Genomic DNA, 230686 nt, shown 5'->3' with positions numbered 1-230686 from the left:
TAGCCGATAGAGTACTTATCGTCTCTGATATTGAAATTGACCAGGCAGCTCGCTTTGAAGGTTGCAACGCGATTAGAGTGTCAATTGAGGATGTACTGGTTAATGTCGACAAAGTGTTTCTCTTGCACTGTCGCTCTTAACCTCAAACAAAACAACAGGTAACTATGAACGAATACCAGCTGACCTTCTTAGTCGAAAACTCAGACGCCAACGCCCTCGCAGCACAGCCGCTTCGGGTGCTAGCCAAAAAGTTCAAAAGTACCCTTCAAATCATTAACATCACCCGAGATCGTCGCGCCGACCTTACCAAAGCGGTCGCTATGTTACAGGTCGGATTGGTCGAGGGAGACCTGTGCCAGATTACCGCAATGGGTATGGATGCTGAGCTCGCCTGCTTTGTCCTCAAAGATGTGATTGCGGAGCACTACACGCTTATTGGTTCGAAGATTAACTATGAGTTTTCTAGCGAACTTGCGACGCGATTGCCGCAGCTCTGCCCTGCCAGTGAAACCAAATGGCACTATGCGAAAGCACATACTGAATTAACCAAGTTTGAGTGCTTAAAAGGACTCGCCCAGCTAATCCATCCCGGCCATCCAGACGAACTGCTCCTCGCCTTTATTAAACGAGAAGAGCGCTCATCAACCTGTGTCACGCCGGGAATTGCGCTGCCTCATGTCATGTTTGACGATATCGATCATATCGCTATTGCTGTCATTGCCAGTGACACCCCGATTGATTGGGCATCGCAAATGGGCAATGTGCATCTTGCGATAGCACTGGTGATGCCTGCCAAACCAACGAGAGAGCAGATCATTACCGCAACCAATCTGACTCGCAACCTACTTTGTGATCAACTTTCTCAACGCCTAAGGCTGACACGTAGCAGCGTCGATCTTCAAGCGCTGCTGATGTACTCCATGTCGCAACTGTTGTCCTGAACTCAAACAGAGCCACGATACTCGGTTGGGGTTCTTCCGGTTCGATTTTTAAACACGCGGCAGAAGTAGTTCACGTCTTTAAAACCACAGCGCATCGCGACTTCATTAAGCTTAAAGTTGTACTTTTTGAGCATGAACTTCGCGCGGTCAATACGTACCCAAGTAATATAGTCCGCTAACGTCATATGCCCTTGCTGGCGAAACAGCCGAGAAAGATGATTGGATGAGATACTAAAGCGTGTCGCGATACTGTCTCGGGTAATCTGGCGGTGGAAGTTCTCTTGGATATAGATACAAATCCCCTGATAGAGATCTTGCACGCGACTGTGTGATTGCTCGATTGGTGCATCAAGCATGGTTTTGCTGTATTGCAACAGCGCTTGCAGCAATAGCTCATCCATCGGCTTCTTATTGTTCTCTCTCGCCAATGAACTGAGCGCTTCTAAAATATTATCGATGGCAAAGCCTGATCGGGTTTGAATACTGTGTTTTTGAATATCATAAAAACTCGCTTCTCCCTTGCGTTTACTGACCAAACTTAACCCTAACTGACGCCGCCCAAACAACATACTCAATACCGAGCAATTGGTATCCCAGTCAGGCTTGTTCCAGCAGTTGGGCGGGATGAAAATCGCGTCGCCCGCTTTCGCGACAATGTTCGTCACTTTACGTTCGTGGGTTTCCATTTCATTGACGTATTCCCCATCCAACACCAGTTCTAAACGCGGAAAGTTAACCTGATAGCTAAACGCCGGAGGCGTATGAAAATCTCCGGCAAACCAGATGTTGTGGAAAGGTTCTCGTTCGTTAAGTACGGACGAAATTAAATCATGAAATACCATCGTAGCATCATCTCAAACTGCACCCTGCGTGCTGGAAGCCTAGGTATACTCTTTAGTGAAGAGTAGCGCTATTGAGCAAAATCACAATTCGAGATCTGGGTTACAAAAATCCAGTAATAGCAATAAATTTCCAGTATCAAAAAGCCTTAAATCGACAAGAAGTCGAGCTAAACAGTTTGCCAATCTCCCTATAAATAAAGGCATTAAGGAAGGTTATCCACTGTCAACACCCTTACCAATCACCACTCTGAAACGATCGAAATCACACTCTAAAAGGGACGCAACAATCCTCCAGTAAATGCGTTTTTTCTTCACTACAGAGCACTGCTGATAGATTTCAAAATACCCCTAACACAACAAGAAACGCACTAGGGGTCCACTATGATCACCAAATTGATCAATGAAAATCTAATTAAGCTTGAGCTTGAGGCCACCTCCAAACAAGAGGTGTTTGAAGAGCTTGTCGAGGTGCTATACCAACAAGGTCGAATTTCCAATAAAAGCGATTTTTTGGCAGACATTCTAAAACGCGAAGCTGAGGGTAACACGGGCTTTGAGGAAGGCATTGCCATCCCGCACGCCAAAAGTGCAGCCGTGCTTGAACCTGCCGTTGTTATCGGCGTTCGCAAAGCAGGTATCGAATACGGCGCAGATGACGGCCAGCCATCAACACTCTTTTTTATGATTGCTTCTCCTGATGGCGGTGATGATCACCATATCCAAGTGTTGGCAGAACTCTCATCCAAGCTGATTGAAGATGGCTTTGTTGAACGCTTTATCAATGCAACCTCTCCCCAGCAAGCACTTGAGTTGCTGCTTCAAAAACCGCAAACCGAACAAGCGCAACCTTTAGACAGCACCAAAGGCTTTATCATTGGCGTTACTGGCTGCCCCGCAGGCGTTGCCCACACTTACCTCGCAGCGGAAGCGTTAGAAAAAGGCGCACATGCTATGGGTTTTGAGGTCAAAGTCGAAACCAACGGCTCTATCGGCGTGAAAAATAGCCCTACCGAAGAAGAGATTGCTCGCGCGGATGCGATTGTTGTCGCCTGTGATAAACAAGTGGATATGGCACGCTTCGCTGGTAAACGAGTCATAAAAACGAACGTAAAAGCGCCGATTCGTGACGCGCAAGGTTTGATTACGCAAGCGCTGAATGCTCCAGCTTACCAAGCCGAGGCCACCAGCACTGGGCAATCAGTCTCTGATAAAGCGTCTCAAGCACGTTCTGATCTATACCGTTACTTAATGAACGGCGTATCACACATGATCCCATTCGTGGTGACGGGGGGGCTTCTAATTGCTCTTGCTCTAGCAGTTGGTGGTGAACCAACGGAAGCGGGTATGGCAATTCCTGCAGGCAGCATGTGGAATCAAATCTTAGAGGTCGGCGTGGTTGCCTTCACCCTGATGATCCCAATTCTTGCCGGTTACATCGCCTACGCCATCGCCGATCGCCCAGCACTCGCACCTGGTCTGATTGGCGGCTGGATTGCCAACAACGGATCGTTTTATGGCGCTGAAGCTGGAACAGGCTTCATTGGTGCTATCGTTGCAGGTCTACTCGTGGGCTACTTCGTTAAGTTCATTACCTCCATCAACTACCACAAGTTCATTCAACCTCTTGTGCCAATCATGATCGCCCCGATCACAGGCTCACTGTTTATTGCCGGTCTGTTTATCTTTGTTATTGGCGCTCCAATCGCAGGATTGATGGACAGTTTGACCGCACTGCTTACTAGCATGAGCACAGGCAACGTGGTTCTACTGGGTATCGTACTCGGCGGCATGGCTGGCTTTGATATGGGCGGTCCATTTAACAAGGTCGCGTTCCTATTCTCTGTCGGCATGATTGCAAGCGGCCAAACTCAATTTATGGGTGCAATGGCATGTGCAATCCCTGTCGCGCCATTAGGTATGGCTCTGGCAACGGTACTGGGTCGTAAGTTTGAGCTGTTTGAATCTTCTGAAATTGAAGCAGGAAAAGCGGCAGGCGCAATGGGCTTAGTTGGCATCTCTGAAGGTGCGATTCCATTTGCGGCGCAAGATCCTATGTCGGTAATTCCTGCCAACGTATTGGGCTCTATGGTTGCTGCCGTGATGGCGTTCTCATTCGGCATTACTAACAGCGTTGCTCACGGTGGCCCAGTTGTCGCTCTACTTGGTGCAATGAACTACCCACTGCTCGCCCTTGTTTGTATGGCAGCAGGTGCGGGCGTAACCGCTCTAACTTGCATCACCTTAAAGAACCTTCGCAAAGCGAAATACACCGCTGCTGCGGCTTAACTCTTCCCTTTGATATTGGCTTGGGCAACACGTCCAAGCCACTTTTCTCTTTATGGTGATCTCTATGTCTGAACTACCTATCAATACTGAATCGTTGTTTGAGCGTGTGTTTTACCCGATGACAAACGTGATTCAAAACTACGCATGGGGCAGCCCATCTTCGTTTACTCAACTATTTGGCACTGCAAACGCGTCAGGTGAGCCACAAGCCGAGATCTGGATGGGCGCACACCCAAATGGTTGCTCACTGGTGGATACTGGAACCAAGCAGACCAAACTGTCTAATCTAATCGGCCAAAACCTTAATCTGTTTTTGAGTGATAAGATTGCTCGCCGCTTTGGTGAACTACCTTACCTGTTTAAAGTGCTCGCGGCCGAAAAAGCGCTCTCGATTCAAGTCCATCCGAACAAACATCAGGCGGAGTTTGGGTTTAAACGTGAAGAGCAGCAAGGTATTCCACTTTCTGCAAGCCAGCGCAACTACAAAGATGCCAACCACAAACCTGAGCTTGTTTATGCGTTAACCGACTACACGGCGATGAATGGCTTTAGACCGATTAACGAGATCCTTGCCCATTTCAACTACCTTGATATTCCTGAACTCAATTCGCTGGTGAACGATCTGTCAGGCGATCAAAGCCCTAATGGTTTAGCAAACTTCTTCTCAGCCTTGTTATCACTGCAAGGTAAGCAGAGAGAAGTGGCATTAATGAAGCTGATCATAAAAGCCAAGCAGTCGCCAACGCCACTGTTTAACCTGATTGTGGAACTTGAAGAGCAGTACCCGGGCGATGTGGGTCTGTTTGCTCCATTGATCCTCAATGTGATCGTTTTAAAACCTGGCCAAGCAATGTATTTAGATGCAGAAACGCCTCATGCCTATATCAAAGGTACTGGACTCGAGATCATGGCAAACTCCGACAATGTGCTGCGCGCCGGACTCACGCCAAAATACATGGATGTGAAAGAGCTGGTTTCTTGCACTCGCTTTAACGAAAAACGACTCGATAGCCTGTTGTTAGAGCCGACACAGAACAACGGCATGCTCGAATACCCAATTCCGGTCGAAGATTTTAAATTCGCCATTATTGAACACTCCGAACGGCGAGAAATTAAGACACAAGGCGCTGAAATACTGCTTCCTCTGGATGAAGCCATGCTCCTAACCCACATTTGCGGTGAGCAGTGCGTCATCGAAAAGGGCAAGTCGGTATTTATTCCTGCTTACGCTGAGCAATACACCATAGCTTGCGCAGGTCGAGTCGCTCGCGCTTACAGTTAACGACTGTGCTCCTGCCTTCCCCCAAGGTCAGCACTCGTTTATTGCCCTGCTTATGCGGGGCTTTTTTATCTCTTTCTATTTCGTGATTCACGTTTATTTTGTGACCGTTAACACAGGCTAAAAATGACGCCTATCACACTTAAAATTAGCGGATACAAAAGTCTAGTAGTTGGATTTTTTTTACTATTTCCGAGTTTAGCGGCAAGGATTAAATTAACTCCATTGCATAAGCACTGATGAGTAAAACAAATGATTACCGAACTAACCAACGTCAATTTAATTAAAGTCAACCTTCAAGCAAATAATAAAAAAGAAGCCTTCGAAGAGCTTGCAGAAATGTTATTCAATAACGAGCGTATTAATAACAAATCCGCATTCTTGAATGATATTGAAACGCGTGAATCCTTAAGCGTCACCTCTATGGATGGCATTGCTTACCCGCATGCCAAAAGCCAAGCCGTTACTAACCCTGCTATTGCCGTCGGCGTAAAGCATGAAGGCATCGAATACGGCGATGAAGACGGCATCAAACCCAGCCTATTTTTTATGATCGCATCACCGGATAACGGCGCCGATCATCATATTTATGTTCTTCAAGAACTATTCGGAAAATTTAGCGAAGAGTTTATTGAAGAGGTCCAAAACGCAAAAGACGAACAACAAATCCTTAATATTTTAACTAATTCATAAGGCGTAGTAATTATGAGTACCCTAACAACTCAAGCTACTAACAATAGCGATTTTAAAAAACTACTCGGCACCATGAAAGGACACCTTTTATTTGGTACTTCTCATATGCTTCCATTTATTGTTGCGGGTGGTGTACTTCTGGCATTAGCGGTAATGGCATCAGGTAAAGGTGCGGTTCCAGCAGACGGTTTATTGGCTGATATTTCTAATATCGGTATTAAAGGTCTGGTGCTGTTCCCAATTATTTTGGGTGGCTTCATTGGCTATTCTATTGCTGATAAACCAGCACTTGCACCAGCGATGATCTCTTCTGGCATTATGGCGGATATGGGCGGCGGTTTCTTAGGTTGTATCGTTGCAGGTTTCATTGCCGGTGGTGTGGTATTCCAACTTAAGAAGATCCCACTTTCAGCGAACATGACGGCGCTCGGCGCTTATTTCATCTACCCACTTATCGGTACGCTTATCTCCGCAGGTATCGTTTTATGGGGTATCGGTGAGCCAATCAAACTGTTCATGGCATCTATGAACGAGTTCCTAGCTTCAATGGCTGGCGCCTCTAAAGTGGTTCTAGGTACGATTCTTGGTGGTATGACGGCGTTCGATATGGGCGGTCCAATCAACAAAGTCGCGACGCTATTTGCTCAAACTCAAGTAGACACTCAACCATGGCTAATGGGTGGTGTTGGTATCGCAATCTGTACGCCTCCTCTAGGCATGGCACTAGCAACCTTCCTATTCAAGAAGAAGTTCACTAAGCAAGAGCAAGAGGCAGGTAAAGCTGCCGCAATCATGGGCTCTATCGGTATCTCTGAAGGCGCGATTCCATTCGCAGCGAATGACCCAATGCGCGTACTTCCTTCAATCGTTGCCGGTGGTATCGTTGGCTGTGTGTTCGGTTTCCTAACAGACGTTCTACTACACGCACCATGGGGCGGTCTAATCACGGCGCCTGTATCAAGCAACATTCCAATGTACGTGGTTGGTATTGCACTAGGCTCGCTAACGACTGCACTTATCGTAGGCTTCTGGAAACCAGTGGCTGAAGAGTCAGATGAAGAAATCGAACAAGCTGCACCTGTACAAGCTCAAGCGGCTCCAGCAGCAGGTGAAGGTGAGTACGACGTAGTAGCGGTAACATGTTGCCCATCAGGTGTGGCACACACTTTCATGGCAGCGAAAGCGCTAGAGAAAGCAGGCGCCGCAGCAGGCATTAAGATTAAGGTAGAAACTCAAGGTCAAAACGGCATTCAGAACCGCATCACTGACCTAGATGTCGCAAACGCGAAGCTGGTAATTCTCGCTCACGACATTCAAGTCAAAGACGCACAGCGCTTTGCTAACGCGAACGTGGTTGAGTGCTCAACCAAAGAAGCAATGAAGAAAGCCGCAGAGTTAATTCAAGCTTAACTCACTCGATGAAAAACAAGCCCGAGCATATAGATGCTCGGGCTTTTTCATTCCATCATTTGCAGCTCTCTTGCATTAAAAACCTAACGTGTTTCCAACAACTTATTTAGCAATCGTACTTTTCTGCTAATGATAAATACCATGGAAGTTCAGCCTATATCTATCAATCCAAAAATAACAAAAGGACGTCTCATGGCAAAACCGACACAGGATGACATCACTCGCCTAAACCGCTACTTCGCGATTGAAAGTAATAATGAGTTTTGGAGCTTGTCTGAAAAAGCCAGTACAACACAAGAGCAGCAACGATTACTCACGGTTGCCTTTACTTCGCTCTATCATTGGTCAAGCGTCGGTACGGCAGACAACATACATCTTGCTGAACTCGCCGTTGCAAGAGCGCTTTGTATCAGCGGATCAGAGCTAAGCCTATCATTTGCCCAAAGCGCGTTTGAACACTTTGACGGTGAAGGAGCAGACTGGATTCAAGCATTCACCAACGCGGTATTAAGCCACGCGTTATCTATATCCGATCACAACGCGCAAGCCGCAGAGCACTACCAGCAAGCAGTTAATTATCAGGCTAAGTTGTCAGAAGGTGATAGAAGCGTATTTGACGCAACCTTCATCACCATTCCAACCCCTTAACTTCACTTACCCCACTTTAGCGATGACCTTTTGGCAGATATATTCACCAATAGGCATCGCTGAAGTCGCAGCAGGAGATGGTGCGTTGCAAACATGCAAACTGCGAGGGCTTTCGGCAAACAGAAAGTCATGAACGAGCGTACCATCTTTCATCACCGCCTGAGCGCGAATGCCGGCAGGATAAGGCTTCAGATCACTGAGTTGAATGCTAGGGCAATACTTGTTAACTAGTTTCAAGTAGCCGGGCTTCCACCATGAGTTTTTAAATTCCACCAGCCCAGTTTTGAGGTGTTTCGCTGTCACTTTCCAAAAGCCACTGAAACGCAGCATCTGCATAGTGTCTTTGAGGCTAAAATTGATCGCCCCATACCCTTCCCGCTTCCAACCCTGAACGGCATTAGGCCCCACCGTCACCGAACCATCAATCATTCTGGTGAGGTGTACGCCCAGAAATGGTAAATCAGGGTCAGGAATGGGGTATATAAGATGGTTCACTATGCCATTATGCTTGGAATCAAGTCGATAATACTCCCCGCGATAAGGCACGATTTGAAAGTCAGTCTCAATAGATAACATCTTGGTCATTCGATCGGCCATCAGACCCGAACACGTGATTAAGAACTTACCCACCACCACCGAGCTTTCGCCTTTGCTCATACAAGTGAGATAGATGTCATCACTGGTCTCTTGAGCCGCAATCACTTCCGATTCAAGTTGCACCTCTCCACCGAGTTCGACAAACTCCTTGGCCATCTGAGCGGTGACTAGTTTGTAATCCACTATGCTGGTCGATTTAACGTAAATAGCACCAAGCCCTGTGATATTCGGCTCAGCCAAACTTAGCTGAGCTTGGTCCAACAGGTCAACTTCAATCCCATTCTCATCACAGCGTTGGTAGAGGGCATGCATCCGTTGCAGCTCCACATCATTTGTCGCGACCAACAATTTACCGCAGTTCTCGACCGCTATATTGTGCTGACGGCAGAAATCGATCGTCCGCTCTACCCCTCGTTTACAAAACTCAGCTTTGAGGCTTCCCGGTTGATAATAGACACCCGCGTGAATAACACCGCTGTTATGCCCCGTTTGGTGATGGGCAAATCCCGACTCTTTTTCAATCAATAGGATGGTTTTATCAGGCTGGGACTGTTTGAGTTGCCAAGCGGTAGACACACCGACGATCCCGCCACCTACAACCACATAGTCGTACACTCGTTCCATACTCATGTTAATTGGCCACCTTGTCCGCTGGTTCCTTCACGCCCAATGTCGAAGATTGGCGACCACTGTGAAGGAAAATCGCAATGAACACACCACTTAACACTAAGCGAATCCAGATCGGTACATCAGGCCAAACGAGCGCCAAACCAATCGCAACCAACCCAATACGAACTAGCACATTGAGTTCTCCCTCAAGGTATCCTTCGATTGCACCGATAAAAGCGTAAGTGCCGACAATGGCAAACACACCCGTGACAAGCACTGACGTCACATCCCAACTGACCAATCCGGTATACGCAATCAGCAGAGGCACCAAGTAAAGCCCTTTGGCGATTTTCCATGCCATTAAACCTGTGCGCATTGGTGGCGTTTTAGCGATCGTCGCCGCCGCAAACGCGGTCAAACATACTGGCGGCGTCACGTTACTGTCTTGAGAAAGCCAGAAAATGATTAAGTGGGCCGACAGCAGCGCTAGGCCAACCGCTTCTAAACCAAGGCTTTGCTCTAGTAACGTTTCCATGAAATCAGCGGGAACAAGCGCTATCATCTCTTTTGCCGTTTCAAGGGTCATAGGTGCACTCAAGAGCGCTAGCTTGTCAGGTGCGGCAAGCATAAAGATCGCTTTTGCTTGTTCAGGCAGTTGACCAGCCACAAGCAGATCAAGTAGCTGATTCTCAGCCAGCAACTTGTACAACGCCGGGGCTGAAAGCGTACCCAGCACAATATACGCTGCGGTAACAGGAAGCCCCATACCGAGTACCAATGAAGCAAGTGCAATCAACACGATCATGGTAAACAAATCACCATTCGCCCAGCCATCAATCATAAGCGAGAAGGTGTTTCCGATCCCCGTGGTACTGATAACGTTAATGACCAAGCCAATTCCCACCAGTAACACCGCCGTCGTTGCCATGTTTTTCGCCCCTTGGGAAAGCGCTTCGATGATCGCTCTAGGGCCCATTTTGTGATTTTTGGAAAACCACGACGCGACAACCACGGAAATGATAGACAGCCCAGCTGCATAGGTAGGTGTAAAACCCTGAACCAATAGCGTGACCAACACAGCCAATGGAATCAGATTGTGCCAACCGGAAATCAGCACCTTAAACAGAGACTCATCGCTCGTCGTTACTTTTTGTACCCCGCTGCGCTTTGCTTCGATACGGACAAAAAACGCTACGGATAGAAAGTAAATCAGCGCAGGAATAAACGACACCGCGATGATGTCGACATAAGGAATCTGCGTGTAAGAGGCCATAATGAAGGCACCCGCCCCCATAACAGGAGGCATCAGTTGCCCACCAGTGGATGCCGCGGCTTCAACCCCTGCAGCAAATCGAGATGGAAAGCCCGCTTTTTGCATTAAAGGGATACTAATAACGCCAGTAGACACTGTGTTCGCGACACTCGAGCCAGAGACAGATCCCATTAAACCAGAGCCGATCACGGCGATAAACCCAGGACCACCAATGATTTTACCCGCGGCCGCGCGAGCAACATCAATAATGTAATCGCCCACCCCTGAACGCACTAAGAAGGCGCCGAACAAGATGAACATGAAAACGAAGGTCCAGCTGATCCGAGAGATCGAACCAAACATACCTTCAGAAGAGTAAAAGCTGCGGTACAGCAATGTTTCAAGGCTTAAACCCGGGAAATGGAAAATGCCACTTGCCCACTGTCCCCACACCACCACGTAGCTTAAACAAACCAAGATCAGCATGGGAATAAACCAACCCATGGTTCGACGAATCAATTCGATAACAATGGCAATAGCAAGAATGGCAAAAAACCAATCACTGGCGACAAACTTGACTCCTCGCTCATACAGCGCATCTTCCGCAAACGGGATGTACACCAGACAAGCAAGCGCCGCAATCGCAATCAGCACATCGATCCCAAGCGCGAACTTACTCTTTTTTAGCGAAATATGGGCTGGGTACCACAGCGCACAAATCACAGCAAAACCCGCAAAGTGCGTTGCTGAAATCCATAACTCGGGTAAGGTCGACAAGGTATTGAACCAAATATGTAACAGCGATAGCACCACACCAAACGCGGTAATGACTTTGCCCACCCACGGAAAATCCGTTCGGGTAGGTAACTCAAATTTTTGCAATTCCTCTTGCATCGAATCGCTCATAATCCACTCCAACGCACTCCAACTTCTCAGTAGAGCAAAACAAATAATAATTGAAGCGCGCACCGCTCATCGGGTGCGCGTTATCAGGTGATCAGTTGATCAATAGTTCAGACGGGATCTCGACACCCACTTCTTTGTAGTAACGAGCAGCTCCCGGATGAAGAGGAAGTGGCAAACCCGCGATCGCTTTTTCAATCGCCATCGCTTTTGTTGCTTTGTGAATGCCTTGTAGGAATGGTAGGTTTTCGTAAATTGTTTTGGTTAGTTGGTAAACATCTTCTTCAGAAATGTCTTGTCGAACCGCTAAGAAGTTAGGTTGAGCAATGGTTGTGATCGGCTTGTCGACACCCGGGTAGGTGTTGGCTGGAATTTCATATTTCGTCCAAAGGTTGTATTTGCCATTCGCCATTTTGATCTGCTGATCGGTAAACGATAGGATTTGGATATCATCACCCAGAGCTGCAAATGCTTGAGTTACCGCTCCGACGGGAACACCCGCTGGCGTGTTCATGCCATCAATGGTGCCATTTTGCAGTGCACTCGCACTACCACCATAGCCCATGTAGGCAAGATTAAACTTGTCTGGGTCGACCTCTAAGCCTTTCATGATTTGACGACCAGAGTTCTCTGTCCCTGAGTTCTTCTTACCGATGGAAAACTTCTTGCCATCTAGATTGTTCAGATCGCTTACCGTCCCACTTTCCACAAGGTCCGAACGAACGATGAAGTGCTCAACGTTTTGCCAAAGCATAGACACAGAGCGTAGCCCTTCTTGGCGACCACTTTTCTCATAAGGACCTTGACCAGACCAAGCCCAAGCGCCGTACAACCCCTGCAGGATGGCAAATTGCGCTTCATTTTCATTCAGCAGCTTAACGTTCTCACCAGATCCTGCTGAGCTGATCGCTGACAAAGAGAAGTGATGCTTAGGTGCCAGTTTCACTTTGCTCAAGGTCGCCAAAGCAACCCCCACTGGATAATACGTTCCCCCTGTCGATGCCGTTGCAAGGATGTAGCTGCGATCTTCTGCTACCGCATTCGATACCAAACCAAAAGAAGCCATCGCGACCGCTAGGGTTTTCACCAGTTTGTTGTATTTCATCTTTACTCTCCATGTAGAGTTGTTCACGTTATTATTTTGTTAAATCAAATCTGTAAGAGCAAAAGCGATGCCAAATTGTAAGTTATTGAATTATTTAGATAGAAACTCATATGGTGACGTAAATGAGCAAAATCTTGCTCATTTACAAAGAGGGCGATGAGCAAAAAGTCGCTCATTTCACAGGGTCATATTGGCCATATACCCCTTGTTAATGACTCAAAAGTTAAAGAAATGTGATCATTCAAACAAACCGCAGCAAATTTGTGGTGAGCAAAATTTCGCTTATCCCGCCACAAATTTGTCTCAATCACCACTCACATAATCACTTCGATTCAACGCATAGCGCGCCATTTTTTGGTTGAGCGTGCGCCGTGGAAGATCGAGCTCTTGCATCACTTGGGTAATTTTGCCGTTGTGACGTACCAGCGCATCATGAATCACTTTGCGTTCAAAGCTCTGGACCTGAATCGCTAACGGAATTCCGGCGTTAGAGGTTTCGCTTAAAGTATTCGGTCGAGAAGAGAGAATCTCACCCACCGTGACCGATTCATCGAGTGCAAACCGGATCGCGACATTGCGCAATTCACGAACATTGCCAGGCCACGAGTAGGTCAATAGGGCTTGCCTGTCTGCTTCACTGGCTAAACGCGTATTCTGATTGGCTTGATGGGAAAAGTGCTCAAACAGCAGCAAGGCGTCATCTTCGCGTTCGCAAAGGGGCGGAAGATAAAGCTGAGCGACGTTCAATCGATAGTAAAGGTCTTGGCGAAAATCAGGATGGTTCATGAGATCGTGTTTGGCGGCAGCCACAACGCGCAAATCGACTGAGATTGGCTGATTGCCTCCCACTCGCTCAACCATATGGTCTTGCAAAGAGCGCAATACTTTCACTTGCATCGCGAGCGGCATACTCTCGATTTCATCAAAAAAAAGTGTCCCTTTGTTGGCATACTCCAGCTTTCCAACGCGACGTTTGGTCGCTCCTGTAAACGCCCCTGCTTCATGACCAAACAGCTCGCTCTCAAATAGGTTTTCTGGAATTGCTCCGCAATTGAGGGGAACGAAAGGATGACGCTGCCGGCGACTGAACTGATGCAAACATGTCGCAACCAACTCCTTACCACAGCCCGTATCGCCGTATATGATCACATTGGTATCGATGGTCGCCACTTTGGCGATTTGCTCCCGAAGATCGCACATCACCTGACTACGACCAATGATGATTTCTTCAATCCCGTCGACGCTCTCAAGATAAGAGCGTCTATCTTCTCGCTCTTTGCCCTGTTGATAATGGGCAGCCGCGGCTAACACGGTATCGGACAAACGCTGAGGATCAAACGGCTTTTCTATAAAGTCATAAGCGCCCATTTGCAGCGCTTTCACCGCCATATCCACATCACCATGGCCGGTAATCAATATCACGGGAATAGTTGGAAATCGCTGCTTAACTTGGCTCAGCAGATCGACGCCATCTATGCCGGGCAGTCTTACATCACTGACGATTACGTCGAATTCACTGTGCTGGAGCGAGACCATCAACTGCTCACCATCATCAAACGGGCTCACTTCAAACCCAGCGAGCTGCAGCCACTGACTGGTCGCTTGACGAACAATGGCATCATCTTCCACCAGTGCGACACATGCTTCCATAACTTCTTCCATACGATGCATTCCTCCTTCAGCAACGGTATGAGAAAAAGTCAACAACGGAAAGGAGCTAGCTCCCACTTTTCATCTACAAGTTCTTAACAAAAAATTGGGAATTTGCTAGCGTGTTGACAGTAAAACCAATGAGAAGCCCATCCGTTTGAGTTAGGAAACGCCAATGAGTAAAGGTCATCGTTATTGGCTAGTGATTCTCGTGATCTCGGCCATCAGCGCCATTCAGATCGCCAGCAGAGAGATCGCCACTCAATGGAGCTTGAGCGCAATTCAAAGCCAAACCGAGCAGCGATTGCTCGACTACATCGGTGATGCGCGACGCTCGTTGCAACGTTTCTACCATTTGCCTTACCTTGTGACTAATGACTCACAAAGCCTCGACTACCTCAAAGGCAACCTAACACTACAACCTGATATCGAAGAGCAACTGGCCAAGCTCGACAAAGCCGCCAATACGCTCGGTTGGTCGATTCTCTCATCAAGCGGGGATGTGTTGGCATCAAGCTCAAAGCAATACCAACTCCCCCCCACAGATATCGAATCCATTGTTAAACAAATCCATAAACAACGTGAAGGCGTGGCAGTCGTCACCAAAAACAAGGGAACCTTTGCTGAGTATTTCCTCGCCGCGCCGATGTACTTGGGGCTCGATATTGCTGGCATTGTCGTCGTTCAAATCGACCTGAGCTTACTCACCGAACAGTGGCTTACCAGTGAAGAAATCATTTTGGCAGAGAAACCCAACAGCCACGTTTTTCTCTCTAGTAGCAAGACTTTCACAGCGGACTGGTTTAATGATGCGTTCGACAAACAACAAATGAGCGAGCCAACCACTTTGTTCGATGACACTCGTTTTTCAATTTGGCCGCTCGGTAAAACGCGTTACCTCGCGCAATCTGTCCTGCTAGACGATCTGCAATGGGAGCTCACCTATCTCACCCCAATCAGTACAATGGAAAACAATGTTGCCTGGTTAAGCTGGAGCATTGCCGCGGCTTGTGTGGTGGTCTGTTTACTACTCATCATTCGCTATCAGAAGCATCAAAAAGCCTTGAGCCAAGTGAGAATTCAGAAATTATTAGTCGAGTCTGAAAAGCGGCTCAATGCCATGATCAACAAAACTCACGTAGGGATACTATTAGTCAATAAAGACGGTTTGATCACCGACATTAACTCGATGGCAAAACGCTACTTTAACCTCGCTGATTCCATGATTGGTTCAGTGGATGCTTGGCAGCTGTTCGATACAGGAAATCCAAACTCAACCACACTTAGGCTGCTCAAAAACCTTTCTCAACATCGGGAGGTCGCCGAACTGAGTAGCGTCGAAACCTTCGCCCGACGCAGTGATGGCAGTCATTTCCCGGTCCTATTTTCAATCAGCCAATTCCGCTGGGATGCACACTCCTACTACTTATGTACCATCATGGACATCAGTAAACGTAAGAAGGCGGAAATCGCACTGGAATCAGCAAACCGACTGCTGCAACAACGAGTTGAAGAGCGAAGCCAAGCGCTAGAGGAAGCGCAGAAGGAGCTTATCGAAACCAGTAAATTAGCAGCATTAGGTAGAATGTCGAGCGCGATTACGCATGAACTCAACCAGCCGTTGACAGGATTGAGAACGCTATTATCCAGTAATCAACTGCTTATCGAACGGGGTGAAACAAAACTGGCCCAAGCCAATTTAGAACTGGTCAGCACCCTAATTGATCGGATGGCTAACATGACCTCTCAGCTGAAATCCTTTGCCTTCCAGAAACTGGAAAAGCCTGAGCCCGTCTCTCTGACCTTGGCCCTAGAAGAAGTACTCCGGCTAGAGCAAGACGCCCTAAGATCAATCGATGTTCGAGTGCGGGTGGCGCAAGATGTCAATTGGGTATTGGGAGAAGAGGTACGCCTGCGTCAAGTGCTTGGTAACCTGATTCGCAACGCGATTGATGCGCTCAAAGGTCGCGCTACTCCAACCATTAGCATCAACGCCAAGCGCATCGGTGATAAGGTCACTCTCGATGTTTCCGATAATGGCTGCGGCATTGACCCTGACCAACTGGGCTCCATCTTTGAACCATTCCAAACCAATAAAAAAATTGGCGAAGGTCTTGGCTTGGGTCTTGCCATCACCGCCAATAATGTCAGAGACATGCGAGGCACCATTCACGCCTCGCTCAACACGGAATCAGGGATGACATTCACCCTGACGTTGGACAGTTGCACAAGCGGACGCTAGCAAACCTACCGCTCTCTCCTTCACCACATCTCTTAGTCAGCTCTCGCAGCCGTCCTACCGAAGCAAACTGTGCCTAACGCCATGAAAATTTACCGTATTTTATTCATTTTGCGCATTGTTTGATCAAATGCACCTTACTGATATGAAAACTTATGAACAGTGTGGTTTTATGAACTCAGTCGCTCAAAGAAAACGGATCCTTGTTAAAGTTCGCGGTGACGTCAGAACAATAATATCGGATCAATAATGAAACTAAGTAACCTAACAATAAAATCCAAACTCGCGTCGATTGTCTTATTGTCGGCAATTCTTATCGCGATGGCTTGCGCATACAACCTACTGCAACAACGTAACTCCTCAATGCTGGAGCGCCAAAACAAACTTCAAGCGCAGGTCGAATCTGTGCTCAGTTTGACTCAGCATTACTACAATCAACGTCAAACCCTCGGAGAAGAGACAGCTAAACAGCAAGCGCTCAAAGCGATTGAAGCCATCCGATACGATGGCAATAATTATTTCTGGATTGTAGATCAGCAAACACGTGTCGTTCAGCATCCGCTCAAACCTGAGCTGAATGGCAAAACGGCCAAAGACTTTACCGATGGAGCGGGCAAGTACCACTGGCAAGAAATGGTGGCCATTTCAAACACACCAGCGCAGAAAGGTTTTCTAGACTATCAATGGAAAAGCCCTCAAGGCGCGCTGAAAGATAAGATCTCTTACGTGCAACTTTTTCCTGAATGGGGATGGGTTATTGGCTCTGGCATTCTGGTCTCTGACATTCAGGAGGCGTTTTACGCACTGGCAATCAAAGAGACCGTCGTAGCACTTATCCTCACTGGGCTTCTGTTCGCCATGGGTTACGTGATCTCAAATAATATCCTTACCCCTCTAGAAAAACTCATCACCCACATGCACAACATTGCCGATGGTGATTTGCGAGGTCGTCTTAACCTTACGCGTAAAGATGAGTTAGGTGATATGGGTAAACAAATGGACAAGATGCTCGACAAGCTTCAAACCACCCTCAGCACCGCCCATGACTCGGCGATTCAATCAAGTACCATGGCGAGTCAAATTGCTCAAGCCAGTGAAGAAGCTGCCACCAGCGTCAACTCTCAGCATAGCCAGCTAGAGTTGCTCTCAACTGCAATGACGGAGATGAGCGCGACAATTTCGGATGTTGCCACGAATGCTGAAAACACCTCAGAAAGTACAGGCAAAGTGGTCAACCACGTTCAAGTCAACGATGAAGCTATGAAGGTCACATCAAAGTCGATTGCGCATGTTTCTGACAATATATCCCTCGCCAATGATTTGGTTCGCGGTTTGCAAGCGGGGGTAAATGAAATCAGTAATGTGGTTGAAGTCATCCGTGACGTCTCTGAGCAAACCAACCTACTCGCACTCAATGCGGCGATTGAAGCGGCACGTGCTGGTGAGCAAGGCCGAGGCTTTGCCGTTGTCGCGGATGAGGTCCGCAATCTCGCGAGCCGCACGCAAAATTCAACCAATGAAGTACAGCACACCATCGAGAAGCTAACCGAACAAGCAAACAAAACCTTCGAAGCAATGCAAACAAGTAATGAAAATGTCGCTCAAAGCGTTGAATCGTCAGAAAATACTCGTAAGCAGTTAGATTTAATTGTGGTTGAAATGCAAAACGCCAACGATATGGTGGCACAAATCGCCGCCGCCTCAGAACAGCAAAGCGCTGTTGCCACAGAGATGAATGAAAACGTGACAGGCATCCACCTCGCCGCAAACGAAGTGCTCCAAGCGTCACAATCGCTCGCACAAGACAGCCAAGCCATGGCCAACACCGCAGAACACCTCAATGATCAGCTGAAGTATTTTAAGGTTTGACCCTGACAAACTTCAGATTGGAACAGCGACCGCCGCAATGGCGGTCGCTGTTTATCCAAACAACGGTGCAACTAAACACTTGTTATGCAGAGCCTGCGGGATAACTGGCGGCTTATTCGTAGGTATCAAGAAACGTTATTAACGCCGCTTCATCAATAATCTCAAGCCCCTGTTCTCCCTTTGTGATCAATCCCTTATCCATCAAATCTTTTACGGCTCGGCGATAAACTCGCCCTGAGGTACCAAAGCGTTCCGCTTCTTGGTTTACTTTATCGAACCCACCAAGCAAGGTGTTGGTTTGTTTTTGCACCAGCAAGTCATAAGCGATGTTGTAGGTGATAGGATGTAACAAGCGATTGGTGTAGATATCCATTGAATCTTGATAATCCTCCGCCAAGGCAGAAGCAAAAAAGAACATCATGTCGGGGTGCTGATGCAGTGCTTCAGTCAGTTTTTGAATACAGATGATGTCCACTTGCATGTGTTCATCTGCCACTACATTCCACTGACAGGGTGTCTGAGTGAAGTACTCCATTTCACCATAAAGATGGTAATCGCAATTGGCTTCGCCCAGTTGAAAACGGCGACCGTTGGCAGCAATGATGCTCATCGAAACTCGACCGACTGGTACAACGTACAGATATTGAAGCTGCTCACCTTGGCGAAGGATCTCCTCACCAGAATCAAAGTAGCGACTGCCGATTTGGCATTGAAAGATTAAGTCACGAAACTCGGCGCTTTTCTGCTCTAGAAAGCGTTGGAAACGTCCAGTGGGGTAAGGGCTTATTTTCACGTAAGTTTCTCTTTAATGACAACAATCTCAAATAGATTGTACTCGTTCGACCAACTTGATGACAGCCAATAAAAAAGCGACACCAAAGTGCCGCTTCAATAATTCGCTGAGCTGTGATCCAGTTAACTTTGCGCAATCAAGGCTTCAAGAGCAGCATAAGATGCCAAGCGTTCCCCTTCCATCATGACTTGTGCTTCATCTACGTACTGCCCTACACCTTCCTTCACATCTTGTTGATACAGGACGACATTGTTCAAGATAGAGGCAACGTTTAGACCACGCAGCCGACCTACGGTAAACAGCGCTGATGTTTCCATATCCGCACCGAGAATATCCTTCTTGTTCCAGTACTCGCAGATCGCTTCTTCGTCATCGGTATAGAAACTGTCATGGGAGCGAACCACACCTAGATGGTAGCGCGCTTCTTTTTCCGCTAAATAGCTGTCGAGCGCTTTGAGCAACGAAAAGCTCGCATAAGCCGGATAAGAAGAATGAACGTAAGCGTTTGACCCCCCTTCATCTCTTACCGCACCTTCTGCCACAATTAACTCACCAAGTTTAATGCCAGATTGCATTGCACCCGCGGATCCGACACGAATCACATCTGTTACACCACACTGTTTTAGCTCTTCTACCGCAATGATCATCGATGGTGCTCCGATACCAGTACTGCACACTGAGACTCGTTGACCTTGGTATGTGCCGGTAAACACTCGATACTCGCGGTTTTCAGAAACCAGTTCTGCGTTATCAAACAACGCGGCAATGCGGTTTGCTCGATCTGGCTCGCCACACACGATCACTCGAGGGGCTACTTGCGTGCTATCTACGCCAATATGAGGTTGCTTCATCATTGACTTAACCTTGTGCTGTCGCTTGAGTTAGGGTCTTCTCACCGTTGCGTTTTGCGCTACGTGCCCACTCTCTTGTGCCATTTGCCGCAATGAACATCAGAATCGCATATTGAACCGACATTGCGTACACACCTTGTGTCGCGTAGATGCCAACGCTGATGATATTGATGACTACCCAAAGAATCCAGTTCTCAACGTACTTACGTGTCATCAAGATTTGCGCCACGATAGAAAGCACGGTCATGGTTGCATCCCAGAAAGGGAAAGCATCTGGCTCTAAAACTGGCTCAGACAAACCAGCGCCGAACACATTTAGCGTATCAACGGCAATGTTCGCCAACGCAAAGAAGAATGGGTCGATGTAAATCGTTAACATCGCAATCGCAACAATGCTAACTGAAGCTGTCGCGATCAGCTTCTGTTTGCTTAACCAACGAACCTCAAGTGTCTCACCTTGGGCATTTGGTCTTGTCCACGCATACCAGCCATAAATGTTGGCGCAGAAGAAAAACAATTGAAGCAGAAGCAATCCGTAAAGCTGAATCTGGAAAAAGATGACGGCAAAAAGTGTAACGTTCAGCAAACCGAATAAGTAATTGATGTTTTTTTCTTGGCTCGCAAACCAAATACAAAGCAAACCGAAAACCGTACCAAAGGCTTCAATCCAGCTCATCGCATAACCATCGCCAATAGGAATGGTAACTAGGGTGTTGTTGATGTCTAACAGGGCAAATAGGTCCATGAAGATGTCCTTTATTTTTGTGCTTGGAATGCGCTCATCTTATGGCGTCGCAACAAACAAAAAGGAGGACATTTGTCCTCCCTTCGATGTACCCGATCATAAATCAGATCAATATTGAGTTAGAAGCTCAGAATACATGGTCATCTAACAGTTGGCTGATTAAAACAATTACGGTGCCATTTTATGCGAATAGTACTATTGCGATACACTAGTACATCGCAATAGAGGTGCACACTCGTCTTCTCCACCGTGAGAAAAACGAAAAAGCCCCAGCATTTCTGCTGGGGCTTAGAATGTGGCGGTGAGTGAGAGATTCGAACTCTCGATACGTTGCCGTATACACACTTTCCAGGCGTGCTCCTTCAGCCACTCGGACAACTCACCGAATCAAATTGTGGTTAGCATCATTGGCTAACGAGGCGCTAATTTAATGATTCTATTGGGTTAGGTCAAGCCTAAAGAGGAAAAAAAGCGCCTTAGCGTGATTGTTTGGTCACTAACTGTCTAAATCGTTGATGATTCGAACACATCAGGCCTCTTGATAGTAGCCAGGCACTCGGAACCACTTGCGGCACATATCTAAGAAGTAGCCATATAAGACACCCATACCGCAAGAAACAACCGCATTAGAGGTGACTGCTGTGATGATTTGATCGGTAGAAGCGCCAACGGTAAACAAAATCGCTGCGTACACTGGTGATTGAAACAAAACGTACGCCACTAGATCAGAGACATTCTTCATTACACCCGTGTCAGAGAGCCTTGCTCCTTGTCGAAGAACGTAATCTCTAAACAAACCATAAGGCCAAGCGATAGCAATATTGACGGGGATCGACAAAGTTCGTGATGCCAGTGACTGCTCAAATGTCATGCCAGAGATCAAAATCTCAATCAACATGCCAGAAACAAAACAGAACACGACCATAGCGAAAGTATCTGCAGCAGCATTGCGAATACAGAAAGGACCTCTTGACTTCATCTACTTACCCAAATAAAAAACCAACAAAAACGACATTAATTAAAACAATCAACCACCAAATGAACATATAGGTAGTTAATGGCGCTATTAGAACACCATTTTTGTAGTTTTTGGTTTTGAATTTAATTAATTTAGGTAAATAAATAACCAGATATGGAGATAAACTTGGTTTGAATCACTAAAACTATTAGAAACGCTCAAAACCAAGTCAACTTATGAAAGTTAGTTACAAAAATCAGTAATTTGCACAGTCAGGATGTCCAAATCTTCTTGAGAAGGGTTTTCTTCCCTCATAAGGCTCTCTTCAATACGCGTCAAACAACCACGCAAAAATGCATCATCTGACTCGCCAATGATCTGTTTGATCTGATTAAACTCTATCAACGCGGCGCTGAATTCGTTGTTCTCTATTGCCATAAAACACTTGAGCAATACCCCTTCTACGCCCTCACCTTCAGCCTCGTTTTGCGACTTAAGCAAACTTGGTTTGTACTGGTACAACTTATCTGCGTATGCGAACAGAGCGTCATCGAGATCCGTTTCATCGACAGGCTTAGAGACAATGTAGTCAACGCCTACACCCAGCATACGTTCTCTGGTCTCTTTAAAGACATCCGCTGTACAACCGAAGATTAAGATGTTGGCTTTGCTGTCGTGTAGACCTCGGATAGCCGTTGTCGATTCAACACCGTCCATAACGGGCATATGATTGTCCATTAAGACGAGATCATATTCCCCTGTTGCCACCGCATACACCGCCAGCTCACCATTTTCCACACAATCACAAACAAAACCTTTGCTGGACATAAAGGTGGTCAGAATGATGGCGTTGGTTCGGTTGTCCTCTACAATCAGTGCTCTCAACCCGTTGTAGCTCAATTTTTTATGTTCAGTCACTGTGGTTAACGCTGGCTCACAAGACTCCATTTTGAGTTGAACTTCGAAACAAGAGCCGATGCCGACCTCGCTGGTAAGGTGAATATCGCCATCCATCAGTTCACACAATTGTTTAACGATAGCAAGACCAAGCCCTGTTCCCCCAAATCTCCGCGTTGTGGATGACTCTGCTTGCTCAAACGGCTTAAAGATTTTTTCTTGCGATTCTTTGGCTATGCCAATCCCAGTATCTCTCACTCGGATATGTAGATAGTCGACACCATTTGCACGCTTTTCGGTGAAGTAAACTTCAACATATCCTCTTGAAGTAAACTTGACCGCGTTGGTCAGCAAGTTGAACAAGATTTGCCGCAGGCGAGCTTTATCCGAACGATACCAACGACCCTGAGGCACCTCAGAGATCACTTTAAATTGCAGACCTTTTTCAGAACACAACGTGAAATAAACGCTGTTGATACTGCCTATGATCGATTCAAGTGGGAATGGCTGGTGCTCCAACTCAAGATGCCCTTGCTCAATTTTGGAAAAGTCCAAGATTTCATTAAGTAAGGTCATCATGTGGTCGCCGGATTCATAGAGTGTTTTGAGATGCTTGCGCTGCTCTTCGGTCAAATCCGTTTTTAACAGAATTTGCGCGGTACCCAATACACCGTTCATAGGAGTGCGAATTTCATGCGATAGCGTGGCTAGAAAGGCACTTTTGGCTTTGGTCGATGCCTGCGCTTTTACCTTCTCAGCTTCTAGAAAAACGGTTTTTTGATTAAATTTGTCAATGAGGTGTCTGATTTCATCATTGCTGTCATAAGTGATATCAATGATCCCGCCGCGTTTTGAGTCATCAACTTTCTTAGCAATCAACACAATGGGCGCGATAAGAAAGCGGTTGATAAGAAGATAGCCAAGCATGACACACGCCAGCATGATGGGAACAATTCCCAGCTCGACATTTCTGACTACATCGTAAACTTGTTCTGCAACCAGACGCTTCGCATTAACGACATCTACACTCCAGTTGAAGTCTCCAAAGGTGTGTTGGCTGATGTATATATCGTCCACCAGTTGGAAGTTATGCTCGGTAATTACATCACCATAGGAGTCTTTTAGTATGACTCCTAAGTCATATTCTTCTGCGTGTTTCCTGACAAACGAAACTAAGTTTTCGAGGGATAAATCGACCGTTGCAACACCAGCAAACACACCATCAATATAGTATGGCGATGATGCGGTGATCATTTGCACCTGGGTAAAAGGATCAATATAGACCTGAGACCAAACCGTGGTACCTACTGGTTTATTGATAACCGAGGTATACCACGCTTCGTTGTCGTAACCACCCGACTCAGGGTTATCCCATGAATAGACACGATCGACGACACCATCACCAGCTCGATTGAAAAAGATGCTTTTGTATGCCACGTCTTTATCGATAGAACGAGGTACTGGCCAAAGCCCGCCACTCACAGTCAAACCATCCGTCAGAGAAAAGAGCTTGAAAAGTAGCTCGGCTTGATGCGATTGCGTTTCATGGTTGCTGCCGATGGTGACTACTGCCTGAAGAATACCTAAAGAGCTGTTAATTGGCTCTCGGATTTGAGCAGAAATCAGCTCGGTTCTAAGATCGAGATTGCGTTCCAGCTGCATTCGCGTCGGTGGCTCAACCACCCGATAGCTGATAGTACCAATTAAGGTCACCACGACAGCAAGATAAAATGCTAAAGCGTAAATGCTTTTCCGTTTGAGCGAATAACTTCTTTCCATAACCAACTGAAATTTTGTCGTTTACCAAAAATTATAGTGAATAATTGAACCCTTCAACCTTTTTATCGGATAGTGAGCCTGTTACCATGGCGCAATCACTACTCAATCACATTTATGGTATTTACCTTGAGCTTACAAAACCTTCTTGCTCTTCCTGAGCTTCAAGACAAGCTAATCAATCAAGCTAAAACTCATGGCTTTGTCACGGCAATGGCCACGGCGCCAAACATTCTTCCTCCTGAAGAGTGGCTCCCGTTTTTATGGGGGGGCGAAGAAGTGGCGCCATTTTCTGATGGTGAGCAATTTGAAACCTATGTTGAATTGATTGTCGCTCTTTGGAATGAATACCGCCCTGCACTTCTCAGTAACGAGTGGCAATGGCCGCAAGAGTGCGCATTGGATGAGGAAGAAATCGTCAATGAAGCGACGCGTGATTTCTGTGAAGGCTTTCTCCAAGGTTGGCAGTTAGCGAGAGATGATTGGGAAACCATCATGCCAGAAGATAGCGAGGACAGTGCGCTGCTCGGTGGTGTGTTGCTTTCACTGAGTATGCTCTACGACCCAGAGACATCGATAGCCACTCTCGCAGAGCAAGGGATGGAGGGTCTAGAGCAGTTCGAAGAGATCTTTAATTCTGTTCCTATGATGCTGTGCGGCTTAACCATGCGCGGTGCAGCGCTGACCGAAGAAGCTTAACCCTCCTATAGCCGCCACACAGTTGGCGGCTTTTTCAACTCTAGTCATTCCTTCCGAATAACTAACGCGCTGTTATATTCCCCAAACGACACCAATATCACCATTTTATAAAACAATTATTACAATCCCTTAATTTCTTTGTTAGTATCCGCGCCGTTTTTGGTTAACTGATTGTAATGATGCAAATAACAGGGATTTCGCAGAGAAAACGTAGAGTGATGGCGTTATACGTCATTACCGCTCTGCTGTTCCAGCTCTATTTGCTTGCCACGCTGTCACTTAACCCGTCACAGGTCCACAACAACAACTGGCTAGCAGAAGCACAGGGTGAGAAAGTCTTACTGTGTACAGCAGACGGCTTTAAATGGGTGGACATCAACGAACTGATCGAAGATAACAACAGCGCTACGCTCGATAGCAACGAGATACACGATCCATTAAAGTTCAGCTGTCCACTGCTGGATGTGTGCAAACTTTCTATTCTCATCATGGCCATTGTCTTGGCAGCTATCGCTTTGTGGCTATGCCGAGTCAACACCCGCAGCATTGCTGCACCTTTACTGCTTTGCCAACGTAAGTTCTATCTTTCGGTGGCTCCCAAGCAGTCTCCACCTTTGGCTTTCCTCGCTTAATAGGCCTTATCGGCCTACTTAAAAACCCTCAAAAATACAATATTCGCCGCGACGCTATGACCTCGAGGCGCTGGCTTGCGTTGCTTTTAGCCAATCGATAATACGCATGCCAGAAACAAGGAAGGAAAGTCCATGTTCAACCAATCTAACAGCTCGCAGATGATTGCGGCTTCTCTCTTCGTCGGTTTCATTGCTGGCTGCGGAGGCGGCTCTGGCTCAGATTCGCCATCAGCAGAGCAGCGCTCACTGCAACCCGTGACCTTAACCTTTAACGCCCGTGTTGGCGAACACCCAGTTGAGTGTCGTCAAATGGACAATGCACTGGCAGGCACCACGAATGTTAACCCTGAGTTTAAAGACGCTCGCCTATATCTGTCAGACATTCAACTTATCAACGACAATGGCGATAAGACCGCTGTGCAACTTGAACAAGATGGTAGATGGCAGTACCAAAATGTCGCCCTACTCGACTTTGAAACTGGCGCAGATAGCTGCGCAAACGGTAACGAGTCGATCAATACACAAATTAAAGGCTACGTCCCACAAGGAGATTACTCGGGAGTGCGCTTCACCATTGGTGTACCTACCGAGCTGAATCATTTTGGTATCGATGGCGATGATGCGGTCTCCCCGTTGGATGTGATGGGCATGAATTGGAGCTGGCAAAACGGCCATAAACATCTGCGTTTAGATGTCTCAGGTTGGAATATTCATCTAGGCACCACAGGATGTGAAGTGCTCGACGCTGAAAACGAAATCATAAACTGCGCGACCTCTCGTCCTAATCGCCCGACTTATCAGTTTGATAGCTACAACGTTAAAGATCACACCATAGTGTTTGACTATCAAAAGCTGGTCGCAAACAGCGATATTAGCGCCAATACCGCCAATACTCCTCCGGGCTGCATGTCTTCCAGTAGCGATCCCGATTGTCAGGGCATCTTCGACAATTTAGGGCTTGATCTCGTCACAGGTCAATGCGTAGCTGATGATTGTAGCAGTGCGCAAACTTGGGTGTCAGTGGAGTAATCAACATGCCAGCAGACCTTAAGTTTGCTTTGCTGGCATTGCTCGTGATCGCATTGGTCGCGGGCTGTGGCAGTGAATCCAATTATACGGTAGAGCCGCAAAGCTCAGTGAACGCGTACGGTTTCGACTATCAAACGGGCACGCTTCCTTTGCCTAAAGAGCCTGCAGAGAATCCAGCAACGGAAGAAAAGTTTCAGCTTGGTCGTCATCTATTCTATGACGTTCGATTGTCGGGCAATCAAACCATGTCGTGCGAATCTTGCCACCAGCAAGCGCTGGCTTTTTCTGATGGGGTAAAAGTGCCCACTGGCTCGACGGGAGAAGTGCTGCATAGAAACTCACAAACTCTGACCAATATCGCCTATAACGCGTCGTACACATGGGCTAATCCGATCCTCAAGGAGATTGAGCAGCAATTGGTGATCCCGCTCTTTGGTGAGTTCCCAGTCGAGATGGGCATCAACGATAGCAACCGAGAGACCATTTTACAGCGCTTTCGCGATGACGTTTTGTATCAAGAGTTGTTCAATAACGCCTTTCCCAATCACCAAGACAGTTTTACGTTTCCCAACGTGATTAAAGCGTTGGCCGTGTTTAACCGAGCTTTGATCTCCAAAGATTCGCCTTTTGACCGCGGTACAATGAGCAGCTCTGCAATGCGGGGCCAAGACCTGTTCAACAGTGAAAAGATGGAGTGTTTTCACTGCCATAATGGGTTCAATTTCAGCGACTCTACCTTGCATGACGGTTCAGTGTTTGTGTCCAGGCCCTTCTTTAATACCGGCTTATACAACCTTGACTCACAAGGCAGTTACCCAATTGAAGATAACGGCCTGTTTAGCGTCACCCAAAACCCAAGCGATAAAGGTAAATTCCGACCACCAACGCTGAGAAACGTCGCCTTTACCGCGCCATACATGCACGATGGAAGCATCGCGAGTTTAGCGGAAGTGCTCGACTTTTATGCCAATGGCGGTCGAAACATCACCTCAGGTGAACATCAAGGTGACGGGCGCATTAATCCCAATAAGAGTGAGTTTGTTAAAGGTTTCACGCTCAGCGCACAAGAAAAGCAAGACATGTTGGCATTTCTCAACGCTTTAAGCGACCCCGTATTCATTAGTAACCCTCGTTACGCCAACCCATTCGTTGCAGAGGTAAGCCAATGAGAGTCATAAACATCGCAACCGCTTTGTGCGCCTTTTCAAGCGTAGCAAGTGCAAACCCGATTGAACCTATCTGGCAACAGGTTAACCTCCAGTCCAATCTGTTTGCCCAGTTCGGCTATTACCAAACCAGCCGGGAAGAGCCGTATTCAGTCCCCGGCGTGATCACTGATGCGCACGTTTCCCACCATGAACAAGGGTTGCAACTGATGCATGGCGAGTTGGGATTGTTAGCCAGCTTAGATCAGATTTTAGCGGCCAAATTAGTGGTTGGAAGTCACCACGGAGAGGCTATCGAGATTGAAGAGCTGTGGCTACAACCTTACCTTCATCAAAACTGGACACTGCGTATCGGTCGGCAGCTCAGCCCTATCGGTCTCTATAATGCGACCCATGAGCATGATTGGTCATTTTTAGATCCTACCCTAGCCCAACAGGCGTTCTTGGCTAATCAATACCAAGATGACAGTGTGCATGTGACCTATGCGACCAATCGCCAAGACCTGACTTTATGGCTCGGCCGGGGCGATCAATTTCCTGCACAAGCCGACTCTGCCTCTCCAGCAGCATTTGGCGCACTTTATCAGTGGTATCAACTGCGCTCGCAGTACCAGCTGACATTGGTCGCGAGTGCAGCGCAGTTTACGGCTCAGCAGAGAAGCAACCAGCAAGATGATGGACACAGCCACAAGCATACCAGCCAAACCAGTCCGATGACTTTCGCAGGAGACACCCAACTAGTGAGTGTGTCTAGCCAGCTGAAATGGCAACAGCTGACCTGGGATGTCGAGTGGATGGGACAACGGCTAGACGCAAACCTGGTCGATTCTCAGCAAATCAACACCGAGCTCTCGGCCTTCCAGCAAGGGCTTTCAAGTCAACTGCGATGGCAGAATGACCAACTAGAGTTGGGACTGAGATACGACTGGCTGCACACAGATAATCGAGTCACCAACACCAGTCGAGACTTTGAACAAGCACTAGATGCCAAAGGCCTCACGCCTCAGCGCTACAGTGCCGTGGTTAACTGGCGTTTCGCTCCGATGCAGCTACTGCGACTACAAGCAAATTATGAACAGATAGATGAGCAAAATCAGACGGCGTTCTGGCTTGTCTATCAAGGCAATTTAACTTGGTAATCTAACGATATAAGAAGGTTAATGATGAAAAAATACGCTCAACTGTTCGCCCTAGTGGCAACGCTATTTAGCACTCAGCTGTTCGCCCACGAATACACTGCTGACAGCATGCAAATCGATCACCCATGGAGCCGTGAAGCGCCGCCTAATGCCGCGGTCATTGCTGGTTTTTTCCAGTTTAAAAACCTAGCGAGTAAAGACGATTTTCTAATCAGCGCTTCTACACCAATCGCCGATCATGTCGAGATTCACACGCATGAGATGGCGGATGGTGTCATGAAAATGAAGAAAATTGATAGCGTGCGCATTGGCAGCATGAAGACGGTAATGTTTGAGCCAGGGGGTTATCACTTAATGATTTTTAATCCTAAGCAATCATACAAGCAAGGTGACCGATTCCCGATGACGTTGCAATTTAAGCACGCTGGCAAGGTTGAAGTCGAATTAGCGGTTGAAGCGAACGGACACGTATACGCCCATTAACGAAAAAGCCCCTTAGCGCTGATTCTAAGGGGCTAATCACTTTACATCTAGACTACAAAATCACATGAGGAATGTAGCGCGCCATATCTTGGGTGACTAATGACTCATCTTCTCGAATTGAAATGCCCGCCGCACGATCATTGACTAACCAACTGCCAACTAGGGTGTAGTTGTCACCAAACTTTGGCAACGGTGCGTATTGCTGCACAATCGATAAGTCCGACTGGTAAGGTCCGTCCGTCTTTACCGTTGAGCGACCCTCTCTAACTATCTCGATGTTCGCCCCCTCGCGGGAAAACAGCGGTTTAACCACGTAGTCTTTGAGTGTTGCCGCCTTGGCATCATCACTAAAATAGGCTGGTAGCAAATTAGGATGGCCTTCAAACTCTTGCCACAATAAGGGCAGCAAGGCTTTGTTGGATAAAATAGACTTCCACATTGGCTCTAGCCAGTTCACGTTCGCCGTCGCTAAATGAACAGAATACGGATCCTCAAACATAAACTCCCAAGGGTAGAGTTTGAACATCCAACGAATTTCGCGATCATTGCTGTCAACAAAGTGGCCTTGTCGGCTGACGCCAATATCTTCGACGTAAACAAAGGCCGTTTGCAAGCCAGCCTCCTTGGCACAATCTTCTAGGTATTGAACCGTGCCCTTATCTTCTTCGGTGTATTTGCAGCAACTAAAGTGCAGCACCTGACCTGGTTGCAAGGTCGAGATCTCTTTAAAGCGCTCAATAAGATAGTCTTGTAGGATATTAAACTGATCGGCGTTTCGCGCCATTACCCCTTGATTGACCACATCTTCCAACCAGACCCACTGCCAAAACGCGGTTTCGAATAGGCTCGTCGGGGTATCGCCATTATTTTCATACAGCTTGGCAGGGCCGCTACCGTTATAAGCGAAATCCAATCGAGAATAGAGCGATGGTTCATTACGTAGCCACGAAGCTCTGACTTGATCCCACATAGCTTCTGGGATCGCGCATCGGCGAATCAACTGCTCATCACGTAGTACTTTGTCGACGATGGATAAACACATCTGATGAAGCTCTTCCGTCGGCGCTTCAAGATCGTGTTCGATCTGCTGCAAATTGAATTGATAAAACGCAGACTCATCCCAATACGGCTTATCGTACATCGAATGAAAGCCAAACCCGTACCTTTGCGCGAGGGCTTTCCAGTCTGGTCGCTCTTTGATTTCTCGGCGTAACATGGTTAACCGCCGCGACTGGATGACACGGCTTTACCAAACCCACCACGTGACATTGCGCTGCCGATTGTGCCTCCCCCTTTTTTCAAACTCGTACTGGCAAGAGTAACTGGGGTGATTCGGTGAGAGCCAAAAAACTGCCCGCTGCCTGAGTAATACCCTTTTTTGTAACGGTACATAGGTTGCGAGTAGTAGCGTTTTTTGTAGCCATCAAAATCGTCGAGATCGGTTGAATAGTAGTAGCCGCCCATACGGGGGATGTAGGAAAAGTAGCGAGAGCTGTAATAACAGTCATCTTCACGAAAATCGTATTCACACTCGCGCTCGGTTTTGTACTTAGGCCCTGTACGCTCTGCTTCCGCCAAAGCCTCTTGATAAGCGAGCTCACACTCCTCTGCTTGCTCGAGGTTATTGTTCTTACACTCGTTGCTATCGAGGTAAATCGCACCTTCTGTCTTAGACTCATATTGAGAAAAAACCATAAAGGTCCCGAACATCACAAACGGAAAGGCTTTTCCAATCGCCTTTTCCATTGATGGACGTTGAACATTAGAACTGCGTTTCATCATGCCTCCTAGTAAGACATACACGCAGCGTTCAAAACGCCAATCGATACAGAGACTGTCGCCAAAACAATACCTGCTGGCAGCTCGTCATTCTCGACACGTTCAGCAATTTTCGGCACTAAAACAAAGCGTACGATCCCAAAAGCGATCATTTGAGCGAACATGGCAACCAATCCCCAAACAGCAAAATCTAAAATGCTGACCGAGTTTTTAGCGGCACCCGCAATAGCTAAACAGTAACCAAGAAATGCACCACTTAATGCGACTGCTGCGGTTGTGTTTTGTTGTTCTTTAATCAGAGTCCACTCATCGTATGGAGTGAGACGAACATAGATAAACTTAAACGCGATCACGAATACGATCGATAATCCAAAGTACAACACAAAGTTTGGGAAGCCCGACAACAGGCCTGCTAACAGTTCCATTATTTTTCCTTATGCATGGAAGACCAATTGAACGAGTCAATACGCTCATCGGCAATATAGAAGAGTTTGCTACCAGCTGGAATTGAGCGGTCAAGATCAGGATTCAGCTCTATTCCCTGCCCAACATCGAATGCGATCAAAGTCGCTTGGTAGTGTTTTTTAATGAAGCTAAAGACTTGCTCGACCTTAGCAGAAGGCTGATCTTGCGGGTATATCGTCGAGTATTGAGTCATACCTCGAGTTGAAGCAAGAAGCTCTTGATGCAAAGCACTCGATCCAGGGTCTACCGCCGCTTTGGCGAGCATTTCAGCACCAACCGCTGGAATGCACTCTGCTTTAGGGCAATGTTGACTCAACAAGTGACCCAATGCTTCATCCTTAAAGTAGGCCAACAAGTGAGCATCAGGATTGATATTCGCACAATAGAGTGAGGCCGATAAGGTTATATCGTCTTCCAAATTATCCACGATTATGCAGCTTGCACCTTCCACATGGGCCATTTCCATTTGTTGGCTGTCTGTGTAACTGGTCACCTTAACGAATTGGATTTCGCCAGGTAGCGGGTTTTCGATGTCGGAGCGACTGCAAAGCACAATGGGTCGTTTCCCTTCCTCTTCGTGTTGCAACATCCGAATAAGGTGGATGGTACGAGCGTTATTCCAACCCAACAATAAAATATGATTTTCCACGCGAACCCTCCGCTTACCTAAAATACCTGCACGCCAATATTCAATGGCGCCACTTGCTACACGTCCCAACAAAGCAGCAAAAAGACTTAAACCACCAGGGATAACGAATAAAACAACAATCCACTTACCTAGGTTACTGCTTGGCGACAGGTCACCATAGCCCACCGTCGAGGCTGTTACCATGAGGTAGTAAACGAAGGTCGCAATATCTTGTGTGAGAGCCTGCTCACCGGCCAGTTTGAGCATTACCCACGAGAGAGCAACATACACCAAACTCAATATAATTAAGTTTCGGTTACTCAAATGAAAGACATGCGACTTGAACCATTTCTTTACCAATAACCAAACGGTCATAATCACACCACTTCAATTAATTTCGACAGTGAATATAAAGTAAAAAACAGATACAAAAAAACCAGCCAAATCAGCTGGTTTTTAAAATGTGACGCCAATCACCTAATTACGCATTTCCTTTAACTTGCATATTCAGTTGCTCGGCAAAGTCTAGCATTCTGTTTAGTGGAATCAATGACTTAACACGCAGTTCTTCATCAACAAAGATTTCGTGCTCTTCTCCGCCATCTCGCAGTGCTGCTTCGATCGCTTTCAAGCCATTCATAGCCATCCATGGACAGTGGGCACAACTACGACATGTCGCGCCTGCTCCCGCAGTAGGAGCTTCAATCAGTTCTTTCTCTGGTACTAATTGTTGCATCTTAAAAAAGATGCCTTTGTCGGTAGCAACGATCATCTGTTGATGAGGCAGCTCTTTCGCCGCTTTAATCAGCTGGCTTGTTGAGCCGACTGCGTCTGCTAGTTCTACAACGCTCGCAGGTGACTCTGGGTGAACAAGAATAGCCGCGTCTGGGTAGACAGACTTCATCTTGCGTAGAGCGTCCGCTGAAAACTCATCGTGAACAATACACTCGCCTTGCCATAGCAGCATATCTGCGCCGGTTTTATTCGAGATATAAGAACCTAGATGGCGGTCAGGACCCCAGATAATCGGCTTATCTTCGGAGTCCAGGTGCTCAACAATTTCAAGCGCTATACTAGAGGTCACAACCCAATCTGCGCGCGCTTTGACCGCCGCTGAAGTGTTCGCGTAAACCACAACGGTATGGTCAGGGTGTGCATCACAAAACTCGGTGAACTTATCAGCAGGACAACCCAAATCTAGCGAACACTCTGCTTCCAGTGTTGGCATCAAAATGCGTTTTTCTGGCGTCAGGATCTTTGCAGACTCACCCATAAAGCGAACCCCACCGATGATCAGTGTGCTTGCAGGGTGTCGATTGCCAAACTTCGCCATCTCTAACGAATCACCAACGAAACCACCCGTCTCTTCTGCAAGGGCTTGGATCTCTGGATCCGTGTAATAGTGGGCAATTAAAACCGCGTCTTTCTCTTTCAGAAGCTTTTTAATGTTCGCAATATAGGCTTGTTTTTCATCTTCTGTCAGAGGGACTGGTTTTGGAGGAAATGGGTATACAGTATCGATTTTATCTAAAATGTGGCTCATTGCTCTTGCTCTACGCAACTTCCAGTAATCCGAGTATTGTAACCTCAACCGAATCCAAGATGCCAGTACCGCCTGGAATTACTTATTGCGCAAACAACAAAAAAGGAGTGTATCCACTCCTTTTTCAGTTATTACATCATGCTTAGTTTTTGATGCGTTCTTTCGCAAGCTTAGCCGACGCACTGCTTGGATACTCATCCAATACTTGTTGGTAGTACTTGTTCGCTTGCTCTGTGTTGTTGTTGCGAGAGGCAATGTCGCCTAACTTAACCAATGCATCCGCACGTTTATTGGAATCTTGGTAAGAAATCACGGCAGCGAAACTCTTCACTGCTTCTTTATCTTGTTTCTTCGCAAAATAGAGTTGGCCTAACCAATAGTGTGAGTTTGGCGTAAATGATGAATCTGGGTAGTCTTTCTGGAACTGCTGGAACGCTGCGATGGCTCCTGTGTAGTCACGTTTCTTCAGAATCAAATCAACAGCATTTTGATACGCGGTTTGCTCATCCGCATTTGAGCTGAACGTGCCACCGGAAGCGGGCGTTTCATTGCCTTCTTGATTGTCGACAACGGCAGGCACCGTATTAACTTGACCGCGAACTTTATCTAGTTCGATAAACAGCTCACGTTGACGTTGCAACATTTGCTGCATGTCGTAATTATTCTTTTCCAGTTGGCCGCGTAATTCGCTGATTTCGAGTGCCATTTCATCCAACTGCTGCTGCATTTGTAACTGGACGCGATTGCGGTTTTCTAATAGGCGCTCAAGACGCTGAACTTCGGTTTCATTCGAGCGAACTGAAGAGGTTGATGTGGCAGAGTTACTGCTATTGAGATCGGATACTGGAGCTGGTGCAGCGAGCACAGAGCCCGCCGCACTTGCCAGTAACGTAAGCGTAACTACGCGCTTAAGGTTACTGAACATAAGGATAGTCCTTGAATTAGTAGACTAGAACAGCACGACGGTTCTTAGCGTACACATCTTCAGATTGGCCTAGTAGAAGAGGTTTCTCTTCACCGTAGCTAACAATCGAGATTTGATCAGCTTGAACACCTAGTGCTTGAAGGTATTTAGCCACAGCTGTCGCACGACGCTCACCAAGTGCAATGTTGTACTCTGGAGTACCACGCTCGTCCGCGTGACCTTCAACCGTTACTTTAAGAGCTGGGTTTTTGCTTAGGTATGCCGCGTGTGCTGCAAGCATTTCTTCGTAGTCGCCAGCGATAGTCGCATTGTCAAACGCAAAGTAGATAGTTTGAGTTTCGCGCAGTGCTTGCTCTTTAAGCTCTTGCTCGGTAAGTAGACCGTTCTGATCGATTGGTGAAACCACTGTACCGTCAGTTGTTTGAGCTTGGTTTGTTTCTGTAGAGCCAGAAGCGTTAGCCGCGTCGTCGCTTGAACTACAAGCTGTAACAGCTAGAACTGGTAGCGCAATGAGTAGCCCTTTAAGAACTTTGTTTAGTCGCATTGATATATTTTCCTTACTTTTTGATACTTACTTGCTACAAAAACGGTGACCATGCGGGCGCACGAACTCGTCCATTTGTTGCCGGTAATCGAGCTTTAAAGCGTCCATCAATTGAAACCATCGACAACACGTTGGCTTTGTTATAGATAGAGCTATAAATAACCATTCCGCCATTTGGCGCAATGCTTGGTGACTCATCAAGTAGAGTCTGAGTTAAAATTTGTACCGCACCTGTCTCGAGATCTTGCTTCGCTAAGTTGAAACCTGCATTACTGCGGTTAACCATCACAAGGAACCGACCATCTGGAGTGATTTGCCCGCCCAAGTTTTGAGTGCCTTGCCAAGTGAGACGATTTGGAGAACCACCCGCCAAGTCAACTTGATAGATCTGTGGACGCCCACCGCGGTCCGACGTAAAGATAAGGGATTTACCATCCGGATGCCAATACGGTTCAGTATTATTTGAACGGCCACGAGTAATTTGAGTTAATTTGCGCGTTTTCAAGTCCAAAGTGTAGACTTGAAGGCTACCCGTTTTAGACAAAACTAACGCTAAGCTATTGCCATCAGGAGAAAATCTTGGCGCACCATTGTGACGAGGGTATGACGTAACCTTCTCTCGCTCACCGGTATAAATATTCATTATATAGATTTCAGCTTGACCATTTTGAAAGCTCACATAAGCGAGTTTTTTTCCATCAGGAGACCAAGCTGGCGACATAAGCGGTTGCTTAGAGCGCAGCACTAGGCGTTCGTTATAGCCATCGTAATCCGAGACACGCAGTTGGTATGGGAATTTCTGATCCTTATCATTAACCACGACATAAGCGATGCGAGTTAAAAACGCACCACGCTCGCCCGTCAATTCTTGATAAACCAAGTCTGAGATACGGTGGGCGTATTCACGTAAACGATCCCCTGGTACCGTTGCTTGCTTGTTGAAAAGCACGTGGTCTTTGGATAGGACCAATTGTCCATCTGGGCTTAGCGCTTTGCTTTGACCTTGAGTCAGTTGACCTCGAACCACATCGACCAATTGGTAATTAATGACATAGTTACCCTCTGCATTTTGTGTGATCGTCCCTGTAAGCAAGGAGTCCACACCGAGCCCAGTCCAAGCATCAAAATTGACTTCTGCCTCACTGTAAGGTGTTTGCGGCATTCTGTTGGTAGCAATAGGGCTGAACTTACCACTGCGCTGTAGATCGGAGGCAACCACAGCAGATACATCTTGAGGAAGTTTGCTCGCGCCTTCCCATTTAAAAGGCACAATCGCAATTGGTCGAGCCGAATCAATGCCATCCGTAATGACAAGCTCGAGTGCGGCGTGAGCCACGTTGGAGAGACTTGCACAAATAACAAGTACTCCAGTCATAAGGCGTTTAATCACGTCATATTCCTTAATTTAGTAATCAACAGTTAAGTTAATATCGCGAATCTTATCAATAATGTCCCGATCTTTCGGCATCGGGAAGTTACCTACTTGGCTGACCGCACTCTTAGCAGCGGTACAGAGACGGGCGTCACCATTAAGTACAGAAACACTACTCACAATACCGTCCGTTCCTGTCGGAACCAACTTTACGTTCAACCTACACGACTTTCCCACTAAGTAGTCATCCTTAATGATGCGACTTTGAATAAGTTGGGTATATATCGCCGCATATCGACTCACTTCTGAGTTTATGTGCTGATTTCGCGCAGAGCTGTTTTGCTCCGCTTCGGTTTCTAAACCAGCAAAAATGTCATTGAGCGCTGCTTCTTGCTGTTTTCGCTCTCGCTCTAGCTGCTCTAAGCGCTCTTTTTCTTTGCGTGCTTTTTCTGCGGCTTCTTTTGCTGCTTTCTCTTTCGCTATGCGTTCTTGTTCGGCTTTTTCAGCCGCTTCGCGTTCTCTGCGAGCCTTCTCTTCTGCTGCCTTAGCCGCCTTTTCACGCTCAATACGCTCTTGCTCCGCTTTTGCTATGGCTGCTTCTTTAGCCAAGCGTTCTTGCTCTGCTTTTTTAATTGCCTGCTCTTTGGCTTTGCGCTCTGCTTCTAGCTTGGCTACGCGTTCTTTCTCTTGCTTAGCGCGCAGCTCTTCCTCTTTGCGCTCTTTCTCTTTTGCAATGCGACGCTTTTCTGCCTCACGAGCCGCTTTAGCTTCTTTGGCTTGCTGCTCCTTAAGCTTGCGAATGCGTTCCTCTTCCGCTTTGCGGTTCTTCTCGAGCTGCTCGCTTTCTCGTCTTAGTTTATCGAGGCGATCTTGCTCTTTCTTGGCCGCTTCTTGACGTTGATTACGAATTTGCTGAGCTTGCTCGCGTACCCTTGCAGGATCAATCACAACGGCTTGAACCAACTGTCCTGTTGGCTCTGGCTTAGACATGGTAAAATCTGCCCCCCAAATTAGGGCGACAACCAACAGCGCATGCAAAGAAGCCGATATCGCGAGCGGCTTTTTGTAATCACTTTTCTTCTTGGGCTTAATCTCTTTCATACACTAAGAGCGCTTATTCCTTAATGTCCGTCAACAAGCCCACTTTAGGGATACCTGCACGGCCTAGTTCATCCAAAACCAAAACCACCTCAGCATAAGGTGTTGCCGCATCACCACCCACAGCGACAGGCGAATCTGGTTTTAAAGACAGTTCAGCTTTGACGCGAACAATAATGTCTTGCAGCGAAAGACCTCGCATCACCTCTTCATCATTGACGCTTAATCCCAAATTACCGTCACGATCAATCTCAACAATAATGAAGCTGGCATCGCTCTCACCGGCTAGCTCTGAGGCTGGTTTTGCCGTTGCGGTCTTAGGCAGTTCGACGTCAACTCCTTGAGTGACAAATGGCGATGTCACCATAAAGATGATCAGCAAAACCAACATGACGTCGATATAGGGTACGACGTTGATTTCGGCTGTCATCTTTCTTTTTTTACGTTGGTAACCGGCCATGTTAATTACTCCTTATGAGCGTTATCGCGGCCAGCCATCGCTTGACGATGCAAGATACTGTGGAATTCTTCAGAAAACGTTGCGTAGTTGTGTTCTAACTTACTGACTTTGTTACTTAGCCGGTTGTACGCCATAACCGCTGGAATAGCAGCAAATAAGCCCATTGCCGTTGCGACAAGCGCTTCTGCAATACCTGGAGCAACCATGGCTAGGGTTGCCTGCTTGACTTCACCAAGGGCGATAAAGGCATGCATAATGCCCCACACCGTACCGAAAAGACCGATATATGGGCTGATTGAGCCCACCGTCGCAAGAAATGGCAGGTTGGTTTCAAGCTCATCGACTTCGCGCGCAACCGACACACGCATAGATCGACCGGTACCTTCCATAATGTAATCAGGCGAGTCGCTATTGGATTTGCGTAATCGAGCAAACTCAGTAAAGCCCGAGTAGAAAATCTCTTCGGTACCTGAAAGCTCGTCTTTTCGTTTTTTGGCGTTTTGATAAAGAATGGAAAGATCGGTGCCTGACCAGAATTTGTCTTCAAATGCGTCAGCATCCTTTGAGGCCTGCGACAGAACTTTACTGCGCTTGATGATCATTGCCCAAGAGACAACAGACATACCTAACAAGGTCAACATCACCATTTTTACTAACAGACTTGCTTGTAAAAACAGGTCAAGCATTGAAATATCAGCGGTCACTATGAGTAAACTCCATAACTATTGATTGAGGGATCGCTATTGGCCTCATTTTCTCATTGTCGATACATGCTACCTTAACCATTGCCTTACACAATGATTTGCCATCAGGATTGACGATCTCCTGACAGAAAGTCAGCGAAGCTTTCTTTAATTCTGCAACGTGTGTTTTTACCGTCAGTTGATCGTCAAGACGAGCACCTTGCAGAAAATCGATGTCCATGTGTCGGACTACAAATCCAATGTTTTGTTCCAAAAGAGTGTGCTGTGAAACGCCAACATTGCGAAGCAATTCTGTTCTCGCTCTTTCAAAGAACTTTAGGTAATTCGAGTGATACACCACCCCACCTGCATCAGTGTCTTCGTAATAGACCGTTATCGGCCATTCGAAAGTGGATTGCTCTTGTTGCACGCCTCACCTCTTTAACTCATTGAAGAGCATTACTATAACGCAACTCAAGCGGGTTTATGCAAGGGATAATGGAGGTTTTCAATGATTGAAACAAAAAAATAGCGCCAACTATCATTTAGTGGCGCTATTTTGATAAGAATGCGAATAGATTTTAATCAAGGCTTGTTAGAACACTCTAAGCAGGGTCAGATAACTTAAGATAGCCAAGGAGAAATACGGGCTAAATAGTATCTGCCAGTACCAGTTTCGTGGTTTGAAACTCAAGCCAAATACCATGCTCGAGCAGATTGCCCAAATCAGTAGTGGCGAAATCAGCGCATTAAAACCGCCGATAGAAGCGGAGTATGCCTCCGGATCCCACATCACCATCGCGACATGATAAAAACCTAATACAAGTGATAAGACCCTAAACAGGGTCTTATCTAATGGTGCATGTAGCTTGGCTACCTGCGCAGCGAGATTACTCACTGTCTTTGTCCATCATTTCTGAGTGCTCTAGCCAAAGAGCGTTAATGATGCCGAATGCACATGCTAGCAAGACACCCAGAATCCATGCGAAATACCACATAGTTAATACTCCTTAGTAAGCCGATACGTCGTTGTCTTCAATGTGCTTCTTGTCTAGACGTCCAAACATTTTGTAGTACGTCCAAGTTGTGTAGCCAAGAATCACAGGAACAAACACAGCCGCGACAAGAGTCATAAGGCCTAGTGTTAGTTCACTCGCCGTTGAATCCCACATAGTCAAACTGTGGTTTGGTACAAGACTTGAAGGCATAACGAATGGGAACATCGCTAAACCTGCCGTCAAGATTACCCCAGCATTCGCCAAGCTTGAGAACAAGAATGCAAAACCACCACGTTCAAAACGAGATGCAATCACTGCAAGTAATGGCATTAACACACCTAGAACAGGCGCTGCCCACATTGCAGGGTACGTTTCGAAGTTCGTCATCCAAGCACCCGCTTGCTGCACTACTTCTTTATTTAGCGGGTTTGAATCCGCCAACGTATCGATAGTGCTTGTAACTACAAAGCCTTCAATCGACTGAACCCAGAAGCCACCTGCAACAAACAGCGCGACAGCAACCAGACCTGCGATTTGAGCGGCATTTCTTGCGCGCTGGTGAATCGCCTCAGTCGTTTTCATTTGTAGCCAAGTTGCGCCTTGAAGCACAAATAACATTAAGCTAAGTACACCACATAGCAGTGCGAATGGGTTTAGCAGTGCGAAGAATGTACCTTTGTACTCAGACATCAGCAGGTCGTTTAGTTCAAACGGCACACCTTGCAACAAGTTACCAAATGCAACACCGAAAATGACTGGAGGCACAGTACCACTAAAGCAAAGCGCGTAGTCCCAAGCTTGACGCCATTTTGGATTCTCGATCTTTGAACGGTAATCAAGTGCCAATGGACGCATCCAAAGTGCCGCTAGCGTCACGTACATCGCTAAATAAAAACCTGAGAACGAGGTAGCGTAAACCAACGGCCAAGCAGCAAACAAAGCACCACCAGCCGTGATTAGCCAAACTTGGTTACCATCCCAGTGCGGAGCAATGGTGTTGAGCATAATTCGGCGTTCAGTATCGTTCTTACCGATAACCGGTGATAAAGAAGCAACGCCCATATCGAAGCCATCAGTAACCGCGAATCCGACCATCAGAACACCAATCAGGATCCACCAGATCAGTCGTAAGATTTCGTAATCAAACATGTTTTGTTTCTCCTTGTCTTACGCTTCTACTTGGCGACTAACTTTGTCTTCGACAGAGTCAGCGTTTTGCTCAAAGTGGTAGCGGCCTGTTTTCAGACTACTTGGACCTTTACGTGCGAACTTCAGCATCAGGTAAACTTCTGCAATTAAGAACACAGTGTACAGCGCGATGATTGCAAATAGTGACGTCCAGATTTCTGAAGCGCTCAGTGCAGATGCCGCAACGTTCACCGGTAGGATTTCACCCACAGCCCAAGGCTGACGGCCGTATTCGGCAACGAACCAACCTGCTTCTACAGCGATCCACGGCAGTGGAATACTAAATAGTGCCGCTTTAAGAACCCACTGTTTCTGCTCAATCTTCTGACGACAAGTTTGAATAAACGCTGCACCGAAGACGAATAGCATGATAAAGCCACACGCAACCATAATGCGGAACGACCAGAATAGTGGCCATACCGTTGGGATTGAGTCATCCGCAGCGGCTTGAATTTGCTCTTCTGTTGCGTCGACAACATTGTCGGTGTAGCGCTTAAGAAGAAGACCGTAGCCTAGGTCACCCTTCACTTCGTCGAAGGCTGTCATGTTTGCTTCAGATTTATCACCTGCTCGCAATTTCTCTAGCAGTTCGTATGCATACATACCAGTACGGATACGCTCTACGTGATCATCACGAAGATCGCGAAGACCCGTAACTTGCTCATCAAGAGAACGCGTCGCGATGATACCCATTACGTAAGGAATTTTTATCGCGTAGTCGGTGTGCATGGTTTCCTGATTCGGAAGACCAAACAAGGTGAATGCCGCTGGTGCAGGCTCTGTGTGCCACTCTGCTTCAACAGCTGCGAGTTTCACTTTTTGAACTTCACCCAACTCGTAACCAGACTCATCGCCTAGAACGATGGTTGAAAGAATCGCAGCCATACCAAATGACGCTGCAATAGCAAATGAACGACGAGCGAATGCAATATCACGACCTTTAAGAAGGTAGTATGAACTGATGCCTAAAACGAACATTGCGCCAGTCGTGTAACCAGAAGCGACGGTGTGTACAAACTTAACCTGAGCAACTGGGTTAAGGACAACCTCAGCAAAGCTCACCATTTCCATACGCATGGTTTCGAAGTTAAATTCTGCGCCAACTGGGTTTTGCATCCAGCCATTCGCCACCAAGATCCAAAGTGCAGAGAAGTTAGAACCTAGGGCAACAAGCCAAGTGACAACAAGGTGTTGACGTTTTGATAAGCGATCCCAACCAAAGAAGAATAAGCCCACAAAAGTGGATTCTAGGAAGAAGGCAACAAGGGCTTCGATCGCAAGAGGTGCACCAAAGATATCACCTACGTAATGCGAATAGTACGACCAGTTAGTACCGAACTGGAATTCCATGGTTAGGCCAGTCGCTACCCCTAGGGCGAAGTTAATACCGAATAGCTTACCCCAGAACTTGGTCATGTCCTTATAGATTTGCTTGTTCGTCATTACGTACATTGATTCCATGATAGCCAGTAGGAAGGCCATACCTAGAGTCAATGGTACGAATAGGAAGTGATACATCGCAGTCAGTGCAAACTGCAACCGCGATAGATCAACAACATCGATCATGATTACTCCTATGTGTCGGCTGAAGACACTTTCTTACATTTTTGCCAAGCATAAATAGTCGTTATCCAATCTTAAAGATTGTTATTAAATAGCAACACTCTGTTGCAAAAATGTACCGTAACGGTTAGTTAATTGTTAAGCATCAGCTAATATAGCTGAGGCTAATATTACTGCTAAAAACAGATTGTTTCAAAAGGTTTATAGGAGAGTTCCGCTTTGATTTGAGTCAAGTTTTGCTTGGCATTTTTGTTTAAAAAAGCGCCAACTTGATCTATGTCAAGCGTTTCGTGAGTTTAATGTTACCCGAGCGTAATGAACAAGGCGAAATAGGTATTTATGCAAAACAAATACTTAACATCTCATCCATTTTACTTACCTAATTAGTGGTAGGCGAGATTTTACAAACGTGACATTGGTCACAAGTGGTAAGACGCCGGTCTCGTTGACCGGCGTGAAAACTTATTTTTCAATTCCGAAATGTAGGTAAGCGCGATCGGTCGCGATACGCCCTCTTGGCGTCCTTTGCAAATAGCCTTGTTGGATCAAGTAAGGCTCAAGTACGTCTTCAATGGTGTCTTTCTCTTCACCGATGGCAGCCGCCATGTTATCGAGACCAACAGGACCACCACCGAACTTCTCCATGATGGCGAGCAGCAACTTCCTATCCATGTAGTCAAAACCTTGGGCATCGACATCCAGCATGTTCAACGCCTTGTCGGCAACCTCGGCGCAAATATGACCATTACCCTTAACTTCTGCGTAGTCACGTACGCGACGAAGCAGTCGGTTGGCGATACGTGGCGTCCCACGTGCCCGTCTCGCGACCTCAAGGGCACCTTCTGCTTCCATCGACAAACCTAGACAGTCTGCACTGCGTTGAACGATGTTCTGCAAATCAGGAATCTTGTAATACTCTAGGCGTTGGGTAATACCAAAACGGTCGCGCAGTGGCGATGTTAATGAACCTGCGCGAGTTGTCGCACCGATTAAGGTAAATGGAGGTAAGTCGATTTTAATCGAGCGCGCTGCTGGTCCTTCGCCAATCATGATATCAAGCTGATAATCTTCCATTGCCGGATAAAGTACTTCTTCAACCATCGGACTTAAGCGGTGAATCTCATCAATGAAAAGAACATCGTTCTCTTCTAGATTCGTCAGCAATGCGGCTAAATCCCCGGCCTTTTCTAGCACAGGTCCTGACGTCGTGCGGATGTTCACGCCCATTTCGTTGGCAACAATGTTAGCTAACGTAGTCTTACCCAATCCTGGAGGTCCAAAAATCAGCAGGTGGTCGAGCGCTTCTTCACGTAACTGAGCCGCTTTGATGAAGATCTCCATTTGGTCACGCACGTGATCTTGGCCTTTGTAATCCTCCAGCTTTTTTGGACGGATGGCACGATCGATAACATCCTCTTCTCGATACACTGGGTTTTCTGGCGCGATAAGACGATCGGCTTCAATCATGAGTTATTTCCTATCCGTTAAACCATCGATTTCAGAGCGTCACGAATCAGCTCTTCACTGCTCATTCCTGGCTTAATAATTTGCGCGACAACTTTAGAGGCTTGCGTCGGTTTGTAGCCCAAGGCGAGCAGTGCGCTCACTGCCTCTTCTTCTGCGCTGTTTGTTGCAGTTGGCGTAGAATCAACAGGAGCGGCATCAGTGAACGGCGTAAAGAGATCACCGGCACTCCACCCTTTAAGGCGATCTTTCATTTCGACCACCAAACGCTCAGCGGTTTTCTTGCCCACTCCAGGCAATTTCACCAAGGTCGAAATGTCTTCTCGCTCGACAGATGCCACAAATTGGCTTGCCGTCATACCCGAAAGAATCCCAAGACCCAATTTTGGCCCAACACCATTGGCTTTAATCACTTCGCGGAACAAAGCACGCTCTTTTACCGTGTTAAACCCATAAAGCAGCTGAGCATCTTCGCGAACAACAAAGTGAGTATAGATAATCGCTTCTTCACCGACATTAGGCAGCTCATAAAAGCAGCTCATCGGCATTTGGACTTCATAGCCAATACCATTAACTTCAATCAGCAGTTCAGGGGGTTGTTTTTCAATCAGAATGCCGCGTAGACGTCCAATCACGGTAAATACTCTTTGGAAATGAATTTGCGACAGGATAATAAAGAACTGGATAGACATCCAGTTCTTTGTCGCCTCGAAGGTGAATTTTGAGATTGAGCGTTAGCGGTAGCGTCCGCGACGTGCACTGGTCGCTTTACCTGCCATTGCAATTAAGGTTTTGTTGGTGTTGGCGTGACAAATTGCCACACCCAGTGCATCGGCGGCATCGGCTTGGGGTTTACCAGGAAGTTTCAACATTTGTTGCACCATGTGCTGCACTTGCTCTTTGTCTGCCCCGCCCGTTCCAGTGACCGCCTGTTTAATCAAACGAGCCGCATATTCGTGAACCGGAAGCTCCGCGTTCACGGCGGCGACTATAGCACTCCCTCGCGCTTGACCAAGTTTGAGTGCTGAATCTGCGTTGCGTGCCATGAAGACTTGCTCAATGGCGAACACATCCGGTTGGAATTGGGTAATGATTTCCGAAACTCCAGCATAGATCTGCTTCAAACGGCCCGGAAGATCTTTTTCTGATGTACGAATGCATCCACTACCTAAGTAGTGCAAATGGCGTCCGTTTTGTCGGATAACCCCGTACCCAGTAATGCGTGAGCCGGGGTCAATACCTAGAATGATTGACATGAATACCTAATCAATGTGACTGCTTCAAAGCGTATGGTAAAGCAGAGCCGCCACTATATCGAGGTAATTATCGCTCGACTCGACAAACCGGACTCAAGACCAACTTCAATGACTTGGGTCGGCTCTTCAACCAATCGTTCGCCTGTCCAATAGTCATACCAATAGACGGGCTGCTCCGCAGTCAATGTGACTTCCCTTGCAGGCTGCTGATAGTTAAACAAGCAATGGAGGTCATTGCGCTCTGTAATAGGCAAGAAGGCATGATGGAGGTTTAGCGCGGTAAATCGCGCACTCTCTTGGCAGTGTTTATGTCGCAGTATCAGTTTGGATAGTGTCTGCTTTGCCCAAGGCGTGAGCTCAGGCAACGGGTCGCCCGAAAGCAGAAGACCTGAACTGGCCAATAGTACATTGCGGTGAAACTCGTAGCTTTGACGTTCTGCGGCTTGATTAGGCAGCGATACCAATGTCGCGCAGTCTGGGTCAATCTGCCACAGTTTGCGGTGCTGCCAGCTGCGATAAAAGGTCTCTTTTGCGATCTGTTCAAATCGATGCTCATTGCGTTCTACATCATCAGACACGCGCATCGCATCAACTAAACCAAGTGATGGCCACATCGGTGCGTTGCAACCTAGAATCCATGCGTCTCCTGCTCCTTCAGCGATTGCTTCCATCCCCATTCGGTAAGCTTCGATACCCGTTGTCCCTGTCTGATAACGCTGACCTTTCAAAGTACCCCAATAGTTGGCATCCAACTTAAACAACTCTATTCCCCACTCTTCGCGCATGACGCGAACAACATGAGTCAAGTGCTCTTGGACCTCAGGATTAGAGGTATCCAACACATACCATGGCGTACAACGCCATCCCGCGTAAGTGACTTCTTCTGCTTTAAGTAAGCGGCCATCTTGATGTTTTACAAACCAATCAGGGTGTTGTTTGAACAACTCAGATTCAGGCTGAGCAATAAAAGGAGCTAGCCAAATTGCTGGCTTTTTGCCTTTTGCTTTGATTGCTTCAATGACAGCTCGAACCCCCGATGGAAATTTGTCCGAAGGTGTTAACCAATCCCCCATAAAGGCTTGATAACCATCGTCGAGCAAGACGTATTCAAGCTGCTTGGCATCGGCAGACATCACCTCGAGATTGTGATAGATGTTGTCTTGATTGACTTCAGCATAGTACGCGTACCAAGAACACCACCCTATTGGGGCTTTCGCCTCAACGCCCGCTCGGACAGGGTGATGCTTCGCAATCAGCTTGGAATACTCTGTGTAAAGCTGAGACATAGAATCGCCTTGCAGGCACACAATCGACTCTAATGCCGTGGTAGACCAATCTTGAGGATAGGTTCCTTCGCCATCAATGTAAGCGCTGACTAACCAACGTCCTTCTTGCTCCTGTACTTCAAAGTAGCCCGCGAAGCGATGACACGAAGTGAAGCCAAACAGACTGTAGCCCAGAGAATCTTCAACCATAAGATAGTTGTAGTAGCGCTTGGGATCTTGGCTTGAGTAAATGCGATAGCTGGGAGAATTATCTGGACAACGACCTATATCGATTGGTTGCTCGATGGTACCAGTCGTTTGGGCAAGCATTTGAAACCCGTCACCCAATATCGTTGCACTGCGTTCGAAATTAAACTCAGTCTGACACAGTAAAAAGCGATCATTGAACTTGTAGTTGCTCAGCCCCTGAAACAAGAAGTGCAGCTGATTATCTTTTTTTTTCGCGGTTATATCGTGATTGGGGATGACAACAAGGCGGCTATTGGCTAGTTCTACATGCAGGGCCATAACTGTGCTCTAAGACAAAGGAGTATCGGCACATTACAGCATTGGATATTTTTATTGTCTATTTAATCAAAAACACAAAGCCGTACAAGCTTCACATTTTTCCTTTTTATTGTGACCACCGCGAAGTCACAGGCAATAGAGGTATCGATAGAAGCGCGATGTACTTGTCTAAAACAGAAAAAGCCCTCCAACTCCGGAGGGCGAAAAAGGCAGTGGATTATTGCGCTAAAAGCTTCCTGCTTTGATGGTAAACGGCCTGCAGAACAGGCCGTAAATTTTTAAGCCTAAACTTGATTAGAAGTCGTAAGCAACTTTGAAGAATGCAGCTAGGTCTTCGCTGCTGTCTTTCTCTTCTGATAGGTCAACACGGAAGTCAACTAGAGCAGATAGCTTGTTAGTGAACTGGTAAGTTGCACCGAAGTTAGTCCACTTAGTGTCTTCTGCATCAGAAGTGTATGCTTCAGATTGAGCGTAACCAACTGCTAGGTATAGTTTGTCGATTGTGTAGCCAGCAGATGCGCTGTAAAGCATTGAGTCATCGCCAGAGAATAGTTCGTGCTTAGCAATGTTTGCACCTAGCGCGATATCGCCTAGATTTACAACACCGTTTACTAGCATGATTTGCTCTAGATCACCTTCAACATCGTTGTCTTCGTTCTTTTCGTAACCTGCGTTAACTTGGAACTGCTCGTTTTGGAAGCCAACGTAACCGTTGAAGCCTTTGTGGCCAGAAGCGTCTGCTTCACGGTCACCGTAGTAAGATACGCCGTATTTGAAGCCTTCTTTGATGCCTTCAAACTTAACAACTTGGTTAACGTCTGAAGCGTCAGATGCTGATGCACCGTACTCAACTGTTAGGTCTGCCGCACCGTCAACTGCGTCTAGTGCTGAATCCGCTGCGTAACCAACAGAAGCTACACCGAAGCCAGTTTTGTAACCAACCCATGCATCGATGACTGCGAAAGACGCATCCATTGAAGAGTAGTTGTTGTCTAGGTCGAATTCACCTGCGAATTGGCCTAGTACGTTACCTTTTTGGTAGTTAACGAAAAGGTCAAAACCAGTTACGTCGTAGTTGTGGAATTCACGGTCTTCGCCATTCTCGTTTTTACGACCTTCTAGGTATTCACCACCAACAGCCACTTGACCGCCAACAGAGAATTCTTCGCCAGATAGGATTAGGTCGATTAGAGATTCACGTGCACGCTCAGACGTTGTTTGGTTAACGTCTGCTGCGATTGCTGAACCCGCAACAAGAGAAAGAGCTACTGCTAATACTGTCTTTTTCATTTTTATTTGTTCCTATAAATTTTTATTTATGAGCGTCATCTACCACCTGCTCGCTCTGGTTGAGCAAATTATTCGCCCACCCAATAATTCACAAATAAAACAATCAAAAGAGATCTAATTGCATAGCCCGCAAATTAGCCAAAAACATAAATCAATGTAAAAAATGAGCAATAAATAGGCTCAACAAGCCAATAAAAGAGACCTTTATCACAAATAAACTCAACAAAACCTAAAATCAACGTCAGTGGAACTTTTTCGTATCTTTGCGTTCTTCGGTAGTCATTTTCTCAATCTATGAGACGAAATATCACGTAAATACTCTAAGTCACATCATCGACTAGACTGAACAGAGAGCTTTTCAACGAGGATTAACGGATTGAGACACTGGTTATTTGTTGTTTCCCTGAGTTACTTACTGATGATCTCAACAGCATTTGCCGTTCCGTTAAAGGTCGCGCAGAGCAAATGGGCGCCCTATGTTATGGATTCACCAATTGGGAAAGGAATTGCTCACGACATCGTTATCGAGGGATTAACGCATTCCGGCTACAAGTTTATCTATGAGCTGAAGCCTTGGCCAAGAGTGTTAAAAGAGACTTACTACGGTAAGAATGACGTGATTGTCGCTGTGTGGAAAAACGACGAACGAATGCGACATTACTATTTTACCGAGCCCTACATGAGCAATCACTTATCGGTAATATCACGTTCTGAGGACACGGCATTCAGCTATCAGACACCAGAGAGTTTGAATGGCCAGCGCGTCGCACTGATTGACAACTATGCCTATCCTCCAGAACTGCTTAACCACGAGGGAATCCAAAAGGTATCGTCAGCCAATTTGGAAACTAGCATCCGCTTACTGCTCTCGCAGCGTGTTGACGTCATCATTACCGATGAGTATGTAGCACGGTGGGTAGTTAAAGAGATGGGGCTGCCGCTTAAACGCTTAACCGTTCATTCCACTCCATTTATTACCACTCCATTATATGCCGCGGTTAGGAAAGACCATCCATACGCTCAACAGGTTGTGTACAGCCTGAACTATTATTTCAGAACTTATGCGCAAGAGCGTCTTCAACAGCTCAAGTTTAAATACGGATTGGAACAAGATAGAGACGACAGACACAAAAAAACCAGCCCGTAGGCTGGTTTTTGTTCAATGCTACTTAGCTTACGCCACTTCGATTGGACCACCGAATGAAGTTACTGGCGGTACTTTGCCTGTGAACTTCTCGAAGTCTACGATACACGTGTTCGCTGACGTCGCCTGAGCTAGCTCAGAAGAACCGATATCTTGAGTCAGCGTGTTTGGATCGCCGTACGTACAGATAGCGCCTTCTTTCTCGTTCAGAGGACCATACCACGCACCTTCTTCGATACGGATAACACCACGTGGGTAGCTATCTGTAACAACTGCGCCCGCTAGTAGCTGACCACGGTCGTTGAATACGCGTACTAGATCACCATCTTTAATGCCTTTGGCTTTGGCATCAACTGGGTTGATGTAAACAGGCTCACGACCTTGAACTGCGTAAGTTGCACGGAACTCTTCTGATTCACACATCTGAGAGTGCAGACGCTTGTCTGGGTGACAAGATTGCAGCCAGTATGGGTGTTTATCAGAACCAGGACCACCGTGTGAACGCTCTGATTTCTCGAACCACATTGGGTGTTCTTGACAGTGTTCGTAACCGTAACGACCGATCTTACGAGACGTGATCTCGATGAAACCAGAAGGTGTACCCAGTGGGTTGATTTCTGGATCTTGACGGAAGTCAGCGTGACGAACCCAAGGTTTACCTTGACCGAAGTCTAGTACGCTCTTCTCCCAGAACTCATTGAATTCTGGCATTTCGAACTTACCTTTGTTCGCTGCACGGCAGTCATTGTATAGGCTTTGGATCCACTCCATTTCACTCATGCCACGCGTGTATTCATCACGACGGCCGAAGCGTTGAGTCAGTTCACTCATGATCTGGAAGTCAGGCTTAGATTGGAACAGAGGATCCACTAAGCGATGCATCGCGATCAAACCTTTACTTGAGTATGAACCGTAAACGTCGATGTCGTTACGTTCCCACTGAGTACATGCAGGAAGCACGATATCAGAGAAACGACACGTTGCAGTCCAAGCGAACTCAACCGTAACCACAGTCTGAAGCTTCTTAAATGCTTTCTTCATGCGATTACGATCTTGGTGGTGGTGCCACGGGTTGTTACCCGAGATAACCATCATCTTGAAGTCAGGCAGTTTTACTTTACCGCCGTTGTAACGGATCTCTTTACCTGGTTCTAGTAGACAGTCGATCCAACGCGCAACCGGGATCGTACGGCTGTAACCGTTAAAGTCGTTGTTGTCCCATTTCGGCTTCATACCTTGGTCAAGGTTACGAGGGAAACCACCAGGGCCAGCAAAACCAGTAGAAGGAACACCAATACTTGAGTAGTGGTGACCGTAAGAGATACCACCGCCAGGTAGACCGATTTGGCCAACCATTGCTGCAATAACCGCTGCTGCCCAGTAAGGTTGCTCACCGTGTTCTTGACGCTGGATACACCAACCCATCAGGATCTGTGTACGACCGCTTACAAGCATACGAGCGAATTCACGGATCTTGTCAGCTTTAACGCCACAGATCTCAGCCGCCCACTCAGGAGTCTTAACCACTTTGTCTTTGGTTTCGCCCTGAACGTACTGGATGAACTCGTCAAAACCTAGACAGTAAGTTTCGATGAACTTCTTGTCGTATAGATCTTCGTTGTACAGCACGTGCGCAACAGCCAGCATGAATGCAACGTCTGTCATTGGGTTGATGTACAGGTGATCATTCTCTAGGTAACGCTGAGTCTTGTTCTTAACTGGGTCAACAGAAAGTACGTTGATCTCGCCTTTTGCTACTTTCTCTTTCAGTTGAGCTAGGTAGTCAAAAGATTCGTGCGTTTCACAGTTCCAACCTACTTGCAGGTTCTTCACTGGGTCGTTTGCCCAAAGAACAATGTTATCTGCGTTTTCTAGGATTTCAGACCAAGAAGTACCTTGCGCGTATACTTCTGTTGAACCTAGAACGTAAGGCAGGATGGTTTGACCAGCACCTGTTGAGTAGTCACCCACTTTAGTAATGAAGTTACCATGCATACCAACAGCACGCTGCATGTGAGCTGTACAGTTGTTGAATGCACCAGTCTGGTTCCAACCGGTTTGACCCGCGTGTAGAGCCCATGGACCGTAATCTTTTTGCACACGTTCTAGTTCACGGTAGAACAGGTCAAGTGCTTCATCCCAAGTAACGCGGATAAAGCGGTTGTCACCACGTGTATCTGCGCTGTACTTGTGCTTCTTCAACCAATCTAGACGCACCATTGGGTAACGAACACGTGATGGGCTGTAGATAATGCCTTTAATACCGTTCAACATCTCTGTTGGGTTTTTATCAAGCTCAAGTGGTTTGATTTCTTGAACTTTACCCGCGTAGATGTGGGCGCGGAATGCGCCCCAGTGTGAACCTGAAACCTTCCAAGTACCTGTAGACTCAGCCGCACTTGCAGATGCTGATGCCAATAAGCTTGGACCGATTACTGATGCTGCACTTGTTGTTGCAACACCTTTAAGAAAACTTCTTCGTGAAATAGCCATTTAATTTACTCCAATCCGACGCTTATTAGTGGTGGCCTTCAGCATAATCTGAAGAGTGTTTCTGTAGGTACTTCAAGATCAGTGCTTCGCTGTCTGTATCTAGGTTAACGAATGCAAGCATACCGTCAAACATACCAGGCCATGTGTTCGCATCGAAGTGCGCTTCGTCAGGCTGCGTGTGACATACAGAACAGTTGGTTTTGTATGCTTCCGCTGATTTTTCCCATACAGGCGTAATATCGTTCAGCATAGATTCTTTCTTGATCCATACTTTCGCCGCCACTTTTTCCCATGGAAGACCAGTTAGCTCATCCACTTTTTTCTCGCCGGTTGTCACAACGTTGCTGTCTGTTGATGCTTCTTTAAGAAGAGAAGCCACCGCAATGTTCTTACCAAAGTCTTCTTGGATTACACGACCAAAGCCTTTCGCTTTGCGCCAACCGTCAATTTCGATTTCCGCGTAGTCACCTTTGTCAGCAATCACTTTCACTGAAGATGCCGGGTTTAGTAGACCAGCTTCAGTAGTACCTTCAGCATCGAAGTAGATAGGTAGGTGACGCACGCTCACTAGCGTTTGACCAACGTCGTAGTTAGTGTTCGAAGCTAGACCTTCAAGGTCACCAACGATACCGCCAATGCTGTCCATGCCAGCTGGAAGTTTGTGCGCGATACCTTTGTGACAATCAACACAGCTTTGATCTTTCTCTGCTGCTTGCTTCATTTGGATGCGAGCAGTTGGAGACATTTGCTCGAAATCCATCGATTCGTAGTTGTGACAGTTTTTACACTCTAGGGATTTGTTTGCAGAGAAACGATCCCATTCGTGTTTAGCGAGTTCGATACGGCGCTCTTCAAACGCACCTGGTTCATCATAGTTACCAAATACTTGAGCGAATACTTCTTTAGAAGCCTGCATCTTACGTGCAATTTTATCTGTCCAGTTATGAGGAACGTGACAGTCAGGACACGTAGCACGAACACCAGAGTGGTTTTTCCAGTGAACCGTTTCTTGCAGTTCCACGTATACGTTGTCACGCATGGTGTGACAGCTAATACAGAACTCTTCTGTGTTGGTCGCTTCCAGTGCGGTGTTAAAGCCACCCCAGAAAATAACACCAGCAATAAAGCCGCCCATAGTCAGCACACCTAAGCTGATATGAACTGCCGGGCGTGTCATGGTGCGCCACAGCTTGATGATAAATGATTTCATAGTTTGCTCTCTTAAAATCTGTTCAAAAATGTGGAAATGAGCTCACGGCTTACAGGCCGTGTGCACCTGGAGGTCCAAAGAAGAAAACTTGTAGTGCCCATACAAGGAATCCGTAACCACCAACAAATGCCACACTCAACACAGGGAAGAGAACGACTGCGATGAAGAGGAATGATTTCCACTCCAGTGAGCGTTTTTCACCACTCTCAATTTTATTAACATCACTCATACATTTGCCTATTTTGTATCTAGTGTTATTGGGTAGCTTTTCAAAGCAAGCTTAATTTTTTTACAATCTCTAATAAGAAATGTTAGACCATACTCTTAGTAAGGTTCAATCTATAGATCGTCTCTCAACCTTGTTATTCAATACTTTTTTGAGCTCATCCAGAGATGTGTTTAATTAACATTTGATGTGTTAGATTGCATTGAAATATGAAAAAATATTAACAGTAAACACTCTGTTAAAATGGAAACAACTTTACAACAACTGAGTAAAATCCGCTTAATTAAACAGTGTATGAAGCACGCATTTTTCACCAAAACTCTGCCGCTTTGTTACTTGTGTACACCGCTGTTTGTTAAAAAAATGTTCTGTTTTCCACCCGCTGCATTTCTAATGCTCGCCGTATAACCTCTCTTCAAATCAAGGTAATATGTAAACAAAGCGACTATTACTGCGGAGAAAATGGAGCTCATCATGAACGCTGTCGTCGACATACCGTGGCCACTATTGATCTTGTTCGGTGCAACGCTATTGGTTCCATTAGCAATCAATTACTACTACCAATTAGGTATAGCAAAAGACACGGCCATCGGTGTGTTAAGGATGGGAATACAGCTCACTTTAGTTGGCGTCTATTTAGAGTTTTTGTTCCAGCTCGACAGTATGACGGTCAACTTGTTGTGGCTTGCTGTGATGATCATGATAGGGTCAAGCTCGATACTGGATAAGGCGAAGCTTCCTAAACAACGACTTTTTCTCCCTGTGGTAGGAGGGTTAGTCGTTGGTTTAGCGCCCGTTTTGCTTCTCATTTGCCTAGCGATTGTTCGACCTACCCCACTGTACAATGCCCAATACGTCATTCCACTCGCGGGTATGTTGCTTGGCAATTCGCTAGGGGGCAACATCGTCGCTTTACAGAATTTTTTCTCCGCATTGGAAGAACGAAAGTCAGAATATGAAGCGGCAATTGCACTTGGCGCGAGCGTAAGGTTTGCGACGTTGCCATTTTTGAGAGAAGCGATTCGAAAATCGCTCGCCCCAACCCTTGCCTCGATGACGACGAGCGGATTAGTCACGCTACCTGGGATGATGACAGGTCAAATACTTGGCGGGGCGAACCCTATTGTCGCCATTAAATATCAGATTATGATCATGATTGCGATTTTCGTCATGATGTCAGTATCAATCACGATTTGCTTAAATTTGACTGTGCGCCGAGGCATTCATCCCCACGGCCTTGTCATGATAAAACCACTCTCAAACAAATAAGATCACCTTCCCACTTGAACCAAATGATCTTATCCACAGAATCTGTGGATAACAGTGGTGATACCTGTTTCAATCTGAGTAGCTATCCCCCTTCAAGCGTTTTTAAAACAATAAAACCCTTTGCAAACACACACATATAAATTAATTCAGAACGCGTAATAATTTCGTCATAACGCCAACTTAGATTGATTTCTAATCAAACAAGGAGGGGCAGCCATGAAATTTGATAGCACAAAGGATCAAACCTTTAATCAAGGTCATCGTGATGAAGAAATGCACAATTGGCTCTGGGATGAGCCTGAACACATAGTGAACGCCGAGGAGTTTGGTCTGGTGGAGTGATGATACGCGTTCCGAAGCACTGTACTGTGCTTCGGAAAGAGGAAGGGGTTAATCTCGCAGATAGATGAGCCAGTACCACATCCCAACAAACAGGCCACCACCGATGATATTACCCAATGTCACAGGGATCAGGTTGTTAAGAATAAAGTCAATCAAATTCAAATCAGCGTAATCGGCAATATTCGCGCCGGTCATCTGCCAAAACTCTGCAGGCGCGAAGTTTTTGATCCCGATGGCCATCGGTACTTGGAACATGTTTGCGATACAGTGCTCAAAACCCGCAGAGACAAACATCGCGACAGGCAAAATCATCACCGCTATTTTATCGGTTAGAGTCCGACCGCTGAACGTCATCCACACGGCAATGCACACCAAAACGTTACACATAATGCCCAGCGCAACAGCCGAGATAAACGTATGGTGTAACTTATGTTGAGAAATGCTCATCGCGTTTAAGCCAACTTGACCATGGTCGAACATGTATTGCTTGGTAAGAAGCATACACGCCACCAGCAACAATGCACCAACCAGGTTGCCTCCATAGACCACCGCCCAGTTTTTAAACAAGCATCGCCATGTGATCTTACCGCTCGCGCGAGCCACTAACGTTAAGACCGAGCTAGTAAAGAGCTCTCCGCCAGTGACCACCACTAAAATCAATCCTAAACTAAATGCTAGCCCACCAAGTAAACGGGATATTCCCCAAGGGATATCGCCAGCACCAGTGGTGACAATGGTATAAAAAACGAAGGCGATACCAATGTGGATACCCGCAGATATCGCAAGAAGAAACGACTTCATCGGATCTTTAGTCGCTTTATCAACGCCGATCTCAGCCGCACGTTCAGCTACTTGAGGCGGTAGCAGTGAGTCAAATTGGTTAAGGTTCATCAGATTAACATCTTGAAACATGTGGAATAGTGGGCGCGGATAATTACTCGAAATGTGCTCAATTTCAAGCGTTAAATCTCATCAAAAGACAGATAGTCTTTTATCTTATAAAAAGTTTAACCATTGAGACATTGTTCTTGGGCTAAAAATAGATAAAACAGGCCAAAGCGATAGATATTAAAATATTAAATATCAGATAGTTATAAACCCAAAAACACCTAACCACTCCCCTGCCATAGACTTTAGTCTAATTTCTTATATGGGACCTTTGTTTTATACACTTTTCGCATTATTAGATTTCATTTTTCACGCCTGTCGCCCCACAACGAATAACTGCGACGGTTACCTGTTAAGCTTTGTTGTGGCTCAAATGCTGAGCAAATTTGTTCAAATAAAATCGATTTTTATGCCGTAGATAACACTTCTCTGTTAATTGAATTGCCGCTGCATAGCACCAGAACTAAGGTAACCGTATTGATTCGTAAAGGTATTGATTATGAAGTACACACAAGACCATATCGCTGAACTTAACTTATTGCTTCAATTCGATTTAAGCAGTGCGGCAACAGGCATCAAAGTTCACCACGATGCATCAGAGGAAATGCAAGCTGCTGTCGCTCGTCTATATGCTAAAGGCTTATGTACATTACCTGACGGTGGATATCTAACCGACGAGGGGATCGAAGTCGCTGAACATGCTGACAAGATTTTGCGCGTACTCTCGAGCCAATAAGAACTCATTGCAAGCGTTTAAGGGAAGTTGTGTCCAATAGGCGAGCTTCAATGCTTTCTATGTCAATTTGCCTTAAACCTTGATTGAATATACGCCGCCAACTGTGCCCTTCAGGGGTGTTTTTAAACGCTAAATACAGATCCTTCACTTCTAATAGTTGGCGGTTCATTTCTACTCGACTCTGAAGCACTTCTCGCCGAGGATCGATCTTAATGAGGTAACGCAGTACATTGGCATCGATCACCGCTAATTCGACTCTGCCTTTGGCGACTTTGTAGATGTTGAGAATGTCATTCTCTGCCGCTTCAACGCTGAGTTCCCCTTTGTCCACTAAGGCATCGAAGGCTTGCGTGTTGATATAGCCTTGGACAACACCAATCCGATAATCAGATAAATCAATCAACTCTGACCACAAAATTGGCCTCTCCCTATTTTGCACAAACCCTAGTGGTCCAGATCCAATAGAATCAGAGAAAACAAAATCCTCAGTTTCAAACGCATATTCAGGAAAATAACCAATATACTTTTCCCTCTTAGATGCAGTGGTTACCGTCCTGACCCAAGGTTTAAACTCTACAACGAGTTCATACCCCATCACCGCAAACGCTTCACGTGCGATGGCGACTGAGAGTCCATTCTCAACAAGTGTCTCTCCAGAATACGGCGGCCAATCAAGCGATGTCATATAGACTTTTTGCGCTTGAGCACTACTACACACAAAGAATAGAACTAGCCACCACTTCATTCTCTTCTCCCTCAAACCGATTCCTTACTATAAGGATAGGCTCAGAGCGTCAATAATCTAGCGACTTACATTGATAAAGCGGTATGGTTGATATCGATCGTAGAACCAATTAAACCCTGTTGCATAAATGAAAAAGAATACCAAAAACCCAACCTCTAACAATAAAGCATCAATGATGGAGATATCGAGGAACCAAGCAATACTCGGTACCGTGATAAATATCAAACCACCTTCAAATCCCGCGGTATGTCCGATGCGAAGCTTCAACGATCGCTGCTCTCTATCACCACCAAAACAGCGATCAAATAAGATGTTGTATTGGTAATTCCAAACAACGGTAAATAAGCTTAAACCAATACCCACCATGGCAAGATCGCTCGCTCCCTTTTCTGTAACAACCGCAGACGCCGGAACCAGTATCGCTAAAGCGACCATTTCAAACAGCACAGCGTGAAAAACTCTTTCTTTGGATTTCATTGTATCTCTCACAATAAGTTTGCAATCATTTGCGACTATTATCATGAGTAATTATGATGGAATGTAGTTAGGTACTATCAGTATTAAAGATATGTTTAGCATTGAACAACTCCAAGCGTTTGTTGCCACTGTGGAGAGCGGCTCATTTTCCGCTGCGGCTCGCTCATTGAACAAAGTGCAGTCTGCCATCAGTCAACACATCATCAACCTCGAAATAGACAGTGGTTTCGATCTCTTTGATCGAACGGGTAGATACCCTGTGTTAACCAACGAAGGACAGCAGTTGCTACCTCACGCTAGAGCAACGTTGCAGCAGCACGACAGGCTAAAACAAAGTGCTGAGCAGATATTCAATCAAGAGCAAACTAATCTATCTATCGCAATTGATGAAGGTATTCCGACTTCACAGCTCTATGGCGCGATCCATCGCCTTCTGGATCGTTATCCAGGAGTGAGCTTTGAGTTCTTAGCCGCCTCGAGCGTTGATGTGATCGAACTAGTGGTATCAAAACGTGCAACGACTGGAATCTTGTTTTCGGAGCTGGATCTTCCCGTCGGTATCGATTTTGAATCGGTGGGGAGTATTGAGTTTGATGTTTACGTCTCGAGCCAACATGAACTGGCCAAAGCGACCTCACCGAACCTTGAAAACTTAACCTTACACCGTCAGCTGCTGATACGTTCTAAAACCGCGAAGACGAGCAGTTTTCAAAAAGCTTACAGCCCAAATGTTTGGTATGCTGACAACTACTACATCCTTATGGACCTGATTAATCGAGGGTTTGGTTGGGGAGTACTACCTACTCACATGGTCAAACCCTTATTGGAGACGGGGGACGTGGTTCGTGTTCCCGTAGAGTTCGAGAGACTGACTTGGCATGCGAACGTCGATGTTATCCAGCACCCTAGCTGCAGCGCTTTACCTATTCACAAGATGCTACGCAGTGAAATACGAGATTTAATTACAGGGAGTGAAATGTGAAAACGATTACTGTCATTGGAGGGGGCTGGCTCGGCCGACCTCTGGTACACTACCTCGAGACGATTGGACATAAAGTTTACGTCAGCAAAACAACCGTCGAAGGTGTAAAAACGCTACAAGAAGAAGCGCTTAACGCTTTTCACTGCGATCTAAATGAGGCTGAAGACGCCTTTGTCTCACACCTGCAAAACCAAGCGCCCGACATTGTGATTGGTTGTTTCCCTCCGGGCTTTCGCGCTGGAGGTGGTCAGCAGTATGCAGAACATTGGCGCAAGCTTGTTCATGCCTGTCAAACAGCAAACGTGGGCAAAGTTGTCATGGTGAGTTCAACGACGGTTTATCCAAGTACCGCGGAGCCGATGTCTGAAGAACACGCATCGTTAACACTCAGTGAACAGCACGATTCGTTCAGCGAGAAAGCCAAAATCATGTTACTCGCCGAGCAGTATGTCAAAGACTCAGGACTGAAATTTGCCATCGTGCGATGCAGTGGTCTTGTTGGTCCTGATCGACATCCTTCTCGATTCGCTCCAAGGCTAAAGCAGGTCAGCGATCTCGCTCCTGCAAACATGCTCCACCTAACAGACGCAATTGGGGCGGTCAGCTTTGTCTCAACGCTAGATAAAAATGTCGTGGTCAACGCAACAACCCCTAACACGGTGAGCAAGGCTGAGTTTTATCAAGCTGCTCTAGATAACGTTGGTGCAACCTACCCTTTACCACCTATCGTTTCTATCGCCGATAAACTGATTTTGGCTGATTCACTACTGGAACTTGGCTACCGCTTCCACCATCAGCACACTCTTGAGTTGGTTTAAACCATAAGGACGTCCTTTGAAGCTATATCAACATATAGAACAACTGTGGTCGTATATGCAGCTCGGACACAAACTGCAAGTCTCTGACTGTATCTTCGTGCTCGGCAGCAATGACTTGCGTGTCGCGGAATACGCAGCAACGCTTTATCTTGAGGGATGGGCGAAGACGCTGATTTTCTCTGGCGGTGTTGGACGGCTTACCGACGGCGTCTTCGATAAATCTGAAGCGGAGACCTTCGCAGACATTGCAAAAGATATGGGCGTTCCGAGCAATGCCATTATTGTCGAAAACAAAGCGACCAACACCGGAGAGAATGTCCTTTATACTGCCTCGTTGTTAAACCAACTTGGTCACCGCTTTTCTTCCTTCATACTTGTCCAAAAGCCTTATATGGAAAGAAGAACGTATGCGACATTTATAAAGCAATGGCCTGGTGTTTTAGAGCGTTTTTGTGTCACCTCACCCCGTATTGAGTTTAGCGACTACTTTAACGACGATATCGACCTCGATACCACTGTGCGAGCAATGTTGGGGGACTTCGACCGAATCAAGCGTTACCCTGCGATGGGCTATCAAATTGAGCAAGAAATCCCTGACAGCATTGAAATGTCATTCAGAGCCTTAAGCGCAGTGTTTCACGACAACGAGTAGAGAAATGAAAAAGCCAGAGTAAATACTCTGGCTTTTGCCTTACGCTTAAACAGCTACGTTTTAGTGAACAGCCGCTTCTTTCTCGCTCAGATACTCAAATTTGAGTTCTTCACCTTTCAGATTGACTTTCACTGTACCGCCATCGACTAAGCAACCAAACAGCAACTCATTCGCCAACGGCTTCTTGAGTTTCTCTTGGATGACTCGTCCCATTGGTCGAGCACCCATCGCTTTGTCGTAGCCTTTCATCGCCAACCAGTGGCGAGCATCATCTGACACTTCCAGTGACACGCCGCGAACATCCAGTTGAGCCTGCAACTCGACAATGAACTTATCCACCACCTGATGAATAACATGCTCATCTAGGCTATTAAACCAAATGATGTTATCCAAACGGTTACGAAACTCCGGTGTGAACACTTTCTTAATTTCTGACATCGCATCATGGCTGTGATCTTGCTGGATCAGACCGATCGATTTCTTCTCAGTCATTTGTACGCCAGCATTGGTTGTCATCACCAATATGACATTACGAAAATCAGCTTTACGTCCGTTATTGTCTGTAAGCGTACCGTTATCCATGACTTGAAGGAGCAAGTTAAAGATGTCTGGATGCGCTTTTTCGATCTCGTCTAGCAACACGACGGCATGAGGGTTCTTAATGACCGCATCCGTCAGTAAACCACCTTGGTCGTAACCGACATAACCTGGAGGCGCACCGATCAATCGGCTCACAGAGTGGCGCTCACCGTACTCAGACATATCAAAGCGCAATAGCTCGATGCCCAGCAGTTTGGAAAGTTGAACCGTCACTTCCGTTTTACCCACCCCTGTTGGGCCTGCAAACAAGAAAGAGCCGACTGGTTTATTCTCGGCACCAAGACCTGCACGGGTTAACTTAATCGCCTCACTTAGTACATCAATCGCATCATCTTGCCCAAATACCAACATCTTCATCTTCTCATCAAGATTTTTTAGGATCTCTTTGTCTGAAGAAGAGACTGACTTCTCAGGGATACGCGCCATCTTAGCAACCATGGCTTCAATATCAGCTACACCGACCGTTTTCTTACGACGACTTGCTGGCGCTAAACGGCTACGAGCTCCGGCCTCATCAATAACGTCGATAGCCTTATCCGGCAGATGGCGTTCATTAATGTATTTGGCAGACAATTCCACAGCGGCACGAAGTGCTTTGTTGGTATAACGAACTTCGTGGTGCGCTTCATACTTGGTTTTTAGACCCATCAAAATCTTGGTCGTGTCATCAACCGAAGGTTCAACCACGTCAATCTTTTGGAAACGGCGGGACAACGCACGCTCTTTTTCAAAGATGTTGCTGTATTCTTGGTATGTAGTCGAACCAATACAGCGGAGTTTGCCACTACTTAGAAGCGGCTTGATTAGGTTTGCTGCATCGACTTGCCCGCCTGATGCTGCACCCGCACCAATGATGGTATGGATTTCATCAATGAAAAGAATCGCATCGTCTTCTTTTTCTAGCTGCTTAAGAATCGCTTTAAAACGTTTCTCAAAGTCACCACGGTATTTCGTACCTGCGAGCAAAGAACCGATATCTAGCGAGTAAATCACGCTATCTTGAATGATTTCAGGCACTTGCCCTTCTACAATTCTCCACGCTAAACCTTCCGCAATGGCAGTTTTACCTACGCCCGCCTCACCAACTAACAGCGGGTTGTTTTTGCGGCGACGACACAAGACTTGAATTGTTCGCTCAAGCTCTTTATCGCGACCAATCAATGGATCAATTTGGCCTTGCTTGGCCACTTGGTTTAGGTTTGTAGCAAAACTTTCTAAACGCTCTTCAGAGCCGCTTTCCTCAACATTATCACTGCTGAATGAATCGTGAGATGAGGCATCATCGCCTGCACTGGATGCCTTCGTGATGCCGTGGGAAATGAAGTTAACGATGTCTAAACGACTAACATCATTCTTCTTGAGTAAGTAGGCAGCGTGAGACTCTTGTTCGCTAAAAATAGCGACCAAAACGTTAGCGCCAGTCACTTCGCTTCGACCAGAAGATTGGACGTGGAAAACCGCTCGCTGTAGCACACGTTGAAAGCTCAGCGTTGGTTGGGTTTCTCGAGTCTCATCATTTTCTGGGATAAGAGGCGTTGTTTGGTCAATAAAAATATCGAGCTCATTTCTGAGAGCCTCAATATCGGCCTGACAAGCTTGAAGAGCCTCTCTAGCTGCATCATTTTCCAGCAATGCTAGCAGGAGGTGCTCGACAGTCATAAACTCATGTCGCTTGTCTCGAGCTCGAGAGAACGCACTGTTCAGGCTCGACTCTAATTCTTTATTTAGCATAAGTACCTCCTTCAACAACAACTCAGGTTGTACGAACAAACCTCACGCTTGTTCCATTGTACAAAGCAAAGGATGCTCATTTTCCTTGGAATACATCGTGACTTGGGCCACTTTGGTTTCAGCAACTTCTGCAGTATATGTGCCACAAATCGCTTTCCCTTCATAATGCACTTGGAGCATCACCTGGGTTGCTTTGTCCGCATCCATTGAAAAAAAACGTTCCAGAATTTCAATTACAAAGTCCATCGGCGTGTAGTCATCGTTATTTAGTACGACGTTATACATGGATGGTGGTTTAACTTTTGTTTTTTCTAACTCCAGTAAATCTGAGTCTGGAGTCACCCATTCAAAATGCTTGCTCATGATCTATCAACGTTGATGTACGACTTGCTTTAATTTTACCACTATAGTGAGCAGAAGTTTTGAATTTAGCTCTTAGATTTTGGGGCATAAATCGATAAGAAACGTTTTGCCCTTACTTAGAGACTAATGCAGCAATTGAGTGGCTGCAAATAAAAGATTCTTCCGGTTTGGATTTATCTATCTAATTGATTAAAAAGAAACCAAAAACCATTCAAGACAAAAATGGTTTACACGTGAATATCGCTCACATAGTTATAAAAATGTAAATCTCAAAAGTGATTTGTTTGCAAATATGTAGAGTCTAATACCTTTTTCTTATTGACTGTGCTCAATCATTGGCTAAATTGGTCAAATAGTGACTGAAAATTTGGCAGCGGCTGAATGGAAATTCACTTTTTGTTCACAATGGAAGAACTGTGAACGTTCAAACAACATCAGTAACAAAATGCATGAGGGATGTATAGCATGGCTACAGGTACAGTAAAATGGTTTAACAACGCCAAGGGATTTGGTTTTATCTGTCCAGAAGGTGAAGACGGGGATGTGTTTGCACACTACTCCACAATTCAGATGGATGGTTATCGTACTCTGAAAGCAGGCCAACAAGTCAACTTTGAAGTGGAAGAAGGTCCAAAGGGTTCTCACGCAAGTGTTGTAACACCAGTGGAAGCTCAACTAGCTAAATAACCGCTGCCATAGTGAAATAACCACTAAACACATATATCAGTAAAGAAAAAACCCGCTAAGTAGCGGGTTTTTTATTGCTCTAAACCATCATTATCGATTGATGATGCTGTTTAGTGTTGTGCTTGGACGCATTAGTGGCGCTGCTTTCTCAAATACAGGCGCGTAGTAACCACCAAGGTCTGCCGCCACCCCTTGAGCATCGTTTAGCTCGGCAACGATCTTGTCTTCATTCGCTGCAAGTGCTTCTGCGATTGGAGCGAACTCAGCCGCTAATTCTGCGTCAGCGGTTTGACTTGCAAGTGCTTGTGCCCAGTAAGTTGCTAGGTAGTAGTGGCTACCACGGTTATCTAGCTCACCAACACGACGCGATGGCGACTTGTTGTTATCTAGGAAATCCCCGGTTGCTTTATCTAGTGCATCAGCAAGAACTTGCGCTTTCGGGTTGCCAGCGACTGTGCTTAGGTGCTCTAGTGATGCGGCAAGAGCTAAGAACTCACCCAGAGAGTCCCAACGTAAGTGGTTTTCTTTTTCTACCTGTTGAACGTGCTTAGGCGCTGAACCACCAGCACCCGTTTCAAATAGACCACCACCGTTCATTAACGGAACGATAGAAAGCATCTTAGCCGAAGTACCCAGCTCTAGGATTGGGAACAAGTCAGTTAGGTAATCACGCAGTACGTTACCAGTTACTGAGATAGTGTCTTTACCTTCTTTGATACGAACAAGAGAGAACTGACACGCTTCTAGTGGAGCCAAGATCTTGATTTCTAGGTCAGAAGTGTCGTGCTGTGGAAGGTATGCGTTTACTTTCTTGATGAGCTGAGCATCGTGTGCACGGTTTTCATCGAGCCAGAAAACGGCTGGTACACCAGTTGCACGAGCACGTGTCACCGCTAGCTTAACCCAATCTTGGATTGGCGCGTCTTTCACCTGACACATACGGAAGATATCGCCTTCTTCTACCGATTGCTCAAGTAGCACTTCGCCAGACGCATCAACAACACGCACTGTGCCCGCAGCATCTAGAATGAACGTCTTATCGTGTGAACCGTATTCCTCAGCTTTTTGAGCCATTAGACCCACGTTTGGCACACTACCCATTGTGGTTGGATCAAAGGCACCGTTTTCTTTACAGAAGTCGATAACTGCTTGGTAGATACCTGCATAACTGCGATCTGGAATCATCGCTTTGGTATCTTTCTGCTTACCATCTGGTCCCCACATTTGACCAGACGAACGCAGCATTGCCGGCATAGAAGCATCAACGATGATGTCGCTTGGTACGTGTAGGTTGGTGATACCACGGTCAGAATCAACCATCGCTAATGGCGGTTGAGTTTCGTAAACAGCCTGTAGCGCCGCTTCGATTTCTTCTTTTTGAGCGGCAGGAAGCGCTTGGATCTTAGCGTATACGTCGCCGATGCCGTTGTTTACGTCAACGCCTAGCTTGTCAAATAGCTCACCGTACTTCGCGAATACGTCTTTGTAGTAAACCTTAACCGCATGACCGAAGATAACTGGGTCAGACACCTTCATCATGGTCGCTTTCATGTGAAGTGATAAAAGAACGTCTTGCTCTTTTGCTTCTGCGATTTGCGTTTCAAAGAACTCGACTAACGCTTTCTTGTTCATGACTGAACAGTCGATAATTTCTTTGTCTTGTAGTGGGAAAGCACCCTTTAGCTCTTTGACTGCACCATCCGCGCCAACGAATTCAATCTTAACTTCTGTTGCGCCGTCTACTGTGTGTGATTTTTCACTGCCAAAGAAGTCATTGTCAGACATGCTAGAAACGTGAGATTTAGAATCTGCAGACCATGCGCCCATTGAATGAGGATTTTTCTTCGCATAGTTCTTAACTGATAGAGGTGCACGACGGTCTGAGTTACCTTCACGTAGAACTGGATTTACCGCACTGCCTTTGATTTTGTCGTACGTTGCTTTGATCGCTTCTTCTTCGTACGTGCTTGGCTCTTCTGGGTAGTTCGGTAGGTTGTAACCCTTCTCTTGCAGCTCTTTGATCGCAGCTTTCAATTGAGGAATTGAAGCAGAGATGTTTGGCAGTTTAATGATGTTTGCTTCTGGAGTTTTCGCAAGCTCGCCAAGCTCTGATAATGCATCGCCAATGCGTTGCTCTTCGGTTAGGTGCTCTGGGAAGTTAGCAATAATACGCCCAGCTAGAGAGATATCACGTGTATCAACGTTAATACCTGAAGAAGCAGTAAATGATTGGATAATCGGCAGTAGTGAATAAGTTGCTAGCGCAGGTGCTTCATCGGTAATTGTATAGATAATTGTAGGTTTTTCTGTAGGCATGAAATTTCCCTATTGTTCTGACTGGACCGTTGGTGATTGGTCCTATGTGTGTGTTCGCTAACAAGTTATGAATAATCCCCTCACTTGTTGCGCTTTGCCCGTCTCTTTATTTTTTCGTCGCCAGCGTGCGACATCCTTGAGAGCGTTTCGTTATAATTAAACAAATTTGGCAGAATAGTCTATTATCTTGTTCGCCAATCCTGTTTTTGGGCGCGCAAATGGTAGCTTATTACGCACTTGGTTAAAAGTTTTACCCACACTTCATTTACATTTTTGCAAGGTAGTTAACATGTCACCACGCTCACGTCGTGAGTCTAGCTCTTCGTCCGTTCGGAATGGAAAACCCGGTTTTAAACGTCCATCTAGTCACAAAACAAGCACTAAGCATTCTTCGCGCAATCGCAAAAAAACCGCCAGCAGTAAACCCAAAATCGCGCCAGAGGCTCGCAAGGTGATCGCGTTTAACAAGCCATTTGATACCTTAAGCCAATTTACAGATGGAGACGGGCGCAAAACCCTAGCTGACTTTATTCCAGTGAAAGATGTTTATGCCGCGGGCCGACTAGATCGAGACAGTGAAGGATTGTTGATTCTCACCAATGATGGCGTTCTCCAAGCGAAATTAACTCAGCCGAAATCCAAATCTCCAAAAACGTATTGGGTGCAAGTTGACGGCGCTCCGTCAGAAGCCGATTTAGACAAACTGCGAAAAGGGGTAGAACTGAAAGATGGTATGACACTCCCCGCTCAGGTCGAGGTGATGGAAGCCCCTGAAATTTGGGAGCGTAACCCGCCAGTGCGTTTCAGAGCAAATATTCCAACCACTTGGTTAGCAATCACCATCATTGAAGGACGAAATCGACAAGTGCGCCGCATGACCGCTAATATCGGCTTCCCTACCCTGCGTTTGATTCGCTACTCGATGGGGGACATCAAGTTAGGTGATTTACAACCTGGTGAATGGAAAGAAGTACAGGTTGATTAAGAGTTAAACACCGTCAAGAAAGCACTTCTCCTTGATAGTAAGTGCTTCTCTTGCCCGCTTTTTTTGCAAGGTAGAGATCGTGATCCGCATTCGACAGAGTCTTATCTAACCCTTTAACTTTCAAGTACTGATCAATGCCAGCGCTAAAAGTCACCTCAAGTTCGTTACCCTGAAAAAGAATTGGTTTTGCAACAATGCAGCCCTGCAACTTGTGTGCAAGAGTAGAAAGCCCTTGATGCTTGACGATCTTATTAGGGAGCACCAAGACAAACTCTTCACCTCCCATGCGAAAAATATTTTGCTCCCCAACCAAGCTCGATAAACGGCTAACGACTTGTTTTAGTACATCATCCCCCGCAGCATGGCCATAACTGTCATTGATAACCTTAAAATCATCAATATCCAACGTTAATAAATAGCTTCCATTGAGTTGTTCCCCTTTTTGGTCAAAGGTCGTGACAAGTGACAGACGGTTCTGTGCCCCAGTCAAAGCATCTTGATGAGCAAGAGAGTTCAGCCTGTCCACGCCTTTCACCCTACTATCTTCATAGACATGGGATATGGTCCAGACAAAAACATAGGCAAGGACAAAGTTGAGGAAAACGGCAGGTCGCATCAATTGCGAGTCAGTCATTGCGCTGTTGAGCACCAAGAGTTCGATAAGAAGACAAATCAAGCTCCAATAGAAGCCAACACGCAACCCAAGAGCTAAGTAGAAAACGGTTGGTAACGCTATTGCCCACAAGTAAACGGAGCTCTCTATACGACTGGCATAAGTGCCGTAGCAGATCAAAGCGGTGAGGACCGCGCAATGAAAGACAAGAAACCAACTTGGCGGCTCATTCCTCCAGACATACCGAAGCATTGAAAACGATGCAATCGAGTAAACAATTTCGATCATGCCCAGCGTATTGGCTCGAGCGTCAAAATAGAAAAGATTCGCGAGCCCAAACAACAAACCAACGATTCCAAGAACGACACACATACCGATTAGTACTTTGCGCCTCAATTGATGCGTGGCATTGCAGTGAACTGGGTGGTTACTCATGTTTTTATCATTACTTGTATAGCGTTACGTATCTTTTAACACATCAGCAACAAAACTCCATACCTCAGAGACAAAAAAACCGCTTCAGTCGAAGCGGTTTGTCACAAAAAGTTTCAATGAGAAGCTTACTCTTCGTCTTTCTTCTCTGCAGCTTTTACGGCAATCGCTAGCTCTTCTAGAGCCGCTGGGTTAGCAAGGCTTGGTGCGTCTGTTAGTAGACACGCCGCCGCTGTTGTTTTAGGGAACGCGATAACATCACGGATGTTCTCTGTACCACATAGCAGCATCACTAGACGGTCTAGACCGAAAGCAAGGCCAGCGTGTGGAGGCGTACCGAATTTTAGAGCGTCCAGTAGGAAGCCGAATTTCAGTTGTTGCTCATCAGCTTCGATACCCAGAATGTCAAAGACTGCCGCTTGCATTTCTGCATCGTGGATACGAACAGAACCACCGCCCACTTCGTAGCCGTTTAGAACCATGTCGTAAGCGTTAGAGTTTGCAGCTGCTGGGTTCGCTTTTAGCTCTTCCGCAGTCACACCTAGAGGTGATGTGAATGGGTGGTGCATTGCGTGTAGGTAGCCTTCATCATCTTCTTCAAACATTGGGAAGTCCACAACCCATAGCGGCGCCCATGCGTTCTCGTCTGTCAACTCTAAATCTTTACCTAACTTAAGACGAAGTGCGCCCATAGCTTCAGCAACCACGTTTGCTTTGTCTGCACCGAATAGAATGATGTCGCCAGATTCCGCTTGAGTGCGTTCTAGAATGCCGTTGATCACCTCTTCGCTTAGGAATTTAGCAACTGGAGATTGGATACCTTCCAAGCCTGCAGCGCGGTCGTTGACCTTCATCCAAGCTAGACCTTTCGCACCGTAGATGCCTACAAACTCACCGTAACCGTCGATTTGTTTACGAGTCAAAGATGCACCACCAGGAACGCGGATTACCGCAACGCGACCTTTCTCGTCGTTTGCAGGACCTGAGAATACTTTGAACTCAACATCTTTCACTAGGTCAGCAACGTCGACTAACTCAAGTGGGTTACGTAGGTCTGGCTTGTCGCTACCGAAACGACGAATTGCTTCGCTGAACGGCATTACCGGGAATTCACCTAGGTCAACGCTTAGTAGCTCTTGCCACATATCGCGAACCATTTTTTCAGTCGTTGCACGAACTTCGTCAGCCGTCATGAATGACGTTTCGATATCGATCTGAGTGAATTCTGGTTGACGGTCAGCACGCAAGTCTTCATCACGGAAACACTTAACGATTTGGTAGTAACGGTCAAAACCAGACATCATTAGAAGCTGTTTGAATAGCTGTGGAGACTGAGGAAGCGCGTAGAAGCTGCCTTTGTGCACACGGCTTGGTACTAGGTAGTCACGAGCGCCTTCTGGTGTCGCTTTAGTTAGTACTGGTGTTTCGATGTCTAGGAAGCCGTTGTCATCTAGGAAACGACGAACAAAGCTAGACGCTTTAGCACGTAGCTTGATGCGGTCGCTCATTTCTGGACGACGTAGATCAAGGTAACGGTACTTCAGACGTTGCTCTTCTGAGTTCTTCTGGTTGAAGTCTAGAGGTAGCACATCTGAGCGGTTGATGATCTCAAGGCCTTTAGCGATGATTTCAACTTCACCCGTTGCCATGTCTTTGTTTACTTGGCTGTCTGGACGAACGCGAACTTCACCCGTTAGCTTGATACAGAATTCATTACGCAGTGTGTTAGCCACCTCATACGCGTCTGCCATATCTGGATCGACAACTACCTGAACAACGCCTTCACGATCTCGCATATCGATAAAAATAAGACCGCCTAAATCACGACGACGGTTAACCCAGCCGCAAAGTTCTACAGTTTGTCCTGCAAGGGACTTGTTCAGGTGACCACAGTAATGGGTACGCATAATGAAATTCCCAATCTCTTAAAATTTGTTGATTACTATCTATCGATGTTAACGTTATCGATAGAGCAAAAGTCCATTTATACGCTGAAAGTGGGATGAAATCGACCACCTAGCGTACAATTTATTGCGATTTATTATCCATTGATGCTTTTTAAACCAATAACGGCTTAAAACAGTCGCAATATGGAAAAATAGCTGCAGATTATAGCCTTATTACAGGCCTCTGGGCAAAGCTCTGATGAGCTAAATATAGACACTCAAAACGATAACGAGATATGGATAGTTTACCCCTTCGACTTGGCCTCACGATGTGGTCGCACAACAACTGGCAACAAAGCTTTTACGGCAGCGGTACCAAGCCTGCCGAACGCCTTGAAAAGTACGCGCAGGTGTTCCACACCGTTGAGGGGAATACCACCTTTTACGCTACACCAAGTTCAAGTACGGTGAACAACTGGAAAGCCGCCACCCATGAAGACTTCCGTTTCACCTTTAAATTGCCGCAAGCAATAACCCACCAACACATGTTGAAAGGTTGCCAAGCTCAGTTAAAAGAGTTCATGCAAATTATGGCGCCTTTACACGAGCGTATTGGTCAGTGGACGATTCAACTGCCAGCCGCATTCGGCCCACAAAACTTGAATACACTGAAACGTTTTTGCACCTTATTCCCACCCAATTTTCCAATTGGTATCGAAGTACGTCATCCCGATTTTTTTGCCAAGGGGGACGCAGAAAAAGCACTCAACCAGTGGTTAATTGAGCAACAATACGACCGAATTATTATGGATAGCAGACCTGTTTTTTCAGAGCAGATCACGCCCTCGCACCCGCACTATGAATCGCTATTGGACGCGCAAAAGAAAAAGCCCAAAGTCCCTGTACACGCCATAGCCACATCCGACCATCCAATGATTCGTTTTATTGGCCACCCTGTTGATGACGTCAACAACGCTTTTTTCCAGCCTTGGCTAAAAAAGCTCCCAGAGTGGATTTCACAGGGAAAGCAACCCTACTTATTTATCCATACTTCAGACAATCTAATCGCACCGGAACTGGCACTGAAACTCTATCAACAACTGCAAACAACGTGTTCGTTACCGGATTTAAGCCGCTTTCCTGCCGATAATGGCAATAATCAAATACAGATGTTCTAAACTCAATTGCGGCAAAGCATGACATAGGCGCGAATTTCCCATAAAATACGCGCCTTTTTAACGTCTGTAGACCACGCAAACTTCGTGTTTGTGCCTGATGAGAAATGATTTATGAACCCTAAGAGCAATCCAGATACTATTTTTTCGGCTCCAATGGATAAAATTGGGGATTTCACCTTCGATGAGCGTGTGGCGGAAGTCTTTCCTGACATGATTCAACGTTCGGTGCCGGGTTACAGCAACATCATTTCTGCAATTGGCATGCTGGCAGAACGATTTGTAAAACCACATTCAAACATTTATGACCTTGGCTGTTCGTTGGGTGCGGCAACACTTTCAATGCGTCGCCATATCAAACAAGAAGGTTGTCAGATTATTGCTGTCGATAATTCTTCAGCGATGGTAGAGCGTTGTAAGCTTCATGTTAATGCCTACCGCAGCGACACGCCGGTCAATGTCGTGGAAGCTGATATTCGCAATATTGATATCGAAAATGCGTCCGTTGTCGTCTTAAACTTCACCCTTCAGTTCTTATCACCAGAAGATCGCTACACGCTGTTAGAAAAGATCTACGCTGGCCTGCGCCCTGGCGGTATTTTAATTCTATCTGAAAAGTATGTTTTTGAAGATCAAGTTTCTAACGAACTACTTATTGATCTTCACCACGACTTTAAGCGAGCCAATGGCTACAGCGAACTCGAGATCAGCCAAAAACGGAGCGCAATTGAGAACGTCATGCGCCCAGACTCGAAAAAAGAGCACAAAGAGCGTTTCGCTCAAATTGGCTTCAGCAGCTACGATGTTTGGTTCCAGTGCTTTAACTTTGGCTCGATGTTCGCTATCAAATAGAAACAGAACACAGCCCGCTCTTTGCTAAATTTTTTAATTACTTACTCAGTGAAAAACTATGTTTAATTTTGCTAATTTTTATCAGTTAATCGCGCAAGACACGCGTCTTCAGCCGTGGCTAAATGTACTACCTCAACAATTAACCGATTGGGCAAACGCAGAACATGGCGATTTTGGTCGCTGGGTAAAAGCACTGAACAAAATCCCTGAAGGTTCGCCTGATCAGATCGACATCAAGAACTCCGTCACCATCGCCAATGATGTACCATTCCACACTGGTGAATTAAAAAAACTGGAGAACCTGTTACGCACGTTTCATCCATGGCGTAAAGGTCCTTACACCGTGCACGGCATTCATATCGATACTGAATGGCGCAGTGACTGGAAATGGGATCGCGTTCTTCCGCATATCTCACCACTGAAAAACCGCAGCGTATTGGATGTTGGCTGTGGCAACGGCTACCACATGTGGCGCATGCTCGGTGAAGGCGCTCGACTTACTGTCGGTATTGATCCTTCTCACTTATTCCTTATTCAGTTTGAAGCTATTCGCAAATTGATGGGTGGCGATCAACGCGCGCATTTATTACCACTTGGTATTGAGCAACTACCAAAGCTTGAAGCATTTGATACTGTATTTAGCATGGGGGTGCTTTACCATCGAGTCTCTCCTCTTGAGCACCTTATCCAACTTAAAAACCAACTCGTATCTGGCGGAGAGCTGGTACTTGAGACGCTCGTCATCGAAGGAGATGAGAATGCGGTGTTGGTTCCAGTAGATCGCTACGCTCAGATGCGTAATGTCTACTTCTTTCCTTCAGCGCGTGCGTTAAAAGTCTGGCTGGAAAATGTTGGCTTTGAAAACGTGCGTATTGTCGACGAAAACGTCACCACGACGGGTGAGCAGCGCACGACGGAGTGGATGACTCACAATTCACTTCCCGACTACCTTGATCCGAACGATCCAAGTAAAACCGTCGAAGGGCATCCCGCGCCTCGAAGAGCTGTGTTGGTTGCAAACAAGCCATAATGATAGCTTGAGATTCACAGCCGATGATTTGACAAAGAGTTAACCCATTTTCAGCGATTAAAGGTTACTCTGCGCAAACATCGATATTTCCTAAATAGGGGTGCGTTGCGCCCCCTTATTTTTTGTAATCACTTATCAATCCTTACAGGATGAGAGCTCTGTCTCAACTGTTGGTTGTGAGGGATTCGGTTAATACGCTAAACTTCTTATTTCACACTACTTTAATCAATGTCAGGTTTATTCATGCTAACCAGATTGACTCCCGTTGTCGCATTAGTCTTGCTTTCAGGCTGCGCGCTGACAAAAGGCGAGCAGTACCACAATGAAACGCTCGCAGCCATTCAAGCTTCTGAATCTAACTTCTCGAACAAAATGGAGAACCTCTCGCTCCAGATCAATAACCAAAACGATTACATCGAAAGCCTTGAAGCTCAGATTGATACGCTCGATCGTCAGTTGGCCACGTTTAAAGATGAAATCATGGCGGAAGTAAAAATTAAAAATAAACCCGTCGTTATCCCAGCGCCTGCCCCTGTAAAAGCGACACCAACACATCAGATTGTCCTTGGGGAAGTAGAAAAAGTAACTATCGATGCTATCAAACAAGCATTTGATGCACGTGTTGATACTGGCGCGGCAACGTCGTCGCTCAATGCCGTGGATATTGAAGAGTTTGAGCGCAATGGAAAAAACTGGGTTCGTTTCCACTTGTCTGATGGTGAAACACCGCTTACGGAAGAAAACTGGATCGAATCACCTATTATCCGCTATGTGAAAATACGCCAATCCACCAATGATGAAGTTGAGAGACGTGCGGTGATCGAATTATGGGTTAAGCTTGGAAAAATCCATGAAAAAGCGCAATTTACCTTGGCAGATCGCTCGCAAATGAGTCATCCTGTGCTTCTAGGCCGCGAGTTCATTCGCGACATTGCAGTGGTTGATGTAAGTAAAAAATACATCCACACGGACGTCCAAAAATAATAAGGTAGCTTATGACATCCAAAGTCCCTTTTTATATATCGGTTGTGCTACTCATTTTAGCCGGTATAGCGCTCAGCATATTCCGTCATCAAACATATGGTGTTCCTTGGACTCCAGGTGAAACCCGTCAAGTTTGGGATATTGAAGCGCGAGTTGAGTTCAATGCCCAAGCCAAGCCAGTTAAGGCATCATTGGCAGCACCTCACACCCAAAACGGCTTCACATTAATTGATGAATCCTCCTCTTCTCCAGGCTACGGCGTCTCTTACGTCAATACCGATTCTGGTCGTCGCGCAGAATGGTCTATTCGCCAAGCGACTGGCGCTCAAACCATCTACTACAAAGTGAAGTTTCTTGTTGACCCGCAAGCTAAGGTCGACGCGATTCCGCCAAGCCAAGAGATCACTCAACCCACTTTCGATGGGCCAACCGAAGCTGCTGCGATTGCCTTGATTGAACGCGCCAATCAGCGTTCAGCCGACGATGTCACTTTTACTCGTGAACTGGTCAAGACTATCAACGATTCAGAAAGCCAAAATGCGTCTTTGCTTCTGAATAAGATGTCGAAAGTCGAAGCGATCGACAAAATGCTGGCTTACGCCAAGGTTCCAGGAAAGGTTGTTGGTGTTATCGAGCTGGAAGATGGTCGCCGCCGTCAATCCATTCAGCACATGAACCAAGTATGGGACGGAAAGCAATGGGTTCTGTTTAACCCAGAAAAGGCAGACCAAGTTATTGCAGAAAATATCTTGGTTTGGGATGAATCAAATGTGTCGCTGCTTGATCTTATGGGTGGGCAAAACAGCCAAGTTCACTTCTCGATGATTGCTCAAGAGGTTTCCCCGCAGCAAGCAACCAACGACAAAGTCTCAGCCGATGGTTTGATCAACTTCTCGATCCACAGCTTACCGCTTGAAGAGCAAGCGATGTTTAAGACCATCATGCTCATTCCTATTGGTGCCCTTATCGTGGTCTTCTTGCGTGTCATTATTGGTCTGAAAACATCTGGCACCTTCATGCCTGTTCTGATAGCGGTTGCTTTTGTTCAGACTCAGCTGATCACGGGTATCGTCGGATTCTTGCTGATTGTGGGCACTGGCTTGGTCATTCGAAGTTATCTATCAAGGCTTAACTTACTGCTTGTTGCACGTATTTCGGCGGTGATCATCACGGTTATCATGATCATCTCTGTCTTTACTGTGGTGGCGTTTAAGATCGGTTTAACCGAAGGTCTATCGATTACGTTCTTCCCAATGATCATCTTGTCATGGACCATCGAACGTATGTCGATTCTATGGGAAGAGGAAGGCGCCAAAGAAGTGGTTCTGCAAGGTGGTGGTTCACTACTGACTGCTGTACTGGTTTACCTAGCAATGACTAACCCGTACATCCAGCACTTAACCTTTAACTTTATTGGTCTACAGCTGATTGTACTATCCGGTATTTTACTACTTGGTACCTACACCGGTTACCGTTTGACAGAGCTACGCCGCTTTAAGCCACTTGCGGAGGACTAAACGATGTTCTCACGTTTTACTTCGCAATTTACGTCGCCGGGCAAACTCCGCCATAAGGGGATCATGGGGATGAACCAACGTAACCACAGTTACATTGGTCGTTACAATGATCGTGCAAAATACCCTTTGGTGGACGACAAACTAAAAACCAAAATCATCGCCCAACAACATGGTGCGACCACACCCGAGCTTATCGGCGTGATCAGTAATCAGGCCGAAGTCAAAACCATTCACAATATGGTGAAAGACTGGCCAGGCTTTGTGATTAAGCCAGCCCAAGGAAGTGGTGGTAAAGGCATTTTAGTTATCACATCGCACAAAGATGGTATCTATACCAAACCTTCTGGCTCGACCATTAACCAAGAAGATGTTGAGCGCCATATCAGTAACGCGCTCGCTGGTCTTTTCTCGTTAGGGGGTAAGAACGATGTTGCGGTTGTCGAGAACCTAATTAAGTTCGATGACTGCTTCGACGGTTTCAGCTACGAAGGTGTACCTGATGTTCGGATCATCGTTTTCAAAGGCTACCCTGTCATGGCGATGATGCGCTGCTCAACGGCGGCATCTGATGGGAAAGCCAACTTGCACCAAGGCGCTGTCGGTGTGGGCATTGATATCGCGACAGGACGTGCTGTGCGAGCCGTTCAGTTTGATCAACCCATCACCCATCACCCTGACACAGGAAAAGAGCTCGCCACACTGCAAGTTCCTCATTGGGAGCGCCTATTGGTACTCGCTTCCAGCGCTTGGGAGATGACTGGGCTCGGATACATGGGCACCGACATGGTACTGGATAAAGAGGAAGGTCCCATGGTACTTGAGCTCAACGCAAGACCGGGGCTAGCGATTCAAATTGCCAACGGCGCAGGATTATTGCCAAGACTGCATCATATCGAAAGTTTAGGATTAGGCGCAGACTACCCTAAACCCGAAGAGCGAGTCGCTTATGCTGCCAGACAATTCGGTATTTTCGCCAAAGAGCTGACCACATAACCACTCTCAGCAATCAAAGCCCGCTTAACTAGCGGGTTTTGTCATATAGATAGTTCGACCATTACTCGAAACTACACAATAAAAAAATCCCGCAGCTTATCACTGCGGGATTTTTTAATGAACGACTTGAAGTACAGTTCTAGAGCGTTTCGATTAGTTCTTGCACTTCACTTTTGGGTTTCTCGGTTTGACCAAAACCACGCAGACCCACTACGTGTACATGCTCGTGGTCTTTAAACACCTTACGCACCAGTTTGTAGGTGGTACCTTTCTCTGGGCTGATGTTTTCTGGTGCTGCGATAAGAAGCTGCATATCCAGGCGGTCACACAGTTCGAATAGCGTTGAGATAGACTTAGCATCCAGACGTGCTGCTTCATCCAAGAAGAGCAAACGACAAGGCACGATGTCTTTGCTGCGCAGACGGCGTGATTCTTCTTCCCAGCTTTGAACAACCATCAGTAGGATTGACTGACCAGTACCGATCGCTTCACCCGTTGATAACGCGCCAGATTCTGCTTGTAGCCAACCGTCAGAACCACGGTTCACTTCCACACTTAGCTCTAGGTAGTTACGGTAATCTAGCAGCTCTTCACCCAGAACCTGAGGAGAACGTTGACCCATATCGATATGTGGGTTCACGCGTTGGAACAGTTTCGCCATTGCTTCAGAGAAGGTAAAGCGAGTCGATTCAAACAGATCTTTATGCTGCTCTTGCTGTGTCGCCAAACCATTCAATAGCACTTCGTGACTTTCGCGGATCTTCACGTTTAGACGTACGCCCTTCACCTGACCGAACGAGATGTTCGACAACCCTTGGTTCAGCATACGAATACGGTTTTGCTCACGCTGAATCGTCTTCTTGATGATGCTCGCTACCGACTCAGAGCTGATCGCTAGGCGGTTTTCACGTTGCGTTAGCTCTTCCGTTAGACGCGCTAGCTCCACTTCCATCTCTTCGATCGCTTCAACTGGATCATCAGTACGGATGATATCCTGACGAATGCGCTCGCGAAGATGTTGGTAAACCGCGATGTAGAACAGAACTTTGCGCTCTGGACGTGCATTGTCTTCTGACAGACGCAGCGCATCACGCAGGTCGTCATTGTTCGCAACCGCGAGACGCAGCGCACCCAATGATTTATCCGACATTGAACGCAGTTCATCCGCTGACATGTAAGCCAGTTCACGCTTGTGTAGACGACGCTCAACATCGTTCTCACGCGCCAGACGAAGTACCGAACACCAGCCAGCTTTCGCTGCAACCACGAACGTACGTAGCTCAACGTATTCTTTCTGAACTTTCTTCAGACGTTTCGCCAAGCCTTTCATCTCTAATTCAGTAGAGGTGATCGTGCGCTCGTATTCGCTCTTACGGCTACGAGACGTGTGTAGACGCTCATGCAGTTCGTCGCGACGACGCATTGCACGCTCTTCTGCACCTTCGTCCGCGTTCACGCCAAACTCTTGAAGTTCTTGTTTGAACTCTTGAACCGTTTCCAGTTTCGCTTGGTGCGAACTCTTCAATGATGCCAATACTTGGTTGTATTGGTTCATTTGACCTTGCGACTGTTTCAACTCTTCACGAGAACGGGTTCGCATTTGTTCAGCTTGAACCAGTTTCGCTTTTAGCTGCTCGCTCAGTTCATTGCTCTTGTTCAGTAGATCTACTGAATCTGAGTAAGCGAAGTAGTGACGACGTTCAACAAGATCTGAAAGTGCAAAGATTTGTTTCTTAAGATCTTGTAGCTGTTCGTCTGCCGCTTTGTATTCTGCTTCTAGCGCATCGAATTGCTCTGGGTCAGCATCTAGAGCAACTGCGACTTTTTCCAGTTCCGCCACCGCTTTCGCGTGGTTATTTAGGAAAGCTTTTGCTTCTGAAAGCTGGGCGATTTTCTCTTCCAACTCGTCAAAGCGCGCTTGCAGCGATTCATCTTCAATCAACGCCATGTTTGGTGCTAGCTTGTCTAGAGAAGACAACGCTTGCTTGCTGGTTTGAAGCTGAGAACGTTGTTGTTGCTCTTTCGCATCCAGGTCAGCCAGTACGCGAGCAATTTGGTTACGCTTGTCGCGAATGGTTGCCAATGATTGCTCTGGGTCTGCTTCAAATGCTACTTGAATGTGGCTTGCCACAAACTGGTTGAACGCTTGGTAAAGACGCTGCATTTTTTGCGAATCGAATGCTGCTTTCGCGTGCATCTCAACCACTTCTTCACGTTCGTTACGAAGCAACTCTAAACGCTGCTCACGTGCCGCACGACCGAACAGTGGGATTTCAGGCAAGCGAGAGTAACGCATTTGGCGATCGTTCATACGAACGCAAACCGCGCCTTCTAGCTCTTCTGCGTCGAATGAGCTGTCATCAAAGGCATCGATGTCACCTTCAATGATGTACAAGTCTTCTGGACAGTCGTCTAGCTCTACCAGTTTCTCTTCGATACCAGATAGGTCAGAAACAACGATAGCGTGACGAGCCGGACCGTACATCGCACTGAAGTAAGGCGCGTCATCAATTGTGATGTCATCGTAGATCTCAGACAGCAATACGCCGCCCAGTGTATCTGCCAAACCTTTCAGACGAGGGTCGTTTGAACCACCAGGAGAAGCAAGACGCTCAATCTCAGAGTCAAGTTGGCTGCGACGCTCTGCTAGTTTGTCTTTCGCCAGAGAAAGGGTCTTCTCTTGCTCAAGCACCACTTGCATTTGACTCATGACTGACTGGCTATCTTCTAGCTCAGCGCCACTTTGCTCACGCAGTTTTTCTAGCGCATCGTTCGCCGCAATCCAAGTTGGAGCAATGGCCTCTAGCTTGTTGATTTCCGCTACTGCATCTTGCTCTAGACGACGCTGTTCGCTGCGTTGCTCACGCACGTCTTCCTGCGTCATTTCTAGCGAGTCAATTTGCATCGCATGACGTTCACGCTCTTGTTCAAACGTGATTTCGTCAGTCAGTTCAACATGGAACTGCTTCTGGTATTCGTTGACTAGCTCGCGCGCTTGACGTTGCTGGTTAAGGCTACGTTCAAGATCACGGTGCTGTGCACGCCATTGTTGTTCGTTTTGCGCAACTTGCTGAGATTCACGCGCTTTCGCAATTGCGGTTTTCGCATGTTCAGACGCGTCTTTGCGCTCAACTTGACCAACGATGCTTTGTACCAGTTTAAGTGCCGTTTCGAACTGCTCTGCTGCTGCAGAAGACATGTCCAGTTTGTGCTTAACCGATAGCAACGCGTTGGTGCTTTCTGATTCTTTGCTCTTAAGCTCAGAGACAAGCGCTTGTGCCGATTCTGCCGTTAGGCTGTCATCGCCAAGTAGCTGTTTCGCTTTCTCCAGCGCTTGAACCGCTTGTTGGTATTGAAGTGCACGAGTTTGCTGAACGTCAAGTGCTTGTTGGTAGTCCGCCAGTTGCGTCTTAAGGCTATCCACCTCTTCTTCTGCAACGGTCGCTTGCTCTTCCACCATCATCACGCGTTCTTGCGCTTCTTCCACTACCATCATCTGTTCTTCAAGACGCTCACTTAGCTCTTCAAGATCTTCTTGGTAGCGTTCGATCTTCTCTTGCTGACGCAGTGCGTTTTGCACCAGTTGCAAGTGATCCGAAGCCGCTTGGTAATCTTGCTCTAGCGCAGATTCCGACTCGATCAGCAGTTCTAGCTCTTCTTGAACGCGGTTAAGCAGGTTGTTTTGCTCAACGAGAGTTTCACGAGAACCGAACAGCTCTGAACGCAATGACAGTGTTTTATCCAACTTGTTACGACGATCGTTCGCGTGACGCATGTAGTCCGCAGCCACATAGTTGGTCGACTCTGTGATCAAGTGTTTGAACAAGTCACGGTCGGCTTGCGTGGTTTTGATCGCTTCTAGCGTCATGCGGTTTTCACGCAGCGCCGATTCCATATCTTGGAACGCTTTCTTCACGCCGCCGTTTTGTGGCAGAAGGTAGTCACGTAGCGAGCGTGTAATCGCACTTGAGATACCACCGTAAAGCGATGCTTCGATCAGGCGGTAGAATTTAGAACGGTCACCAGAGTTACGCAGTTTCTTCGGAATCACACCGAATTCAAACATTTGCGCGTGGTAATCCACGATAGAAGAGAACGCTTTGAATTGAACGCCTTCAAATTCTGCGATCGATTCTTTTACTTCGTTGATTTGACGTACACGAGCTTGAGTCGCAGATACGCTTTCAATCAAGATATCCGTTGGTTTCACATGGCTTGGAAGACCTTGGATAACAAACGGTTTGATGTCTACTTTCTTATCACGACCCGCAACTTGCTGCAGTTTTACTGCGAACAATAGGCGTTGGTTACGTGAGTTCACCACGTCTAGCGCCGCATAACATGCGCCCGGCTGTAACTTACCGTACAGACCTTTGTCGCGAGACGATTGGCTGCTGCCTGCTTCTGTGGTGTTACGGAAGTGCAGTAGCGTTTGGTCAGGAATTAATGCGGTGATGAACGCCGCCATTGTGGTTGATTTACCTGCACCGTTACCACCTGATAGCGTGGTGACCAGACCATCGATGTCAAACGTACGGGCAAAGAAGCCATTCCAGTTAACCATGGTCAGCGATTGGTATTTACCGCGTTCAATCATGCTCATGCTTCACCCTCTTCTGTTGTTTCTTCTTGGGCTTGGTCGTCTTGATCTTCTTCAGACAATAGGCTGCCTTGGCTTGGCTCTTTGGTGTGCACGACCGCTTCACCGTCACGGATCAGACGTAGCTGCGCTTCACGCATATCATCGCCAACACGTACATCGGCACCAAAACGGAATACCGACTCACTGATGCTGAACTTACCGGTTTCACCGATGTTGATGATCATGCCTAGACGACGCAGACGACGAAGTGACGTACGCACTTTTTCAAACAGCTTTTCTTTATCAAGGTCAGAACCAGTCGCACGGTTGGTTACTAGCTTCATCAACTTCGCTTCATCGGCTAGCGCCAACAGCTCTTCATAAAGTTCTTGGTTAGTGAAGATGCCTTCGTGCGCAAGACGCTCTGGGCTCAGGTAAAGGAAACACAGTACCTTACCCACCAGCATATCCAGTTCAGAAAGAACACTACGGCCAATCAGAGACGTTGAACGTGGACGAAGGTAGAAGAAACCTTCTGGCGCTTTCACCAATTCGGTGTTGTAACGCTGGTAGAAAGAAGAAAGCTCTACCTCAAAATCAGAGAGTAGTGCGTGGTTATCCAAGTCTTCACTTGAGATATGACGCCCTGCTCGAAGCATACTGTCGAGTGCTGGGAACAGAGGGTTAGAGAGTGCTTTGACCAGATTCTCTGGCATGTATTCATTAGTATCTGTCGATGACATTTGCTTGTACCTTTGCCCCAAAATCGTTGATGGCTTGCCAATCTGGCTGAATCGCTTGGTAATCCGATTCTGAATAACCAAGACGGACGGCTTGGTCGATAACGATTCGGGCTAAATCGAAATGATGAGTGCGAGGATGCTGTGCGAGGTAATCACGTAACACAACCCCAAGATCAATCGGTGAGCCTTGCTCTTTGTGCGCTTTGAGCATGTCACCAATACGCTCAGACAGCTCATCATTGACTTGTTGAAATTCTTCGTATTCCACTTCCAGTGGCACTTGACCGGTAACCTCGTCATCACGCAGGACTAACGCTTCATCACGCAGGTCAGTTAAACGCTCAGCATCGGCATAGGTGAGGTACCAAGGCGCGTCAAAATAGTCTTTGACCGACTGGCGCAGACGCGAGCTAAACGCACGGTTCTTATCCATATCAATAGCGGTACGGATAAACTTGTGCACGTGACGGTCGTAACCAATCCAAAGGTCGATAGCTTGCTGGCCCCAGCTTGTGATTCGGTCCAGTTTCATCTGCAGACCAAACAAGGCTTCTTCAATGAACTCAAGCTCAGGATCGCCGTAAACAATTTCTTGAATATCTAGGATCTGAGTTTGCAGTTCATCACTGGCCGCTTGCAGCGTATCTTGAAGTTCACGCAACGTGCTGGATGTTTCTGACAGTAGCGCTTCACAGTTGTTGATTGCTTCTCGCCAGTCTTTGTTAAGCAGGTCGGCAATCTGTTGTTTCACAGACTGTTGCTGCTCATCCATCACACGTTGGTTGAGATCGATTTGATCGAAGATTTCGCCTACAGAATATTTTAAGATCCCGTATACGTTTTTCTTCCAGTGGCCCGGTGTGCCACCCTTTTGTGCCGCCTCAATCGCTTTCGCCATTTCATCCGCGACCATAGACAGCTGAATAGAAAGACGCAGTTTTGAAAACTCACGATGACGTACGTAGTAGTCGGTAATACCTACCGCTAACGGAGACAGGCGGTATATGGCGGCTCCGTCAGTAATCTCACTGACAAAACGGCTAATAAGACGCTGCTTAACCATCTCATTGATGGCATTGTTGGCACGAAACGCGGAAGCGTCTCCTGTCTCTTCAAATAATCGAGTGACGATTGTAAACGCATCATGCAGTTCACCTTCACCCAATTCTTCATCAAACCTTTCGTTACTGAGTACCGCGATAGCAATCAAAAATGCCAACCGCTCTGTCGTCAGGTTTAATGAGAAATCGTGCTGCTTTACCCAGCCCACCAATTCATCAATTGGTTGCTCTGCAGCATTGAGAGTTATCTCACTCATTATTGTTCCTGTTTCTGTTTCTTTTTGGCCCATACATGAATGTAACGGCCTAATGAGAGGTATGGCTCTTGTCGACACAATTGTTTTTCTAAAGCCAATACATCTTCATACTGGTAATCCCCTGTGTATTCCATATTCCCTATGTAATCACTAAAACAACGAATTCCAGATTTGCCACAGATTTCAAACCCAGCATCTTCTATCCATTGGTAGACGTCTTCTGGTTTTAAGCCTTTCTGTGGCTGTAATTTAAATCGTTTCCGATGTGGCATGCCCTCAAGAACATGAGGAATATTGCCACATACAACATTTTTGTAGACCAAGCCGTGATGGTTGTAGAACATGATGGATGCCGCACCATCAGATTTCACTTGCTCTAGTACTTTTTCTAGCGCCGTTTTCGGGTCGACTAACCACTCCATCACCGCATGGAACATCACCATATCAACTGGACTATCGAGATGTTGACCAATTTCTTGGACTGGAGAATGAATCAAGCGATACTGCTCAAGCAAGTTATTTTTTTCAATATCCTGTTTCGCCAGTTGCAGCATTTCCGAAGATAGATCACATAACGCGACTTGGTGTCCGAGTTTGGCAAGCTTTTGCGACATTTGCGCTAATCCACCACCTGCATCCAATATCGTTAATGCACGTTTGTCACCGTCAATAGAAGAGAGTAGTTGCTCTAAGTCTTCCCAAACAATGACTTGGCGAATCTCTCCTTTATCGGAGCCGTAAATATTTTTTGCAAATTTGTGGGCAATATCGTCGAAATTACGGTCTTCAGTCACAGCAGCTTAGGGTATCATGTCCAATCGTGCTGCTATTCTGTCACAAGAAAAGCAGGAATAAAGAGGGTTTCTCTTAAAAAATAATCAACTGATGTTTTTTCGGACTATTTAGTATGTTTGAGCTGAAAAAAGTGGTCTCTTCTCTTCTGATGCCGCTACCGGCAATGCTTATCATCGGCCTATTGGGCTTGATGTTGATCATGTTCACTCGAAATCAAAAGACCGGCTGTTTTATCGTTCTTTTCTCTTTTATTGGTATGTTCCTTATTGCGTTTCAGCCAGTCTCCTCGCGGCTATTGATGCCACTTGAGCGTCAATATTCTGCGTTCTTTCCCGTTGACGAGTCGATTGATTACGTGATGGTACTAGGCAGCGGCCATGTGGTGGATGACAAAATCCCACCAACGTCCGAGTTGAGCCGTACAGGTTTGATGCGCCTTGCTGAAGGCATTCGTGTTATGCGTATTTATCCTGGTTCGAAGCTCATATTGTCGGGTTATTCGGGAGGATCAGACATAAGCAATGCTCGCATGATGGCCAAAGTGGCGCTCGCTCTCGGCGTGTCTAAATCTGATATTATTTTGCTTGAGACGGCAAAAGACACATGGGAAGAAGCACGACAAGCTGCCGCCTTTGTGAAACACAAGAAAATGGTCGTGGTGACTTCCGCGAGCCACATGAAACGGGCATTAAACGAGTTTCACTCGGCGGGCTTAAAACCCTACCCTGCACCAACAAACTACTTAGCTCACGATAACGTTACTGAGCCTTGGTCTAAGTACACACCCAAGGCAGTCTACCTAGAGCAAACCGAACGCTACTGGCATGAGACACTAGGAATCTTGTGGCAAAAGCTCAGAGATTGGGCGTCGGAGTATGAGGAACAACACGTCATCGAAGCTCCAGAAAGCCAACTATAAAACAAAAAAACCGAGGCACATGCCTCGGTTTTTTACTCAATTCAAGGGTTAGTCCCCAGCAAACATGTAGCCTTCACCGTGAACCGTCACAAAAATTTGAGGGTTCTTAGGATCAAATTCCATCTTAGCGCGCATGCGACGAATGAGAACATCGATCGTACGATCGTTTGGTGCATCCACGCGATGGCTAATCATGTTCAAAATGCGCTCACGGCTCAATACTTGATTTGGGTAAGACGACAGCGCAACAAGCAGTTCATACTCAGCTTTAGTCAACTTAACTGGTTCACCAGCACGACTTAATGCTCGTCGTTGAACATCAAATGTCCACTCACCAAAGCGTACTATGTTGCCATCTTGTTTGTCTGCATCGACCGTGCCTGATGAATTGCGCGCCGCCGAAATACGCCACAGCAAATTTTTGACACGAACTAACAACTCTCTTAGCTCAAATGGTTTTGTGACATAATCGTCGGCGCCCATTTCTAGACCGACAATCTTATCAATGCTATCCGTGCGTCCTGTAACCAGGATAATCCCAATGTCTGACTGACTGCGAAGTTCGCGTGTTAGCATCAAACCATCCTCTCCAGGAAGATTAATATCCAACATCACTAAATCTATCGCATTGTTTTGTAGTGAATCACGCATTTGCTCGCCACTTTCGGCTTCGCTTACGTGGTAACCTTCATTCTGAAAGTAACCAACTAGCTTGCTGCGAGTTACTGCGTCATCTTCTACAACTAATACGTGATAGCTCATTTACACCACTTATTTACATTGGTCATCGTTCTAACGAGTATTCTATTCATAAACAGTAACATTTCTAGTATTTGTTACTTTAAAACCAAGAAAGATGATTTTTTCTTGATTCAAGACAAACCTAGGTCATCTGTTCATATTTTTCCATTTTTAGACTCAATTCTATACAGCTGACATTATCGCTGTTCATCTTTATTGGGTACACTAAGCGCAGTTATTTTAGGAGCCTGACCTAATGCAAGAAATTAAATCATTCAATGAAAAACGCGCAGAAATCTATTGGTGGCTATCGAGCTTATTGGCGAAAGAGCTCACTCAAGAGGCGTTAGACCAATACCATTCAGCCGAGATTCGTTCGTTTCTCTCTGGGCTTGGCGACAACCCAGATCTAAAACCTTCTGTCGACAACTTAGTTGATGCACTAAATCGACTTATGGACCGTGAAGACGCGCAGCTTGAATTAGCCGCAGATTTTTGTGACTTATTCCTTAAATCAGACAGAGACTCTGCCCTTCCATATGCGTCGATGTATGTAGGCAAAAGCGGACTGCTTAACGATGAGCCGGCGAGAGAAATGGAAGCACTAATGCAAAAGCATGGCGTCCAAGTTGATGAAAACCTAAATGAACCTGCGGATCATATCGCGATTGAACTCGACTTCCTTGGTAATCTGATTATTCGCTCGAATGAACTTGAAAGTGATGTTGAAATGGAAAACGCACTTGAAGAGCAAGACAAGTTCATCAGCCACGCACTACTTAATTGGGTGCCAAAGTTCGCCGCTAAGTGCAAAGCTTTAGATGATTTCGGATTCTACTCTGCCATTGTGATGTTAATGGTTGCGTTTATGGAACTTGACTCTCGCTACCTAAAAGGCGAATAAATACGAGCTTTTGTGACCACGAGCAGGGAACAAAAACCTTTTTATTTGCGCTTAGTTTGTTTGCGGTCTAGAATCGTGACCGCAAACGATAAAAATGAACGAATTAAATACAAACCGCTAATTATAAGCGGTTTTTGTGTTTCTGATACTTTCTGCCAGATTATCCTACACTTAGGAATATTGTTTCGTGGCAGTCATCGACAGGACAAAACCTTATGGCCACCATAAAAGACGTAGCGCGCTTAGCCGGCGTATCAACAACTACTGTATCTCACGTAATTAATAAAACGCGTTTTGTTGCCGAAGCGACCCAAGAAAAGGTCATGGAAGCAGTAACAGAGCTGAACTATGCGCCTAGTGCCGTTGCTCGAAGCTTAAAGTGTAATACAACACGCACGATTGGCATGCTGGTGACTCAATCAACAAACCTCTTCTTTTCAGAAGTTATTGATGGTGTTGAGAGTTACTGTTACCGCCAAGGTTACACGCTGATTTTGTGTAATACCGGCGGCATCTATGAGAAGCAACGCGACTATATCCGCATGCTTGCAGAAAAGCGCGTAGACGGCATCTTGGTCATGTGTTCTGACCTCACAGAAGAACTCAGCGAAATGCTTGACCGTCATAAAGACATTCCTAAAGTGGTCATGGACTGGGGCCCTGAAAGCTCACAAGCTGACAAAATCATCGACAACTCAGAAATCATCGACAACTCAGAAGAAGGCGGCTATCTAGCGACTAAATACCTGATTGAGCGTGGCCACAAAGATATTGCTTGTTTGAGCGGGCACTTCGAAAAAGCAGCATGTCAGGAGCGTATCGCAGGCTTCAAGCGAGCAATGAACGAAGCGAACTTGGCAGTTGATGAAGACTGGATCCTTGAAGGTAACTTTGAATGTGACACTGCAGTCCTAGCCGCAGACAAGATTGTTGCAATGGATAAACGCCCGAGTGCCGTTTTCTGCTTCAACGATACGATGGCACTGGGTCTAATGAGCCGCCTACAACAAAAAGGTATCCGCATTCCAGAAGATATGTCCATTATTGGTTACGACAACATCGAGTTAGCGGAATACTTCTCTCCACCGCTCACGACTGTTCACCAACCGAAACGACGTGTCGGTAAGAACGCGTTCGAAATTTTGTTAGAGCGTATCAAGGACAAAGAACACGACAAGCGAGTGTTTGAGATGCACCCTGAAATTGTCGAGCGCTGTACCGTGCGCAACCTCAACAAATAACATCATCACTCAGCGCCTGACTCTTTGATTAATTATCAGTCAGGCGCATATAACCCGCCAAATTACTGAACTAAGATCACATTTACTCACTACAAGTGTGATACTTACCTCAAATATTATTTATTCTTAACTTGTTCGATCAATGCCACGAACAGGGCAAACCATTTCGAAAGGATGGGACGCAAAGCCTCCGGCCTTAAGTATACTTATACAAGGTAGCGGGGTTGCCGATGGCAAAAATGCAAAACTAGTACATTAAGCTTTCTCGTAAACTGGACGCGTCTCAATACTGAGTATGAGCAGACATGGAATTCGTCGAGATTTTACGAAGTGTTTTCTTGTATGACACCTTACTGACAAAATTTCTGCATTATTTTGCTAATCTCTCGGACCTGAATTGGTGGCGTATACATATACACCGAGAAAATACAGCATGGATAAACCAATACTTAAAGACTCAATGAGACTATTTGAGCAACTTGGTCAAATTAAGTCTCGTTCAATGTTTGGCGGCTTCGGCATATTCGCAGATGAGACGATGTTTGCTTTAGTGGTCAACGATAAGCTTCATGTAAGAGCGGATGCTCAGTTAATCAAACAGTGCAATGCCCTTTCTTTGGAACCCTACGTCTACAAAAAACGTGGTTTTCCCGTTGTGACTAAATATTTTGCTTTGAGCGATGACATTTCCTCAGACAATGAAAAAACACTGGCATTGGCAAGACAAGCGCTGATCGCAGCAAAAGAAGAGAAAAAAGTACAATCGAAAGCGAAACCAAATCGCTTGAAAGACCTACCCAACCTGCGCTTGGCAACGGAAAGAATGCTAAAGAAAGCCGGGATTGACGATGTCGAATCTTTAGAAGAAGCGGGCGCTGTTAAAGCGTACAAGGCGATTCAATCGACACACTCAGCAGAAGTGAGCGTTGAACTGCTGTGGGCACTAGAGGGAGCAATCAGGGGCACACATTGGTCTGTTATACCGCAAAGCCGAAGACAAGAACTACTGAATAAATTGAGCAACTAGCTCAATCAATCGATGAAAAAGCCAGCACTTGCTGGCTTTTTTAGTCTCTAAGGAAATATTTTCTTCTCGCTCTCGTTCTTATTGTCTATATCAATCATTCCCTATACTAACTTAAGTATGTAACTATAGGGTCAGAGTTATCCTTGCGAAGAGTATTAAAGGACGCGATTATGAATAAAAAATTGATCTTGGGGATAGTCTTAGTTGCGCTTATCGCCTTTCTGGCGATGAACTTTGGGCAATACCTGACGCTCGAAAACGCGAAAGCACAGCAGCTTGCACTCTCAGATTACATCAGCGAAAACTTCGTCTTCGCCGCATTGACTTACTTTTTCGCCTACGTCGCCATAACCGCGTTCTCCATTCCTGGAGCAGCCGTTGTTACGCTTTTGGGCGCTGCGCTCTTTGGGTTTTGGACAAGTTTGCTGTTGGTCTCTTTTGCCAGCACCATTGGTGCAACGCTCGCCTTTTTAAGCAGCCGTTTCCTATTGCGAGACTGGGTGCAAGGAAAGTTTGGCGATAAGCTGAGTGCGATTAACCAAGGTGTAGAACGTGATGGGGCGTTTTATCTATTCTCACTAAGGTTGATTCCTGTCTTCCCCTTCTTCCTTATTAATTTACTCATGGGATTAACGCCTATTTCGGTAACTCGATTCTATTTTGTCAGCCAACTAGGTATGTTACCCGGCACAGCCGTTTACTTAAACGCGGGTACTCAGTTAGCGCAAATTGAGAGCCTTTCAGGCATTGTCTCGCCTTCCGTCTTAGCGTCATTTGCTTTACTGGGTCTTTTCCCTGTCATTGCGAAATGGGTCATGAATAAAATTAAGTCATCGCCATCCGCACAGAATGGCTCGGCGTCATGAAAATCTACTCAGCGAGTAATCCTCCAGAAGCTCACATTGTCTGTGAGCTTCTAAAGTCTCAAGACATCAGCTGTGAAGTTCGTGGTGAAGGGATATTCGGGTTGCAGGGAGAAATCCCATTCGGTGAAAACAGCGAGCCTTATGTTTGGCTTTTAGAACCAAATAAGCGCAATCAGGCGAATGAGATCATCGACCAATTTAGGACAACGCAAAATGGTAGCGACTGGCACTGCAGTCAATGTGGAGAAGTCAACGAATCACAATTTGGGGTTTGCTGGCAATGCGGCACCGCAGCAGATTAAGTCGCCTTAATTTGCTGTTGTATAAAGGCAATCGAATGCTGATTGAACTCTTCCGGACGCTCTACATTACACACATGTCCACAATCAGGAATCTCAAGCAATTGACTCTGCTGGTGAACGGCAACCATCTCTTTCACTGGCTTAATAAACATGTAGTCTCGCTCTCCCATTAGATACAGCGTCGGAATTGGCAATTCTCTATCTTTGAAATACTTCATTAATGGGTTTACTTCTGCCGTGAGTATAAACCAGCGCTTAAACTCTTTCTGACACAGTTTTTTGGCTTCGCGGATAAACAGGTGACGTGATTCTTTCTGTGTCCGCTGTGGCATCACAATATAAGCAAATAAGCTGTATAACCACATATAAGGCACGATGTGTTTACATAAGTTACCGAGACGCACCAACACTTGTGAACGCGTGTTCAGGCGTGTTACTGCCCCACCCAGCACCATGGATTTCACACGCTCCGAGGCAAGCTCTGCGATATTTCTTACGATGATCGTTCCTAAAGACATCCCAACGAAGTGTGCTGATCGAATCTTGAGGTGATCCAGAACTTGGAGAATGTCTTGCGTGACCGCCTTAAACGTGTAGCGGTTCGCCATGATCTCCTTTAGTAGCTGATTTGATCGCCCGTGCCCTCTTAGGTCTATGAGCAACAAATTAAAGTGCTGCTTGTACGCTTTGATTTGCTTGAACCAAATAGACGAACTGCCTCCGGCTCCATGCACAAAAACCACCCACTCATTGCTTGTTGGGTGTTCAAATGTTTTGTGAAATAGCATTTCAGAGTTCATAGTGACGTTCAGAGTTTCTTACTGGAATAACTTGGAAGCAGAAGATTAGCACAAACTAATGCAATTTTAATTCAGCTTATGTCATTTCGTGTTACTTATCTTGTCTAAAATTGAAAAAATACAAAAAAAGGCGTCATACGACGCCTCAATATACTTAGCTTGTTCCGTTAGCTATTAAGCGCACTGTGATAAAGCGTCAAATACTCATCCGCCGCTTTGCTCCAGCAGAAATTTTGCTCCATCGCGTATAGTTGCACGCGTTTTACTTCGTTAGGTTGTTGTGCGTAAAGCAACAACGAGCGCTGTAAAACAAGAAGCAACGCAATCGGTTCAGGCTCATCGAATACAAAACCCGTTGCGATCGCAGGGTTCTCATCGTAGTCGTTAACGCTATCTTTCAACCCTCCAACACCTCGGACGATAGGCAAAGTGCCATAAGCCATACTATAGATTTGGTTTAAACCACAAGGCTCAAACTCCGAAGGCATCAAGAAGAAATCCGAACCAGCTTCAACTAAGTGGGCTAACCCATTGTCATAGGCCTCGACAAACTTGAATTTGTCGCTGAACAGCGCTTCCACCTCTTTCAGGCGCGAAGCCAATACCGGGTCACCGGTACCAACAATGACAAGTTGAACATCGTGCTTCAAAAACTGTGACAGGATAGGCAATAGGTAATGCACACCTTTTTGATTGGTAAGGCGACACACCATTCCATACATAGCGACATCTTTTTCAGCCAGTCCTACCGTTTCCTGCAAGCTGCGCTTACACGCTCGCTTCCCCCTAACCATACTTTGGCGGTTAGCTCGATAGTTGGCAGGCAGATATGCATCCGTTTCAGGGTTCCAAGCAGAATAATCACATCCGTTCAAAATCCCCACTAGATCATCCGCACGACGCTGAAACTCGGCGGCCATGCCATGGCTACCCAGTTCGGTTTTCAGTTCGTTTGCGTAGCTCGGACTCACAGCATTAATTTTATCTGCATTTAGCACCCCAGCTTTTAGCATGGTGACGTGCGAAGGGCTCACCGCCGCATCAGGCGCGTAACGAGCATGAAACTCAGGTAGGCATTGCAACTCATCATAGCTAAACACACCTTTGAAGACTGCATTGTGAATCGATAAAACACTTTTAGTTTTAGCGAAAAACGGGCATGAACCATAACGATGTGTGAGCAAAAATGGGACCAGTCCAGTGTGCCAATCATTGGCGTGGACAATATGCGGTTGAAAATCAAGCTTTTGCAGCATATCTAGAGACGCAGCGCTGAAAAAGGCAAATCGCTCACCATTATCGGCGTAAGCTTGGTTATTTTCAGCGTACATTTCAGGACGGTCAAAATATTGAGGACAATCGATCGCATAAACAACGACACCAGAAATCGACAGTTCACGAACTTTATACGAGGTATGCGGCCAGTGCTCTAGCTGTGTTTCCAGAATGACTTGCGCTTGCTCTATCCCTTTTACATTTCGATAAGCGGGCAACGCTAAACGAACGTCTTGATTGAGTTCTCGGAGCGCTTCAGGAAGCGCCTTGGCCACGTCCGCCAAGCCGCCACTTTTGATCAATCCTTCGACTTCCGATGCTACGAATAGAATAGATAAATTCTTAGTAGCCAACACGAGCTCCTTTTGGAATAACTACGATGCCTTCATCGGACACATGGAAGTGCTTTTTATCTTCCGTAAGGTTCACACCAATTTGAGTGCCCGGTGCGATATCAGCATCTTTATCGACAATTACACGACGCAATACACAGCCTTCGCCGACTTTCACGTCGCCCAGAAGGATACTTTCACTGATATCACACGCCGATGCAATATTACTGCGGAAGCCAAGCACACACTTCTCGATTCTTGAACCACGCACATAGCTGCCGTTACATACTAGACTATCGATGATTTGCACACGCCCGTTATCTGAGTCAGTAAACGTTGCGGGTGGTAATGGTGGGTAGTAAGTGTGTAGCGGCCACTTGCGGTTATAGAGCGAGAAAGGTGCATCTTTTTCCAACAAGTCCATATGTGCTTCCCAGTACGCGCCAATCGTACCTACATCACGCCAATATACTTCTTCCTTTTCACCTGTGATTCGGTTGGTGCTAAAGTCGTAAACGTAAACGTCTCCGCATGGGAACATTTTTGGAATGATGTCTTTGCCGAAATCATGGGACGAATCTGGGTTATCCGCATCTTCAATTAACTCAGAGAACAATCGATCCGCTTCAAAAACGTAGTTACCCATTGAAACCAATGCGTGCTCTGGATCCCCTGGGATTGACTTAGGATTTTCTGGTTTCTCTTGGAAGCCGACCATACGCCCTTCTGCATCGACTTCAATTACGCCAAACTGCGAAGCTTCAGACAATGGCATACGAAGCGCAGAAACGGTCAAGGCCGCTTGCTTTTCTTTGTGGAAATCGAGCATCTGCTTGATGTCCATTTTGTAAATATGGTCAGAGCCAAAAATACAGACTTGATCCGGTTCTGCCAACTCCATAAAACGTAAGTTTTGATAGATCGCATCGGCTGTCCCTTCATACCAACGCTTACCAGTGCGCATCTGCGCAGGAATAGGGTCGATAAAGCGATCGGTAATTCCATTAATGTTCCAGCCTTTCTTCAGGTGATGGAACAAAGATTGTGATTTAAACTGAGTCAGTACGTAAATACGCATCAAATCTGCATTAACAAAGTTATTCAATGCAAAATCGATCAATCGGTAACTGCCGCCAAATGGCACCGAAGGTTTACTACGAGACTCGGTCAACGGACGCAAACGCGAGCCTTCTCCACCAGCAAGGATCATACCTAAAACACCAGCCATTCTATTCTCTCCATATAATATTTTTTCGGATAAGCATATTTTTTTATTGGGGGGCTTATCTCATTTCCTAAGAGCGCACGACACGAAAAGCATGCCACTCTACAACCTAACGTCGTTAGCAATCCCTACACAAAAAATGTGCAAGAGGTTTATTATAAGTTATCGTATTTCAAAAAGATTACAATTTAAAATATGCTGTACTAACAGCCGCACACGCATTACTTTCCATCACTCTGGGTTAGCTCACACAATGCCCTCCAGCTGGTACAACTCCGTAACAGATTAACTACAAATTAGTGATACTTGCATGAATAACTGAGGCATTACTCGACTTTTAGAACAATTGAGATTGTAAATATATGATTAAAAAAGGATTACAGATGCACGTTATGCAATTTGATCCGCAGGTGCTCGGCAATGATGGATGTAGACCTTTTCGCCCGATTTTCCCTTAGCAAGATAGAGCGCTCTGTCTGCCATGGTCAAAGCCTCTCTTTCTGAGGAACCAGGATGAATAACGGTCCCTCCTATGGCCAAGCTGTCGGTTAGGCGTTGAAGGTGCTCGCTGTCCATTTGTTCTGATAAGATGCAAGATTTAATTCGTCCTGCAAGCTGATTCAAACTGCACGGGTACTTTGTTCGTACCAAGACTATAAACTCATCGTCCTCCCAACGAGCCGCTTGGTCATAGACTCGGATCGCGTGACAAATCCCTCGCCCCGCGGCTGACAACGTTGACTCAAAACTCGCAGACACCGTTTCAATCGTTTCGTCATCCGTTAACCCCAGATCTATCCAAATAAGGCCAAAGGCGGTTTGCTCTCTTTTAGAACGTGCAATTTCCATTGCCAACTCCTTCTCCAACCCCTTCTTATTCCACAACTGAGTAACAACATCGACCGTGGTTAATTCATCCAGCGCAGCCGTGCGCGAAACCACCATTTTATGGAGTGAGTGGCGACTTTTCGTCAGTTCTTCTTCTATAACAGACAAATGGTTTGCCAAGTCGCTACTGCGTTCACTAACAAAATAATCACTCTCCTTCGCGAGTTTGTGAATCCGCTGGGCAGAGATTTCAAGGGGCTTAACCCAAACATTCAGCCAGTAATAGTAAGAGAACCCTCCAAACAGCAGCGTGATCACGACAAAGATGTAACCCAGATTGCTGTACGTCCACGGTGGCAACATACTTTCTACATCAACAAACGTGATCTCATACCATCCCAACTCTTCGATGTAGTTGATGGAGACAACCGCTCTTCCCTGATTTTGCTCGATCATCAGGGACTCCGCCTCTTGACCGTATTTTTGCTTGCGCATGAATTGAGTCAGCACCTCAAAATCTTGGCGATTGGGGATCATCGATGCCAAGTCGGGCTTCTCAAACTTCGCATTTCTCAGTGGATAATCGAACTGGCCAGATTCTAAAATCAGTTGAACCCTGTGCTTCTCATCTACAAAAAACGTTCTTAATGAAGAGGTATCAAGATGCGCCAACTGACTCGTAAAGAGATCAATATCCATCCCAGTCCCTACGATGCCGAGAAACTGACCTTTGTCGAGAATAGCTTGGTTGATCCAAACCTTAGTTCGATCGATATGGATGTCTTTCGCGATATTAACTGAAAGGCGTTGGCCTTGCGCTTTTTGGTCAAAATACCAAGTGTCAGTTACAGAGGTTGGCTCTAAATAGTAGCGAAGATATGATGGCTGGCGAATGCTGGGGACATCGTTGTAGTGATATGACAAGTCACCGTCAAGCGCGATAAAGAAATTCTTGGATTTGAATTGCCAACGATATCGTTCCAAAACAGCTTCTGCGGTACTACGATAGACTTCATCGCTCGCATTTCGGCCCCATGACACGATGTGCGGGTCTGTGGCAATCTTTTGGGCAAGTGCGACTTCTTCTAATATTGGTGCTAGCGTTTGCTCAATGTCATGCTGCGCAGCCACTTGGCTGTACTTCCAAATCAAATCTTGTACGACGCTATCTACAGCTTTCTTTGATACAGTATACGCGGTTACAGCAAACACACCACTGACCAGTATTAAGAACAGCAACAAGGTTTCTCTTAATTTCATATTATTATCCCAACTAACACTTAACCAATAGAAGCTACTAACTAAGTTGTCAAAAGAGATAATCATGAAATAAGCAATAAACACCTTGAATGCTCAAAAAGCATACATTCATTGCAACTATCTACTACTTTAGTGATATGACGCGTATTAAAAAAGCAGCCAATTGGCTGCTTTCGTTGTTTTGATCGAAAAGTCGTTACTTTTTCTTAGCTGGCTTTTTACGCTTATCCGTAATTTCCCATTTACCGTCAATGTAGAGTGCCGTGTAGCCTGATGGCTTACCATCTACTTCAGAGCGAACATAATTCTCTTTCGTTTTACGGCTAAAGCGCACAACCATCGGCAAGCCATCTGGGTCTTTCTCTGGCGCTTCAGTTAAGTAGTGGAACTTAGGTGAAATACGCTCTTTAAATCGAATCAGCTCTTCTACCAATGGTGCTCGAGTCTCGCGCGATTTAGGGAAAGTGCTAGCGGCTAAGAACAAGCCCGATGCGCCATCACGCAACACAAAGTAAGCATCAGAGTTTTCACACTCTAACTCAGGCAGATGCACTGGATCTTCTTTCGGTGGAGCCACTTCGCCATTCTTTAGGATTTTACGCGTGTTTTTACACTCTTCACTCGTACAATCCATGTATTTACCAAAACGACCGTTTTTCAGCACCATGTCGCTGCCACATTTGTCACACTCGACAACGGGGCCATCGTAACCTTTTACTTTGTACTCACCATGCTCGACGACATAGCCTTCACAATTTGGGTTATTACCACATACATGAAGTTTACGCTTGTCATCAATCAGGTAAGCGTCCATTGCCGTTTCACAAATTGGACAACGTTTTTTCGCACGAAGGGCAGCGGTTTCGACGTCTTCTTCAAGAACGTTGATAATGCCGTCTTCATCACCAAGGTTAATCGTTGTTTTACAACGCTCTTTCGGTGGGAGTGCGTATCCAGAACAGCCTAGGAACACACCGGTCGATGCCGTACGAATGCCCATTTGGCGAGAACACGTCGGGCATTCAATATCGGTATAAACGATATGATTTGGCTTCATACCGCCTTCTGCTTCATCCAGTTCCGCTTTCGCTAAGTCGCCAGTAAAATCCGCGAAGAAGTCATCGAGTACATTCTTCCAGTCCGCATCACCTTCAGCAATCTGGTCGAGCTTTTCTTCCATGCGTGAAGTGAACTCATAGTTCATTAGGTCATCAAAACTGCCGTCTAAGCGGTCAGTCACAATCTCACCCATCTTCTCTGCATAGAAACGGCGTTGTTCAACTTTTACGTATCCACGATCTTGGATCGTTGAAATAATAGAAGCGTAAGTAGAAGGTCGACCGATACCACGTTTCTCAAGCTCTTTAACAAGTGCTGCTTCAGTAAAGCGCGCTGGTGGCTTGGTAAAGTGCTGCTTAGGATCAAGTGCGACCAGATCAATTTTGTCGCCAACTTGAACCGCTGGAAGGATTTGGTCTTCGTTTTTGCCCATAGGACGTTGAACACGAGTCCAACCATCGAACTTCAGAATACGTCCTTTGGCTTTAAGGGTGTACTCTGCCGCTTTCACACTCACCGTTGTTGAGTCGTATTTCGCAGGCGTCATTTGACATGCAACGAACTGGTTCCAAATTAATGAGTACAGTTTGTGCGCGTCAGCTTCCATACCATTTAGGTCTTCGGCTTTGACAGAAACATCAGAAGGTCGAATTGCCTCGTGCGCTTCTTGTGCTCCCTCTTTGCTTCCATAAACATTCGGCTTAGCGGGTAAGTACGCATCACCAAACTCGCTGCCAATGAAACCACGCACAGCATCCACGGCTTCTGAACTCAAGTTAGTTGAGTCGGTACGCATATACGTGATGTAGCCCGCCTCATAGAGTCGTTGAGCTAACATCATGGTTTTCTTAACCCCGTAGCCTAAACGCGTGCTGGCGGCTTGTTGAAGCGTCGATGTGATGTAAGGTGCTGATGGCTTACTAGACGTTGGGCGATCTTCACGTTTACAGACTTCGTATGCCGCTTTCTCAAGCACTGACATTGCCGACTTGGTTTCTGCTTCGTTAACTGGCTTAAACGTAACGCCGTCTTTTTGCGCCACTTGCAAGCGGAAATCTGTTTTGTCAGCCGTTTTAGTATCAGCATGAATGTCCCAAAACTCCTCAGGAACGAAGGCTTTGATTTCGCGTTCACGTTCTACCAATAACTTCACCGCTACCGATTGAACACGACCTGCAGACAAACCGCGCGCTACTTTTTTCCAAAGCAAAGGAGAGACCATAAAGCCAACAACACGGTCCATAAAACGGCGCGCTTGCTGAGCATTGACACCCGGCATGCTTAACTCGCCCGGTTTTTCAAAAGCTTGTTGAATTGCGTTTTTGGTGATCTCATTGAACACCACGCGCTTGTATCGCTCTTCATCGCCACCGATGATCTCACGAAGGTGCCAAGCGATGGCTTCTCCTTCGCGGTCCAAATCGGTTGCGAGATAAACGCTGTCAGCGTCTTTGGCTAGTTTTTGCAACTCGGCGACCACTTTTTCTTTGCCCGGAAGCACTTGATAGTTTGCTTCCCAGCCGTGGTAAGGGTCGATACCCATTTTTTTGATGAGCGCTTTGCGATCTTTTTCTTTTTTGATTCGCGCTTTTTCTTCAGCACTTAAGCCTTTGGTTGATACCGCAGCTGCTTTTTGACCCGTGCTTTGGCCAGCGGTCGGCAGATCACGTACGTGACCCACACTCGACTTTACAATAAAGTCTTTACCTAAATACTTATTGATGGTTTTCGCTTTGGCTGGCGACTCCACAATAACCAGTGACTTACCCATAATTGACTCAAGTGTCCTATAATGACGGCCAAACGACATTAGCGCATGGCATACTTAATGCTTCAGTTCTTTTTTTACTATTGAGCGAGATTACAAGAAGATCAATATCTTTTTCAAAAATAAACTTTAACTGCTCGACAATTCGACGAAAGTCGATGGACTAGAAAGGGCCACATACTAAACGTCTGTTAATCCTAGATGCTAGTTTCTCAATAGTTTTTATGCCTCTTGTCACAAAACCAATCGTACGAGGGATTCCAAGCAGCTCGGTAAACCCTTGATCTAGACCATTTGCAATCCAACAGATTAATCTTAGAATCACCGCATTATTTCTTAGTGTTAACCATGATCACAAACGAGTACGACTATGAGCGATAAGAAAGTTATCTCGCAGTTTGAACTGCTGATGATTGCGAATCACATCATCCAAGAACACGACGACTACATTGAAGGGATGCGCGCGGACAGCGTAGAAGAAAAAGACGGTGTGTTGGTTTTTAAAGGCAATTACTTTCTTGATGACAATGGGCTCCCAACCCCAAATACCACAGCCGTATTTAACATGTTTAAATACTTAGCTCATCACCTATCAAAAGAATTCACCTTAGAAGGTTGAAGATAAATAGAATAAGGGTTGGTATTCAGTACCAACCCTTGTTTCTGTTATGTCCGGTCGAATCTAACGATTAAACTTAAGAGCTCAACCCCGCCAACTTATCAAAGTAGTCAGGGAAGGTTTTTGACGTACATTTAGGGTCGTTGATTGTCACTGGCGTATCACTTAATGCAACCAATGAAAAACACATCGCCATACGGTGGTCATCATAAGTATCGATCGCTGCGTGAGTGAGCTTCGCTGGCGGATTGACGATGATGTAGTCTTCACCCTCTTCCACTTCTGCCCCAACTTTTCGTAGTTCGGTTGCCATTGCAGACAGACGATCGGTCTCTTTTACACGCCAGTTATACACGTTACGAATTGCCGTGGTCCCTTTTGCAAATAGAGCCGTCGTAGCGATCGTCATTGCCGCGTCGGGAATGTGGTTGAAATCCATATCAACGGCTTTCAATTCGCCAACTCGCGAAATAACATAGTCGTCGCCCCATTCGATCTGTGCACCCATTTTCTCTAGCGCATCCGCAAATTGAATATCGCCTTGAATGCTGTTTTTGCCGATACCAGTGACTTTAATTTCCCCACCTTTAATCGCGGCGGCAGCAAGGAAGTAGGATGCAGATGACGCATCGCCTTCAACCAAAAAATCCCCTGGCGCTACATACGATTGTCCTTTGCGGATAACAAACTCTTGGTAATTGTTGTTTTCAACGTGAACACCAAACTGTGCCATGATGTGCAGAGTAATATCGATGTACGGCTTCGAGACTAAATCGCCCACAATTTTAATCGTTACATCATCTTGCGCGAGTGGCGCAGACATCAAAAATGCTGTCAGAAACTGGCTTGAAATCGAACCGTCGATTTCGACCGTTCCACCTTTTAGTCCCGTACCGTGAATTTTAAGTGGCGGGAAATTCTCGCTCTCTAGGTACTCAACTTCTGCACCCGCTTGACGCAGGGCATCAACCAAATGGCCAATCGGGCGCTCCTTCATGCGAGGCTCACCAGTTAATACGTATTCACCTTGGCCAAGACATAGCGCTGCAGCCAAAGGGCGCATCGCAGTTCCGGCATTACCAAGGAAAAGCTCTAACGCTTGTGCAGACTGAAAGGGCTGACCCAAGCCTTCGACTTCACATACTGTCTTATCTTCGGAGAGTTGATAGTGAACACCAAGCTGAGTCAGTGCGTTCAACATATGACGAATGTCATCACTATCAAGTAGATTGGTGAGTCGAGTCTTACCTTTAGCAAGAGCGGCCAGTAGCAGGGCGCGGTTTGATACACTTTTTGAACCAGGCAGGTTCACTTGTCCAGAGACTTTATTGATTGGTTGTAACGTAAGGCTTTCCATTAAAATTGATATTCCTTGCTCGCCCAGCGTTACTTACTGGGCGATGAAAAATTCTTCGTACTTGCAGACTATCTAAAATCCCTACGTAAAACCAGACCAAAACGGGGATTAACACTGAATAATTATGTCATCCGAGCTCATGATAGAAAACGAGATGCTCAATAGGTTTTATCGACTCTGACGCCTTCATCAAAATAGAGAATTCGGACGTCATCCCCTCGTTCGAATAACATCTGATTATCAACGTCTTGAATCACATCGATGAGTTGGCCTTTCTCTGTTTTGATCACAATTTCAACCAATCTATATTCTATTCGATACTCTTGGTTGGCATGGTTTCGAGCAACACCCGCACCAGCTATTGCGCCCACCGCAGTGGCCACTTCCTTCCCACGTCCATCGCCAAATTGATTGCCGATAACCCCGCCAACAACGGCACCCAACAAGGTTTCCCAACCAGAACCTTGAGCTTTTACAATATCTTGCTGACTGATGTAACGGACTGTTTCAACTTTGCCAAACACGACATCATTAACCGGACGAGCCGTATTTCGCTGATATGCTGCATTGGCAATTAGCGGAAAAACCAATATGATCCACAATAATTTTTTCATTTTCATACCCTATTTCATGACGCTCTATCTTACCGAACTTGATCCAGATGAGATTTGGTTCCCTTCGCCACAAGATGCCTTGGACGACCCCAATGGTTTACTTGCTATCGGAGGCGACCTCCGCCCTGAGCGGCTTCTCTTTGCTTATCAAAACGGCATTTTCCCTTGGTATGGCCCCAATGAGCCCATCCTATGGTGGAGTCCCTCGCCAAGAGCGGTGTTTAACCCTAAGACATTCAAACCCGCCAAAAGTCTCAAAAAGTTTCAACGTAAACACGGTTACTCCGTCAGTATAAATAGAGCAACAGAGTTAGTCATTGACCAATGTGCAGCGCTAAGGAGCCCAGAAGAAACTTGGCTGAATCCCGATATGCGGTCTGCCTATAAACGCCTTGCCAGTTTAGGTTATTGTCACTCTGTGGAAGTTTGGTCAAACGATGAGTTAGTAGGCGGTCTCTACGGTTTATCCATTGGCCAGATCTTTTGTGGTGAGTCGATGTTTAGCGTAAAAACCAACGCGTCCAAAATAGCACTTTGGTTTTTCTGCCAACACTTCAAAGAGCATGGTGGTCAATTGATCGATTGCCAGGTGATGAATCCACACCTTCAATCGTTAGGCGCGTTTGAACTTGAAAGAGAAGAATTTGCTCAAAGCCTGCTATCATTTAATCAACACCCCGTAATGAAAGATTGTTTTAAACAACAGTGGCTAAAGTCACCAACTGAGGGAATAAATGAGCTCTGATCTACAACAGATCCGAATTGGACTCACAGACAGCCATCAATGCAGTTATTTAACCGACAGACAAGAGCGCGTCGCCGTTGCGCTCGATCCATCAATGCATTGTGGCTCGAGTTACGAAGTTCTGCTTGCCAACGGATTTCGTCGCAGTGGTGATACCATTTATAAACCTCACTGCGACAACTGCAGTGCTTGTCATGCGTTGCGAGTTTCTGTCCCTGACTTTCAGATGTCAAAGAGTCAAAAGCGACTGTTAAACAAAGCCAAATCCTTTGAATGGACACTCAAAGAAAGCATGGATGAGGATTGGTTTGAGCTTTACGCCCGTTACATTGAGGCGCGCCATCAAGCGGGCTCCATGTACCCTCCCAGGAAAAATGAATTTTCCTCATTTTCTGCTTGTGCGTGGTTGAATACTCAATACTTGCACGTCTACGATGATGGAAAGCTGATCGCTGTTGCCGTGACCGACATTTTGTCCAATAGTGCCAGTGCTTTCTATACCTTCTTTGACCCCGACTATGACCTCTCTCTCGGTACATTAGGCGTGTTGTTCCAGCTTCAATATTGTCAGCAGCAAGGCAAACAGTGGCTCTATTTAGGCTATCAAATTGATGAATGCCCAGCGATGAATTACAAAGTCCGCTTTCAACGCCATCAAAGGCTAGTAAATCAGCGTTGGCAAGGGTAGAATACGCCCCAACTTTACATAATTCATTTTTAGCGGCATTATGCGCTGGTAAAAATTGCCCATTTTGAAAAGAGGATTAAATGGCTAAAGAAGACGTAATTGAGATGCAAGGCACTGTCCTTGATACTCTTCCAAACACAATGTTCCGTGTTGAGCTAGAAAACGGCCACGTAGTTACAGCTCACATCTCTGGTAAAATGCGTAAGAACTACATCCGTATTCTTACTGGTGACAAAGTAACTGTAGAGATGACTCCATACGATCTATCTAAAGGTCGCATCGTCTTCCGTGCTCGTTAATCTCCGACTGCCTCGTGCAATCAGAATTAGTCGAATACAACAAAAAAGCGAAGCCTAGTGCTTCGCTTTTTTGTATCTCATGATTATCCTGTTCTCAGCCAAGTAAATAGGTATTGCTTCTACAAGCCGCTTGTTCATGATTGGGCTTCTGAGTAAGTATTATGCAACATGCATGCGCCAAATTCGGATAACTCATCACTAGGTGGCAATATTGATTTAGCGGCTTGTGGAATAATACCTACTTAGGCACCCTCTGACTCTTAAGCTATTTACCCAGTGCTTCTTTGTAGTGCTGACGACATACTGACACGTAACGATCGTTGCCACCAATCGCAACTTGATCACCTTCCGCAATCGCCACGCCATGCTCGTCGGTACGGATAACCATGTTTGCTTTACGACCACAGTGGCAAATGGTTTTTAGCTCAACCAGTTTGTCTGCCCATGACAGCAGATATTTACTCCCCTCAAAAAGCTCCCCCAGAAAGTCCGTCCTTAAGCCGTAGCAAAGTACAGGGATATGGAGTTTATCCACCACTTCCGTAAGTTGATACACCTGCTCTTTCGATAAAAACTGGCATTCATCTACTAAAATACAGTGACGTTTTTCGACTTCGTTAAGAGCAGAGATTTCTTTGTAAAGATCCGTTTCACCATTAAATAGCTGCGCGTCTGACTGCAAACCGATTCGAGAGCTAACTTTTCCAACTCCGTAACGATCATCAAGTGCTGCAGTAAAGATGACTGGTGTCATACCGCGCTCTTGGTAATTAAATGATGATTGAAGAAGAGTGGTTGATTTACCCGCATTCATTGCCGAGTAATAGAAGTACATCTGAGCCACTGGGGTTTCCTGTTTAGAAATGTATAAAAAACTAAAGAAAAGGGCTGAATGAACAGCCCTTATAAATGCTTAACGCTTACTTACGACGCCATGTCGTGCCTTCTGGGCCATCTTCTAGGACGATGCCCATTTCAGTAAGCTTATCGCGCGCCATATCAGCATTAGCCCAATCTTTTGATGCACGCGAATCATTACGCAGTTTGATGAGCGCTTCAATTTCAGCCACTTCATCGTCATTGCCTGCATCACCTTTTAGGAAGGCCTCTGGATCTTGATGGAGAATACCGATCACGTCAGCGAGTTCACGCATTAATGCACCCAATGCACTCGCTGCTGTGATGTTTTCCGTTTTAAGACGGTTGATCTCACGAGCCATATCGAACAGGACTGAATACGCTTCTGGTGTATTGAAGTCGTCATTCATCGCATCCGTAAAGCGTGTCACATACTCTTCACCGCCAGCGGCGTCTACAGATGCATCTAAACCACGAAGTGAAGTATATAGGCGTTCTAGAGAAGCGCGGGCTTGGTTAAGGTTCTCTTCGCTGTAGTTCAATTGGCTACGGTAGTGGCCAGACATTAGGAAGTAGCGCACCGTTTCGGCATCGTAATGACCTAGTACATCACGAATTGTGAAGAAGTTACCAAGTGACTTAGACATCTTTTCACGATCGACCATCACCATGCCACTGTGCATCCACGTGTTCACGTAGTCGGTACCATGAGCACAGCAAGATTGAGCGATCTCATTTTCATGGTGCGGGAACTGAAGGTCTGAACCTCCGCCATGAATGTCAAAGTGGTTGCCCAGAATAGACGAGTTCATGGCTGAACACTCAATATGCCAACCAGGACGACCTGCCCCCCAAGGCGACTCCCACGTAGGCTCTCCTGGTTTAGACATTTTCCAAAGCACAAAATCTAGCGGGCTGCGCTTCGCCGATTCCACATCGACACGTGCACCCGCTTGAAGCTGGTCAAGGTCTTGCTTCGATAGCTTGCCGTATTCGTCAAACTTCTTCACTTCAAACATCACATCACCGTTGCTTGCAACGTATGCAAAACCACGCTCAATCAGCTTTTCAACCAGCTCGATGATTTCTGCGATGAACTCCGTCGCGCGAGGCTCTACGTCTGGACGCTTCATGTTTAGCGCGTCAAAGTCAGCGTGCATTTCGCCAATTAAACGCTCGGTTAGCGAGTCGCATGACTCACCATTTTCATTCGCACGCTTAATGATTTTGTCATCGATGTCGGTAATGTTGCGAACGAACGTAAGATCGTAGCCCAAGTAACGTAGGTAACGCGAAACCACATCAAATGAAACGAATGTGCGACCATGACCGATATGACAGAGATCGTAGATGGTTACCCCACAGACATACATGCCTACTTTACCGGCAGTGATTGGTTTGAATTCCTCTTTCTGTCTCGTGAGTGTGTTGTATATCTTTAACATGATCTCTATCTAATAATTAGGTGAAATAAAATAGTGTGCCAGTATATCAACTAGTCTTCGCTAAGGTAATCCCTCGAATGCGCAAAAAGCCGTCAATAACACCGATACTCAAGTCTCAACCCTCACTTTTCACGTATTAATGTCATAAAAGTTAAGATAGAATCTTGGGTTCAAATCAAAAACCATATGTAAAGGACATAGTCATGATCACCCTTCACACTAATTTTGGTGATATCAAAATTCAGCTAAACGAAGAGAAAGCACCAGAAACAAGCGCGAACTTCCTACAGTACTGCCGTGATGGTTTCTACGACAACACTCTTTTCCACCGTGTTATCGATGGTTTCATGATTCAAGGTGGCGGTATGGAGTCTGGCCTTCGTGAGAAAGCAACTCGCGCTCCAATCAAGAACGAAGCAAATAACGGTCTGAGCAATAAAGTGGGCACGCTAGCAATGGCTCGCACTATGGAACCGCACTCAGCAAGTTCTCAGTTCTTTATCAACGTAAACAACAACACATTCCTAGATTTCCGTAGCGAAAGCCTAGACGGTTGGGGTTACTGTGTATTCGGTGAAGTGGTTGAAGGCATGGACATCGTTAACAAAATTAAAGGTGTTAGCACTGGTTCATACGGCATGCACCAAGACGTACCTCTAGAAGATGTGCTAATCACAGGCACAACTATCGAAGAATAACGGTAGTTAGGAAGAGCCTCGCGCTCTTCCTTTTCTTTTAGGTAAGCTCACCCATGACAACACTATTTATCTCCGACTTACACCTTTCCCCTTCTACTCCTGAGATCAATGCTTGTTTCCGCAAATTCATGCGAGAAGAAGCGATTCATGCAGAAGCCCTTTACGTATTGGGCGATTTGTTTGAGTTTTGGATTGGCGATGACGACAAGTCCGATTTTGCCTCCACCATCCGCGACGAATTTAAGAGGCTCACAGAGAACGGCGTTCCTGTCTTCTTCACACAAGGAAATCGCGATTTTCTAGTGGGAAAACGCTTTGCTAAACAAACGGGTGTTACTCTGCTTGGTGATGAAACGACGATAGACTTATACGGAAGAAAAGCCGTTGTCTTACATGGTGACACACTATGTACCCGCGATGTCAATTACCTAAAATATCGAGAGAAAGTTCACCAACCTTGGCTCCAATGGGTGTTCAATCGCATTCCGATGTTCATCAAAAAGAAGATCGTGTCTAAGGTTCAGTCTGATATTAAAGATGACAAGCAAACCAAATCGTTAGAGATCATGGATGTGACTCAAAGTGAAGTTGCACGCGTAATGGCAGCTCATGGTGTTGATCTGATGATCCATGGCCATACTCACCGCCCTATGGTTCACACATTTGATAGAAGTGGTACGACAAATACTAGAATTGTATTAGGGGATTGGTACACTCAAGGTTCCGTGTTGAGCTATGATAAAGAATCCTTCGAACTTCAAACTAGACCGTTCAGCACCGACTAAACGATTGATTTTTCTCAATCAGCTCTAATATTTTTTATGCAGCAGAACATCTGTTGCGAGTCGTAAACCTATTCATTGAGCGCGGCATAAACCTTGAAATATTCGTACATTGCAAGACAACCTATACTTGATAAATCCAAAAAAACGGTTGGTTACGAGCTACTTTTTAGGGATGGACCCAAAAACACATTTCCCGCGATTGACCCTGAGCACGCAACCAGTCGATTACTCTCCGACCACTTTCTATCTACTCATTACGCTACCTTGGGCGACAAACTTGGGTTTGTGAACTTTCCCTATCAAAGTTTGATCAATAAGGTGCCAACATTGTTCCCTGCAGACAGTTTGGTGATTGAGATTCTTGAAGATTGTGAACCTACGAGCGATTTGTTAGACGCAGTCAAAGAGATGGCTGCGCTCGGCTATAAAATCGCACTCGACGATTTTGTTCCCTCCAAAGAATGGCGGGCTTTTCTGCCTTTTGTGTCCATCATAAAGTTTGATATTCAAGCGATTTCGCTGGACAAAGCACAGCTGTTTATTGATCGGTTCTCAAACAGCAATATTCAATTCTTGGCTGAAAAAGTAGAAACTCACGAGGAATTCGCTAGAGCCAAAAAAATGGGTTTTGACTACTTTCAAGGGTACTTTTTCAGCAAGCCTGAGATGATTCAAAGAAAGTCGCTTGAGCCTTCATTTATGACTGTTGTACAACTGTTGACGGAAATTTCCCATCAAGAGATCAACTATGCCAAAGTCGAATCACTGATCAGCACAGACGTCACCTTGTCTTATAAACTGCTCACCTACGTCAACTCTTCTGCACTTGTTAGCAACAAGATTCAATCGTTTAAGCAGGCATTGGTTTACCTAGGAGAAGACAAGCTTCGCAAGTTCATCTCATTGGTGGCGCTGGCTTCTACCCAAGAACACAAACCCGATTACTTGTATGGATTGTCAATTCAACGGGCTCGTCATTGCGAATTACTTTCCCGCTCATTAAGCCCAAAGCTCGAAGCTGGACAAGCCTTTTTAATGGGGATGTTTTCTCTACTCGATAGCTTACTTGATCGCCCAATCGAGCAAATCATTAATGAGGTTCCCGTCGAAGAGTCAATCAAACTCGCATTGACAGAAGGCGCCGGCGAACTTGGGAAACTACTTGGGCTAATCCGTGCTTATGAGAGAGCACAATGGGATGACGTCTCTCAGTACTGCTCAGTGCTAAAATTAGATCAACCTGCACTGAGCGAGAGTTACGAGAAGTCCGTTAAATGGACCGCTGAACTTCTCGCCGTACAACGATAAAACTTGGAGTAAACATGTCTCTATGTCCTTGTGGCAGCATGCAAGAGTACGCGCAATGCTGCGAGCCTATTCACCTTGACTCAAGCCTTGCGCAACAACCTGAACAACTTATGCGCTCAAGGTACTCTGCTCACGTGAAACAATTGGTCGACTTCGTGGTTGACACCTACCACCCTAGCTGCAATGCGCAATCCCAGCGAGATGACATAGCAGAATCGGTATACGGGGACTGGCGAGGTTTGGAAGTCATATCGACCGAGCCAGGTCACAACGAGGATGAAGGTTTTGTCACTTTCAAAGCACGGTTTTATCAGGATGGTGATGAATACTGCATGGAAGAGCGTTCACGCTTCCTGCGAGAAAATGGCCAGTGGTATTACATAGATGGTACCTTCCCAGACGAGGCAAAAGACGAGCGTCTATCTCAGACAGTGTCTAGCCTTAAAGTCGGCCGCAATGATCCATGTCTCTGTGGTAGCGGGAAAAAATTTAAAAAGTGCTGCGGTTAATAACTAAAAAGGCAGGAACCTTCCTGCCTTTTTACGCTACTGTTTATTGGGATTAACTCGCACAATGTCTTGTTGCTCGGGTTGAAACTGCTTTTTCAATTCTGATTTTGATTTAAAGCTAATTTCCCCACCTTGAGCCACTGTCATATGCTGAGCATCACTATTGTGCTTTGACTGATACATCATCACTGCCTGCATGCATGAATCTCGTTGCTCTTGGGTTAATACCGTACCTTCAGGCCACTTTCCTGTTTCAACAGCAAAAAGTAGACGCTCATAAGCCTCAGGTGTGATGGCATCAATTAACTGCTTTGCGTCCATGGTGTATCCTTAATATAAATCGAACAGCAGTGAACATAGCGAGCTACACTCCTGAGTCAAGGAAAGAACAACAAATAAGTCTAACGGATCACAAGCGACCAAACTATGAAAAAACGATATGCTCTTACACTCAGCCTTTTAACCCTTCCCTTGGTTGGCTGTTTTGAAGGCCGACAAAATACAGAACAACTTTGTGAGAGCAACCCAGGGCTAAAATGCGAACGCTTAAACATGGACGATGGCCAATGCCGATTACCAAGAACTGATTTGATTTGGCATCGCTTCGAAGTACTTAAGAATCCAACACCAGTTAACAGAATAAAAGAGTATGAACTGGTTGCGGAGTATAAAAAGTGCTTAGAGCTCGCTTCTCAGATTCAAGCTATCGACCAAACAGAACTCAAACAAAGACGATTCCAAGCACTAGTGAACGCAGGTAGCGATCTAGAGACTATCGCTGACGACCTATCAAAGTCCTCATCGCCAGATGCGCTCTACTTTTTATGGAGCCGGATGGGCAGTGACCAAGCAAAACGCGCATTTTTGCAACTAGAAGGCAGCCCTCAACTCGATACCGCAGAGATGCAATATGCACTCGCGACCTTCTACACGAGCCGTGATCTATTCAAAACACGTCAATTGTTGCTGCGAGCGCTCGAATTGACCAACCGAACGAATATCAACAATGAGGTGTTCAAGTCATTGGCAAGTATTACCTACCGAATGAACCAACGGGAAGAAGCCTATATTTGGGCAATGGTTGCCAGTGATTTTGGTGTTCCTATTGCAACAGAACAAGAACTGCAGCTTTTGTATGGTTTTGAGAGCGGTAAATACAAACAGTTGGAACAGATTGCAGAGCAACTTAAGGAATCGATAGAACAAGGCACCTTTAAAAAAGAGCAGGTGCCTAGATTCCAACAAGACAGTTGAAAGGATAAAACAAACGGCGGTGATTAAATCACCGCTTTTTTATGAATTGTTGAAAATTAACGACACTGAGTTTACACAGAATCGCTCACCGGTTGTCTTCGGTCCATCGGGAAAAACGTGACCTAAGTGGCTATCGCATGCTGCGCAGCGTATCTCTGTTCTCACCATTCCGTGACTTAAGTCTTCTAAATAGCGAATAGCACTATCATTTATAGGGGCATCAAAGCTTGGCCACCCACACCCTGAGTCGTATTTGTTATCTGACTGGAACAGAGGGGCTTGGCAACACGTACATGAATAGACACCTGTCTGTTTATTGTGGAGCAGTTTCCCAGAGAACGGCGCCTCTGTCCCCTGCTCTCTACACACACGAAATTGCTCTTCTGTTAAAGCCTCACGCCAGTATTCATCAGGCTTAACGACTTTTTCTACCTTATGTTTCACTGGATTAGATCTCCATGTTCTCATTTTTAGTTATGACTTTTTTCGCGAAAAACTTGCGAATAATCACTTTTGTAGCACATACTTTGACACCATAACAGGATGATTAAACTTTCAGCAGCGCTGTCAACATCTGAACTATTTTACGTCAACTGGTTAGGGAAAAAACCAGTAATCCGTTCAAAACATAACCATTTGCGACTAATTGTGAAAAAAAGCGACGCTTTTTTTTGACTTTAAACAAGTTAAGTCCGATTATCTGTTGCAGATTTTGACTGGATTCTGTAATTTTACTACCAGTTATCTTTAATCAGAAATTAAGTTGTGGAGCAACTATAATGACTATCAAAGTAGGTATTAACGGTTTTGGCCGTATCGGTCGTTTCGTATTCCGTGCAGCGCAAGAGCGCGCAGACATCGAAGTAGTAGGTATTAACGATCTTATCGATGTAGATTACATGGCATACATGCTTAAGTACGACTCAACTCACGGCCGTTTCAACGGTACTGTTGAAGTTGAAGGCGGTAACCTAATCGTTAACGGTAAAACTGTACGCGTTACAGCTGAGCGCAACCCAGAAGACCTTAAGTGGGACGAAATCGGTGTTGACGTTGTAGCTGAAGCAACTGGTCTTTTCCTAACTGACGAGACTGCACGTAAGCACATCACAGCTGGCGCTAAGAAAGTTGTTCTAACTGGTCCTTCTAAAGACGCGACTCCAATGTTCGTAATGGGTGTTAACCACTCTACTTACGAAGGTCAAGACATCGTTTCTAACGCTTCTTGTACTACTAACTGTCTAGCACCTGTTGCTAAAGTTCTTAACGACAAGTTCGGTATCGTTTCTGGTCTTATGACTACAGTTCACGCTACTACAGCTACTCAAAAAACTGTAGACGGTCCTTCTGCTAAAGACTGGCGCGGTGGTCGTGGTGCTTCTCAGAACATCATCCCATCTTCAACTGGTGCTGCTAAAGCTGTAGGCGTTGTTCTTCCAGAACTAAACGGCAAACTAACTGGTATGGCTTTCCGCGTACCAACAGCTAACGTTTCTGTAGTTGACCTAACAGTTAACCTAGAGAAAGGCGCATCTTACGAAGCTATCTGTGCAGCAATGAAAGAAGCTTCTGAAGGCGAACTAAAAGGCGTTCTAGGCTACACTGAAGACCAAGTTGTTTCTCAAGACTTCATCGGTGAAGTTCAAACTTCAGTGTTCGATGCTAAAGCTGGTATCGCTCTAACTGACAACTTCGTTAAAGTTGTATCTTGGTACGACAACGAAATCGGTTACTCAAACAAAGTTCTAGACCTAATCGCTCACATCTCTAAGTAATTATTACTTTAAGATAAGCGTTTAGCGCAGAATCTTGTAAAAGGCGGCTCTTGAGTCGCCTTTTTTGTATCTGGAATTTGAGAGCATGCTTTCAAGCTAAGCTCTCCCTGCGATAGGAAACATACATGGATTTGAAAATTCTCCCTGCCCTTACTGTACTATCGGACAACGTCACGATCGTTGAAGTTGACCAAGTTAAAGTCGTTCGCGTCATCCATGAAAAAGCAACAGCTGGTATCGCTTTACACGGCGGGCATGTCATTTCATTTAAGCCTGAAGGTCAAGAAGATCTGATTTGGATGAGCGAACAAGCAATCTTTGATGGAAAGGCGGCTCTTCGAGGCGGTATTCCTGTCTGCTGGCCTTGGTTTGGACGCATTGCAGCACCCGCTCACGGCTTTGCACGCAACAGCGAGTGGACCTTGCTTGAACACCGAGAAAATGAACATGGTGTGATTATTGAACTCGGTTTGATGACATCAGAATCCACTTTATCTGTTTGGCCGCACCAGTTCCAAGCTCACTTATTAGTTGAAATCAGTGATGAGTTAAAAGTAACTCTGGATGTCATTAACACCGACGAGCAACCTTGGACATTCTCTGGCGCACTTCATACCTACCTAAACGTTGCTGATATTGAAACAGCTAAAACCACAGGTATGGGCGCGGAGTACATCGATAGCCTTCTCGACAATAAAGTTTGCCAAGGCGGTGACGAACTAGTCCTGACTGATACCATCGACCGCGTATACACCAAGCCTGAATCGGTAATCAATGTTGCTGATGGTACCCGTACAATCAGCGTTGAAAACCAAGGTCATAACTCTGCTGTACTTTGGAACCCATGGGCGGCAGGTGCAGAAAGTATGGGGGACATGCAAGACGATGGCTATAAAACCTTCCTATGTGTGGAATCGACTCTGCATGCTCCAAGTCTCGAGCAAGGTAAGACTTTACAGCCTGGTGAGCGTCATCAACTGTTCACCAAAATCTCAGCATAATCTTTTCCTTGATTGGCAGGTCGAACAACCTGCCTTTCTTTTCCACCAAGCTCATTCTCAAGACGTAACAATATACGCCTATCTTTTTTTCGCGTTCCTCTTTATATTCTTGTCATTATACTTTTGCCTCAACATAGGTTACCTGTCTCATATACTCAGGTGCCACTTTTCTTATATTCGGACGGATTCGAATGAATGTATAAGCCACGTAAGCTCTATAGCTGGATTGCCCTTTTATCACTGGGGTTGGTCCTTGTATTGATTATTACCGCTTTTGCCACAGAGCGATATTGGGTGCAGCGTTTGAACCAACAGGTTTCAATGGAAGCTATCAATGTTGGGCAATACTTCAACACTCAACTCGAGCGTTATGAGCACATTCCTGATCTGTTGACTAGCCACTACAGAATCCGGCAAGCCCTACAGCAAGACACCGCTGCTTTGGCGCTAAGCAAAGTGTTAAGCGACATACAGAAAACCAGCGGCGCGAGCGATGTTTATGTGCTCAATGCCACTGGCGATGTGATTGCCTCGAGTAACTACGACTCAAACGACAGCTATATTGGTTCCAACTACGCTTTTCGCCCCTACTTCTATCGAGCGATGCAAGGAAAACGTTGGGTCGACTACGCTCTTGGGCTTCGCTCTGGAGAGCGAGGTATATTCTTCTCGGCTCCGATTTACAGCGAAGAGGAAATCATCGGAGCGATTGCGGTCAAAGTCGATATCGACAAGTTTGAGCAAGATACTGAATGGCTTGCTGGTGAAACCAGTACCAAGTTTATGGTGTTCGGCCGAGATGAAGTCGTGTTTATCTCCAACCACCCCTACTGGCGGTTAAAACAACTTAGGGAGAGCGAAGACTATTCTTGGCAAGATATTCAAGCGACCTATAGATACCTTGACCTCAAGCAGCAACGAATCCCAAATTCCCAAGAATCCACCGCCTACCTTGATGGTAAAATATGGTTGCTTGAGCACTCTCCAAACACTCAATCCCGGTACGTATTTGGCGAAACACAGCTAGATTTACTCGACTTCACGTTAGTGGTGTTGAGACCGATAAGCCAAACTCATCAAAAAGTACAAGTCGCTTTGATACTCGCCACACTCAGCTATTTCACAGTGATAGGAGTCGGCATTTTCGTTTTTCGCCGATTGGCGGGCTACAGACAACTTATTTATACCCGCAACTCATTGGAGAAAGAGGTCACTCAACGCACCCACCAGCTAGAACAAGTCCATCATGCGCTGGTTCAATCAACCAAACTGGCGACCATTGGCCAACTATCGGCGAGTATTAACCACGAAATCAATCAACCTCTTAGCGCGATGAGCACCTACTTAGTTAGCACCAAACGGATGCTAAGCAAGGGTATGGTCGAACCAGCCTGTGAAAATATCGCCAAGCTTGAATCTCTAATTACACGAGTTCATCGTATCGTCTCCCAGCTCAAGCAATTTAGTCGTGCCAGTGAACATCAGCTAGGCTGGTGCTCACTACAAACCTGTATCAACAATGCCCTTATCGTTGTAGGCCCCAAGATTAACAATCAGAACGTTACGGCTGACATCGAACCCGTTCGCTATGAGGTTTGGGGTGAGACGCTCAAATTCGAGCAGGTGTTAGTCAACCTTTTCTCTAATGCCGTAGAAGCCATGGCTGAAAGCGATGAAAAATGTATCATCCTTCGAGCCCAAGAAAATGGGGAGTGGGTAGACATAACCCTCTCGGATACTGGAACAGGTATCGATCTACAAACCATCGAGTCTATTTTCGAACCTTTTTTTACCACCAAATCCGACATTGGTCTGGGATTAGGCTTAGCGATATCGAAGAACATTATTCAGTCATTTGGTGGCGATCTCACCGCACAAAACAACGCCGACCATCAAGGGGCAACCTTCACATTGAGGTTAAAAAGAAAAACAGATGCCAACGACTAAACAAGCCCACATCATCATTATTGACGATGAGCAAATCATTCGTGATTCTCTATCTCAACTTCTCAGCATTGAAGGCTACCTGACTCAAGCTTATGAGCTCGGTGAAGATGCGTTGAAAGCCATCAACAAAGATTTTGATGGTATCGTCATTACCGATCTCAACATGGCTCAACTGCATGGCTTAGACGTTCTAAAGCAGATTCAAACCATCGACGCCGATATTCCGGTGATAATGCTGACTGGCTATGCCGACGTGCAAATCGCAGTTACAGCACTTAGAGAAGGTGCTTACGATTTTTTCGAAAAGCCCATCAATGAAACCTTGCTCGATAGCGTGAGCAGAGCGGTAGAAAAACGGCAACTGGTGTTAGAGAACCGCCATTTAAAAAACTACCTAAAGAGCGCAAAAACAGGACCACAAATTCTCGGTGACACGCCCGAAATGCAAAAGATGATGCAACTTCTCAATACGGTTGTCGACACCCCGACTGATGTATTAATTCAAGGGGAAACTGGCGCGGGCAAAGAGATGGTCGCGCGTTATCTTCATGAGCATAGCGAGCAGCGCTGCAAAGCAAACTTTGTTGCCATCAACTGTGGAGCCGTGCCCGAGCACTTAATAGAGAGCGAACTCTTTGGCAGCCGCAAAGGTGCCTACACAGGCGCTGATGCTAATCGCATTGGCAAACTTGAATTTGCCCAAGGAGGCACCGTTTTTCTCGATGAAATCGAAAGCATGCCACTGGCTATGCAAGTTAAGATCCTGCGGGTCATCGAAGAGCGCAAAGTTACCCCCGTAGGCAGCAACAAAGCGATCAATCTTGATATTCGATTCGTCGCCGCTACCAAGGTGGATTTATTAGCGATTGCAGACGAAGGGCTCTTTCGCTCGGATCTCTACTATCGCTTGAATCTCGTTACCATTCATATCCCGCCTCTAAGGGCACGCAAAGCAGACATTCCACTCTTGTTTAGGCATTTTAGCTCGATAGCCGCCGGGAGATTTCATAAACCATTGAGGTCATTGAAAAGTGAGGATCTTGAACAACTCATGCGCTACGACTGGCCCGGAAATGTACGCGAGTTAAGGAACGTTGCAGAGAGGCATGTTTTACTCGGTCTACCACTGGAGCTAAGCCAAACCAACGCGTTAGAAATGCCAGCAGATGATCTGTCGCTTGCAGAGAAGGTCGCCTTTTATGAATGCGCACTGATTGAGGAGGCCTTGAGTCAAACCTCAGGGTCAGTCAAAGAGGCGCTCACGTTGCTAAAACTGCCAAGAAAAACCTTCTACGATAAAGTGTCCAAATACGGAATAGAACGCAATAAGTTCATCACACCTTGAGTGTGGAAAAGGTGACAAATACACTTTTATTTCTGTGTGAAAATCCGCACAAAGAGTCGAAATCGACAAACCAAATAACACGTAAGTATTTGTTTTAATTTACATAAATATTATTTTCACAATCTGGCAACACTTTTGCACTACAGGAGGTCTGCTCGGAAGCAGCAGCCTATTTAAAACCTCTCACCAAGTGCAATATTGGTGTTATTAAAGGATGAAAGAATGAGTGATAATAATAAAAAAACACCATGGTTCATGTTATGCCTCGGACCTTTGGTTATGCTCGCGACCCTAGTGATGGAACCGCCTGTAGCAGGGCTAAGTGTCGATGCTTGGCGCACTGCAGGTTTAGCATTTTGGATGGCGAGTTGGTGGATCTCGGAAGCGGTCCCCATTCCCGCCGCCTCACTACTCCCTTTGGTTGTGGTCCCTGTTGCTGGCATTGCCAGTATCAAACAGGTCGCCGCGCCTTATGCTCACCCGCTAATTTTCCTATTTTTGGGTGGATTTCTCATTTCTATCGCCATGGAGCGTTGGAACCTACACCGTCGAATAGCCCTAAAAACCATGCTCTACGCAGGCAGCAAACCCAGTATTCAAGTGTTGGGGATTATGTTGGTCACGGCGTTTCTATCAATGTGGATGTCGAATACCGCAACCGCAGTGATGATGCTCCCTATCGCCCTGTCGGTGATTAAGATCGTTACCGACCGCGACCCGAACAACAATCAATTTGGCAAAGCGATGCTCCTCGCGATTGCTTACGGCGCTAGCATCGGTGGTATTGCCACGCTCATTGGTACGCCACCAAACGCGTTGATGGCGGCTTACTTATCCGATAGCTACAACATTGAGATTGGTTTTGGCCAATGGATGATGCTTGGCCTGCCTCTTTCTATCGTGCTGCTGGTGTTCACTTGGCTGTGGTTGACCAAATTTAGCTACAAAGTCGATCAAGCTGGCGAGGTGAGCTCTAAGTCCGTGTTTAAGGACCAACTCGACAAGCTAGGCGCAATGTCAGCGGGCGAGAAGAAAGTATTGTTCATCTTTGCATTCGCTGCACTCGGTTGGATTTTCCGTCCTTACATCGCGAAGGCAACGGGAATCGGTCTATCAGACACGGGAGTGGCAATGATGGCGGCGATCTTACTGTTCGCACTTCCAGTCATATCAGGCAGCAACCAACGTGTACTCGATTGGGAATCGGCGAAAAGTGTGCCTTGGGGTATCTTGATCCTATTTGGTGGCGGTTTAGCATTGGCAGCCAAAATTAAGTCATCTGGCCTTGCTGAGTACATTGCTCTGCAAATTCAAGGCGCAGATACCATTTCACTGGTGATGGGCATATTGATCGTCACGGCTCTGATTACTTTCCTAACCGAAATCACCAGCAACACAGCAACTGCAGCAGGGTTTCTACCACTCCTTGGTCCTGTCGCGGAGTCGATTACTGGCACTCCGATGGTGTGGGTCATTCCGGCTGCTATCGCCGCAAGTTGCGCCTTCATGATGCCGGTCGCGACACCACCAAATGCGATTGTTTTCGGTTCGGGTCAATTGAAGATGGGCGACATGATTCGTGCAGGCTTCTTGCTCAATATCGTCGCCATCGCGCTGATCACTATTGCAAGTATCACGCTACTCCCACTGATATTTAACCTATAACAGCGAAATTGTCCCACTCTAGGTGCCTAGCGCTTCAGTTTGGCACCTTCCTAGCTCAAAGATGTAACCGACTATGACTGACAAACGCCCTCTCTACATTCCATTTTCTGGGCCAGCTCTGCTTGAAACCCCACTTCTCAACAAGGGCAGTGCTTTCACACGAAAAGAGCGCCAAGAGTTCAACTTGATAGGACTCCTACCCCATACGGTAGAAACCATAGAATCTCAATCGGAACGTGCCTATCAGCAACTGTGCTCGTTTCAATCTGCACTAGAGAAACACATTTATCTGCGCAACATTCAAGACACCAATGAAACCCTCTTCCATCACCTCATCAATCGACACCTCGAAGAGATCATGCCACTCATCTACACACCGACCGTCGGAGAAGCGTGTGAGCAATTCTCAAAAATCTATCGCCGCAAGCGTGGCTTACTGCTCTCCTATCCCGAGCAGCACCTAATTGATGACATGCTCCAAAACGCGACCAAACGAAACATCAAAGTGATAGTTGTGACCGACGGCGAAAGGATTCTTGGATTAGGAGACCAAGGCATCGGCGGCATGGGTATCCCTATTGGCAAATTGGCGCTGTATACCTCATGCGGTGGGATCAGCCCAGCTCATTGCTTGCCAATCGTTCTCGATGTGGGTACCAATAATCGCGAACTGCTTTCCGACCCTATGTATATGGGGTGGCGTCATCCTAGAATTTCGGCAGACCAATACCAAGAGTTCGTCGACACATTTATTCAAGCGGTGAAACGACGCTGGCCAAATGTGCTGCTGCAATTCGAAGATTTCGCCCAGTCAAACGCCACTCCTCTTCTGGAGCGATATCGAGATCAACTTTGTTGCTTTAATGATGATATTCAAGGTACCGCCGCCGTCGTGGTTGGCACCCTGCTGGCCGCATGTCGGCGTAAAAATGAGAGGCTTTCTGATCAACGCATTGTCTTTGTTGGTGCTGGTTCCGCTGGATGCGGCATTGCCAAGCAGATCATCCGTCAAATGATGGCCGAAGGTGTCACTGAGCAAGTCGCGACAAAAAACCTCTTTATGATTGATCGTGAAGGACTCCTTACCGACGACACTCCTCACTTGGCTGAATTTCAAACCACGTTAGTACAGAAAAAAGCGGACTTATCAACATGGTCAAATCAACAAGCGTTGACCTTACACAATGTCATCGAGCAAAGTGGTGCAAGCGTACTCATTGGCGTCAGCGGGCAACCTGGACTGTTTGATCAAACCGCAATAGAACTGCTTTGCAATAACGCACACCAACCGATTGTGTTACCCCTTTCTAACCCCACATCACGGGTTGAAGGTACACCAGACAATATTCTGAACTGGAGTAAAGGCAAAGCAATCGTGGCAACGGGCAGCCCTTTTGAACCTGTTGAGTATTACGATGAACATGGTCATCGACAAACAAGAGTGATTTCCCAATGTAACAACAGTTATATTTTTCCGGGAGTAGGACTTGGCGTTGTGGCAGTGAGCGCAACGCGCATCAGTGATTCAATGCTAATGGCAGCAAGCCGAGCTTTGGCAGAGTGCGCAGAACATAGCGAAAGCAACCAAGGAGCAATACTTCCTCCACTGGACGAAATACAAGCGATAAGTAAGCACATTGCCTTCGCAGTTGGCAAACAAGCCATTGTGGAAGGGTTGGCGCTTCCCCTTTCAGAGGCTGCACTGAACAACGCGATTGAAACTACCTTCTGGCAACCTCAATACCGCCATTATCGACGCACATCGTTCTAATCCATATAGCAGGAGCAACCATGGCTCCTGCTCGCTTAACGGCTAAGTTTCATTATCAGGAGGTTACGTTGTAGGGACCTGACGGATTCCTTGTGAATTCAAGGACAATCAGCTGAAAAGTGAACGCAACAAATACATAAGGCAAAATTTCCCCCCTCATGCAATAAAGCACTTGCTCTTCGGGTCTACTCCTAGCTAGCCGTTGGCTAACGCCCTACTTTTGACAAATTACTTAATAAATATCAATTAAGTCATTTATATAAGTCGATAGCATACATTCCATAATAACCAATCAATTATAAATACTAGGAACGACACGACATGTTGCAAAAATATAGAAATCAAAGCGTCGGTTTCCAACTCAAGTTGGTGATCACCTTGTGTCTGGCGGTCGCATTTTCAAGCATATCGGTACTGGTTTACCGCAATGCGTCTGATGTATTACTTGAAAGTACCCTTAAAGAGCATCAATCCAAGGTTGAGGCTATGGCCAAAACCATCGCAGGACAATTCAATGCCTATCTGCATACAGCGAAAGTTCTGGAATCGACATTTCGCAATGGTTACCTTGCCGGCGTTTTTATCGAAGATTACACCGTTGATTTCCAAGGCCATCAGGTTGCGAATATTACCCAATACAGTGAAAGTTTAATCAATGATACCAATATCGTGGATAGTTTCACTCGAGATACAGGTGCAATTGCCACCATTTTCGCGCCTCTGGGCAATGATTTTATTCGCGTATCCACATCCCTTAAAGACCCACAAGGTAATCGGGCTGTAGGTACGACACTTGGCCAAAACCACCCTGGTTATCGACAGCTTATGAATGGTCAGCCGTACTACGCTCAGATAAAACTGTATGGTCAACGCTTCATTACTTATTACGCGCCACTTAAAGACGTGAATGGCAAGGTAAACGGGATTACCTTTATCGGACTCCCCGTAGAGCGTGCTACTCAGAATTTGTTTTCTTCTTTGGAAGACGTCAACTGGGGTGACACCGGATACACCATTATTCTAGACAATGCGAAAGACAACTTAGGGCGCTACCTACTGCACCCGAAGAACAAAGAATCCGATCCACCGATTCAAAACACTCAGGATTACAATGGCAATAAGCCCTTCGACAAAATATTTGAACAGACAAGCGGACTGATCCGTTACCCTTATGAAAGCAATGGAAACGTTGGTGAAAAATACCTTGTTTATACTGAAGTGCCAGGGTGGGATTGGAAACTGCTAGGCGGTACTTTTATTAGCGAAGTGACAAAAGGCAGCCGCACATTACTGAACATTATCGTCATTATTTCTCTGATCGTTGCTGTTGGCACATTTGCTATTCTGACCCTCGTGCTCAACAAGACACTCAAACCACTGACCATCCTCAATGGTTATATGAGTCGACTTGCTAAAGGTGAAGTCAGTATCTCCATCCCGAAAACAGGCAGCGAATCACGCAATGAGATCAACAACTTGAATCTTGGTGTAGCAAACATGGCCAGTCAGCTAGACAATCTAGTCGGCCAAATTCGCTCAACCAGCGATCAAGTAGAGCAAAACTCCACCAGCGTGGTAAGCGATGCACAGCGCAATCTCGACCAATCCGACTTACAGCAAGAACAAGTAGAGCAAGTCGTTACCGCCATCGAAGAAATGGCGGCTTCAGCTCAATCTGTTGCCCAACAAGTGGAAAGCATTGCTGAAAACGTTCGTTCAGCCAATACCGATAGTCAATCAGGTTTAGAGGTCGTTGAGGGAGTGTGCATAGACGTTGCTCAATTGAATGATCAACTCGATCAATCGGCTGCGGCTATTGAACAAGTCAACGTTGATAGCGAAAGCATTCAGACCGTCACCAAAATGATTGATGAAATCGCTGAGCAGACAAATCTGTTAGCACTTAACGCCGCGATTGAAGCGGCAAGAGCCGGAGAACAAGGCCGAGGTTTTGCGGTAGTCGCGGATGAAGTGCGCACTCTTGCACATCGCACTCAAACCTCAGTGCAAGACGTTGTCTCCATTATCGAGAAATTAAGAGGGTCAACCGGTAATGCGGTCAATATGATGGCGCAAAGCCAACAAAATGCGAATAAAGTTTTAGATAAAGCCCAAGAAGCAGGTAATGCACTGGAAGCCATCGCGAGCCAAGTCGAAGCAATTGCAACCCAAGCAGATGCGATTGCGGCGACATCCGAAGAGCAAGCACAAGTCTCTCAAGAGATTGCGACCAGTGCGCATTCGATCAATGAACTTAACCGCCAAAGCCGAGACACCAGTGCGAAAACGTCAGAGAGTGCTGCAGAGCTTCAAAAGCAAGCGCAAGACTTGAAGCAGCAAGTTGACTTCTTCCACTAACCTCATCAAGAGCCGAAGTCATTCGGCTCTTTTTCCTTCGCCTCAGTTGCCTGTTTTTGTTAAAATCTCGCTCCCACATCTGTATTGAGCATGATATGAACTACCAGTGCCCTCTATGCCATCAAGCACTTTCCTTTTCACAGCGTAGCTTTCGTTGCGTCAACAATCACGCCTTTGACTTAGCCAAAGAAGGTTACGTCAATTTGATGCCAGTACAGCATAAGCGCTCTAAAGATCCCGGCGACAACAAAGAGATGATGCAAGCGCGCCGACGCTTTTTGGAAAAGGACTACTATCAACCGATGAAGCAAAAGGTCGCTGAGCTTTGTGCTGAATTTATAGAAAGTGATGCGCCAAGCCTGTTGGACATCGGCTGCGGTGAAGGCTATTACACTACCGAAATGGCTACGCGCTTAACGGAAAAATACCCCAATGCACAAACCTATGGCCTAGATATCTCGAAAGTGGCCATCCGTTATGCAGCAAAACGCTACACAAACTGTGCGTTCAGTGTTGCCTCGAGCCATCGTCTGCCGTTTTCCGACAACAGCTTAGATGCCGTTGTACGAATATATGCACCTTGCAACGCTGAAGAATTAGCGAGAGTAGTAACCGATCAGGGCGTTGTAATCACCGTGACCCCAGCAGCGCGTCACCTCTACCAATTGCGCGAAGCGATCTACTCAGATGTGCGACTTCATAGTGAAGCTTCTGAAGAAATTTTAGGTTTCACCTTAGAGAGAGAAGAAAAGCTCAGTTACGTGATGCCACTTGCTCAAGGTGATGCTTACGATCTGCTACAGATGACGCCGTTCGCATGGAAAGCCTCAGACACACTAAGAGAACAACTTCAATCGGCTACACTGTACAAATGTGAGGCGGATTTCATGTTACGCGTTTATCGCAAACAGAGTTAATGGATAATAATTCTCATTATTATTGAAACATCGATAAGCCTCCAGTAGTATGCACGCACTAATTTCTGGAGGTTTTTTAATGCGTACTCTATTCGCAACTTCGCTTATTACTCTTTTCCTAACAGCCTGCTCAACCACACCAGAGCAGCGTCCGACTACCTTCTATGATTACAGCTTGCTCTCTCCTGACGCTCAACCGGTCTCGTTGACTCAACTACCAAAATCACTGGCCAACGCTGATGTCATCTTAGTCGGTGAATGGCACACTCATGCAGGTGTTCATCGCTTTCAAACCGACCTATTGAGACAATTGGTGCAAGAGCAGAAAACCATTGCCCTTTCTATGGAGCAATTCTCGCGCGACAAACAAAATGTGCTGGATGAGTACCTCGCGGGGACCATTGGTGAGCAAGTCCTGATCAATAACGGCAACGCTTGGCCAAATTACGAGAGCGACTATCGCCCATTGGTTGAGTTTGCCAAAACAAGCGGCCTTGACGTCATTGCCGCCAACGCACCCAAACCTATTGTGCGCTGTATCGGACGCCAAGGTGTCGATTACCTAGATAAACTGACGATCAAAGAGCGCTCATTCCTTGCCAGTGACATCGATACCTCAAATTCGCCTTACAAAGAGAAGTTCATGGCCTCAATGCATCATGGCAAACCAGAACAAACAGAGAAACAATTTGCTGCTCAAGTCACATGGGATGAAACCATGGCAGAAAGCATTGTCTCTTACTTGGCGAAGCACCCTGACACTCAAGTCATTCATGTCGCAGGCAAATTCCACACTGAGCTTGGTCTAGGAACCAAAGCATCCATTTTAAAGCGTAACCCTGATCTAAATGTTGTGGTGATTACGCCGGTGGCAAGCACCGACACTGACAGTGGCGACGACTACCGCTTGTTGGTGAGCGCGCCTCCGGTTCGTTATGTACAAATGGAAAACCGCATGAAAGCCTACCAAAAATTGAAGGGACGCAACGACAATCTGACTTGTCGCTAAAGCCTTACGGCGGGCTATTTCACCGTGTAGCCCGTCAACATTCCTTCCAGTCTCCTCTTTCCGCCAAACAGGCATACTTTATGCTTGTGTGAATTTCATACAAATTACGCATATTTTGCACAAGTTTTTCACATGACGGCCGATACATTGGCTAAGGACAGTATAAGGAGTTCACTATGACGCCAGTAGGAATGGAGCCAGCAAAGCTAGCGACTACCCAGCAGATTAAGCCTCAGACACGTCCGATGGATAACGCACAACCTACGACACCACTGAAAGTCGAGCAAAACAAAGTTACCCTGTCAGAAGAAGGCAAAGCGCTCTTGGCGGCTCTACAGGAAATAGACAAAGAGTCTAACGTAGACAAAAGCGAGAAGACAGTTGGCGATAAAGTCGAGTCTTTTGCACACGGCGCGCTCGGGATGGATCACCCCGATAAGATAAAAGAGGAAGACGATAGTTCATACACGGCAGGGCAATTCCTTTCCGCAGCGGCAACTGTAGGCGGAATTCTACTCGCTGTTTTGTAACCCTGTATACGCTGTAACCGATTAGAATTATTGCTCTTATCGACAAACGATGACGTTTGTTGAGGAGCCATGCCGCATTCCATAATCAATCAGTTTTTGTTTATGGAAAAAGATCGTGAAAAACGCATTCTCGCTTATAGATAAGCCCACCTTTTTTGGCGCGATAGGCCTTCTGCTTGCCGTTGTATTCCCTCTCATTTTGTTCCCGCAGCAAGGGGCTGACTGGATAGCTGTCGCCAAAACCTTCATGACCGACAAACTCGGTTTCTTGTACCTTGCACTTGGTATTACTGCCTTCTTCTTCATGATTTATGTCGTATTTAGCGACATGGGCCAAATCAAACTTGGCGATCCTGATGAAAAACCCGAGTTCGCGACCTCTTCTTGGGCAGCCATGCTGTTTTGTGGCGGTATCGGCGCAAGTATCCTCTACTGGGGCTGTATCGAGTGGGCCTATTACTACCAAAACCCACCGTTTCAACTAGAGCCTGGCAGCGAAGAGGCGGTTCGTTGGGCCGCGACATACGGTATCTTCCACTGGGGGCCAATCGCTTGGTCTATTTACCTCATCCCTGCCCTGCCAATTGCTTACTTCTTCTATGTCCGAAAACAGCCGGTACTCAAAGTATCTAGCGCACTCATGCCCGTGATTGGCGAAGAGCGCACCCAAGGCACCGCTGGCAAAGTGGTGGATGTTCTGTTTATTTTTGGTCTTCTTGGCGGCGCTGCTACCACGCTTGGCTTGGCTGCCCCGCTCATTGGTGAAGGGCTCTATTTCTTGTTCGGGATAGAGCAAAGCACGCTTAGCCAAATTGCTATTCTGCTGGTTTGTACGGCAATCTTTGCTTACTCATCGTATGCAGGGATGGAAAAAGGCATCAAGATCCTCAGCAACATCAACTTTTGGGGAGCTATGGGGCTACTCGCCTTTGTCCTAGCCGTCGGTCCTACGATTTTCATGCTGGAAACCGGTCTAGACTCGATTGGCCGAATGTTGTCGAACTTTTTCGTCATGGCGACTTGGGCAGAGCCTTTCGGGGGATATGGCAGTTTTGATGACACACATTTCCCTCAGGATTGGACGATATTCTACTGGGCATGGTGGCTAGTCTTTGCACCGAGCATGGGCCTGTTTGTCGCTCGCATTTCACGAGGCCGCACAATTAAACAGATGGTGTCGGGCTCAATTTTCTTTGGTTCATTGGGCTGTTTTTTGTTCTTCATGGTTCTTGGCAACTACGGTTTGTCACTTCAGCTATCGGGAGAACTCGATGTGGTTAGCATCCTCAATACACAGGGAGCAACCAAAGCCATTTTCTCGATGCTGGATGCCCTACCGATGGGCACCTTGGTGATTGCGGTGTTCACCCTACTCTGCGTCATTTTCACTGCCACCACATTCGACTCTATCTCTTACATTTTAGCGTCTGTGGTCCAAAACAACGTCACCGAAGAGCCGATGCGTTGGAACCGTATGTTCTGGGCGTTTGCTCTTTCGTTCTTGCCGACGGTTTTAATGTTCCTAGGTGGGTTAAGCACACTGCAAACCGCCGCCATTGTTGGTGGTCTGCCACTGCTTGGCATCTCGGTTATGCTGATGATTTCAGCCGTTCGAGCCACCTCGTTGGACTTGCGCCATCAAGAAGATTACGTTGAACCAACCATCAATATCGAAGAGCTGCCTGAAATGGACCCTTGGTCTTTGGAAGGCATGGCACTGGCACGTTTTGAGCGAAGCCGTGACGCAGCCCAAGAAGCGGCTGAACAAGAACGTCAAGCATTGGCAAACGTGATGAAAGTGAAAAAGCGCATCCGTGCGTTTGCTCTTGAACATGATGGAGAAGAGGCATTTTCAGGTCATCATTTGCCGCAAGAGCTGCAAGACGAACTTCAGTCTGCGCTTGATGCCGTCGCAAAAGCGCAAGATGCCAAAGAAGCAGCATCGGAACAAGCGCAAACCGCACGAAGCGAGTTCAATCAAGTGGTTCTCAACGCCGCTAACTAGTTTTCTTTAGCCTTCCTTAACTCAAGCCTACTGAACGTAGGCTTTTTTCATTCTTTTCAATCAAAATCGAATAAATACTCAGTTTTATATTTATGACATAAATACGAAACACAGTTGACACAAACCAGTGCTTTAATCAGCTCGCTTATCAAATAAGGACAATTCAATGAAGCACTTAATCAAACCTGTTATTGCCGCAGTGGCAACGTCTACGCTCTCGTTCAACGCACTTTCAGCGGAAATCAAAAACGTGATTTTGATGATTGGTGATGGAATGGGACCGCAGCAAGTTGGCCTGCTTGAGACCTATGCCAATCAAGCGCCGAACTCCATCTACAACGGTAACAAAACCGCGCTGTACAAACTGGCTCAAGAGGGTGTGATTGGTTCATCCCTCACCCATCCTGAAGACGCGATCGTCGTCGACTCTGCCTGTTCAGCCACCATGCTTGCAACGGGTCAATACACCGCCTCGGAAGTGATTGGCGTTGACTCTCAGGGCAACCACATTGAAACCGTTTTGGAAAAAGCGAAAAAAGCAGGTAAAGCGACTGGCCTGGTTTCGGATACTCGTTTAACCCACGCCACACCAGCCGCTTTTGCAGCGCATCAACCTCACCGCTCACTGGAAAACGAAATTGCGTCAGACATGCTGGCGACAGGTGTGGATGTCATGCTATCTGGCGGCCTACGCCATTGGATCCCGAAATCAACCAATGACAAAGGGGAAACATACAAAGCGCTTCAAACCCTGACGCAAGGTGACGTTTACCTCAAATCAAAACGTAAAGATGAACGCAACCTGCTTACCGAAGCTCAGCAAGACGGATACCAGTTAGCTTTCAACCGCTCAATGCTCAATGATGCGAACGGTGACAAATTGCTAGGCTTGTTCTCCTACTCAGGAATGGATGACGGCATCGCATACAGCAACAATAAAGCGGATGCAAAACGCACTCAGCCAAGCCTGAAAGAGATGACTGAGAAAGCGATCGATGTTCTATCGAAAGACAAAGACGGCTTTTTCTTAATGGTAGAAGGTGGTCAAATAGACTGGGCTGGTCATAGCAATGACGCAGGCACCATGCTGCATGAAATGATCAAGTTTGATGAAGCGGTTGAATCGGTATACCAGTGGGCCAAAGATCGTGACGATACCATCGTAATTGTCACTGCGGATCATGAAACCGGATCGTTTGGGTTCAGTTACTCGTCTCAAAACTTGCCGAAGCCTCAAAAGCGTTCTGGAGAAGCCTTTGCTAAGCGAGACTACGCACCGAACTTCAACTTTGGCTCATTTGATATCCTAGACGGATTATACAACCAAAAACAAAGCTACTACGGCATGATCAGCCAATTCCAAAAGCTGGACAAATCACAGCAAACACCGCAGAAACTGGCTGAGATTGTGAACCAAAACAGCGCGTTCCCGATTACCGCAAAACAAGCGGAAAACGTACTAGCGAGCAAGCCAAACCCTTACCGTCTTGCGCAACACAAGTACTTAGCGGAAGAGAACGTCCCTGCGATCAACGACTTTGACGCCTTCTTCCCATACAACGACCGTGGCAACCTGTTAGCAAGAGAGCAAGCTACTGGGCAAAATATTGTTTGGGGAACAGGAACACACACTCACACTCCGGTAAACGTTTTTGCATGGGGACCCGCTGAAAAGATCCTGCCTGTTTCCAAAATCATGCACCACTCAGAACTGGGTGAGTTCATTAAACAGCAGGTTAACTAAGCTGATTATCACCAACTTGCACTACTCAGCGCCCTTCGGGGCGTTTTTTTGTTTGCGGCGCAGTGATTGACTCTCAGCGAGGGAGAGATAAGAATAGACCCAGCAATAACTAAGGTCTTCGAACATGTGTGAAATATTCTCCCAACAGCCACAAGAAAACTACCAAACGGTCGCTCGCTCCATTCGCATTGATGGCCACGCCACCAGCATTAAACTTGAGGCCAGCTTTTGGCAAATCCTCGAAGAGATCGCTGCAAAGCAAGAGATGTCACTCCCTCGCTTTATTAGCTCTATTCACAACGAAGCCTTGCAGCACAACGGTGAGATTAGCAACTTCACTTCGCTGCTTCGCTGCGCGTGCCTCATTTACCTGCGCCAACCAAACAATGTAATGGAAGAAGTAAAACAGCAATTGCATGAGTTCGCGTAAAAATGGCCGTGTCGTACTCTAGTACTACCTAATCTGTTTTCGCTGCCCGTATCCTACCCAAATCAGAAGTAAGAGGCAGTTATGACAAAACTCATTCACTCCATGGTCAGGGTTAGCGACCTTGCCCGCTCAATCGTTTTTTATCGCCAAGCCTTAGAGCTTGAAATCAAAGACCAGTTTATGTTCGATGGCTTTAGCTTAACCTACTTGGCAAATGCGGAAACCGGGTTCGAGCTAGAGCTGACACACAACCACGGCCAAGAAGAACCCTACAGTCATGGCACTGGATATGGGCATTTAGCGGTAAGTGTCGAAGATATTGAGCAAGCACACAAACGCATCAAAGCTCTGGGAATCGACGCATCGGATGTCAAAGCGCTCGATCACAATGGCGCTCACCTTGCGACCTTCTTTTTCATCACCGATCCAGACGGATACAAAATCGAGTTTTTGCAGCGCCAAGGGCGTTATCTATAAAGAGTATGACTATGATCCATTTAACCGCGACTTTTGATGCCAAAGATGGCGCCGAGCAAGATTTACAGACGCTATTAACAGCGCTAATTGAACCCACTCGCAATGAGCCAGGCTGTGTGTCTTACCGTTTATTTAAAGATACAAACGTAGCAGGCCGTTTTGTTTTTCAAGAACAATTTGCCGACCAAGAAGCTTTCGACTTTCATAGCCAGCAACCCTATTTGCAAAACTTACTCGGCCAGCTTGATGGCGTCTTGAAAGGTGAACCCATCATTACTTTCTTCGAAGAAATCGAATAACAAAGAGCGCCCTAAGTGGCGCTCTTATTGTTTATCCCTCTTGCTCTTTCACCATATGCAAATGAACATCTTGCTGTGGGAACGGAATGGAAATTCCTTCTTGGTCAAAGCGCAGTTTCACTTCCTTAGTGACGTCCCAATAGACATCCCAGTAATCGTCCGTTTTTACCCAAGGGCGAACAATAAAATCGACGGATGACGTATTCAAGGTGTGTACTTTGATGTTCGGCTCAGGTGAACGTAGGACCAACGGGTGCGAGGTGACGATATCAGTCAATACTTGTTCTGCTTTGAGCAAGTCATCACTGTAACCGATCCCAAATACCATATCGACGCGACGAACACGCTCATGAGTCACGTTCTTAATCACATCCCCCCAAATCTTGCTGTTTGGAATGATGATGATTTGGTTGTCGAACGTTTTAATCGTCGTATTGACCAAACTCATATGGCTCACCTTACCATCCACGCCACCCGCAAACACGAAATCGCCAACATCAAATGGGCGATAAATCAGCAGCATCATGCCCGCCGCAAAATTGGATAGCGTATCTTGCAATGCAAAACCGATAATGACCCCAGCAATACCAAAACCGGTTAACACTGGCGCAAGGTTCAAGCCGACTTGTGACAGCGAAACCAGAATACCAATCACCCATACGACGTTACCCGACATGTTAATAAAGAACTCTTGCATCAACTGAGAGAGTTTTAAGTTCTTCGAGATCACCGTTTTACTGACGACTTTACGAGTCAACTTCGCCACCATGCTGGTCGCTAAAATCAGTAGTGCAAACACAAACAGTTGGAACAGGTGCTGAGGCGCGTTGTTGGCAATCCAATCCCAAATATTGGTCGACCAATTGGACAGAATCGACAACAATACTTGCCCGTCGAGTAAATCCTGCGTAATGCTGCCCGTCACCTCAAAGATCAATCGCTTGTACTCAGACGTATCGATATTCAACTGATCAGCGATCGAGATAAGCGAGTTTAAGCTGTCGACCGCGATGTTCATGCGTTGCTTAATCACCAACTGAGTCAATTGAAGCGACGACTTTTCAGATTCAGGGCTCACCGTTAACTGCTTGCCAACGACACTCACCTGCTGATTGAAATACTCGACAGACGCAGATATCAAGCGTAAGCGTTTACTCACTAACTCAGTAAACGTCTGCTCAGCGAGCGTTTCGTCAACACCCAACTGCTTCAACCACTGAATATTCTGCCAGTTGGCTTCAATGATGGTATCAAGATAATGCTGCAACTCTTGGTAGTCGTTGAGTAACGTCAGCCGTTCTTCTTCTTTGGCTGTGTTGATTTTTTCTGATAGCGTTTTAATTTTCTCTTCGAGAAAAATTGAGGCATTTTGGGAATACTTTTGCTGCATCTCAACTTGTCTAACGAGCTCATTCTTCGGAATCGAGTCTCGATTGATGGCCGCAGATAAAGCGCTTCTTAAATCCTCATTTTTCTGGAAAAGCTTAAGCTGCAACGCGTCTTTTTCTTCGCCACTGGCATTCATTAGCGCATCGGAGAGATCTTTTAAGTCCGAGTTGATGGTTTCGATCTTCAACTGAGCTTCAGACTTAACCGGCTCTGTCACTTCTTGCGCGGCAAACACCGAGAAACTCAGCATGGCCGCCAGTAGCACAAACACAATACCTTTTGGTAACCCTATACAACGGTGAGAAAGCAATCGCATGACAACCTCAAACAATAAGTCTTTGTTTCTTTTGTAGATAGCAGTAAGTGTACACCACAAACAGAAAAAGAAATGCGTGCTGAACGTTAAAGAACAGCAAATAGAAAAACAGCCGCATAATGCGGCTGTTTCAAAGAGATTAACGGTTAGGATGATTTAGGATGTGGTCCTCCCAATCGACCACTTCTATCTCATAGACCACTTTGTTACGCACACTTTCCCCTGCCGCATGCATGGCCGATTTAGAGCCTGTAATCAATGGATGCCACTCTGGCAAGCTCTGCCCTTCGGCGAGCAAACGATACGCGCAGGTGTGAGGAAGCCACGTGAAGTCTTCAATATCGTCTTGAGTCAGCTTGGTACACTCTTCATCGTAATTGAAACGATTCGGGTAATCTTTACACGAGCATGTCTTACTATTTAACAAGCTGCACGCAACATTGGTGTAATAGATTTCATCGGTATCTTCATCCATGAGCTTGTGTAGGCAGCATTTACCACAACCATCGCAAAGAGACTCCCACTCTTGTTCGGTCATCTGCTCTAGTTTTTTTGTTTGCCAAAATGGTGCGCTCATTGGTGTTACTTCGTTATCAAACAGGGGTGCGATTTATACCGTTTAGACTTCCAAAATTCAAGGGCAAAGTTTGAGCTGATCACGCTTGGCTTTTTTGCTAATATCCCGCTCTTGCAAATTTCGAGGTCAGTTTGATGGATTGTCGCTTAGGTTGCGGCGCGTGCTGTATTGCGCCCAGTATCTCTTCTTTTATCCCGGGAATGCCCAATGGCAAGCCTGCTGGGGTTCGGTGTATCCAATTGAATGACGACAATCTGTGTAAATTGTTTGGTAAGCCAGAACGCCCCAAAGTCTGCCATGAGTTTAAGCCTTGTCCGGTAGTGTGCGGAAAAACCAATCAGCAAGCACTGAACAATATTGCAGAGTTAGAGAGCCTGACCTAAAAACACCCACGCTCGAGTTACATCTGCCCTTTGCATTCATTTTATAAAACTCATCACAAGTTTTTCTCTTCGTCACAATCGGTCACACTGGTGGTCATTCATTCAGGTTATAGTTCCCACATCACAGATTCACTATTGCGGAACTATGACCATCACTCCTACTTTTCACATCATCCTGGTTGAAGATGACAATGAACTCGCTGAGTTAATTCAAGACTTCTTACAAAACTACGAATTCAGCGTCAGCATCGTCGGTGACGGCATTCGCGCCGTGGATACCATTCTTAGCCAACAGCCCGATCTTGTGATCCTTGATGTCATGTTACCTGGTCAAAGTGGCATGGATGTATGCCGAGCGATTCGTTCTGGATACACGGGAATGATATTGATGCAAACCGCATTAGATGACGATATTGATCAAGTGATGGGGCTCGAGTTGGGTGCCGACGATTACATCGTAAAACAAGTAAAACCAAGGCTGCTCTTGTCGCGAATCAGAGCGCTGCTGCGTCGCCAAGAGCGGACGCTCTCCTCCAAGCACGAGCTTCGCTTTGGTGATTTAGCGATCAACTTGCAGCATCGTAGTGTCGAACTCAATCAGCAAGCCATCAAACTCACGACATCCGAATTCGAATTACTGCTTTTATTAGCCAAGAATGTTGGTGAGGTGGTCTCAAGAGATGACATTGCGCAGCACATTAGAGGGTTTGAGTATGATGGTTTAGATCGATCGATTGACAGACGAATCTCTCGATTACGGCGTTCGCTCAATGACGATCCAAACCAACCTGAATTGATAAAAACAATCCGCGGCGTTGGATACCAACTCTGCATGACATCACTAGGGGCTTGATATGATTCGAGCGTTTTCTATTTTGTGGCTAGTGGTTTTTGTGCCGATTGTCCTGCTCATCATTCCCACGAAAATCAACCCAATTCAGCGGCTCAACGAAGCCTTCTCTGAACACTTTTATCAGCAGATCTACTCGGTTAACTTTGAGCTGCTGTCAGACAAACTGCTTAACCAACCCAACGAGCAATGGGACATCACCATTCAGCGCTATGCCACTGAGTTCGCCTACCCATTAAAGCTCGACTCATTGTCTGACTACGAGTTTGATCAATCACTGCATGAATCACTGCAAAATGGGCAAGTATCCTTTCTTTACGGTGACCCTATGGCACTGGTTCAACGTGTCGGTTCTAGCGATAAAGTCATCTATTTTGCCCTCAATGAATCCACAGAACTTGCGGTTCTTAACCAAGCCAGAGGGACGTTATTTCTTGCCGCTGAGCATCTTCGGTCACTCCCGAAGGAAGAATGGGATGCCGATCTGGCAAGGCAAAATCAGTTGATTCCCTTCTCAATTCGGTTAAAAACACAGTCTGAATTATCTGATGACGCCCTGTTTGCTCTTAAACAAACCATCAATGGCCCCGTGAGCTACGTGAACAACATGGGACAAGTTGAGTTACTCGCCGCCATTGAGCCTGGGCTGTGGCTTCATGTACAAGACGACCTATCGCAAACCACTCAGCTGAAGCTAACCTCAGCCATTGGCGTTCTGTTTTTCTTATTGATCTCACTTGCTCTGGTACTGTGGATCTTCCCGTTGTGGCGCGACTTAAAACAGCTTGTCGCTACTGCCAATGAATTTGGGCGTGGGCATCTGTCACGACGAGCAAAAGCATGCAAAATGACGGTCGCATCCCAACTTAGCCTCTCTTTCAACAAAATGGCAGACAATATCGAGAATTTAATCGCAGGCCAAAGAGAGCTGACCAATGCCATCGCCCACGATTTACGCACGCCTCTGTACCGATTGCGCTTTGCCCTCGAAATGCTGGATGACGAACAAACATCGGCAACTCAGAGAGAAAAATACCGCCGTACTATCGACTCGAGCATTGAAGATCTCGACCATCTCATCAATCAGAATTTAGTGTTGGCCCGCTACAATCGAGTCGCTGATATTAACCAGTTCTCTCACTGCCATTTCGCCGACTGCTTAAAGCAAGAAGTCGAGCACTTCACCCTTGAGCATCCCAACTTGATCATCAACCTTGAGGTGTCGCAAGATCTGCAACAGCAACAGGTATTCATTGACCAAAACGGACTGATGCGGGCGGTCAAAAATCTTCTGAGTAATGCCAGTCGTTACGCTGCCACAACCATCACGCTCAGTTTTCAGTGCCAGCACAAGCACTACGTCATTTGTGTCGAAGACGATGGGGTTGGAATCGCGAAAACGGATGTAGAACGCGTTTTCGAACCTTTTGCACAACTTGAAAACCAAGAGCGTGGCAGTGGGAAAGGACACGGATTAGGCTTAGCGATCGTCAAACAAATCGCCCATTGGCACAGTGGACAAGTACTCGTTGACGACTCTTCACTCGGAGGCGCTAAATTTATCATTCAGTGGCCTCAGTCTTTTACGATGCAACCGTCCTAATCATCTTAATGTGACCAAAATGGACACAAACTGTCCACGATTCGCCAACGACCCATAAGCAGAGTGAATGGTAATTTTAATTCGCATTACTTTATTGCTAATTAAAAGGACGTCACATGATTTCTCGCTTCACTCTATATCGTTGGTCATGCTGCACGCTGCTCGCACTCTTGCCCATGAGTAGTCTCGCACAAACCGACGCATTTACTCCCGGATTCAGCGGTACACTCAGCGTCAATGCAGGATGGAGTCAAAACCAGTCGCAATCCAGCACCCACGATGACAATGCCAGCACTGCAAGTCTAGATGATGAAGGTGAACGCATCGCTCAAGCCGCGCCATTTATTCTTGGTCGCTTACAATACAGTTTTGGCAATACATTGATCTACTTGGGAAATAGCGAAGATCAAATCACGCAAGCGCAGTTTCAGGCCGAGCTAGGAGTCTCCCAAAAAATCACGAAACACCTTGTGGCGACTGGCGCTCTGTTTGGAAACTTACCCGGAATGGATGAGGTGTGGGAAGACCCATATCTAACCAATCAAGACAGACAAACGACCGACCAACGCGTATCGGGAGGCCGCCTCTCACTAGACTTCAATGCTCCTTTCCCTGTGTCGGTGAAATATGCGTACGCTACCAGCGACATAGAACAAGATGATATTGGTTTGTCACTTAGCCTCTCGCCCGTGCAGCGTGATCAACTTGCTAGAGATAGCCAATATCACCGCTTTGGGACCGAATTAACTTTCCCCCTTCATCCAAGTCTGATTCTGGCACCTGCACTTTACTACACGGTTAGAGATGCGAAGGGCGATGCGCACGACTTCGAACAGTTCAGCGCGCAACTGTCCGTCATTTTAAGTCTGCGTCAACATAGTATTACCACCACCATTCGAAATAGCAGTAGCGCCTTTGACAAAGAGAACCCTGTATTCAATCAAAAACAAGATCAGAACACTGTCGGCGTCTTTTCTGTTTATAGCTATCAGCAACTCTTTGGCTGGCAAGGTACTCAGTTGCATGTGATGGCGGGTTATCAAAAGCAGGACTCCGACATCAACTTCTACGATAGCGAAAATACCTTTCTTTCAACGGGCATTAGCTACAGCTTTTAACCAAGGAATAACACGATGAACTACTTGAAAGTACTGAGTATTGCGTTAGTGCTGTTCACATTCGGCTGTGTCGATGATGCAAGCGATACTGAAAAATACACTAAACCCACTGTGAACGCAGGCTCGGATCAGTTGCACACGCTTCCGCAGGCAAGTGTCACCTTAAGAGGCTCAACCAAAACTTACCCCAAACACCTCTACAAGATTAAGACGACGCGATGGAGCCAGATCTCAGGTCCTCAGCAACTTGCTATTTTGAACGGTGACAGTTTGACCGCAACACTGATCAATCCAACCATTGCGGGCACTTACGAGTTTGAACTGTATGCAAAAGACAGTATCGGAAGAACCAATACTGATAGGGTCAAAATCATTCTTAGAGAGCAGCAAGTGTTGGTCAACGCTCGAACCACATCAACTTACCTTGATGACTACCAGTTGATGTGGGATTCAGTGTTCCATCGTTTTGCCGATCAGTATGACGTCGAGCAGCAGTGGCACCGAATCTATCAAGCCTACTGGGTAAAAGCAGCAGACGTCGCCAATGAATTAGAATGGCAACAACTCATCGATACCCTAAAACGTGAGATGGCAAGCGAGCAAAATCAACGAGAGCAACCAGTGCGAGATGATCAACCGACGTTTGCCGTTGACTGGTCGAGTGAAAATGGTATTGCGACTGTCACCCTAACCGAGCCCAATCAGGTTACACCGACCGAACTGCGTAAGGCGATAGACTCACTATGGGCAGCGTTAACCGATAGCCATGAGGTTCACATTGACGTGAAAAGCAGTTCGCCGCTTACCGAGCAAATCCGATGGACCTTGATGGAGAGCTTCGCTCAACAAACAATGGATGTGTGCTTACTGGATGGAGAGAAATCTAACTCTTGCGTCACGGTCAATGCCAACAAGCGGCTTGAAGGTAAACGCCTCTTGGCTTCATATACCAGTCGCGATAGCGTATGGAGTCGATTTTTACTTGCAAGCCAAAATGGTGAAAGCCGCCTGATGATTAGCCCTACAGTGACTCAAGAAATAGAGCGCTTTAGACACTAAGCCTATAGACGTAAAAGTGGTCCACCACAAAAAAGCGATGCTCATGGCATCGCTTTATCAACTTAACTTTTGTCGGCCTAACAACGAATGGGATAACGTTGTACCGTCAACCAATTCGAGCTCGCCCCCGACAGGAACCCCGTGAGCAATACGGCTTGCCGATACTTGGCTTTCTTTACATAGCTCGGCAATGTAGTGTGCTGTTGCTTCGCCTTCAACGGTGGGATTTGTCGCCAAAATCACTTCGCTAATATCACCACGGCGTAAACGATAGTCCAACACATCAAGACCAATATCGCTCGGTCCGATACCGTCTAACGGCGACAAGTGCCCCATCAAGACAAAGTAACGTCCGGAATACTGCCCCGTTGCTTCCACGGCTGCAATATCAGCAGGGCTTTCAACCACACAAAGCTGGCCATTTTCTTGCCGCTTCGGGTTAGTGCAGATATGACACACTTCCTCTTCTGTGAAAGTACGACATTCGCTACAGTGGCCAATTTCGGTCATTGACTGGCTTAGGGCATCCGCCAGTTGCAAGCCACCTTTTCTATCTCGCTGTAACAAATGAAAGGCCATACGCTGCGCAGACTTGGGGCCAACCCCAGGTAGACAACGTAAGGCCTCCATCAATTGTTCCAGCATATGACTGGTACGCATTAACTAACCTTGTCGATTAGAACGGCATTTTCATACCTGGTGGTAATTGCATACCGCCAGTTACGCCAGCCATTTTCTCTTTTTGAGTTTCTTCAACGCGGCGAGCAGCATCGTTAAATGCAGCAGCGATAAGATCTTCAAGCATCTCTTTGTCGTCTTCCATCAAGCTTTCATCGATTTCAACACGACGCACACTGTGACTACCAGTAATCGTCACTTTCACAAGGCCAGCACCAGACTCACCGGTCACTTCCATATTTGCGATTTCTTCTTGAAGCTTTTGCATACGCTCTTGCATTTGCTGGGCTTGCTTCATTAGAGTGCCCATACCGCCTTTACCAAACATGTTTATCTCTCTGGTTAGTTAGCTTGTTTCGTTATTAGATGGGGCTGAACTCAATCGCTTTCAACCCCGACAATTAAATTGGTCGTACACTCTCTTTATCAAGTTCAGCCGCGAAACGTCGCTCGATAAAGCGAACGTGTTCATCATTTTCTAGGCTGGTGAATGCTTGCTGCAATTTACCCTGATAAAGTTTGTCTCTTAATTCTAACGGAGTTTCCCCCTTATCGCCCACTTCCACGCTCAAGTGGCACTCTTCACCCAATACGCTATTGAGCGCCTGAAGCAGTTCGCTCTGTGCGCGGTCGGTGTTCAGGTGCGCCTGTTCTGGTCGTAGCGTCAATGAAATAGAAGAACCACTGCGCTCAAAATGCGAGTTCAGCGCGAGCTGCTCAGTCAATTTGGCGGTCTCTAACTTGCTGATCAATGACGCCCAATCACTTTGCTCTAAGCTCTCAACCACCAGCTTCTGTATCATTTCTGGTGTTTTTTCATGCTCTAGGGCTTTCTTTAACTGTGTCGGTGTGAGCTCAGTTTTCTGCTGCTCTTTTTGCGGTAGAGTTGGTTTCCAGCGATAAGGCTCATTCTCTTCTACAGGTGTTGCAGTCGATTGTGGGTTTGACAAAGGCGACACCTGCGATGCTCCACCGTGCTTTTGAGCAACACGGTCGAGCACAGAATCTGGTTTAGCAGATGCCGCTCTAGCCTTTTTTGGCGCGTTTCCTGATGCGTCAGGATTTGGTGTCAAACCTTTACGCTGAGATCGCAGTTGATGGCGCAATCCGCTTATCGCTGATGTTCCTCTGCTCGTAGGCGGCTGCTCTGACTGTGCAGGTGGACGCTGTTGAGGCGCGCTTTGAGAAGGAGCATGCCCTTGCATTGGAGCATCATCATACATTGGCGGAGCATCGTATTGCACTGGCTCATTCATATAGCCCGGAGGTGGAGCGTCATAACCTTGATCTGGCACCGATGGCTGAGTGTGCGGCATTGGCGCTGAAGGGCTTTGCTCAGTCATCGCGCTTTGGGGAGTCGGAGCAGGTTGAGGTTGTGACGTTGCCTGCGGCGCACTAGCAACTGGCGCAGGGCTGACCTCAGGTGCGGTTGAAATTGCGTTTGCTTGCGGCTGAGAAGCGGGTCTAAATGCCATCATGCGCAGCACAACCATCTCTAAGCCAATTCGCTCCGACGGTGCTAACGGCAGATCTTGACGACCTTTCAACGCAATTTGGTAGTACAACTGCACATCTTGCGGAGAGAGCGCTCGGCTAAGCAGCTCTATTTTTTCAGCGTCAGGCTGCGCTTTGTCTAGCGTTGAAGGCAACGCTTGGAACATCGCCATACGATGCAGTTGGGTCGCAAGCTGTTGCAGCAACCCATCCCACTCTACCCCGTTTTGCGCGAGCTGGGTCACCATCTCCATTGCTTGTTGTGGCTGTTTGGAACTGATGGCTTCAAGTAAATGCAGTGCCTGATCCGTATCTAGCGTTCCCAACATGTGGGCAACGCTATCAGTTAACACAGTACCATTACCAAGTGCGATAGCTTGATCGGTCAAACTGAGTGCATCACGCATACTGCCATCCGCAGCGTGTGCGATCATACCAAGAGCACGAGCCTCACTGGTCACTTGCTCTTTAGCTAAAATGTGGTCTAGCTGCTCATGTATAGTATCCACACTGATTGGCTTCAGATGGAACTGTAAACAGCGAGACAATATTGTCACTGGTAGTTTTTGAGGATCCGTGGTCGCGAGCAAAAACTTCACATACTCTGGTGGCTCTTCAAGCGTTTTTAATAACGCATTGAAACTATGGCGCGAGAGCATATGAACTTCATCGATGAGGTAAACTTTGAATCGACCGCGAGCCGGTTTGTACTGAACGTTGTCCAGCAATTCACGAGTATCTTCGACCTTTGTGCGCGACGCAGCATCAATCTCTAGCAAATCAACAAAGCGACCTTCATCGATTTCTTTACAAGTGGCACATTGACCACATGGCGTCGAGGTAATGCCTGTTTCACAGTTTAACCCTTTGGCAAACAAACGACCGATTGTCGTCTTGCCGACTCCTCGCGTACCGCTAAATAGATACGCGTGATGCAGTCGATTCTGGGCTAACGCATTTTCGAGTGCTGTTAAGACATGGCTTTGACCGACAACTTCCGTAAATTTTGTCGGACGCCATTTTCGCGCTAAGGCAAGATAACTCATGAATTAAACCTATTAATAACTTACCCGATTAGTGACCTTCAAATTCACAGATGCTGTAAACATTAAGACCTAGGCCCTCAAGACGCTTGTCTCCGCCAATTTCAGGAAGATTGATCACAAACGCCGCGTGCTCTACCACACCACCAAGCTGACGAATCAGTTTAGTCGTCGCTTCGATTGTGCCGCCTGTTGCCAGTAGGTCATCAACCACAAGGACTTTGTCGCCTTCTTTGATCGCGTCTGTGTGAATTTCTAGTGTGTCAGTACCGTACTCAAGTTCATAAGATTGAGCGACAGTTTCACGTGGCAATTTGCCAGGTTTACGAACAGGAACGAAACCAACACCAAGCTCTAGTGCTAAAGGCGCGCCAAATAAGAAGCCTCGTGCTTCGGTGCCCACGACTTTAGTGAATCCCATCGATTGGTACTTTTCCACCAGAAGTTTGATGGTTGCGCGGTACGCCGCTGGATCTTCCATCAAGCTAGTGACATCGCGAAATAGAATGCCTGGTTTCGGGTAGTCTTGAATGCTTTTAATACTAGATTTGATCAGTTGGAGTGTTTCAGTTGTCATAATTCATTACTTAGATTGGCTAGGCTTGTCGGTTTATATAATTAGTATTTTCAAGCAATAGCGTGGGTTCTCTGCACAATGCATTGCTGAATCTATTCAACATGCTGACTAAAAGGTTTGTGCCTAAAAAACAAACGCCCACTCGAAGGTGGGCACGCTTCCTTGCAATCTTAGTGATTTTCTTGCTCGTCAGCAAGGCGCTCAATCACAGGCAACCGAATAAACCAAACCAGAAGTGCCACCAGCATGATCACTAGCATAATTTTTAGCCAAAAATGGGGAACAAACCATATTGAGAAACTGAAGCTCAGCAAAATATAAACGGCACCTCGGGTTTTGACCTTGGTGGTAACCGCTTTGTGGTTATGCCAATTGTCTAATATTGGTCCAAAGGTTTTGTGTTGGTGCAACCACCGATGAAATCGAGGACTGCTGCGCATAAAGCAAGCGCTAGAAAGTAAAATGAAGGGCGTGGTCGGTAACAAAGGTAGGAATATGCCCAGAATGCCCAGGCACAAACTCAGGATACCAACAATATTTAAGCTAAGTCTGCGAATACTGATGGCATGCCCCTAGAAAAATTTAGAAGCCCGCGTATCCGTTAAGTACACGAATCCAAGTCAAAGTAGCTGGAAGTGTAGGGATAAGTAGGACTGCAATAAAACCTAAAAAGTAAAAGATATTATAAGGTTCTTTAAAATCTTTGTCTGCCATGGATTACTTCTCTGATGTAGGTGACGATTTATTTAAGACCAAGTGAAATAAGGGTTAACACTATGGGCTTTTTTTGTTTCGGCGGACTATACCCTATTCTGTGTTCTGGAAACACCGAGTAAAAACAGGGTTATTAAGATTTTATGACTTGAGGCGAGCAGCGCTTAAGCACTGCCACCACGATAGATATCTAAGGTAAAGCTACTCGATCCCAAGCAACTAAGGGCAATCTGACAAGCAGACTGAATCGGCAACTCGTTGGTGATAAAGTTCTTAACGCAGTTATCGCCAAGCGTAACCCCGGGCTGAATATGTTGAGAGATATAACCATTTGACCACTGGCAATCAAGACCAGCGGGTAAAATAGATAGCGTCCCTTCAGAGAGGTCTGCAACGCCAAACAAGGCTTTAACTGGCGTAGAGCATTGCGAGCACTTGATTCCCTTCTCCAGCAAATAGGCGATGTCTTTTAAATCGGCGTTGAAACACTTGAGGTTACGTAAATAGTCATGGAACAAGGCACGAATCAAGAGTGTGGTTGCAGCACCGTGCTCACCTTCACTTGCTGAATCAACGATATAAAACGCAAACTGTCCGTTCATTAACCAAGCGTAATCAAACACGATAGGCATCACGTCGGTAGACTGCAAAATGCGGTAACTGCACTTCCAGTCCCCTTGCGAGGTATCCCGATCAGGAAGCAGGGCGTGAAGCAAATCTTTGGCGGCACTGCGATTTTCTTGCAAGAACTCAAGATGCCAATGCAGCTCTTGCTCTTCGGGCACATCCCCACTATCAACACGGAACCATTGGCTTGCAAAATCGCGTTGGTCACTCAAATGATTGTCCGAGTCGTCTAAGGTATTCTCAATCGCGCACATCAAATGCTCGTAATTGCCAATCGGCTTGGGCAAGAAATCCTTTATTCCGTAACGAAGCGCTTTTGCAACATCGGCCATATCGTCTGTCGCAGACACCACAATCAAAGGCAGCGATGGATACTCCAAGCTCACCTCTTCTACAAACTCGATGCCATCGAGTACTGGCATGGCAAGATCGCACATGATGATGTCTGGCTCTGCGCTCTTAAGCTTCCTTAAACCGTCTAATCCGTTCTCAGCCTCGACGACTTTGTATCCTTGAGATAGCAAGAAGCCCGACGTGATGCGACGGAAGATAGGATCATCGTCAACCAACATGACAAGTTTTTCACCAGGGGCAATATTGGGAGTATCGCTTGGTGCAACTTCAACTGTTTTATACATAAACCTTTGCCTCACACAACTATAAAGTACAACGTGTTTATTATTGTTATTCGGTCTAGTGACCTTTGTTTCAAACGCCCTTTAAAAGTAGTCACGAACGGCTGTTTATACAAATCTTCCACTTTTGCTCTGGGTTGCATACTATATGTATGGAATATCAAATATCGATAAAGATGTTGATATGTCTCAACCTTTGACATTTGATATAGATATAAATTAACCAGATTCGTAAAAAAATGTGTCTACTAAAATGAAATTAGATGATCTCAACTTGTTCAGGCTTGTGGTCGAAAATGGGAGCTACACCGCGACTTCCCGAAAAACTATGATCCCTGTTGCAACGATTACTCGACGCATACAGGCTTTGGAGGATTCTCTAAACCTGCGTCTACTGAATAGGCACGCGCGTAAACTTTCCCTGACAGAGGCGGGAGAGCGCTTTTACAGCGAATGTTCACCGCTGCTAGACCGATTGACGCTCACCGCAGAAGAGATCTCCGATGAATGTCGCGGTGCTGCAGGTAAGATTCGTATAACGGCGCCATCAAACTTAACCAAGCGTATGATGATGCCAATGTTTAACGACTTCATGAAACAATACCCAGATATCAATCTGGAGCTGACAACAAGTAACCATTCAGAACAACTTGATCCAACGGAATGGGACGTGATCTTCCGAGTCGGCCCTCAACGAGATTCCAGCTTGATCGCTCGAAAAATTAACTCGGTGGAAGATATTTTGGTTGCGAGTCCAGAATATTTAAAAACGAACCCTGCACCAAAACACGCAGAAGAGTTACACAATCACAGCCTGTTGAAAGGCGCCCCACTGTTAAAGTGGCAACTGTCTAACCAAAACGGTGAAACAGTGGTTAACAATGACAAAGGTCGCTTTCAAGCCAACGCACTTAATGTAGTTCGTAGCGCTTGCAGTGACGGCTTAGGTATCACTTTGATGCCTGATGTGATGCTAAAAGAGTTCATCGACGACGGTAGTTTGGTACGAGTTCTCGAAGACTGGAGCGCAAACCCTCGCGATATCTATATGCTTTACAACCATAAAGATCATCTGCCAGAAAAAGTGCGCCTGTTCATCGATTTTGTTATCGCCTACAACATCCACTGACAAAAAAAAGAGCTTGGTATGACCAAGCTCTTTTTGATTTGATTACAAATATTCAACGAATTTACTCAGGTCGCGCTCTGGCACCTTCATTGGCGTACACCCTGGAGTGCCTAGGTAAAGGAAGCCGACGATTTCATCCTCTCCCTCTAAACCAAATGCCTTGTGCACGGCTGAATGGAACATCCATTTCCCTGAGCGCCAAAACGCCTGAAAACCCTGCGCCACAGCCGCCATTTGCATTGCTTGAACGGCACAACCCGCAGACAAATGTTGCTCAAAGGCGGGCACTTTTTCATGTTCGGTCACTTTCGCAATCACAGTGATCACCATCGGAGCTCGAAACGGTGCGTTTTTCACCTTTTCAATGACAGTGTCGTCACTCTTATCTTCTACCGCCGCTTTCACCAGAATGTCCGATAGTTTGTTTAGCCCAGACCCTTGTGAAATCACAAATCTCCACGGCGTTAAGCCCGCGTGATCAGGTGCTCGCAAACCGGCGCGTATGATGTTTTCTAGCGCTCTCCCTTCAGGAGCTGGCGCTGACAATTTGGCAATTGAGCGACGGTTGAGCAATAGTTCTAAAGCGTCCATTTGAAATCCTTAAGCTTTACTTCTTGTTTTTCTTGATAATAACTCTCAAATAGAAAAAAGGCGAACCTTATGGTTCGCCTATGCCTGTTACATGAAATTACTCGTAGAACGGTTTATCTAGCCCTGCTCGCGTCAGTAGGCCATCGCAAGGTGCAAATCGATCACCGTATTTCTCCGCGTGTTGATTCATGATCTCGACCAGTTTCTTCACGCCGATTTGGTCCATGTAGCGGAAAGGACCGCCCAAGAATGGTGGGAATCCGATACCAAAAATGGCACCAATATCACCGTCACGAGGGCTGCGAATAATACCTTCATCCAAACAGCGAACGGCTTCATTGAGCATAGGTAGCACACATCGCATCGCCATCTCTTCTTGCGCCATCTTGGATTCTGGGCTCAGTCCAAGCAATTTGTAGACAGACTTGTCGACTTCCTTCTTTTTGCCCTTGTAGGTGTAAAAACCTTTACCGCTTTTACGCCCTTTACGACCATCATTCAAAAGCGTATCGAATACGTCTGGCCCTTTAAATCGCTCACCAAGCTCATTGACCAAGATAGGCATAATCTTCGCGCCAATATCAACGCCGACTTCGTCAAGCAAAGTAATTGGTCCAACGGGGAAGCCGAAGTTGAGCAGCGCTTTATCTAGGTGTCCAATCGGCTCACCAGACATCAAAACTTGCGCCGCTTCGTTCATGTAAGGGGCAAGAATGCGGTTGACATAAAAACCCGCGCAGTCTTTGACAACAATTGGCGTTTTGCCTTGTTTGCGAGCAAATTCCACAACCGTCGATACCGTTTCGTCCGATGTTCCCTCGTGCGGAATCACTTCCACCAGTGGCATTTTTTCAACTGGGCTGAAGTAATGCAGGCCGACAACGTTTTCAGGTCGCTGCGCTTTCTCGGCAATCTGCCCGATTGGAAGTGACGACGTATTTGTTGCGAAAATGGTGCTATCTTTAGCATTCTCTTCGATATCTGCGACCATTTTCTGCTTGAGGTCGAGATCTTCGAACACCGCTTCGATCACAATGTCGGTATGGTTGAAGCTGGTGAAATCTGTCCCGCCAGAAAGCTGTAACATCTTCGATTGCAATTGAGCTTTCGAGATAATACGGCGCTTGCGCTGAGTTTCGAACAACTTGTAGTTGTACTTCAACGCATTCAATACCCCATCTTCTGAGACATCTTTGATGCGCACCGGCACTTTCGCTTTAGCTACGCTGACATGGCTAATCCCCGCGCCCATCAAACCACCGCCTAATACGGCCGCTCGCTTGACAGATAACGGCTCTGCGTCACTGCCGTTCTCTTTTTTCATCTCTGTTGTTGCAAAGAAGATTGAACGTAGCGCCTTAGATTCAGAGGTCATCACAAGCTCAGCAAAACGCTCAGCTTCTTTCTTCTGGCCCTGCTCGAAGCCTTTCTCTAAACCGTAGCGAATCACTTCTAAGATGGCGTCTGCGGCTGGGTAGTTTCCGCGAGTTTTCTCGAATGTTTTCTTTGCCGCTTGATCAAAGATCACCTTACGTCCAAGACCGGTGTTTGAGATAAGTTTCTCTTTGGTCGATACTTTACGCTTGCCTTTGCTTTTGCCCGCGTTCTTTTCAACAAAGCTTTTCGCCACATCCAGCAAGATGGTCTCAGGCACTACAGCATCTACGACACCGAGCTTTTTCGCTTTCTTGGCGCGAAGCTGCTTACCGGTTAAGATCAAATCTAGCGACGGCAGTAAACCAATCAAACGAGGCAGACGTTGCGTGCCACCTGAACCGGGCAGTAATCCAAGCTGCACTTCTGGCAGCCCTAGGCGAGTTTTATCGGAGTCAGTACATACTCGGTAGTCACACGCGAGTGCCAGCTCCAAACCACCACCCAAACAAGGTCCGTGGATCGCGGCAACAACGGGATAAGGCAAATCCGAAAGATGTTGGAACATTTGCTGGCCTTTCTCAGCCAATGCCTGTGCTTCTGCTGCCGTTGTACATGCATCTAACATTCGAACGTCAGCGCCAGCGACAAAATTGTCTGGCTTCAATGAGTGTACGATCAATCCTTTAATGGAGGATTTTTTCTCATCAAGTTGAGCAAACACGTCTTCCATTTCTTCAGCAAAAGCCGCTTGAAGCGTATTCATCTTTTCGCCTGGGACGTCTATCGCCAACCAAGCGAAGTCATTTTCATCAATGTGTAGCTTAAATGCTTTCTGCTCGCTCATTACTCAACCTCCAAAATCATAGCTGCACCAAGACCACCTGCCGCACACGCTGTGTTCAGCGCCAAACCGCCACCGCGGCGTTTTAGCTCTCGTAATGTTTGGGTAATCATTCGTGCGCCCGTTGCAGCGAAGGGGTGGCCATAGGCGATAGAACCGCCAAGGACGTTGAACTTATCCATGTCGATTTCACCAATTGCTTTAGAGCGGCCAAGGTGTTGTTGTGCAAATGCATCGCTAGCAAACATTTTCACGTTTGAAAGCGCTTGAGCAGCAAAGGCTTCATGCATGTCCATCAAGGTAAGATCCGAAAGCTCAATTCCCGCTCGCTCTAGCGCCATAGGCGTTGCGAATGACGGCCCCATCAGCATATCCGTTTCAACGCCAATCGCAGAAAAAGCGTAAGAACGGATATAGCCCATAATGTCTAGGCCGAGCTCTTTTGCTTTCCCTTCACGCATCAGCATGATTGCTGCGGCGCCATCAGTCAGCGGTGTACTGTTTGCTGCGGTCACACTGCCGTACTGTCTATCAAAAGCCGGACGCAACTTCGCATACCCTTCCAGCGTCGAGTCATAACGAATATTGTTGTCTTGCGAGATCCACTTCTTATATGGTTCTGGGAACGCGGTCATCACCTCGCCTTCAATCTTGCCTTCTTGCCATGCCTGAGCCGCTAACGTGTGAGAACGGTGCGCTAAAGCATCTTGCTCTTGACGAGAAATGCCGTGTGATTTGGCCATTTGCTCTGCGGTCTGGCCCATCGATAAGCCTGTTGAGTATTCAGCCACCGCCGGTGGAACGGGCATTAAATCTTTCAGGGAGAGGCTTTTTAGAATCTTGAGTTTTTGGCCAACTGTTTTGGTTTTACTCAGTGCTAATAGGTTCGCAGCCAACTTTTTGGAGACACCAATAGGCAATACCGAGGAAGAATCTGCCCCGCCAGCAATACCGACATCAATAGTCCCAGACATGATGCTTTCCGCAACATTGACCGCAGACTGAAAGCTCGTTGCACATGCTCGCGTCACGCTGTAGGCATCAGTGTTAATGTCCATGCCCGTTCCGAGCACAATTTCACGTGCGATATTCGGTGCTTCAGGCATTTGAACCACTTGACCAAACACAACTTGATCGATCAATTTTGGGTCGATCTCTGTCCGCGCCATCATTTCGCTTACTACCATTTTGCCTAGGTCAACAGCTGGCACTTTGCTGAACTCAGTGCTTTGACGCGCAAAAGGGGTACGCAAACCAGCGACAATTGCAACGCGCTCACCAGAGCGGGTTTTCACTTCCTGCTTGCCCATTGTTTCTCCTTGGATATTAAGAGGTCTGACCACGTCATTGTAACGAGATTGTTAACACAATCAAACGATCGTTTGAATAAACGTGATTTAGAATAGAAAAGTGGTCGCATAGACTTTGCGAAAAGAGAAAACAATAACGGCTATTTATATAAATATTATCAAGATGTTGTTAGACTTTTGAATCAAAGACCACATCAATAGGTATTTGGCGAATCTAGAGGCAAAAAAAAACCACACAAAACTGTGTGGTCGGAATGTATAAAGCAATTAACTTACGCCAATTGAAATAATCAGTTTCCTGATTAGGAGAAAGTAAAGTCAGCCTTCAAAAGGAAGTGTCATCTTGCTCAACATGTCAGTGAAACACTGACTAGATGACAGGTGTTACTATAACCGCTGTGAGACGGTAGATTTTGAAATAGATCAATTTTAGGTGAGTTTCTAAAGCTCAATAGCATTTATGTTGCAACGAAATTGTTGAAGGCGCTCCTAGAAGGCGCACATTGTATAAAATAGAAGCAGTAACCCATCGCTTGCTGGATTTTGATTCCAACGAGACAGGTTGAACGCACGTTAAAAACGTTCAGCAAACTCATCCACAGAGCAGTTAGGGAGGCTCTTGTGTCGATTCTCAATTTTTTTGGAAAGAAAAAGTCTTCCGATCCGGTCAACTCGGATATGGACAGACAAAGAAAATATGAAGCGCTCGTGAGAGCCTATCACAGAGACCTCTATCGCTACGCGTATTGGTTGTGCAAAGATCCCACTATCTCGGAGGATTTAGTACAAGAGACCTGTTTACGTGCGTGGAAGTCTCTCGATAGTCTTCAAGACGAGAAAGCCGCCAAATCTTGGTTAATCACCATATTACGCAGAGAAAACGCTCGTCGCTTCGAGCGCAAGCAGTTTGATCTGGTTGATATCGATGACCACGGAAACGATGCTAAGGTCAGCGATGACCCGCATCATCAGACCGAGTGGATTCAGGCACAAATTATGAAACTTGATACCGATTATCGAGAGCCACTATTTCTTCAAGTTGTTGGGGGTTTTAGCGGTGAAGAGATCAGCGAGATTCTTGATCTTAATAAGAATACCGTGATGACACGCTTATTCAGAGCTCGCAATCAGCTAAAAGAGATGATCGACCCAGAGAGTAACCAAAGAGGACAGCATAATGGATGATTTAGAATTTCGTCGCCGCATCATGTCCGACCCTAAATGCAGAGATAGCGAACTCAACGCCGCGATAAAAGAGAGTGAATCCAACGCTAAATTCGCCGATGAGATTTTAGATCTGGATGCTCAAATCGCTAAAGCGATGAATGTTGATGTCCCTGAGGATCTGGCTGATCGCATTTTGTTCAATCAAACCTCGAATGTTAAAGAAGATAATGTCGTTCGACCTAATTTTGCCCGCCGAGCAATGGCAATGGCAGCATCAGTTGCTTTTGTCGCTGGCTTGTTGGTTGGACAAGTTAACTGGGGAAACATCGTTGTTTCTCCTGCACAAGCGAGTTTAGCATCAACAGCGATCAAGCATGTTGTTGACGAAAAGCCGTTCGTGAATCATCTAGACGAACAAGTCAAATCTTCGCAAATCAACGCGAAAATGGTGCCGTTTTCTCATTCATTGAGTGCGCACTTCCCTTACCACGTATATTACTTAAATCACTGTGGTTTTGGTGAGTCCAATGCACTGCATATGGTGTTTAGAGGCGAAAAAGGCAAAGTGACTCTGTTTCTGACAGGCATTGCCGCCAATGACGTATCTGAGTTTGCGGAAGATGGTATGGTAGGTATCATTGAACCAATGGGCGAAGTGAGTCTCATTTTGGTTGGCGATAAAGGTGAAAATGTCGCTAAAATCGCCGAAAACATCCTAGATATCATCAAACCTATGGGTTAATAGGAAACAATCTTCAAACAGATAAAATAAGGCTCGATTCGTTATCTGAGCCTTATTTTTTACCCATCATATAGAGCTAAAACTCTAAAACAGTACTTTTTACAGCACAATCCTGCCAAATAGGCGTCATTTCTGTAATTTTCCCTTCCAATTAGCCAATGGTCGGATTTCTATATCCTATACTTGGGTCTAGTATCAGCCACAACTGAGCTTTTGCTCAAAAATATCGCCCAGCTAGAGGCGAACCAAAAAGGAAAAAGCACAAATGAACAAGACGCGTCTGTTTAAAAAATCACTATTAGCAGTGACCATTACCACAGCAACTCTCGCTTCGCAGCAAGCTCTCGCTGCAGGCTTCCAACTTAACGCTCAATCAGCAACAGGTATCGGCCGAGCATTCGCCGGTGACGCAGTTATTGCAGATAATGCTTCTGTTATGGCACGTAACCCAGCAGCGATGGCGCTATTCGACAAGACAGAACTTTCTTTAGGTTTTGAAAGCATCACTTCAATGATTGAAGTGAAAGATGCAAAGTATACGCATATGGATGGAATTGATTTCTCTCAACTTCCAAACCTAGTACCTGCTTACTCAACAACTGAGGCTAACTACGACGACGCGGGTGATACCTCAATTGCACCAAATATTCACCTAATTGTTCCAGTTAACGATACGTTTGCTTGGGGTATTAACGCCTACTCTAATTTCGGCACCAAAACCGAATTTAGCGATGATTACGTAGCCAGCGAATATGCAGGCCTAACAGATGTGAAAAGCATGAACATTGGTCTTGCTGGTTCTCTAAGAATCAATGAACAATGGAGTGTTGGTGCTGGCCTAGATCTAATTTATGGTCAAGGTAAACTTGAGCGTAACCTAAGTAATGAACTTAACGTTCCTGGCAAACCGCAACTTACAGGTGCTAAAGCGCTTGATGCCGATGCGTCTGGTTTTGCACTAGGCTTCAATGTAGGTACAGTCTACGAGCTTGATGAAAATAACCGCTTTGGTTTTTCATACCGCTACAGCCCAACACTAGCAGCTAAAGGCGACATCTACTACGGCGGTCAAGAGCAGAGCGACACTTTGTACATGCCGCTACCAGATATGGCGGAGTTCTCTGGCTACCACCGTATTGAAGACACTAAGTTTGCCGTTCACTACAGCGTTCAATACATTGGCTGGGGTGTTTTTGACAAACTAGAAGCTGATAAAGCTGGCGAACTAAACACTTACGAGTGGCAAACGGGCATGCACTATGCACTGGGTGGTACTTACTACCTAAACCAAGACTGGACGTTGCGTGCTGGCTACATGTATGACACAAGCGCTCAAGATAAAGTGACTTCGATTTCGGTTCCAGATTCAGATCGTCAGTGGTTCTCTGCAGGTTTCACTTACCACCTAGATTCAAAGTCTAACATTGACTTCGGCTTTACTTACCTAATGGGTAAAGACGTAGACGTGAAAGAGTCTCAGTATGATGACGCAACTGGTGCTCTAGTCTCTTCGATCGAAGCGACAACACACGCAGATGCAATTCTATTAGGTCTACAATACAGCCGTAGCTTCTAATAAAACGAAAACTCTATTTCAAAGGCCAGTGTTCACTGGCCTTTTTGCTATCTACACGACAATAATCACCTGATACAACAAGCTTTCCCAATCCCCTTTCGGTTACTGAGCTTACACGTGTATCGATAAACCCCTCTCAGACACTACATGTGTACGCTGAAATATCAAAACAAGGCGTTAACATTTAGTGTTTTAGTCTTTAATATTCGATTTGTGACAAATTAAATTTCAAATACCTGCAATACACTGTTTTTAATTTTTAAAGTAATAGCTCTAACCTTATCATCACCCGACTGATTAATTCGAATCTCAGCGAACATTATAATGAAAACGAACAAGACTCTCTTATCACTCGCAGTGGCATGTAGCCTAGTGAGCACCTCTGCAGCCGTTAATGCTGCAGGCTTCCAACTGGCAGAATACTCAGCAACAGGTCTAGGCCGTGCGTACGCTGGCGAAGCAGCAATGGCAGACAACGCAAGCGCACAATGGCGTAACCCAGCGATGCTAACTCAACTTGATGGCACTCAAGTGTCTGTTGGTGCAATCTACGTGAACCCAAATGTTGATGTGAAAGGCACAACAACATTCGCAGGAAATGAGATGGAAGCGAAATCAAACGACTTCGCTCACGATGCAATCATTCCTAACTTCTATATTTCTCACCGTTACACCGAAGAGCTTGCGATTGGCTTTGCGCTTGGTACCAACTACGGAATGGAAACCGACTTAGGCAAAGACTTTGCTGCCTCTCACTTTGGCAACGAAGCAAGCATTATAACAAAAGAAGCTAACCTAAACCTTGCTTACCAACTTAACGAAGCGGTAAGCATTGGTGGCGGTATTCGCTATGTGATGGGCGAAGGTAGCTTTGGCGCAACAGCTCCAGAGAAAAATGCACTCGCATTCTTGGGAGTCAAGAAAGGCACACCTCTCAAGTATATGGAAGGTGAAGATACCGCTTGGGGCTGGCAATTAGGCACTGCGTGGCAAATCAACGATCAGCACCGTATCGGCTTTACATATAAATCAGCGGTTGACCTTACACTTGAAGGTGATGCAAAAATCTTTAGTTCCACAACTTTCAAAGTAGAAGAAAGCAAAGGCTCTATGGATCTTACTTTGCCGCAAACTGCTGAGTTAGCAAGTTTCCACCAACTGACAGACAAGTTGGCGATGCACGCAAGTATTAACTGGACAGATTGGAGCAGCTTTAAAGAGCTGTATGCAGATCTAGACACTCTAGAATCTCAGACAGTAAAAGTTGAAAACTGGAAAGACAACTACCGCTTTGCAATTGGCGCAACTTACCAAGTGGATCCAAAGCTTGCACTACGCACAGGTATTGCCTATGACACATCCGCAGTGAGTAATAAAAACCGTACTATCACGATTCCAGAAACGGATCGCACATGGTTGAGCTTAGGTGCAAGCTACGAGTTTACTAAACAGTTCTCACTAGACGGCGGCTTTACTTACATCTTTGCTAAAGATGCATCAATCACTGAATCTCGCGGCTATGAGTCGGATGACAAAGCTCAGCTTATCGGTGGTAAATTTGAGGGTGAGACAACGGGTAATGTTTGGCTAATCGGTCTACAAGCCAACTATACGTTTTAACTCTCGCTAAAAGACAAAAACGAAAAAGGCTTGGTCAATCCAAGCCTTTTTTTATTTCAGAGTTAGACTAAAAATCATCTAGATATTCATCTAAGTACGCTTCTTCTTCTTCATCGTACTGCTGAGTTTCGATTTCCGCTTTGAAGTCTTGACGTTGCAAATACGCATCTCGTGTTAGCGCATAAGGATCCGGAGAGTTATGCAGCATTGACTCTTGCGGCACTAAAGCAGCGCGGCTTTCCATTCCTTCCAACGCCCATTTTCCTAGTCCTGCCCAGATATTCAAATAAGAGAGCGGAACATACATGCCATCCACCACGTCTGTCGCTTCACGAACTGTCCAAGGTCCGTAACCAGGAACCATGACATAGGGACCATTGCCAACACCATAATGACCGACCGCATCACTGAATGCTTTTTCATTGTGGTCAGTAATTCCCGCAGCAGACGCGACATCTATTAACCCAAGCAAACCAAATGTAGAGTTAATCCAAAAGCGATTAAAGTGATCCACTGCTTTCTCGCCATTACCCATCACAATGTTATTGATCATGCTTGATGGCTCGTCAAGATTACTTAAGAAGTTCGCCACACCTTGCCTGACAGGAACAGGAACGTAGTCCACATAGGCCAATGACACTGGTCTAACTAAGTAAGGGTCTAAATAATCGTAGTTAATACTCCACATCGCACGGTTAAAACCTTCGATGGGATCGCTACTATGAGATTCATAAGACGTTGACTCAGACTCTTCAGTAGTGTCGGGAGCGCTTGCGCAGCCAGCAAGTAGAACGCTTGCAATCAATGCGAGCCAAATCTGAGACGTAAAGCTTTTCATTATTATTTTTCCATAAAAAAGGCCGGTTAATCACCGGCCTCTAATCAATGATAATCCGCTGCTATTAATAACGCTTATCAATCATAACTTCAACAGGTTCGCCCATTGTAACGGCTTCACTTTCACCAAACCAGTCCCCTTCTTTGGTCGCCACATTGCCATCACTGTCGATGCGTGCTCGTACCATTAAAGATTCAAGTGAAGAAAGCTTGCGCTCAGCTATCATACTGTTGCCGTCATCGAGTACAACGGTGCGCGGTAAACTGCCAACTGGGTATCGCGCGGCCGCCACAGGCATCGGTGAACCATCTGCCGTGTGAACAGATACGATCAGCGCTGCATTTGGATCAGCCGTCACGTCATCCGCAATGTTGATCGTTACAGACACTGACTGCCCTGAACCCACTTGTTGACCCATTTGCTTTTGCGCATTCTCAATGCTTCGGCTAAGCATTTCATAACGGCTGTCTTCTGGACCAATCATTTGCTGCATAATGCTCCAGTATCGAACCGCGGCTGGGAAGTCTTGACGCTCAAACGCATCAAACGCCAGTAGCGAGAAGACACGCAAATCGACATAATCTTTCTGGACTAGGTTACCCAGAATGCGACGTGCGTTTTCCTGGTCAACATCATCTTGAGACAACATCAATGCTTGAGCATAACCCAGCATAATATCATTGCTCTCTGGCTCTAAGTTGTATGCCTTTTTCATTGAACCGATCGCGGTATCAACATCACGATTAGCTAAAGCAATTCGCCCAAGCAACAACCAACCGGTTGAGTCTTCAGGCTCGTAATGAAGTCGAGTGCGCAATGCCAATGTAAGATCACGCATTTCATCATCACTCAGCTGAGCGCCTTCTGGTGACATGAGCTTCTTCGATAACGCTGGCAAGTTTGATGTCACTTCCTGCCATTGTAGGACATCTTGCTGCGCACCAAATTTGTAGTACATGCCATAAGACAAACCGACAACTAAGAGCATGGAAGGAATCATCACCGCCATTGGTGATATCGCGTTTTCCTGCGAGTTTTTGCTATCAGCTGGAATATCGTCGAGCAGCGATTGCTTGAGATCGTCAATCAGGTCTTGTTGATTTTCGACTAAGCCTTCTTCTGCTTCCTCTTCGAGTTCCGTCAAACGATCTTTATAAAACGCTTTGTTTAGTTCATCGCGTAGCGCTTCATCATTGTTCGCTTTTTGTCTCATCACTGGCAATGCGATAAGTACGCAGCTGAATACAACAAGAATGATCGAAGCTATCCAAAATAGTGTCATTACTGCTTGTCTCCATCATTCTTTTCATCAAGTAGCGCTTTTAAACGCGCTTCTTTGTCTTGGTCCCAATCATCAGTCTGTTCAGGCGTTACTTTCTTAGCTCGGCTTCTCAATACAATGAATCCGAAACCAAATAAGAGCACGCAGATCGGACCGAGCCAAAGAATGGCAGTGGCGGCGGTAAACGGAGGATTGTAGGTCACAAAATTTCCGTAGCGAGCGATCATGTAATCAATGATTTCTTGCTTTGATTTACCCGCTTTGGTCATTTCATACACTTTTTCGCGCAGATCGACAGCCAGTTCTGCATTGGAATCAGCAATGGTGTTGTTTTGACATTTTGGACAACGCAGCGTGTTTCCAAGCTCTTTAAACTGCTGTTCTTGCTCAAGCGTATCGAACTCATGGACTTCAATGGCCGCATGAACTGCCATTGAGAATGCCATTGCTGCAAACAGTGAAAGCATCAGCTTTTTCATTGTTTCGCCTCCGCAAGTAGCCCTTCGTACATAGGCTTAAGCTTTTCGTTCCAATTGCGATCGTTGACGTCTCCAACATGGCGGTATCGAATCACGCCATTCGCATCAATCAGGAAAGTTTCAGGAGCGCCATATACGCCAAGGTCTAATCCCAACATACCATTACCATCAAACAGGCTAATAAGGTAAGGATTACCAAGATCATTCAACCAACCAATCGCTTTGGTTCGATCATCTTTGTAGTTCATACCAATGATCTTCACGCCCTCACCAGCTAGATGGTTTAGGTATTGGTGCTCTGCATAACAAGTAGGACACCATGTCGCCCATACGTTCAGCAGTAGAGGCTCACCCTTGAAAATTGCTTGATCGTACAATTTACCCGGTTCAGCAAGGTCCTCAAGACGAAACTCTGGCACAGGTTTACCCACCAAGACAGATTCCAGTTTGGTTGGGTCGTCACCTTGAGAGTTTTTTACCAACTGAGTAGCAAAGATAGCCACTAAACCCAAAAATGCGACGAGCGGAATAAACAGTAATTTCTTATTCATTATGCCTCCTGCTTTTTGGCGCTTTTTCTGAAACGGTAACGTCTATCGCTGATGGCAATCGCACCACCTAATGACATCAGTAATGAGCCAGCCCAAATCCAACGAACAAATGGTTTGTAATAAATGCGTACTGCCCACGATTTGTTGTCATCAAGACGCTCACCCATCGCAATATACAAATCACGCGTGATACCGCGATCAATAGCAGCCTCAGTCATCATTGAACGAGCGGTTCGGTAGAAACGTTTTTCTGCGTGGAGCGTGTTTACATATTTTCCGTCTAGCGTAATTTCAAAATCAGCAATGTACCCGTCATAGTTCGGACCATCTTTGTCACGTAGACCTTTGAAGTAAAAATCGTAACCTTGGATTTGATAATGTTCACCCGGCGCTAAACGTACATCTCGCTCGATACTGTAATTTTGCACCATTGCGATACCAATGATAGAAACTGCAAGACCGATATGACCAAGCATCATCGCCCAGTGGCTACGCTGCAGCTTTTTAACACCTTCCATAAATGGGTGGCGGTGTGTCGCTCGCTGATGAAGCTCAAAGCCGTGCATGAAGATGATCCAAAGTGCCATCAACCAGCCTAAGTAAGCCATCGGCAAGAAGAAGTCCGAGAAAATCAGGGTGAAAATACCCGCCAAAACAACCGACGCTACACCTGAGATGAGCATAGGCTTTTTCAGAGATGACAGATCATCACGCTTCCAACGGATCAGAGGACCAATACCTAGCAAGAATGAGAAAGGAATCATCAGCCAAGCAAACAGCATGTCAAAGAAAGGCGCACCGATCGATACTGAACCCAGACCGATTTGCTTGTGAACCAAAGGCAATAAGGTACCCACAAGAACAACCACAAGGGCTGCGATCAACAATACGTTGTTAGCCAACAATGCGTTTTCACGTGAGACCAAATCAAAGTTGCCTCGAACTCGCACCGATGCACCTTTGAGTGCAAACAGTAGCAAAGAGCCACCAATGACAAACACGAGGAAGCCAAGGATAAACATACCGCGAGATGGATCAGACGCGAAGGCATGAACCGAGACCAAGATCCCCGAACGCACGAGGAATGTACCCAGCAAACTCAGAGAGAACGCAGAAATCGCCAGTAACACAGTCCATGCTTTGAAGGTGCCGCGTTTTTCCGTCACCGCCAACGAGTGCATCAGCGCCGTACCCGCGAGCCATGGCATAAAGGAAGCGTTTTCTACGGGATCCCAGAACCACCAGCCGCCCCAGCCAAGTTCGTAATATGCCCACCATGAACCAAGTGCGATACCCAGCGTTAGGAAAAGCCACGCTGCGGTAGTCCATGGACGTGACCAACGAGCCCAAGCGGTATCGAGACGACCCGTCATTAACGAGGCAATCGCAAACGAGAATGCGACAGAAAAACCAACGTAGCCCATGTAAAGCATTGGCGGGTGAATGATTAACCCTGGATCTTGCAGTAGAGGGTTTAGGTCGCGCCCGTCAACTGGGAAGAATGGCAGTGTGCGCAAGAAGGGGTTTGAAGTCACGATGATAAACAGCAGGAAGCCAACCGTAATCATCCCCATCACCGCGAGTACTCGGGCTACAGATTCTTGTGGCATACCGCGACTGAAACTCGCAACAGCAACCGTCCACGCAGCTTGAATAAGAACCCATAGCAATAACGAGCCTTCGTGAGCCCCCCAGACCGCAGTTAAACGATAGTACCAAGGCAACTGGCTATTGGAGTTCGTCGCAACATAGTTAAGGGTAAAATCATTGGTGTAAAACGCCCAAAGAAGAACGATAAAAGAAACCAGAATCAACAAGAACATACCCCAAGACAGAGGTCTTGCGGTGTTCATGAGCATGGTATTGTTTCTTGAAGCCCCCACCAACGGCAGAATACTGAGTAATACTGCCATCGCTAGCGATACGATGAGGGCAAAGTGACCAATTTCAGCAATCATTGACCGCTTCCTTGTTTTTGTTGTTCTGTGTATTGAAGAGGTTCATGCGTTTTCTTCATCGCTTCTGCGATCTCCGGTGGCATGTACTCTTCATCGTGTTTCGCTAGCACTTCAAACGCTTCAATAGTCGTTGCGTTTTTCAAAACGCCTTGTGCAACAATGCCCTGTCCTTCTCGAAATAGATCAGGAAGAATACCGTTATAGAGAATCGTCACTTTAGGGCCAACATCATGTAGGTCAAACGATACCTGCAGTGAACTTGGGTCACGCTTTACAGAACCTTCCACAACCATACCGCCGATACGCAATCGCTGACCAACCTCTGGTTTGGTACCGTCTGGTTTACCATGGACAAGTTCAGTCGGTGTGTAGAACAAATCCATGTTTTGATTGAGCGCATACAGCATTAAACCGATGGTCGCGCTGATACCAATAAAGATGGCAAGAACAATGCCGAGCCTCTTTTTACGTCTTGGGTTCATAATGTGTTCTCCAAATTCTTAGCTGCGTCAATGCGTGCTTGTCGATCAATTTTTGATTGGACTTCTTTTAATAACGCGTTGCCGCGACGGACACTGGTCCAAAGAATAATCAACATGGATAAAAACGTAATGCCAAAAGCACTCCATACATAACCGGCGTAACCGCCCATAGCGAAAAAGTCGCTCAAAGATTCAAAATGCATGTTTAGTTACCTCTCTGAGACTTAGCAGCCGCAAGCTTCGCCACCCAAGGGCGATGACTCTCGTTTTTAATGATTTCGTTACGGAAACGGATCATAGTTACAGAACCAAAGAAGAATGCGAAACCAAATATGTTTAGTAACAGCGGCCAAAGCATGTTGCTTGAAATTGATGGTTTTTCAAATTTGGTGATGGTCGCGCCTTGGTGCAATGTGTTCCACCATTCAACAGAGAAGTGGATGATAGGCAGGTTAACCACGCCAACAATTGCCAAGATACCAGCCGCTTTTGAGGCTGTTTTTTGGTCATCAAACGCGTGATAGAGCGCGATAACGCCAAGATAGAGGAACAATAGAATCAGCTCTGAGGTAAGACGTGCATCCCACACCCACCAAGTACCCCACATTGGCTTTCCCCAGACAGCCCCTGTTAGAAGGGCAATAAAGGTATACACGGCTCCGATTGGGGCCATCGCCGATGCGGCTAAATCTGACAAGCGAATTTGCCATACTAAGCCAATAAAGGCTGCTATCGCCATCGACATATAGACACCCATCGACCAAATAGCGGACGGGACGTGGATATAGATAATTCTGAAACTGTCACCCTGTTGGTAATCTGACGGGGCAAATGCTAGTCCCCATACGGTACCTACGGATAAACACAGCAGGGCTAGTATGGAAAACCAGGGCAACAGCTTACCGCTGAGCTGGTAAGCAGATTCAGGCTTGGCATAGGGATGGAGCCATTTCCACATGTTTAGTTCTCACTCTTACTTCAGTCTGTCTTTCATCGCATTCACGACTTTGACAATTATTAGTTTTGTAATTTATAGAAAGGGAAAAATTCGTGCTTGATCAAAAACAATTAATTGACGCTTACTCGAAGCGCTGCCGCAATCGCAAAAGGTGTCAGAGTCAACGCTCCCATAAACATTGCTCCTAAGATTGCCAGTTGACCGTTATACGCAATACCCAGCGAGGCTGCATCAATGGCAGACGTCGCAAAAATCAAAATTGGAATGTACAGCGGAAGCACTAGAAGACTGAGTAGCACTCCGCCTTTTTGCAAGCCAACTGTTAACGCAACACCAATCGCGCCGATGAAACTTAAGGTTGGTGTACCGACAAGTAACGTTAAGACAACCGAAAGCCAGGTATTAAAATCCAACGACAATAATATTGCTAAAAGAGGGCTGATTAAAATTAGAGGTAAGCCCGTTAATATCCAATGTGCTGCAACTTTGGAGATCACCACGACAGGCAATGGAACAGGCATTAGCATCATCTGCTCTAGCGAGCCATCCTGAAAGTCGTCACGAAACAATCGCTCCAAAGACAATAACGCCGAAAGCAATGCTGCTACCCAAACAATACCAGCCGCGATTCTCGCTAACAGGTTAGGCTCTGGTCCGATGCTCAACGGAAACAGAGTGATAACAATGATGAAAAACCACAAAGGATTTAGAACATCAGCTTGTCGACGAAAAGCGATTAAAAGCTCTCGACGAACGATACTATTCATGGTTTCTATCATGTTATTCACCCAGTTTAATTTTTCTAAGTTTCGGGTTGTCAGTGAACATATCTTGGTGCGTCGTTAACATGACGATGCCGCCTTGCTCCGCATGGTTGAGAAACAGCGCTTCCAATACCTTCACACCCTGTTTATCAATCGCCGTTAGCGGCTCATCTAAGATCCACAATTTGTGTTGGCTCAACCATAATCTGGCTAACGCTACACGTCGCTGCTGGCCCGCAGAGAGTTGGGCAACGGGAACATCTTCTCGACCAGCCAAGCCTACTTTGGTCAAAGCTTGGTAAATAGTTTCTTTATCAATTGACGCTTTTGAATGAACCGACAGATAAAAGCGTAAATTCTCGTAAGCTGTTAAGTCGCGCTTTACGCCTGTTGAATGACCTAAAAACAGCAAATCTTCATGAAAAGCATCACGGTTAGATTCAATACTCTCGCCGTTCCAAAAAATCTCTCCCTGATCGCGGTCACCTAGTCCGGTGATGATGCGCAAGAGAGTCGTTTTACCCGTACCATTGCGCCCTTCTATTTGGACTAATTCACCGGAATCTATACTAAAAGAGAGGGATTCGAAGAGAATTCTTTCATCTCGGATGGCGGTAAGTTGTGATACTTCTAACATGGTCGGTCACTACTAAATTTTTGAGTCGCTATATTACCACAGCCATATCGCCACAACACAGCATTAGACCTATACGAATCACGAAACTAAGTAAGAATCTGTTAACAATTAAACATATCGTGACTCAACTACCACTAAATAGTTACATGCTTACATAAAAAAAGGTGCCGTATGGCACCTTCATAAGTTTGGTTATTTTCTAGCACGTCTTTGACGAGGTTGAGATTTTTGCCGTTCAGGACTGCTCTCCAACGGAGGAACTTTCTCTTTACCTGCTATCTTTTTCTGCAGTGACATCATCAGTTCAGCTTCGGCTTTAGGTAGCTCGCACTCTTCAATGAGTTCGTTTAAATCTGCCCCAAGCTGAACCATTTTACTCGCTCTTGAGTAAAGACGACCGTCGCTATCTTCTTGCTCTAGTTCGGTAATACGTTCGTTTAGATGCTGAATGATATCCTGCTGTTCACTGACTCGCTGCCCCAACCCAACAACCACTGAACGTACTTCAAGCAGTTGTTTGTTCGACTTTTGCAGCTCTTTTTCTAAGTGGCGATTCTGTTGACGCAGTTGATCAGCCACTTTTGTTTGCCCTGAGCGCAGACGTATCAATGCTAGCACAAATAACAGAATGACCAGAGCCACTACGCCAGCGATCACTGGCATACTGGCTAACATACTCTCATCCATTATAGGTGAGCCATCTCATCCCATTCTTCATCAGTTAGAAGCTTGTTCAAATCAACAAGGATAAGCAGCTTACCGTCTCGGTTGCTCACACCCTGAATGAACTTCGCACTTTCATCGGTACCCACACTTGGCGTGGTATCGATTTCTGAAGAACGCAAGTAAACCACTTCCGCCACACTGTCTACCAGAATACCGATAACTTGGTGTTCAGATTCAATAACAATAATACGTGTGTTATCCGTAATTTCGCCTTCGATTAAACCAAAACGAGAACGTGTATCAATAACGGTAACAACATTACCACGTAGGTTGATAATACCTAGTACGTAATCTGGAGCACCCGGTACTGGCGCAATTTCAGTGTAACGAAGAACTTCACGAACTTGCATTACGTTGATGCCGTAAGTTTCTTCCTCTAACTGGAACGTCACCCACTGAAGCACTTCGTCATTAGACTGGTCTTTTCTTACTTCTACTTCACTAGTTTGAGACATACCTATTCCTCTCTACGCCTAAATTGGCACTCATGTACTATTTGTCTAACGCTTTTACATCAAGTCCTGCATTAAGCATAGCTATCAATGCTTCAACATGAATCAATGCACACATTTTTTCTTTTACCATACCAGCTAACCACGGGCGTTTACCCGCCGTTTCTCGCCAGCGAACCATGCTTGGGTCGAGAGCTTCGGTGCCCTTTAACTCTGTAGAGGCAAGGCCCCACATACTCGCACCTAGCATCACAATGTATTGATAAGCCTCTTTGTGAGAATCATCTTTAAGTTTTTCTGGCATGACCCATTTAGCGGTGTCTACAACGTCAAGTTGCGCTTCTCGACTGGTTTGTAACCCTAAATACCAAACAGGTCGACCAATCAGATGATTAAGCTCAGCAATCCGATGAATTCCCCCTAACTCATCGAGCGGAACCGCAAATGTCACACCATTGACATCAAAGTAGAGGACTTGAAAATCGGTACTTCTCGCCGTGGATTGCCAGTTATCCAGCCCATTGCCACCAGTCTCGGTTTCTAGCTGAACGCTAACTTCTGGTTCAACTTCGCCAATCTGATCGACCTCAGCGACGTCATCAGCAATTTCAATCTCGACTGCTGGTTCTGCTAGCGCTTCTTGAGATACGCTCTCGACGACTATTTCAGGATCTGAGATATCCCATTCTTGAATCTCGTCTTCAACAACAACTTGAGCTTGAGCGATCTCTACGGTGTTTTGCTCTAAGACCTCTTCTAAATCAAGCTCTGCAACAGGGTTGGTCGTTTCCAACTGCTTTAGCAGCCTTTCGACATCATCAAGATTTGGGACTTCTATCTCTTCCGATGGCAACTGGAAATAGCTTTTTTCATCGACAGACTGCAGCATCGGCTGCAAAGAGTAATCTTCAAGTTCCTCTGGCTCTGGCTCTGGCTCTGGCTCTGGCTCTGGCTCTGGCTCTGGCTCTGGCTCTGGCTCTGGCTCTGGCTCTGCAGAGAGACTACCCTCTGACTGCTCTTTGGCAACCAGTATTTCTTCCTCTTCTACACTTTCTTCAAGTAGCGCAGTGAAATAATCGTCTAGCGCTTGCTCACTGGAAAGCAACGACTGGCTACTCATCGATAGACAGCCTCTCTAAATAAATCAACAACTGCTTGTAAGCGAATACACCTCTACTACCCGATGCAAAGTGAGACACAGGTAAGTGCTTTAAGCTTGCATCGCGGAACTTAGTGTCGATCGGTACCGCAGAAGACCAAACTTGGCTTGGGTAATCTTTTTTGAGTTGTTGAAGCGTTTGTAGCGATGCGCGCGTTCGCTTGTCGTACATGGTTGGTACGATCGTAACTTTGAACTCTTGACCTCTCGATTTCTGCATAATCGCGAGCGTACGAACCATACGCTCTAAGCCTTTCATCGCTAAAAACTCGGTTTGTACAGGGATAAGAATACGATCGCTCGCGGCAAGCGCGTTGACCATCATGACACCCAAAATCGGTGGACAATCGATGAGCACGTAGTCGTAGCGCTGACGTAACGCATTCAATGCTCGCTTCAAAATCAAACCCATGCCACTGCGATTACCCATCACACGATCTAAGGTTGCTAACGACATGTGAGCGGGTATCAAATCGATACCCTCAATATCTGACTTCATGACTAACGGCATCACTGTATGCTCGTTAAACTCTTTAAGCTGAAACAGATCAAAGAGGCTTGCTGGCACACCGTCAGAGTCATAACCAAGATAAGTCGTCAATGAAGCGTGAGGATCCGTGTCTACAAGTAGAACGCGTTTCCCTTGCTTACTTAGCAAACCAGCCAACGTAATGGTGGTTGTAGTTTTACCTACACCGCCTTTCTGGTTTGCTATGCTCCATACAATCATGCGTAACCTCTATGCTAGACCAACTTCAACTAACATGCGCTCTGCAATACGGTCGAGCGGTAGGTCTTCTGTTGAAATGCCAGCTTTAGCCACCGCTTGGGGCATGCCATAGACCACGCAACTTTCTTCATCTTGCGCCCAGATTGTCGCACCAGTGCCCTTGAGCATGCGCGCGCCTTCTCGGCCATCTGCACCCATCCCCGTCAGAACCATTGAAAGCACTTGATCTGCATAGATTTTCGCCGCACTTCCAAAGGTTACATCAACACAAGGTTTGTAGTTCATACGCTCACCGCCATCGATAATGCGAAGCTTCGCATTTCCTGGGCGACCGTCGATCATCATCTGTTTACCGCCTGGCGCCAAATAAGCGACACCGGGTCTGAGAACATCACCATCTTCCGCTTCCTTAACCTGAATTTTGCATAATGAATTCAAGCGACTAGCGAAAGCAGCAGTGAATGTCGCCGGCATATGTTGGATCAACACAATCGGATGCGGGTAATTGGCCGGTAATTTTGTCAATATTTTTTGCAATGCAACCGGACCGCCTGTTGACGTACCAATCGCGGTTAACTGATATTTTTTACCCGTTGCTTTAAAACGCGCCGCAGGTTTTGCTTTTACCTGAGGAGCCGCTTTCGTTTGTAACGGTGTACGACTCGGAGCGGTTGGAGTGGTTGACGTTCTTGGCTTGGTTACCGGAGCAATCGTTGGGCGACGCATGAACGTACGCTTCGACGCGATTTGAATAACACGTTGCTGAAGCAAAGAAACAGCCTCATCTCGATTGCGAGCTATGTCTTCAAACTTCTTCGGTAAAAAGTCCAAAGCACCAGCGTCTAGAGCGTCTAGTGTCGCTTTTGCTCCATCATGCGTGAGTGATGAGAACATCAAAATTGGGATAGGACATTTTGCCATGATTTCACGGACGGCGGTTATACCGTCCATGACTGGCATCTCAATATCCATGGTAATAACGTCAGGCTTTATTTTGAGCGCTTTCTCTACCGCTTCTTTACCATTGGTTGCTACATCAATGACTTCCAGCCTCGCTTCAGAGTTGATAATTTCACTCACTCTGCGGCGGAAAAAACTCGAATCGTCAACAACTAATACTTTGATCGCCATATATTTCCTTTTATATCTCGCGACTTAGATTCGAGAAGCAGCGGCATACTGCTTAAGCAAGTCAGGCACATCGAGGATCAACGCGATATGACCATCACTGGTGATTGTTGCACCCGCCATACCTGGAGTACCTTGTAGGAGGTTATCTAGAGGTTTAATAACAACCTCTTCCTGACCGATTAAGGTATCCACAACAAAACCAACGCGCTGGCTACCAAGCTGAACAATCACAACGTGGCCGTGACCTTTGCGTAACTCGACGCGACCAGTCTGCGGAGCTAACCAGTTTTGCAAGTAGAACAATGGAATTGACTTGTCACGAACAATGATTGTCAATTGACCATCAACCACGTTAGTTCTGCTTAAATCCAAGTGGAATATTTCGTTCACACTTGCTAGCGGAAGCGCAAATGGGTGACCAGCAACACCGACCATCAGCGTTGGCAAAATAGCCAATGTTAACGGTACTTTAATGGTGATCTTCGTTCCTTTACCCATTTCAGAATCGATATCGATAGAACCGTTCAACGTATTGATGGCCGTCTTCACTACGTCCATACCCACGCCTCGACCAGAAATATCTGAGATTTGCTCTTTACTTGAGAAACCAGGCATGAAGATAAGGTTGAAACACTCTTTGTTAGTCAAGCGAGATGCCGCGTCTTCGTCCATGATGCCACGTTTAACCGCGATACCACGGAGTTTATCAGGGTCCATACCGCCACCATCATCGACGATGGCAAGCTCAATATGGTCACCTTCTTGGGCTGCAGACAGAATCACTTTACCCGTTCTAGGCTTGCCGGCAGCAACACGGTCATCAGGCATCTCGATACCATGGTCGACTGAATTTCGAACCAAGTGGATCAGTGGATCCGCGAGCGCTTCTACCAAGTTTTTATCTAAGTCTGTATCTTCACCACGCATTTCAAGCGTGATGTCTTTATTTAAACTACGCGCCAAATCACGTACAACGCGAGGGAAGCGACCAAACACTTTCTTGATTGGCTGCATACGCGTCTTCATCACCGCGCCTTGAAGGTCTGCTGTAACCACATCAAGGTTAGCAACCGCTTTCGACATCTCTTCGTCGTTGCTATTTAAGCCAAGACTCAGCAGTCGATTTCGAACCAGAACGAGTTCACCCACCATATTCATGATGATGTCTAACGTCGAGGTATCAACACGAACCGTCGCCTCTGCTTGAGGCTTCTTAGCTTGAGTGGCGACTTCTTTCTTCGCTGCTGGTTTCACTTCAGCCTTTGCTGCTGGTTGCGCCGCAGGTTTTGGCGCAGGTGCAGGAGCGGCAGGTTGTGCAGGAGCAGGAGTCGGCGCAGCTTGAGCATTAACTGCTGCTGGTTTGGTCGCCGCTTCCAGTTCTTCAATAGACGGGCCTTTACCCGAACCATGCAGTTCATCGAGCAGCTTTTCAAACTCCTCGTCAGTCATCAAATCACTGTCGCCAGCCATCGCCGCAGAAGGTGCTGATGGAGAAGTTGGAGGTGGTGGTGGCGGAGCAGCCGCAGCCGCTGGTTCGTTCTCGCCTGGCGCTTTACCAACACCATGCAGTTCATCCAGTAACTTCTCAAACTCATCATCGGTAATATCACCGCTCATATCAGCCGCAGGCTGCGAAGCGGGTGGCGTAGGCGCAGCAGGTGCTTCTACTGTGCCTGGCGCACTGCCTTTACCGTGCAATTCGTCTAACAGTTTTTCGAATTCATCTTGCGTAATTTCGTCAATAGACCCTGCCGAAACATCCGCACTTGGCGCTGGTTCAGGCGCAGCAACCGGCTCTGGCTGAACAGGCTCTGGAGCTACTACAGGCGCCGGCTCTTGAGCTACGGGAGCTTCGTCTTGTGATTCAGGGTTACTTAGACGATGAAGTTCATCTAGCAAAGATTGGTCAGCGAGTGGCAAAGGCTCGCGATCTTGAACGGCTTGGAACTGTTCATTGACAGTATCTAACGCCTTAAGCATCGTATCCATCAAGCTTGCACTAACAGAACGCTGTCCATTACGCAAGATATCGAACACGTTTTCTGCACCGTGACAGGTGTCAACCAGTTCAGTCAATGACAGGAAGCCCGCACCACCTTTAACGGTGTGGAAACCACGGAATATCGCGTTCAGTAGATCTTTGTCGTCAGGGTTATTTTCTAGTTCTACCAACTGCTCGGAGAGTAGTTCTAGAATCTCCCCTGCTTCCACCAAAAAATCCTGAAGAATATCTTCGTCTAAATCGTAGCTCATATGTTACCTCTAAAACCCAAGACTCGAGAGCAAATCGTCTACTTCGTCTTGTGATGAAACGGCATCATCCCTTTCATGAGGGTTAAGAATCGGACCTTCCGGCGCCGTAGATGCATCTTTCTTGTTATCTGAGTTGTCATCCAGTTGGGTGGTGCTAAACGCCGTTAGGATTTCAACCAACCGGCCTTCAACTTCATTAACTAGCGTAATAACGCGAGAAATGATTTGGCCGGTTAAATCTTGGAAGTCCTGAGCCATTAGAATTTCCGTCAGCTGACCTCGAAGTTCTGAACTGTCCCCTTCGACTTGACTCAGTAAGTCGTCAATTCGATGGCACAGCGCTTTGAATTCGGCGAGATCAATTCTGCCATGCATCAGCTCATTCCATTGTGGTCGCACTTTCAGTAGGCCTTCATGCAAATTGTCTGCAATCGGCATACAGCGGTCGACAGCGTCCATGGTTTTATTTGCCGCAACCTCTGTTTTGTCAATGACGTATTGAAGGCGATCCCTTGCGTCCGGGATTTCGTCATTGGCAATTTCACTCATGCGTTCATCAATTGTGAATTGCTTGATTGACTCATGCAGATCACGAGTTAACTCCCCTATTTCTTGAAGCATAGGGTTGGTCGACGTCTCGTAAACCTCTCGAAAAAGAGTATCTGCTTCTTGCTGCTGGTCATTTTCCAACAGCTCGACGAGTTGCTTTGCCTGTTCTAATGAAATCATTCTTTTGACCTTTAGCTTCGCTAAGTCTTACCTTGACTATAGACGCTCAAAAATCTTATCTAGTTTTTCTTTAAGCGTAGCGGCAGTAAAAGGCTTAACGATATAACCGTTTACACCTGCTTGTGCAGCTTCAATGATCTGCTCGCGTTTTGCTTCAGCGGTAATCATCAATACAGGTAGGTGCTTCAGCTCATCGTCTGCACGAATATGCTTCAGAAGGTCGATACCTTGCATACCAGGCATGTTCCAGTCTGTTACGACAAACTCGAAGTCGCCTTTCTTCAACATCGGTAACGCCGTTAAGCCGTCATCAGCTTCTTGGGTATTATTGAAACCCAAGTCGCGAAGTAGGTTCTTAACGATACGGCGCATTGTTGAAAAATCATCAACAATAAGGATCTTCATGTTTTTATTCAAAATTGCCTCCACTGAGTTCGATATCAGTGTTTTACTCATTATTTGTCCATGCACTTAATTTAGTGCGTAGACGCTGCATTGATTGACTTAGTATTTGGCTAACGCGTGATTCGCTAACCCCAATAACGTCGCCGATTTCTTTTAAGTTTAACTCTTCATCATAATAAAGCGAAAGTACTAGTGCCTCTCGTTCTGGTAAAGATTTGATCGAATCGATTAACGCTTTGCGAAAATATTCGTCTGCAACCCCTTGAAAAGGCGTATTTGCCTCTTCGTCACCATCAGGGGTGATGACATCTTCCGAGACTCCTAGGTCTTCAATCCCAACCAATCTCGAACAATTTATGTCCGTTAACGCGGTATGGTATTGAGTTAAACTCAACCCTAAGTGCTGTGCGACTTCGGCATCTGTTGGGTCTCGATTGAGTTCCCCTTCAAGTACCGAGATTGCTTGGCTAATCTCGCGGCTGTGTTTATGTACAGAACGTGGCACCCAGTCTCCACGTCTTATGTCATCTAGCATAGCACCGCGGATACGAATACCCGCATAAGTTTCAAAACTGGCGCCTTTTGTACCATCGTAGTTTTTCTGGGCCTCAAGCAAACCAATCATGCCTGCTTGAATAAGGTCTTCGACCTGAACACTAGGAGGTAACCGCCCGAGTAGATGGTGGGCAATACGCTTCACTAGCACCGAATACTTTTCTAAAAAAGCTCGCTGACTGTTTTGGTTTGCATATTGGTCATAGGTCAGGGCCTTATTCACCAAATGGTTCCTCTAGCATTTCTGTTCTATTTAGTAATCGTTCGACAAAAAACTCCAAGTGTCCACTCGGGGTTTTCGGAATTGGCCAAGTTAACGCTTTATTCGCCAGTGAACCAATAGCCAAAGCCGCAGGTGAACGCGGAAAAGCATCAACAACAATCTTTTGTTTCTTAACCGCTTGTCGCACTTTATCATCTAATGGAATACATGCTACGAGCTCAAGGCTAACATTCAAGAATCGCTCTGTGACCAAGGTCAACTTTGCGAACAATTCTCGCCCTTCTCGATAACTTCTGACCATATTTGCAACGATTTTAAAACGCTGAACATGATGCTCTTTGCTCAATAGTTTAATTAAAGCATATGCATCGGTGATCGACGTAGGTTCATCGCACACAACAACAACAACATCTTGGGCAGCACGCGAAAAGCTGACTACCATATCAGAGATACCAGCCGCCGTATCAATTAATAATACATCCATTTCGTCTTCAAGGCTGCCAAAGGCACGAATCAAACCGATATGCTGCGCATGAGACAACTCTGTCATCGACTGTGTACCGGATGTCGCGGGAATAATTTTAATTCCGTGCGGACCTTCAACGATGGCATCTTTTAGGTCGCATTCGCCAGCCAGTACATGCCCTAAGTTTCGCTTCGGTCGAATCCCTAGCATGACATCGACGTTAGCCAGGCCCAAGTCGGCATCAAGAACCATGACTTTTTTGCCCTGACGCGCCATGCAAATGGCCATTCCCAACGTTACATTAGATTTACCAACGCCACCTTTACCGCCTGTGACTGATATGACCTTTGTTAACGAAGGTTGTGTTAAGCGGCGTAATCCGCTTGCTTGGTCTTGTATCATAGTATTTGTCATAATCGTCCGCCGCTAGAACCTTTCCGCTTCACTATTCCAGTAGTGAGGCTCGTCGTCTGCCGACTTCTCTAATAATTCGTTTGCCTTAGCTACCATGTATTTTGGCTGTGCAATCACTATGTCTTCAGGGACACGCTGTCCATTCGCGATGTAGGCGACAGGTAGGGCATTTTGCACTACCACACTTACAAATTCGCCAAGGCTTAGAGATTCATCAAGCTTAGTCATAATGCACCCCGATAACGGTATGCGCTTAAAATGATCAATCGTTTCCTGTAGGACTTTTCTCTGCGCCGTTGCAGGCAATACCAGATAACTATGGATCATTTCACCGCTTTCGTGCATTAAGGTGTCGAGCTGCTCAGACAGCCTGACATCACGCTGTCCCATACCCGCAGTATCGACAAGAATCAGGCGGCGATTCCTTAACTGATATATTACATCGGCTAACTCTTTGGAATCTTTAGCGACTTTTACAGCACATCCCATAATTCGACCATATATGGCCAACTGCTCATGGGCACCAATTCTGTATGTGTCCGTGGTGACCAAAGCAACGTTGTCTGCTCCCCACTCCATTGCCGCTCGCGCAGCAAGTTTTGCAACAGTGGTGGTTTTTCCCACCCCCGTTGGGCCAAGCAGTGCAACAACACCACCTCGCTTCAAGATATCTTGCTTAGAAATTGGGATCTGGTCCGAAACAAGACCTAGCAGCGCCTTCCAAGCTTTGGTTGGTGGCGTGTCTTCAGGGATGTAACAAGCAAGTTGGTCAGCAAGATCTGACGAGACACCCATTCGCTCAAGACGCTTAATCAACATCGCTCTGAGCGGTTCTCTTCGCTCCACTTCTTGCCACATTAAGCCAGACACTTGGTGTTCAAGAAGACGACGAATGGACATCATCTCTTCTTTCATCTCTTCGAGATCTTCGTTGGATACGGCTTGCTCGTTCGGCTTGCCACGCTCATAGCGGCTAGGGTCTAGCTTGGCTTGTGGTCTTTCTATCCGGCGATCTTCCGCGATAAGACGGGCTAATGGAGAATCTTCTTTGAGCTGCACGCGTTCGTTGCTGTTTGAACGAGAAGCCGCTTGCCTTTGGAGCAAGGCAGAAAGCGAGTCGGTCTCTCTTTCATCGGTTTCATCTTCATGCTCTGGCTTACCGCCGCTGTATTGCTTGAGCATATTGGCGAAACGTTGCGTCATCGAGCGTCCAGAATCCGAGTGTGCTTGCAAGGTAACACGATCATCTTCAAGTTGACGTTTTGACGGCGTCGGTATCGTAGCAGGCGCTTGGCGAGGAGCATGTCTTGGACTGGAACCATAGCTGTTGTTTGCCGGACGATTTGTCGACCCATCGCTGTCTACAGCGGCAACAATCTCCACACCACCTGCGACTTTTTTATTAGACATGATCACCGCATCATCACCGAGCTCCCCTTTCACTTGGAGCAGTGCTGTACGCATGTCTTTGGCAAAAAATCGTTTAATCTTCAATTTGGGTACCGTTTATTCTCGCATCTAGAGCTAGTTACCAACCGCCTGAACAATGCGAATTTGTTTCTCGTCTGGGATTTCCTGATATGAGAGTACTCTCAAAGACGGAATCGTGTTCTTAACAAACTTCGCCAAGGTTGAGCGCAAAACTCCGGAGGTTAGTAACACCGCAGGTTCGCCTTTGAGCTCTTGTTCTTGAGTGGCTTGACTCAATGATGATTGTAGTCGCTCAGCTAAACCAGGCTCGATCCCAGCAGATTCACCACCAGAAGCCTGCATGGTCTGATGCAAAATTTGTTCCAACTCCGGAATTAGAGTAATTACTGGCAACTCTGGCTCTATACCATTGATTTCTTGAACAATTAGGCGTTTAAGGGAAATACGAACCGCAGCGGTGAGAATGTCAGGTTCTTGACTTTTGCTCGAGTATTCTGACAAGGTTTGAACGATAGTACGAATATCACGAATTGGCACGCCTTCGTTAAGCAAGTTTTGTAGCACTTTAACCACAACGCCCAACTGGAGTTGGTCGGGTACAAAGCTTTCCACCAGTTTAGGTGTACTGCGGCCCAGCATCTCAAGTAGGTTCTGCACTTCTTCATGGCCAATTAACTGCGATGCATTGTTGGTCAGCAGTTGGCTCAGGTGCGTCGCAAGGACCGTCGAAGAATCGACAACCGTGTACCCTAACGCTTGAGCGTGTTCGCGCTGCTCTTCTCGAATCCAGATCGCCTCTAGGCCGAAGGCAGGGTCAATCGTGGGCTCGCCGTCAATCATTCCATACACTTGTCCTGGGTTAATCGCGAGCTCCATATCAGGGCGAATCTCGGCTTCTCCAACAGCGACGCCCATCAAAGTGATGCGATAGCTGTTTGGCGTCAGTTCTAGATTGTCACGGATATGTACCGCAGGAATGAGGAATCCGAAATCTTGGGAAAGTTTCTTACGTACACCTTTCACGCGCTCTAACAGCTCCCCGCCTTGGTCTTTATCAACTAAAGGAATTAATCGATAACCGACTTCTAGTCCGACAATATCGACAGGCTGAACATCATCCCAAGAGAGCTCTTTTGGCGTGGGCGCTTCTGCTTCTGTCGTCGCGGGCAAGTTGGGTTTTTCTGCCGCTTTTTTATGTTTGCGATTGATCCAATAAGCGGCGCCACCAGCCAAAGCAGCCAGCAGTAAGAATGCAAAGTGGGGCATGCCTGGAACAATACCCATTACGCCCAAGATTATCGCCGTGATTGTCAGGGCTTTAGGGTTGTCAAACATTTGAAAGACAACCTGTTGACCCATATCTTCATCGGTATTTTGGCGTGTAACCATAATGGCTGCGCCAATCGAAAGTAGTAACGATGGGATTTGCGCAACTAGGCCATCACCGATCGTCAGTAGAGTATAGATTTGAATCGCTTCAGCAAACCCTAAACCGTATTGCGCCATACCGATTGAGAGACCACCGATAATATTGATAAACAGAATCAAAATACCGGCAATGGCATCACCTTTAACAAACTTTGATGCACCGTCCATCGAACCATAGAAATCCGCCTCTTTCGTCACTTCTTGGCGACGGGTTCTGGCTTGGTCTTGATCGATTAACCCCGCATTCAAGTCGGCATCGATGGCCATTTGTTTACCGGGTAATGCATCCAACGTAAAACGAGCGCTTACTTCAGATATACGCCCAGCACCCTTGGTTACAACCATGAAGTTGATGATCATCAAGATAAGGAACACGACCAAACCAACTGCGTAGTTACCGCCAATAACCACGCTACCAAAGGCTTCAATCACACTACCTGCCGCACCAGAACCCTCATGACCATAGAGCAATACCACTCGAGTTGATGCGACGTTTAGCGCTAAGCGCAACAAGGTCGCAATCAGAAGTACTGTTGGAAATGCCGCAAAATCAAGGGGTCTGCGAGTGTAAACCGTGACCAGCAAGACAACCATTGCAAGCGCAATATTGAAGGTAAAGAATAAATCGAGCAAAAATGCAGGAATAGGTAATACAACCATCCCCAACGTGGCCAAAACCATGACGGGGGCGCCAATCGCAGGCATCGCTCTTTGTGGGATAGAGGGTAATTTATCCGCAAATGGTAAAGAAAACTTCATAGATAGGCGTTAAATTTTCTATGGAATGAGAAACTTATTGGAATATGCAAGTTTCAGTCCATTTATCATGTCAAATAAATGACTGACAATGATGGATAAACACCCCACCATAATACGGAGAAACAAAGGTAACTTCCGATTTGATAAATACGCATTGTCGTTGGCACAATGCGCAGTGATTTAGGGTGTTTACAAGAAGGTCACGGTTGAATATTAAAAGCGACGTCACCGCGCTGCTTTTCAAGTGAATAGTCGATACAAATGAGCCCTGAAGTTGGGAACATTGGTGGCACCATCCCGGGAACAAACTCCGCTGTCAAATAGCCTACTAACGGCAGATGAGAAACCAGCAAAACCGAATCCAGCTTTTCCAAATCGGCTACGGCTTGTAGGTAATCCGCAACCTCTTCAGCTTGGCCGTAAGGCGTAATATCTTCATTCGTTTCGATGCTTTTAGCACTTAAATAGGTCGAAATCTCTTGCCATGTTTGCTGGGCACGAATGTATGGGCTAACGATTACCTTATCAAACTGCTGGAATCCTTGCTGAGCACAAGCCTTCGCAACCGCAACTGAAGCGCTTCGGCCTCGGTCGGTTAACTCACGCTCTGCGTCACTGGGCGCGTAATGCTCCGCTTCTCCGTGACGCATGATAAAAATTTTCATGGCTTCATCCTAAACTATTCTCTGAATTATTATTGGTGATCAGAATTTATATTATTTGAATTGTCGCCCACACAATGCGCGTTGGGAGCTTCAAATCGATCACTCTCGTCAATAATTATATCAAGTACTGTGGCAAAGACTCAGACTTCGTTAACACTCTTTGCGACAAATCCCACAGCCTGCGAAACCCTATTTTGCTCAGATTTCTCAAACAGATAGTTTGCACTGATGGATATCCGAGTCATAATTATTAGGGCCTATTGACATTATCAATACTGAACTGGCTTACACATAATTACCTCATCGGAGACAATCACGTGCACATCAGCCCCAATGATAGCAATACATACCGTTACCTCACTTTACCTAATGGTATCAGAGTGTTGCTGACGCATGACGCCAATGCGCAAAAGAGTGCCGCGGCGTTGGCCGTCAACGTGGGCCACTTCGATGATCCTCAAGACCGAGAAGGGTTAGCCCACTATTTGGAACACATGCTATTTTTGGGGACCGAAAAGTACCCGAAAGTGGGCGAATTTCAAAGTTATATCAATCAACATGGTGGCAGCAACAATGCGTGGACTGGGACCGAACATACTTGTTTCTTTTTCGATGTATCCCCCAACGCTTTCCCATCAGCCTTAGATCGCTTTAGTCAATTCTTTACCGCTCCACTATTCAATCCGGAAGCATTGGATAAAGAACGCCAAGCGGTTGACTCTGAATACAAGTTGAAACTCAATGATGACTCGCGTCGCTTATATCAAGTCAATAAAGAAGTGATCAACCAAGCGCATCCGTTCAGTAAGTTTTCAGTCGGTAATCTGGAAACGCTGGGCGATCGGGACGGAAAATCCATTCGAGATGAGATAATCGACTTCCACTATTCGCATTACTCTGCGGATCTGATGACATTGGCCATCATTGGTCCACAAGAGCTTGATGAGCTTCAAACCTTGTGCGAAGAAATGTTTAACGACATTCCCAATCACCAACTTGCGGGCAAAAAAATCGATGCTGAATACTCGGACGCTGATTCAACCGCGATTTCGGTGCATGTAGAGCCGATAAAAGATCTGCGCAAGCTGATTCTCGCCTTCCCAATGCCTGGTATGGATAAGTACTACCAAACCAAGCCACTCTCTTACTTCGCGCATCTGCTGGGCGATGAAGGACCTGGAAGCCTGATGGTCGCACTCAAAGAACAAGGCTGGATTACATCCCTCTCCGCAGGTGGAGGCGCAAGCGGCAGTAACTATCGGGATTTCACCATTAGTTGCTCACTGACGCAGGAAGGGATGTCGCATACAGACGATATCATTCAGTCGGTATTCAGCTACATAACCCTTATCAAGACACAAGGTATGGATGAATGGCGATACCTTGAGAAAAAAGCCGTCCTTGAGTCTGCATTTCGCTTTCAAGAGCCCACAAGACCACTTGATCTGGTCAGCCACCTTGTTATTAATATGCAGCACTATCAGGCCGAAGATGTGGTTTACGGCGACTACATGATGCAAGGCTATAACGAGCAACTTCTCACTTCTCTGACAGATTATTTCTCAGTCGACAATCTTCGTGTCACACTGATTGCTCAGGGACTAGATTACGATAAAGAAGCGAAGTGGTACTTCACACCCTACGCGGTTCACCCGATTAGTGACCAGCTGCGATCACATTATCAACAGCCATCACCGCTCAAATTTTCTCTGCCTGATAAAAACCCTTTCATTTGCTACGATCTCGACCCTCAACCCATCGAGGGCAATGACACTGTGCCTCAAGTGATTGAAGAGTTACCCGGCTTTAAACTTTGGCATTTGCAAGACACCGAATACCGAGTACCGAAAGGCGTCTTGTACGTTGCTATCGACAGCCCCCAAGCAGTTTCAACCCCGACAAATATCGTAAAAACAAGACTTTGCGTTGAGATGTTTTTAGACAGCTTGGCAAAAGAGACATACCAAGCAGAAATCGCGGGCATGGGTTACAACATGTACGCCCATCAAGGTGGCGTTACCCTAACCGTGTCGGGCTTCACTCAGAAGCAGCCGGAGTTGATGCAACTCATTTTGCAGCGATTCGCTAAACGGGACTTTAGTCAGCAACGCTTTGACACGATAAAAACGCAAATGCTAAGAAATTGGCGCAATGCTTCGCAAGATCGTCCAATTTCGCAGCTCTTTAATGCTCTAACCGGAATTTTACAACCGAACAATCCCCCCTACTCGGTGCTAGTCGACGCGTTAGAGTCCATAAGCGTTGAAGAGTTATCCAGTTTTGTTGAAGACATTCTCTCTGAATTGCATGTTGAGATGTTTGTCTATGGTGACTGGACGAAAAAAGAAGCGCTCAGCCTTGGGAATACGCTAAAAGACGCACTAAGAGTCAAGAATCAACAGTACGAAGAATCGTTACGACCGCTTGTCATGTTGGGTAAAAACGGGTCGTTTCAGCGGGAAGTGTTTTGTGACCAAGAAGACTCAGCCGTGGTACTTTACTATCAATGTGAAGATAAGAGCCCCCGCAGTATTGCGCTGTATTCACTGGCTAACCACTTAATGTCGGCGACGTTTTTCCATGAGATTCGAACAAAGCAGCAGCTTGGCTACATGGTAGGAACAGGAAACCTACCACTAAACAAACATCCAGGTATTGTGCTCTATGTTCAATCACCCAATGCCGCTCCAAGCGACCTAATCCAGTCCATTGATGAGTTTTTAAACGCCTTTTATATGGTCCTGCTAGAGCTGAATGAATACCAGTGGCACAGCAGTAAACGAGGGCTATGGAACCAAATCGCGGCACCCGATACGACATTGAGGTCTCGGGCACAGCGGTTGTGGGTTGCGATTGGTAACAAAGATCTCGACTTCAACCAAAAAGAAAAAGTGCTAGAAGAACTTAAGACTCTGGATCGCTCCGACATGATTCGTTTTGTCGTCAACGAGCTCAAACCTCGTACCGCCAATCGACTCATCATGCACACACAAGGCAATGCGCACCACGAGTCAGAGAAGCTCGAGCTTGGATCTGAGATCGGTTCAATTGAAGAATTTCAGTTAAGGCCAAAAGACATCGAACTCGGTTAACTCGCGTCGTCATTAACTCGCTTGTTCTGATTCAACAATCTTCTTTAACGAATGTGGGTGTAGCTTGATGCACACCCCATTTCGTTTAAATGCCACCGTCGGATTGTTCAAACGTTCCCCTTCTCCTTTTGGGCTCGATAGTTTGATTTTCACGCCTTGATCCGACAAGACATCATACTTCTCAGCGAAACGAGGAAATTGGCGTTTGAGATCTGCCAAATATTCTTCCGCCGTTTTAGCGTGAGATGGTACAACAAACTCTACATGCTCCCAGCTTTGTTCGGGGTAGAACTTACCCTCTGCGGGATAGGGTAGCTCCAAACACTCGATTTGCCACTCTAATGCGTTAAGTGGCTGATTGAATTCAAGAACGATGATCGGTCGACCATTGATCATCGCGTTTGAAATTTCTTTCCCCGCTTTTAGCCATTCTTGATGGGCTAAATGTGCCAATTCTGCTTCGTTGATGCGCAGTGCAATATGATCTGCTTGAAAATCCGACAAATTAATATGCAAGATTTCGCCTAACTGTTGGATTTTATGCATAAAATCGTTCAGTTTTTGCTTCATCTGTTGGGGCATTAATTCAGCATCAATCAGTCTTTGAGACATTTAATTTCACCTAAAACATTAATTTTTCTTCAATACTAACAAGATCATCAGGAAAAGTAGAAAATTTCCCAGTTCACTCCCTATAAGGAATCCAATAAAGTTGCTATTATGTGCTCCAAATTATGAAATAGATCGAGATATACATTCATTCCATTTCGGTGGATATTATTCAGGCAACGACTGCAAGCCTAGCAATAGCGAATGTATACCCAACCAATTCCCTAGAATTGAAGGAAGCGCGTGTGAATATCCAAGCACTTATTAATGACAAAGTTTCTCAGGCTCTAGAAGCCGCTGGCGCACCTGCAGGCAGCCCTGCCGCAGTCCGCCAATCTGCAAAACCACAGTTTGGTGATTACCAAGCGAATGGCGTAATGGGCGTAGCGAAAAAGCTAGGCACAAACCCACGCGAATTTGCACAGAAAGTATTGGATGTTCTGGACCTAGACGGTATCGCAAGCAAGACTGAGATAGCAGGTCCTGGTTTCATTAACATCTTCCTAAGCGAAGAGTTTCTAGCGAAGCAAGCCGAGTCTGCATTGGCAGATGCTCGCCTAGGTGTCGCGAAAGAAGAACAGCAAACGATCGTTGCTGACTACTCTGCGCCAAACGTTGCTAAAGAAATGCACGTCGGTCACCTACGTTCAACCATCATCGGTGACGCAGTTGTTCGTACTTTAGAGTTCTTAGGTCACAAAGTGATCCGTGCTAACCACATCGGTGACTGGGGTACTCAGTTTGGCATGCTTATCGCTAACCTAGAACGCGTTCAAAAAGAGTCTGGCGAAGTTTCAATGGAACTGTCTGACCTTGAAGCCTTCTACCGAGAATCGAAAAAGCTCTACGACGAAGACGAAGAGTTCGCGCTTCGCGCACGTAACTACGTAGTGAAACTACAAAGCGGCGACGAATACTGCGCTGAGATGTGGAAGAAACTGGTTGACGTTACTATGGTTCAAAACCAACGTAACTACGACCGCCTAAACGTATCTCTAACTCGTGACGATGTTATGGGCGAAAGCATGTACAACGACATGCTACCTGGCATTGTTGCCGATCTGAAAGAGCGTGGTATTGCTCAAGAAGATGATGGCGCTCAAGTTGTTTTCCTAGAAGAGTACAAGAACAAAGATGGCGAAGCGATGGGTGTTATCATCCAAAAACGTGATGGTGGCTTCCTATATACCACGACGGATATTGCTTGTGCTAAGTACCGTTACGAAACACTAGGCGCAAACCGCGTACTTTACTTCATCGACTCACGTCAACATCAGCACCTAATGCAAGCTTGGACTATCGTTCGTAAAGCGGGTTATGTGCCAGAAGAGGTATCACTAGAGCACCACGCGTTCGGCATGATGCTAGGTAAAGATGGTCGTCCTTTTAAGACTCGTGCAGGTGGTACGGTTCGTCTTGCTGATCTACTCGATGAAGCAGAAGAGCGCGCAATCAAGCTGATCGAATCTAAGAACGCAGATCTTGATTCAGAAGAAAAAGTTAAGATCGCTAACACTGTTGCTATGGCAGCGGTTAAGTATGCTGACCTGTCTAAGCACCGTACAACAGACTACGTGTTTGACTGGGACAACATGCTAGCGTTTGAAGGCAACACGGCGCCTTACATGCAGTACGCTTACACTCGTGTCTCTTCTATCTTCGCTAAAGCAGGTATCTCTATGGATAATCTAGCAGGCGAAATCAAAGTGACTGAAGAGAAAGAAAAAGCGCTTATCGCTAAACTGCTACAGTTTGAAGAAGCGGTACAATCTGTTGCTCGTGAAGGTCAACCACACATCATGTGTAGCTACCTATTCGAACTAGCTGGTCAGTTCTCTAGCTTCTACGAAGCGTGCCCAATCCTTAACACTGAAGACGAGTCAGTGAAGCAGAGCCGCTTGAAGCTTGCAGCTCTGACTGCGAAGACAATCAAGCAAGGTCTATCTCTGCTAGGTATCGAAACGCTAGAGCGCATGTAATTAAGCATCTCGCATTTAGATAATCAGAAAGGTTGGCGTGAAAGCGTCAACCTTTTGTTTTATCTGGCGTATACTGACGTCATTCAATTCAAAATGGAAAACGATAATGAGTTTTGAACTGCACCCTCAATTGGCAAAAGATACCACCATCATTGGTCACTTCCCGCTGTGTGTTGCACTGCTGCATAAAGACAATGCCGTGCCTTGGGTCATCTTAGTGCCTAAGCGTGCCAATCTAAAAGAGCTGCATCACTTACCGATGCAAGAGCAACAGCAATTTTTGCATGAATCTCAAGCGGTAAGCCAAGCGCTAGAAGCGACCTTCCAGCCAAAGAAACTCAACCTCGGCGCGCTTGGTAACATGGTTCCTCAACTCCACATCCATCACATCGCCCGATTTGAAGACGATATTGCATGGCCAGGGCCGGTATGGGGAAATACCAAGGGAGAGTTTAGGACTGAGCAAGAGCAGTCTGAGATCCAAACAAGAATCGGCAACGTCCTTTCATTAAGTAAGCTGTTCACTCGCGCATAAAAAAGGCCGTTCTGTTACTAGAACGGCCCATTTAATTGGCTTGACTACATTGTCACTGTCACGGCTAAAGCATTACGTGCAACCATAGAATATCGCACACGAGTGATATGATTCGCCGCATTGGTATCAACCAAGCGTGATATCACCCCTTTCCTGATCCAAACGGAGAGCATGGCATCCACCCCATCTTCGCTAAGCGCAAACTGCTTCGCCAATTCACGCTGAGAAGCAGTGCCGTTGCGCTCGATGTAGTACTTTAACTCAGACAATATCACGCGACTTGCACCTCAAGCTCTGGCTGCGCCTTCTGACCAGCTCTTTTCAATAGCTTGAAAACGATCAAACTTGTCAACATCACACCACCAATCCAAGCTGCGCTGGTTACTGGATGATCAGCAAAGTGAGTCACTTGGTAATATAGGGCGGCACTTCCATAAGCCAGTCCCATCGTCCAAACCGCAATAAATCTCGCGTATTTGCTGCCAAATTCACGCACATAAGCCCCCATTGCCGCGACACAAGGAGTGTAGAGCAAGATAAACAGTAAATAGGCAAATGCAGCGTGACCAGAAGCAAAGTGAGACTTTAGATTACCAAAGATAGACGCATCAACTTCCTGCTCTTGCGCAACAGCTTGGCTGTCTGTCAAATCTCCCACTTCAATACCGAGCGGGTCTGAGTAACTTAAGCCTGAAAGGTTATCAGGAATTGACATCACGGCCTCTTCAAGACTTGCGAATAAATCATACTCACCCGCTTCATCTTCCGCTGGCGCGTAGAGACTATTGAGTGTCCCGACAACCGCTTCTTTAGCAAAAATACCTGTAATAATACCCACCGTTGCAGGCCAGTTGTCGTTCTCGATACCGATAGGGGCAAAGACTGGTGTGACGACTTGGGATACTTTGGAGAGCACCGAGTTATCGCTATCTTCGTTGCCAAACGTTCCATCTGCACCAACAGAGTTGAGGAAGCTAAGGATGGTCACTACCACCACTATGGTTTTTCCCGCACCCAATACAAAGCGCTTCAGTTTTTGCCAAGTCTTAATCACCACATTACGCATGGTCGGCAATTCATAGTCTGGCATTTCCATAACCAAACTATCGCTAGAACCGGGATAGATGGTGTGCTTGAGCACGAATCCCGTCAACACAGCGGCAAAAATACCGATTAAATACAAGGCGAAAACCACATTTTGGCCACTTTCTGGAAAGAAGGCCGCTGCAAACAATGCATAGACAGGCAGTCGCGCACCACATGACATAAATGGCGCCATAGAGGCAGCTAACTTACGTTCACGCTCTTGATCCAATGTACGCGTCGCCATTATTGATGGCACATTACAACCAAACCCAAGAACAAGCGGAACAAATGCTTTTCCCGGCAAGCCGATCTTTTGCATCACTTTGTCTAATACAAACGCAGCACGAGACATGTAACCTGAGCTTTCAAGCACAGCAAGGAACAAGTACAAACAAGCGATAACGGGAATAAAGGTGGCTACCGTTTGAATACCCCCACCTAAACCATCAGCGATTAAAGTCACCAACCAAACAGGGAGATGGCTATCTAACAAATAATGCCCCCCATCAACCAGCAAGGCTCCCACGCCAATATCGAAGAAATCAATAAAAGCGCCACCAATGTTGATAGAGAACATGAACATTAAATACATCACCACAAAGAAAAACGGCACGCCAATCCATTTGTTCAAGATGATGCTATCGACTTTTTCGGTAAAACTGTGGCTAAGCTTTCCCTCACTACGACGCACTTTTTTACATTGGTCATGCAAAAAGGTGTACTTCGTATCTGCAACCAACAAATCAATGTCGATGCTCACTTGAGATTGCGTACTAATCACACGCTCTCTATCTTGCTGTGACAATGCGTTAAGCACTAGGCGATCATTTTCTAGAGCGCGAATAGCCATCGCTCGCGCCGCGACATCTCTATTCTCAGCGAATACTGGCTCCAGCTCTTTAATGGCGCTTTCAAACTCAAAACCATAGTCCAAACGCAACTCATCCAACGCAACCCCTTGCACAATAGCTTTGTGAAGTCGATCTTTTAGAGTAAGCACTTGGCTTCGACTGTTGGCTGAGATAGCAAAGACTGGGCAACCCAACATGTTTTCTAGCGCTTTGATGTCGATCGTTTGTCGCTCGCGCTTCAGTGCATCCATCTTGTTCAACACAACAATCATAGGACGACCCAATTCACGCAGCTGAAGAGTCATATAGAGACTGCGTTCAAGGCAGGTGGCATCAACGACATTAATGATCAGATCCGCTGGATGAGTTAACACCGCTCTAGAGGCGATAGACTCATCGATACTGTTACTGTCATTGCCGCTATCAAGCGCATAGATACCGGGTAGGTCTGTCAAAGAGAATTGATCCCCAGAGTGGAAGAACTTACCGGTTTTCTTTTCGACCGTTACGCCCGCCCAGTTGCCAACCTGCTGCTTGGCCCCTGTTAGCCCATTAAAGAGTGTTGTTTTACCACTGTTCGGGTTACCTACGGTGAGAATTTGATAGTCCACTAGTTCACCTCCACGCTAATTGCACTGGCAATATTTTCGCGAACAGCAAGTGATACACCGCGAACTTCAACTTGAAGTGGATCGCCCATTGGCGCTCGACGAATCAAAGTCACCGATGTTTGAGGCAGCAGCCCCATCACCATAAGTTTTTTTCTCACATCAATAGAGAGCTCATTGAATCCAGTAATAATGGCTTTTTGCCCTTGTTGTAGTTCTGATAATGTCATAAACAGGCCAGCTATATACAAATGAAAAGTATTTTTATTAACGCTTCCAATAGTACTTCCTTCAAATGTAACAATTCTTGTCTGAAATCAATCTTTGCACTTTTGGAAATGTCATTTTCGTTAAAAGAAGCGCCGTCAAAAACGTTAAAAACTAGAAATGAAAAAGGAAGCAGAATTACCAAGAACAAAAAAAACCAGACAGAATTGACTTTTAATTATTTAAATTCAATAACTTAAACAACTTGTCGCTTTTCTTATGTAATACTGGCGTTAATTTTATAAGTAAAAAAAGGCCATGGATTTATAGTTAATCACGTCGAGAGGGAGACCTTAAGACAAGAATTCCAGAGGTGGCGCATCCAGCGTCACTCCGGCAGCAAGCGAAGGTGTCATTGGCACCCGTGGTATAGTCCCCCCGGCTATACCACGATATTTTTTTTCATCTCCATTGTTACACTTCAAACCTCATTCCATTGACTAGCTTAAACCACACAGTTTCCGTCTAAGATAACTGTTGTACGTATAATCATACTTGCGCAATAAGACTGCTACGATGCGGTGCTATGGCTTAAGTAGGTTGTAGATTGCGGGATTGGAGCTTACGATGAAAAAGGAAACGAAGTCCTTCTCTAACCAAGACAAAGTGGTCTTTACGACTCTTGCTGCTCGACAAACTGCGTAGGTGGGACGCCAAAGCGATGTTTGAAACGTTGACTAAAATAGGAAGGGTCGTTGAATCCGCACTCAAAAGCAACGTCAGACACTTTCTCGCCAGCCAATAAACGGCGACAAGCTTGATCCAAACGCACCTCCGTTAAATATTCGGTGAAGGTTTTTTCAATCGCAGCTTTGACTCGTCTCTGTAAACTACGTTCTGACACATACAACATCTTCGCAGCAACAGACGTACTGAACTCTGGGTCAGAGTAGCTCTCTTGCACTAATGCTTTTACTTTTATGAGCCACGGGTCTTCAGCTGGCGCTTCAAGGCGGTCTTCCTCAGTAGGTAGCTCGATCACTGACTCTTCATCAAACGATTCACTGCCCTGCCAAGTGATTTCCATTAGATTACGCTCAACCGAACTGTGAGTGCTAATAGAGCCACCACTTTGATCAACCAAGGAATGAAGGGTTTGTAGGGTTGAAGAGTGGCTGTAGTTCTCCAGTGACTCACCTTGCTCGACAACCGACAGCGTCACCCACTGATCTTCTTGACGTATCGAGATGATCACGACTTGGTTTCGGTAACAACGCTTGGTAATACTATCCAGTAACGTATTGAGCAACTCGTCGAGATTAAACGTCGCCAAAGTGATGTAATGATCCGAGTCATCATTGCGCTGAAATTCAACCTGAATCCCCGATTTAACCAATTCTTCTTCCCAACCATTCAGTACCGAGTGCAGAATCAAGTTGAGATTGTAAACCGGAACCGCTTGACCATTGGTTGTTCTAACATGGAGTAGGAGATCCAACTCTTTGACCAGATAATTAAGCATATGTTGATGACCACCACTCTGCTCTGAAGGGTGCTCTACAGACGAACTGATCAGACGTTGTTTCATCGCCTCAATAGACTGCGTTGTGATTAAGCGTCGAATTTGCAGCTGCTTTCTTAATTGCTGGTTATTGCTCAACAAAATACGACTTTGGTGACGCAGTTGGTTGGTTTTCAGGGCTACCTGAGCTTTAAGCTGTCTGTTGGCTTTGGTCATGATTCGTGAACGCCAATAAACGACCGTGGCCAAAACAAACAGCGTTATAAGTGCATAGGCTAGAAGAGCATAAGTCGTTAAGAACCACGGTTTGGTAACATAAAACAGAAACTCGTTGCTTTGACCACGCTGGTTCGTGTTGATCACCGCTCTAACCTCAAGCCTGTAGTGGCCGGGCATCATATGGTCAATATTCAGCGTCGCGCCATCTAGCAGCTGCCATTGTTCCTCATTAAGACGGTACTCTACAGAGACTTTATTCACTTGAGGTAGCACACCAAATTGGAACGATACCGATTCACCGTAGCCAACTTCCAATAATTGCTCTGACGTTTCACCGAGCGAATGAAGGGTTTGATTGACTTTTACTTGGCTAATAATGACTTTAATATCAGGCAAACGGCTCACAACCAGTTCGTGAGTATTCACTTTGATCAAACTCGATTTAGCGCCCAGTAGCAGAGTACGTTCACTGTCAGTGCTGTAACTACACAGGCGTGGAGAAAACTCATTGCTTATCAAACCAAAGGGCTCTCCGTAGTGGCGTATCAGGTCGCCTTGCTCAGAATATCGTGTAAATCCAGCCGATGAAGTCAGCCAAATGCCATCTTGGTTTTTGAGTAAGCACTTGGGCGTAATGTGCCCATCAAGTAAAGGAATCGGGTCAACATGTCCGTTGTAGAGACCAAAACGATAAAGGCCGTAGCGGCTGGCAACCCAAACTTGCTCATCCGTAACCTGAACAAGGTTAATGACTAATCCAAACGGAACACTCTCACCTACGAAGTTCACTTGCCCGTCGCGCATTACATACACGCCGTGCTCTGTACCCAGAACCAGATGACCTTGAGACGTAACCATCATTTGCGTGAGCTGAGCAGGCAAGTATCTTTTTATCATCCACTCAGAGCCATATTGCGTCAGCGTATTGGTCGTCATCTCATAACTCCACAGCTGCTGATCGCTTGCTCCCCACAACAACCCCTTTCCATCCAATTCGAGCAGTTTGGTTGGGAAAGACTTCAGATAAATAGGTAGATTGTCATCTTTAATAACCTGCCCAGTCATCGAGTCGACGCACACTATCCCGTTGTTTGTCGCAAGCCACAAGACACCATTGTGTTCAACCAAATCGTGCACTTTCCCTCGGTAAAAAAGCTCACGTCTGCTGACTTTATTCAAGCTCACTCGATACACGCCATTATCACTGATCATCCAATAACCGTCTTTGGTCTTCATACGAGTCAGATAATGAGGCTCATCCATGGATAAATTCGTCGAGAGTAGACGAACGGGGAATCGTTCGAACTTGTGCGAAAAAAGCGAGAAGTAACGTACCCCTCGATCGGTCGCAATCCAAATACCGCCAGACTGATCGTTTAGCAGCGCATATATTTTGCCTTGGCTAACAACATTATCATTGAAGCCAGAGGACGTCAGACGCTTACTTTCGCCCGTCAAAAAGGAATAGACAACGAGACCTTTCTCAGTCCCGATCCAGTATTCTTGACTCGTTTCAGCGATACTTAGCACATGTGAGCCGGGTATCTTTTGTATGGGTTTGTTGGGGTTTTGGATATCAAAGATCAACGCGCCCTTAAGTGAGCCGATCACCAATTCTCGACGCTTGTCAGAAAAGTAGATCTTTTCAACGTGATTTTTCCCTGAACTCGCTACATGTTCAAAGTTCTCATTCTGAGAAAGGTAAACCCCTGCGTTCGTACCCAACACCCATTTTGACAGAATGAATTTTGCATCGTTTATCTCAATCGATGCGGATTGGCTGTACTGATAAAGGGACAGCAGCGAATAGGTGTTGAAGTTGCCGCTATCAACGTCATAGGTGTAAAAACTGGTATCGTCAGAGAGCCAAATATAGCGCTTGGATGCCCCTATTCTCTTGATTTCGACGCCAGGTTGGAGACTGAAAATGAGCTCTCGCTCTTTATTTGGTTCAGTACGATAAATCTCATTGCGGAAAAATGACCAAAAAGCATTGTCTAAAAAGGCAACGCGATCAACCTCATGCTCCAACGCAGAGCCAGATTGAGGCATGATATTTTGACCATCAAAGAACAGTATTTGATTGCGGACATCTTGGAACCAAACGCCACCACCATCGGCTAAAAACAGATCCTTAGCGGCAAATACTTTTCCTTGGGCTTGTGTGGGTAACGGGTAAAAAACGGTTGGCGTTGACTCGACTGCACTGACGATAGGCGCCAACCAAATTAGAACCGTAACCCATAAGGCTCTTATCACCTAAACTTTCCCTAACAGCAATAGAATTAAAACAGAATAGTGTTCGTTCACTAGTGGTAACGCCGAACAACTGAATATTTATTTTGTGAAGATAATTATCTAAGAATAGGGAGAATAAACAAGTTAGTCTGCGACATTCTGCTGACTTTTAAAGCGAAATTCACATCTAAATGGCTTACTGAAGAAAAATGTTGAAAAAGGGAGCCACGCTCCCTTCCCTATTACACACCACCTAGACAGTTGAAAAAGCTGTCGGCTAAGTTCTGCCTAAACTGAAAATAAGACCCTGGCTGTACGACCACACTGGTACCCAAAGGGTCAAGGACGCCAACACGAGCATCGCTTCCTCGAGTAACAGAGTCAATAACAGCTGGCGTAAACTGTGGTTCTGAGAACACGCAAACTGCCTGCTTCGAAGACAGGGCTTTACGAATTTTAATTAATGTTTTTGCCCCCGGTTTTCTGTCAGGGCTTACCGTGAAGTGACCTAAGTGGTTCAGTTCAAAATCACTCTCAAAGTATCCGTACGCATCATGAAAAACGTAATAACCTTTCTCTTTCACGGGAGTAAGCTGAGACATCAATGCCACTTGTTGCTTCTCTAGCTTAAGTAAGAACGCGGCCAAGTTATCTTGATATCGCTGAGCATTTTTCTCATCTAAACGACTCAACTTGGCAACGATCGCTTTTGCTACCTGCTTAGTGGTTTTATAACCCAACCAAAAATGTGGATCATGACTGCCATGATCATGACCGTGATGGTCATGATGATCGCCGTCGTACTCTCGTAGCTCCAATCCATCAACGTCACTCAAAGTGAGTACGCTATCGCGATTTTCAAGAATTTTAGCAAGGAAAGGTTCGAGGTCATTGCCAAACCAAACAATCATATCGGCACTTTGAATACGCTTTACGTCAGATGGTCTCAACGCGTAATCATGTGGGGAAGCATTCGCAGGGATCAAAACATCAACTTGGGACACTTCTTGCGTCAACTCGGTAGCTATCATTTGAATGGGTTTGATACTGGTTAACACGGTCGCAGCATTTGCACTAAATGCCGCCAATAAAACACTGACAAAAGAAAAAATACGCTTCATAAAGGGAACAGTCGTCTAGTCTAACAAGGGATTAAATGTTACATTATAACATTAAGTAATTGCAAATGAGTGCTATTCATGTCGACATTGGTCGAACTCACTGACATCTGCGTTCAATTTGAAGAGCGCAAAGTACTAGATAGAGTCTCTTTAAAGCTGAAACGTGGAGAAATTACCACGTTAATCGGCCCTAATGGTGCAGGCAAATCAACGCTAGTAAAAGTGCTACTCGGTTTACAGCGCAAGTATCAAGGAAAAGTAACCAAGAGCAAAGGTCTAAAGATCGGCTATGTACCTCAAAAGCTCAAGCTTAATGATTCACTGCCGCTCAACGTAACAAGGTTTTTGAAACTCTCTGGCCGATTCAGCCAACAAGAGATCATAGAAGCATTGAAACTGGTTGGCGCCGAGCACTTGTTAACCTCAAACATGCACAGCCTATCGGGTGGTGAAAACCAGCGTGTCTTACTCGCTCGTGCTCTACTGCAACGTCCAGATTTATTGGTGCTTGATGAGCCAGCACAAGGCGTTGATGTGCAAGGGCAAATCGATCTTTACGATTTAATCGATACCATTCGCCATCGTTTCAATTGCGCCGTTTTTATGGTGTCTCATGATCTGCATCTTGTTATGGCGAAAACCGATGATGTCATTTGTTTGCATCATCACATCTGTTGTTCTGGCTCGCCAGCAGCAATAAGCCAGCACCCAAGCTATATCGCACTCTTCGGCCATGGCCACCAAGAGGCGCTTGCTCTGTATAACCATCAGCATACTCACCACCACCATGATTTGGCAGGGCAACCTGTGTCTGGCGATGCTTCAAGCTGTTCACATCATTCACACGGACACCACCATGATTGAGTTTTTACTACCATCTCTGCTTGCTGGACTTGGCATTGCCATCATTGCGGGACCGCTTGGCTCCTTTGTCGTGTGGCGTAAAATGGCGTACTTCGGTGACACACTCGCACACGCATCACTCATGGGTATTGCGTTTGGTTTTTTGCTTAATGTAAACCTTTATCTCGCACTGGTGGTTTGTTGTCTCGCTCTTGCACTGATCCTGGTGACTCTGCAAAAACAACAACTGGTTGCGACGGATACCCTACTTGGCATTTTGGCCCACAGCGCTTTGTCTCTCGGTTTGGTTGCCGTCAGCTTTTTAGACGATGTGCGAATTGATCTGATGAGCTACCTCTTCGGTGATTTGCTTTCTGTAACCCCCACTGACTTGATGTATATCTACGGTGGTGTGATTGTCGTGACCGCGATACTGGCAATCTTCTGGCGATCGCTTCTTGCGACAACCGTCAGTGAAGATTTAGCAGCGGTTGACGGCCAAAATGTGGATTTGATGCGCCTTGTTTTGATGCTGATGGTCGGTTTGGTTATCGCTATCGGGATGAAATTTGTCGGTGCGCTGATCATGACATCGCTGCTGATCATTCCTGCTGCTGCTGCGCGTCGATTCTCATCAACACCAGAACAGATGGCACTGTTGGCTTCACTTATTGGTGCTCTCGCTGTCGTGTTCGGTTTAAGCCTATCTTGGCACTTTGACACACCGGCAGGACCATCGGTAGTGATTAGCGCGACCGCCATGTTTATGCTCTCTCAACTAGTTAGAACCAAGGCATAAATGAAAAGCCGACGTAATATACGTCGGCTTTTCAGTCTAACTCTTGCGTTTACGCGCCTTCGTTATGTAACTCTAGGTTAGCGAGCTCTTGCTGAATCTCACGCTGGACTTTCGCATCATCGTTGCGTAAAGACTCCAAAAACTCTAGATACTTCTGGTCGATATCCCCGGTAACATATTCGCCGTTAAACACCGATGTTTCGAAACGAGCAATGTCAATGTTACCGATGCCAACAGCTTCTACTAAATCTTCAAGCGTTTGGAAAATCAGTTCATCAGCACCAATCTGCTTACAGATTGCGTCGTTATCACGGCCATGAGCAATCAGCTCATTTGCGCTTGGCATATCGATACCGTAAACGTTCGGGAAACGAATCTCTGGGGCAGCAGAGACCATGAACACTTTCTTAGCACCTGAATCACGCGCCATTTCGATAATCTGCTCAGAGGTCGTACCGCGCACAATTGAATCATCCACGAGCAAAACATTCTTATCTTTAAATTCTGAGCGAATCGCGTTGAGCTTGCGACGGACCGACTTTTTACGCTGCTGCTGACCAGGCATGATGAAGGTACGTCCAACATAACGGTTTTTCACAAAACCTTGGCGGTAGGGTTTGTCAATCGCTTGAGCAATCTGCAGGGCAATATCACACGATGTCTCTGGGATTGGAATAACCACATCAATATCTAAATGCGCGTACTCATCACGAATACGATCACCAAGTTTCTTACCCATTTCTACTCGAGCGCTGTATACCGAGATTTTATCGATAAACGAGTCAGGGCGAGCGAAATAAACAAACTCGAAGATACATGGGTTAAGTGCTGGGTTGTCAGCGCACTGCTTGGTATGCAGCTCACCATCAAACGTAGCGTAGATCGCCTCACCAGGAGCCACATCACGAATAAAATCAAAACCAACCGCATCCAATGCGACCGATTCAGAAGCCACCATGTACTCCGTACGGCCGTCCACTTCACGCTTACCCAGGCATAGAGGGCGAATGCCATGTGGGTCACGGAAAGCAATCATACCATGGCCGATGATCATTGCCGTTACCGCGTACGCTCCGCGAATTGCACGGTGAACATTAGTTACAGCGCGGAAAACATCTTCGGCTGTCACATTGCCTTTAACCGTATCTATTTCATGCGCCAATACGTTAAGTAATACTTCTGAATCCGACGTCGTGTTAAGGTGACGACGGTCTTTTTCAAATAATTTCTGACGAATTTCATTGGCATTCGTTAGGTTACCGTTATGAGCCAACGTGATACCAAATGGAGAGTTAACATAGAAAGGCTGCGCTTCAGACGCACTTGAACTGCCTGCCGTAGGATAGCGAACATGGCCAATACCAACTGTGCCTTGCAGTCTTTGCATGTGCTTTGCTTCAAACACATCTTTCACCAAACCATTCGCCTTGCGCAGACGAAAACGATTGCTTTCTATGGTACAAATACCCGCGGCATCTTGGCCACGATGCTGCAAGACCGTCAATGCATCATAGATAGACTGGTTTACAGGCGTTGTGCCCACGATTCCAACAATACCACACATGTCCTAACCCTCGATTTTCGACAATGGCTGACGCGCTAAAGCGCGTCAGATAAGAAACTTGATGTTGCTTGTAAGTGTTCAAAGAACGGAGCAATGATGTGCTTAAACTGCGGCACCAATTGCGAGCCCTTAAACCACTCCGTCTCTGGAAACGATGTAAACGTATCCAGAAAAAATAGTGCAGCCGAGACAATCAGAACACCGCGTAAAGCACCAAACACTATACCCAGTACTCGGTCAGTTCCTGATAAGCCTGTTTTTTGCACCAATTGTCCGATCACGTAGTTCACGACCGCTCCAACAATAAGTGTTGCGACAAACAAGGCTGCTATCGCCGCTCCGTTACGAAACATCTCATCTTGGATATTGGTAAAGTACACCGCTAACTTTGCGTAGTACTGACTGGCGATAAAAAAAGCGCCAAACCAAATCACTAATGACAACGCTTCTTTAGCGAAACCACGAACTAAACTGATCAAAGCCGAAAGGCCGATCACACTTAAAATGACAATATCTAACGGATTCATTCTTTACTTACATCTTAAGTTGGCGCGCATTTTAACAGAAAAAACGCTGACGCAAACGTTTTCTTATGGGTTTAGTGGTTTAAATTTGAGCAATTGACCTTTTGAGCCGGTAATTTTTTCGAGTTCAATCACTTGGCGTTCAAGTTTGCTCTTCGACACATCTGGGCCGATTATTACTCGCGTAAAATTGTTCTCTGGCTTCGCATGCGCTTGATAACCACGCTTTTGTAGATCTTTGACAAGGTTCTTCGCATTGTCGGCATTTTTGAGGGCCATCAACTGAATGATCCACGCGTTTTCTTGATACTCATTACGTTCCGGAATTTCCTTAACGATAACGGGTAACGGTTCTTCTTTTGCCCCTTCGGACTGTGCTAGAGAAGTCTCCTCAAGCGTCACCTCTACTGGCGTTTCGGGTAAACTCGCAGAGTCGTCGACGGGGTCAAGAACTTCGAATGACTCAAGATCATTGCCGACTTCAGGTTTAATCGGAATGCTCGCAATCTCTTCTTTGTAATGTGTTTTCTTACCATCTAAGACATCAGGTAAAACAATCACCCCAATTGCAACCAAGATGATGGTACCGACTAAACGGCTTTGAAACTTACTGGCCATTTACTCTCCTTTTCTTTCCCAGTGTTCAAGCACTTCCCCTACCGTGTGGAAAGAGCCTACTACGAGGATGACATCTTCGGGGGCCGCGTGTGTCATTGCCGCATCAAAAGCAGCCACAGGGGATTCAAACTGGACATTGCCTGCGGGTAGGTGCTGACAAAGCTCATCCGCCGTTGCCGCTCTTGGTCCAGTAAGTGATGCCGGATACCAGTGCGTCGCAATTGGCGCTAGTGCTTCAAGCGTTGCTTTAATGTCTTTGTCGTGCAGCATCGCGACCACTGCATGTATCGTTTTGCTGGGATATTGTTGGTGAACGCGGCCAACTAAGTACTCCGCAGAATGCGGGTTATGAGCGACATCAAGCAAAACGGTTGGCGAATGATTGATGATTTGCATTCGGCCAGGCAGCTGAGCGTTGGTCAAGCCGTTGACGATGTTAACGTCAGTAATGTCTAGATTTGCTGTTGCAAGCGCCATTAGCGCCGTCGCAGCATTTTGCAAAGGTAAACTCGGTATAGGGAGCGCTTCGAGGTCATAAGACCCATGAGTCCACGTCCACTCGGTTTCGGAAGTTTGCTCATATCGATATTGAATGCCGACTTGATAAAGCTCAGCTCCGATGTCATCTGCGTGTGCAGCGACAGTAGAAGGCGCTTTTGGCTGACCGCAAATAGCAGGTTTGCCACTACGGTAGATCCCTGCTTTTTCGAAACCAATCACATTGATGTCATCGCCAAGCCAATCGATGTGGTCGAGAGCAAGGCTGGTGATCACAGACACATCGTGAGCAACGACATTAGTCGCATCCAAGCGCCCACCAAGACCAACCTCAAGCAAAACAACATCGACTTTCTCAGTTTGAAATAACCGTAAAGCGGCCAAAGTGCCATACTCGAAGAAACTTAAACTGATATCGCCACGCTGCTGTTCAACAAAGTCAAAGGCTTCGGTGTGCTTTTCATCACTTAAATCTTGGCCATTGATTCGAACCCGTTCATTGTAACGAATCAAATGAGGAGAGCTGTAGACACCAACGGAATAGCCAGCATCAAGTAAGATGGCTTCCATTAATGCACAAGTAGAACCTTTGCCGTTGGTTCCTGCAACAGTGATAACGGTAGGTGCGGGTTTGGTAAGATTGGCAGACTCTGCCACAGCTTGGACACGTTCTAAACCAAGATCAATGGCTGACGTATGGATATTTGCTAAATAATCAAGCCACATCGAAAGTGGAGATGTGGCTTGAGGAATTTGGGTTTGAATCATCTAACTAAAACCAAAAATTAGTGGTGGTTTGTTAGTGTGTTACTTTACCCTTTTTCTTCTACTTCTGGTACATCATAGTGCGCTTCATTTGGTGAATCATTCACAGAAACCACCAAAGGCGACGCTTGGTTAGTCATTTTAGCTAATAGACTACCGATACGCTGACGCATTTCACGACGGTCGACGATCATATCAATCGCGCCGTGCTCAAGTAAGAACTCACTACGCTGGAAGCCTTCTGGTAGATCTTCACGAACCGTTTGTTCGATAACACGACGACCAGCGAAGCCAATCAGAGCTTTAGGCTCACCGATATTCACATCACCAAGCATTGCAAGACTCGCAGAGACACCGCCCATAGTTGGGTCTGTCATCACTGAGATAAACGGCAAACCTTTCGCTGATAAACGCTCTAACGCTGCACTGGTTTTGGCCATTTGCATTAGCGACATCAGTGCCTCTTGCATACGTGCGCCGCCACTTGCTGAGAAACAAACAAGACCGCAATTGTTTTCCATTGCTGCTTCCACAGCACGAACAAAACGAGCACCAACAACAGAGCCCATTGAACCGCCCATGAAGGAAAACTCAAACGCACAGGCGACAACCGGTAAACCAAGTAGCTCACCTTTCATAACCACAAGCGCGTCTTTTTCGCCGCTACTCTTTTGAGCCGCTGACAAACGATCTTTGTATTTCTTTGAGTCTTTGAACTTCAGTTTATCTTTCGGCTCTAACTCATCTGCTAGTTCAACGCGCTCACCTTCATCTAGGAACGTTTCTAGACGACGACGAGCCTTCATGCGCATGTGATGGTCACATTTTGGACACACTTCTAGGTTACGCTCTAGTTCAGCGTGATATAGCACTTGTTCACATGACGTACATTTCGTCCATACACCTTCTGGGATAGAAGCTTTGCGTGAACTACCGATGTTGCTTTTTTCTAAAATCTTTTCAAGCCAACTCATGGAAGACCTTTTCTCTACTACTCCCGCGCAAAGTGCGAAGGATACAAATTCTGAATTTATGCGTGAGGATTAAAGCATATAAAATGCCAGCTGTGCACAAAAAACTGGTTGTACCTATTTTCTGTACCTATCTCTCACACCCTAAACAACTGATTGTTTCGACAATTTAACACGAATTAGTTCAAGTTATCGGGCAAAAATAGTGGCCCAATCGGCACTCTTGGCAATTCAAACTCTTCAGGGTAATCCACATCGACTAGGTATAACCCTTCCGCTTTTGCTGTTGCACCTGCGAGCTTGCGATCTTTCGCCCCAAGCAACCATTGAATCCATTCAGGCTCTTGCTCACCACGACCAACACAAATCAGGCTGCCTGTAATATTGCGAACCATGTGATGAACAAACGCATTGGCTTTAATATCAATCACCACGTACTGATTATGCCGTGTAACATTAATGTGCATCATATTGCGCCAAGGGCTACGTGATTGACAGTGGGTCGCTCGAAACGAAGTAAAATCGTTTTCACCAAGTAAGTATTGTGCCGCTAAATGCATTTTCTTTTCATCTAGCTCACCATGATAGTGGCTTACACCCGTAGAGAGGATGCCTGGTCGTAGCGCGCTATTAAAGATGATGTAGCGATAGCGACGCGCGGTTGCAGTAAAGCGCGCATGAAACTCTTCAGGCACTTCTTTCGCCCAACGCACAGCGATATCACCGGGAAGGTTTGCATTGGCCCCCATTGTCCAAGCGACCATTTTACGACTTGCCGTCGTATCAAAATGGACCACTTGACCTGTACCGTGCACACCTGCATCTGTTCGGCCTGCGCATTGAACTTCGACCGGATGGTTTGCGACAACACTCAGCGCTTTCTCCAATTCCTCTTGAACGCTTTTCACGTCTTGTTGACGCTGCCAACCATAGTATTGAGTACCGTTGTATTCGATACCTAAAGCTATTCTCATCAGGGGATCTCTCAGGGTCTGCTCAGTAAGGGCGGCAAGTATAAACACTTTCCAGAAAAAAAATAAGGGGGACGTCTGTCCCCCTTGGGTTTGATTGTTTAGCTGCGGTTTATATCGTCGATTAAGCGTTTTGCTTCACGTCGAATTTCGTCGCTTCCATCTACAATGGCTTCTTCAAGTAACTTTTTCGCTCCTTGAGCGTCGTTCATTTCCATGTAAATTTTAGCAAGATCCAGTTTTCCTGCAGCCTCTGCATTTGAGTCAACGTCTTCACTGCCAATATCACCGATAACGTCAGGAAAATCATTCAGCCCAACATCAAGCTTCAGCGAGTCATCAATCTCTTGTGCTTCTTCCGCGTCCACTTCCGCCATCAGTTCATCAATGGTTCGGAACTGGTTTTCTCGAGGATTGAAATCATCGAGTGATTGTTGGTCTTCCCAATTTTCATCAAGAACTTGAGCTTGCTCTGGAAGGTTTTCTTGAGACCAAATGTCTTGCTCTTCTTCTGGAATATCATCACTGATTTGCGCTTGTTGATCATCAGACAGTGTAAATCCATTCCAATCTTCTCCACCCACTTCCAACATAGCGTCGATATCCATACCAGCGCTATCTGACGTTGTCGCATCAATTGGGTTATCAAATGAGAAGCTTGCCGTTTGGTTCTCTTCTGTATCAGAGAGCAGTTCATCAAACGCTTGTTCATCGAACTCGCTTTCAGAGAAACCTTCAACCGATTCTGTTGCGTCTTCCAAATCTGGAAGTTCAATATCATCAAGATTGAAGCTTGTCTCATCATCTTGCTCAGAGAGTTCTTCACTGCTCTCACTGAACATATCCGCAAGTGCGTCTTTCTCGTCGTATTCAGGAAGATCGAGCTCGTCTAGTTCAATGGATTCATCGGCAGGCTCAGCGCTTAGCTCTAAGTCTGGTTGCTCTGCCGTTGGAATCTCTGGCTCTGACGCCATATCCGCTAGCGCCTCTTCTTCGCTGTATTCAGGAAGGTCGAGGTCGTCTAGCTCAATAGATTCGTCAACAGGCTCAGCGCTTGGCTCCAAGTCCGGTTGCTCTGCCGCAGGAACCTCTGGCTCTGATGCCATATCCGCCAGCGCGTCTTCTTCGCTGTATTCAGGAAGGTCTAGATCGTCTAGCTCTATGGATTCGTCAACAGGCTCAGCGCTTGGCTCCACATCAGCTTGCTCTGCTGCTGGCATCTCTGGCTCTGACGCCATATCCGCCAGCGCGTCTTCTTCGCTGTATTCAGGAAGATCGAGGTCGTCTAGCCCAATAGATTCGTCTGCAGGCTCAGCGCTTGGCTCAACCTCCGATTGCTCTGCTTCAGGAACCTCTGGTTCTGACGCCATATCCGCCAACGCGTCTTCTTCGCTGTATTCAGGAAGATCGAGGTCGTCTAGCTCAATAGATTCGTCGGCAGGCTCTGCGCTTGGCTCCAAGTCCGGTTGCTCTGCCGCTGGTAGCTCTGGCTCTAACGCCATATCTGCCAGCGCGTCTTCTTCGCTGTATTCAGGAAGATCGAGGTCATCGAGCTCAATAGATTCATCGGCAATCTTAGCGCTTGGCTCCAAGTCCGACTGCTCTGCCGCTGGCATCTCTGTCTCTAACGCCATATCCGCCAGCGCGTCTTCTTCGCTATATTCAGGAAGGTCGAGAGCGTCTAGCTCAATGGATTCATCGGCAGGCTCAGCGCTTGGCTCAACCTCCGATTGCTCTGCTTCAGGAACCTCTGGCTCTGACACCATATCCGCCAACGCATCTTCTTCGCTGTATTCGGGAAGGTCTAAGTCATCTAGTTCAATGGATTCATCAGCAGGCTCAGCGCTTGGCTCCAAGTCCGGTTGCTCTGCCGCTGGCATCTCTGGCTCTGACGCCATATCCGCCAGCGCATCTTCTTCGCTGTATTCAGGAAGGTCGAGAGCGTCTAGCTCAATGGATTCATCGACAGGCTCAGCGCTTGGCTCCAAGTCCGATTGTTCTGCCGCTGGTAGCTCTAGCTCTGACGCCATATCCGCCAGCGCGTCTTCTTCGCTGTATTCAGGAAGATCGAGATCGTCGAGCTCAATAGATTCATCAACAGGCTCAGCGCTTGGCTCCACATCCGATTGCTCTGCTGCTGGCAACTCTGGCTCTGACGCCATATCCGCCAGCGCGTCTTCTTCGCTGTATTCAGGAAGGTCGAAATCTTCTAGCTCAATGGATTCGTCAGTAGGCTCAGCGCTTGGCTCCAAGTCCGCTTGCTCTGCCGTTGGCATCTCTGGCTCTGACCCCATATCCGCCAGCGCGTCTTCTTCGCTGTATTCAGGAAGATCGAGGTCGTCAAGTTCAATAGATTCGTCAACAGGCTCAGCGCTTCCATCAGAAGACGGCGCTTCTTGTGACAATGATGCAATTGAGTCTTCCTGAGCAACTGCTTGTTCAGGTTCATCGACTAACCAGTCATCATCTTGCGGAATACCAAACTCGTTTGGAATCGCTTCTGGCATTGGCGGACGACTTTCGTCCACTTCTGGAGTCTCTGGAGTCTCTGGAGTCTCTGGAGTCTCTGGAGTCTCTGGAGTCTCTGGAGTCTCTGGAGTCTCTGGAGTCTCTGGAGTCTCTGGAGTCTCTGGAGTCTCTGGAGTCTCTGGAGTCTCTGGAGTCTCTGGAGTCTCTGGAGTCTCTGGAGTCTCTGGAGTCTCTGGAGTCTCTGGAGTCTCTTTAGATGGTGCCTGTGCTTGCTCTTGTTGTGCAAGTGTATCTTCTTGCTCTACAGCAATGTTTTCTTCGCCGCTAACAGGCAGAGGCTCATCTAGCCCCTTGTGCAATTCGTCTTCCTGCTCAAGGCTTGGTTGGGTATCCTGAGGGGATTCAACTTCATCAATCGCAGCGGTCAGCCAATCGTCGTCCTCATCGTTGCTTGATGATACGTCGACATCTTGTTGCTCATTGGCCGACTCATCGATGATCGATTCGTCATCGTTTGCTAATGCTTGTTCGATGGTGTCAACGTCTGGGCTTTCAACTTCTTCTATCGCCGCCGTTAGCCAATCATCTTCTTCATCTTCTGGCTCTGGCTCTGGCTCTGGCTCTGGCTCTGGCTCTGGCTCTGGCTCTGGCTCTGGCTCTGGCTCTGGCTCTGGCTCTGGCTCTGGCTCTGGCTCTGGCTCTGGCTCTGGCTCTGCAAGTGTTTGTACGTCATCCGACAAATCAACGGAAATGTCATCCAGTTCAGAGCTTGGTTGCGTGTCAACAAGGTCATCGAGGTCGAGCTCATCTAGAAGAGGGTCGGCTTCAGGGGCAACACTCAACATGTCATCCATAAAGTCTTGGCTAGAGAAGTCTGCAGAAGTCTCTGGCGTTTGTGGCTCTTCATTCAACGGCTCGAGGCTATTCTCAGAATCAGCTTCAGAGTCAATCTGCGCAGTTTCATCTAATAAACTGGCAATATCTGACTCATCAAGTGATTCATCACTTACCTCAGGTTCAGGATGTTCGTTATCTAATGAGTAGTCTTCAGCGCTTAGATCTTGATGCTGCTCTGAAGGAACCTCTTCAGCCAGAGGTTGCTCTTCCAACTCTTGTGGTTGGCTCGCTTCGGTGACATCGGCTTCAGGCTCAGGTTGCGCATCGTCTTGTAGATTCTGCTTTTCAATCTCAAGCAACTCTTCAAATAGATCGGTTCCTTCATCACCTAACGACTCTTCTTCATCTGCACTATCAAAAAGTTCGTCAAGTAAATCTGTACTATCATCAAGCGAGCTCGACTCTTCACTGACAGCATCGGCGCCAATAAGCTCATCTAACTCGCTATCAAGATTAAACTCGTCACTCTCTTCAGACTCATCAACTAACTCATCCAGCAGGTCGGTGCTTTCAGTGTCAATGGCCGATTCGTCATCATTGAGGCCGATCAGTTCGTCAAAGAGGTCTTCACCTTCCAACTCTGAAGCTTGTTGTTCTGGCTCTTCAACGTTATCCGCCAGCAACTCATCAAGAAGATCTGTGCTATTTTCATCAATCGCAGTGGTCTCTTCCTCAAGCATCTCATCGAGGAGAGCCGTTTCATCGATTGAATTGGCTTCAAGTGTTTCTAAGTCAGCCTGAGCTTCCATCTGAGCGAAAATATCATCGATCTCACTATCGGAGGCCAAACTCGGCTCTTCTAGCGATGTTTCGTCTTCATCACTAAGATCGAAGTCGTCCCCTTCATCTAGCAAATTATCGAAATCTAAACTTTCATTGCCGTCATCTTCGATCTCACTGAACAGATCATCCAACATTGATTGGTCAAGACTGCCGCCATCAAGCTCTTCCGACTCACCGTCTTCCGCAAGCAATGAGTCGAGCGCTTCTTGCGACATATCGCCTTCGTCAGAGAGATCGAAACCTTCGTCATCTCCATCATCGATCACGACTTCGTCCAGCGCACGCTCCATCTCTTCTAGACCGAGCGCTTTGTCGTCGCTGTTGACACTGATGCCGCTAGAGCCCATATCACCATCAGTGAGGGATTCATCTAGATCCCCATCGTCACCGATACCCGCGAATGGGTCATCGCCGTCCTCGCCTTCTAGGTTGAAATCTAAATCGCTATCATCCAAATCAGCAAAGACATCATCTTCGTCCGGCTTACCTAATTCACCTTCATCACCAAACAAGGCTTCATCGTCATTTGAGTCGCCAAATAGATCGTCATCGAGTAGCAAATCATCATCGATGTCTTCATTCATCGTTTCCGCGGCAACCGGAGCAACAGTTTGAGGTTGCGGAGTTTCTTGCTGAGCCTCTGGCGCACTCTCTTCTTGCTTATTACGACGGCCAAGTAGCATAACCACTAACAAGCCGATAAGTAGCCCAGGAATGATTGCGAGCGCAGCCACCAACCAAGTGTTGGAGAAGAATTTATCGAGAGACGAAGGCGCCATTTTTTGCTCTTCCGCAACACGCATTCTCTCTGCTTCTAGCAGTTTTTCGACTTCGTTGCGGATGCGTTCTTCATCACCGAGCTCGTCTTTAAGTACGTCAACTTCTGACTGAACCTGCGCTAGCATTAATCGAAGCTTGTGGTTCTTTTCTTCTAGCGCCATTAGCTCACCTTCGGAGCTTTCTAGTTGGCGCTCTAGCGTATTGACCTGCGCGGTCTTTTCCTGCTGAGCAATTTTCTCAAGTGGCGTTTCAGGCTTTGTCTCAACAGCGGCTTCAGTCTTTGGCTGAGTAGAGGTGCTAGCCTCAGCAACTGGAGCTTTAGGTGCACTCGGTTGAGCTGCCGTTGTTGTTGAATTTGGAGTAACTTGTTCTAAGCGAGCTTTGTGCGCCGCCATAACATTAACGGCTTGCTGAGTGGAAACGCCTTGAATCTGCGCTAGTGATGGAACACGCAGTGTGCTGCCTGGTATGAGTTCATGGATGTTCTGGTTGTCAAACGCTTGAGGGTTAAGTTGGAAAATGGAATAAAGCGTTTGTTGAATTGAAACAGACGTATTGGGGCGCAGTTGAGTAGCGATTCCCCATAAGGTTTCTTGCCCTGTTGTTGGACCATAGAAAAGAGAAGGCTCTGCACTGCGCAGGCCATTAGATACAGACTCAGAGAATTGAGGAGACGATTGGATCTCGCCATTCGGTCCCTTTAGGCGGATACTCTCTGCGCTTACGATAGATGTTTGAGTCACGGCAACCATTGCGAGTGGCAATAGTAGACGCTGTAGAAGTCGACGCATATAAGGCTCAGCTATGTGCTCAATTAATTTAAATATACAGTGATCTGTTAAATATATCGGATAAAGCGGGCAAAACTATAGATATAGAACCAAAAAATGTGTGGCTAAAGCGATAATCGCAGTAATCTCACACAATTTTTCTTTAATCGATTAAAAAAGCCTCACACAATGGTGAGGCTTTGACAATCGTATCAATATGCAAATCAGTAGTAATCGCGGATCAGCACTTCTGCAATCTGCACGGCATTGGTTGCCGCACCTTTACGAACGTTGTCAGCAACCACCCACAAGTTCACGCCACTGTGATGGCTGATGTCATTGCGAATACGACCAACCATTACGTGATCTTTACCACCTGCATCACGCACTTGCGTTGGGAAATCTTCCCCTTGGAATACTTCAATACCGTCAGTATTTTCAAGTAAGTTGATCACTTCTTGAGCATCGATTGGCGTACAGGTTTCTAGGTGAATGGCTTCTGCATGACCGTAGAAAACCGGCACGCGAACGCACGTTGGATTCACTGTGATAGCTGGATCGTTGAAGATTTTTTGCGTCTCCCACACCATTTTCATCTCTTCACGGGTGTAACCGTTCTCCATGAACTGATCGATTTGTGGAATACAGTTGAATGCAATCTGTTGAGAGAATTGATTGTTTTCTGCTGGCATACCGTTCAGCAGTTTTGCTGTTTGTCCAGCAAGCTCATCAATACCCGCTTTGCCAGCACCAGAAACAGATTGGTAAGTAGAAACGTTAATACGTTCAATACCTACTGCATCATGGATTGGTTTAAGTGCCACCAGCATCTGGATGGTTGAGCAGTTCGGGTTAGCAATGATATTGCGGTTACGAAACTCAGCGATCGCTTCTGGGTTCACTTCTGGAACAACAAGTGGGATATCGTATTCGTAACGGAACTGCGAGGTGTTATCGATCACGATCACACCTTCATCTGCGGCGATTGGCGCCCATTTTGCAGATAGCTCACCGCCTGCAGAGAATAGGGCAATGTGCGCTTGAGACCAATCAAACTCTTCTACGTTTTGTACGCGAACTGTCTTACCATTAAAGCGGTAGGTCTTGCCTTCGCTACGTTCACTGGCTAGAAGAAAGATCTCACCGACAGGGAATTTGCGCTCTTGCAGCACTTCCAAAATTGTTTCACCGACCGCACCGGTCGCACCTAAAACGGCAACATTATACTGTTGGCTCATTGACTTACCTCAACCTGAAAACCTAATTTAGCCAGTGGTGCTAAGTTGCATGACTCATCACCGACTAGCGTGACCGCGCTGTACTCTCGACGATCCCAGTAATTTTTGCGCATTAAGTCAAATGACCCAGGCTTACTGATTTCTCGACGGAACAAGGCGTCATCTTTACGCACATCATAGATTAACTGCGTGATGTTGTGCAGCGTTGCTTCATCCCACGCTCTGTCCAATACCATAGTAGGAACAGGCGCGGTTGGCAGTAAATCACTGGCATGCGCATGTAATTCGTTGTTTAAGAACTCGCAGTAACTATTAAAGATCATCGTCGTACCGCGAGCTTTCCCTTCGAGGCCATAGCCTGCAACATGGGGGGTTGCGAATGCTAGCAGAGGCAGAAGCTCCATATCAACCTCTGGTTCGAATTCAAATACGTCCAGCGCTGCAATAAAGCCATCATTTCGCTGTAAACGCGCTTTCAACGCAGCGTTATCGACCACTGGACCACGGGCCGCATTAATCAGAATCTGATCGCCACGCAGTTGCTCTAAACGCGCCGAATCAAGAATATGGTGAGTTGGATACTCACCATCACGAGTGATCGGAGTGTGCAGTGTGATGATGTCAGCTTGCTTCAACAGGGTATCAAGCTCTGTGAATTCACGTGGGTCGCCCGCTGCCTGTTTAGGCGGATCGTTGATCAATACATTTAAACCGATACCTTCAAGGCATTGCTGAAGGTAGCTTCCCACTTGTCCTGCACCAATGATACCTATGGTTTTATCAAACACAGAGAAACCATGCTGCTGAGCCAATACCATCATCACGCTAAACGCATATTCAGCCACGCCAACTTTGTTGCAGCCAGGTGCCGCCGTAAAAAAGATGCCTTTCTCTGTCAGCAAAGCTTGGTCAACATGGTCCATACCTGCGGTTGCGGTGCCAACAAACTTCAGTTTATTGGCTTTAGAAATGAGCTCGGCGTTAACTTTAGTGACTGAACGAATCATCAATGCATCGACATCAATCAGATCATCGGCGGTAAGTGTTCGACCAGGCTTTAAGACTACCTCACCAAGCTGACTAAAAAGCTGCTCGGCGTAAGGCATATTTTCATCGATAAGGATTTTCATGACTTTAAATGCGCGACTTTCATGTGAAGTGTAAAAAATTTATTTGATTGTGCAGAAAAGCACTCACGGTGTCGAGGTGATTGTTGAGCAGAAAGAAAAATGCCCGGCATTAAGCCGGGCAAAGTTCCAGAACAAAAGGATCCTGACCCGCTCTCCATGGGTCAGAGTCTGCGTCTGTTCGACCAGTACTAACAAAAGAACCAGTCAGCTCTGGAAACTGGATTGCCGAGATAACTCAGCAAGTTCAGTTAGCCTTGGTACTTCTTGATAACTAGAGTAGCGTTAGTACCACCAAAACCAAAACTGTTAGACATTACTGTGGTCAATTCTACATCGCGTTTTTCTGTTACGATATCAAGACCTTGAGCAGCTTCGTCTAGATTCTCGACATTGATACTTGGTGCAACAAAGTTGTTGTCTAGCATCAGTGTTGAGTAAATTGCTTCATGAACACCAGCCGCGCCTAGTGCGTGACCTGTCATTGCTTTTGTTGCTGAAATTGCAGGGCTGCTCTCGCCAAATAGCTCTTGAATAGCGCCAAGCTCTTTCACATCACCAACCGGCGTTGAAGTGCCGTGAGTGTTGATGTAATCAATGCCTTCGACTTCTTGCATTGCCATCTTCATACAACGCACCGCACCTTCACCTGATGGCGCCACCATGTCGTAGCCATCAGAAGTCGCACCGTAGCCCACGATCTCACCGTAGATTTTCGCGCCGCGAGCCAATGCGTGCTCTAGTTCTTCAACCACTAGCATACCGCCGCCACCAGAGATAACGAAACCATCGCGGTTTGCATCGTACGTACGAGAGGCTTTCTCAGGCGTTTCGTTGTACTTAGTCGACAGTGCGCCCATCGCATCAAACATCATGGTTTGAGACCAATCTAGCTCTTCACCGCCACCTGCGAATACGATGTCTTGTTTACCAAGTTGAATAAGCTCCATTGCGTGACCAATACAGTGAGCAGACGTTGCACACGCAGAGCTCATTGAGTAGTTCACGCCACGAATTTTAAATGGCGTTGCTAAACAAGCAGAAACGGTCGAAGACATTGTACGAGGTACCATGTAAGGACCCACACGTTTCACGCCTTTCGCACGCATTGTATCTACTGCCAGTGCTTGGTTTAGCGCAGAAGCACCACCAGAGCCTGCAACGATGCCTGTACGTTCGTTTGATACTTGGTCTTCAGATAGGCCAGCGTCTTCAATCGCTTGCTGCATGGATAGGTATGCATACGCAGCCGCATCACCCATAAAGCGCATCTGTTTGCGATCAATGTGCTCAGCAGGATTGATTTTTAGATCACCCCAAACTTGAGAACGAAGACCTTGCTCTTTGAACTGCTCAGAAGCAGTAATACCAGATTTACCTTCTTGTAGAGACGCTAAAACTTCTTCGACGTTGTTACCGATACTTGAAACAATACCCATACCGGTGATTACGACACGTTTCATTATGACATTCCTATAATTCTAAAATCCGCTAGATAATAACTAAGTTACCCCGGAAAAGTGGTCAGCTTTCCCATAAATCCGTACAATCGCACCAACTTTATTGCCTTTATCACAAAAAATCAGACGCTATGACCTCGATTACCAATGCACAACTTGGCTGGAATGACGCTGGCACCCCCGTTTCTGACCAATTTGACGATGTCTATTTTTCTAACGTCAATGGGTTAGAAGAAACTCGTTACGTGTTTTTACAGCAAAATCATCTGCCACAACGTTGGCAAGAATTTGACCAACAACGCTTTGTGATTGGTGAAACGGGTTTTGGTACTGGGCTTAATTTTCTGGCTGTTTGGCAATGGTTCAATCAATTTAGGCAGCAAAACCCGCAAGCTCCACTAAAAGAGCTGCATTTTATAAGTTTTGAGAAGTACCCCCTAAGTAAAGCCGATCTCATCAAAGCGCATGAAGCGTGGCCTGAACTTGCAGAGTTTGCTCAGAAACTTCAGCAGCACTACCCTATCGCAGTGCCTGAATGTCACCGTATCGTGCTTGAAGATGGCGCGATCACCCTTGATTTGTGGTTTGGTGATATCAAAGACTGCATGCCCAAGGTTCCAGTCACAGAGAACGGCATCATTGATGCTTGGTTCCTTGATGGCTTTGCGCCAAGCAAAAACCCTGAGATGTGGAACCAAGAACTATTTAACGGCATGGCTAGCTTAGCCAAAGAGAACTGTAGCTGCGCGACGTTCACCGCCGCTGGTTTCGTACGCCGAGGATTGATCGAAGCCGGTTTCGAGATGAAAAAGGTCAAAGGTTTTGGCACTAAGCGAGAAATGATTGCGGGCACGTTGGACCAACGAGTGAAAAACAGCAACATCAAGCCTTGGTTTGCTCGTAGCCAGAGTAGTAAAGCCGAATCGATTGCTATTATTGGTGGTGGCATCGCCAGCGCGACCCTCGCCACAACGCTGATTCGCCGTGGTAAATCTGTCACTCTGTACTGCCAAGATGAGGAGCCTGCACAAGGAGCATCGGGCAATCGACAAGGCGCCGTTTATCCATTACTGAATGGCTCACACAGTGGCGTTTCTCGCGTTTTTGCGCCTGGTTTTCTTTTTGCACGTCAGTTCGTAGAGCAAGCTGCAGAGAACATTGATTTTGACCATGATTGGTGCGGCGTCACACAGTTGATGTGGGACGAATCATCAAGCAAAAAACTCGATAAGATGCTCGAAGGCAATTTTGACGCCCAACTCATCCATAAACTCTCCCCTGAGCAAACCAGTGAAGTGATTGGATTGCCCATTGATATGTCGAGCGTTCACTACCCGCTCGCAGGGTGGTTGTGCCCATTCCAACTAACCCAAGGGCTTTTCTCCCATTTATCGCAAAGCGATCAGTTCACTGCGTATTTTGATTGCAAGGTTGACTCTTTAAAGTGGGACGAAGAGACGCAAGCTTGGATTGTTGTCTCGAGAGACAACACCTTCCAACACGACGCAGTAGTGATTGCTAATGGCCATCAATTTAACGAACTGATGCAAACGGCCAAAGTGCCACTAGGGCAAGTCAAGGGCCAAGTTAGCCATATACCAACCACGGATGCTCTAAAGAATCTGAAGACTGTACTGTGCTACGACGGGTATATGACACCGGTTAATCCCAATAACGGACACCACTGCATTGGCGCGAGCTATGATCGTTCAAATTTAGACAACCAATTTGATCCTGTCGCTCAACAGGAAAACGGCGACAAGCTTCGTCACTGCATTCCAAACCAAACTTGGCCACAAGAGGTCGATACTACCAGCAACCAATCGCGCCAAGGTATTCGCTGCGTCAGTCGTGATCACTTACCGTTTGTTGGCAACGTTGGCCAGTTCGAACAAATCTTGGATACGTATCAGGATTTAAACCAAAAACGCGACGATCACATTGAACCCGTTCCTCAGTACGACAACTTGTTCTGCATACTTGGGTTAGGCTCACGCGGATTGAGCTCAGCTCCGTTAATGGCTGAAACGTTGGCTTCGCAAATCTGTGGCGACCCGCTTCCCTTGCCTGTCGATGTATTGGAGCAGTTGCACCCGAGTCGAATGTGGGTGCGAAAACTGAAAAAAGGCAAAGCCATTACCGAGCTGTAATTCCCAGCTATCGGAAACCAAAAAGGAACGCACTTCGCGTTCCTTTTCATTAATAATAGAGCTGTTTACGCCAGCTGACTTACCGCTTGTTTTATCTCGGCTGCAATCTCTGGATTGTTGATGCTACCTGTTTCAAAGTCGAAGTTGTCGTAGAAGCTTGGTACGGAAACCGACGCTTTCACCTCTGCACCAAAATAAGGAGCTGAAGCGACTGCCGCGGCCAACACCGTTTGCGCGCCACCAGGACCTGGAGAGGTCGCTAAGTACACCACTGGTTTGTTTTGGAACACACTGCGATCGATACGACTAGCCCAGTCAAACAAGTTTTTGTACGCCGCTGGGTAGTAACCATTGTGCTCGGCGTATGAAACGACAATTGCGTCCGCTTCAGCTAAATCTGCCAAAAACTGTTGCGCACCCTCTGCTTGGCCAATTTCTTTCTCTTTGTCTTCGCTAAACATAGGGACATCATAATTATTGATGTCGAGAACTTGAACTTCTGCGCCTTCTACTTGTTGAGCAGCATAGGTTGCTAGTGCTTTGTTGATTGAAGTTGAACTGGTTGATGCGCCAAATGCTACGATTCTCATGATGTCTATCCTGTCTCTTGGTTTGTGTGACTAGATTATCGAGCGAGCGAAAGACCAACAAGCGCAAAAATAGAAAGGGGTTGTTCGAAAAATTCGAACAACCCCTTATTCAATACAATTCTGCCCGGCATCACGCCATGTTTGCAAGCTCTTGCCATAGATCATTGACGATGGTTCTGTCTGCTGGCGTTAACTCTGAGCGAGCCGCATCCAGACTTGCTTCAATACGAGCTCGCAGCGTTTCAATATCATTGATGCCCTCTTCTTCACAAGCAGCAGCAGACAAGGAAATATGGCCTCGCAAGTAACCACCCGCGAACAGTTCATCATCTGAGGCGGAGGAAATTCGTGCGTCAATCAGCTCAAGAAGCTTCTCTTCAAATTCAATAATCATGGTGATGCGTTGCCTAAATCAGTTTGCGTCTCAAAAAGGATGATGAAGCTTCTCACATTGAGAATGTGAACGCAAACCCTATATACAGCAAGGCTTGAGAGTATGGCACGCTCTGTGCAGTTTCAGTGATAACCACACACCAGACCGAGGAAGTACAATGAAATTAAATCAGATCCTCCAAGGGTTAACGCTATTCTTAACCGCGCAAGGTTTCACCACGTACGCCAATGCTGAAACGCCTTTTACGGATTGCCCATCAGAAGCATTTCTTATTCAAAGTCCGTCAAGTGCGCCTGTCGCCTATGGCGTGAATATCGATTTGGGCAGTTACGTTGTTCTCGACTCTTCGTTGGGAGCAGACAAAATTAACGCGGTAGGGTACAGCCAGCATGATGACTTTATCTACGGTTGGGATTACGGAGCACAATCACTGACCAAAATTGACGCGAACTTTGTCAAATATCCGCTATCTATCAGCAAGCCAACAGGCGCTCCTGCTTCAATTTACGTAGGTGATGTCGCTTTGGATGAAAATGCTTGGTATGGCTATCGCCCGAACTACGGACTCTATAGGATCGATCTTGTCACGCAAGTAATGACGCTCGTCGCCAACTCAAGCCAATTTGGTAATCCAGCCATTTATGATCTCGCCTTTCATCCCGATAACGGCCTCGCCTACTCCATCGATGCGAACGGATATTTGTGGGAGATTGATGTTAACAGCGGCACATCAACGCGACTCAACCAAGTGTTAGACAAAGTCGAATTAGGATACAAATTGACGTTTGGCGCGATCTATTTTGATGTCGATGGCAATCTTTACGGAAGTAACAACAGTAATGGTTACATATTTCGGATAAACATCAACGGCAGTACCTCAAGCGCCGCCTTTTTCGCGTACGGACCATCAAGTAATTCGAACGATGGCGCGCGTTGTGCCCTCGCTCCGGTAGAACCGAGCATTTACACCGATTTCGGCGATGCCCCGGATAGCTATCAAACCTCTTACGCTCAGCTTGGGGCAAGACACGGTCTGTCGGATCTTAAACTCGGCGCATTAGTGGATGGTGAGTCAGATGGCAGCCCATACCCACTCAGCGATGATGAATCAGATGGCAGCAATGACGACGATGGTATCCAGTTTCCCGTCCCAGTTCAGATCGGACAAACCAGTAAAATCATCGCCACCGTTAATGGCGCAAGCAGTGATTCTGTCCTTAATGCATGGATAGACTTCGATCGAGATGGCAGCTTTGAAAGTAGCGAACGCATCATTAGCGATCTTAGTGTCAGTGACGGTACCAGTGACGTCTTTTTTTCAGTTCCGACGTGGGCAAATGTAGGGCAAACTTGGGCAAGATTTAGACTGTCCAACACATCGGGGATCGGTCCATCTGGCGGCGTTCCCGCAGGTGAGGTCGAAGATTACCAGATAGACATTACCGAAAGTGGTGTGGTCACGGAAAGCTATCCAACGGGCGCATCCCACGTCACCTTTGCTTATGAAGACCAGTACCCACTTGTCGGAGACTACGATATGAACGACGTCCTGATGAACGTCAAGTTCACCGAGTATCAACTAGACGATCAGGTGATTCGACTTAAGATTGAAGGTCAAATCGCCGCATTAGGTGGGGACAACCGTTCAGGCTTCGCGATCCGCTTACCTAACGTTGCTCGCAGCGACATTAAACAAGACTCAGTTGTGTTGACGGTCAACAACGTTGAAGCAGAAGGCGCAGTGCTGGAAGAAGGTACAACAGACGCCGTTTTTATCATTCACGAAGACCTTTGGGACATTACAGAAGCTGGCGAAGCCGAAAACTGCACCATGTTCCGAACTCAAGTAAACTGTGGAACCAGCTATCGCCCAACTTGGCAGCTCACACTGTCGATGCAAAACGCGATTAGCACAGATGTGATGCCCGCGTTCCCTTATGACCCATTCATCTTTGCTGCACCAGGTCATTACTACGGCGATGTTGGTCTGGAAGTGTCTGGCGGCTACCCTGGGCGTGGACTCGAGATTCACCTAAAGAACAAATCACCGACCAGTAAGTTTAACCCAGCGTACAAGTCCAAAGGCGTAGATGCATCGTCGGGAAGCACCCACTATCACGACGCTAACGGTCTACCTTGGGCAATCGAGATCCCTATCAGTTGGAAACACCCGCTTGAAAGAGTCAACATTCTTGAAGCCTATTCTCAATTTGCTGGCTTCGCACAAGACAGCTCAGGCGGTACGTCTCCGACCTGGTACGCCAACTCAAACCTCAACAAAATTTATCAAGACTAAGGAGAAGCCGATGAACACGTTAACAAAACTTTACCTAGTCACCTGTTTCTCATTAAGTCTGACTGCCTGTGGTGGGGGCGGTGGTGGGGGCGGTTCTTCCTCGCCAAGCACTGGTAGTTCTGGCGCAGCAACCCCTACACTGCAAGATCTTAAAATAGACAAAGAAAACACGCTTGAGTCTGTGTACCACTTGTTTGTGGATGTCGACCTCGCCGACCTTGATGGCAAACAAGCCTATATTGCAATTTGTGACAACAGCGCGGGTGAAGCAAACATTGACTATGACCAGTGTTTAATCAAAGCCAGCTTGAAACAAGGCAGTGGGCAGTTTGATCTTCGGGTTGCGAATCATTGTGATTCTTTGGTGGCGGTCGTTTCCGTTATGGAGCAAGGGGTACCAGTCCGTTACTATCAACATCAGCATGATGGTCAAGCGAAGACGGTTTGGTACATTCAATAGGCGTAACTTGTTCGCCTATTTTCACAAAGAAGATACACAAAGAAGCCGCTCCAAGCGGCTTCTTTCTTTGAATTTACTGAACAACAAATTGATCAATGGTCAACGTTGGTATCTGGTAAAAGTCTCTCAATGCATCCGATAGCATTTTGACTCGTAGAGGTATGCCTTGGTCGAAAATCTTTTCCACTTCAGCATGCACTTTGGTCATAAATCCAATTCGGTCTGGCTCAAAGTCGCCATTTAAGTTGTCACAACTGACGCTAAATGGAAACCCAGCACTCATTGCGAGTATCCACTCATAGGCTTGCGGACGAATCTCTACTTTTTCAAACTCAGCTTGGACTTGCTCGGTACGTCCATCAGGCTCATACCAATAACCAAAGTCTTCCAGTAACCGACGCTCGGGCCCTGCGACACACCAATGAGCAATTTCATGCAAAGCAGAGGCGTAAAAACCACGAGCAAAAATAATCCGATGGTGAGGATGAGACTCATCGGCAGGCAGGTAAATGGGTTCGTCACCACCCAGTTCTAATTGGGTGTTGTACTCAGCCAAAAATATACGGTTAAAGATGGTGATTAAGTCTTGATACTCGTGGGTCATAGCTTGATATTCGGTGATATTTACAGCGCGAGCATTGTCGCATGTTCTGTCTTCAATGCAAATCCCCACACAAATGATACTGGCATTAGAAAAAGTTATCGGATAAACGTTTTCGCGGTCACAAAAACTCATTCGTCACCGATCACATTTCCCACTACACTCACGCCTTAATTTATATGATGGCAGAAGCATAAATCTGCACGATTTAAGGCAACAACGATGTTACTCAGCGTTTTATATATCATTGGTATCACAGCAGAAGCGATGACTGGGGCTTTGAGCGCTGGTCGCAGAAAGATGGACTGGTTTGGGGTTATGTTGGTGGCCAGTGCGACCGCGATTGGTGGCGGTACTGTGCGTGATATTTTGCTGGGTCACTACCCGCTAGGTTGGGTGAAAAATCCTGAATTTTTGGCGATCACCTGCATTGCGGGCGTGCTTACCACTGGCTTGGCAAAATGGGTGATTAAACTGAAAGGTTTGTTCATCCGCCTTGATGCGCTAGGTTTAATCGTCTTTAGCATCATCGGCACTAAGATTGCGATGGGCATGGGACATCATGCGATGATTTGTATGGTTTCCGCCCTTGTGACCGGCGTTTTTGGTGGTCTTCTTCGTGACCTGATTTGTCGTCAAACCCCGTTAGTCCTACATGAAGAGCTCTATGCGTCAGTTGCCCTCGTTGCCTCTGGACTGTACCTTGCTCTGCTCGAGTTTGGCATCAATGATGTCACGGCCACCATATCCACCTTGGTCGTTGGCTACGTGCTGCGAATGGCGGCGGTACGATTCAAATGGCGTCTCCCTTCCTTCCAATTGGAAGCTGAGAGCTCGATTCATTGATTAAAAAAGGCTTGGGAATCCCAAGCCTTTTCGCTATTAGTTTAACGCTTTAATCAAGGCTATCTCTCGCTCAAGCTTTAATTTTTCCCCCTCGGACGCATCAACCAACTGAGCTTCGCGATGAGCCAACGCCTGCTGTTGCTCTTTCGCCGAAGTAAACAACCATTCTTTCACGTTGATCGAAGCAATGTTGGTGTATCGACCATCTTCACTGCTTGGCACAGTAATTTCGCCGCTATTAATCAGCGTCTTAACGATCTCGCGTTGTTCATTGTAGCTATCATCCAACCCGACAAGTTGCCAGCGCTGTTGTGGCTTACCTTCATAGGTACCGTGCTTTTGCTCTGTTAAGTAGCGAATCGTCAAGTTGCGAATGGTGCCCTGCTCTTCACCATATTCCGCCTCTGTGTCAAACAACACAGGGAACGAACGCCCTTCAAGTACACCGCCTTTTTTGGTCAGGTGACCCATACGATAGCTATTCATACCGATGCGCACATCACTCTTATCTGTAACGGCTGAACCGTCAGCAAATTCAAGGTCGGTAATGCGCTCTCCTTTTGGCTTGGTCAAGTCAATCTTGTACGTCACGCCAGCAAAAAAGTCATTGGTCGAGTATTTAGACGCTCGTCGCTCTGGATCAAAGCTGTAGGTCACATCCCCCGGTTTCACAGAGTTAAAGTAACCCGCAGACCACTCCATATATGTTTTCAGCTCTTTACCCGTCATTTGGTAAACCGTAATTTCGCCGCCCGCATACTGGTAGTTGTAAGCAATGTCTTTCGCTTTGATAGGACCGACATCAAGCTCGGCGTTGTCGTTATCAATTTGCAGAGCAATCACATTCGCCTTTGGTGCGTAATGGAAGCTCGCTTCTTGGAACAAAGCACTGATACCTGTATCTTGAACATGTACCTGAGGGATACCTCGGATTTCATTTTCAGGTACCAAGTCAACGCCCGTTAACTCAGCGACCTCTCTGTTAGCCATCTCTCTTAAACGTTTATGATAGGGTTGATACAGCGCCTCCATTTTCTCGTCGGAGTCGATACCTTTGATTTTGTAGGTAAAGCTGTCTTTGTTGACGAGAGTGAACTGGCCATCTCGCTCCTCAAATTGCAAATCGACACGAGAGAGCGCTCGACCATATTTATCTGGCTCTGTGATGATCACACCATTGACCGTTGCCTTATCAATGCGGGTATGCATGTGACCTGCGACGATGGCATCAAGCTCTGGGTTGTCATTAGCAATATCAGTCACGCCGGTATTGGCAATATCGTTTTCATTGTCTAACCCCATATGTGCGACAAGTACGATGGCATCAACCTTGTCATCAATTTGCTCAATGACTTTTTTCACTTCTAGCGTTGGATTGGTAAACGTTACGCCTTCGAGACGATTCGTCCCTTCTGCAAACACTTGTGTCATCGGCGTATCCATCCCTATCACACCAATTTTGATGCCTCCGCGCTCAATCACTGTGTAACCTGGAAGAAATGGATTGCCGTCTGGACGTTTGATGTTTCCACCTAGCGACTGGCCTTTAAACTGCTTTAGTGAACGATTTAACACGCCCAAGCCAAAATCAAACTCGTGGTTGCCTAATACCCAAACATCGTATTTCATTTCGTTGAAACCAAGCATCATTGGGTCAACAGGTTCATCTTTGAATGTCTCGACGAAGTTGCCTTGAATGGTGTCACCTGCGTCAACAAGAATGGTGTTTGGTTGCTCTGTTCGAATCTCTTTCACCTTGGTTGCTATCTGACTCAAGCTGCCACGCATGTTCAGTTTATCCGCAGCGTAATCCCACGGCATGAAATGACCATGTAAATCAGAGGTACCAAGGATCGTGACTTGGTGAATGTCGCCGTCTGCGGCTAACGCGGGAAAAGAGAGCGATAAAAAGATCGCGCTGGATAGTAGGGTCTTCTTCATTTGCATTATTCATTATGTTGTTAATAAACAGCGTGAATACTATTAACTTAACCACACCTCAAATGTGATTTAATTCACCTAAAAACATCCCTGTAACATTCAATTGCACACATATGAGAGAGAACGCTCACATTCAACAGGGATTTGTCCCTAATAACGTCCCAAAATCATTCGCCACATAAATATCCACCAATCAATAATCCAACTGCCATTTATGTGAACGCTTTGGCACTATTGAACAAAATGCCATCACAAGCTTCAGGACATTATTGAAATATATGCAGTTCTTACGCTTGAATCTGCACTCAGAAAAAGACACTTGGTAACGATTCACACCGATATCGGATATCCATTCATCATGCATAAAACCAACGTAAATGGACTAAAAATTCGGCTAGATCGACTGTGAACCAATACACAATTTTTTGCGGATGGGTTCGATAATCTAAACAGACAGGGAGTAATCATGAGCTCTGGTGCCCATCGTGTGTCACCTCCTAATAACGACAATCGACATACCGTTCACCACAGCGCTGACCACTAATCCAAATAAGGACTCTACGATGAAAAAGCACTTATCTGTAACTGCATGTTCGGCTCTCATCACCTTTGTACTCTCAGGCTGTTCGACTGCACCTACCCCTTCAGCTTCTTTGCAGTTAAATCAACTTATCGACAACTATTCGGCACAAAGCGCTCAACTCGATGCGACAGAATATGGTCTCGTGAATGATCAAATGGCGTTGACACGTCAGACGTTGGATAGAAGCTACCTTGACCAACTGATGCAAATTGATCGCTCACAACTGACCGATGAGGAAAAGGTCTACTTCGATACCTTTCGTTTTGATCGGGAAATTGCTATTCGAGGAGCGACCTTTGCCAATGCCAGATTTGGCAACCCTGATGTACCCCTGACCCATTTCTACAACTTTATGCAGTGGAACGCTGAAGACGCCGGCGCAGCGATTGAAAACGATGCTGAAAATCACCAAACCTATTTTGCTCAGTTAACCAAACTCAATGAATACACGTCTTGGGTGCGCAACCTTCATAGCCAATACCAACTTGGTCAGTTAGAGCAGATCCAACTGCCCAAAGTACTGGTAGAAAGACTCTATCAAAATAGCCTTGCAACCATAGCAGCTGATGACTGGGCGATATTGAAAGTCGGCTTGAACGATTTGAAAACGCAATCAGGGTATGAACCAAGTTTTGTTGAGGAGTATCAGTCTGCTGTAGATAGTGCCATCAAAGCGAGCGACGACTTGCTCAACTATCTAAGTACCGACTACCTGCAAACGGCACGTGGAGAAGGCACACTGAGCGATCAATATATCGGTTGGGGTGATTTACCCAATGGGCAAGCTTGGTATCAGTGGCACTTGGATAGAAACAGTACCACAGGGAAGCCGGCTCAGGAGCTCTACTCGTTAGGCGAAAAACTGGTCGCTGAGGCAAAGGCTGAGATGATCCGAGTCGCGCGGTTAGTCTTCGACAAACGCGGCTCCACAGTAAAAGCAGCATTTAGAGATCCAGACACGCAAGCTGTGACAACTCGTACATTCCATCTTGTCACCAATACGGGAGAAATTGACCTGCCAGAATTTTTTGCTTACTTGAACAGTGAGCAATTTTTCTATGGTCGAGATGGCGCACTTATCTCTGGCACACCTCATGAAACAACCTGTAAGGCGGCTTCGAATCAATCAGCTTGTGAAAGTGCACTACTCGATTACTATGCGTTCAAAAACAACGCGAATGACGTAGTTGCTCAATATTTTAAGCCAATCAAAACAGACTACACGATTGAACCAACCCCAGCTGGCGGCGAGCGCTACGATGGCGTCGCGTCCTACGACAACAATGTGTTCACCCTCAATACCAATCCAGACTACAGTTTGCAAAAATGGAACGTTTCAACCCTACTGCTCCATGAGGCTGCGCCAGGTCACCACTTCCAGCACGCCTACGCAAGCGAGTACCCGCCAGCAAATATCCCAAGCTATATGGATGACATTTGGTACACCGCCTATGGCGAGGGTTGGGCGCTTTACACCGAGTGGTTAGGATTAGAAATGGGCATCTACGGAGAGCTGAACGACAATGGCGTGCCTAACTTCACCAATGGTAACGGCATGTGTTTGCCAAACTTGGACTACAGTCAATTCCAAGGAGGCATCTATACCGATGAGCAAGAGTGCAATGCCTTACAGTACTTTGGTAGCCTCAACGAAGCCCAATTGAGAAATATGCGCCTAGCCGTCGACACAGGTATTCACGCCAAAGGTTGGAGTATTCAACAGGCTCGCGACTATATGCGGGCGAATTCTGCCCTCGGAGATGGCGACATTGAATCGGAAAGCTATCGCTACGCCGCTCATGTGGGACAAGCCGTTTCCTATAAATCTGGCTATTTGGTGATTAAGGAGATGCTCGACAAAGCGCAATCGAAACTCGGTAACAAGTTCGATTATGCTGAGTTCCATGATCAGTTGCTTCGTTACGGTCAACAACCGATGGAAGTAGTAGAAGAAAATATCAACAACTGGATAGCGTCTAAATCGTAATCCTTCACTAGCCATTAAAGAACAAACCCGTGTGCGACTCGTGGATAGAGAAACGGGTAAAAAGATCGATTTCCACGACGTTTGACCGCATAAAAAAATAGCCCCGACATGACTGTCGGGGCTATCTTAATCTGCACACCATCTATAACTAGATTTGTGGCGTTTCTGTCGTCACGCCATGGTTTTGACCACGATGGCGCAGCAAGTGATCCAAAACCACAATGGCTAGCATCGCTTCCGCGATCGGCACTGCGCGAATACCCACACATGGGTCATGACGCCCTTTAGTAATCAGCTCCGTTGATTCACCTTGTTTGGTAATCGTTTCACCAGGAACCGTAATACTTGATGTTGGTTTTAAGGCGATATTGGCAACAATATCTTGCCCTGTCGAAATACCACCTAAGATACCGCCCGCATGGTTACTACCAAATCCATCCGGAGTAAGAATGTCGCGGTGTTCACTGCCCTTTTGGCTGACAACATCAAAGCCATCACCAATTTCAACGCCTTTCACCGCGTTGATACTCATTAACGCATGCGCAATATCAGCATCCAAGCGGTCAAATACGGGTTCACCTAAGCCTACAGGTACATTGGTAGCAACCACTTGTAGTTTCGCCCCAATGGAGTCGCCCTGCTTTTTAAGATCACGAATTAGTTGGTCGAATGCGTCCACTTTATCTGCATCTGGACAAAAGAAAGCGTTGTTTTCGATTTCATCCCAGTCGACTTTATCAATCGACACATCACCCATTTGTGACAAGTAAGCACGAATCTCTACACCAAACTCTTGCTTAAGGTACTTTTTAGCAATCGAGCCTGCTGCAACACGCATGGCAGTTTCACGCGCAGAAGAGCGACCGCCACCGCGGTAATCACGCACCCCATACTTTTGATGGTAAGTGTAATCCGCATGACCTGGGCGGAACTTATCTTTGATTTCTGAATAATCTTTAGAACGTTGATCGGTATTTTCAATCAACAAGCCAATTGAAGTGCCTGTGGTTTGGCCTTCAAATACACCTGAAAGGATTTTTACCTCATCAGGTTCGCGGCGTTGGGTGGTATAACGAGAAGTACCCGGACGACGACGGTCCAAGTCAATCTGAATATCTGCTTCGCTAATTTCCAGACCTGGAGGGCATCCGTCGACGATACATCCTAGTGCGATACCGTGACTTTCCCCGAATGTGGTTACGCGGAAATGTTGTCCGATACTGTTTCCTGCCATTACTTCCTCAAACTGGTTTCACTCTGTACACAGAGCTTTACACTTTAATTTTTCATAATTTCATAGTGTCTTTATTACCGATTGATGTAAACCCCCAAACGGCAACTATTTTGCTTTTTGCCACGCATAAAAAAACGCCAAGCCGAACGAGACATTCGGCTTGGCGTTGATATGTTTGTCTAAGCGTCGCGTTAGTCTTTGTAGATAGAGAACTCTGCAGCGTGCTCTAACATTTGCTCACGCGTTAGCATAAACACGCCGTGGCCGCCATTTTCAAACTCTAACCATGTAAATGGAATATGCGGGTATTGCTCCATCATGTGGATCATTGAGTTACCAACCTCACAGATAAGAATACCGTTTTCTGTTAGGTAGTCTGGCGCGTTTGCAAGAATGCGGCGTACCAATTTCAAACCGTCTGTACCGGCAGCCAAACCGAGTTCTGGCTCATGGGTAAACTCTTCTGGCAGGCTGTTCATGTCTTCTTCATCCACGTAAGGAGGATTCGAAACAATCAGGTTGTACTGCTCTTTTGGTAGATCACGGAACAGATCAGAACGGATAGGGAAAACTTGTTGCTCCATGCCGTGGTCTTGGATGTTTTGCTCAGCAACTTGCAGGGCGTCGGTTGAAATATCAATCGCATCCACTTCTGCATCTGGGAAAGCGTGCGCACAGGCAATCGCGATACAACCGCTGCCTGTACATAAGTCCATAATTCGACCTGGTTCTTCAATCAACCAAGGTTGGAACTCAGCTTGGATTAGCTCACCAATTGGCGAGCGAGGCACAAGTACGCGCTCATCAACAAAGAACTCCAGACCACAGAACCATGCTCGGTTAGTCAGGTAAGCTGTTGGTGTACGCTCATTGATACGTTTCACCACTCGTTCAACAACGCGCAAACGCTCGCTGCTCGTTAAGCGAGAATTAAGAACATGCGGAGGCACATCAATTGGCAGGTACAGTGTTGGTAGGACAAGCTGAACCGCTTCATCCCATGCGTTATCAGTACCGTGACCATAAAAAAGGTTAGCGGCGTTGAAACGACTCACTGTCCAACGAATCATATCTTGAAGCGTGTGAAGTTCCGATACCGCTTCTTCTACAAAAATCTTATCCAAAATTGCCTCCGAAAAGCGCTACAATACTGCCAATCGCATTTTTAAATACGTATAAATGACCCATGAGTAAAAAAGAGACCGATATCGACGATGATTTCGCCCTTTTTAGGGATGCAGTACAAGGCGTAAAAAAGTTGTCACAGGATACCATAGTCCAGCAACCAAAAAGAAATACTAAGCAAAAAGAAATCGTCCGAACCAGCCGTGAAGCCAGTGATTCTGAGTTCTACTTTTCAGATGAATTTGTGCCGCTGCTTAGCGAGGATGGCCCAACCCGTTATGCACGTGATGACGTGTCGACCTACGAGGTCAAGCGCCTACGCCGTGGCGTCTATGTGCCGGATGTCTTTTTGGATATGCATGGCATGACGCAACTTGAAGCCAAGCGCGAACTCGGCTCCATGATCGCCTATTGTGTGAAAAACGAAATTTCGTGTGCCTGTGTACAACACGGTATTGGTAAGCATATTTTGAAGCAGAAAGCACCGCTATGGCTGGCTCAGCATCCTGATGTGATGGCCTTTCACCAAGCACCACTCGAGTTTGGTGGCGATGGTGCGCTATTAGTGCTCCTCTCGATTCCAGAGAAGTAATGAGAAGAGAGATAACGTAAAAAGGCTGACGCATCATTCGTCAGCCTTTTTAGTTAAAAGTCGCACAATCTTATCTAAGTGAGCGTCACACTATCGAATAAGGTGGATAGCGCCTACTTCCTCAAATCAGGCGGAATTGGTAGTTCAGACGTTTTAAGATTAGGCCTCTGACCACCACGCTTGCGGTACTGCTTAAGCTGGAATACATAAGCCAGCACTTGTGCTACTGCCGTAAAGAGTCCATCAGGAATCTCTTGCTCGAGCTCTGTAGAGTGATAAAGCGCACGCGCTAATGGCGGCGCAGGAATAACGTAAATGTCGTGCTCGCGGGCAATTTCGCGAATTTTCAGCGCCATATGGTCGGTACCTTTCGCCACTACAATCGGCGCGCGATCGGTATTTTGCTTATAGCGAAGTGCAACAGAAAAGTGCTCTGGGTTAGTAACAATCACGTCCGCTTGCGGCACTTCTGCCATCATTCGGCGTTGGGCCGCTTCACGCTGTAACATCCGAATACGACCTTTAACTTCCGGCTTACCTTCTGTCTCTTTGTACTCGTCTTTGACCTCTTGTTTGGTCATTTTCAGTTGGTTGGCGTGTTGCCAGATCTGGAATGGAATATCTATCGCCACCACGATCAATAAAGAGCAGCTGATGAGCAACACAAAGTTGAGCAAAATATCGAGCGCGTGGAAAATATTCTGTGGGAAGACATCCATACTCAGCTGGAACAAATCTTCCTTGGCAGCATTGATAAGGTAAAACGCCATGCCCGATACCAAGGCTACTTTTAGTATCGATTTGATAAGCTCAACCCAACTTTGAATCCCGACCATACGTTTTAAGCCGCTCAATGGATTCATCTTAGACAGTTTTGGCATGGCCGCTTCAACAGAAAAGCTGATGCCCCCCACCCCCGCAGCACCAGCGACCGCAGCAACAAATAGCGTCACAAGGATAAGAATCAGAGGCAAGATAAGACTGGTCAACGAGCCGAGTGCAATATCGAACAGCTTTACATGATCGAATATCTCTTCTCTTGAGAGCGAGAAAAGGCGTTCCATAACGGTATATAGTCCGCGCGCCAACGAGTCGCCAAACCACATCAGCGCGACGGCACCCACTACCAACACAGATACGGACGCCAGCTCTTTTGACCTTGCAACCTGCCCTTTTTCTCGAGCCTGTTGCAAGCGTCTGGGCGTGGCGTCTTCGGTACGTTCTTGACCGTCAGACTCTGCCATTTAATCTCCCAGCAGTTAACAATTCAAACGGATAAAGCGACATATTTGCTGCTCACCTTGTAACCAGAATAGCTCATAGTGGCTGTACAATCCGCCAAGGATATACCAACACAGCAACAAACCGACCATCAATGCGAACGCAAAACCCAACGAGAAAATGTTTAACTGAGGCGCAGCACGCGTCATCACACCGAACGATAGGTTAATGGTCAACAAAGCAATAATGCCGGAGAGAGACATACTCAGCGACACTTTAAACATGATACCAAGCCATGAGGCAAGCTCTCGAAAATCAACGGTCGTCAAGGAGCCGGCACCGATAGGTAGCGATTGAAAACTCATCACCACCAACATGATCATCTTTAAGTGCCCATCGGTCGCTAAGAAAAACATTGTGGCGAGAAACATAAATAGCTGACCAAGCAACGGAGTATTCTGTCCATTAGCAGGATCCACCATTGACGCGAAACCCAAACTCGACTGCATACCCAGTATTTGACCCAAGATAACAAAGGTTTGAATCATAAATTGGGTGACTGTCCCCATTGCCACGCCAATGACAATTTGCTCTAGCAAGGTCAAAAAACCTTCAAATGAGAGCAGTTCAATCTCTTTGGGCACAGCAGGAATTACGGGCATCACAGCAAAAGTCAGGGCAAGCCCCAAGTACAAACGAACTCGGGTTGGAACAAAACGTGCGCCAGTGACTGACATCACCATGAGCATCGCCGATATGCGGGTGTAGGGCCAAAAGTAGTTGGCGAGCCAATCCAATACGACGCTTGCTGGGAATTCCATAGCCTAGTAAAGCACCTGAGGAAGTCGCTCGATGATGCCGAAGAAAAATTCCATCATCATCTGCGTCATCCAGTGAGCAAAAAGCATCAAAGCTAATAAGGTCACGATCAAACGCGGCAGAAAACTCAAGGTTTGTTCGTTGATCGAGGTCGCCGCTTGGAAGATGGCAACCACCAAACCAATCAGCAAGCTGGGAATGATGATGGCACACACCATGATGAGTACCATCCAAAGTGCATCACGAAACAGCTCAACAAATATCTCAGGCGTCATTGTTATCTCCCGCTACAAGGCGAAACTGCCGGCCAAGGTGGAGAGTATCAAGTTCCAACCATCAACCAAGACAAACAACATGAGCTTAAATGGTAAAGATACGATCATCGGCGAGAGCATCATCATACCCATCGCCATCAGAACAGAAGCGACCACCAAGTCGATAATCAAAAACGGCAAGAAAAGCATAAAGCCAATCTGGAACGCGGTTTTTAGCTCTGAGGTGATAAATGCTGGGATCAACACCGCCATCGACACATCTTCTGGGGCCGTTGCCGTCGACCCCGAGATATTCACAAACGTCTCCAAATCTTTCACGCGCGTCTGCTTCAGCATGAAGTCTTTCATTGGCGCTTGGGCCAAATCAAATGCCTCGCGAGCGGTGATTTGCTCGTTGATGTAGGGCTGCACAGCAACATCGTTAATTTTGTTCAAAACCGGTGACATGATAAAAAAGGTCAAGAAAATCGCGATACCGATGATCACCTGATTCGATGGTGTTTGCTGCAAACCCATCGCCTGACGCAATATCGACATGACAACGACAATGCGAGTGAACGACGTCATCAAAATGACCATGGCAGGCAAAAAGCCCAGCATTGTCATTAAAGCTAAGATTTGTAAGTTAACTGAGTAATCTTCGCTGCCATCGGCATTGGTTGTCATGGTGAAGGCAGGAACTCCGCCTCCCCCGCCCGTAAAGCTGCCCGTCGTGAGGGTTCGTGCCGCGCCTTGTTCTTGCGTCATGGCGCTCACTGTGACCGACTCTGACGCCGCCGCATTGGCAGGGATTGGCGTGTCGATCTCTTCTTGTGCAAACGAAGAAACGGAAAATAGCTGGACAAAAAGCGTCAAGACAAAGGCAAGTATGGAGCTAGTTTTTATCATGCTTTTTCAATAGCTGACTAAGTTGACTGGCGAATGGACTAGCCGCGAACGCCGGTTTGTTCAGCCCCTCCTGAGAAATGGGTTTATCCAACTTGGAAATCAATTGAATGGATTGCGCGGTGACACCAACCAAAAATTGCTCTTCACCCGCTTGAACAATCATGATTCGCTCTCGAGTCCCAACAGGGATTTGCCTTACCACACTCAAACCTTGCTGATTAACCAAAGCAGGAATGCGCATTCTTTTTAAAAGCCATGCGAGAAATAGGATGAAGACAATAACGAATAAGAGCGACCCAAACGTGGTCGCCCAATCAAGCTGGCTACTTGGTGTCGCAGCCAGTGCGGATGAGGAAAAGAGAACCAGAGACCCGAGCCCTAATCCTTTCACCAAATAAGCCATAGTTTACCTTAGCTTCTTAATGCGCTCGGTCTGGCTGATCACGTCAGTGAGACGGATACCAAACTTATCGTTCACCACCACCACTTCGCCATGAGCGATCAAGGTGCCGTTAACCAACACATCCAGAGATTCGCCCGCTAAACGCTCGAGCTCTACTACAGAGCCTTGGTTTAGCTGCAACAAGTTACGAATGCTGATTTGTGAACGCCCAACTTCCATCGAAATCGTGACTGGAATGTCGAGAATCGTATCGAGCTTACGACGCTCGTCGTCGGAGATAGGGCTTGAGGTATCTTCAAGCTCATCAAGTTGAGCCGACATGACCTCATCAACATCGATTTCTGGTGCGCTTGGATCTTCACCTAAGGCTGCCGCCCATTCGTCAGCCAGTTTTTGGTCGTCACTTGGTTCCATACCTATTACCTACAATTCTTTTAATCTTCGATTTCACCATCATCATCTTCTAATTCAGAGATGACATCTTTACCAAGGAAGGCAATGTCAGTTTTGACCACATCCGGTCGTTTGATTTTTTCTGACACTTGTACCGCTAATTTATCACCTGAGCGCCCCATTTTTACTCGGTACGTTGGCAGCTCTTCAACAAACATGGTTGCGTGCTCTGGCATCGAGATTGGGATGATATCGCCAGGTCTCAACTCCATCAGATCACGCAACGAAATATCTTGCTCGAGTAAATTCACTCGGAAGTTAACAGGTACATCCATGATCTCTTCACGCAATGCTGTACTCCAACGAACGTCGGTTTCCATCTTATCTGATTGGACACCTGCATCGAGCAGTTCACGGATTGGCTCCACCATGGAGTAAGGCATAACTACGTGGAAATCACCGCCGCCGCCATCCACTTCAATGTGGAATGAGCTAACGACAATAACCTCTGTTGGGCTAACAATGTTCGCCATACTTGGGTTCACTTCTGAATCCAAGTACTCAAACTCAACCCCCATCACCGGTGACCACGCTTCTTTGTAATCTTCAAAAACGATTTTGAGCAGCAGTTGGACGATGCGACGTTCGGTTGGAGTAAATTCGCGACCTTCGATACGCGCGTGAAAGCGTCCATCCCCGCCAAAGAAGTTCTCCACCAAAATAAACACTAGACGAGCTTCCATGGTGATCAACGCTGTCCCTTTTAGAGGTCTAAAGCGCACCATGTTAAGACTGGTCGGTACGTATAGGGTGTTTTGGTACTCACCAAACTTCATCATCTGCACGCCGTTGATCGACACTTCAGCGGTCTTTCTTAGCATGTTAAATAAGCTAATGCGCATGTGTCGAGCAAAGCGCTCGTTGATAAGCTCCAGTGTTGGCATTCGACCACGAACAATGCGGTCTTGAGATGAAAAGTCGAAATCAACGGCGCTGGAGTCGCTAGCAACCGATTCTTCTTCTACCTCATCAACGTCATCAACACCATGAAGTAGCGCATCAATTTCGTCTTGGCTTAATAGATCTGTCACAGCTCACCTATTGAATGACAAAGTCGGTAAATAGAACACGTTCAATAACAGGTTGCCCAACCGCTCGAGTTAAGCTGGCTTTAATGTCTTCTGTGGCTTTTTCTCGTAGTTCAACACGACCATTAGCACTGCGCAGTTGCTCTACCGTTGCCGATGCGAAGGTGCTCAGCAATGAGCTTTCAACCAATGGCGAATGGTAACGCGCCAAGTTTTCGTTTTCAGATCCGCGTACCATCAACTGGACTTTAATCTGCACCAAGCGGTCTCGCTTATCGCCGGTCACGTTAAATATGAAGGGTTGAGCGATATTGACATAAGCGACCGGCTCAGTAGACACCACCACTTCTTGCTCAACGGATTCTTCTGCTGCCGCTTCATCATCTGACCCCATCAAGAAAAACGCCGCACCACCGCCACCGAGTAAAAGAACGACGACTGCAACAATAATGATGATCAGTTTGCCTTTTCCTTTGGGCGCTTCCGTTTCGACTTCTTCAACTGCCATAACTTAACGTTCTCTTTATGTTGGTATTTTATAGTTTAAGCGTAATAACTAATTCCATCACGCTTTGCTGCCACATTCAAATCAAGATTGATGTCTGGTTCAAGGTTTTCTTCGCTCAATCCTGCCTGATTGCTGCTTGGTTGACCACCTTGCCCCTGCCCGTTCGCAGTATAGCGGTTTTGCTGCTGTCCACTTGCTTGTTGCTGAACGGAGGTGTCGCCTAATTGAACCCCCTGCTGAGCAAGCATCTCGCGAAGGCGAGGCATCGACTGTTCTAGCGCATCACGCGCCTGCTGGTTCGCGACGGTAAAGTGGACGGTCGCACCATCACCATTCATGTTCATCCGAATCTGCATGCGCCCTAGTTCCGGCGGGTCAAGGCGAATATCGATATTTTTGAGGTTCTTAGACATCATCATCTGAACGCGCTCTGCCACTTGATCACTGGCAATCTCACGATTCAATTGTAGCGGGACTTGAGCAGTTTGATCAGCGCGAAGTTGTCCCGTTGGGGAGTTCGCCTGTTGAATACCTGCTGCTTGCGCCAATTGTTGCGAGAATCCTGATTCTGTGCCGCCTTGTTCACCAGGCGCACCTTTACCATTATTAAGCATTGTACCTGTCGCTTTCGCGCCCATCGCAGCTTTTAGCATGGCTTGTTCAGTCACAGCTGGAGAAGCCGCTACATTTACTGGCGAATTCACCACGGTTTGCAGTTGTCCTGCCAACGCTTCAGCACTTGCCGCTGGCATGGCCGACGCCGCATTCAGCTGCGCTGCGTTTGTCATTTGCGTTGCTTGTGACTGACTAAGAGCTTGATGAACAGATTGAGCCACCGCCGCCTGCTGAACTTGCGGTTGTTTATGTTTCAGGACTGCGTCCTCATCCACAATAACTTCATCACTACTGACGGCCCACGGGATGGCTGTTGCAGCCGCGACGGATGCCGCCACCGGTGTTTCAGCGCTTAATGTGGCCGACTCAACGACGTTCGGGGTGACGGCAGCAGATTGAGCGTTCAATTTAGGCGAGTTTCCACTCTCTACAGGCACTTCCTGAGATTTGGCTTTTTCCATCATTACCGGAGTGGCTGATGCTACGACTAATTCGGGAGAGACCGCAGTTTCGCTTTCTAGCGTCTGCCCCTCTGGCAACTCATCGATAGCGACACTCTGAGTGCCGTGCTGCATTCCAACCTGCTGTTGAAGTGCCTCCGGCTCCGTTGCGGTATCACGCTGATTCGCGTCTACCTTCAATGGTTTTACTTCATCGCCGCTTAGCTGCACCTCAACATTTTCGAGCACTTCAGCGTCTGTAGTACCTGTTTGAACAGTAGCGGTATCGCGCTGTTCCTTCACGGTATCTGGATTGAGTGCGTTGGGGCCGTGCTGCGTAACTTGCTCATCAGAAACTTGCTGTTCGACAAACGGTTTTATCGCTGCGGGGATAGCGGCATCAGATTCATCCGACGGTTGTGCGGAAGCCAGCTCCGAAGCATTCATCTTAACACTTGGATCAGGCTGCTCTGTGATTTTGCCAGTACTAGCTTGCAACTCAGGTTGCGACTGCAATGATTCGGCGCCCTTTGCTTTCTCATCTACGATTTGTGCCTCAGTTTGGAGGGAGGCAACTTCGGAAGGCTTGGAACGGCTCACTGTTTCTGCGTGGGTCGCAGCCGCTGTCACTTGAGTTTGACTCTCTTCTTGAGGCAAAGCCTTGCCGTTGTTCGATTGCAAAGCACTGTTAGACTGATCTAGGCGTTTAAGGATTTCTTGATTATCCGCGACTATTTTTTCGGCATCACTTGGAGCGGATTTTGTTTGTGGGTCGCGCGCTTGAACAGGCTGTTTCTCGTCAGCCTCAGTGGTGTTGCTTGACGCAGACAACGTTGGTTGCGATTGTTCTTGACTCGCAGAGCTCGATTCTTGGTCAGTCTTAGCACGCTCTGAGTGGGTAACATCCGACTCTTTGACCGATTTCGAACTAGTATTCTGCGCATTATCGCTTGAGGCATCGTCGCTAAGCAGTTCATCTGCCGAGCTATTTTTGATTTTATCCGCGCTCGCAGCATCTCCAGCGCCTTTCACTGCCGCTGGTTCTTCGGAAACCTCTGCTTCTTTTGTTGCGTCGGCTTTGACGGTTTTCTCGTCAGTCGCTGATTCACCTTTGATCAATGCTGCCAACTTAGAGAAGAAGCCCTCTGAGCTTGATTCCTCACTGACTTCGGAACTGCCGTCAACAACGGCAGCTTTGGTCGCCTTTGGGCTCTCAGTCACTGTTGATAGGTTTATATTCATAGTCAAACACCTGCGGCTGAACGTAACGCTCTGTTAGGGTGGCAAGATCACCAAGTTATTCACTTACACTGCAAGAAGTGAGCCACATTACTTGTTTAAAAAGGTGATATTAGTTCGATAAACGACGGGAAAATTGCAGCGTCGCAAACTCATCCATTTGCTTTTGCTCGCGCGTATTTTCTAGGTGGGCTTTTTCTTTCTGTTTCTTTTCAATCAACCATTCGTAAGAGCGTCTCTGCTTACGGCTCTCAAGCCAATGCTGCTCGCACCCTTCCACCTGACCTTTAAAATGTTCTTCCGCTTGTTTTTGTTTGGCGAGTGTTTCATCCAAGGTGGTCAAAAATCGATTCAAATGGCTATATTGGCTAGCCGTTAAGCCTTGCTGTCCACGCTCGACCAATTGTTTACAATAGTCTAAACGGTACTTTTCGATTTGCTCTAGTTGCTGGTAATAGCCTTCAAGCTCTTTGCGTGCTTGACTGAGTGCCAAAACGGCTTGATTTTCGCGCTCTTTTGCCTGTTCAAGTAGAAACTCTAGTGCATTGTCCATTGTCTACTACTCCCCTTGCAGCAAACCGCGAAGCATGTTGACACACATATCGTAAGGGACGCTTTCTTTCATCGACTGCTGCAAATAGGCGTCGAGCTTCGGCTTGATGGTAAACGCACCATCAATGGCTGGATCAGTCCCTGGCTTGTAGGCACCGATCGATACCAAATCTTGATTCTTACGACATACTGACAGCACTTGGCGAACCGCTTTCGACATCAGCACATGCTCTTCCGAGGTAATCTGAGGCATAACACGGCTGACTGACTTTTCGACATCGATAGCTGGGTAATGCCCCGCATCGGCCATTTCACGAGACAGCACAACGTGACCATCTAGAATCGCTCGGGAGGCGTCGGCGATGGGGTCTTGTAAGTCATCCCCTTCGGTCAGGACGGTAAAGAAGGCGGTGATAGAGCCTTGTTCTGGACTGCCATTACCCGCTCGCTCCACCAGCGCTGGTAACTTAGCAAACACCGAAGGAGGATAACCTTTGGTTGCTGGCGGCTCACCAACCGACAGAGCAATTTCACGCTGAGCTTGAGCAAAGCGGGTCAGTGAATCCATTAGCAGTAGCACATCTAAGCCTTGGTCACGGAAATACTCAGCAATGGTTAGAGCGGTTTGGCACCCCTTCAAGCGCATCAAAGGTGAAGCGTCGGCGGGCGCGGCCACCACAACAGAGCGCTGACGACCATCAACGCCCAGTATTTCTTCAATAAACTCTTTAACTTCCCGTCCACGTTCACCGATAAGCCCAACCACAACGACTTGGGCCGTAGTGCCTCGAGTCATCATACCCAAGGTTACCGACTTACCAACACCCGAACCTGCAAACAGACCGATACGCTGACCTTTACCAACGGTAAGAAGACCGTTAATGGCTTTGATGCCGACATCGAGAGGTTCGGAAATGGGCTTACGCGCAAGAGGGTTGATTGGTTGAGCGTTGAACGACGCGCGTTTTTCCGTGTAGATAGGACCGAGTCCATCAAGCGGATTTCCCACCCCGTCAATCACCCTTCCGAGCAGTTCCATACCAACAGGTAAGCCAGTTTCACTGGTCAACGGGGTAACTTTCGCTCCTGGAAGTACGCCAGTGATTTGCTCACTCGGCATCAAATAGAGGCTTTCGCCCGAGAAGCCAACCACCTCGGCTTCCATTTCTCCATGCATGGTTTCAACGCGGCATAAGCTACCGATAGGCGCTCGGCACCCTGTCGCTTCGAGAGTTAATCCGACGACACGAACCAACTTGCCTGAGGCAACAGGACGGCATGTTAAGCCGCTTGTGGTGTATTGAGAAAGGCGTTCTGCGAGGGCGAGCACTACTCACCACCTTGGTGACGATTCACCCCACAAAAACTCTGAATCACGCTACGAATGCGTTCTTCCATGCGGTAGTTGACACTTGATTCACCCGCTTCAATCTGGACATCGCCGCGATTGAGTGCGGGCTCAGGCATCAGTGTCCAGTTACGGAAGTTCAGTTCCTCTTCACCGTAGGAAGAGCGGATAATTTCTATGTCTTCTGGATGAAGCTTTAATGTGATGGCATGCCCCGAAATAGGCAAAGATTCGACCGATTGTTTGATGGTATCTAGAATCACTTGTGGATTGGTCTGCACTTCAACGTGCACCACTTCTTTCACTAGTGTCAAAACCATGTCGACCAGTTGCTTTTCAACTTGCGCGTTCATCAGTTCAAGTGGCTGTGCAAACTGATTAGCCAAGCCAACGAAGGTTTGAACTTGTTGCTGAATAAACTCTTGTCCTGCAGCAACACCTTCGAGTTTGCCCGCTTCAAGCCCTTCTTGATGACCTTCTTCTAAACCTTGTTCTTTGCCTTTTTCATAACCTTGCTTAAAGCCCGCCTCTTGACCTTGGTGCAAACCTTCTTGGTAAGCTTGCTGCTTGATTAGCTCAATCTCTTCTTCAGTCAGTTCAACAGGCGCTTCATCCACAGGCTCCGAGACTGTTGGTGTCCAGCTAGGGTCATAGTTCATCGCCGTTTGTTTTGCTTTGGCGTGCGTTTTCGACGTGTAGTCAGGCATTCCCCAACGCTCGGCTTTTTGAACGACTTCGTCATCATCTAAACGCAAGAAACCGCGTTTTCTTTCCCCAGACATAGACACCTTATTTACTCAACTGATTATAAGAACTCGTCCGCACCGCCACCCAGCATGATCTCACCGGAGTCAGCCATACGACGAGCGATTGCCAGAATCTCTTTCTGCGCAGCTTCAACATCAGACACTTTGATTGGTGGCATCGCTTCAAGGTCGTC

The 230686-nt window shown here is 46.5% G+C and carries 208 protein-coding genes, 1 tRNA gene and 1 riboswitch (2 of these 210 cut by a window edge); of the genes, 81 read left to right on the top strand and 128 right to left on the bottom strand.

Annotated elements, in window-relative coordinates; all coding sequences use genetic code 11:
• Together U9J37_RS02615 and U9J37_RS02610 are read left to right on the top strand one after the other, a co-directional pair.
• A protein-coding gene (locus U9J37_RS02615; protein WP_038138747.1) for a PTS fructose transporter subunit IIB crosses the window boundary here: on the top strand, positions 1–140 show its final stretch. It extends 163 nt beyond the left edge of the window; only the last 140 of its 303 coding nucleotides appear in the window; its start codon lies beyond the left edge, outside the window; its stop codon occupies positions 138–140.
• A 24-nt stretch (positions 141–164) separates the two neighbouring features.
• Complete coding sequence (locus tag U9J37_RS02610; RefSeq protein WP_005470439.1) at positions 165–941, top strand: PTS sugar transporter subunit IIA; 777 nt, start codon at positions 165–167, stop codon at positions 939–941.
• Positions 942–943: 2 nt separating this feature from the next.
• Here U9J37_RS02610 and U9J37_RS02605 read toward each other — a convergent pair whose 3' ends face one another.
• Positions 944–1783, bottom strand: coding sequence for a helix-turn-helix transcriptional regulator (locus U9J37_RS02605; protein ID WP_005470584.1), 840 nt, complete (start codon positions 1781–1783; stop codon positions 944–946).
• 381 nt (positions 1784–2164) lie between these two features.
• Between U9J37_RS02605 and U9J37_RS02600 the strand changes: the two genes are divergently transcribed.
• The 5 genes from U9J37_RS02600 (at position 2165) to U9J37_RS02580 (ending at position 8099) form a co-directional block, all read left to right on the top strand.
• Positions 2165–4069 (top strand): PTS fructose transporter subunit IIABC, encoded by a 1905-nt coding sequence (locus U9J37_RS02600; protein ID WP_005470305.1) that lies wholly within the window; start codon positions 2165–2167, stop codon positions 4067–4069.
• A 64-nt stretch (positions 4070–4133) separates the two neighbouring features.
• Complete coding sequence (gene manA, locus U9J37_RS02595; protein WP_043886653.1) at positions 4134–5351, top strand: mannose-6-phosphate isomerase, class I; 1218 nt, start codon at positions 4134–4136, stop codon at positions 5349–5351.
• Between the two features lie 249 nt (positions 5352–5600).
• Positions 5601–6041 carry a PTS sugar transporter subunit IIA gene (locus U9J37_RS02590; protein WP_005470432.1) on the top strand — a complete coding sequence of 147 codons (441 nt, stop codon included), beginning with the start codon at positions 5601–5603 and terminating at the stop codon, positions 6039–6041.
• 12 nt (positions 6042–6053) lie between these two features.
• On the top strand, positions 6054–7451 hold the full coding sequence (locus U9J37_RS02585; RefSeq protein ID WP_005470491.1) for a PTS fructose transporter subunit IIBC: 1398 nt from the start codon (positions 6054–6056) through the stop codon (positions 7449–7451).
• A 192-nt stretch (positions 7452–7643) separates the two neighbouring features.
• The gene (locus U9J37_RS02580) at positions 7644–8099 is read left to right on the top strand and encodes a hypothetical protein (protein WP_005470573.1); all 456 of its coding nucleotides are present in this window, start codon (positions 7644–7646) and stop codon (positions 8097–8099) included.
• 6 nt (positions 8100–8105) lie between these two features.
• On the opposite strand, the gene lhgO is transcribed toward U9J37_RS02580, so the two are convergent.
• From lhgO to U9J37_RS02560, 4 genes are all read right to left on the bottom strand, one after another.
• Entirely contained in the window at positions 8106–9320 is a 1215-nt protein-coding gene (gene lhgO, locus U9J37_RS02575) for an L-2-hydroxyglutarate dehydrogenase (protein ID WP_005470558.1), read from the bottom strand.
• Between the two features lie 7 nt (positions 9321–9327).
• Positions 9328–11463, bottom strand: coding sequence for a TRAP transporter permease (locus U9J37_RS02570; protein ID WP_043886655.1), 2136 nt, complete (start codon positions 11461–11463; stop codon positions 9328–9330).
• Between the two features lie 91 nt (positions 11464–11554).
• Positions 11555–12565 (bottom strand): TAXI family TRAP transporter solute-binding subunit, encoded by a 1011-nt coding sequence (locus U9J37_RS02565; protein WP_005470334.1) that lies wholly within the window; start codon positions 12563–12565, stop codon positions 11555–11557.
• Between the two features lie 303 nt (positions 12566–12868).
• On the bottom strand, positions 12869–14227 hold the full coding sequence (locus U9J37_RS02560) for a sigma-54-dependent transcriptional regulator (RefSeq protein WP_416200448.1): 1359 nt from the start codon (positions 14225–14227) through the stop codon (positions 12869–12871).
• A 163-nt stretch (positions 14228–14390) separates the two neighbouring features.
• Here U9J37_RS02560 and U9J37_RS02555 point away from each other — a divergent pair, with 163 nt between their 5' ends.
• Both U9J37_RS02555 and U9J37_RS02550 read left to right on the top strand, forming a co-directional pair.
• On the top strand, positions 14391–16457 hold the full coding sequence (locus tag U9J37_RS02555) for a PAS domain-containing sensor histidine kinase (RefSeq protein WP_005470483.1): 2067 nt from the start codon (positions 14391–14393) through the stop codon (positions 16455–16457).
• Positions 16458–16703: 246 nt separating this feature from the next.
• Positions 16704–18323, top strand: a complete 1620-nt coding sequence (locus tag U9J37_RS02550) for a methyl-accepting chemotaxis protein (protein WP_005470458.1) — start codon at positions 16704–16706, stop codon at positions 18321–18323.
• A gap of 112 nt (positions 18324–18435) precedes the next feature.
• Here U9J37_RS02550 and U9J37_RS02545 read toward each other — a convergent pair whose 3' ends face one another.
• The 6 genes from U9J37_RS02545 to U9J37_RS02520 all read right to left on the bottom strand — a co-directional run bounded on the left by U9J37_RS02545 (position 18436) and on the right by U9J37_RS02520 (position 24346).
• Positions 18436–19116, bottom strand: coding sequence for a Crp/Fnr family transcriptional regulator (locus U9J37_RS02545; RefSeq protein ID WP_005470510.1), 681 nt, complete (start codon positions 19114–19116; stop codon positions 18436–18438).
• A gap of 122 nt (positions 19117–19238) precedes the next feature.
• Positions 19239–19970, bottom strand: a complete 732-nt coding sequence (locus U9J37_RS02540; protein WP_005470512.1) for a nucleoside phosphorylase — start codon at positions 19968–19970, stop codon at positions 19239–19241.
• Between the two features lie 4 nt (positions 19971–19974).
• Positions 19975–20712, bottom strand: a complete 738-nt coding sequence (pnuC, locus tag U9J37_RS02535; RefSeq protein ID WP_005470499.1) for a nicotinamide riboside transporter PnuC — start codon at positions 20710–20712, stop codon at positions 19975–19977.
• Between the two features lie 296 nt (positions 20713–21008).
• Positions 21009–21096, bottom strand: a tRNA-Ser gene (locus U9J37_RS02530).
• Between the two features lie 145 nt (positions 21097–21241).
• Complete coding sequence (locus U9J37_RS02525) at positions 21242–21691, bottom strand: L-alanine exporter AlaE (protein ID WP_043886657.1); 450 nt, start codon at positions 21689–21691, stop codon at positions 21242–21244.
• A 222-nt stretch (positions 21692–21913) separates the two neighbouring features.
• Positions 21914–24346 carry a hybrid sensor histidine kinase/response regulator gene (locus U9J37_RS02520; protein ID WP_322413885.1) on the bottom strand — a complete coding sequence of 811 codons (2433 nt, stop codon included), beginning with the start codon at positions 24344–24346 and terminating at the stop codon, positions 21914–21916.
• A gap of 126 nt (positions 24347–24472) precedes the next feature.
• Here U9J37_RS02520 and U9J37_RS02515 point away from each other — a divergent pair, with 126 nt between their 5' ends.
• From U9J37_RS02515 to U9J37_RS02490, 6 genes are all read left to right on the top strand, one after another.
• Entirely contained in the window at positions 24473–25042 is a 570-nt protein-coding gene (locus U9J37_RS02515; protein WP_038214734.1) for a UPF0149 family protein, read from the top strand.
• 218 nt (positions 25043–25260) lie between these two features.
• A complete protein-coding gene (locus U9J37_RS02510; protein ID WP_005470451.1) occupies positions 25261–25674 on the top strand; it encodes a hypothetical protein in 414 nt (137 codons plus the stop codon).
• Between the two features lie 132 nt (positions 25675–25806).
• Positions 25807–26703 (top strand): MbnP family copper-binding protein, encoded by an 897-nt coding sequence (locus tag U9J37_RS02505; protein WP_005470552.1) that lies wholly within the window; start codon positions 25807–25809, stop codon positions 26701–26703.
• Between the two features lie 5 nt (positions 26704–26708).
• Positions 26709–27872, top strand: coding sequence for a methanobactin export MATE transporter MbnM (locus U9J37_RS02500; protein WP_005470454.1), 1164 nt, complete (start codon positions 26709–26711; stop codon positions 27870–27872).
• Positions 27869–29008 (top strand): porin family protein, encoded by a 1140-nt coding sequence (locus U9J37_RS02495; protein WP_005470402.1) that lies wholly within the window; start codon positions 27869–27871, stop codon positions 29006–29008. Before U9J37_RS02500 ends, U9J37_RS02495 begins: the two co-directional genes overlap by 4 nt.
• A gap of 24 nt (positions 29009–29032) precedes the next feature.
• Positions 29033–29491 carry a copper chaperone PCu(A)C gene (locus tag U9J37_RS02490; RefSeq protein ID WP_086028690.1) on the top strand — a complete coding sequence of 153 codons (459 nt, stop codon included), beginning with the start codon at positions 29033–29035 and terminating at the stop codon, positions 29489–29491.
• Between the two features lie 52 nt (positions 29492–29543).
• Here U9J37_RS02490 and U9J37_RS02485 read toward each other — a convergent pair whose 3' ends face one another.
• The 21 genes from U9J37_RS02485 to U9J37_RS02385 form a co-directional block, all read right to left on the bottom strand.
• Positions 29544–30707: a glutathionylspermidine synthase family protein gene (locus U9J37_RS02485; protein ID WP_005470398.1), complete on the bottom strand. Its 1164-nt coding sequence runs from the start codon at positions 30705–30707 to the stop codon at positions 29544–29546.
• Positions 30708–30709: 2 nt separating this feature from the next.
• Complete coding sequence (locus U9J37_RS02480; RefSeq protein WP_043886660.1) at positions 30710–31270, bottom strand: DUF1190 domain-containing protein; 561 nt, start codon at positions 31268–31270, stop codon at positions 30710–30712.
• A gap of 8 nt (positions 31271–31278) precedes the next feature.
• The gene (locus U9J37_RS02475; protein WP_005470379.1) at positions 31279–31695 is read right to left on the bottom strand and encodes a DUF350 domain-containing protein; all 417 of its coding nucleotides are present in this window, start codon (positions 31693–31695) and stop codon (positions 31279–31281) included.
• Entirely contained in the window at positions 31695–32738 is a 1044-nt protein-coding gene (locus U9J37_RS02470; RefSeq protein ID WP_043886661.1) for a potassium channel family protein, read from the bottom strand. The genes U9J37_RS02475 and U9J37_RS02470 overlap by 1 nt, the downstream gene beginning before the upstream one ends.
• Positions 32739–32844: 106 nt before the next feature.
• Positions 32845–33906: a quinolinate synthase NadA gene (gene nadA, locus U9J37_RS02465; RefSeq protein ID WP_005470317.1), complete on the bottom strand. Its 1062-nt coding sequence runs from the start codon at positions 33904–33906 to the stop codon at positions 32845–32847.
• A 142-nt stretch (positions 33907–34048) separates the two neighbouring features.
• Positions 34049–34831, bottom strand: a complete 783-nt coding sequence (gene ybgF, locus U9J37_RS02460; RefSeq protein ID WP_005470316.1) for a tol-pal system protein YbgF — start codon at positions 34829–34831, stop codon at positions 34049–34051.
• Between the two features lie 16 nt (positions 34832–34847).
• Positions 34848–35375 carry a peptidoglycan-associated lipoprotein Pal gene (pal, locus tag U9J37_RS02455; protein ID WP_005470537.1) on the bottom strand — a complete coding sequence of 176 codons (528 nt, stop codon included), beginning with the start codon at positions 35373–35375 and terminating at the stop codon, positions 34848–34850.
• 34 nt (positions 35376–35409) lie between these two features.
• The gene (tolB, locus tag U9J37_RS02450) at positions 35410–36750 is read right to left on the bottom strand and encodes a Tol-Pal system beta propeller repeat protein TolB (RefSeq protein WP_416200452.1); all 1341 of its coding nucleotides are present in this window, start codon (positions 36748–36750) and stop codon (positions 35410–35412) included.
• 30 nt (positions 36751–36780) lie between these two features.
• On the bottom strand, positions 36781–37848 hold the full coding sequence (gene tolA, locus U9J37_RS02445; RefSeq protein ID WP_005470404.1) for a cell envelope integrity protein TolA: 1068 nt from the start codon (positions 37846–37848) through the stop codon (positions 36781–36783).
• Positions 37849–37861: 13 nt separating this feature from the next.
• Positions 37862–38305 carry an ExbD/TolR family protein gene (locus U9J37_RS02440; RefSeq protein WP_005470524.1) on the bottom strand — a complete coding sequence of 148 codons (444 nt, stop codon included), beginning with the start codon at positions 38303–38305 and terminating at the stop codon, positions 37862–37864.
• A 5-nt stretch (positions 38306–38310) separates the two neighbouring features.
• Positions 38311–39009: a protein TolQ gene (gene tolQ / locus U9J37_RS02435; RefSeq protein ID WP_005470411.1), complete on the bottom strand. Its 699-nt coding sequence runs from the start codon at positions 39007–39009 to the stop codon at positions 38311–38313.
• Entirely contained in the window at positions 38999–39418 is a 420-nt protein-coding gene (gene ybgC, locus U9J37_RS02430; protein ID WP_038138812.1) for a tol-pal system-associated acyl-CoA thioesterase, read from the bottom strand. The genes tolQ and ybgC overlap by 11 nt, the downstream gene beginning before the upstream one ends.
• Positions 39419–39583: 165 nt before the next feature.
• Positions 39584–39886 (bottom strand): cyd operon protein YbgE, encoded by a 303-nt coding sequence (gene ybgE / locus U9J37_RS02425; RefSeq protein WP_038138814.1) that lies wholly within the window; start codon positions 39884–39886, stop codon positions 39584–39586.
• Positions 39879–39986, bottom strand: a complete 108-nt coding sequence (gene cydX, locus U9J37_RS02420) for a cytochrome bd-I oxidase subunit CydX (RefSeq protein WP_000270284.1) — start codon at positions 39984–39986, stop codon at positions 39879–39881. Before cydX ends, ybgE begins: the two co-directional genes overlap by 8 nt.
• A gap of 12 nt (positions 39987–39998) precedes the next feature.
• On the bottom strand, positions 39999–41135 hold the full coding sequence (gene cydB / locus U9J37_RS02415; protein WP_005470326.1) for a cytochrome d ubiquinol oxidase subunit II: 1137 nt from the start codon (positions 41133–41135) through the stop codon (positions 39999–40001).
• Between the two features lie 18 nt (positions 41136–41153).
• Positions 41154–42740 (bottom strand): cytochrome ubiquinol oxidase subunit I, encoded by a 1587-nt coding sequence (gene cydA, locus U9J37_RS02410; RefSeq protein WP_005470530.1) that lies wholly within the window; start codon positions 42738–42740, stop codon positions 41154–41156.
• A 459-nt stretch (positions 42741–43199) separates the two neighbouring features.
• Positions 43200–44204 carry a Holliday junction branch migration DNA helicase RuvB gene (gene ruvB, locus U9J37_RS02405; RefSeq protein WP_005470368.1) on the bottom strand — a complete coding sequence of 335 codons (1005 nt, stop codon included), beginning with the start codon at positions 44202–44204 and terminating at the stop codon, positions 43200–43202.
• Between the two features lie 17 nt (positions 44205–44221).
• Positions 44222–44836: a Holliday junction branch migration protein RuvA gene (ruvA, locus tag U9J37_RS02400; protein WP_038139114.1), complete on the bottom strand. Its 615-nt coding sequence runs from the start codon at positions 44834–44836 to the stop codon at positions 44222–44224.
• A gap of 99 nt (positions 44837–44935) precedes the next feature.
• The gene (ruvC, locus tag U9J37_RS02395) at positions 44936–45457 is read right to left on the bottom strand and encodes a crossover junction endodeoxyribonuclease RuvC (protein ID WP_005470321.1); all 522 of its coding nucleotides are present in this window, start codon (positions 45455–45457) and stop codon (positions 44936–44938) included.
• A gap of 53 nt (positions 45458–45510) precedes the next feature.
• On the bottom strand, positions 45511–47250 hold the full coding sequence (locus tag U9J37_RS02390) for a glycoside hydrolase family 36 protein (RefSeq protein ID WP_005470408.1): 1740 nt from the start codon (positions 47248–47250) through the stop codon (positions 45511–45513).
• A gap of 294 nt (positions 47251–47544) precedes the next feature.
• Positions 47545–48540 (bottom strand): porin, encoded by a 996-nt coding sequence (locus tag U9J37_RS02385; RefSeq protein WP_005470354.1) that lies wholly within the window; start codon positions 48538–48540, stop codon positions 47545–47547.
• A gap of 481 nt (positions 48541–49021) precedes the next feature.
• Between U9J37_RS02385 and U9J37_RS02380 the strand changes: the two genes are divergently transcribed.
• Positions 49022–49687: a substrate-binding periplasmic protein gene (locus U9J37_RS02380; protein WP_232280801.1), complete on the top strand. Its 666-nt coding sequence runs from the start codon at positions 49022–49024 to the stop codon at positions 49685–49687.
• A 27-nt stretch (positions 49688–49714) separates the two neighbouring features.
• Here U9J37_RS02380 and torA read toward each other — a convergent pair whose 3' ends face one another.
• Genes torA through torE form a run of 3 tightly spaced genes read right to left on the bottom strand, consistent with a single transcriptional unit; the run spans position 49715 to position 53616 of the window.
• The gene (gene torA / locus U9J37_RS02375) at positions 49715–52177 is read right to left on the bottom strand and encodes a trimethylamine-N-oxide reductase TorA (protein WP_005470414.1); all 2463 of its coding nucleotides are present in this window, start codon (positions 52175–52177) and stop codon (positions 49715–49717) included.
• A 25-nt stretch (positions 52178–52202) separates the two neighbouring features.
• Complete coding sequence (gene torC / locus U9J37_RS02370) at positions 52203–53387, bottom strand: pentaheme c-type cytochrome TorC (RefSeq protein WP_005470444.1); 1185 nt, start codon at positions 53385–53387, stop codon at positions 52203–52205.
• A gap of 49 nt (positions 53388–53436) precedes the next feature.
• A complete protein-coding gene (gene torE / locus U9J37_RS02365; RefSeq protein WP_005470508.1) occupies positions 53437–53616 on the bottom strand; it encodes a trimethylamine N-oxide reductase system protein TorE in 180 nt (59 codons plus the stop codon).
• Between the two features lie 471 nt (positions 53617–54087).
• On the opposite strand from torE, the gene U9J37_RS02360 reads away from it, so the two are divergent.
• Both U9J37_RS02360 and U9J37_RS02355 read left to right on the top strand, forming a co-directional pair.
• On the top strand, positions 54088–54882 hold the full coding sequence (locus U9J37_RS02360) for an ABC transporter permease (protein WP_043886666.1): 795 nt from the start codon (positions 54088–54090) through the stop codon (positions 54880–54882).
• 216 nt (positions 54883–55098) lie between these two features.
• The gene (locus U9J37_RS02355; protein ID WP_005470556.1) at positions 55099–55224 is read left to right on the top strand and encodes a hypothetical protein; all 126 of its coding nucleotides are present in this window, start codon (positions 55099–55101) and stop codon (positions 55222–55224) included.
• A 48-nt stretch (positions 55225–55272) separates the two neighbouring features.
• Here the strand turns inward: U9J37_RS02355 and focA are convergent, their stop codons facing one another.
• Complete coding sequence (gene focA / locus U9J37_RS02350; RefSeq protein ID WP_005470547.1) at positions 55273–56115, bottom strand: formate transporter FocA; 843 nt, start codon at positions 56113–56115, stop codon at positions 55273–55275.
• A gap of 496 nt (positions 56116–56611) precedes the next feature.
• On the opposite strand from focA, the gene U9J37_RS02345 reads away from it, so the two are divergent.
• Entirely contained in the window at positions 56612–56848 is a 237-nt protein-coding gene (locus U9J37_RS02345; RefSeq protein WP_005470448.1) for a TIGR02647 family protein, read from the top strand.
• Between the two features lie 4 nt (positions 56849–56852).
• Here U9J37_RS02345 and U9J37_RS02340 read toward each other — a convergent pair whose 3' ends face one another.
• Positions 56853–57593 (bottom strand): substrate-binding periplasmic protein, encoded by a 741-nt coding sequence (locus U9J37_RS02340; protein ID WP_005470331.1) that lies wholly within the window; start codon positions 57591–57593, stop codon positions 56853–56855.
• A gap of 57 nt (positions 57594–57650) precedes the next feature.
• Positions 57651–58070 carry a PACE efflux transporter gene (locus U9J37_RS02335; protein ID WP_005470306.1) on the bottom strand — a complete coding sequence of 140 codons (420 nt, stop codon included), beginning with the start codon at positions 58068–58070 and terminating at the stop codon, positions 57651–57653.
• Positions 58071–58161: 91 nt separating this feature from the next.
• On the opposite strand from U9J37_RS02335, the gene U9J37_RS02330 reads away from it, so the two are divergent.
• The 3 genes from U9J37_RS02330 to U9J37_RS02320 are packed head-to-tail and all read left to right on the top strand — an operon-like array spanning position 58162 to position 60522.
• Positions 58162–59052 (top strand): LysR family transcriptional regulator, encoded by an 891-nt coding sequence (locus U9J37_RS02330; RefSeq protein WP_005470324.1) that lies wholly within the window; start codon positions 58162–58164, stop codon positions 59050–59052.
• On the top strand, positions 59049–59870 hold the full coding sequence (locus tag U9J37_RS02325) for an NAD-dependent epimerase/dehydratase family protein (RefSeq protein WP_005470586.1): 822 nt from the start codon (positions 59049–59051) through the stop codon (positions 59868–59870). The genes U9J37_RS02330 and U9J37_RS02325 overlap by 4 nt, the downstream gene beginning before the upstream one ends.
• Before the next feature lie 55 nt (positions 59871–59925).
• Positions 59926–60522, top strand: a complete 597-nt coding sequence (locus U9J37_RS02320) for a YdcF family protein (RefSeq protein WP_005470577.1) — start codon at positions 59926–59928, stop codon at positions 60520–60522.
• Between the two features lie 60 nt (positions 60523–60582).
• Here U9J37_RS02320 and clpA read toward each other — a convergent pair whose 3' ends face one another.
• Both clpA and clpS read right to left on the bottom strand, forming a co-directional pair.
• Positions 60583–62853 carry an ATP-dependent Clp protease ATP-binding subunit ClpA gene (clpA, locus tag U9J37_RS02315; RefSeq protein WP_005470436.1) on the bottom strand — a complete coding sequence of 757 codons (2271 nt, stop codon included), beginning with the start codon at positions 62851–62853 and terminating at the stop codon, positions 60583–60585.
• A 42-nt stretch (positions 62854–62895) separates the two neighbouring features.
• Positions 62896–63216 (bottom strand): ATP-dependent Clp protease adapter ClpS, encoded by a 321-nt coding sequence (gene clpS / locus U9J37_RS02310; RefSeq protein ID WP_005470535.1) that lies wholly within the window; start codon positions 63214–63216, stop codon positions 62896–62898.
• A 465-nt stretch (positions 63217–63681) separates the two neighbouring features.
• Here clpS and cspD point away from each other — a divergent pair, with 465 nt between their 5' ends.
• Entirely contained in the window at positions 63682–63903 is a 222-nt protein-coding gene (gene cspD, locus U9J37_RS02305) for a cold shock domain-containing protein CspD (protein ID WP_005470476.1), read from the top strand.
• Positions 63904–63993: 90 nt separating this feature from the next.
• On the opposite strand, the gene U9J37_RS02300 is transcribed toward cspD, so the two are convergent.
• Positions 63994–66219 (bottom strand): NADP-dependent isocitrate dehydrogenase, encoded by a 2226-nt coding sequence (locus tag U9J37_RS02300; protein ID WP_005470529.1) that lies wholly within the window; start codon positions 66217–66219, stop codon positions 63994–63996.
• Positions 66220–66508: 289 nt separating this feature from the next.
• Here U9J37_RS02300 and U9J37_RS02295 point away from each other — a divergent pair, with 289 nt between their 5' ends.
• Complete coding sequence (locus U9J37_RS02295) at positions 66509–67204, top strand: pseudouridine synthase (protein WP_005470583.1); 696 nt, start codon at positions 66509–66511, stop codon at positions 67202–67204.
• A 13-nt stretch (positions 67205–67217) separates the two neighbouring features.
• Here U9J37_RS02295 and U9J37_RS02290 read toward each other — a convergent pair whose 3' ends face one another.
• Both U9J37_RS02290 and aspS read right to left on the bottom strand, forming a co-directional pair.
• Positions 67218–68252, bottom strand: coding sequence for a GGDEF domain-containing protein (locus U9J37_RS02290; RefSeq protein ID WP_005470604.1), 1035 nt, complete (start codon positions 68250–68252; stop codon positions 67218–67220).
• A 125-nt stretch (positions 68253–68377) separates the two neighbouring features.
• Positions 68378–70156, bottom strand: coding sequence for an aspartate--tRNA ligase (gene aspS, locus U9J37_RS02285; RefSeq protein WP_005470315.1), 1779 nt, complete (start codon positions 70154–70156; stop codon positions 68378–68380).
• A 275-nt stretch (positions 70157–70431) separates the two neighbouring features.
• Here aspS and U9J37_RS02280 point away from each other — a divergent pair, with 275 nt between their 5' ends.
• The 6 genes from U9J37_RS02280 to U9J37_RS02255 all read left to right on the top strand — a co-directional run bounded on the left by U9J37_RS02280 (position 70432) and on the right by U9J37_RS02255 (position 76686).
• Positions 70432–71313: a DUF72 domain-containing protein gene (locus U9J37_RS02280; protein ID WP_043886667.1), complete on the top strand. Its 882-nt coding sequence runs from the start codon at positions 70432–70434 to the stop codon at positions 71311–71313.
• A gap of 111 nt (positions 71314–71424) precedes the next feature.
• Positions 71425–72162 (top strand): carboxy-S-adenosyl-L-methionine synthase CmoA, encoded by a 738-nt coding sequence (gene cmoA / locus U9J37_RS02275; RefSeq protein WP_005470442.1) that lies wholly within the window; start codon positions 71425–71427, stop codon positions 72160–72162.
• A 58-nt stretch (positions 72163–72220) separates the two neighbouring features.
• Complete coding sequence (gene cmoB / locus U9J37_RS02270; RefSeq protein ID WP_005470563.1) at positions 72221–73192, top strand: tRNA 5-methoxyuridine(34)/uridine 5-oxyacetic acid(34) synthase CmoB; 972 nt, start codon at positions 72221–72223, stop codon at positions 73190–73192.
• Positions 73193–73435: 243 nt separating this feature from the next.
• Positions 73436–74176 carry an ATP-dependent zinc protease family protein gene (locus U9J37_RS02265; protein WP_322413876.1) on the top strand — a complete coding sequence of 247 codons (741 nt, stop codon included), beginning with the start codon at positions 73436–73438 and terminating at the stop codon, positions 74174–74176.
• An 11-nt stretch (positions 74177–74187) separates the two neighbouring features.
• On the top strand, positions 74188–75693 hold the full coding sequence (locus tag U9J37_RS02260) for an inactive transglutaminase family protein (protein WP_043886669.1): 1506 nt from the start codon (positions 74188–74190) through the stop codon (positions 75691–75693).
• A 3-nt stretch (positions 75694–75696) separates the two neighbouring features.
• Complete coding sequence (locus U9J37_RS02255) at positions 75697–76686, top strand: alpha-L-glutamate ligase-like protein (protein ID WP_038212957.1); 990 nt, start codon at positions 75697–75699, stop codon at positions 76684–76686.
• A gap of 139 nt (positions 76687–76825) precedes the next feature.
• Here the strand turns inward: U9J37_RS02255 and mukB are convergent, their stop codons facing one another.
• The 4 genes from mukB to cmoM are packed head-to-tail and all read right to left on the bottom strand — an operon-like array spanning position 76826 to position 84123.
• Positions 76826–81283, bottom strand: a complete 4458-nt coding sequence (mukB, locus tag U9J37_RS02250) for a chromosome partition protein MukB (protein WP_043886676.1) — start codon at positions 81281–81283, stop codon at positions 76826–76828.
• Positions 81284–81285: 2 nt separating this feature from the next.
• A complete protein-coding gene (gene mukE, locus U9J37_RS02245) occupies positions 81286–82011 on the bottom strand; it encodes a chromosome partition protein MukE (protein ID WP_038138875.1) in 726 nt (241 codons plus the stop codon).
• The gene (gene mukF / locus U9J37_RS02240) at positions 81992–83329 is read right to left on the bottom strand and encodes a chromosome partition protein MukF (protein ID WP_005470581.1); all 1338 of its coding nucleotides are present in this window, start codon (positions 83327–83329) and stop codon (positions 81992–81994) included. The genes mukE and mukF overlap by 20 nt, the downstream gene beginning before the upstream one ends.
• Entirely contained in the window at positions 83329–84123 is a 795-nt protein-coding gene (gene cmoM / locus U9J37_RS02235; protein WP_005470554.1) for a tRNA uridine 5-oxyacetic acid(34) methyltransferase CmoM, read from the bottom strand. The genes mukF and cmoM overlap by 1 nt, the downstream gene beginning before the upstream one ends.
• Before the next feature lie 113 nt (positions 84124–84236).
• Between cmoM and elyC the strand changes: the two genes are divergently transcribed.
• Positions 84237–85043 carry an envelope biogenesis factor ElyC gene (gene elyC, locus U9J37_RS02230; RefSeq protein ID WP_005470336.1) on the top strand — a complete coding sequence of 269 codons (807 nt, stop codon included), beginning with the start codon at positions 84237–84239 and terminating at the stop codon, positions 85041–85043.
• A gap of 48 nt (positions 85044–85091) precedes the next feature.
• Here the strand turns inward: elyC and torR are convergent, their stop codons facing one another.
• Entirely contained in the window at positions 85092–85805 is a 714-nt protein-coding gene (gene torR, locus U9J37_RS02225) for a two-component system response regulator TorR (RefSeq protein ID WP_005470487.1), read from the bottom strand.
• Between the two features lie 235 nt (positions 85806–86040).
• On the opposite strand from torR, the gene torD reads away from it, so the two are divergent.
• The 5 genes from torD to U9J37_RS02200 all read left to right on the top strand — a co-directional run bounded on the left by torD (position 86041) and on the right by U9J37_RS02200 (position 90124).
• Positions 86041–86688 carry a molecular chaperone TorD gene (torD, locus tag U9J37_RS02220; RefSeq protein ID WP_005470314.1) on the top strand — a complete coding sequence of 216 codons (648 nt, stop codon included), beginning with the start codon at positions 86041–86043 and terminating at the stop codon, positions 86686–86688.
• A gap of 215 nt (positions 86689–86903) precedes the next feature.
• Complete coding sequence (gene purR, locus U9J37_RS02215; RefSeq protein ID WP_322413875.1) at positions 86904–87929, top strand: HTH-type transcriptional repressor PurR; 1026 nt, start codon at positions 86904–86906, stop codon at positions 87927–87929.
• Between the two features lie 145 nt (positions 87930–88074).
• Positions 88075–88161, top strand: a riboswitch (cyclic di-GMP riboswitch).
• 201 nt (positions 88162–88362) lie between these two features.
• Positions 88363–88956, top strand: coding sequence for a TfoX/Sxy family DNA transformation protein (locus tag U9J37_RS02210; RefSeq protein WP_005470434.1), 594 nt, complete (start codon positions 88363–88365; stop codon positions 88954–88956).
• A 170-nt stretch (positions 88957–89126) separates the two neighbouring features.
• Positions 89127–89822 carry a TVP38/TMEM64 family protein gene (locus U9J37_RS02205; protein ID WP_005470361.1) on the top strand — a complete coding sequence of 232 codons (696 nt, stop codon included), beginning with the start codon at positions 89127–89129 and terminating at the stop codon, positions 89820–89822.
• On the top strand, positions 89819–90124 hold the full coding sequence (locus U9J37_RS02200) for a putative signal transducing protein (protein WP_005470374.1): 306 nt from the start codon (positions 89819–89821) through the stop codon (positions 90122–90124). Before U9J37_RS02205 ends, U9J37_RS02200 begins: the two co-directional genes overlap by 4 nt.
• Here the strand turns inward: U9J37_RS02200 and U9J37_RS02195 are convergent.
• The 5 genes from U9J37_RS02195 to topA all read right to left on the bottom strand — a co-directional run bounded on the left by U9J37_RS02195 (position 90121) and on the right by topA (position 98674).
• Entirely contained in the window at positions 90121–90924 is an 804-nt protein-coding gene (locus U9J37_RS02195; RefSeq protein ID WP_005470478.1) for an alpha/beta fold hydrolase, read from the bottom strand. The genes U9J37_RS02200 and U9J37_RS02195 overlap by 4 nt on opposite strands.
• A 167-nt stretch (positions 90925–91091) precedes the next feature.
• On the bottom strand, positions 91092–92552 hold the full coding sequence (gene glgA / locus U9J37_RS02190; protein WP_322413874.1) for a glycogen synthase GlgA: 1461 nt from the start codon (positions 92550–92552) through the stop codon (positions 91092–91094).
• Positions 92542–93759, bottom strand: coding sequence for a glucose-1-phosphate adenylyltransferase (gene glgC / locus U9J37_RS02185; protein WP_038138894.1), 1218 nt, complete (start codon positions 93757–93759; stop codon positions 92542–92544). Before glgC ends, glgA begins: the two co-directional genes overlap by 11 nt.
• A 387-nt stretch (positions 93760–94146) precedes the next feature.
• On the bottom strand, positions 94147–95844 hold the full coding sequence (locus tag U9J37_RS02180) for a diguanylate cyclase (RefSeq protein WP_043886678.1): 1698 nt from the start codon (positions 95842–95844) through the stop codon (positions 94147–94149).
• A 196-nt stretch (positions 95845–96040) separates the two neighbouring features.
• Positions 96041–98674 carry a type I DNA topoisomerase gene (topA, locus tag U9J37_RS02175; protein WP_005470465.1) on the bottom strand — a complete coding sequence of 878 codons (2634 nt, stop codon included), beginning with the start codon at positions 98672–98674 and terminating at the stop codon, positions 96041–96043.
• Between the two features lie 367 nt (positions 98675–99041).
• Between topA and U9J37_RS02170 the strand changes: the two genes are divergently transcribed.
• Positions 99042–99290, top strand: a complete 249-nt coding sequence (locus U9J37_RS02170) for a YciN family protein (protein ID WP_038138902.1) — start codon at positions 99042–99044, stop codon at positions 99288–99290.
• A gap of 76 nt (positions 99291–99366) precedes the next feature.
• Here the strand turns inward: U9J37_RS02170 and aroA are convergent, their stop codons facing one another.
• Both aroA and U9J37_RS02160 read right to left on the bottom strand, forming a co-directional pair.
• Positions 99367–100647 (bottom strand): 3-phosphoshikimate 1-carboxyvinyltransferase, encoded by a 1281-nt coding sequence (gene aroA / locus U9J37_RS02165; protein WP_322413872.1) that lies wholly within the window; start codon positions 100645–100647, stop codon positions 99367–99369.
• Positions 100648–100805: 158 nt separating this feature from the next.
• Positions 100806–101261: an outer membrane lipoprotein gene (locus U9J37_RS02160; protein WP_322413871.1), complete on the bottom strand. Its 456-nt coding sequence runs from the start codon at positions 101259–101261 to the stop codon at positions 100806–100808.
• 16 nt (positions 101262–101277) lie between these two features.
• Here U9J37_RS02160 and aat point away from each other — a divergent pair, with 16 nt between their 5' ends.
• The 3 genes from aat (at position 101278) to infA (ending at position 102993) form a co-directional block, all read left to right on the top strand.
• Positions 101278–102006 (top strand): leucyl/phenylalanyl-tRNA--protein transferase, encoded by a 729-nt coding sequence (aat, locus tag U9J37_RS02155; protein ID WP_322414045.1) that lies wholly within the window; start codon positions 101278–101280, stop codon positions 102004–102006.
• Positions 101996–102694 carry an arginyltransferase gene (locus U9J37_RS02150; protein WP_038192906.1) on the top strand — a complete coding sequence of 233 codons (699 nt, stop codon included), beginning with the start codon at positions 101996–101998 and terminating at the stop codon, positions 102692–102694. Before aat ends, U9J37_RS02150 begins: the two co-directional genes overlap by 11 nt.
• 80 nt (positions 102695–102774) lie before the next feature.
• Entirely contained in the window at positions 102775–102993 is a 219-nt protein-coding gene (gene infA, locus U9J37_RS02145; protein ID WP_001040192.1) for a translation initiation factor IF-1, read from the top strand.
• 265 nt (positions 102994–103258) lie between these two features.
• Here infA and U9J37_RS02140 read toward each other — a convergent pair whose 3' ends face one another.
• Complete coding sequence (locus U9J37_RS02140) at positions 103259–103837, bottom strand: thymidine kinase (RefSeq protein WP_038138914.1); 579 nt, start codon at positions 103835–103837, stop codon at positions 103259–103261.
• Positions 103838–103913: 76 nt separating this feature from the next.
• Entirely contained in the window at positions 103914–105296 is a 1383-nt protein-coding gene (gene cysS / locus U9J37_RS02135; protein WP_038138917.1) for a cysteine--tRNA ligase, read from the bottom strand.
• 203 nt (positions 105297–105499) lie between these two features.
• Between cysS and U9J37_RS02130 the strand changes: the two genes are divergently transcribed.
• From U9J37_RS02130 to U9J37_RS02115, 4 genes are all read left to right on the top strand, one after another.
• A complete protein-coding gene (locus U9J37_RS02130; RefSeq protein WP_038138919.1) occupies positions 105500–105994 on the top strand; it encodes a peptidylprolyl isomerase in 495 nt (164 codons plus the stop codon).
• A gap of 53 nt (positions 105995–106047) precedes the next feature.
• On the top strand, positions 106048–106779 hold the full coding sequence (gene lpxH / locus U9J37_RS02125) for a UDP-2,3-diacylglucosamine diphosphatase (RefSeq protein ID WP_038138922.1): 732 nt from the start codon (positions 106048–106050) through the stop codon (positions 106777–106779).
• A gap of 93 nt (positions 106780–106872) precedes the next feature.
• Positions 106873–108087, top strand: a complete 1215-nt coding sequence (locus U9J37_RS02120; RefSeq protein WP_322413864.1) for an EAL and HDOD domain-containing protein — start codon at positions 106873–106875, stop codon at positions 108085–108087.
• A gap of 14 nt (positions 108088–108101) precedes the next feature.
• Positions 108102–108596 (top strand): YchJ family protein, encoded by a 495-nt coding sequence (locus U9J37_RS02115; protein WP_322413863.1) that lies wholly within the window; start codon positions 108102–108104, stop codon positions 108594–108596.
• A 36-nt stretch (positions 108597–108632) separates the two neighbouring features.
• Here U9J37_RS02115 and U9J37_RS02110 read toward each other — a convergent pair whose 3' ends face one another.
• The gene (locus tag U9J37_RS02110; protein ID WP_038138929.1) at positions 108633–108917 is read right to left on the bottom strand and encodes a YeaC family protein; all 285 of its coding nucleotides are present in this window, start codon (positions 108915–108917) and stop codon (positions 108633–108635) included.
• Positions 108918–109022: 105 nt separating this feature from the next.
• On the opposite strand from U9J37_RS02110, the gene U9J37_RS02105 reads away from it, so the two are divergent.
• Entirely contained in the window at positions 109023–109850 is an 828-nt protein-coding gene (locus U9J37_RS02105) for a DUF2989 domain-containing protein (RefSeq protein ID WP_322413862.1), read from the top strand.
• Between the two features lie 39 nt (positions 109851–109889).
• On the opposite strand, the gene msrB is transcribed toward U9J37_RS02105, so the two are convergent.
• Complete coding sequence (msrB, locus tag U9J37_RS02100; protein ID WP_038192921.1) at positions 109890–110294, bottom strand: peptide-methionine (R)-S-oxide reductase MsrB; 405 nt, start codon at positions 110292–110294, stop codon at positions 109890–109892.
• Between the two features lie 335 nt (positions 110295–110629).
• On the opposite strand from msrB, the gene gap reads away from it, so the two are divergent.
• The 15 genes from gap (at position 110630) to U9J37_RS02025 (ending at position 129123) form a co-directional block, all read left to right on the top strand.
• Positions 110630–111625, top strand: a complete 996-nt coding sequence (gap, locus tag U9J37_RS02095) for a type I glyceraldehyde-3-phosphate dehydrogenase (RefSeq protein WP_006878169.1) — start codon at positions 110630–110632, stop codon at positions 111623–111625.
• A 125-nt stretch (positions 111626–111750) separates the two neighbouring features.
• Positions 111751–112626: a D-hexose-6-phosphate mutarotase gene (locus tag U9J37_RS02090; RefSeq protein WP_005471618.1), complete on the top strand. Its 876-nt coding sequence runs from the start codon at positions 111751–111753 to the stop codon at positions 112624–112626.
• 195 nt (positions 112627–112821) lie between these two features.
• Entirely contained in the window at positions 112822–114573 is a 1752-nt protein-coding gene (locus tag U9J37_RS02085; RefSeq protein ID WP_005471758.1) for a sensor histidine kinase, read from the top strand.
• Positions 114560–115918, top strand: coding sequence for a sigma-54-dependent transcriptional regulator (locus tag U9J37_RS02080; RefSeq protein ID WP_005471705.1), 1359 nt, complete (start codon positions 114560–114562; stop codon positions 115916–115918). The genes U9J37_RS02085 and U9J37_RS02080 overlap by 14 nt, the downstream gene beginning before the upstream one ends.
• A 222-nt stretch (positions 115919–116140) precedes the next feature.
• A complete protein-coding gene (locus tag U9J37_RS02075; RefSeq protein WP_043886843.1) occupies positions 116141–117583 on the top strand; it encodes an SLC13 family permease in 1443 nt (480 codons plus the stop codon).
• A gap of 73 nt (positions 117584–117656) precedes the next feature.
• Positions 117657–119354, top strand: a complete 1698-nt coding sequence (locus tag U9J37_RS02070; protein WP_005471741.1) for an NAD-dependent malic enzyme — start codon at positions 117657–117659, stop codon at positions 119352–119354.
• Between the two features lie 321 nt (positions 119355–119675).
• A complete protein-coding gene (locus tag U9J37_RS02065) occupies positions 119676–121712 on the top strand; it encodes a methyl-accepting chemotaxis protein (RefSeq protein WP_005471671.1) in 2037 nt (678 codons plus the stop codon).
• Positions 121713–121807: 95 nt separating this feature from the next.
• Positions 121808–122629, top strand: a complete 822-nt coding sequence (rlmA, locus tag U9J37_RS02060) for a 23S rRNA (guanine(745)-N(1))-methyltransferase (RefSeq protein ID WP_005471784.1) — start codon at positions 121808–121810, stop codon at positions 122627–122629.
• A 79-nt stretch (positions 122630–122708) separates the two neighbouring features.
• On the top strand, positions 122709–123638 hold the full coding sequence (locus U9J37_RS02055) for a ChaN family lipoprotein (RefSeq protein ID WP_043886844.1): 930 nt from the start codon (positions 122709–122711) through the stop codon (positions 123636–123638).
• Positions 123639–123814: 176 nt separating this feature from the next.
• The gene (locus U9J37_RS02050; RefSeq protein ID WP_038138962.1) at positions 123815–124168 is read left to right on the top strand and encodes a hypothetical protein; all 354 of its coding nucleotides are present in this window, start codon (positions 123815–123817) and stop codon (positions 124166–124168) included.
• 115 nt (positions 124169–124283) lie between these two features.
• Positions 124284–126173, top strand: coding sequence for a BCCT family transporter (locus tag U9J37_RS02045; protein WP_005471762.1), 1890 nt, complete (start codon positions 124284–124286; stop codon positions 126171–126173).
• A 166-nt stretch (positions 126174–126339) separates the two neighbouring features.
• Positions 126340–127917, top strand: coding sequence for an alkaline phosphatase (locus U9J37_RS02040; protein WP_005471659.1), 1578 nt, complete (start codon positions 126340–126342; stop codon positions 127915–127917).
• A gap of 124 nt (positions 127918–128041) precedes the next feature.
• The gene (locus tag U9J37_RS02035; RefSeq protein WP_005471854.1) at positions 128042–128347 is read left to right on the top strand and encodes a ribbon-helix-helix domain-containing protein; all 306 of its coding nucleotides are present in this window, start codon (positions 128042–128044) and stop codon (positions 128345–128347) included.
• An 81-nt stretch (positions 128348–128428) separates the two neighbouring features.
• Positions 128429–128824 carry a VOC family protein gene (locus tag U9J37_RS02030; RefSeq protein ID WP_038192947.1) on the top strand — a complete coding sequence of 132 codons (396 nt, stop codon included), beginning with the start codon at positions 128429–128431 and terminating at the stop codon, positions 128822–128824.
• A gap of 11 nt (positions 128825–128835) precedes the next feature.
• The gene (locus tag U9J37_RS02025; protein WP_005471874.1) at positions 128836–129123 is read left to right on the top strand and encodes a putative quinol monooxygenase; all 288 of its coding nucleotides are present in this window, start codon (positions 128836–128838) and stop codon (positions 129121–129123) included.
• Between the two features lie 31 nt (positions 129124–129154).
• Here the strand turns inward: U9J37_RS02025 and U9J37_RS02020 are convergent, their stop codons facing one another.
• Both U9J37_RS02020 and U9J37_RS02015 read right to left on the bottom strand, forming a co-directional pair.
• Complete coding sequence (locus U9J37_RS02020; protein ID WP_005471727.1) at positions 129155–130828, bottom strand: mechanosensitive ion channel family protein; 1674 nt, start codon at positions 130826–130828, stop codon at positions 129155–129157.
• Between the two features lie 139 nt (positions 130829–130967).
• On the bottom strand, positions 130968–131405 hold the full coding sequence (locus U9J37_RS02015; RefSeq protein ID WP_005471610.1) for a YcgN family cysteine cluster protein: 438 nt from the start codon (positions 131403–131405) through the stop codon (positions 130968–130970).
• A gap of 134 nt (positions 131406–131539) precedes the next feature.
• On the opposite strand from U9J37_RS02015, the gene U9J37_RS02010 reads away from it, so the two are divergent.
• From U9J37_RS02010 to U9J37_RS01990, 5 genes are all read left to right on the top strand, one after another.
• Positions 131540–131788 (top strand): YkgJ family cysteine cluster protein, encoded by a 249-nt coding sequence (locus U9J37_RS02010; RefSeq protein ID WP_072016683.1) that lies wholly within the window; start codon positions 131540–131542, stop codon positions 131786–131788.
• Positions 131789–131933: 145 nt separating this feature from the next.
• On the top strand, positions 131934–132641 hold the full coding sequence (locus U9J37_RS02005; RefSeq protein ID WP_038212876.1) for a winged helix-turn-helix domain-containing protein: 708 nt from the start codon (positions 131934–131936) through the stop codon (positions 132639–132641).
• 1 nt (position 132642) lies between these two features.
• The gene (locus U9J37_RS02000; RefSeq protein ID WP_005471827.1) at positions 132643–134241 is read left to right on the top strand and encodes an ATP-binding protein; all 1599 of its coding nucleotides are present in this window, start codon (positions 132643–132645) and stop codon (positions 134239–134241) included.
• Positions 134242–134357: 116 nt separating this feature from the next.
• Positions 134358–135359, top strand: coding sequence for a DUF2860 family protein (locus U9J37_RS01995; RefSeq protein WP_043886845.1), 1002 nt, complete (start codon positions 134358–134360; stop codon positions 135357–135359).
• Between the two features lie 15 nt (positions 135360–135374).
• A complete protein-coding gene (locus tag U9J37_RS01990) occupies positions 135375–136418 on the top strand; it encodes a PKD domain-containing protein (protein ID WP_005471837.1) in 1044 nt (347 codons plus the stop codon).
• A 57-nt stretch (positions 136419–136475) separates the two neighbouring features.
• On the opposite strand, the gene recR is transcribed toward U9J37_RS01990, so the two are convergent.
• From recR to U9J37_RS01960, 6 genes are all read right to left on the bottom strand, one after another.
• A complete protein-coding gene (gene recR / locus U9J37_RS01985; RefSeq protein ID WP_005471790.1) occupies positions 136476–137078 on the bottom strand; it encodes a recombination mediator RecR in 603 nt (200 codons plus the stop codon).
• 16 nt (positions 137079–137094) lie between these two features.
• Complete coding sequence (locus U9J37_RS01980; protein WP_005471689.1) at positions 137095–137424, bottom strand: YbaB/EbfC family nucleoid-associated protein; 330 nt, start codon at positions 137422–137424, stop codon at positions 137095–137097.
• Positions 137425–137497: 73 nt separating this feature from the next.
• Positions 137498–139636, bottom strand: coding sequence for a DNA polymerase III subunit gamma/tau (gene dnaX, locus U9J37_RS01975; protein WP_005471835.1), 2139 nt, complete (start codon positions 139634–139636; stop codon positions 137498–137500).
• Positions 139637–139664: 28 nt separating this feature from the next.
• Positions 139665–140210, bottom strand: coding sequence for an adenine phosphoribosyltransferase (gene apt, locus U9J37_RS01970; protein ID WP_005471880.1), 546 nt, complete (start codon positions 140208–140210; stop codon positions 139665–139667).
• Positions 140211–140380: 170 nt separating this feature from the next.
• Positions 140381–140746 carry a YbaN family protein gene (locus U9J37_RS01965; RefSeq protein WP_043886846.1) on the bottom strand — a complete coding sequence of 122 codons (366 nt, stop codon included), beginning with the start codon at positions 140744–140746 and terminating at the stop codon, positions 140381–140383.
• A gap of 342 nt (positions 140747–141088) precedes the next feature.
• Positions 141089–142189: a response regulator gene (locus U9J37_RS01960; RefSeq protein WP_005471614.1), complete on the bottom strand. Its 1101-nt coding sequence runs from the start codon at positions 142187–142189 to the stop codon at positions 141089–141091.
• Between the two features lie 250 nt (positions 142190–142439).
• Between U9J37_RS01960 and U9J37_RS01955 the strand changes: the two genes are divergently transcribed.
• The gene (locus U9J37_RS01955; RefSeq protein ID WP_038139001.1) at positions 142440–143315 is read left to right on the top strand and encodes a LysR family transcriptional regulator; all 876 of its coding nucleotides are present in this window, start codon (positions 142440–142442) and stop codon (positions 143313–143315) included.
• 42 nt (positions 143316–143357) lie between these two features.
• On the opposite strand, the gene U9J37_RS01950 is transcribed toward U9J37_RS01955, so the two are convergent.
• From U9J37_RS01950 to fadI, 3 genes are all read right to left on the bottom strand, one after another.
• Positions 143358–143906: an NAD(P)H nitroreductase gene (locus U9J37_RS01950; RefSeq protein WP_005471707.1), complete on the bottom strand. Its 549-nt coding sequence runs from the start codon at positions 143904–143906 to the stop codon at positions 143358–143360.
• 97 nt (positions 143907–144003) lie between these two features.
• Positions 144004–146127 (bottom strand): fatty acid oxidation complex subunit alpha FadJ, encoded by a 2124-nt coding sequence (gene fadJ / locus U9J37_RS01945; RefSeq protein ID WP_005471777.1) that lies wholly within the window; start codon positions 146125–146127, stop codon positions 144004–144006.
• The gene (fadI, locus tag U9J37_RS01940) at positions 146127–147434 is read right to left on the bottom strand and encodes an acetyl-CoA C-acyltransferase FadI (RefSeq protein ID WP_005471619.1); all 1308 of its coding nucleotides are present in this window, start codon (positions 147432–147434) and stop codon (positions 146127–146129) included. Before fadI ends, fadJ begins: the two co-directional genes overlap by 1 nt.
• 621 nt (positions 147435–148055) lie before the next feature.
• Between fadI and U9J37_RS01935 the strand changes: the two genes are divergently transcribed.
• From U9J37_RS01935 to U9J37_RS01920, 4 genes are all read left to right on the top strand, one after another.
• Complete coding sequence (locus U9J37_RS01935) at positions 148056–148619, top strand: sigma-70 family RNA polymerase sigma factor (protein WP_038139014.1); 564 nt, start codon at positions 148056–148058, stop codon at positions 148617–148619.
• Positions 148612–149343, top strand: coding sequence for a DUF3379 domain-containing protein (locus U9J37_RS01930; protein WP_005471609.1), 732 nt, complete (start codon positions 148612–148614; stop codon positions 149341–149343). The genes U9J37_RS01935 and U9J37_RS01930 overlap by 8 nt, the downstream gene beginning before the upstream one ends.
• A gap of 265 nt (positions 149344–149608) precedes the next feature.
• The gene (locus U9J37_RS01925; RefSeq protein ID WP_005471658.1) at positions 149609–150919 is read left to right on the top strand and encodes an outer membrane protein transport protein; all 1311 of its coding nucleotides are present in this window, start codon (positions 149609–149611) and stop codon (positions 150917–150919) included.
• Positions 150920–151243: 324 nt separating this feature from the next.
• A complete protein-coding gene (locus tag U9J37_RS01920; RefSeq protein ID WP_005471640.1) occupies positions 151244–152539 on the top strand; it encodes an outer membrane protein transport protein in 1296 nt (431 codons plus the stop codon).
• Between the two features lie 67 nt (positions 152540–152606).
• Here the strand turns inward: U9J37_RS01920 and U9J37_RS01915 are convergent, their stop codons facing one another.
• From U9J37_RS01915 to sixA, 23 genes are all read right to left on the bottom strand, one after another.
• On the bottom strand, positions 152607–153377 hold the full coding sequence (locus U9J37_RS01915) for an MlaA family lipoprotein (protein WP_005471878.1): 771 nt from the start codon (positions 153375–153377) through the stop codon (positions 152607–152609).
• 64 nt (positions 153378–153441) lie between these two features.
• The gene (gene ccmI, locus U9J37_RS01910; protein ID WP_005471651.1) at positions 153442–154659 is read right to left on the bottom strand and encodes a c-type cytochrome biogenesis protein CcmI; all 1218 of its coding nucleotides are present in this window, start codon (positions 154657–154659) and stop codon (positions 153442–153444) included.
• A complete protein-coding gene (locus U9J37_RS01905; RefSeq protein ID WP_005471866.1) occupies positions 154659–155138 on the bottom strand; it encodes a cytochrome c-type biogenesis protein in 480 nt (159 codons plus the stop codon). The genes ccmI and U9J37_RS01905 overlap by 1 nt, the downstream gene beginning before the upstream one ends.
• On the bottom strand, positions 155135–155689 hold the full coding sequence (locus U9J37_RS01900) for a DsbE family thiol:disulfide interchange protein (protein WP_005471622.1): 555 nt from the start codon (positions 155687–155689) through the stop codon (positions 155135–155137). Before U9J37_RS01900 ends, U9J37_RS01905 begins: the two co-directional genes overlap by 4 nt.
• Positions 155689–157647, bottom strand: a complete 1959-nt coding sequence (locus tag U9J37_RS01895) for a heme lyase CcmF/NrfE family subunit (RefSeq protein ID WP_005471649.1) — start codon at positions 157645–157647, stop codon at positions 155689–155691. Before U9J37_RS01895 ends, U9J37_RS01900 begins: the two co-directional genes overlap by 1 nt.
• Complete coding sequence (gene ccmE / locus U9J37_RS01890) at positions 157644–158129, bottom strand: cytochrome c maturation protein CcmE (RefSeq protein WP_005471672.1); 486 nt, start codon at positions 158127–158129, stop codon at positions 157644–157646. The genes U9J37_RS01895 and ccmE overlap by 4 nt, the downstream gene beginning before the upstream one ends.
• Positions 158126–158332 (bottom strand): heme exporter protein CcmD, encoded by a 207-nt coding sequence (gene ccmD / locus U9J37_RS01885; protein ID WP_038139035.1) that lies wholly within the window; start codon positions 158330–158332, stop codon positions 158126–158128. The genes ccmE and ccmD overlap by 4 nt, the downstream gene beginning before the upstream one ends.
• Before the next feature lie 2 nt (positions 158333–158334).
• On the bottom strand, positions 158335–159087 hold the full coding sequence (locus U9J37_RS01880; RefSeq protein WP_039626164.1) for a heme ABC transporter permease: 753 nt from the start codon (positions 159085–159087) through the stop codon (positions 158335–158337).
• A gap of 110 nt (positions 159088–159197) precedes the next feature.
• Entirely contained in the window at positions 159198–159866 is a 669-nt protein-coding gene (gene ccmB, locus U9J37_RS01875; RefSeq protein ID WP_005471795.1) for a heme exporter protein CcmB, read from the bottom strand.
• A 1-nt stretch (position 159867) separates the two neighbouring features.
• Complete coding sequence (gene ccmA, locus U9J37_RS01870; RefSeq protein WP_005471661.1) at positions 159868–160488, bottom strand: cytochrome c biogenesis heme-transporting ATPase CcmA; 621 nt, start codon at positions 160486–160488, stop codon at positions 159868–159870.
• A 192-nt stretch (positions 160489–160680) separates the two neighbouring features.
• Complete coding sequence (locus tag U9J37_RS01865; protein WP_005471638.1) at positions 160681–161175, bottom strand: DUF2802 domain-containing protein; 495 nt, start codon at positions 161173–161175, stop codon at positions 160681–160683.
• Positions 161175–161669: a chemotaxis protein CheW gene (locus U9J37_RS01860; protein ID WP_005471655.1), complete on the bottom strand. Its 495-nt coding sequence runs from the start codon at positions 161667–161669 to the stop codon at positions 161175–161177. Before U9J37_RS01860 ends, U9J37_RS01865 begins: the two co-directional genes overlap by 1 nt.
• A gap of 37 nt (positions 161670–161706) precedes the next feature.
• Entirely contained in the window at positions 161707–162786 is a 1080-nt protein-coding gene (locus U9J37_RS01855) for a chemotaxis protein CheW (RefSeq protein WP_322413861.1), read from the bottom strand.
• The gene (locus tag U9J37_RS01850) at positions 162779–163555 is read right to left on the bottom strand and encodes a ParA family protein (protein WP_005471673.1); all 777 of its coding nucleotides are present in this window, start codon (positions 163553–163555) and stop codon (positions 162779–162781) included. The genes U9J37_RS01855 and U9J37_RS01850 overlap by 8 nt, the downstream gene beginning before the upstream one ends.
• A gap of 9 nt (positions 163556–163564) precedes the next feature.
• Positions 163565–164686 carry a protein-glutamate methylesterase/protein-glutamine glutaminase gene (locus U9J37_RS01845; RefSeq protein ID WP_005471743.1) on the bottom strand — a complete coding sequence of 374 codons (1122 nt, stop codon included), beginning with the start codon at positions 164684–164686 and terminating at the stop codon, positions 163565–163567.
• Positions 164687–164710: 24 nt separating this feature from the next.
• Positions 164711–166939: a chemotaxis protein CheA gene (locus U9J37_RS01840; RefSeq protein WP_005471714.1), complete on the bottom strand. Its 2229-nt coding sequence runs from the start codon at positions 166937–166939 to the stop codon at positions 164711–164713.
• 9 nt (positions 166940–166948) lie between these two features.
• A complete protein-coding gene (locus U9J37_RS01835; protein WP_005471768.1) occupies positions 166949–167668 on the bottom strand; it encodes a protein phosphatase CheZ in 720 nt (239 codons plus the stop codon).
• 36 nt (positions 167669–167704) lie between these two features.
• Positions 167705–168073 (bottom strand): chemotaxis response regulator CheY, encoded by a 369-nt coding sequence (gene cheY / locus U9J37_RS01830; RefSeq protein WP_009600177.1) that lies wholly within the window; start codon positions 168071–168073, stop codon positions 167705–167707.
• 43 nt (positions 168074–168116) lie between these two features.
• Positions 168117–168851 (bottom strand): RNA polymerase sigma factor FliA, encoded by a 735-nt coding sequence (locus U9J37_RS01825; RefSeq protein WP_038141019.1) that lies wholly within the window; start codon positions 168849–168851, stop codon positions 168117–168119.
• A complete protein-coding gene (locus U9J37_RS01820; RefSeq protein WP_038141016.1) occupies positions 168844–169731 on the bottom strand; it encodes a MinD/ParA family protein in 888 nt (295 codons plus the stop codon). The genes U9J37_RS01825 and U9J37_RS01820 overlap by 8 nt, the downstream gene beginning before the upstream one ends.
• Positions 169732–169743: 12 nt before the next feature.
• Positions 169744–171225, bottom strand: a complete 1482-nt coding sequence (gene flhF / locus U9J37_RS01815) for a flagellar biosynthesis GTPase FlhF (protein WP_005471869.1) — start codon at positions 171223–171225, stop codon at positions 169744–169746.
• A gap of 30 nt (positions 171226–171255) precedes the next feature.
• Positions 171256–173349, bottom strand: a complete 2094-nt coding sequence (gene flhA, locus U9J37_RS01810; RefSeq protein WP_005471685.1) for a flagellar biosynthesis protein FlhA — start codon at positions 173347–173349, stop codon at positions 171256–171258.
• Between the two features lie 200 nt (positions 173350–173549).
• Entirely contained in the window at positions 173550–174014 is a 465-nt protein-coding gene (gene sixA, locus U9J37_RS01805) for a phosphohistidine phosphatase SixA (RefSeq protein ID WP_005471726.1), read from the bottom strand.
• Positions 174015–174331: 317 nt separating this feature from the next.
• Between sixA and U9J37_RS01800 the strand changes: the two genes are divergently transcribed.
• Positions 174332–177106, top strand: a complete 2775-nt coding sequence (locus U9J37_RS01800; RefSeq protein WP_043886847.1) for an insulinase family protein — start codon at positions 174332–174334, stop codon at positions 177104–177106.
• Between the two features lie 12 nt (positions 177107–177118).
• On the opposite strand, the gene U9J37_RS01795 is transcribed toward U9J37_RS01800, so the two are convergent.
• Entirely contained in the window at positions 177119–177718 is a 600-nt protein-coding gene (locus U9J37_RS01795; protein WP_005471833.1) for a VOC family protein, read from the bottom strand.
• A 242-nt stretch (positions 177719–177960) separates the two neighbouring features.
• Here U9J37_RS01795 and argS point away from each other — a divergent pair, with 242 nt between their 5' ends.
• Together argS and U9J37_RS01785 are read left to right on the top strand one after the other, a co-directional pair.
• Complete coding sequence (gene argS, locus U9J37_RS01790) at positions 177961–179694, top strand: arginine--tRNA ligase (protein ID WP_043886848.1); 1734 nt, start codon at positions 177961–177963, stop codon at positions 179692–179694.
• Between the two features lie 106 nt (positions 179695–179800).
• Positions 179801–180229: an HIT family protein gene (locus U9J37_RS01785; protein ID WP_005471626.1), complete on the top strand. Its 429-nt coding sequence runs from the start codon at positions 179801–179803 to the stop codon at positions 180227–180229.
• A gap of 44 nt (positions 180230–180273) precedes the next feature.
• On the opposite strand, the gene U9J37_RS01780 is transcribed toward U9J37_RS01785, so the two are convergent.
• The 5 genes from U9J37_RS01780 to znuA form a co-directional block, all read right to left on the bottom strand.
• On the bottom strand, positions 180274–180504 hold the full coding sequence (locus U9J37_RS01780; RefSeq protein ID WP_038191740.1) for a FeoC-like transcriptional regulator: 231 nt from the start codon (positions 180502–180504) through the stop codon (positions 180274–180276).
• Positions 180501–182777 carry a Fe(2+) transporter permease subunit FeoB gene (feoB, locus tag U9J37_RS01775; protein WP_005471739.1) on the bottom strand — a complete coding sequence of 759 codons (2277 nt, stop codon included), beginning with the start codon at positions 182775–182777 and terminating at the stop codon, positions 180501–180503. The genes U9J37_RS01780 and feoB overlap by 4 nt, the downstream gene beginning before the upstream one ends.
• Entirely contained in the window at positions 182777–183004 is a 228-nt protein-coding gene (locus U9J37_RS01770; RefSeq protein ID WP_005471674.1) for a FeoA family protein, read from the bottom strand. Before U9J37_RS01770 ends, feoB begins: the two co-directional genes overlap by 1 nt.
• A gap of 650 nt (positions 183005–183654) precedes the next feature.
• Positions 183655–186981, bottom strand: a complete 3327-nt coding sequence (locus U9J37_RS01765) for a helix-turn-helix domain-containing protein (RefSeq protein ID WP_043886849.1) — start codon at positions 186979–186981, stop codon at positions 183655–183657.
• Between the two features lie 221 nt (positions 186982–187202).
• Positions 187203–188081, bottom strand: a complete 879-nt coding sequence (gene znuA, locus U9J37_RS01760; RefSeq protein ID WP_005471876.1) for a zinc ABC transporter substrate-binding protein ZnuA — start codon at positions 188079–188081, stop codon at positions 187203–187205.
• 78 nt (positions 188082–188159) lie between these two features.
• On the opposite strand from znuA, the gene znuC reads away from it, so the two are divergent.
• The gene (gene znuC / locus U9J37_RS01755; protein ID WP_005471740.1) at positions 188160–188945 is read left to right on the top strand and encodes a zinc ABC transporter ATP-binding protein ZnuC; all 786 of its coding nucleotides are present in this window, start codon (positions 188160–188162) and stop codon (positions 188943–188945) included.
• Positions 188938–189723 (top strand): zinc ABC transporter permease subunit ZnuB, encoded by a 786-nt coding sequence (gene znuB / locus U9J37_RS01750; protein ID WP_005471691.1) that lies wholly within the window; start codon positions 188938–188940, stop codon positions 189721–189723. Before znuC ends, znuB begins: the two co-directional genes overlap by 8 nt.
• 49 nt (positions 189724–189772) lie before the next feature.
• Here znuB and purF read toward each other — a convergent pair whose 3' ends face one another.
• The 10 genes from purF to fabB form a co-directional block, all read right to left on the bottom strand.
• Entirely contained in the window at positions 189773–191287 is a 1515-nt protein-coding gene (gene purF / locus U9J37_RS01745; protein WP_005471636.1) for an amidophosphoribosyltransferase, read from the bottom strand.
• Between the two features lie 35 nt (positions 191288–191322).
• Positions 191323–191814 (bottom strand): CvpA family protein, encoded by a 492-nt coding sequence (locus tag U9J37_RS01740; protein WP_005471775.1) that lies wholly within the window; start codon positions 191812–191814, stop codon positions 191323–191325.
• Between the two features lie 63 nt (positions 191815–191877).
• A complete protein-coding gene (locus tag U9J37_RS01735) occupies positions 191878–192429 on the bottom strand; it encodes an SPOR domain-containing protein (protein WP_039628103.1) in 552 nt (183 codons plus the stop codon).
• Positions 192430–193695, bottom strand: coding sequence for a bifunctional tetrahydrofolate synthase/dihydrofolate synthase (gene folC / locus U9J37_RS01730; RefSeq protein ID WP_005471733.1), 1266 nt, complete (start codon positions 193693–193695; stop codon positions 192430–192432).
• 44 nt (positions 193696–193739) lie between these two features.
• Entirely contained in the window at positions 193740–194666 is a 927-nt protein-coding gene (gene accD / locus U9J37_RS01725) for an acetyl-CoA carboxylase, carboxyltransferase subunit beta (RefSeq protein ID WP_005471616.1), read from the bottom strand.
• Positions 194667–194842: 176 nt separating this feature from the next.
• Complete coding sequence (gene truA / locus U9J37_RS01720; RefSeq protein ID WP_005471645.1) at positions 194843–195637, bottom strand: tRNA pseudouridine(38-40) synthase TruA; 795 nt, start codon at positions 195635–195637, stop codon at positions 194843–194845.
• Positions 195638–195735: 98 nt separating this feature from the next.
• Positions 195736–201354: a FimV/HubP family polar landmark protein gene (locus U9J37_RS01715; protein WP_005471851.1), complete on the bottom strand. Its 5619-nt coding sequence runs from the start codon at positions 201352–201354 to the stop codon at positions 195736–195738.
• A gap of 203 nt (positions 201355–201557) precedes the next feature.
• Positions 201558–202571, bottom strand: coding sequence for an aspartate-semialdehyde dehydrogenase (locus tag U9J37_RS01710; protein ID WP_005471868.1), 1014 nt, complete (start codon positions 202569–202571; stop codon positions 201558–201560).
• Positions 202568–203701: a 4-phosphoerythronate dehydrogenase gene (locus U9J37_RS01705; RefSeq protein ID WP_005471625.1), complete on the bottom strand. Its 1134-nt coding sequence runs from the start codon at positions 203699–203701 to the stop codon at positions 202568–202570. The genes U9J37_RS01710 and U9J37_RS01705 overlap by 4 nt, the downstream gene beginning before the upstream one ends.
• Before the next feature lie 248 nt (positions 203702–203949).
• A complete protein-coding gene (fabB, locus tag U9J37_RS01700) occupies positions 203950–205161 on the bottom strand; it encodes a beta-ketoacyl-ACP synthase I (RefSeq protein WP_005471711.1) in 1212 nt (403 codons plus the stop codon).
• 128 nt (positions 205162–205289) lie between these two features.
• On the opposite strand from fabB, the gene mnmC reads away from it, so the two are divergent.
• Complete coding sequence (gene mnmC, locus U9J37_RS01695; protein ID WP_005471709.1) at positions 205290–207308, top strand: bifunctional tRNA (5-methylaminomethyl-2-thiouridine)(34)-methyltransferase MnmC2/FAD-dependent 5-carboxymethylaminomethyl-2-thiouridine(34) oxidoreductase MnmC1; 2019 nt, start codon at positions 205290–205292, stop codon at positions 207306–207308.
• Positions 207309–207373: 65 nt separating this feature from the next.
• Here mnmC and U9J37_RS01690 read toward each other — a convergent pair whose 3' ends face one another.
• Together U9J37_RS01690 and U9J37_RS01685 are read right to left on the bottom strand one after the other, a co-directional pair.
• Complete coding sequence (locus U9J37_RS01690; RefSeq protein WP_005471825.1) at positions 207374–207898, bottom strand: NADPH-dependent FMN reductase; 525 nt, start codon at positions 207896–207898, stop codon at positions 207374–207376.
• A 130-nt stretch (positions 207899–208028) separates the two neighbouring features.
• Positions 208029–208292, bottom strand: a complete 264-nt coding sequence (locus U9J37_RS01685; protein ID WP_005471697.1) for a YfcL family protein — start codon at positions 208290–208292, stop codon at positions 208029–208031.
• 157 nt (positions 208293–208449) lie between these two features.
• On the opposite strand from U9J37_RS01685, the gene U9J37_RS01680 reads away from it, so the two are divergent.
• Together U9J37_RS01680 and U9J37_RS01675 are read left to right on the top strand one after the other, a co-directional pair.
• Positions 208450–210588, top strand: coding sequence for an LruC domain-containing protein (locus U9J37_RS01680; protein ID WP_005471873.1), 2139 nt, complete (start codon positions 208450–208452; stop codon positions 210586–210588).
• Positions 210589–210598: 10 nt separating this feature from the next.
• Positions 210599–211048 carry a hypothetical protein gene (locus U9J37_RS01675; protein WP_005471803.1) on the top strand — a complete coding sequence of 150 codons (450 nt, stop codon included), beginning with the start codon at positions 210599–210601 and terminating at the stop codon, positions 211046–211048.
• Positions 211049–211121: 73 nt separating this feature from the next.
• On the opposite strand, the gene U9J37_RS01670 is transcribed toward U9J37_RS01675, so the two are convergent.
• Positions 211122–211652 carry an elongation factor P hydroxylase gene (locus U9J37_RS01670; protein ID WP_043886856.1) on the bottom strand — a complete coding sequence of 177 codons (531 nt, stop codon included), beginning with the start codon at positions 211650–211652 and terminating at the stop codon, positions 211122–211124.
• A 219-nt stretch (positions 211653–211871) separates the two neighbouring features.
• Here U9J37_RS01670 and U9J37_RS01665 point away from each other — a divergent pair, with 219 nt between their 5' ends.
• A complete protein-coding gene (locus U9J37_RS01665) occupies positions 211872–212495 on the top strand; it encodes a trimeric intracellular cation channel family protein (RefSeq protein ID WP_005471875.1) in 624 nt (207 codons plus the stop codon).
• A 36-nt stretch (positions 212496–212531) separates the two neighbouring features.
• Here the strand turns inward: U9J37_RS01665 and U9J37_RS01660 are convergent, their stop codons facing one another.
• Positions 212532–214436 (bottom strand): bifunctional metallophosphatase/5'-nucleotidase, encoded by a 1905-nt coding sequence (locus U9J37_RS01660; RefSeq protein ID WP_043886850.1) that lies wholly within the window; start codon positions 214434–214436, stop codon positions 212532–212534.
• 563 nt (positions 214437–214999) lie between these two features.
• Between U9J37_RS01660 and U9J37_RS01655 the strand changes: the two genes are divergently transcribed.
• Positions 215000–217006: a DUF885 domain-containing protein gene (locus U9J37_RS01655; RefSeq protein ID WP_005471843.1), complete on the top strand. Its 2007-nt coding sequence runs from the start codon at positions 215000–215002 to the stop codon at positions 217004–217006.
• Between the two features lie 148 nt (positions 217007–217154).
• On the opposite strand, the gene aroC is transcribed toward U9J37_RS01655, so the two are convergent.
• Positions 217155–218240 carry a chorismate synthase gene (aroC, locus tag U9J37_RS01650; RefSeq protein ID WP_038140258.1) on the bottom strand — a complete coding sequence of 362 codons (1086 nt, stop codon included), beginning with the start codon at positions 218238–218240 and terminating at the stop codon, positions 217155–217157.
• Between the two features lie 191 nt (positions 218241–218431).
• Positions 218432–219364 carry a 50S ribosomal protein L3 N(5)-glutamine methyltransferase gene (prmB, locus tag U9J37_RS01645; protein ID WP_005471823.1) on the bottom strand — a complete coding sequence of 311 codons (933 nt, stop codon included), beginning with the start codon at positions 219362–219364 and terminating at the stop codon, positions 218432–218434.
• A gap of 62 nt (positions 219365–219426) precedes the next feature.
• Between prmB and smrB the strand changes: the two genes are divergently transcribed.
• Positions 219427–219957: an endonuclease SmrB gene (gene smrB, locus U9J37_RS01640; RefSeq protein ID WP_005471744.1), complete on the top strand. Its 531-nt coding sequence runs from the start codon at positions 219427–219429 to the stop codon at positions 219955–219957.
• A gap of 113 nt (positions 219958–220070) precedes the next feature.
• Here smrB and flhB read toward each other — a convergent pair whose 3' ends face one another.
• From flhB to fliG, 13 genes are all read right to left on the bottom strand, one after another.
• Positions 220071–221201, bottom strand: a complete 1131-nt coding sequence (gene flhB / locus U9J37_RS01635; protein WP_005471693.1) for a flagellar biosynthesis protein FlhB — start codon at positions 221199–221201, stop codon at positions 220071–220073.
• Between the two features lie 15 nt (positions 221202–221216).
• A complete protein-coding gene (gene fliR, locus U9J37_RS01630; RefSeq protein ID WP_005471856.1) occupies positions 221217–221999 on the bottom strand; it encodes a flagellar biosynthetic protein FliR in 783 nt (260 codons plus the stop codon).
• A gap of 3 nt (positions 222000–222002) precedes the next feature.
• Positions 222003–222272, bottom strand: coding sequence for a flagellar biosynthesis protein FliQ (gene fliQ, locus U9J37_RS01625; protein ID WP_005471695.1), 270 nt, complete (start codon positions 222270–222272; stop codon positions 222003–222005).
• A gap of 12 nt (positions 222273–222284) precedes the next feature.
• Positions 222285–223160 (bottom strand): flagellar type III secretion system pore protein FliP, encoded by an 876-nt coding sequence (fliP, locus tag U9J37_RS01620; protein ID WP_038140250.1) that lies wholly within the window; start codon positions 223158–223160, stop codon positions 222285–222287.
• Positions 223147–223563: a flagellar biosynthetic protein FliO gene (gene fliO / locus U9J37_RS01615; protein ID WP_005471686.1), complete on the bottom strand. Its 417-nt coding sequence runs from the start codon at positions 223561–223563 to the stop codon at positions 223147–223149. The genes fliP and fliO overlap by 14 nt, the downstream gene beginning before the upstream one ends.
• Positions 223564–223566: 3 nt before the next feature.
• Positions 223567–223977 carry a flagellar motor switch protein FliN gene (gene fliN / locus U9J37_RS01610; protein ID WP_005471831.1) on the bottom strand — a complete coding sequence of 137 codons (411 nt, stop codon included), beginning with the start codon at positions 223975–223977 and terminating at the stop codon, positions 223567–223569.
• A 20-nt stretch (positions 223978–223997) separates the two neighbouring features.
• The gene (gene fliM / locus U9J37_RS01605) at positions 223998–225047 is read right to left on the bottom strand and encodes a flagellar motor switch protein FliM (protein WP_005471886.1); all 1050 of its coding nucleotides are present in this window, start codon (positions 225045–225047) and stop codon (positions 223998–224000) included.
• Between the two features lie 7 nt (positions 225048–225054).
• On the bottom strand, positions 225055–225552 hold the full coding sequence (gene fliL, locus U9J37_RS01600) for a flagellar basal body-associated protein FliL (protein WP_005471657.1): 498 nt from the start codon (positions 225550–225552) through the stop codon (positions 225055–225057).
• A gap of 35 nt (positions 225553–225587) precedes the next feature.
• Positions 225588–227849 carry a flagellar hook-length control protein FliK gene (locus tag U9J37_RS01595; RefSeq protein WP_005471611.1) on the bottom strand — a complete coding sequence of 754 codons (2262 nt, stop codon included), beginning with the start codon at positions 227847–227849 and terminating at the stop codon, positions 225588–225590.
• Between the two features lie 109 nt (positions 227850–227958).
• The gene (fliJ, locus tag U9J37_RS01590) at positions 227959–228399 is read right to left on the bottom strand and encodes a flagellar export protein FliJ (protein ID WP_005471885.1); all 441 of its coding nucleotides are present in this window, start codon (positions 228397–228399) and stop codon (positions 227959–227961) included.
• Between the two features lie 6 nt (positions 228400–228405).
• Complete coding sequence (gene fliI / locus U9J37_RS01585) at positions 228406–229728, bottom strand: flagellar protein export ATPase FliI (protein ID WP_005471816.1); 1323 nt, start codon at positions 229726–229728, stop codon at positions 228406–228408.
• Positions 229728–230528 carry a flagellar assembly protein FliH gene (fliH, locus tag U9J37_RS01580; RefSeq protein ID WP_005471660.1) on the bottom strand — a complete coding sequence of 267 codons (801 nt, stop codon included), beginning with the start codon at positions 230526–230528 and terminating at the stop codon, positions 229728–229730. The genes fliI and fliH overlap by 1 nt, the downstream gene beginning before the upstream one ends.
• A gap of 23 nt (positions 230529–230551) precedes the next feature.
• Positions 230552–230686 carry the final stretch of a flagellar motor switch protein FliG gene (fliG, locus tag U9J37_RS01575; protein WP_005471842.1) on the bottom strand. The gene runs 924 nt beyond the window's last position, so only the last 135 of its 1059 coding nucleotides appear in the window; the start codon falls outside the window, past its right edge; it ends in the stop codon at positions 230552–230554.

Origin of the sequence: Vibrio sp. 16 (genome assembly GCF_963681195.1) — a bacterium.
GTDB lineage: Bacteria > Pseudomonadota > Gammaproteobacteria > Enterobacterales > Vibrionaceae > Vibrio > Vibrio sinaloensis_D.
Note: the sequence above shows the minus strand (reverse complement) of the source record. Positions and strands in the feature narration are given on the sequence as shown.

What these genes read in the sequence shown, in the direction of transcription:
- U9J37_RS02610 (WP_005470439.1), top strand. Translation starts at nt 165, where the DNA reads ATGAACGAATACCAGCTGACCTTCTTAGTCGAAAACTCAGACGCCAAC.
- U9J37_RS02605 (WP_005470584.1), bottom strand. Translation starts at nt 1,783, where the DNA reads ATGGTATTTCATGATTTAATTTCGTCCGTACTTAACGAACGAGAACCT.
- U9J37_RS02600 (WP_005470305.1), top strand. Translation starts at nt 2,165, where the DNA reads ATGATCACCAAATTGATCAATGAAAATCTAATTAAGCTTGAGCTTGAG.
- manA (WP_043886653.1), top strand. Translation starts at nt 4,134, where the DNA reads ATGTCTGAACTACCTATCAATACTGAATCGTTGTTTGAGCGTGTGTTT.
- U9J37_RS02590 (WP_005470432.1), top strand. Translation starts at nt 5,601, where the DNA reads ATGATTACCGAACTAACCAACGTCAATTTAATTAAAGTCAACCTTCAA.
- U9J37_RS02585 (WP_005470491.1), top strand. Translation starts at nt 6,054, where the DNA reads ATGAGTACCCTAACAACTCAAGCTACTAACAATAGCGATTTTAAAAAA.
- U9J37_RS02580 (WP_005470573.1), top strand. Translation starts at nt 7,644, where the DNA reads ATGGCAAAACCGACACAGGATGACATCACTCGCCTAAACCGCTACTTC.
- lhgO (WP_005470558.1), bottom strand. Translation starts at nt 9,320, where the DNA reads ATGGAACGAGTGTACGACTATGTGGTTGTAGGTGGCGGGATCGTCGGT.
- U9J37_RS02570 (WP_043886655.1), bottom strand. Translation starts at nt 11,463, where the DNA reads ATGAGCGATTCGATGCAAGAGGAATTGCAAAAATTTGAGTTACCTACC.
- U9J37_RS02565 (WP_005470334.1), bottom strand. Translation starts at nt 12,565, where the DNA reads ATGAAATACAACAAACTGGTGAAAACCCTAGCGGTCGCGATGGCTTCT.
- U9J37_RS02560 (WP_416200448.1), bottom strand. Translation starts at nt 14,227, where the DNA reads ATGGAAGAAGTTATGGAAGCATGTGTCGCACTGGTGGAAGATGATGCC.
- U9J37_RS02555 (WP_005470483.1), top strand. Translation starts at nt 14,391, where the DNA reads ATGAGTAAAGGTCATCGTTATTGGCTAGTGATTCTCGTGATCTCGGCC.
- U9J37_RS02550 (WP_005470458.1), top strand. Translation starts at nt 16,704, where the DNA reads ATGAAACTAAGTAACCTAACAATAAAATCCAAACTCGCGTCGATTGTC.
- U9J37_RS02540 (WP_005470512.1), bottom strand. Translation starts at nt 19,970, where the DNA reads ATGATGAAGCAACCTCATATTGGCGTAGATAGCACGCAAGTAGCCCCT.
- pnuC (WP_005470499.1), bottom strand. Translation starts at nt 20,712, where the DNA reads ATGGACCTATTTGCCCTGTTAGACATCAACAACACCCTAGTTACCATT.
- U9J37_RS02525 (WP_043886657.1), bottom strand. Translation starts at nt 21,691, where the DNA reads ATGAAGTCAAGAGGTCCTTTCTGTATTCGCAATGCTGCTGCAGATACT.
- U9J37_RS02520 (WP_322413885.1), bottom strand. Translation starts at nt 24,346, where the DNA reads ATGGAAAGAAGTTATTCGCTCAAACGGAAAAGCATTTACGCTTTAGCA.
- U9J37_RS02510 (WP_005470451.1), top strand. Translation starts at nt 25,261, where the DNA reads ATGGCGTTATACGTCATTACCGCTCTGCTGTTCCAGCTCTATTTGCTT.
- U9J37_RS02505 (WP_005470552.1), top strand. Translation starts at nt 25,807, where the DNA reads ATGTTCAACCAATCTAACAGCTCGCAGATGATTGCGGCTTCTCTCTTC.
- U9J37_RS02500 (WP_005470454.1), top strand. Translation starts at nt 26,709, where the DNA reads ATGCCAGCAGACCTTAAGTTTGCTTTGCTGGCATTGCTCGTGATCGCA.
- U9J37_RS02495 (WP_005470402.1), top strand. Translation starts at nt 27,869, where the DNA reads ATGAGAGTCATAAACATCGCAACCGCTTTGTGCGCCTTTTCAAGCGTA.
- U9J37_RS02490 (WP_086028690.1), top strand. Translation starts at nt 29,033, where the DNA reads ATGAAAAAATACGCTCAACTGTTCGCCCTAGTGGCAACGCTATTTAGC.
- U9J37_RS02485 (WP_005470398.1), bottom strand. Translation starts at nt 30,707, where the DNA reads ATGTTACGCCGAGAAATCAAAGAGCGACCAGACTGGAAAGCCCTCGCG.
- U9J37_RS02480 (WP_043886660.1), bottom strand. Translation starts at nt 31,270, where the DNA reads ATGAAACGCAGTTCTAATGTTCAACGTCCATCAATGGAAAAGGCGATT.
- U9J37_RS02475 (WP_005470379.1), bottom strand. Translation starts at nt 31,695, where the DNA reads ATGGAACTGTTAGCAGGCCTGTTGTCGGGCTTCCCAAACTTTGTGTTG.
- U9J37_RS02470 (WP_043886661.1), bottom strand. Translation starts at nt 32,738, where the DNA reads ATGACCGTTTGGTTATTGGTAAAGAAATGGTTCAAGTCGCATGTCTTT.
- nadA (WP_005470317.1), bottom strand. Translation starts at nt 33,906, where the DNA reads ATGAGCCACATTTTAGATAAAATCGATACTGTATACCCATTTCCTCCA.
- ybgF (WP_005470316.1), bottom strand. Translation starts at nt 34,831, where the DNA reads ATGTTCAGTAACCTTAAGCGCGTAGTTACGCTTACGTTACTGGCAAGT.
- pal (WP_005470537.1), bottom strand. Translation starts at nt 35,375, where the DNA reads ATGCGACTAAACAAAGTTCTTAAAGGGCTACTCATTGCGCTACCAGTT.
- tolB (WP_416200452.1), bottom strand. Translation starts at nt 36,750, where the DNA reads ATGACTGGAGTACTTGTTATTTGTGCAAGTCTCTCCAACGTGGCTCAC.
- tolA (WP_005470404.1), bottom strand. Translation starts at nt 37,848, where the DNA reads ATGAAAGAGATTAAGCCCAAGAAGAAAAGTGATTACAAAAAGCCGCTC.
- U9J37_RS02440 (WP_005470524.1), bottom strand. Translation starts at nt 38,305, where the DNA reads ATGGCCGGTTACCAACGTAAAAAAAGAAAGATGACAGCCGAAATCAAC.
- cydX (WP_000270284.1), bottom strand. Translation starts at nt 39,986, where the DNA reads ATGTGGTATTTCGCATGGATTCTGGGTGTCTTGCTAGCATGTGCATTC.
- cydB (WP_005470326.1), bottom strand. Translation starts at nt 41,135, where the DNA reads ATGTTTGATTACGAAATCTTACGACTGATCTGGTGGATCCTGATTGGT.
- cydA (WP_005470530.1), bottom strand. Translation starts at nt 42,740, where the DNA reads ATGATCGATGTTGTTGATCTATCGCGGTTGCAGTTTGCACTGACTGCG.
- ruvB (WP_005470368.1), bottom strand. Translation starts at nt 44,204, where the DNA reads ATGATTGAAGCCGATCGTCTTATCGCGCCAGAAAACCCAGTGTATCGA.
- ruvC (WP_005470321.1), bottom strand. Translation starts at nt 45,457, where the DNA reads ATGTCAATCATTCTAGGTATTGACCCCGGCTCACGCATTACTGGGTAC.
- U9J37_RS02390 (WP_005470408.1), bottom strand. Translation starts at nt 47,250, where the DNA reads ATGGCCCTGCATGTAGAACTAGCCAATAGCCGCCTTGTTGTCATCCCC.
- U9J37_RS02385 (WP_005470354.1), bottom strand. Translation starts at nt 48,540, where the DNA reads ATGAAAAAGACAGTATTAGCAGTAGCTCTTTCTCTTGTTGCGGGTTCA.
- U9J37_RS02380 (WP_232280801.1), top strand. Translation starts at nt 49,022, where the DNA reads ATGGATTCACCAATTGGGAAAGGAATTGCTCACGACATCGTTATCGAG.
- torA (WP_005470414.1), bottom strand. Translation starts at nt 52,177, where the DNA reads ATGGCTATTTCACGAAGAAGTTTTCTTAAAGGTGTTGCAACAACAAGT.
- torC (WP_005470444.1), bottom strand. Translation starts at nt 53,387, where the DNA reads ATGAAATCATTTATCATCAAGCTGTGGCGCACCATGACACGCCCGGCA.
- torE (WP_005470508.1), bottom strand. Translation starts at nt 53,616, where the DNA reads ATGAGTGATGTTAATAAAATTGAGAGTGGTGAAAAACGCTCACTGGAG.
- U9J37_RS02360 (WP_043886666.1), top strand. Translation starts at nt 54,088, where the DNA reads ATGAACGCTGTCGTCGACATACCGTGGCCACTATTGATCTTGTTCGGT.
- U9J37_RS02355 (WP_005470556.1), top strand. Translation starts at nt 55,099, where the DNA reads ATGAAATTTGATAGCACAAAGGATCAAACCTTTAATCAAGGTCATCGT.
- focA (WP_005470547.1), bottom strand. Translation starts at nt 56,115, where the DNA reads ATGAACCTTAACCAATTTGACTCACTGCTACCGCCTCAAGTAGCTGAA.
- U9J37_RS02345 (WP_005470448.1), top strand. Translation starts at nt 56,612, where the DNA reads ATGAAGTACACACAAGACCATATCGCTGAACTTAACTTATTGCTTCAA.
- U9J37_RS02340 (WP_005470331.1), bottom strand. Translation starts at nt 57,593, where the DNA reads ATGAAGTGGTGGCTAGTTCTATTCTTTGTGTGTAGTAGTGCTCAAGCG.
- U9J37_RS02335 (WP_005470306.1), bottom strand. Translation starts at nt 58,070, where the DNA reads ATGAAATCCAAAGAAAGAGTTTTTCACGCTGTGCTGTTTGAAATGGTC.
- U9J37_RS02330 (WP_005470324.1), top strand. Translation starts at nt 58,162, where the DNA reads ATGTTTAGCATTGAACAACTCCAAGCGTTTGTTGCCACTGTGGAGAGC.
- U9J37_RS02320 (WP_005470577.1), top strand. Translation starts at nt 59,926, where the DNA reads ATGCAGCTCGGACACAAACTGCAAGTCTCTGACTGTATCTTCGTGCTC.
- clpA (WP_005470436.1), bottom strand. Translation starts at nt 62,853, where the DNA reads ATGCTAAATAAAGAATTAGAGTCGAGCCTGAACAGTGCGTTCTCTCGA.
- clpS (WP_005470535.1), bottom strand. Translation starts at nt 63,216, where the DNA reads ATGAGCAAGCATTTTGAATGGGTGACTCCAGACTCAGATTTACTGGAG.
- cspD (WP_005470476.1), top strand. Translation starts at nt 63,682, where the DNA reads ATGGCTACAGGTACAGTAAAATGGTTTAACAACGCCAAGGGATTTGGT.
- U9J37_RS02300 (WP_005470529.1), bottom strand. Translation starts at nt 66,219, where the DNA reads ATGCCTACAGAAAAACCTACAATTATCTATACAATTACCGATGAAGCA.
- U9J37_RS02295 (WP_005470583.1), top strand. Translation starts at nt 66,509, where the DNA reads ATGTCACCACGCTCACGTCGTGAGTCTAGCTCTTCGTCCGTTCGGAAT.
- U9J37_RS02290 (WP_005470604.1), bottom strand. Translation starts at nt 68,252, where the DNA reads ATGAGTAACCACCCAGTTCACTGCAATGCCACGCATCAATTGAGGCGC.
- aspS (WP_005470315.1), bottom strand. Translation starts at nt 70,156, where the DNA reads ATGCGTACCCATTACTGTGGTCACCTGAACAAGTCCCTTGCAGGACAA.
- U9J37_RS02280 (WP_043886667.1), top strand. Translation starts at nt 70,432, where the DNA reads ATGGATAGTTTACCCCTTCGACTTGGCCTCACGATGTGGTCGCACAAC.
- cmoA (WP_005470442.1), top strand. Translation starts at nt 71,425, where the DNA reads ATGAACCCTAAGAGCAATCCAGATACTATTTTTTCGGCTCCAATGGAT.
- cmoB (WP_005470563.1), top strand. Translation starts at nt 72,221, where the DNA reads ATGTTTAATTTTGCTAATTTTTATCAGTTAATCGCGCAAGACACGCGT.
- U9J37_RS02265 (WP_322413876.1), top strand. Translation starts at nt 73,436, where the DNA reads ATGCTAACCAGATTGACTCCCGTTGTCGCATTAGTCTTGCTTTCAGGC.
- U9J37_RS02260 (WP_043886669.1), top strand. Translation starts at nt 74,188, where the DNA reads ATGACATCCAAAGTCCCTTTTTATATATCGGTTGTGCTACTCATTTTA.
- U9J37_RS02255 (WP_038212957.1), top strand. Translation starts at nt 75,697, where the DNA reads ATGTTCTCACGTTTTACTTCGCAATTTACGTCGCCGGGCAAACTCCGC.
- mukB (WP_043886676.1), bottom strand. Translation starts at nt 81,283, where the DNA reads ATGATTGAACGCGGTAAATACCAATCGCTGACCATGGTTAACTGGAAT.
- mukE (WP_038138875.1), bottom strand. Translation starts at nt 82,011, where the DNA reads ATGTCATCGACAGATACTAATGAATACATGCCAGAGAATCTGGTCAAA.
- mukF (WP_005470581.1), bottom strand. Translation starts at nt 83,329, where the DNA reads ATGAGTGAGATAACTCTCAATGCTGCAGAGCAACCAATTGATGAATTG.
- elyC (WP_005470336.1), top strand. Translation starts at nt 84,237, where the DNA reads ATGTTTGAGCTGAAAAAAGTGGTCTCTTCTCTTCTGATGCCGCTACCG.
- torR (WP_005470487.1), bottom strand. Translation starts at nt 85,805, where the DNA reads ATGAGCTATCACGTATTAGTTGTAGAAGATGACGCAGTAACTCGCAGC.
- torD (WP_005470314.1), top strand. Translation starts at nt 86,041, where the DNA reads ATGCAAGAAATTAAATCATTCAATGAAAAACGCGCAGAAATCTATTGG.
- purR (WP_322413875.1), top strand. Translation starts at nt 86,904, where the DNA reads ATGGCCACCATAAAAGACGTAGCGCGCTTAGCCGGCGTATCAACAACT.
- U9J37_RS02210 (WP_005470434.1), top strand. Translation starts at nt 88,363, where the DNA reads ATGGATAAACCAATACTTAAAGACTCAATGAGACTATTTGAGCAACTT.
- U9J37_RS02205 (WP_005470361.1), top strand. Translation starts at nt 89,127, where the DNA reads ATGAATAAAAAATTGATCTTGGGGATAGTCTTAGTTGCGCTTATCGCC.
- U9J37_RS02200 (WP_005470374.1), top strand. Translation starts at nt 89,819, where the DNA reads ATGAAAATCTACTCAGCGAGTAATCCTCCAGAAGCTCACATTGTCTGT.
- U9J37_RS02195 (WP_005470478.1), bottom strand. Translation starts at nt 90,924, where the DNA reads ATGAACTCTGAAATGCTATTTCACAAAACATTTGAACACCCAACAAGC.
- glgC (WP_038138894.1), bottom strand. Translation starts at nt 93,759, where the DNA reads ATGGCTGGTGTTTTAGGTATGATCCTTGCTGGTGGAGAAGGCTCGCGT.
- U9J37_RS02180 (WP_043886678.1), bottom strand. Translation starts at nt 95,844, where the DNA reads ATGAAATTAAGAGAAACCTTGTTGCTGTTCTTAATACTGGTCAGTGGT.
- topA (WP_005470465.1), bottom strand. Translation starts at nt 98,674, where the DNA reads ATGGGTAAGTCACTGGTTATTGTGGAGTCGCCAGCCAAAGCGAAAACC.
- U9J37_RS02170 (WP_038138902.1), top strand. Translation starts at nt 99,042, where the DNA reads ATGAGCGATAAGAAAGTTATCTCGCAGTTTGAACTGCTGATGATTGCG.
- aroA (WP_322413872.1), bottom strand. Translation starts at nt 100,647, where the DNA reads ATGGAAAGCCTTACGTTACAACCAATCAATAAAGTCTCTGGACAAGTG.
- U9J37_RS02160 (WP_322413871.1), bottom strand. Translation starts at nt 101,261, where the DNA reads ATGAAAAAATTATTGTGGATCATATTGGTTTTTCCGCTAATTGCCAAT.
- aat (WP_322414045.1), top strand. Translation starts at nt 101,278, where the DNA reads ATGACGCTCTATCTTACCGAACTTGATCCAGATGAGATTTGGTTCCCT.
- U9J37_RS02150 (WP_038192906.1), top strand. Translation starts at nt 101,996, where the DNA reads ATGAGCTCTGATCTACAACAGATCCGAATTGGACTCACAGACAGCCAT.
- infA (WP_001040192.1), top strand. Translation starts at nt 102,775, where the DNA reads ATGGCTAAAGAAGACGTAATTGAGATGCAAGGCACTGTCCTTGATACT.
- cysS (WP_038138917.1), bottom strand. Translation starts at nt 105,296, where the DNA reads ATGTTAAAGATATACAACACACTCACGAGACAGAAAGAGGAATTCAAA.
- U9J37_RS02130 (WP_038138919.1), top strand. Translation starts at nt 105,500, where the DNA reads ATGATCACCCTTCACACTAATTTTGGTGATATCAAAATTCAGCTAAAC.
- lpxH (WP_038138922.1), top strand. Translation starts at nt 106,048, where the DNA reads ATGACAACACTATTTATCTCCGACTTACACCTTTCCCCTTCTACTCCT.
- U9J37_RS02115 (WP_322413863.1), top strand. Translation starts at nt 108,102, where the DNA reads ATGTCTCTATGTCCTTGTGGCAGCATGCAAGAGTACGCGCAATGCTGC.
- U9J37_RS02110 (WP_038138929.1), bottom strand. Translation starts at nt 108,917, where the DNA reads ATGGACGCAAAGCAGTTAATTGATGCCATCACACCTGAGGCTTATGAG.
- U9J37_RS02105 (WP_322413862.1), top strand. Translation starts at nt 109,023, where the DNA reads ATGAAAAAACGATATGCTCTTACACTCAGCCTTTTAACCCTTCCCTTG.
- gap (WP_006878169.1), top strand. Translation starts at nt 110,630, where the DNA reads ATGACTATCAAAGTAGGTATTAACGGTTTTGGCCGTATCGGTCGTTTC.
- U9J37_RS02090 (WP_005471618.1), top strand. Translation starts at nt 111,751, where the DNA reads ATGGATTTGAAAATTCTCCCTGCCCTTACTGTACTATCGGACAACGTC.
- U9J37_RS02085 (WP_005471758.1), top strand. Translation starts at nt 112,822, where the DNA reads ATGTATAAGCCACGTAAGCTCTATAGCTGGATTGCCCTTTTATCACTG.
- U9J37_RS02080 (WP_005471705.1), top strand. Translation starts at nt 114,560, where the DNA reads ATGCCAACGACTAAACAAGCCCACATCATCATTATTGACGATGAGCAA.
- U9J37_RS02075 (WP_043886843.1), top strand. Translation starts at nt 116,141, where the DNA reads ATGAGTGATAATAATAAAAAAACACCATGGTTCATGTTATGCCTCGGA.
- U9J37_RS02070 (WP_005471741.1), top strand. Translation starts at nt 117,657, where the DNA reads ATGACTGACAAACGCCCTCTCTACATTCCATTTTCTGGGCCAGCTCTG.
- U9J37_RS02065 (WP_005471671.1), top strand. Translation starts at nt 119,676, where the DNA reads ATGTTGCAAAAATATAGAAATCAAAGCGTCGGTTTCCAACTCAAGTTG.
- rlmA (WP_005471784.1), top strand. Translation starts at nt 121,808, where the DNA reads ATGAACTACCAGTGCCCTCTATGCCATCAAGCACTTTCCTTTTCACAG.
- U9J37_RS02055 (WP_043886844.1), top strand. Translation starts at nt 122,709, where the DNA reads ATGCGTACTCTATTCGCAACTTCGCTTATTACTCTTTTCCTAACAGCC.
- U9J37_RS02050 (WP_038138962.1), top strand. Translation starts at nt 123,815, where the DNA reads ATGACGCCAGTAGGAATGGAGCCAGCAAAGCTAGCGACTACCCAGCAG.
- U9J37_RS02040 (WP_005471659.1), top strand. Translation starts at nt 126,340, where the DNA reads ATGAAGCACTTAATCAAACCTGTTATTGCCGCAGTGGCAACGTCTACG.
- U9J37_RS02035 (WP_005471854.1), top strand. Translation starts at nt 128,042, where the DNA reads ATGTGTGAAATATTCTCCCAACAGCCACAAGAAAACTACCAAACGGTC.
- U9J37_RS02030 (WP_038192947.1), top strand. Translation starts at nt 128,429, where the DNA reads ATGACAAAACTCATTCACTCCATGGTCAGGGTTAGCGACCTTGCCCGC.
- U9J37_RS02025 (WP_005471874.1), top strand. Translation starts at nt 128,836, where the DNA reads ATGATCCATTTAACCGCGACTTTTGATGCCAAAGATGGCGCCGAGCAA.
- U9J37_RS02020 (WP_005471727.1), bottom strand. Translation starts at nt 130,828, where the DNA reads ATGCGATTGCTTTCTCACCGTTGTATAGGGTTACCAAAAGGTATTGTG.
- U9J37_RS02015 (WP_005471610.1), bottom strand. Translation starts at nt 131,405, where the DNA reads ATGAGCGCACCATTTTGGCAAACAAAAAAACTAGAGCAGATGACCGAA.
- U9J37_RS02010 (WP_072016683.1), top strand. Translation starts at nt 131,540, where the DNA reads ATGGATTGTCGCTTAGGTTGCGGCGCGTGCTGTATTGCGCCCAGTATC.
- U9J37_RS02005 (WP_038212876.1), top strand. Translation starts at nt 131,934, where the DNA reads ATGACCATCACTCCTACTTTTCACATCATCCTGGTTGAAGATGACAAT.
- U9J37_RS02000 (WP_005471827.1), top strand. Translation starts at nt 132,643, where the DNA reads ATGATTCGAGCGTTTTCTATTTTGTGGCTAGTGGTTTTTGTGCCGATT.
- U9J37_RS01995 (WP_043886845.1), top strand. Translation starts at nt 134,358, where the DNA reads ATGATTTCTCGCTTCACTCTATATCGTTGGTCATGCTGCACGCTGCTC.
- U9J37_RS01990 (WP_005471837.1), top strand. Translation starts at nt 135,375, where the DNA reads ATGAACTACTTGAAAGTACTGAGTATTGCGTTAGTGCTGTTCACATTC.
- recR (WP_005471790.1), bottom strand. Translation starts at nt 137,078, where the DNA reads ATGCGTACCAGTCATATGCTGGAACAATTGATGGAGGCCTTACGTTGT.
- U9J37_RS01980 (WP_005471689.1), bottom strand. Translation starts at nt 137,424, where the DNA reads ATGTTTGGTAAAGGCGGTATGGGCACTCTAATGAAGCAAGCCCAGCAA.
- dnaX (WP_005471835.1), bottom strand. Translation starts at nt 139,636, where the DNA reads ATGAGTTATCTTGCCTTAGCGCGAAAATGGCGTCCGACAAAATTTACG.
- apt (WP_005471880.1), bottom strand. Translation starts at nt 140,210, where the DNA reads ATGACAACTGAAACACTCCAACTGATCAAATCTAGTATTAAAAGCATT.
- U9J37_RS01960 (WP_005471614.1), bottom strand. Translation starts at nt 142,189, where the DNA reads ATGTATAAAACAGTTGAAGTTGCACCAAGCGATACTCCCAATATTGCC.
- U9J37_RS01955 (WP_038139001.1), top strand. Translation starts at nt 142,440, where the DNA reads ATGAAATTAGATGATCTCAACTTGTTCAGGCTTGTGGTCGAAAATGGG.
- U9J37_RS01950 (WP_005471707.1), bottom strand. Translation starts at nt 143,906, where the DNA reads ATGGACGCTTTAGAACTATTGCTCAACCGTCGCTCAATTGCCAAATTG.
- fadJ (WP_005471777.1), bottom strand. Translation starts at nt 146,127, where the DNA reads ATGAGCGAGCAGAAAGCATTTAAGCTACACATTGATGAAAATGACTTC.
- fadI (WP_005471619.1), bottom strand. Translation starts at nt 147,434, where the DNA reads ATGGGCAAGCAGGAAGTGAAAACCCGCTCTGGTGAGCGCGTTGCAATT.
- U9J37_RS01930 (WP_005471609.1), top strand. Translation starts at nt 148,612, where the DNA reads ATGGATGATTTAGAATTTCGTCGCCGCATCATGTCCGACCCTAAATGC.
- U9J37_RS01925 (WP_005471658.1), top strand. Translation starts at nt 149,609, where the DNA reads ATGAACAAGACGCGTCTGTTTAAAAAATCACTATTAGCAGTGACCATT.
- U9J37_RS01920 (WP_005471640.1), top strand. Translation starts at nt 151,244, where the DNA reads ATGAAAACGAACAAGACTCTCTTATCACTCGCAGTGGCATGTAGCCTA.
- U9J37_RS01915 (WP_005471878.1), bottom strand. Translation starts at nt 153,377, where the DNA reads ATGAAAAGCTTTACGTCTCAGATTTGGCTCGCATTGATTGCAAGCGTT.
- ccmI (WP_005471651.1), bottom strand. Translation starts at nt 154,659, where the DNA reads ATGACACTATTTTGGATAGCTTCGATCATTCTTGTTGTATTCAGCTGC.
- U9J37_RS01905 (WP_005471866.1), bottom strand. Translation starts at nt 155,138, where the DNA reads ATGAAAAAGCTGATGCTTTCACTGTTTGCAGCAATGGCATTCTCAATG.
- U9J37_RS01900 (WP_005471622.1), bottom strand. Translation starts at nt 155,689, where the DNA reads ATGAATAAGAAATTACTGTTTATTCCGCTCGTCGCATTTTTGGGTTTA.
- U9J37_RS01895 (WP_005471649.1), bottom strand. Translation starts at nt 157,647, where the DNA reads ATGATTGCTGAAATTGGTCACTTTGCCCTCATCGTATCGCTAGCGATG.
- ccmE (WP_005471672.1), bottom strand. Translation starts at nt 158,129, where the DNA reads ATGAACCCAAGACGTAAAAAGAGGCTCGGCATTGTTCTTGCCATCTTT.
- ccmD (WP_038139035.1), bottom strand. Translation starts at nt 158,332, where the DNA reads ATGCATTTTGAATCTTTGAGCGACTTTTTCGCTATGGGCGGTTACGCC.
- U9J37_RS01880 (WP_039626164.1), bottom strand. Translation starts at nt 159,087, where the DNA reads ATGTGGAAATGGCTCCATCCCTATGCCAAGCCTGAATCTGCTTACCAG.
- ccmB (WP_005471795.1), bottom strand. Translation starts at nt 159,866, where the DNA reads ATGATAGAAACCATGAATAGTATCGTTCGTCGAGAGCTTTTAATCGCT.
- ccmA (WP_005471661.1), bottom strand. Translation starts at nt 160,488, where the DNA reads ATGTTAGAAGTATCACAACTTACCGCCATCCGAGATGAAAGAATTCTC.
- U9J37_RS01865 (WP_005471638.1), bottom strand. Translation starts at nt 161,175, where the DNA reads ATGGATGAGAGTATGTTAGCCAGTATGCCAGTGATCGCTGGCGTAGTG.
- U9J37_RS01860 (WP_005471655.1), bottom strand. Translation starts at nt 161,669, where the DNA reads ATGTCTCAAACTAGTGAAGTAGAAGTAAGAAAAGACCAGTCTAATGAC.
- U9J37_RS01855 (WP_322413861.1), bottom strand. Translation starts at nt 162,786, where the DNA reads ATGAGTAGCCAGTCGTTGCTTTCCAGTGAGCAAGCGCTAGACGATTAT.
- U9J37_RS01850 (WP_005471673.1), bottom strand. Translation starts at nt 163,555, where the DNA reads ATGATTGTATGGAGCATAGCAAACCAGAAAGGCGGTGTAGGTAAAACT.
- U9J37_RS01845 (WP_005471743.1), bottom strand. Translation starts at nt 164,686, where the DNA reads ATGGCGATCAAAGTATTAGTTGTTGACGATTCGAGTTTTTTCCGCCGC.
- U9J37_RS01840 (WP_005471714.1), bottom strand. Translation starts at nt 166,939, where the DNA reads ATGAGCTACGATTTAGACGAAGATATTCTTCAGGATTTTTTGGTGGAA.
- U9J37_RS01835 (WP_005471768.1), bottom strand. Translation starts at nt 167,668, where the DNA reads ATGATTTCATTAGAACAGGCAAAGCAACTCGTCGAGCTGTTGGAAAAT.
- cheY (WP_009600177.1), bottom strand. Translation starts at nt 168,073, where the DNA reads ATGAAGATCCTTATTGTTGATGATTTTTCAACAATGCGCCGTATCGTT.
- U9J37_RS01820 (WP_038141016.1), bottom strand. Translation starts at nt 169,731, where the DNA reads ATGACAAATACTATGATACAAGACCAAGCAAGCGGATTACGCCGCTTA.
- flhA (WP_005471685.1), bottom strand. Translation starts at nt 173,349, where the DNA reads ATGAAGTTTTCTTTACCATTTGCGGATAAATTACCCTCTATCCCACAA.
- sixA (WP_005471726.1), bottom strand. Translation starts at nt 174,014, where the DNA reads ATGAAAATTTTTATCATGCGTCACGGAGAAGCGGAGCATTACGCGCCC.
- U9J37_RS01795 (WP_005471833.1), bottom strand. Translation starts at nt 177,718, where the DNA reads ATGTCTCAAAGACTGATTGATGCTGAATTAATGCCCCAACAGATGAAG.
- U9J37_RS01785 (WP_005471626.1), top strand. Translation starts at nt 179,801, where the DNA reads ATGAGTTTTGAACTGCACCCTCAATTGGCAAAAGATACCACCATCATT.
- U9J37_RS01770 (WP_005471674.1), bottom strand. Translation starts at nt 183,004, where the DNA reads ATGACATTATCAGAACTACAACAAGGGCAAAAAGCCATTATTACTGGA.
- znuA (WP_005471876.1), bottom strand. Translation starts at nt 188,081, where the DNA reads ATGAAGCGTATTTTTTCTTTTGTCAGTGTTTTATTGGCGGCATTTAGT.
- znuC (WP_005471740.1), top strand. Translation starts at nt 188,160, where the DNA reads ATGTCGACATTGGTCGAACTCACTGACATCTGCGTTCAATTTGAAGAG.
- znuB (WP_005471691.1), top strand. Translation starts at nt 188,938, where the DNA reads ATGATTGAGTTTTTACTACCATCTCTGCTTGCTGGACTTGGCATTGCC.
- purF (WP_005471636.1), bottom strand. Translation starts at nt 191,287, where the DNA reads ATGTGTGGTATTGTTGGAATCGTGGGCACAACGCCTGTAAACCAGTCT.
- U9J37_RS01740 (WP_005471775.1), bottom strand. Translation starts at nt 191,814, where the DNA reads ATGAATCCGTTAGATATTGTCATTTTAAGTGTGATCGGCCTTTCGGCT.
- U9J37_RS01735 (WP_039628103.1), bottom strand. Translation starts at nt 192,429, where the DNA reads ATGGCCAGTAAGTTTCAAAGCCGTTTAGTCGGTACCATCATCTTGGTT.
- folC (WP_005471733.1), bottom strand. Translation starts at nt 193,695, where the DNA reads ATGATTCAAACCCAAATTCCTCAAGCCACATCTCCACTTTCGATGTGG.
- accD (WP_005471616.1), bottom strand. Translation starts at nt 194,666, where the DNA reads ATGAGTTGGCTTGAAAAGATTTTAGAAAAAAGCAACATCGGTAGTTCA.
- truA (WP_005471645.1), bottom strand. Translation starts at nt 195,637, where the DNA reads ATGAGAATAGCTTTAGGTATCGAATACAACGGTACTCAATACTATGGT.
- U9J37_RS01715 (WP_005471851.1), bottom strand. Translation starts at nt 201,354, where the DNA reads ATGCGTCGACTTCTACAGCGTCTACTATTGCCACTCGCAATGGTTGCC.
- U9J37_RS01710 (WP_005471868.1), bottom strand. Translation starts at nt 202,571, where the DNA reads ATGAGCCAACAGTATAATGTTGCCGTTTTAGGTGCGACCGGTGCGGTC.
- U9J37_RS01705 (WP_005471625.1), bottom strand. Translation starts at nt 203,701, where the DNA reads ATGAAAATCCTTATCGATGAAAATATGCCTTACGCCGAGCAGCTTTTT.
- fabB (WP_005471711.1), bottom strand. Translation starts at nt 205,161, where the DNA reads ATGAAACGTGTCGTAATCACCGGTATGGGTATTGTTTCAAGTATCGGT.
- mnmC (WP_005471709.1), top strand. Translation starts at nt 205,290, where the DNA reads ATGACCTCGATTACCAATGCACAACTTGGCTGGAATGACGCTGGCACC.
- U9J37_RS01690 (WP_005471825.1), bottom strand. Translation starts at nt 207,898, where the DNA reads ATGAGAATCGTAGCATTTGGCGCATCAACCAGTTCAACTTCAATCAAC.
- U9J37_RS01685 (WP_005471697.1), bottom strand. Translation starts at nt 208,292, where the DNA reads ATGATTATTGAATTTGAAGAGAAGCTTCTTGAGCTGATTGACGCACGA.
- U9J37_RS01680 (WP_005471873.1), top strand. Translation starts at nt 208,450, where the DNA reads ATGAAATTAAATCAGATCCTCCAAGGGTTAACGCTATTCTTAACCGCG.
- U9J37_RS01675 (WP_005471803.1), top strand. Translation starts at nt 210,599, where the DNA reads ATGAACACGTTAACAAAACTTTACCTAGTCACCTGTTTCTCATTAAGT.
- U9J37_RS01670 (WP_043886856.1), bottom strand. Translation starts at nt 211,652, where the DNA reads ATGACCCACGAGTATCAAGACTTAATCACCATCTTTAACCGTATATTT.
- U9J37_RS01665 (WP_005471875.1), top strand. Translation starts at nt 211,872, where the DNA reads ATGTTACTCAGCGTTTTATATATCATTGGTATCACAGCAGAAGCGATG.
- U9J37_RS01660 (WP_043886850.1), bottom strand. Translation starts at nt 214,436, where the DNA reads ATGAAGAAGACCCTACTATCCAGCGCGATCTTTTTATCGCTCTCTTTT.
- U9J37_RS01655 (WP_005471843.1), top strand. Translation starts at nt 215,000, where the DNA reads ATGAAAAAGCACTTATCTGTAACTGCATGTTCGGCTCTCATCACCTTT.
- aroC (WP_038140258.1), bottom strand. Translation starts at nt 218,240, where the DNA reads ATGGCAGGAAACAGTATCGGACAACATTTCCGCGTAACCACATTCGGG.
- smrB (WP_005471744.1), top strand. Translation starts at nt 219,427, where the DNA reads ATGAGTAAAAAAGAGACCGATATCGACGATGATTTCGCCCTTTTTAGG.
- flhB (WP_005471693.1), bottom strand. Translation starts at nt 221,201, where the DNA reads ATGGCAGAGTCTGACGGTCAAGAACGTACCGAAGACGCCACGCCCAGA.
- fliR (WP_005471856.1), bottom strand. Translation starts at nt 221,999, where the DNA reads ATGGAATTCCCAGCAAGCGTCGTATTGGATTGGCTCGCCAACTACTTT.
- fliQ (WP_005471695.1), bottom strand. Translation starts at nt 222,272, where the DNA reads ATGACGCCTGAGATATTTGTTGAGCTGTTTCGTGATGCACTTTGGATG.
- fliP (WP_038140250.1), bottom strand. Translation starts at nt 223,160, where the DNA reads ATGATAAAAACTAGCTCCATACTTGCCTTTGTCTTGACGCTTTTTGTC.
- fliO (WP_005471686.1), bottom strand. Translation starts at nt 223,563, where the DNA reads ATGGCTTATTTGGTGAAAGGATTAGGGCTCGGGTCTCTGGTTCTCTTT.
- fliN (WP_005471831.1), bottom strand. Translation starts at nt 223,977, where the DNA reads ATGGAACCAAGTGACGACCAAAAACTGGCTGACGAATGGGCGGCAGCC.
- fliL (WP_005471657.1), bottom strand. Translation starts at nt 225,552, where the DNA reads ATGGCAGTTGAAGAAGTCGAAACGGAAGCGCCCAAAGGAAAAGGCAAA.
- U9J37_RS01595 (WP_005471611.1), bottom strand. Translation starts at nt 227,849, where the DNA reads ATGAATATAAACCTATCAACAGTGACTGAGAGCCCAAAGGCGACCAAA.
- fliJ (WP_005471885.1), bottom strand. Translation starts at nt 228,399, where the DNA reads ATGGACAATGCACTAGAGTTTCTACTTGAACAGGCAAAAGAGCGCGAA.
- fliH (WP_005471660.1), bottom strand. Translation starts at nt 230,528, where the DNA reads ATGTCTGGGGAAAGAAAACGCGGTTTCTTGCGTTTAGATGATGACGAA.